The organism is Tateyamaria sp. GN1-10, assembly GCF_055693845.1.
The window spans coordinates 4,082,397-4,286,131 of the sequence record NZ_JBVFUR010000004.1 but is presented as its reverse complement, the minus strand read 5'-3'; the positions used below and the strand labels follow the sequence as shown (position 1 = coordinate 4,286,131).

At 59.5% G+C, this 203,735-nt stretch carries 195 protein-coding genes, 3 tRNA genes and 8 pseudogenes (1 of these 206 only partly in view); 109 read left to right on the top strand and 97 right to left on the bottom strand.

Annotated elements, in window-relative coordinates:
- The 3 genes from ACZ1HN_RS23580 to ACZ1HN_RS23570 all read left to right on the top strand — a co-directional run.
- Positions 1–333: cupin domain-containing protein (locus ACZ1HN_RS23580; protein WP_472729259.1), on the top strand; the 333-nt coding region annotated here is incomplete at its 5' end.
- Position 334: 1 nt separating this feature from the next.
- A complete protein-coding gene (locus ACZ1HN_RS23575) occupies positions 335–622 on the top strand; it encodes a DUF6958 family protein (protein WP_472729258.1) in 288 nt (95 codons plus the stop codon).
- Positions 623–627: 5 nt separating this feature from the next.
- Positions 628–1,833, top strand: a complete 1,206-nt coding sequence (locus tag ACZ1HN_RS23570; RefSeq protein ID WP_472729378.1) for a phenylacetate--CoA ligase family protein — start codon at positions 628–630, stop codon at positions 1,831–1,833.
- Here ACZ1HN_RS23570 and ACZ1HN_RS23565 read toward each other — a convergent pair.
- Positions 1,830–2,186 (bottom strand): DUF1428 domain-containing protein, encoded by a 357-nt coding sequence (locus tag ACZ1HN_RS23565; protein ID WP_299601676.1) that lies wholly within the window; start codon positions 2,184–2,186, stop codon positions 1,830–1,832. The genes ACZ1HN_RS23570 and ACZ1HN_RS23565 overlap by 4 nt on opposite strands.
- Before the next feature lie 123 nt (positions 2,187–2,309).
- Here ACZ1HN_RS23565 and ACZ1HN_RS23560 point away from each other — a divergent pair, with 123 nt between their 5' ends.
- A complete protein-coding gene (locus tag ACZ1HN_RS23560) occupies positions 2,310–3,992 on the top strand; it encodes an ABC transporter permease (protein ID WP_472729257.1) in 1,683 nt (560 codons plus the stop codon).
- Between the two features lie 78 nt (positions 3,993–4,070).
- On the opposite strand, the gene ACZ1HN_RS23555 is transcribed toward ACZ1HN_RS23560, so the two are convergent.
- The gene (locus ACZ1HN_RS23555; RefSeq protein ID WP_299203782.1) at positions 4,071–4,193 is read right to left on the bottom strand and encodes a hypothetical protein; all 123 of its coding nucleotides are present in this window, start codon (positions 4,191–4,193) and stop codon (positions 4,071–4,073) included.
- Positions 4,194–4,297: 104 nt separating this feature from the next.
- On the bottom strand, positions 4,298–5,137 hold the full coding sequence (locus tag ACZ1HN_RS23550) for a cysteine hydrolase family protein (protein ID WP_472729256.1): 840 nt from the start codon (positions 5,135–5,137) through the stop codon (positions 4,298–4,300).
- Positions 5,138–5,265: 128 nt separating this feature from the next.
- Between ACZ1HN_RS23550 and ACZ1HN_RS23545 the strand changes: the two genes are divergently transcribed.
- Positions 5,266–6,177, top strand: a complete 912-nt coding sequence (locus ACZ1HN_RS23545; protein ID WP_299203776.1) for an AraC family transcriptional regulator — start codon at positions 5,266–5,268, stop codon at positions 6,175–6,177.
- A 193-nt stretch (positions 6,178–6,370) separates the two neighbouring features.
- On the opposite strand, the gene ACZ1HN_RS23540 is transcribed toward ACZ1HN_RS23545, so the two are convergent.
- From ACZ1HN_RS23540 to ACZ1HN_RS23530, 3 genes are all read right to left on the bottom strand, one after another.
- Positions 6,371–6,850, bottom strand: coding sequence for an aggregation factor core (locus ACZ1HN_RS23540; RefSeq protein ID WP_299601685.1), 480 nt, complete (start codon positions 6,848–6,850; stop codon positions 6,371–6,373).
- Positions 6,851–7,072: 222 nt separating this feature from the next.
- Positions 7,073–7,948, bottom strand: coding sequence for a glutathione-dependent disulfide-bond oxidoreductase (gene yghU / locus ACZ1HN_RS23535; RefSeq protein ID WP_472729255.1), 876 nt, complete (start codon positions 7,946–7,948; stop codon positions 7,073–7,075).
- Between the two features lie 95 nt (positions 7,949–8,043).
- The gene (locus ACZ1HN_RS23530; protein WP_472729254.1) at positions 8,044–8,907 is read right to left on the bottom strand and encodes a LysR family transcriptional regulator; all 864 of its coding nucleotides are present in this window, start codon (positions 8,905–8,907) and stop codon (positions 8,044–8,046) included.
- 96 nt (positions 8,908–9,003) lie between these two features.
- On the opposite strand from ACZ1HN_RS23530, the gene ACZ1HN_RS23525 reads away from it, so the two are divergent.
- From ACZ1HN_RS23525 to ACZ1HN_RS23515, 3 genes are all read left to right on the top strand, one after another.
- Positions 9,004–10,062, top strand: coding sequence for a sodium-dependent bicarbonate transport family permease (locus tag ACZ1HN_RS23525; RefSeq protein WP_472729253.1), 1,059 nt, complete (start codon positions 9,004–9,006; stop codon positions 10,060–10,062).
- 227 nt (positions 10,063–10,289) lie between these two features.
- Positions 10,290–11,654, top strand: a complete 1,365-nt coding sequence (locus ACZ1HN_RS23520; RefSeq protein ID WP_472729252.1) for a hypothetical protein — start codon at positions 10,290–10,292, stop codon at positions 11,652–11,654.
- A 45-nt stretch (positions 11,655–11,699) separates the two neighbouring features.
- Positions 11,700–12,926, top strand: a complete 1,227-nt coding sequence (locus ACZ1HN_RS23515) for a glycosyltransferase family 4 protein (RefSeq protein ID WP_472729251.1) — start codon at positions 11,700–11,702, stop codon at positions 12,924–12,926.
- Positions 12,927–12,990: 64 nt separating this feature from the next.
- Here ACZ1HN_RS23515 and ACZ1HN_RS23510 read toward each other — a convergent pair whose 3' ends face one another.
- The 6 genes from ACZ1HN_RS23510 to ACZ1HN_RS23485 form a co-directional block, all read right to left on the bottom strand.
- Entirely contained in the window at positions 12,991–14,745 is a 1,755-nt protein-coding gene (locus ACZ1HN_RS23510) for a helix-turn-helix domain-containing protein (protein WP_472729250.1), read from the bottom strand.
- Positions 14,746–14,966: 221 nt separating this feature from the next.
- Positions 14,967–16,088 carry an aKG-HExxH-type peptide beta-hydroxylase gene (locus ACZ1HN_RS23505; protein ID WP_472729249.1) on the bottom strand — a complete coding sequence of 374 codons (1,122 nt, stop codon included), beginning with the start codon at positions 16,086–16,088 and terminating at the stop codon, positions 14,967–14,969.
- On the bottom strand, positions 16,085–17,224 hold the full coding sequence (locus tag ACZ1HN_RS23500; protein WP_472729377.1) for a radical SAM protein: 1,140 nt from the start codon (positions 17,222–17,224) through the stop codon (positions 16,085–16,087). Before ACZ1HN_RS23500 ends, ACZ1HN_RS23505 begins: the two co-directional genes overlap by 4 nt.
- Before the next feature lie 88 nt (positions 17,225–17,312).
- A complete protein-coding gene (locus tag ACZ1HN_RS23495) occupies positions 17,313–17,531 on the bottom strand; it encodes a hypothetical protein (RefSeq protein ID WP_299203745.1) in 219 nt (72 codons plus the stop codon).
- A gap of 304 nt (positions 17,532–17,835) precedes the next feature.
- Positions 17,836–18,144 carry a hypothetical protein gene (locus ACZ1HN_RS23490; RefSeq protein WP_472729248.1) on the bottom strand — a complete coding sequence of 103 codons (309 nt, stop codon included), beginning with the start codon at positions 18,142–18,144 and terminating at the stop codon, positions 17,836–17,838.
- A gap of 18 nt (positions 18,145–18,162) precedes the next feature.
- Positions 18,163–19,482: a tyrosinase family protein gene (locus ACZ1HN_RS23485; RefSeq protein WP_472729247.1), complete on the bottom strand. Its 1,320-nt coding sequence runs from the start codon at positions 19,480–19,482 to the stop codon at positions 18,163–18,165.
- A gap of 418 nt (positions 19,483–19,900) precedes the next feature.
- Here ACZ1HN_RS23485 and ACZ1HN_RS23480 point away from each other — a divergent pair, with 418 nt between their 5' ends.
- The gene (locus ACZ1HN_RS23480; RefSeq protein WP_472729376.1) at positions 19,901–20,305 is read left to right on the top strand and encodes a GNAT family N-acetyltransferase; all 405 of its coding nucleotides are present in this window, start codon (positions 19,901–19,903) and stop codon (positions 20,303–20,305) included.
- 106 nt (positions 20,306–20,411) lie between these two features.
- Here ACZ1HN_RS23480 and ykgO read toward each other — a convergent pair whose 3' ends face one another.
- Both ykgO and ACZ1HN_RS23470 read right to left on the bottom strand, forming a co-directional pair.
- Complete coding sequence (ykgO, locus tag ACZ1HN_RS23475; RefSeq protein WP_005850168.1) at positions 20,412–20,537, bottom strand: type B 50S ribosomal protein L36; 126 nt, start codon at positions 20,535–20,537, stop codon at positions 20,412–20,414.
- Between the two features lie 108 nt (positions 20,538–20,645).
- Positions 20,646–20,720, bottom strand: a tRNA-Val gene (locus tag ACZ1HN_RS23470).
- A gap of 149 nt (positions 20,721–20,869) precedes the next feature.
- Between ACZ1HN_RS23470 and ACZ1HN_RS23465 the strand changes: the two genes are divergently transcribed.
- Positions 20,870–21,730 (top strand): N-formylglutamate amidohydrolase, encoded by an 861-nt coding sequence (locus ACZ1HN_RS23465; protein ID WP_299704611.1) that lies wholly within the window; start codon positions 20,870–20,872, stop codon positions 21,728–21,730.
- A gap of 3 nt (positions 21,731–21,733) precedes the next feature.
- Here the strand turns inward: ACZ1HN_RS23465 and ACZ1HN_RS23460 are convergent, their stop codons facing one another.
- Entirely contained in the window at positions 21,734–22,987 is a 1,254-nt protein-coding gene (locus tag ACZ1HN_RS23460) for a DNA polymerase IV (RefSeq protein WP_472729246.1), read from the bottom strand.
- Positions 22,988–23,041: 54 nt separating this feature from the next.
- On the opposite strand from ACZ1HN_RS23460, the gene ACZ1HN_RS23455 reads away from it, so the two are divergent.
- Positions 23,042–23,476: an NUDIX hydrolase gene (locus tag ACZ1HN_RS23455; protein WP_472729245.1), complete on the top strand. Its 435-nt coding sequence runs from the start codon at positions 23,042–23,044 to the stop codon at positions 23,474–23,476.
- 220 nt (positions 23,477–23,696) lie between these two features.
- Here the strand turns inward: ACZ1HN_RS23455 and pyrF are convergent, their stop codons facing one another.
- Both pyrF and ACZ1HN_RS23445 read right to left on the bottom strand, forming a co-directional pair.
- Positions 23,697–24,413: an orotidine-5'-phosphate decarboxylase gene (gene pyrF, locus ACZ1HN_RS23450; RefSeq protein WP_299203724.1), complete on the bottom strand. Its 717-nt coding sequence runs from the start codon at positions 24,411–24,413 to the stop codon at positions 23,697–23,699.
- A 196-nt stretch (positions 24,414–24,609) separates the two neighbouring features.
- Positions 24,610–24,921: an orotidine 5-phosphate decarboxylase gene (locus ACZ1HN_RS23445; protein ID WP_472729244.1), complete on the bottom strand. Its 312-nt coding sequence runs from the start codon at positions 24,919–24,921 to the stop codon at positions 24,610–24,612.
- Between the two features lie 442 nt (positions 24,922–25,363).
- Here ACZ1HN_RS23445 and clpB point away from each other — a divergent pair, with 442 nt between their 5' ends.
- Positions 25,364–27,979 (top strand): ATP-dependent chaperone ClpB, encoded by a 2,616-nt coding sequence (gene clpB, locus ACZ1HN_RS23440; protein WP_472729243.1) that lies wholly within the window; start codon positions 25,364–25,366, stop codon positions 27,977–27,979.
- A 683-nt stretch (positions 27,980–28,662) separates the two neighbouring features.
- On the opposite strand, the gene ACZ1HN_RS23435 is transcribed toward clpB, so the two are convergent.
- Positions 28,663–29,517, bottom strand: coding sequence for a helix-turn-helix domain-containing protein (locus tag ACZ1HN_RS23435; protein ID WP_472729242.1), 855 nt, complete (start codon positions 29,515–29,517; stop codon positions 28,663–28,665).
- Positions 29,518–29,604: 87 nt separating this feature from the next.
- Between ACZ1HN_RS23435 and ACZ1HN_RS23430 the strand changes: the two genes are divergently transcribed.
- From ACZ1HN_RS23430 to ACZ1HN_RS23420, 3 genes and pseudogenes are all read left to right on the top strand, one after another.
- Positions 29,605–30,303 (top strand): cyclase family protein, encoded by a 699-nt coding sequence (locus tag ACZ1HN_RS23430; RefSeq protein ID WP_472729241.1) that lies wholly within the window; start codon positions 29,605–29,607, stop codon positions 30,301–30,303.
- Positions 30,300–31,472, top strand: a complete 1,173-nt coding sequence (locus ACZ1HN_RS23425) for an MFS transporter (RefSeq protein ID WP_472729240.1) — start codon at positions 30,300–30,302, stop codon at positions 31,470–31,472. Before ACZ1HN_RS23430 ends, ACZ1HN_RS23425 begins: the two co-directional genes overlap by 4 nt.
- Before the next feature lie 364 nt (positions 31,473–31,836).
- Positions 31,837–32,445 (top strand): annotated as a pseudogene (locus tag ACZ1HN_RS23420) (SDR family oxidoreductase); the annotation flags it as partial.
- A 166-nt stretch (positions 32,446–32,611) separates the two neighbouring features.
- On the opposite strand, the gene ACZ1HN_RS23415 reads toward ACZ1HN_RS23420, so the two are convergent.
- The 5 genes from ACZ1HN_RS23415 to ACZ1HN_RS23395 form a co-directional block, all read right to left on the bottom strand.
- Positions 32,612–33,058: a DMT family transporter gene (locus ACZ1HN_RS23415; RefSeq protein ID WP_472729239.1), complete on the bottom strand. Its 447-nt coding sequence runs from the start codon at positions 33,056–33,058 to the stop codon at positions 32,612–32,614.
- Between the two features lie 66 nt (positions 33,059–33,124).
- Positions 33,125–33,733 (bottom strand): carboxymuconolactone decarboxylase family protein, encoded by a 609-nt coding sequence (locus ACZ1HN_RS23410; protein ID WP_472729238.1) that lies wholly within the window; start codon positions 33,731–33,733, stop codon positions 33,125–33,127.
- Between the two features lie 123 nt (positions 33,734–33,856).
- Positions 33,857–34,252, bottom strand: a complete 396-nt coding sequence (locus tag ACZ1HN_RS23405) for a nuclear transport factor 2 family protein (protein ID WP_472729237.1) — start codon at positions 34,250–34,252, stop codon at positions 33,857–33,859.
- Between the two features lie 100 nt (positions 34,253–34,352).
- Positions 34,353–34,886, bottom strand: coding sequence for a TetR/AcrR family transcriptional regulator (locus tag ACZ1HN_RS23400; protein ID WP_472729236.1), 534 nt, complete (start codon positions 34,884–34,886; stop codon positions 34,353–34,355).
- Between the two features lie 14 nt (positions 34,887–34,900).
- Complete coding sequence (locus ACZ1HN_RS23395; RefSeq protein ID WP_472729235.1) at positions 34,901–35,590, bottom strand: SDR family NAD(P)-dependent oxidoreductase; 690 nt, start codon at positions 35,588–35,590, stop codon at positions 34,901–34,903.
- Positions 35,591–35,765: 175 nt separating this feature from the next.
- Between ACZ1HN_RS23395 and ACZ1HN_RS23390 the strand changes: the two genes are divergently transcribed.
- Both ACZ1HN_RS23390 and ACZ1HN_RS23385 read left to right on the top strand, forming a co-directional pair.
- Entirely contained in the window at positions 35,766–36,167 is a 402-nt protein-coding gene (locus ACZ1HN_RS23390; RefSeq protein ID WP_472729234.1) for a YybH family protein, read from the top strand.
- 16 nt (positions 36,168–36,183) lie between these two features.
- Entirely contained in the window at positions 36,184–36,582 is a 399-nt protein-coding gene (locus ACZ1HN_RS23385; protein WP_472729233.1) for a GFA family protein, read from the top strand.
- Positions 36,583–37,071: 489 nt separating this feature from the next.
- Here ACZ1HN_RS23385 and ACZ1HN_RS23380 read toward each other — a convergent pair whose 3' ends face one another.
- On the bottom strand, positions 37,072–37,206 hold the full coding sequence (locus ACZ1HN_RS23380; RefSeq protein WP_472729232.1) for a hypothetical protein: 135 nt from the start codon (positions 37,204–37,206) through the stop codon (positions 37,072–37,074).
- 78 nt (positions 37,207–37,284) lie between these two features.
- On the opposite strand from ACZ1HN_RS23380, the gene ACZ1HN_RS23375 reads away from it, so the two are divergent.
- Positions 37,285–38,184 carry an SAVED domain-containing protein gene (locus ACZ1HN_RS23375; protein WP_472729231.1) on the top strand — a complete coding sequence of 300 codons (900 nt, stop codon included), beginning with the start codon at positions 37,285–37,287 and terminating at the stop codon, positions 38,182–38,184.
- A 402-nt stretch (positions 38,185–38,586) separates the two neighbouring features.
- Here ACZ1HN_RS23375 and arfB read toward each other — a convergent pair whose 3' ends face one another.
- From arfB to ACZ1HN_RS23335, 8 genes are all read right to left on the bottom strand, one after another.
- Positions 38,587–39,003, bottom strand: coding sequence for an alternative ribosome rescue aminoacyl-tRNA hydrolase ArfB (gene arfB / locus ACZ1HN_RS23370; protein WP_472729230.1), 417 nt, complete (start codon positions 39,001–39,003; stop codon positions 38,587–38,589).
- A 255-nt stretch (positions 39,004–39,258) separates the two neighbouring features.
- On the bottom strand, positions 39,259–39,891 hold the full coding sequence (locus ACZ1HN_RS23365; protein WP_299600167.1) for a queuosine precursor transporter: 633 nt from the start codon (positions 39,889–39,891) through the stop codon (positions 39,259–39,261).
- A gap of 64 nt (positions 39,892–39,955) precedes the next feature.
- Positions 39,956–40,171, bottom strand: coding sequence for a hypothetical protein (locus ACZ1HN_RS23360; RefSeq protein WP_472729229.1), 216 nt, complete (start codon positions 40,169–40,171; stop codon positions 39,956–39,958).
- Positions 40,107–40,400, bottom strand: coding sequence for a hypothetical protein (locus tag ACZ1HN_RS23355; RefSeq protein WP_472729375.1), 294 nt, complete (start codon positions 40,398–40,400; stop codon positions 40,107–40,109). The genes ACZ1HN_RS23360 and ACZ1HN_RS23355 overlap by 65 nt, the downstream gene beginning before the upstream one ends.
- Positions 40,401–40,405: 5 nt before the next feature.
- Positions 40,406–40,789, bottom strand: a complete 384-nt coding sequence (locus ACZ1HN_RS23350) for an esterase-like activity of phytase family protein (RefSeq protein WP_472729228.1) — start codon at positions 40,787–40,789, stop codon at positions 40,406–40,408.
- On the bottom strand, positions 40,762–41,682 hold the full coding sequence (gene mepA, locus ACZ1HN_RS23345) for a penicillin-insensitive murein endopeptidase (RefSeq protein WP_472729227.1): 921 nt from the start codon (positions 41,680–41,682) through the stop codon (positions 40,762–40,764). Before mepA ends, ACZ1HN_RS23350 begins: the two co-directional genes overlap by 28 nt.
- Entirely contained in the window at positions 41,652–43,049 is a 1,398-nt protein-coding gene (locus tag ACZ1HN_RS23340) for an MFS transporter (protein ID WP_472729226.1), read from the bottom strand. Before ACZ1HN_RS23340 ends, mepA begins: the two co-directional genes overlap by 31 nt.
- 68 nt (positions 43,050–43,117) lie before the next feature.
- Positions 43,118–43,684, bottom strand: coding sequence for an acyl-CoA thioesterase (locus ACZ1HN_RS23335; RefSeq protein WP_472729225.1), 567 nt, complete (start codon positions 43,682–43,684; stop codon positions 43,118–43,120).
- A gap of 125 nt (positions 43,685–43,809) precedes the next feature.
- Between ACZ1HN_RS23335 and ACZ1HN_RS23330 the strand changes: the two genes are divergently transcribed.
- The 3 genes from ACZ1HN_RS23330 (at position 43,810) to yaaA (ending at position 47,017) form a co-directional block, all read left to right on the top strand.
- On the top strand, positions 43,810–44,091 hold the full coding sequence (locus ACZ1HN_RS23330; RefSeq protein ID WP_299745098.1) for a YggT family protein: 282 nt from the start codon (positions 43,810–43,812) through the stop codon (positions 44,089–44,091).
- Between the two features lie 79 nt (positions 44,092–44,170).
- A complete protein-coding gene (gene recQ / locus ACZ1HN_RS23325) occupies positions 44,171–46,213 on the top strand; it encodes a DNA helicase RecQ (RefSeq protein WP_299770893.1) in 2,043 nt (680 codons plus the stop codon).
- Between the two features lie 30 nt (positions 46,214–46,243).
- Positions 46,244–47,017 carry a peroxide stress protein YaaA gene (gene yaaA / locus ACZ1HN_RS23320; protein ID WP_472729224.1) on the top strand — a complete coding sequence of 258 codons (774 nt, stop codon included), beginning with the start codon at positions 46,244–46,246 and terminating at the stop codon, positions 47,015–47,017.
- Here the strand turns inward: yaaA and ACZ1HN_RS23315 are convergent.
- Entirely contained in the window at positions 47,014–49,194 is a 2,181-nt protein-coding gene (locus ACZ1HN_RS23315) for a response regulator (protein ID WP_299701270.1), read from the bottom strand. The genes yaaA and ACZ1HN_RS23315 overlap by 4 nt on opposite strands.
- A gap of 145 nt (positions 49,195–49,339) precedes the next feature.
- On the opposite strand from ACZ1HN_RS23315, the gene ACZ1HN_RS23310 reads away from it, so the two are divergent.
- Positions 49,340–54,727, top strand: coding sequence for an MG2 domain-containing protein (locus ACZ1HN_RS23310; RefSeq protein ID WP_472729223.1), 5,388 nt, complete (start codon positions 49,340–49,342; stop codon positions 54,725–54,727).
- The gene (gene pbpC, locus ACZ1HN_RS23305; RefSeq protein WP_472729222.1) at positions 54,724–56,679 is read left to right on the top strand and encodes a penicillin-binding protein 1C; all 1,956 of its coding nucleotides are present in this window, start codon (positions 54,724–54,726) and stop codon (positions 56,677–56,679) included. The genes ACZ1HN_RS23310 and pbpC overlap by 4 nt, the downstream gene beginning before the upstream one ends.
- On the opposite strand, the gene ACZ1HN_RS23300 is transcribed toward pbpC, so the two are convergent.
- The 4 genes from ACZ1HN_RS23300 to ACZ1HN_RS23285 are packed head-to-tail and all read right to left on the bottom strand — an operon-like array spanning position 56,676 to position 63,362.
- Positions 56,676–58,718 carry a hypothetical protein gene (locus tag ACZ1HN_RS23300; protein WP_472729221.1) on the bottom strand — a complete coding sequence of 681 codons (2,043 nt, stop codon included), beginning with the start codon at positions 58,716–58,718 and terminating at the stop codon, positions 56,676–56,678. The two genes, pbpC and ACZ1HN_RS23300, sit on opposite strands and share 4 nt — an antisense overlap.
- Positions 58,715–61,480: a DUF4159 domain-containing protein gene (locus ACZ1HN_RS23295; protein WP_472729220.1), complete on the bottom strand. Its 2,766-nt coding sequence runs from the start codon at positions 61,478–61,480 to the stop codon at positions 58,715–58,717. Before ACZ1HN_RS23295 ends, ACZ1HN_RS23300 begins: the two co-directional genes overlap by 4 nt.
- Positions 61,477–62,358: a DUF58 domain-containing protein gene (locus tag ACZ1HN_RS23290; RefSeq protein WP_299209714.1), complete on the bottom strand. Its 882-nt coding sequence runs from the start codon at positions 62,356–62,358 to the stop codon at positions 61,477–61,479. Before ACZ1HN_RS23290 ends, ACZ1HN_RS23295 begins: the two co-directional genes overlap by 4 nt.
- On the bottom strand, positions 62,355–63,362 hold the full coding sequence (locus ACZ1HN_RS23285) for an AAA family ATPase (RefSeq protein WP_472729219.1): 1,008 nt from the start codon (positions 63,360–63,362) through the stop codon (positions 62,355–62,357). The genes ACZ1HN_RS23290 and ACZ1HN_RS23285 overlap by 4 nt, the downstream gene beginning before the upstream one ends.
- A 69-nt stretch (positions 63,363–63,431) precedes the next feature.
- Between ACZ1HN_RS23285 and ACZ1HN_RS23280 the strand changes: the two genes are divergently transcribed.
- From ACZ1HN_RS23280 to ACZ1HN_RS23265, 4 genes are all read left to right on the top strand, one after another.
- A complete protein-coding gene (locus ACZ1HN_RS23280) occupies positions 63,432–64,007 on the top strand; it encodes a DUF1285 domain-containing protein (RefSeq protein WP_472729218.1) in 576 nt (191 codons plus the stop codon).
- A gap of 146 nt (positions 64,008–64,153) precedes the next feature.
- Entirely contained in the window at positions 64,154–64,855 is a 702-nt protein-coding gene (locus ACZ1HN_RS23275; protein ID WP_472729217.1) for an SDR family NAD(P)-dependent oxidoreductase, read from the top strand.
- Between the two features lie 42 nt (positions 64,856–64,897).
- Positions 64,898–65,650 (top strand): hydroxypyruvate isomerase family protein, encoded by a 753-nt coding sequence (locus ACZ1HN_RS23270; protein ID WP_472729216.1) that lies wholly within the window; start codon positions 64,898–64,900, stop codon positions 65,648–65,650.
- A gap of 79 nt (positions 65,651–65,729) precedes the next feature.
- Positions 65,730–65,957, top strand: a complete 228-nt coding sequence (locus tag ACZ1HN_RS23265) for a DUF2798 domain-containing protein (protein WP_299701292.1) — start codon at positions 65,730–65,732, stop codon at positions 65,955–65,957.
- Positions 65,958–66,233: 276 nt separating this feature from the next.
- Here ACZ1HN_RS23265 and ACZ1HN_RS23260 read toward each other — a convergent pair whose 3' ends face one another.
- The 4 genes from ACZ1HN_RS23260 to polA form a co-directional block, all read right to left on the bottom strand.
- Positions 66,234–66,899, bottom strand: a complete 666-nt coding sequence (locus tag ACZ1HN_RS23260; RefSeq protein ID WP_472729215.1) for a phytanoyl-CoA dioxygenase family protein — start codon at positions 66,897–66,899, stop codon at positions 66,234–66,236.
- Complete coding sequence (locus ACZ1HN_RS23255) at positions 66,892–67,245, bottom strand: MmcQ/YjbR family DNA-binding protein (protein WP_472729214.1); 354 nt, start codon at positions 67,243–67,245, stop codon at positions 66,892–66,894. Before ACZ1HN_RS23255 ends, ACZ1HN_RS23260 begins: the two co-directional genes overlap by 8 nt.
- A 345-nt stretch (positions 67,246–67,590) precedes the next feature.
- Complete coding sequence (locus tag ACZ1HN_RS23250; protein ID WP_472729213.1) at positions 67,591–68,013, bottom strand: hypothetical protein; 423 nt, start codon at positions 68,011–68,013, stop codon at positions 67,591–67,593.
- A 16-nt stretch (positions 68,014–68,029) separates the two neighbouring features.
- On the bottom strand, positions 68,030–70,816 hold the full coding sequence (polA, locus tag ACZ1HN_RS23245; protein WP_472729212.1) for a DNA polymerase I: 2,787 nt from the start codon (positions 70,814–70,816) through the stop codon (positions 68,030–68,032).
- Positions 70,817–70,919: 103 nt separating this feature from the next.
- Between polA and ACZ1HN_RS23240 the strand changes: the two genes are divergently transcribed.
- Positions 70,920–71,669 (top strand): methyl-accepting chemotaxis protein, encoded by a 750-nt coding sequence (locus ACZ1HN_RS23240; protein WP_472729211.1) that lies wholly within the window; start codon positions 70,920–70,922, stop codon positions 71,667–71,669.
- Positions 71,670–71,673: 4 nt separating this feature from the next.
- Here the strand turns inward: ACZ1HN_RS23240 and ACZ1HN_RS23235 are convergent, their stop codons facing one another.
- The 3 genes from ACZ1HN_RS23235 to ACZ1HN_RS23225 form a co-directional block, all read right to left on the bottom strand.
- A complete protein-coding gene (locus ACZ1HN_RS23235; RefSeq protein WP_472729210.1) occupies positions 71,674–71,850 on the bottom strand; it encodes a zinc-finger domain-containing protein in 177 nt (58 codons plus the stop codon).
- A 68-nt stretch (positions 71,851–71,918) separates the two neighbouring features.
- Positions 71,919–72,386 carry a DUF1203 domain-containing protein gene (locus tag ACZ1HN_RS23230; RefSeq protein WP_472729209.1) on the bottom strand — a complete coding sequence of 156 codons (468 nt, stop codon included), beginning with the start codon at positions 72,384–72,386 and terminating at the stop codon, positions 71,919–71,921.
- A complete protein-coding gene (locus ACZ1HN_RS23225) occupies positions 72,383–72,850 on the bottom strand; it encodes a DUF1203 domain-containing protein (protein ID WP_472729208.1) in 468 nt (155 codons plus the stop codon). The genes ACZ1HN_RS23230 and ACZ1HN_RS23225 overlap by 4 nt, the downstream gene beginning before the upstream one ends.
- A gap of 197 nt (positions 72,851–73,047) precedes the next feature.
- On the opposite strand from ACZ1HN_RS23225, the pseudogene ACZ1HN_RS23220 reads away from it, so the two are divergent.
- Positions 73,048–76,019, top strand: a pseudogene (locus ACZ1HN_RS23220) (error-prone DNA polymerase).
- Positions 76,020–76,031: 12 nt separating this feature from the next.
- Positions 76,032–76,490: a hypothetical protein gene (locus ACZ1HN_RS23215; protein ID WP_472729207.1), complete on the top strand. Its 459-nt coding sequence runs from the start codon at positions 76,032–76,034 to the stop codon at positions 76,488–76,490.
- Here ACZ1HN_RS23215 and ACZ1HN_RS23210 read toward each other — a convergent pair whose 3' ends face one another.
- Positions 76,491–76,982, bottom strand: coding sequence for a DUF3291 domain-containing protein (locus tag ACZ1HN_RS23210; protein ID WP_472729206.1), 492 nt, complete (start codon positions 76,980–76,982; stop codon positions 76,491–76,493). It lies immediately after the preceding gene.
- A 114-nt stretch (positions 76,983–77,096) separates the two neighbouring features.
- Between ACZ1HN_RS23210 and gpmI the strand changes: the two genes are divergently transcribed.
- Genes gpmI through ACZ1HN_RS23195 form a run of 3 tightly spaced genes read left to right on the top strand, consistent with a single transcriptional unit; the run spans position 77,097 to position 81,100 of the window.
- Entirely contained in the window at positions 77,097–78,608 is a 1,512-nt protein-coding gene (gene gpmI / locus ACZ1HN_RS23205; RefSeq protein WP_472729205.1) for a 2,3-bisphosphoglycerate-independent phosphoglycerate mutase, read from the top strand.
- Complete coding sequence (locus tag ACZ1HN_RS23200; protein WP_472729204.1) at positions 78,605–79,729, top strand: murein hydrolase activator EnvC family protein; 1,125 nt, start codon at positions 78,605–78,607, stop codon at positions 79,727–79,729. The genes gpmI and ACZ1HN_RS23200 overlap by 4 nt, the downstream gene beginning before the upstream one ends.
- Before the next feature lie 6 nt (positions 79,730–79,735).
- Positions 79,736–81,100 (top strand): S41 family peptidase, encoded by a 1,365-nt coding sequence (locus ACZ1HN_RS23195; protein ID WP_472729203.1) that lies wholly within the window; start codon positions 79,736–79,738, stop codon positions 81,098–81,100.
- A gap of 94 nt (positions 81,101–81,194) precedes the next feature.
- Here the strand turns inward: ACZ1HN_RS23195 and ACZ1HN_RS23190 are convergent, their stop codons facing one another.
- The 7 genes from ACZ1HN_RS23190 to ACZ1HN_RS23160 form a co-directional block, all read right to left on the bottom strand.
- Positions 81,195–81,674, bottom strand: coding sequence for a TrmO family methyltransferase domain-containing protein (locus tag ACZ1HN_RS23190; protein ID WP_299600098.1), 480 nt, complete (start codon positions 81,672–81,674; stop codon positions 81,195–81,197).
- Positions 81,667–82,521: an AraC family transcriptional regulator gene (locus tag ACZ1HN_RS23185; RefSeq protein ID WP_472729202.1), complete on the bottom strand. Its 855-nt coding sequence runs from the start codon at positions 82,519–82,521 to the stop codon at positions 81,667–81,669. Before ACZ1HN_RS23185 ends, ACZ1HN_RS23190 begins: the two co-directional genes overlap by 8 nt.
- A gap of 124 nt (positions 82,522–82,645) precedes the next feature.
- Positions 82,646–83,734, bottom strand: a complete 1,089-nt coding sequence (locus ACZ1HN_RS23180) for a mandelate racemase/muconate lactonizing enzyme family protein (RefSeq protein WP_472729201.1) — start codon at positions 83,732–83,734, stop codon at positions 82,646–82,648.
- Entirely contained in the window at positions 83,727–84,659 is a 933-nt protein-coding gene (locus ACZ1HN_RS23175; protein ID WP_472729200.1) for a 2-hydroxyacid dehydrogenase, read from the bottom strand. The genes ACZ1HN_RS23180 and ACZ1HN_RS23175 overlap by 8 nt, the downstream gene beginning before the upstream one ends.
- The gene (locus ACZ1HN_RS23170) at positions 84,652–85,494 is read right to left on the bottom strand and encodes a fumarylacetoacetate hydrolase family protein (protein WP_472729199.1); all 843 of its coding nucleotides are present in this window, start codon (positions 85,492–85,494) and stop codon (positions 84,652–84,654) included. Before ACZ1HN_RS23170 ends, ACZ1HN_RS23175 begins: the two co-directional genes overlap by 8 nt.
- Before the next feature lie 10 nt (positions 85,495–85,504).
- The gene (locus ACZ1HN_RS23165) at positions 85,505–87,304 is read right to left on the bottom strand and encodes an IlvD/Edd family dehydratase (protein WP_472729198.1); all 1,800 of its coding nucleotides are present in this window, start codon (positions 87,302–87,304) and stop codon (positions 85,505–85,507) included.
- On the bottom strand, positions 87,301–88,047 hold the full coding sequence (locus tag ACZ1HN_RS23160; RefSeq protein ID WP_299209640.1) for an SDR family oxidoreductase: 747 nt from the start codon (positions 88,045–88,047) through the stop codon (positions 87,301–87,303). The genes ACZ1HN_RS23165 and ACZ1HN_RS23160 overlap by 4 nt, the downstream gene beginning before the upstream one ends.
- Positions 88,048–88,161: 114 nt before the next feature.
- On the opposite strand from ACZ1HN_RS23160, the gene ACZ1HN_RS23155 reads away from it, so the two are divergent.
- The 3 genes from ACZ1HN_RS23155 to denD are packed head-to-tail and all read left to right on the top strand — an operon-like array spanning position 88,162 to position 90,010.
- On the top strand, positions 88,162–88,773 hold the full coding sequence (locus tag ACZ1HN_RS23155) for an NAD(P)-dependent oxidoreductase (protein WP_472729197.1): 612 nt from the start codon (positions 88,162–88,164) through the stop codon (positions 88,771–88,773).
- Complete coding sequence (locus ACZ1HN_RS23150; RefSeq protein ID WP_472729196.1) at positions 88,770–89,039, top strand: NAD-binding protein; 270 nt, start codon at positions 88,770–88,772, stop codon at positions 89,037–89,039. Before ACZ1HN_RS23155 ends, ACZ1HN_RS23150 begins: the two co-directional genes overlap by 4 nt.
- A complete protein-coding gene (gene denD, locus ACZ1HN_RS23145) occupies positions 89,036–90,010 on the top strand; it encodes a D-erythronate dehydrogenase (protein WP_472729195.1) in 975 nt (324 codons plus the stop codon). The genes ACZ1HN_RS23150 and denD overlap by 4 nt, the downstream gene beginning before the upstream one ends.
- Here the strand turns inward: denD and ACZ1HN_RS23140 are convergent.
- The gene (locus ACZ1HN_RS23140) at positions 90,007–91,431 is read right to left on the bottom strand and encodes an FAD/NAD(P)-binding protein (RefSeq protein ID WP_472729194.1); all 1,425 of its coding nucleotides are present in this window, start codon (positions 91,429–91,431) and stop codon (positions 90,007–90,009) included. The two genes, denD and ACZ1HN_RS23140, sit on opposite strands and share 4 nt — an antisense overlap.
- Positions 91,432–91,534: 103 nt before the next feature.
- Positions 91,535–92,191, bottom strand: coding sequence for a GntR family transcriptional regulator (locus ACZ1HN_RS23135; protein WP_299209628.1), 657 nt, complete (start codon positions 92,189–92,191; stop codon positions 91,535–91,537).
- 197 nt (positions 92,192–92,388) lie between these two features.
- Here ACZ1HN_RS23135 and ACZ1HN_RS23130 point away from each other — a divergent pair, with 197 nt between their 5' ends.
- From ACZ1HN_RS23130 to ACZ1HN_RS23095, 8 genes are all read left to right on the top strand, one after another.
- Positions 92,389–93,414: a TRAP transporter substrate-binding protein gene (locus ACZ1HN_RS23130; RefSeq protein ID WP_299600077.1), complete on the top strand. Its 1,026-nt coding sequence runs from the start codon at positions 92,389–92,391 to the stop codon at positions 93,412–93,414.
- A 277-nt stretch (positions 93,415–93,691) separates the two neighbouring features.
- Complete coding sequence (locus tag ACZ1HN_RS23125; RefSeq protein WP_472729193.1) at positions 93,692–94,405, top strand: TRAP transporter small permease subunit; 714 nt, start codon at positions 93,692–93,694, stop codon at positions 94,403–94,405.
- A 4-nt stretch (positions 94,406–94,409) separates the two neighbouring features.
- Positions 94,410–96,032: a TRAP transporter large permease gene (locus ACZ1HN_RS23120; RefSeq protein WP_472729192.1), complete on the top strand. Its 1,623-nt coding sequence runs from the start codon at positions 94,410–94,412 to the stop codon at positions 96,030–96,032.
- 11 nt (positions 96,033–96,043) lie between these two features.
- A complete protein-coding gene (locus ACZ1HN_RS23115) occupies positions 96,044–97,543 on the top strand; it encodes a UxaA family hydrolase (RefSeq protein ID WP_472729191.1) in 1,500 nt (499 codons plus the stop codon).
- Positions 97,519–98,439 carry a phytanoyl-CoA dioxygenase family protein gene (locus ACZ1HN_RS23110; protein ID WP_472729190.1) on the top strand — a complete coding sequence of 307 codons (921 nt, stop codon included), beginning with the start codon at positions 97,519–97,521 and terminating at the stop codon, positions 98,437–98,439. The genes ACZ1HN_RS23115 and ACZ1HN_RS23110 overlap by 25 nt, the downstream gene beginning before the upstream one ends.
- A gap of 1 nt (position 98,440) precedes the next feature.
- Positions 98,441–99,328 carry an NAD(P)-dependent oxidoreductase gene (locus tag ACZ1HN_RS23105; RefSeq protein ID WP_472729189.1) on the top strand — a complete coding sequence of 296 codons (888 nt, stop codon included), beginning with the start codon at positions 98,441–98,443 and terminating at the stop codon, positions 99,326–99,328.
- A 2-nt stretch (positions 99,329–99,330) separates the two neighbouring features.
- On the top strand, positions 99,331–100,224 hold the full coding sequence (locus ACZ1HN_RS23100; protein WP_472729188.1) for a DMT family transporter: 894 nt from the start codon (positions 99,331–99,333) through the stop codon (positions 100,222–100,224).
- Complete coding sequence (locus ACZ1HN_RS23095; RefSeq protein ID WP_472729187.1) at positions 100,221–101,099, top strand: sugar kinase; 879 nt, start codon at positions 100,221–100,223, stop codon at positions 101,097–101,099. Before ACZ1HN_RS23100 ends, ACZ1HN_RS23095 begins: the two co-directional genes overlap by 4 nt.
- An 11-nt stretch (positions 101,100–101,110) precedes the next feature.
- Here ACZ1HN_RS23095 and ACZ1HN_RS23090 read toward each other — a convergent pair whose 3' ends face one another.
- The gene (locus tag ACZ1HN_RS23090) at positions 101,111–102,286 is read right to left on the bottom strand and encodes a mannitol dehydrogenase family protein (RefSeq protein WP_472729186.1); all 1,176 of its coding nucleotides are present in this window, start codon (positions 102,284–102,286) and stop codon (positions 101,111–101,113) included.
- Between the two features lie 3 nt (positions 102,287–102,289).
- Positions 102,290–103,645, bottom strand: coding sequence for a glucuronate isomerase (gene uxaC / locus ACZ1HN_RS23085; protein ID WP_472729185.1), 1,356 nt, complete (start codon positions 103,643–103,645; stop codon positions 102,290–102,292).
- A 90-nt stretch (positions 103,646–103,735) separates the two neighbouring features.
- Between uxaC and ACZ1HN_RS23080 the strand changes: the two genes are divergently transcribed.
- The 7 genes from ACZ1HN_RS23080 to ACZ1HN_RS23050 all read left to right on the top strand — a co-directional run bounded on the left by ACZ1HN_RS23080 (position 103,736) and on the right by ACZ1HN_RS23050 (position 110,427).
- The gene (locus ACZ1HN_RS23080) at positions 103,736–104,773 is read left to right on the top strand and encodes a Gfo/Idh/MocA family protein (RefSeq protein ID WP_472729184.1); all 1,038 of its coding nucleotides are present in this window, start codon (positions 103,736–103,738) and stop codon (positions 104,771–104,773) included.
- Positions 104,770–105,777, top strand: coding sequence for a Gfo/Idh/MocA family protein (locus tag ACZ1HN_RS23075; protein WP_472729183.1), 1,008 nt, complete (start codon positions 104,770–104,772; stop codon positions 105,775–105,777). The genes ACZ1HN_RS23080 and ACZ1HN_RS23075 overlap by 4 nt, the downstream gene beginning before the upstream one ends.
- On the top strand, positions 105,774–106,505 hold the full coding sequence (locus tag ACZ1HN_RS23070; RefSeq protein ID WP_472729182.1) for a Gfo/Idh/MocA family protein: 732 nt from the start codon (positions 105,774–105,776) through the stop codon (positions 106,503–106,505). Before ACZ1HN_RS23075 ends, ACZ1HN_RS23070 begins: the two co-directional genes overlap by 4 nt.
- Positions 106,506–106,642: 137 nt before the next feature.
- On the top strand, positions 106,643–106,816 hold the full coding sequence (locus ACZ1HN_RS23065) for a hypothetical protein (RefSeq protein ID WP_472729181.1): 174 nt from the start codon (positions 106,643–106,645) through the stop codon (positions 106,814–106,816).
- Positions 106,813–108,006 carry a mannonate dehydratase gene (gene uxuA, locus ACZ1HN_RS23060; protein WP_472729180.1) on the top strand — a complete coding sequence of 398 codons (1,194 nt, stop codon included), beginning with the start codon at positions 106,813–106,815 and terminating at the stop codon, positions 108,004–108,006. Before ACZ1HN_RS23065 ends, uxuA begins: the two co-directional genes overlap by 4 nt.
- Positions 108,003–109,010 carry a Gfo/Idh/MocA family protein gene (locus ACZ1HN_RS23055; protein ID WP_472729179.1) on the top strand — a complete coding sequence of 336 codons (1,008 nt, stop codon included), beginning with the start codon at positions 108,003–108,005 and terminating at the stop codon, positions 109,008–109,010. Before uxuA ends, ACZ1HN_RS23055 begins: the two co-directional genes overlap by 4 nt.
- Before the next feature lie 127 nt (positions 109,011–109,137).
- Complete coding sequence (locus ACZ1HN_RS23050) at positions 109,138–110,427, top strand: nucleotide sugar dehydrogenase (protein WP_472729178.1); 1,290 nt, start codon at positions 109,138–109,140, stop codon at positions 110,425–110,427.
- On the opposite strand, the gene ACZ1HN_RS23045 is transcribed toward ACZ1HN_RS23050, so the two are convergent.
- Together ACZ1HN_RS23045 and ACZ1HN_RS23040 are read right to left on the bottom strand one after the other, a co-directional pair.
- A complete protein-coding gene (locus tag ACZ1HN_RS23045; protein ID WP_472729177.1) occupies positions 110,424–111,476 on the bottom strand; it encodes a flavin monoamine oxidase family protein in 1,053 nt (350 codons plus the stop codon). The two genes, ACZ1HN_RS23050 and ACZ1HN_RS23045, sit on opposite strands and share 4 nt — an antisense overlap.
- Positions 111,473–112,144 carry a cupin domain-containing protein gene (locus ACZ1HN_RS23040; protein ID WP_472729176.1) on the bottom strand — a complete coding sequence of 224 codons (672 nt, stop codon included), beginning with the start codon at positions 112,142–112,144 and terminating at the stop codon, positions 111,473–111,475. The genes ACZ1HN_RS23045 and ACZ1HN_RS23040 overlap by 4 nt, the downstream gene beginning before the upstream one ends.
- 128 nt (positions 112,145–112,272) lie before the next feature.
- Here ACZ1HN_RS23040 and ACZ1HN_RS23035 point away from each other — a divergent pair, with 128 nt between their 5' ends.
- Entirely contained in the window at positions 112,273–112,833 is a 561-nt protein-coding gene (locus ACZ1HN_RS23035; protein ID WP_472729175.1) for a TetR/AcrR family transcriptional regulator, read from the top strand.
- A 105-nt stretch (positions 112,834–112,938) separates the two neighbouring features.
- The gene (locus ACZ1HN_RS23030; protein WP_472729174.1) at positions 112,939–114,912 is read left to right on the top strand and encodes a thiamine pyrophosphate-dependent enzyme; all 1,974 of its coding nucleotides are present in this window, start codon (positions 112,939–112,941) and stop codon (positions 114,910–114,912) included.
- 239 nt (positions 114,913–115,151) lie between these two features.
- Here the strand turns inward: ACZ1HN_RS23030 and ACZ1HN_RS23025 are convergent, their stop codons facing one another.
- From ACZ1HN_RS23025 to ACZ1HN_RS23005, 5 genes are read right to left on the bottom strand one after another with little or no spacing between them, the layout of a single operon-like run.
- Positions 115,152–115,919, bottom strand: coding sequence for a LamB/YcsF family protein (locus tag ACZ1HN_RS23025; protein WP_472729173.1), 768 nt, complete (start codon positions 115,917–115,919; stop codon positions 115,152–115,154).
- A gap of 4 nt (positions 115,920–115,923) precedes the next feature.
- Positions 115,924–116,946, bottom strand: a complete 1,023-nt coding sequence (locus ACZ1HN_RS23020) for a 5-oxoprolinase subunit C family protein (protein WP_472729374.1) — start codon at positions 116,944–116,946, stop codon at positions 115,924–115,926.
- Positions 116,946–117,695 (bottom strand): 5-oxoprolinase subunit B family protein, encoded by a 750-nt coding sequence (locus ACZ1HN_RS23015; protein ID WP_472729172.1) that lies wholly within the window; start codon positions 117,693–117,695, stop codon positions 116,946–116,948. Before ACZ1HN_RS23015 ends, ACZ1HN_RS23020 begins: the two co-directional genes overlap by 1 nt.
- A 37-nt stretch (positions 117,696–117,732) precedes the next feature.
- Positions 117,733–118,941, bottom strand: coding sequence for a winged helix-turn-helix domain-containing protein (locus tag ACZ1HN_RS23010; protein WP_472729171.1), 1,209 nt, complete (start codon positions 118,939–118,941; stop codon positions 117,733–117,735).
- Positions 118,938–119,972 carry a LacI family DNA-binding transcriptional regulator gene (locus tag ACZ1HN_RS23005; RefSeq protein ID WP_299209563.1) on the bottom strand — a complete coding sequence of 345 codons (1,035 nt, stop codon included), beginning with the start codon at positions 119,970–119,972 and terminating at the stop codon, positions 118,938–118,940. The genes ACZ1HN_RS23010 and ACZ1HN_RS23005 overlap by 4 nt, the downstream gene beginning before the upstream one ends.
- Before the next feature lie 126 nt (positions 119,973–120,098).
- On the opposite strand from ACZ1HN_RS23005, the gene ACZ1HN_RS23000 reads away from it, so the two are divergent.
- Positions 120,099–120,175, top strand: a tRNA-Arg gene (locus ACZ1HN_RS23000).
- 594 nt (positions 120,176–120,769) lie between these two features.
- On the opposite strand, the gene ACZ1HN_RS22995 is transcribed toward ACZ1HN_RS23000, so the two are convergent.
- On the bottom strand, positions 120,770–120,907 hold the full coding sequence (locus ACZ1HN_RS22995) for a hypothetical protein (RefSeq protein WP_472729170.1): 138 nt from the start codon (positions 120,905–120,907) through the stop codon (positions 120,770–120,772).
- Positions 120,908–121,104: 197 nt separating this feature from the next.
- The gene (locus ACZ1HN_RS22990) at positions 121,105–122,109 is read right to left on the bottom strand and encodes a GlxA family transcriptional regulator (RefSeq protein WP_472729169.1); all 1,005 of its coding nucleotides are present in this window, start codon (positions 122,107–122,109) and stop codon (positions 121,105–121,107) included.
- A gap of 81 nt (positions 122,110–122,190) precedes the next feature.
- Between ACZ1HN_RS22990 and ACZ1HN_RS22985 the strand changes: the two genes are divergently transcribed.
- Together ACZ1HN_RS22985 and ACZ1HN_RS22980 are read left to right on the top strand one after the other, a co-directional pair.
- On the top strand, positions 122,191–122,427 hold the full coding sequence (locus tag ACZ1HN_RS22985; RefSeq protein ID WP_472729373.1) for a DUF1272 domain-containing protein: 237 nt from the start codon (positions 122,191–122,193) through the stop codon (positions 122,425–122,427).
- 15 nt (positions 122,428–122,442) lie between these two features.
- A complete protein-coding gene (locus ACZ1HN_RS22980) occupies positions 122,443–122,925 on the top strand; it encodes a protein tyrosine phosphatase family protein (RefSeq protein ID WP_299600051.1) in 483 nt (160 codons plus the stop codon).
- A gap of 230 nt (positions 122,926–123,155) precedes the next feature.
- Here ACZ1HN_RS22980 and ACZ1HN_RS22975 read toward each other — a convergent pair whose 3' ends face one another.
- Together ACZ1HN_RS22975 and ACZ1HN_RS22970 are read right to left on the bottom strand one after the other, a co-directional pair.
- On the bottom strand, positions 123,156–123,869 hold the full coding sequence (locus ACZ1HN_RS22975) for a response regulator (protein WP_472729168.1): 714 nt from the start codon (positions 123,867–123,869) through the stop codon (positions 123,156–123,158).
- Positions 123,862–126,093, bottom strand: coding sequence for a hybrid sensor histidine kinase/response regulator (locus ACZ1HN_RS22970; protein WP_472729167.1), 2,232 nt, complete (start codon positions 126,091–126,093; stop codon positions 123,862–123,864). Before ACZ1HN_RS22970 ends, ACZ1HN_RS22975 begins: the two co-directional genes overlap by 8 nt.
- Positions 126,094–126,394: 301 nt before the next feature.
- Here ACZ1HN_RS22970 and ACZ1HN_RS22965 point away from each other — a divergent pair, with 301 nt between their 5' ends.
- From ACZ1HN_RS22965 to ACZ1HN_RS22945, 5 genes are all read left to right on the top strand, one after another.
- A complete protein-coding gene (locus ACZ1HN_RS22965) occupies positions 126,395–127,003 on the top strand; it encodes an alpha/beta hydrolase (RefSeq protein ID WP_472729166.1) in 609 nt (202 codons plus the stop codon).
- Positions 127,004–127,259: 256 nt separating this feature from the next.
- Positions 127,260–128,090 (top strand): class I SAM-dependent methyltransferase, encoded by an 831-nt coding sequence (locus tag ACZ1HN_RS22960; RefSeq protein ID WP_472729165.1) that lies wholly within the window; start codon positions 127,260–127,262, stop codon positions 128,088–128,090.
- Positions 128,091–128,243: 153 nt separating this feature from the next.
- Positions 128,244–128,603 carry a group I truncated hemoglobin gene (locus tag ACZ1HN_RS22955; RefSeq protein WP_472729164.1) on the top strand — a complete coding sequence of 120 codons (360 nt, stop codon included), beginning with the start codon at positions 128,244–128,246 and terminating at the stop codon, positions 128,601–128,603.
- 3 nt (positions 128,604–128,606) lie between these two features.
- Positions 128,607–129,629 carry an adenylate/guanylate cyclase domain-containing protein gene (locus ACZ1HN_RS22950; protein WP_472729163.1) on the top strand — a complete coding sequence of 341 codons (1,023 nt, stop codon included), beginning with the start codon at positions 128,607–128,609 and terminating at the stop codon, positions 129,627–129,629.
- Positions 129,630–129,675: 46 nt separating this feature from the next.
- Positions 129,676–130,032: a CoA transferase gene (locus ACZ1HN_RS22945; RefSeq protein WP_472729372.1), complete on the top strand. Its 357-nt coding sequence runs from the start codon at positions 129,676–129,678 to the stop codon at positions 130,030–130,032.
- A 242-nt stretch (positions 130,033–130,274) separates the two neighbouring features.
- On the opposite strand, the gene ACZ1HN_RS22940 is transcribed toward ACZ1HN_RS22945, so the two are convergent.
- Positions 130,275–130,892, bottom strand: coding sequence for a response regulator transcription factor (locus ACZ1HN_RS22940; protein WP_299207956.1), 618 nt, complete (start codon positions 130,890–130,892; stop codon positions 130,275–130,277).
- 155 nt (positions 130,893–131,047) lie between these two features.
- Between ACZ1HN_RS22940 and ACZ1HN_RS22935 the strand changes: the two genes are divergently transcribed.
- From ACZ1HN_RS22935 to ACZ1HN_RS22900, 8 genes and pseudogenes are all read left to right on the top strand, one after another.
- On the top strand, positions 131,048–131,542 hold the full coding sequence (locus tag ACZ1HN_RS22935; protein ID WP_472729162.1) for a putative pterin-binding protein: 495 nt from the start codon (positions 131,048–131,050) through the stop codon (positions 131,540–131,542).
- Positions 131,543–131,588: 46 nt separating this feature from the next.
- Complete coding sequence (locus ACZ1HN_RS22930; RefSeq protein WP_472729161.1) at positions 131,589–134,126, top strand: hybrid sensor histidine kinase/response regulator; 2,538 nt, start codon at positions 131,589–131,591, stop codon at positions 134,124–134,126.
- Between the two features lie 151 nt (positions 134,127–134,277).
- A pseudogene (locus tag ACZ1HN_RS22925) lies at positions 134,278–135,497 on the top strand (NAD-dependent epimerase/dehydratase family protein).
- 83 nt (positions 135,498–135,580) lie between these two features.
- Entirely contained in the window at positions 135,581–137,131 is a 1,551-nt protein-coding gene (locus tag ACZ1HN_RS22920) for a hypothetical protein (RefSeq protein WP_472729160.1), read from the top strand.
- On the top strand, positions 137,128–138,318 hold the full coding sequence (locus ACZ1HN_RS22915; RefSeq protein WP_472729159.1) for a glycosyltransferase family 2 protein: 1,191 nt from the start codon (positions 137,128–137,130) through the stop codon (positions 138,316–138,318). The genes ACZ1HN_RS22920 and ACZ1HN_RS22915 overlap by 4 nt, the downstream gene beginning before the upstream one ends.
- A complete protein-coding gene (locus ACZ1HN_RS22910; protein ID WP_472729371.1) occupies positions 138,306–138,962 on the top strand; it encodes a glycosyltransferase family 2 protein in 657 nt (218 codons plus the stop codon). Before ACZ1HN_RS22915 ends, ACZ1HN_RS22910 begins: the two co-directional genes overlap by 13 nt.
- Positions 138,963–139,021: 59 nt before the next feature.
- A complete protein-coding gene (locus ACZ1HN_RS22905) occupies positions 139,022–140,605 on the top strand; it encodes a calcium-binding protein (protein WP_472729158.1) in 1,584 nt (527 codons plus the stop codon).
- A gap of 56 nt (positions 140,606–140,661) precedes the next feature.
- Complete coding sequence (locus tag ACZ1HN_RS22900) at positions 140,662–141,705, top strand: tetratricopeptide repeat protein (protein WP_472729157.1); 1,044 nt, start codon at positions 140,662–140,664, stop codon at positions 141,703–141,705.
- Between the two features lie 246 nt (positions 141,706–141,951).
- On the opposite strand, the gene ACZ1HN_RS22895 is transcribed toward ACZ1HN_RS22900, so the two are convergent.
- The 9 genes from ACZ1HN_RS22895 to ACZ1HN_RS22855 all read right to left on the bottom strand — a co-directional run bounded on the left by ACZ1HN_RS22895 (position 141,952) and on the right by ACZ1HN_RS22855 (position 149,256).
- A tRNA-Pro gene (locus tag ACZ1HN_RS22895) sits at positions 141,952–142,028 on the bottom strand.
- Positions 142,029–142,043: 15 nt separating this feature from the next.
- Positions 142,044–143,027: a DMT family transporter gene (locus ACZ1HN_RS22890; RefSeq protein WP_299207913.1), complete on the bottom strand. Its 984-nt coding sequence runs from the start codon at positions 143,025–143,027 to the stop codon at positions 142,044–142,046.
- Between the two features lie 81 nt (positions 143,028–143,108).
- A complete protein-coding gene (locus tag ACZ1HN_RS22885) occupies positions 143,109–143,471 on the bottom strand; it encodes a hypothetical protein (protein ID WP_472729156.1) in 363 nt (120 codons plus the stop codon).
- 121 nt (positions 143,472–143,592) lie between these two features.
- Positions 143,593–144,696, bottom strand: coding sequence for a 3-isopropylmalate dehydrogenase (gene leuB / locus ACZ1HN_RS22880; protein WP_299600038.1), 1,104 nt, complete (start codon positions 144,694–144,696; stop codon positions 143,593–143,595).
- A 33-nt stretch (positions 144,697–144,729) separates the two neighbouring features.
- The gene (locus ACZ1HN_RS22875; RefSeq protein ID WP_472729155.1) at positions 144,730–145,743 is read right to left on the bottom strand and encodes an endonuclease/exonuclease/phosphatase family protein; all 1,014 of its coding nucleotides are present in this window, start codon (positions 145,741–145,743) and stop codon (positions 144,730–144,732) included.
- A gap of 20 nt (positions 145,744–145,763) precedes the next feature.
- Positions 145,764–146,600: a hypothetical protein gene (locus tag ACZ1HN_RS22870; protein WP_299207908.1), complete on the bottom strand. Its 837-nt coding sequence runs from the start codon at positions 146,598–146,600 to the stop codon at positions 145,764–145,766.
- Positions 146,601–146,907: 307 nt separating this feature from the next.
- Positions 146,908–147,513 (bottom strand): 3-isopropylmalate dehydratase small subunit, encoded by a 606-nt coding sequence (leuD, locus tag ACZ1HN_RS22865; protein ID WP_472729154.1) that lies wholly within the window; start codon positions 147,511–147,513, stop codon positions 146,908–146,910.
- Between the two features lie 169 nt (positions 147,514–147,682).
- Entirely contained in the window at positions 147,683–149,089 is a 1,407-nt protein-coding gene (gene leuC, locus ACZ1HN_RS22860; RefSeq protein ID WP_299701462.1) for a 3-isopropylmalate dehydratase large subunit, read from the bottom strand.
- Between the two features lie 56 nt (positions 149,090–149,145).
- Complete coding sequence (locus ACZ1HN_RS22855) at positions 149,146–149,256, bottom strand: isopropylmalate isomerase (RefSeq protein WP_189370022.1); 111 nt, start codon at positions 149,254–149,256, stop codon at positions 149,146–149,148.
- 71 nt (positions 149,257–149,327) lie between these two features.
- Between ACZ1HN_RS22855 and ACZ1HN_RS22850 the strand changes: the two genes are divergently transcribed.
- Together ACZ1HN_RS22850 and ACZ1HN_RS22845 are read left to right on the top strand one after the other, a co-directional pair.
- Positions 149,328–150,737: a mechanosensitive ion channel family protein gene (locus ACZ1HN_RS22850; RefSeq protein WP_472729153.1), complete on the top strand. Its 1,410-nt coding sequence runs from the start codon at positions 149,328–149,330 to the stop codon at positions 150,735–150,737.
- A complete protein-coding gene (locus ACZ1HN_RS22845) occupies positions 150,734–151,399 on the top strand; it encodes an MBL fold metallo-hydrolase (RefSeq protein WP_472729152.1) in 666 nt (221 codons plus the stop codon). Before ACZ1HN_RS22850 ends, ACZ1HN_RS22845 begins: the two co-directional genes overlap by 4 nt.
- 36 nt (positions 151,400–151,435) lie before the next feature.
- Here the strand turns inward: ACZ1HN_RS22845 and ACZ1HN_RS22840 are convergent, their stop codons facing one another.
- Both ACZ1HN_RS22840 and ACZ1HN_RS22835 read right to left on the bottom strand, forming a co-directional pair.
- The gene (locus ACZ1HN_RS22840) at positions 151,436–151,654 is read right to left on the bottom strand and encodes a helix-turn-helix domain-containing protein (protein ID WP_472729151.1); all 219 of its coding nucleotides are present in this window, start codon (positions 151,652–151,654) and stop codon (positions 151,436–151,438) included.
- Complete coding sequence (locus ACZ1HN_RS22835) at positions 151,651–152,184, bottom strand: hypothetical protein (RefSeq protein WP_472729150.1); 534 nt, start codon at positions 152,182–152,184, stop codon at positions 151,651–151,653. Before ACZ1HN_RS22835 ends, ACZ1HN_RS22840 begins: the two co-directional genes overlap by 4 nt.
- Before the next feature lie 69 nt (positions 152,185–152,253).
- Between ACZ1HN_RS22835 and ACZ1HN_RS22830 the strand changes: the two genes are divergently transcribed.
- Genes ACZ1HN_RS22830 through rlmH form a run of 3 tightly spaced genes read left to right on the top strand, consistent with a single transcriptional unit; the run spans position 152,254 to position 153,763 of the window.
- Positions 152,254–152,769, top strand: a complete 516-nt coding sequence (locus ACZ1HN_RS22830; protein ID WP_472729149.1) for a hypothetical protein — start codon at positions 152,254–152,256, stop codon at positions 152,767–152,769.
- Between the two features lie 20 nt (positions 152,770–152,789).
- Positions 152,790–153,275, top strand: coding sequence for a ribosome silencing factor (gene rsfS / locus ACZ1HN_RS22825; RefSeq protein WP_472729148.1), 486 nt, complete (start codon positions 152,790–152,792; stop codon positions 153,273–153,275).
- Positions 153,276–153,292: 17 nt separating this feature from the next.
- The gene (rlmH, locus tag ACZ1HN_RS22820) at positions 153,293–153,763 is read left to right on the top strand and encodes a 23S rRNA (pseudouridine(1915)-N(3))-methyltransferase RlmH (protein WP_472729147.1); all 471 of its coding nucleotides are present in this window, start codon (positions 153,293–153,295) and stop codon (positions 153,761–153,763) included.
- A gap of 91 nt (positions 153,764–153,854) precedes the next feature.
- Here rlmH and ACZ1HN_RS22815 read toward each other — a convergent pair whose 3' ends face one another.
- Together ACZ1HN_RS22815 and ACZ1HN_RS22810 are read right to left on the bottom strand one after the other, a co-directional pair.
- Entirely contained in the window at positions 153,855–154,211 is a 357-nt protein-coding gene (locus ACZ1HN_RS22815) for a hypothetical protein (protein WP_472729146.1), read from the bottom strand.
- A 36-nt stretch (positions 154,212–154,247) separates the two neighbouring features.
- Positions 154,248–154,947 (bottom strand): annotated as a pseudogene (locus ACZ1HN_RS22810) (DUF599 domain-containing protein).
- An 84-nt stretch (positions 154,948–155,031) separates the two neighbouring features.
- On the opposite strand from ACZ1HN_RS22810, the pseudogene ACZ1HN_RS22805 reads away from it, so the two are divergent.
- The 7 genes and pseudogenes from ACZ1HN_RS22805 to ACZ1HN_RS22775 all read left to right on the top strand — a co-directional run bounded on the left by ACZ1HN_RS22805 (position 155,032) and on the right by ACZ1HN_RS22775 (position 161,587).
- A pseudogene (locus ACZ1HN_RS22805) lies at positions 155,032–156,479 on the top strand (FAD-linked oxidase C-terminal domain-containing protein).
- Positions 156,480–156,536: 57 nt separating this feature from the next.
- Positions 156,537–157,652 (top strand): glycolate oxidase subunit GlcE, encoded by a 1,116-nt coding sequence (gene glcE / locus ACZ1HN_RS22800; RefSeq protein ID WP_472729145.1) that lies wholly within the window; start codon positions 156,537–156,539, stop codon positions 157,650–157,652.
- On the top strand, positions 157,652–158,005 hold the full coding sequence (locus tag ACZ1HN_RS22795; RefSeq protein WP_299671392.1) for a hypothetical protein: 354 nt from the start codon (positions 157,652–157,654) through the stop codon (positions 158,003–158,005). Before glcE ends, ACZ1HN_RS22795 begins: the two co-directional genes overlap by 1 nt.
- Before the next feature lies 1 nt (position 158,006).
- Positions 158,007–159,320 carry a glycolate oxidase subunit GlcF gene (gene glcF, locus ACZ1HN_RS22790; protein ID WP_472729144.1) on the top strand — a complete coding sequence of 438 codons (1,314 nt, stop codon included), beginning with the start codon at positions 158,007–158,009 and terminating at the stop codon, positions 159,318–159,320.
- An 89-nt stretch (positions 159,321–159,409) separates the two neighbouring features.
- Positions 159,410–160,192 carry a trypsin-like serine peptidase gene (locus ACZ1HN_RS22785; RefSeq protein ID WP_299207878.1) on the top strand — a complete coding sequence of 261 codons (783 nt, stop codon included), beginning with the start codon at positions 159,410–159,412 and terminating at the stop codon, positions 160,190–160,192.
- Positions 160,189–160,992, top strand: a complete 804-nt coding sequence (locus ACZ1HN_RS22780) for a trypsin-like serine peptidase (protein ID WP_299207876.1) — start codon at positions 160,189–160,191, stop codon at positions 160,990–160,992. Before ACZ1HN_RS22785 ends, ACZ1HN_RS22780 begins: the two co-directional genes overlap by 4 nt.
- A gap of 131 nt (positions 160,993–161,123) precedes the next feature.
- Positions 161,124–161,587 (top strand): annotated as a pseudogene (locus ACZ1HN_RS22775) (Hsp20 family protein).
- Positions 161,588–161,661: 74 nt separating this feature from the next.
- Here ACZ1HN_RS22775 and ACZ1HN_RS22770 read toward each other — a convergent pair.
- Positions 161,662–162,105, bottom strand: a complete 444-nt coding sequence (locus ACZ1HN_RS22770; RefSeq protein WP_472729143.1) for a GFA family protein — start codon at positions 162,103–162,105, stop codon at positions 161,662–161,664.
- Between the two features lie 143 nt (positions 162,106–162,248).
- Here ACZ1HN_RS22770 and ACZ1HN_RS22765 point away from each other — a divergent pair, with 143 nt between their 5' ends.
- Complete coding sequence (locus ACZ1HN_RS22765; RefSeq protein ID WP_472729142.1) at positions 162,249–162,743, top strand: ClbS/DfsB family four-helix bundle protein; 495 nt, start codon at positions 162,249–162,251, stop codon at positions 162,741–162,743.
- Positions 162,744–162,746: 3 nt separating this feature from the next.
- Here ACZ1HN_RS22765 and ACZ1HN_RS22760 read toward each other — a convergent pair whose 3' ends face one another.
- The 4 genes from ACZ1HN_RS22760 to ACZ1HN_RS22745 form a co-directional block, all read right to left on the bottom strand.
- Positions 162,747–164,006, bottom strand: a complete 1,260-nt coding sequence (locus tag ACZ1HN_RS22760) for an Hsp70 family protein (RefSeq protein ID WP_472729141.1) — start codon at positions 164,004–164,006, stop codon at positions 162,747–162,749.
- A gap of 98 nt (positions 164,007–164,104) precedes the next feature.
- Positions 164,105–166,276, bottom strand: coding sequence for an esterase-like activity of phytase family protein (locus ACZ1HN_RS22755; protein ID WP_472729140.1), 2,172 nt, complete (start codon positions 166,274–166,276; stop codon positions 164,105–164,107).
- Positions 166,277–166,361: 85 nt separating this feature from the next.
- Positions 166,362–167,330 carry a threonine dehydratase gene (locus ACZ1HN_RS22750; protein WP_472729139.1) on the bottom strand — a complete coding sequence of 323 codons (969 nt, stop codon included), beginning with the start codon at positions 167,328–167,330 and terminating at the stop codon, positions 166,362–166,364.
- Positions 167,331–167,348: 18 nt separating this feature from the next.
- Positions 167,349–167,795, bottom strand: coding sequence for an alpha/beta hydrolase family protein (locus ACZ1HN_RS22745; RefSeq protein WP_472729138.1), 447 nt, complete (start codon positions 167,793–167,795; stop codon positions 167,349–167,351).
- 547 nt (positions 167,796–168,342) lie between these two features.
- On the opposite strand from ACZ1HN_RS22745, the gene ACZ1HN_RS22740 reads away from it, so the two are divergent.
- Positions 168,343–168,636, top strand: a complete 294-nt coding sequence (locus tag ACZ1HN_RS22740; RefSeq protein ID WP_472729137.1) for a hypothetical protein — start codon at positions 168,343–168,345, stop codon at positions 168,634–168,636.
- A 45-nt stretch (positions 168,637–168,681) separates the two neighbouring features.
- Here ACZ1HN_RS22740 and ACZ1HN_RS22735 read toward each other — a convergent pair whose 3' ends face one another.
- The 3 genes from ACZ1HN_RS22735 to ACZ1HN_RS22725 all read right to left on the bottom strand — a co-directional run bounded on the left by ACZ1HN_RS22735 (position 168,682) and on the right by ACZ1HN_RS22725 (position 171,861).
- A complete protein-coding gene (locus ACZ1HN_RS22735; RefSeq protein ID WP_472729136.1) occupies positions 168,682–169,389 on the bottom strand; it encodes a class I SAM-dependent methyltransferase in 708 nt (235 codons plus the stop codon).
- 155 nt (positions 169,390–169,544) lie between these two features.
- Positions 169,545–170,210, bottom strand: a complete 666-nt coding sequence (locus tag ACZ1HN_RS22730; RefSeq protein WP_299207859.1) for a L,D-transpeptidase — start codon at positions 170,208–170,210, stop codon at positions 169,545–169,547.
- A 175-nt stretch (positions 170,211–170,385) separates the two neighbouring features.
- A complete protein-coding gene (locus ACZ1HN_RS22725; RefSeq protein WP_472729135.1) occupies positions 170,386–171,861 on the bottom strand; it encodes an NAD-dependent succinate-semialdehyde dehydrogenase in 1,476 nt (491 codons plus the stop codon).
- Between the two features lie 78 nt (positions 171,862–171,939).
- Here ACZ1HN_RS22725 and ACZ1HN_RS22720 point away from each other — a divergent pair, with 78 nt between their 5' ends.
- From ACZ1HN_RS22720 to ACZ1HN_RS22660, 13 genes are all read left to right on the top strand, one after another.
- Complete coding sequence (locus ACZ1HN_RS22720; protein WP_472729370.1) at positions 171,940–172,731, top strand: alpha/beta hydrolase; 792 nt, start codon at positions 171,940–171,942, stop codon at positions 172,729–172,731.
- 98 nt (positions 172,732–172,829) lie between these two features.
- A complete protein-coding gene (locus ACZ1HN_RS22715; RefSeq protein WP_299600016.1) occupies positions 172,830–174,038 on the top strand; it encodes an aminopeptidase P family protein in 1,209 nt (402 codons plus the stop codon).
- Positions 174,039–174,272: 234 nt separating this feature from the next.
- A complete protein-coding gene (locus ACZ1HN_RS22710) occupies positions 174,273–175,349 on the top strand; it encodes a hypothetical protein (RefSeq protein WP_472729134.1) in 1,077 nt (358 codons plus the stop codon).
- Between the two features lie 2 nt (positions 175,350–175,351).
- On the top strand, positions 175,352–175,732 hold the full coding sequence (locus tag ACZ1HN_RS22705; protein WP_472729133.1) for a hypothetical protein: 381 nt from the start codon (positions 175,352–175,354) through the stop codon (positions 175,730–175,732).
- A 77-nt stretch (positions 175,733–175,809) separates the two neighbouring features.
- The gene (locus ACZ1HN_RS22700; RefSeq protein ID WP_472729132.1) at positions 175,810–176,928 is read left to right on the top strand and encodes a hypothetical protein; all 1,119 of its coding nucleotides are present in this window, start codon (positions 175,810–175,812) and stop codon (positions 176,926–176,928) included.
- Between the two features lie 72 nt (positions 176,929–177,000).
- On the top strand, positions 177,001–178,935 hold the full coding sequence (locus ACZ1HN_RS22695; protein ID WP_472729131.1) for an AAA family ATPase: 1,935 nt from the start codon (positions 177,001–177,003) through the stop codon (positions 178,933–178,935).
- A gap of 110 nt (positions 178,936–179,045) precedes the next feature.
- Positions 179,046–179,390: a hypothetical protein gene (locus ACZ1HN_RS22690; RefSeq protein ID WP_472729130.1), complete on the top strand. Its 345-nt coding sequence runs from the start codon at positions 179,046–179,048 to the stop codon at positions 179,388–179,390.
- A gap of 4 nt (positions 179,391–179,394) precedes the next feature.
- Complete coding sequence (locus ACZ1HN_RS22685) at positions 179,395–179,763, top strand: hypothetical protein (protein WP_472729129.1); 369 nt, start codon at positions 179,395–179,397, stop codon at positions 179,761–179,763.
- Positions 179,763–180,056, top strand: coding sequence for a hypothetical protein (locus ACZ1HN_RS22680; protein WP_472729128.1), 294 nt, complete (start codon positions 179,763–179,765; stop codon positions 180,054–180,056). Before ACZ1HN_RS22685 ends, ACZ1HN_RS22680 begins: the two co-directional genes overlap by 1 nt.
- The gene (locus ACZ1HN_RS22675) at positions 180,053–180,349 is read left to right on the top strand and encodes a hypothetical protein (RefSeq protein WP_299600006.1); all 297 of its coding nucleotides are present in this window, start codon (positions 180,053–180,055) and stop codon (positions 180,347–180,349) included. The genes ACZ1HN_RS22680 and ACZ1HN_RS22675 overlap by 4 nt, the downstream gene beginning before the upstream one ends.
- Positions 180,346–181,677, top strand: coding sequence for a DUF6638 family protein (locus tag ACZ1HN_RS22670; protein WP_472729127.1), 1,332 nt, complete (start codon positions 180,346–180,348; stop codon positions 181,675–181,677). Before ACZ1HN_RS22675 ends, ACZ1HN_RS22670 begins: the two co-directional genes overlap by 4 nt.
- A 4-nt stretch (positions 181,678–181,681) precedes the next feature.
- Positions 181,682–181,945, top strand: coding sequence for a hypothetical protein (locus ACZ1HN_RS22665; protein ID WP_472729126.1), 264 nt, complete (start codon positions 181,682–181,684; stop codon positions 181,943–181,945).
- 10 nt (positions 181,946–181,955) lie between these two features.
- The gene (locus tag ACZ1HN_RS22660; RefSeq protein ID WP_472729125.1) at positions 181,956–182,603 is read left to right on the top strand and encodes a DUF1523 family protein; all 648 of its coding nucleotides are present in this window, start codon (positions 181,956–181,958) and stop codon (positions 182,601–182,603) included.
- An 84-nt stretch (positions 182,604–182,687) separates the two neighbouring features.
- Here the strand turns inward: ACZ1HN_RS22660 and ACZ1HN_RS22655 are convergent, their stop codons facing one another.
- Both ACZ1HN_RS22655 and ACZ1HN_RS22650 read right to left on the bottom strand, forming a co-directional pair.
- Complete coding sequence (locus tag ACZ1HN_RS22655; protein WP_472729124.1) at positions 182,688–183,806, bottom strand: THUMP domain-containing class I SAM-dependent RNA methyltransferase; 1,119 nt, start codon at positions 183,804–183,806, stop codon at positions 182,688–182,690.
- Positions 183,807–183,857: 51 nt separating this feature from the next.
- On the bottom strand, positions 183,858–185,435 hold the full coding sequence (locus ACZ1HN_RS22650) for a DUF5928 domain-containing protein (RefSeq protein ID WP_472729123.1): 1,578 nt from the start codon (positions 185,433–185,435) through the stop codon (positions 183,858–183,860).
- Between the two features lie 140 nt (positions 185,436–185,575).
- Between ACZ1HN_RS22650 and ACZ1HN_RS22645 the strand changes: the two genes are divergently transcribed.
- The 3 genes from ACZ1HN_RS22645 to ACZ1HN_RS22635 all read left to right on the top strand — a co-directional run bounded on the left by ACZ1HN_RS22645 (position 185,576) and on the right by ACZ1HN_RS22635 (position 188,319).
- Complete coding sequence (locus tag ACZ1HN_RS22645) at positions 185,576–186,394, top strand: sulfotransferase family protein (protein WP_299771093.1); 819 nt, start codon at positions 185,576–185,578, stop codon at positions 186,392–186,394.
- Positions 186,395–186,488: 94 nt separating this feature from the next.
- Entirely contained in the window at positions 186,489–186,872 is a 384-nt protein-coding gene (locus ACZ1HN_RS22640) for a hypothetical protein (protein WP_299600001.1), read from the top strand.
- 43 nt (positions 186,873–186,915) lie between these two features.
- Positions 186,916–188,319 (top strand): PepSY-associated TM helix domain-containing protein, encoded by a 1,404-nt coding sequence (locus ACZ1HN_RS22635; protein ID WP_472729122.1) that lies wholly within the window; start codon positions 186,916–186,918, stop codon positions 188,317–188,319.
- A gap of 109 nt (positions 188,320–188,428) precedes the next feature.
- Here ACZ1HN_RS22635 and ACZ1HN_RS22630 read toward each other — a convergent pair whose 3' ends face one another.
- The gene (locus ACZ1HN_RS22630; RefSeq protein ID WP_472729121.1) at positions 188,429–189,100 is read right to left on the bottom strand and encodes an SGNH/GDSL hydrolase family protein; all 672 of its coding nucleotides are present in this window, start codon (positions 189,098–189,100) and stop codon (positions 188,429–188,431) included.
- A gap of 114 nt (positions 189,101–189,214) precedes the next feature.
- Here ACZ1HN_RS22630 and smpB point away from each other — a divergent pair, with 114 nt between their 5' ends.
- From smpB to ACZ1HN_RS22610, 4 genes and pseudogenes are all read left to right on the top strand, one after another.
- Positions 189,215–189,691, top strand: a complete 477-nt coding sequence (gene smpB, locus ACZ1HN_RS22625) for an SsrA-binding protein SmpB (RefSeq protein ID WP_299207814.1) — start codon at positions 189,215–189,217, stop codon at positions 189,689–189,691.
- Positions 189,692–189,836: 145 nt separating this feature from the next.
- Entirely contained in the window at positions 189,837–190,106 is a 270-nt protein-coding gene (locus ACZ1HN_RS22620) for a hypothetical protein (protein ID WP_299744727.1), read from the top strand.
- A 73-nt stretch (positions 190,107–190,179) separates the two neighbouring features.
- Positions 190,180–191,033: pseudogene (sseA, locus tag ACZ1HN_RS22615) on the top strand (3-mercaptopyruvate sulfurtransferase).
- Positions 191,033–192,214, top strand: coding sequence for an amino acid aminotransferase (locus tag ACZ1HN_RS22610; RefSeq protein ID WP_472729120.1), 1,182 nt, complete (start codon positions 191,033–191,035; stop codon positions 192,212–192,214). Before sseA ends, ACZ1HN_RS22610 begins: the two are co-directional and overlap by 1 nt.
- Here the strand turns inward: ACZ1HN_RS22610 and ACZ1HN_RS22605 are convergent.
- On the bottom strand, positions 192,198–192,740 hold the full coding sequence (locus ACZ1HN_RS22605) for a GNAT family N-acetyltransferase (protein WP_472729119.1): 543 nt from the start codon (positions 192,738–192,740) through the stop codon (positions 192,198–192,200). The genes ACZ1HN_RS22610 and ACZ1HN_RS22605 overlap by 17 nt on opposite strands.
- Before the next feature lie 260 nt (positions 192,741–193,000).
- Here ACZ1HN_RS22605 and ACZ1HN_RS22600 point away from each other — a divergent pair, with 260 nt between their 5' ends.
- Positions 193,001–193,651 carry a hypothetical protein gene (locus ACZ1HN_RS22600; protein ID WP_472729118.1) on the top strand — a complete coding sequence of 217 codons (651 nt, stop codon included), beginning with the start codon at positions 193,001–193,003 and terminating at the stop codon, positions 193,649–193,651.
- Between the two features lie 422 nt (positions 193,652–194,073).
- Here the strand turns inward: ACZ1HN_RS22600 and ACZ1HN_RS22595 are convergent, their stop codons facing one another.
- Both ACZ1HN_RS22595 and ACZ1HN_RS22590 read right to left on the bottom strand, forming a co-directional pair.
- A complete protein-coding gene (locus ACZ1HN_RS22595) occupies positions 194,074–195,384 on the bottom strand; it encodes an ammonium transporter (protein WP_472729117.1) in 1,311 nt (436 codons plus the stop codon).
- Between the two features lie 27 nt (positions 195,385–195,411).
- Positions 195,412–195,750, bottom strand: a complete 339-nt coding sequence (locus ACZ1HN_RS22590; RefSeq protein WP_299207794.1) for a P-II family nitrogen regulator — start codon at positions 195,748–195,750, stop codon at positions 195,412–195,414.
- Between the two features lie 252 nt (positions 195,751–196,002).
- Between ACZ1HN_RS22590 and ACZ1HN_RS22585 the strand changes: the two genes are divergently transcribed.
- Positions 196,003–198,162, top strand: coding sequence for a transglycosylase domain-containing protein (locus tag ACZ1HN_RS22585; RefSeq protein ID WP_472729116.1), 2,160 nt, complete (start codon positions 196,003–196,005; stop codon positions 198,160–198,162).
- Positions 198,163–198,250: 88 nt separating this feature from the next.
- Here the strand turns inward: ACZ1HN_RS22585 and ACZ1HN_RS22580 are convergent, their stop codons facing one another.
- The gene (locus ACZ1HN_RS22580) at positions 198,251–198,841 is read right to left on the bottom strand and encodes an MlaC/ttg2D family ABC transporter substrate-binding protein (RefSeq protein WP_472729369.1); all 591 of its coding nucleotides are present in this window, start codon (positions 198,839–198,841) and stop codon (positions 198,251–198,253) included.
- A gap of 7 nt (positions 198,842–198,848) precedes the next feature.
- Positions 198,849–199,610 (bottom strand): MlaA family lipoprotein, encoded by a 762-nt coding sequence (locus ACZ1HN_RS22575; protein ID WP_299599991.1) that lies wholly within the window; start codon positions 199,608–199,610, stop codon positions 198,849–198,851.
- 164 nt (positions 199,611–199,774) lie between these two features.
- Between ACZ1HN_RS22575 and ACZ1HN_RS22570 the strand changes: the two are divergent.
- From ACZ1HN_RS22570 to ACZ1HN_RS22555, 4 genes and pseudogenes are all read left to right on the top strand, one after another.
- Positions 199,775–201,502 (top strand): annotated as a pseudogene (locus tag ACZ1HN_RS22570) (type I secretion system permease/ATPase); the annotation flags it as partial.
- Between the two features lie 4 nt (positions 201,503–201,506).
- Entirely contained in the window at positions 201,507–202,808 is a 1,302-nt protein-coding gene (locus ACZ1HN_RS22565; RefSeq protein WP_472729115.1) for an HlyD family type I secretion periplasmic adaptor subunit, read from the top strand.
- A 67-nt stretch (positions 202,809–202,875) separates the two neighbouring features.
- The gene (locus ACZ1HN_RS22560) at positions 202,876–203,334 is read left to right on the top strand and encodes a RidA family protein (protein WP_472729114.1); all 459 of its coding nucleotides are present in this window, start codon (positions 202,876–202,878) and stop codon (positions 203,332–203,334) included.
- Positions 203,331–203,735, top strand: the 5' portion of a protein-coding gene (locus ACZ1HN_RS22555; RefSeq protein ID WP_472729113.1) for a glycerophosphodiester phosphodiesterase family protein. The gene runs 363 nt beyond the window's last position; the window shows 405 of its 768 coding nt (coding positions 1–405); its start codon is at positions 203,331–203,333; its stop codon lies off the right edge, out of view. Before ACZ1HN_RS22560 ends, ACZ1HN_RS22555 begins: the two co-directional genes overlap by 4 nt.

Sequence of the window (203,735 nt, the reverse complement as noted above, 5' to 3'; positions counted from 1 at the left end):
GCCTGGGCGCAGGACATCCAGCGCGAGGAACTCCGTCGCGCCGATGTGCCGGGGTCCGACACGATGGAAGTTGTCGTGACACGACTGACTGTGCCCGTCGGCGCGACCATCCCGCTGCACACCCATCCCGGTGACGAACATGCCATCGTGATGACAGCCGCCCGGGCCGAAGCGCCCAACGGGAACATTGTCGAATTCGCCATCGGCACGCCGCTCTACTTCCCAGAGGGACAGGTGCATGGCGGTCTGACCAATGTGGGCGACGAACCCATGGTGGCCATCACTACCCACGTGGTGCGCAAGGGTGAACCGCTGACCGTTCTGGCCAACTGAGATGGACAGGGTCGCCTGCCGCACCCCCGCCGAAGGACGCGATGGTGTCACGAACATCCCGACATGGAAGTTTGATGCGGTGCGCGGTGCGATCCTCGGGGCTTTGGACGGTGGCCCGATCCTTTACAAGGACCTCAACGCGGCCGTGCAGGCGCGACTGGATGATCAGACCCTCGCTGACCTCGGCAAACTTGGCTGGCACGTGGTGACCGTGAAACTGGAACTGGAAATGCGGGGCGAGATCGAACGCCTCGATGTCAAAGGTCCGCAACAGATCAGAGCGGTATGAAAGAGATGCTGGACAAAGTGTATTACGACGATCTGGAAACACGCTCGACCGACGCGCGGCACACGGCCCAGCTTGAGGCTGTAAACGCTCAGCTGGCCCGCGTGGCCGAGGCGGCTGGCAACTGCCTGCCTGATATCGGCAAGCTCAAATACCTCGACGACCTCGCCCACTTGCCGGTTCTGCGCAAATCCGAACTGGCGAAGTGGCAGGCGGAAAAGCCGCCCTTTGGTGGCTTGCCGGTGTCGAATGTCGCCCATGTCTTCCAATCCCCCGGCCCGATCTACGAACCGGGCGGCATCAGTCATGACTGGTGGCGCATGGGCCGGTTCCTGCACGCGGCGGGCTTTGGTCCGGGCGACGTGGTGCAGAACTGCTTTGGCTATCACCTGACGCCTGCGGGTATGATCTTTGAAAACGGTGCACGTGCCGTAGGGGCCAAGGTGTTGCCTGCTGGTACAGGGCAGACCGAACTCCAAGTGACGGCCGCGCGCGACGTAGGCACCACGGCTTACGCGGGGACGCCAGACTACCTGAAAATCATCCTCGACAAGGCGGACGAGATGGGCGTGACTCTTGGGATCACCAAGGCCGCCGTGGGTGGCGGCGCACTCTTCCCGTCGCTGCGCGAACACTACAAAGACCGTGGCATCACCTGCATGCAATCCTACGCCACAGCGGATCTGGGCAACATCGCTTATGAATCCTCGGCCCTCGAAGGGATGATCGTGGACGAAGGGGTCGTTGTCGAAATCGTCACTCCCGGTACAGGTGACCCGGTGCCCGAAGGTGAGGTCGGCGAAGTCGTCGTGACCTCGCTCAATCCTGACTACCCGCTGATCCGCTTTGCCACTGGCGACATGAGTGCCATGCTGCCCGGACATAGCCCATGTGGCCGGACCAATATGCGGATCAAGGGCTGGATGGGTCGCGCGGACCAGACAACCAAGATCAAGGGCATGTTCGTCCGCCCCGAACAGGTAGCGGCATTGGTGGCCAAGCACCCCGAGGTCACCCGCGCCCGCGTTATCGCGCGGCGCGAGGGTGAACAGGATGCAATGACAGTCCAGCTGGAAAGCCCTGGCGGAGATCAGGCAGCCTATTCTCAGTCTGTAGTCGACTCCCTCAAGCTCAAAGGCACAATCGAGGTGCACGCCCCGAACACCCTGCCCAAGGACGGCCTCGTGATCGAGGATCAGCGCAGCTACGACTAGTCCGTTATCAGCACGGGTGCGAAGCCGCCAAAGATCATGCGCTGCCCGTCAAAGGGCATTGGGTTCTGGTCAGGCGACATGCGCGGGTCATCCATGACCTTGGCCCAGGCTGCATCCCGTGTGTCCTTGTCGGGCCATATGATCCAGCCAAGGCACACCTTTTCCCCTTCCTTCACGGCGACAGCCTTGTGCATCGAGGTGACTTCGCCCTCGGGCACATTGTCCTCCCAGGCGTCGACAATGACATCGGCGCCGTATTCCTTGAATAGGGCGTGCTGGTCCTTGAGCCATGCGACATAGGTGTCGCGGTCTTCTGTGCGCACGGGGGCCATGAAGCCATCAATGTATGACATAACGCATCTCTCCTGCTTGGTGTGCCCTGAGCATATCAGATGTGGCGCATGTTTCGGGGCGCCTTGCTCCAAGGCGGGCACGCCAAAGGGCTGGAAACCCGATAGAAAACGTAAGATAACCCGGTGATCGCAGATGCAGGGTATCACGTGGCGCTGACCTCATTCTTCCAGTCCGACGCACCAAAAGGTGCCGCACCCCGTGCGCTGTCCATCATGGGGTGGACCGTCGCGCTGATCTGCCTTCTGCCCATGCTTGCGGTGGCTCTTGCTGCGCTGACGGGCGGAACGGATACGCTGACGCATCTGCTCTCGACCGTGCTGTGGCGCTACACAGGCAATACGATCCTTTTGGTAGTCCTCGTGTCCACCGGAACCTTCGCCATCGGTGTAGGTGCGGCGTGGCTGGTCACGATGACCCGCTTTCCCGGTGGGCGCCTGTTTGAAATTGCGCTGGTGCTGCCACTCGCCTTTCCGGCCTACGTTCTGGCCTATGCCTACACCCATATCCTCGATCACCCGGGGATCGTGCAGACAACCTTGCGTGACGTAACGGGCTGGGGACCACGCGACTACTGGTTCCCCGAAATCCGTTCTCTGGGCGGGGCGGCGGCCATGCTTGTGCTTGTGCTCTATCCTTACGTCTACCTGCTCAGCCGCGCGGCCTTCCTGCAACAAAGCGGATCCACCTTCATGGCCGCACGTGCGCTGGGATCCCGTCCGCTTGTAGCCTTCTTCCGGGTCAGCCTACCACTTGCGCGCCCGGCCATCGCCGCCGGTGTGCTGCTGGCAGTGATGGAGACGATCGCCGATTTCGGCACCGTCGCCTATTTTGGCGTGCAGACCTTTGCCACCGGTATCTACACCAGCTGGTTCTCCCTTGGCGACCGGGCCGGGGCCGCACAACTGGCGCTGTGCCTCCTGTCCTTCGCGCTGCTACTGGCGATCCTCGAACGGATGCAACGGGGGCAGGCCAAGTACCACGATCCCAGCCGCGGGCAACGGCACCACCCGCCGCTCAAGCTGACGGGGTGGTCGGCTGGGGCCGCTATCACGCTCTGCGGCATCCCGGTGCTTTTCGGCGCGCTCTTTCCCATCATCGCCCTGTTCAACATGGGGCTCGGGTCCGAGCAGGTGCTGACCAGCACACGCTACCTCGGCTTTATCCGCAACTCGCTTGTCCTGGCCTCCACCGCCGCGGTCCTGACGCTCGGGGCGGCCATAGCAGTTGGATACTACATGCGCAGCCGCCCGGGCCGGTCCTCGACAACAGCAGCCTATATCGCGCGGCTTGGCTACGCCGTGCCCGGAGGTGTCATCGCTGTTGGCCTTCTGGTGCCCTTCGCCGCCTTTGACAATGCGCTCGATGCCTGGATGCGGGCGACCTTCGATATCTCGACGGGGCTGCTCATTACCGGGTCGATCTGGCTCCTGGTCTTTGCCTACATGGTCCGATTCCTCGCGGCTGCGCTGGGCGCCTATGAAGGCGGGCAGGCGCTGGTGCACGCCAACATGGATGCGGCCAGCCGGTCGCTTGGCAAAGGGCCCTTTGCCACCCTGCGTCGGGTGCACTTGCCGATCCTGACGCCGAGCCTGCTAACGGCCCTGCTGATCGTCTTTGTGGATGTGATGAAAGAGCTTCCGGCCACCCTGATCATGCGCCCGTTCAACTATGACACTCTGGCGGTGCAGGCGTACCGACTTGCATCAGACGAACGGTTGAACGGCGCGGCTGTGCCCAGCCTTGTCATCGTGGCCGTGGGCCTCTTGCCCGTGATCCTGATCTGCCGCCAGGTGGGGCGGCGATAGGGCGCATGACACTTCTGCCTTCCGAAGCCGAGGGCGACTAGGCGCCCATTGCACAGAAACTTTGATCTGAGCCCGATATCAGAGCTTCAAATAGGCCCAGTAGATGAACATGGCCACAAGGACCAGAACCACTTGCAGAAGCATGGCTTTGATCAAGAATTTCGAACGTTTCAGATCAGCGTCGACGTCAATCTTCTTCATGTTCTCTTACTCCTTGGGGATGCCACCGGCTGTGTGTCGCTAACTTTAATATGGTTATGATGCCCGCCCCGCTCAAGCGGGGCGGATGCACGCTGGGGCGGTGATTATGTCGCAGCCTTGATCTGAGCGACGGCTTCTTCCGTGCTCCAGACGGCATTGGCCATGTACCGGAAGTTGATCAGGGCGGCGAGGTAACCGTCGCCCTCTGGCAACATCGCGGCCGCAGTGGCGTCCCGGACAACAGCAACTTCGAATCCGTCTTCAAGCAACTCGCGCATGTGGCTTTCGGTGCAAAGGTTGGCCGACATCCCGGCAAGTATGACCTGATCCACGCCCTGTTTCCGCAATTGCAGTGACAGGTCGTTGGTGTCGTTGCCATAGACCTTGTGGGGTGACGTCACGATGGTTTTTCCGTCTTCAATGTACTTCTTGTACTGTGGCATCCAGTCCGCGCCAGACCCCTCGAAACCATCCAGATTCAGCGGCCCCTTGCGGTCGAACATGCCGATTTTGTGCATCAGTTTTTCCAGCGCACCCTCGAATTTCCAACCGTGATCCGTTGGGTAATAATAGTGCGGCGAAACGGCTGTGGTGATATCGGCGGCCTTTGCGGCCTTGAACAGCGTTTCGATATTTTCCACCGTGTTGTGCTCTGTCACGCTGGCACCGATGACACCCCATGTCACACCCTCGGGGTGCAGGAAGTCGACTTGCGGGTCTGTCACAACAAGCGCTGCACGCGACAGGTCAAGTTTCATATTGGAAGGGGGCAGGGCGGGTTCGGCTGGATCGGCATAGGGATTGGCCTGCTGCGCGCTCGCGGAATGCGCTCCGACCGCCACAGACGCCGCAGCGGCTGTCGCGGCAACACCACCCCGAAGAGCCGCCCGTCGCGTGATGTTGGTGCGATCGTGTTTGTGATCAGGATCATTGCAGTTGCACATTGGGTCATTCCTTCCGTTTCGCTTCGATGTTTCATAGCTATGAAACGGACTGTGCCTTTGCGTCTTGAATACGTGCCCGAGGGGACTTTTAGGTGCCTTTTCGTCTGGTTTCCGGATACTGACGCCGCATGAAGTATGACCACATCTTCGATGAGCTGGACATCGCTACGGATCCGTTTGCGTTATGTGAACTGCGCGGGGCCTGCGACCTTGGGTTGGGGCGCGATGCCTCTGCTACCTTGCACTATATCTTGTCAGGTGAAGGTGAAATCAGCTTGCGCGACCATGAGCCAATCCAGGTGTCGCGCGGAATGCTTGTTTTTGTACCGGCTTTGCAAAGCCATGCCTTGCGCAGTTTTGGCGAGATCAATGATCCGGTGCCAGAATGCAATCCGGCTGATTTGAAGTTGGCCAGCCTGCTGGCTGGCACGGACCAAGCGGACACCGGCCAACTCACGGCTCTTTGCGCCCGCGTTACCGTCGGGTTGCGCGGAGTTGCGGACATTATTGACCTCATTCGCGAGCCAATGATCGAAGACGTGCCCTCGCCCAGTGAGGTACGCCCGACCTTGCAGGCCTTGCTGACCGAAATCTCATCCCCTCGACTGGGAAGCCGTGCAATGATCCGTGCGCTTTTGATGCAATGTATGATCGAGATGTTGCGCAAGCGGTTGGCCAAGGATGAAAGCTCGTTCAGATGGATGGCGGCGCTGGCCGATCCATCCATCTGGAGCGCGCTCAAGGTGATGCTGGACGCTCCAGGCAACAATCACACCGTTGAAAGCTTGGCCGGACATGTTCGTATGAGCAGGGCGGCGTTCGCCAAGCGTTTTACCGGGGCCTACGGATCAGGGCCAATGGAATTGCTCCGCGACTTGCGCATGAATCGCGCGGGCCAGTTGCTCCGACAAACCGATTTGCCGGTTAAGCGCGTTGCAGATCTGGTTGGGTTCGCCTCACGCAGCGCCTTTACCCGCGCATTTGAGGCCAAGACCGGCCAGGCACCGCGCGATTTTCGCGCCTCACATCAAAACAAGTGAGAGCAGGCTATTCAGTGCCTTGCGGTACCAAAAAGATCAAATGCCAGCTGCCCGATAGCTCTTCATCATGACGTAGTCCCTTGCATGACGAAATGAACCGCAACGTGGTGCAAGGACAGGACAACCGGCGCTACGCAACACTTTTCACCCAAGGCTGATTGCGCCGTCGCACGGGGCAGAGGACACCTCCGCCTTACGACAGGCAGTTTTGCAATTTGACCGTGGCCGCTCCGGAGGCGTCAAAGACCGCCGCCTGCCCGCCCGCGCGCAGCATGGCGCCGGCCATCTCTGACCCATCCACCGTGATCTGGCGGGCGCTGGTCGTGTCGTCGATATCCGCAGTAAAGGCCCAGCTTGCCCCCGGTTCCACCCCATCCAACGACATGGATAGAACAGTATCCCCATCCGTGACTTGAGAGGTGCGCGCTGTGCCGGATACCCATTCCAGCGGCTGGAACACTTCAACCCCGGCTCCTGCGCTCGTGGTGTCAAAGATCAGCCCGGCCGGCGCTGCCCCAAGGTCAATCTGCACGTCCAATTGGTCCAATGCACAGGCCCCGTCATAGCTGATCGTAAAGCGATCCTTGGGCGCGCCGTCACGGAAACTGACAGTCAGATCAGCCATGGCAGCAGAGGGGAGGGCGATCAAAAGGGCAAGGGCAGCAAGGCGCATGGGTCAGGTCTCCGGATCAGGTATGATCCCAGTGAACTAGCCTGACCTGCGCCCCCGGCAAGCGACCGCGCCCCGTCGGGCACGAGTGTGCGATCAAAGTGGTTAAAATGCGCTACCACACCGCGCGGTGCGGCAGCGCCTTGTTTCGGCGTCCATTTTAGACACCGCTTGATATTCGGTATCCTCATCGCACGCCTTGTCCCCGCGGGGACAGATCCGGGTTCAGTCGTCCTTGGGCCCGATTTTGTCCTGCGTCTGGGTGTCAAAATCCGATGCATCATGGCGTTCATGCAGCTGCAATTCCGGTTCGCCAAACGCCCGGTTCACCATCCGTCCCCGCAGGGTCGCGGGCCGTGCGTCGATGGTCTTGGCCCAGGCCAGAACGTTGGTGTAGCTCTCGACATCCAGGAACTCCGCCGCCGAATAGAGCCGCCCAAGGCAAAGCTGCCCGTACCACGGCCAGATCGCCATGTCGGCAATTGTGTATTCGTCCCCAGCGATGAACGGCTTGTTCGCCAACTCGCGGTCCAACACGTCAAGCTGCCGCTTGCTCTCCATCGCGTAGCGGTTGATGGGGTATTCGTATTTCTCGGGTGCGTAGGCATAGAAATGGCCGAACCCACCCCCGAGGAACGGGGCCGACCCCATCTGCCACATGAGCCAGTTGAGGGTCTCTGTCCGGGCGGGGCCGGAGGCGGGGAGGAACTTGCCGAATTTTTCGGCGAGGTGGATCAGGATCGACCCGCTTTCAAACACGCGCAGTTCACTGTCGCCCGAGCGGTCGATCAGCGCTGGGATCTTGGAGTTGGGGTTTGCATCCACAAAGCCCGATCCGAATTGGTCGCCGTCACCAATGTTGATCAGCCACGCATCGTATTCGGCATCCGTGACACCCGCCGCCAGCAGTTCTTCGAACAGCATGGTGACTTTGACCCCGTTGGGCGTCGCCAAGGAGTACAGCTGGAATGGGTGCTTGCCGACGGGCAGGTCCTTGTCATGGGTGGGGCCAGCGATGGGGCGGTTGATGGATGCAAACTGGCCGCCGCTTTCGGCGTCCCATGTCCATTTGGCAGGGGGCGTGTAGGTCGGATCGCTCATTTGGGAAGAGCCTTTCTGTTGGTTCATTGCCGCAACCTATGGCGTTGCGCGGGGGTCGCAAGGGGCGGTCCTGTGCCGTGCTGCACAACGCTACCTCAGTCGGGGAGCAACCTGTCCAGCAGAGGGTGCGGAAAGCTGCGCCGGGTGGTGACGGCGTAGAACGTGTCGGTGATGCCGGTGTCAAAGGGGGCTGTAACCAATTGTCCGGAGGCAATTTCGTCGGCCAGCACGATCTCGGGGGCGAGGGCAAGGCCGACCCCATCGCGAGCCAGCAGGCGGACCATGGCCATGTCATCCACATCGGCGATGATGCGGGGTTGGACCCCGAGCCGAGCGGTCAGGCGGTTGAACCCAGTACGGATTGCGCTTTCTGTCGGGACAATAACCGGTTCGGATTCTAGAAGTTCTGTCAGCGATTTATACCCCATTCGGTCAGATGTGCCGTGCAGGCTGACCGGATGCCCGGCGAGGCGATGGGCGATGAAATCGGAGCCTGCGGCGCTGGTCGGCGCATCCGTCGTCAACACGACATCCAATGCCAGTTCAGCAAGTGAGCGCAGCAGAGGGGTGTTCTGACCTGACTTCAGGACAATGTCTACATCAGGATGATCCAGGAGAGGGCGCAGAAACTGGATTTGGAAATTCCGCGACAGGGTAGACAGCGCGCCGACGCGCAGGGGTGGGGCGTGGTCAGCGCTGCGGTTCAGCGTTTCCATCAACTCCTGGCCGGTGCCAAAGATGCGGTCGGCGTGGTCAAGGGCGATGCGCCCAACCTCGGTCAGCTTCAGTTGCCGCCCTACGCGGTCAAACAGGTCGTGACCCAACCGCGCCTCCAACGCCTTGATCTGCGTGGATAAAGCGGACTGAGACAGGTTCAACTTGTCTGCAGCGCGGGTCAGGTTGCCCTCGTGGGCGACAGCGCGGAAATAGCGTAGATGGTGATAGTTCAGCATATCCATACATTCAGAATATAGAACGTTTACGCGCAATAGTTATATTTTTTATCTGATTTGAGCTGGCCTATTTCATCCGGAGCAAAGCAAGCGGGGCCCGCCATGGACATCATCACCGACATTGTTCTGACCATCCTGAACCAGATGCAGAAGCCGACACTCGCCTTTCTGATCGGAGGGATGCTGCTGGCGGCCCTTGGCAGCAAATTTGAAGTGCCGGAACCCATCTACAAATTCATTGTGATCCTGCTGCTGCTCAAGGTGGGTATCGGCGCGGGCATCTCGGTGCGCGAGGCTGACTTTGTTGCGCTAGCAGTCCCCGCGCTGCTTGCTGCGGGGATCGGTATTGCCATCGTTGTTCTGGGGCGCGCGACGCTTGCCCGTTGGCGGGGCGTGTCGCAACTGGATGCGACAGCCACGGTTGGTCTGTTCGGGGCCGTGTCAGCCTCGACCCTCGCGGCGGGGATGGCGGTGCTGGATGATGAGGGCATCGCATATGAAGGATTTATCGGTGCGCTTTACCCTTTCATGGACGTCGCGGCACTGGTGACAGCGATCGTGCTGGCACGGCTGGCGGCGGCACGGAAAGCCGCGAACGTGCAAGGCAATGGCACAATGACGATGGGCGGTGTTGGCGGCACCGGACGCCCGGCAATCGAACAGGGGCTGATCAAGGGAATATTGCTGGACACATTGCGGTCGCCCGCCATCTCTGCCCTGATCCTTGGGCTGGCGCTGGGCCTGTTTGCACGGCCAGAGAGTGTCTATGCCAGCTTTTATGAGCCACTGTTTCGGGGGCTGTTGTCCGTGTTGATGCTGATCATGGGGATCGAGGCGTGGTCACGGCTGTCCGAGCTGAAGGGTGTGGCACATGCCTATCTGTTCTATGGGCTGACGGCACCGCTTGTGCATGGTGCGCTGGGGTTTGGGGCGGGGCTGATCGCGCACCAGCTGACCGGGTTTTCGGCGGGCGGTGTGGTGCTGTTGTCGATCATGGCAGCGTCGAGTTCTGACATCTCTGGTCCGCCGACCATGCGTGGCGCATTGCCCGAAGCGAACCCGTCGGCCTATGTCGGGGCGTCCACCGGCCTTGGCACACCGGTCGCCATTCTGAGCATTCCACTGTTCATGGTGCTGGCAGAGTACTTCATCGGATTCTGATGCATGCGCGTGACGATGTGCGGTCGAAGAACTTGCGCTTGGTTTGGACAGTGCAGTGGTGCACCTGACCTGCACAGCGGGCTGTAAACGCGCCTGATCGGACAAAATCATGCGCATCCGAGACAATCTTTCTATCCCAGGTTGCTGAATGACGGGGGCGGGGTACTCCAAGATATCCCGCCATGTGAGTGGGTCTTCAAACAGCAATTTCTCTGGAGGATAGAACGATGGTTGGAATTCTTGCTGCCGTTGGAACCGCAGTTGTAACGGGGTTGGTTTCAGGCGCCGCAAAGGAGGCCGGGGGGTCCGCCGCTGGCTGGGTTCTGGGTGAGATTTTCGGTACACCCGACACCAGTCAGGCGGACGCGATCAAGGATTTGGGCGATCAGCTGGACAGCATTGCGACCGCTGTCGAAGCATTGACCGATCAGCTCGCTGAAGACATGAAAATGATCCAGAAGGAGTTGAGAGCGATAGAGCAAGAGCAGCTCTATCTTGCTTGGGAAATACGCGACAACGATCTGCAGCAGTACATCTCGAGATTGAATGTGCAGTACAAAACGTTCCTAACCTATGCCGCCAATCCGGACAGCACGAGCCAGCAAGAGGTCACCAACCTGGTGGAGGAGATCCTGGACACCAATCAAGGTGCGAAAGTGGTGATTGCCGAAGTGAATACCTTACTTGTTGGCGGTGGTGGCAACAGCAGCAGCAAAGGCGTTCTTCAGCTTTGGTCCGAAATGACCGAGCCGCTGATCAAGGCTGGCAAGATGTCCTGTTACGCGGCGCTTGAAACATATTTCCAGTACTATGTCGCGTCGGCCTATGCCCAGCAACGGGCGCTGTATCTGATCATTGAGGCGTATCACCAGAGTGGCAATGATCCGGCGGCTCAGGAGGCGCGCCGCACCTATCAGGACTATGTAAAAAGTCAGGAGATACCGTTCGTTCAGAATATCGACGCGATGCTGCGGATGCAGCTGCAGGGCGGAGTTCATGCGGCATCCTCAGACAAAACCTATGACTTTGATTATGTCAAAGCCCTGCAGGAGTATTCGAGCAGCGGATTCTGGGTAGGTGCCTACACACCGTCGGCGACGCGCGCCCGAGCGGAACGCATCATAACGAATTCCATGTGCCTTGCCGATGATAAGAACCGATTGGTAATCTGGATGATTTATCCGCCCGTCAACACTGGTGGTCAGAACACCCCCAAATCGGTCGATTTCAACAACGTCTCGGTCGAGGTGCAAGTCGCGGGCAACGAGGCCGGTGCGTCATATCCACCGGCCTACATCAACGACATCGTGACCAATCCCGTGCCGGGCATCAACAACCCGTCAGACTACTTCAAGCAGGCCCACTATGCGCGACGCATGGTGTTCGAGGATTTGCCCGGTGGCAGCTATGTGATGAAGGACAAGAATGGGCAGGACGGGCTTGATCCAGTTTCCGGGTCGAACCAAAAGACGGATTACTTTCAGGCGCCACAGTACCTTACCCATCAGATGATACTGAACGGCACGATAAAGGGGGCTTGCCTGGATTTCTCGATCTACGCCGATATGAAAAGATCTGTCTACTGGACTTGAGATGTGTCGGAGCAACCATGACTGCCGCATGGATCGATGGGCTGCGTGACCGTATCCATACGAGATAACAAGACCAGGGACCGGCGGCTTTTTGTGGCCGGTCTTGGCGTCGGTGGTACAGGTCTGTGCCGTGTGGCCGTGCGTCTGGCAGAGGAACTGCGCGCGCGGTGGTCTGTTACACTGTTTCAGTATGACCGCGTCACAGCACCTCCGTCTATCGACGCTGTATCTGTGGTCGGGGCGCACCCGTCTTTGAGCGACCCTGCTTTGGACCCGCATCTGGTGGATGCGCTGCGGCGTGCTGATCCGGACGTTATCCTTCTTGTGGATCAACCGTGGAAATACCCGGATGTGCTGCAGCGTTTTCGCAAACACGCGCCGCGGTCAAAACTGGCCGTCTACATGGCCGTTGAAGGGCGACCGGTTGGTGACAGGATTCATGACGCTCTGATGCCCGCCGATCTGTGTATCACCTATACCGACTTTGTCCGCAGGCATTTGGTCGCCACCGCGCCGCAGCCGATTGATACCATTGCCATATCGCACGGATTGGAACCTGATCGCACCCTGCGCTATCCGCCACTGATTGACAGACGAATGGTGCGTCAGGCGCTGTTTTCTGATTGGCAAAACCTTGTTGATCTGCCGCTGATCCTGAATGCAAACCGGCTGTATCCCCGAAAACGCATTGATCTTACGCTTGAAGGGTTTGCCATCGCTCTGTGTTCGCATCCTGCAAATCTGTATCTGCATCTTCCCGGCCTGACACGATACGAGGAACGGCGCCTTGGAGCCCAGATTTGTGCCCTTGGGATCGAGCATCAAGTCTATTGGAACGTTTTGAATCCCTTGGGCGCAACACTCCCGTTTCAGCGGCTGGTGGAGCTCATGCGTGCGGCTGACATTGGCCTGACAACGGCAATGGGTGAAGGTTGGGGTTTGGGGACGTTTGAACATGCAGCGACTGGGGCTGCGCAGGTTGTGCCGGATCACAGTTCGTTTCGTGAGAATTGGGCGGGTGCCGCCACGCTCTTTCCCGCGGCAGAGACGTTCTACATGGAACACGAAAGCGCCGAGATGTACGTGTCCCGCCCCGAGGACATTGCGGAAGCGTTGATCAGTCTTCTTGGCGATCCGGCTCAACTGTCGATCATGTCGGCCAAGGCGCGCAGTCATGCGTTGCAACACCGGTTTTCCTGGTCAGCGGTGGCCGAGGCCTTTGATACGGCGCTGTCCCAACTGATCGAACCCGCGCTCGTGTCATCGTCGTAGGCGCATTCGGGACTTGCGAAGCACGTGGGTAAGCGCAACGGAGGCCTTGATTGGCGATCCGTGGTCACTGAATGCTTCGAAACAGACTTATTGATTTTCCTGGCGTCTCTCCAAACTCCTCGCGGTAGAGTTTCGAGAAGTGACTGACACTAGCGAACCCGGCAGCGGCGGACACCTCTGAGACCGTTTTGTAACGGTGCAGCAGAATGAGATTGCGTGCGAAACTCAGACGGACGGATCTGATGAATGACGCGGGAGAATGTCCGTTGGCTTCCTTCAGCCTGCGACCGAGTGTTTTGTGACTGACGGCAAGCTCGGATGCCAGTTCCATCACGCCAAAATCCTGATCGCTGATGTTATCCAAAACGCTCTCCGTTGCGCGTTCAAGGAACTGTTGCTTGACCGACAGATGCTGCCGGTTGTTGGGATCATTGGCCAATGCAGTTTCCAGGGCTTCAAGGCGGGCCGAAGTCACCTCTTGCACTTCGTTTTGCTCTTTCTTGATCGTTTCGAACTGGTGTTCCAGTGCTGCCAGTTCGACAACTGCGGCTTGCCGTTCGGTCCGCATCGCGCGCACCATTGTCGAAATGGCCAGCATCATGAACAGCGTTTCACCCATTATTGCGAGGGAGTAGGACAGCGCGAGGGGGCGCAAGACAATCAGTTCGTAGGCGAATGACGCCTGCGGAATGCCTGCTGGAAACAGAAAGGAGTAGAAGGCGACAAAAAGGCCGACGCTGAGGGCTAGCAGTGATGCTGATACAGGCCAAGCCTGAGGGAGGCCTGCCCTGATCTGTTGGATGGCAAAGGCCAGGAGGATCATGGGACTGACGAAATAGATCAAGTGCAGCCCGATCGTCAGTCGCCAAGGATCAAGTACAGCCAGACCAGTCACCAAGATGACCACAGCGGAAAGGCATTTGAACGACACCTGCCACGCCCGTGGGGCGGCATCTGCGTTTAATAGAATACGGCAATACTGAACATTGGCGAAGTTGCCCAACCCGGTAAAGAACAGGAACACGGGTGCTGCCAGCGTCACCGGCAGGGTCACGTCAAACAGCTTGCTCAACCATCCGTCATAGAGGAAGGTGAATATGAACAGGCACAGCATGTAGAGCGTGTAATACTTGTAAAATCGCACCGCGATGTGTCGAAAAACAATCAGGCTGACCAGCGCTATGACACTCAGATAGGCGAGCGTCAGCCCGGACATTGAGAATTCCAACGTGGTCCAATCGTCGAAGAACCCCGGGGACATGATCATCGCCGTTACGGTTGGTGCAAACGTGCCGCGAATGCGCAGGTAGAATTCCATGTCTTGGCCCGCTTTCGCGATGATGGGAAACCCGACCTTGATCGCAGTATCTGCTTTTGCCGGAGACGGCTGGGTGCGCCCATTCCGGGCGCGTTCCCTGAGCTTTCCGTCGTGCAGTTCGAACAAGACGACCTCGTCCAGAATATACTCCACGAAACCAAGAACGCGGTGTTCGTCCAGCGCGTGCGGATTGGAGATGACAAAGCGCAACCACAGCGTCTGGGACGGTGTGGGCGCGTCAAAAATCCCGCTGCATAAGCCCGGCTGAAACACTTGGGCGGTGATGTCGTCCGTGCCAACTGTGCCGGTTTGGTCCAGAAAATACTCGGCCATCAACGGGCGCATCTGGTCCTGCGCCTCGGACGTAAGCGTATTGATCCGCGCCAGCCCATCATCCGCATCGCCGCACACAGCGCCTTGCGCATGAGCCCTAGCACCGAGCAAAGTCATACCGAGTGACAGCACGAGCAGCGCGCACGCGAGAACACATGTCTTGATCATCGGAACCCAATCAAAGCGCGGGTTGCATGGGTGTTCGCAGCATTCGGTTGCATCCGTCCGAGCCAGAATTGAACGGTGCTGGAAAAACCCGGTCTATCCGCCGTTTATTGCATTTCAGAATTGTCTTCTGGATGCATGAAATGGGCTTGAGTTTCAACCATGGCGCGCATCGTATGTCATCTGGCGGCTACGCCAGTCTGACACAGAGCAGGCGTTGGCGCCTAAGCATCAGCAGCGATGTCCGGTAAGGTGCTGATCCGTTCCTGTCTGCTTTGGCGCAATGTCGTGAAAATAGTGCGCCCCAGTTCAGACAGGCCCTTGTTGTTGTCGAGATAGCTTTCGAGGACAGCCACCTCTTGGCTGAAGCTCTTGTAGCGATTGTGAGAAAGCTGATCGCCCAGCGACATGTCGAACGCGCATTCGTAATATGTGAGGACATTGGCGAATGCGTGATAGGCGATCAGTATCATATCCAGCGGACGGTCGCGGCCAACCGGGGGCGAGAAATACCGACCATTCTCGGTATCGGTTTTCATGGGGAACACCCGGCAGGCCAGGTGAAAATGCTGATGGGCACATTCGTGTATCAGGACCTCTCCGACCTCGAGCAGGGAATTGGGTTGGGAGATGTAGACTGTCCCTGATGTGTCGGACCAGCTGCCTGAACACGTGCGGTTTTCAAGCCGCTCGGTCAGGATCAAGGTATTCAGAAGGCGCCGCACCCAGATTTCGTAGTTCGGGTTGACCGTAGCCATCAGGTTGATGCCTTCGGACACTTCGGCTGCCCAACCAAAGTTGTCGACCTTCGACATATCCAGAGGCACCGCTGGCTCACCATCATTACACAGCGAATCCACCGATTGTTTCGTTTCGACCATTGCAATCGCGCCATCGATGGACAGTGCCAGGCCATCATCCAGGCCATGAACGGTGACCCGATCGTTCTCTTTCATCAAATGCACCGGCTCCGTCGCCGTGTGTATGCGACCGTCATAAACGACCGGTAGCCCGCTGCTTAGCTCAAAAACATAATCCGCAGTGTCCAAGCTGCCGCTTAGATCCAGCAGCAACCTGCCCGCACGCTCGGGATCGGGCCTTTGACCTTCGTCAAAGATACGCCGGCCAAGCTTTGACACGCTTGCCTGCCACGTCGTGGTCAAAGGCTGCAATTGGCCCATCCAGCACTGAAGCGCTGCGGTCAGACCATTGCGCCCTGTCTCTTCGATTACCTTGGAGATCACAGAATTTGCGTAGCCTTGGGCAACCAGCCCGAATAGGGGGTTGGGGCTGGCGCTGTCCGCACGGGCAAAGCAATCGAACGCAGAGAAGTCAGGGGATGTCATGCGGCAACCTCCTTGGTTTTGATCATGCTGGCGGGCAGGGAAGAGGCAATTGCCTCCCTGATGCGTGCTGACAGGGCAAACAGTGTTTCGCAGTACAGGGATGTGTTGTCGAAACCGGCCCCGTCCCAGCGGTGCGGCAGGTAGCCTCCGTTGCAGGCTGAAAACTCGGGACAAGAGGTGCAAGTGGCGCAGGGTTTCTGAACCAGATCGACGTCCAGTTTTTCGACATGCTCATCCAGGCCGGTGTCCCAGACATTTATCAGATCGGTGCCGCTGTATCCGCCGCACACGCTGATCACGTCCGAAATGCCGATGGCACCGTTGGTTTCCACGACGCACAGCGCGCCAAGATCGCCACCAAGGGCATCCAGTTCGGGTTTGTATCCCAAATGCGCGCGGATCATCATTTCGAAGAAACGGATATGCGGTGCATCGCCGTCCAGCGCCCACCAGCGTTCGAGCGCGTCGAGCATGTACCTCGTATAGGGCTCGGGGCCAGTCCATCCTTCCGGTGGGTTGGCCCGGTTGCCAAGCGGCAGCAAAAGGTCCGCATACATGATGTCGTTGTCCACAAACCAATCTATCATGTCCGCGCCGGGGATAGATGGGTCGATGACGGCAAGGCAGCCGTGCGTAAATGGCCTATCCGGGTGTGATTTTACCGAAGACAGGCGTCGCAGTACGTCGTTAGTCGAACCTTTGCCGTTGTGATAAAACCGTTTCTGATCCGCGAATTCGGCAGGGCCATCAACGCTGATGCCTACGGCAACCGCGTGTTCTGCCAAGATGTCGCTCCACTCCTGATCCAGCAGCGTGCCATTGGTCTGCATCAAGAACTTGATGGGAAAGGGCGCGCAGGCGGTGCGGATCCGCTCAACAATCTCAACAAACCGTGCCTTCCCGACGAGCATAGGTTCGCCGCCATGGAGTTCGATGACAAATTCATCAATGCCGTATTGCGCACAGTGTTCAACAATTAGTTTGCAAACGCGATCAATGACATCGTTGCCCATTTGTTTGGGTCGCGATTTCCAGCTGTCATCTCCGCGATTGTAAACGTAGCAATAAGAACAATTGAGATTACAGCGCTGATGAATCTTTAAAATAATCCAACGCAATGGCGCACGATCAGGCATTGCCCGAAAGGACATGCTATTCATATCGACTAACCTTGTAAAAATTGTAGGGTCGAGCCGAGTTAGATAATTGGCTCGACCCGCCCGATTAGCGGTTTCCGGGGTTCACTCTTCCTGCAAGGGCCGCGACGGCATCCGAATGATTTGTGTGATTGGACCCGTGGCTGTCATACATCGCGGTCGGGTCAGCCTTTGCCTGAATGTCCTGGACAATACGGCCCATAATCATGCTTTGGATTTTTTGCAGGTCTGCCAAAGAGGCGGTATCAACGTCAAATTTAAGGTTCTTACGATCAAGCTCAGCCATGTCATCAGTTCCTTTAAAATAGGTATATCAATACCAGTATCCTAACACATTTTTGGCCTTTTTTGTAGGGCCGGGGCGTGATGCCGGATTTGTAAAGCAGCCCAACCGCTTGGGGCCTGCCACGCATCTTTACCCTGTAGTTGTCACACGAAGGCGCTCACCCGACGTTACAAAGGTGATTCTGCGCGCCGATTGCTGCCAGATGATTCGCTTGAAACGCCGCGTTGCTGAGGGGCGGCCAACCGCCCATCACCGACCCACTCTAGCATCATGGACCGGCGCTCAATGGCGATTGCGGGACGCTTTACTCGATCTCGAGAACATCAAACTTGAAGGCTCCGTTTTCATCGCCCTCAAGCCGAATTTCCAACGCGTCACCGACAGATATCAGACCAGCAAGCTCATCCATGTTCAGTCGGAACACCAACATTGTGCGCTCGCTGGCCGTGGAACCTGATCCACGGCCATAGAGGGTCGCAGACGCCACGGGTGTTGAGATGTTTGGGTTGTTGACCGCATAGGCGTGCACGATCCCGCCTTCGTCGGGGATCCTGCGGAGCCAGACCCGCAGCACCCCCTCCTTCAACGCGGTTTCCGTCAGTGCAAGTTCCATGAGTGGTCCAAACTGAAATCAATCCTTGGCGAAGGTTCTGAGAGAGCATTGGTCATAACTGACGGCCTCTGACGACACGCGTGCGCCAGAATCGTCTACAATAACAAGATAGGCTTTCACGTTTTTCACAGATTTCTTCCGCCCGATGAAGCGACGCAATCCGCGGGTTATGTCCACACGATAGCGGGTGTGTTCATGTCTGAGTGGATGTTTAGCGCGCAAGTCATACTCATCCCGGATCGCAAGGTCCGGATTGCAATGCCCCGGTGCCCCATGACAAGGGCCGTGTCCGAAAAAGACAATGCGCCCGCCATATGAATCGTCCTTGTAGCCGGTCGAGGCGGTGCAGGATGGATTGTCGATGTAGACCCGAAGTTCGAAGCTGTCGCGCGGTGGGCGGAGCTTGTGGAACTCCAACTCGGCGCGCACGAACCCTGCCTCGACAGTGCCCAGTTGCACTTCCTTTACCTGGCTGGCTGCCGCCGACAGCGCTGCCGCCGGTGCAGTATCGGATGTGCCCAAAGCGCCAATGGCGGCCTCGACGGAATCCTCGGAATAGATGTAGCGCAGTGAGGTTTCGTTATCGATCAGATCGGCACCAACCCTGCCGTCATAGACCACGGTGTCAAGCACGTGTTGCGGAATGTTGGCGTTGGGCCAAATTTGCTGCCAGTCGGCCCAAACCTTGTCGCACATGGCGTGGTGCAGCCAGAAAACCGGATCATACGCTGCCGACACTGTGCGCCCCATATCGCGTGCCGGGAAGGGCAGAGGTGACGCCGGATCGCTGCCACCGACCACCACGTGAACATGCCCGTGAGCGGCAAAATTGAAGTCGTCCTGAAAGGCGCTGAAGCTGGGGTTGGTCAGGTATCGGGCAACCTCGTTTCTCAGCAAGGGTATGTCGTTTCGCAATCTTGTGGGCAGACGGCTTGTGTACTGGTCGTCGCCGGTAAGACCCAGACCAACGATGCGGAACAAGCTTTTGGCACGCGCCAATGGGTTGGGAACCTCGTCGCCTTCGGCGTTCGTATAGCTTTCGTCATCAACAACTTTGGGCAGGCCATTCGGGGCATGGGTCGCCGTCAAAAACTGTGTCCAGTCCCAATACGGCAACGTCAGCTCAAGCTCGTTGTCCTGCCGTTTCCATTGCAGGGCACTGTTCAGCGCTTTCTCGAATGAATAGACGTAAGATCTGTGCCAAGTGAGAAAGATACGGTTGTCATTGTGGCATAGGTCGAGATCATACCCATGTCCGCGTGCATATATATAATACCCACGATTATCCCCTTGCGCGATATCGGAAATTTCGTACATCGCCGCATACGCATCACGCAAATCTTGAATGTCTTCGCCCCTCAGACGCGTCAGGTCAAACCGTATCAGGGGAAGTCCGGATTGCTTTCTAAGATAATTTAATTTCGCGATTGTTGTCATAATGAAACTCCAAAGTCTTAAATCAACTGTGGAATAGCGTACCATAAAAAGGAGCTTGGGCCAAAAGTGCTATTGATCGCAGCCGTGATTCACTGTGCTGCGGACGTCCAAGTTTCTCCAATCGACCTTGGTCGCTTCAAATGTATTTTGGCTTTGATCGTCCCGTTCGGGTGATGATCTGTTGGGAATATCCGTTGCTCACACCAGAGCGCAAAGATAGCTTTGCCACATGCACTATACACTGGAGCGACCGACAGAAGGCCATGCAGAGCAGATTTGCGCAGTTTGGGCGTCTGGTTGGCACTAGGCACATGCTGATATTGTTCCGCGCAGGCTGTGTGAGTTACGCACCGAGGACAGCTTTCGGGAACGTGCTTTGGAAAACCTTGCCTGCACCCGGATCGCTGTTGATGGTTCGAACGTGCTTGGATTTTGCATGGTCAAGGATGACGAGCTTTATCAGATGTATGTCTCGCAAGTCGCGCGTGGGTCCGGTGTCGCCAAGGCGCTGATAGGTGACGCAGAGCTTCGCGTAGCGGCGAATGGGCACGACCTGGCATGGCTCGCCTGTGCTGTCGGCAATCATCGGGCCGGTCGCTTTTACGAGAAATCCGGTTGGATCAACGCGGGTCAGCGGAGGGTCGACCTTGATACATCCGAAGGGGCTTTCCCATTGGATGTGTGGCGATTTGAGAAGCAGGTTGGTGCGGGCGGCGTCAGCTAAGGCCGCAAAACCACCGGTCGCCGATAGGGCCCAACGTCACACGTCTTGCCAAAGAAAAAGGCCGCTCCAAAACGGAACGGCCTTCTGACATTCTGTCGCTTGGGTCTTAGCCCTGGCGTGCTTTGAACCGGCGCTGCGTCTTGTTGATGACGTATACGCGGCCCTTGCGACGCACAACGCGGCAATCACGGTGCCGGTTTTTCAGCGAACGGAGCGAGTTGCGAACCTTCATGGCGCTTCTTCCTCATGTTTCATGGCGCGAAGCAGCGCCGGGTTGCGTTCTGGCACATGCGTGCCGGTGTTTTGGTGCCGTGCGGGTTGCCCCGGTTGGCGGAATAGGTGGTGGGCGATACAAGGATCGAACTTGTGACCCCTTCGATGTCAACGAAGTGCTCTACCGCTGAGCTAATCGCCCACTGTGACCGTCCCGAATTGCCTGCCCACAAAGAAAGCGGGCGCGGAAATCCGCGCCGGGTGAGGGGCGTATAAAAGGAGTCGAAGAGAGGATCAAGGGCTTTTGGCTTTCCCAATTCTCAGGCTATGTTGGAAACCAGAGGAGGGTCCATGCCAAAGGTTGCGTACGAAGTCCTGCACCCGGAGCGCCGCACGTCATGCGCGGTGTTCGCGTCGCCCCATTCCGGGCGCGACTACCCGTGGAGTTTCCTGCGCCGGACAGTGCTGGACGAACGCATCATACGGTCATCCGAAGATGCCTTTGTAGACAAGCTGTTCGACATGGCGCCGCAGCACGGTGCGCCCTTGCTCAAGGCAGGTGCGCCGCGTGCCTTTGTGGACCTGAACCGCAGTGCGGATGAGCTGGACCCGGCCCTGATCGAAGGGGTGCGTCGTCAGGGGCACAACCCACGTATTGCCAGCGGTTTGGGTGTTATCCCCCGCGTGGTGGCCAATGGCCGTGTTATCTATCGTGGCAAGTTGCCCATGCGCGAGGCCGAGCGGCGGATTGATCTGTATTGGCGCCCCTATCATCAGATGCTTCAAAAGCTGCTGGACAGTGCCCACCAGCATCACGGTTTGGCCGTCTTGATTGATTGCCATTCGATGCCGCACGAGGCGATGGACGGCATTGCCCAAGGCGCGCGGAAGCGTCCCGACGTGGTGTTGGGGGATCGTTTTGGCGCAGCGGCTGGTGGCGACATCATGGATGTTGTCGAAGCGGCCTTTGCCTCTGCCGGGTTTACCGTGGCCCGCAATGCGCCCTTTGCAGGGGCCTATGTGACGCAAGCCTATGGCCGTCCGTCCCGCAATCAGCATGCCATTCAGGTCGAGATTGATCGATCCCTCTATATGAACGAGCGCCTGATCGAGCCCAACGCTGACTTTGATGCGGTTCGAGATCAGTTGCGTGCGGTGGTGGCCGAGGTGTCACGCGTCGGCCAAAGCCGTTTACCGCTCGCCGCAGAATAGCGGTCAGCGCAGCGCGCGCCCTTTGACAATGGCATCAGGTCCAAAGCGATCCCGAATCGCGTCGGTTGCTCGTTCTGCCTGTCCGCGTTTGCGCGCGTCTGGGTCCAGCAGGTCGCCAGATGCTTGTACGCTGTCTGCATCCACGAGGTCAGAGATACCGCAACCCAAGAGCCGGTACGGCCCCTCGTCCCCCACCTGGTCGAACAACCCGCGCGCTGTGCGGTAGATCGTGTCGGCCAGTTGCGCCGGGTCGCGCAGGGACACCCGCCGCGTCAGCGATGAATGGTCGTGCCGCTTGAGTTTGAGTGTCACCACCCGGCCTGCAAGCCCGCGTGCCTTGGCCCGGCCCGACACTTTCTCGGCCATGCGCCAAAGGTGCCCGTCCAGAATGTCAGGGTTGCTGGTGTCTTCGCCGAAGGTTGTTTCGTTGCTGATGGATTTCATCGGCGCATTGCGTGTGACCCGGCGGGCGTCCCGTCCGCGCGCAAGGTTCCAGAGACGGTCGCCCATGGATCCGAACCGCGCCACCAGATCTGTCTGTTCCCAGCGCAGGAGGTCGGCGAACGTACGAATCCCCGCCTTGTCGAGCGATGCTTGTGCTGCCGGACCAATGCCCCAGATCAACCGCACAGGCTTGTCCCGCAGAAAGTCGGCGGTTTCAGCGGCTCCGATGATCGAGAAACCGTGCGGTTTTTCAAGGTCTGAGGCGACCTTGGCAAGGAACTTGTTGTGGGACAAGCCAACGGAACCCGTGAGACCCAGCTCATCCCGCATACGTTTAATGAGCCGCGCCAATATCACCGCTGGCGGTGCTCCGTGCAGGCGGGCCGTGCCTGTGAGGTCAAGGAACGCTTCGTCCAAGGACAAGGGTTCGATGGCCGGCGTCATCTCTTCCATCATGTCGCGGATCGCGCGCGAGGCTTCGGCATAGGCCTCCATCCGCGGCTTGATCACGATGGCCTCGGGGCACAGCTTGAGTGCCTGGAACATTGGCATGGCGGATCGGACGCCACGAATGCGGGCCACGTAACAGGCGGTCGAGACAACGCCGCGCCGCCCGCCGCCGATGATCACCGGCTTGCCTTCGAGGCTGGGATCGTCCCGCTTTTCGACCGAGGCGTAGAACGCGTCGCAATCCATATGCGCAATGGAGAGATCAAAGAGTTCCGGATGGCTGACCACGCGCGGCGCACCACAGGACGGGCAGCGGGAACCCGCTTCAAAGGTCGTCAGGCAATCTCGGCATAGGCTGGGCATGGGGCGGCTTTGTGGCTAGTCCTTTTCCTGTAGCAAACTGGTGAGGGGTTGAACATGGCTGGACGGTTGATCGGGGCGAAACTCGCCCTGTTTGTGGGCGATCGCCTGGCGACACTCTTGCGCGATGACAAGCCCGGACTGCTGTGGCCCAGTCACTGGGATTTGCCGGGCGGTGGCTGGGAAGTGGGTGAGACACCCTTGCAATGTGCCTTGCGGGAAACCCAGGAGGAGTTGAACCTGAGGATCAATCCTGACCTGGTACGCTGGGGCCGCGATTATGGGTCCAACAGTGGAGAGATTTCATGGTTTTTCGCGGCACACCTGCCTGCGGACATGGCCAGCCAGATCTCTCTTGGGGATGAAGGACAGGCGTGGGATCTGATGGATCCACAGACGTTCCTGGACCACGAATGGGTCGTGCCACAATTCAAGCCGCGCCTGCGCGACTACTTGGCCGGTGTCATGTCTGCGACGATTGAAAGACCCTGACATAAAGCCCCCCGCGCGCAGCGGGGGAGGTGACGAACCTCAGGAAGAGCCGGTTCGTCGGGGAGTATCACCTAAAGTCAAGTTACCACCTTTACGGGAGTTTTCCGAGTCCGGATTTCCTGACCTTTCCAATATCCTGTGGTGCGTTGCTTAAATGGCACAAACTGTTGATGCAGCCACCGCATGGCGACTGCCAAAGGTTAAGAAAAGCTGCGTGAACTCAGTGGTTTGGCGCAGATGCCTGCGGACTAAGCATTTCTGACAAAATCGCCTCGGCTGCGGCCTTTGGGCTGGGTGCTTTCCAGATCGGGCGCCCCACCACGATATGATCAACGCCGTCTGCAATGGCATTCGCTGGCGTCGCAACGCGCTTCTGATCGCCCAGATCGGCCCCTGCCGGGCGGACGCCGGGTGTGACAATCAGCCGACCATCTGCCTCGGGCAGGGTGCGGATCGCGCGTGCTTCATGGGGTGATGCAATGACACCGTCAGCACCGGCCGCAAAGGCGCGCCCCGCTCGTTCCGTGACCAGATCAGAGATATCGCCGGCCCGGATCAGGCATTCATCCAGATCCGCCCGATCCAGCGATGTCAGGACGGTCACGGCCAGAATCTTGAGGTTGCTGCCTGCAGCCCCTTCCTTGGCGGCTTGCACCACATGGGGATCGCCATGCACCGTCAGGAAATCCAGATCGAATTGCGCAAGGCCCCGCACCGCAGCCTCGACCGTGGCGCCAATGTCGAACAGCTTCATGTCCAGAAAGATGCGCTTGCCTCGTTCCTGTTTCAGCTCATTCGCGAGGGCAAGGCCGCCACCTGTCAGCATGCCTAGCCCGATCTTGTAGAAACTTACGCTGTCCCCCAGTTGGTCAGCCAGTTCCAACCCGGCCACAGCGTTTGGCACGTCCATTGCCACGATCAACCTGTCGTCTGCCATGTCTGGTCCCCCGCATCTGGCGTTTGAATGGTCTTAGGGCAGGTTGAAGACGAAAAAAAGCCCGGATGCGTGACGCACCCGGGCCAGTTTCAGAGACTTAGCAGGCAGGCACCTGTCTCTGTGTGGTTCCGTTGCGATGGGGTTTGCGCGGGGACAGAAGCTGCGCAAATCCCGTGGGGCAACGGAACGAGGGAAATCAGGCCGCGCGTGGGCGCAGCGCGGCAAACGTATCAATCGTCATACGGCGCAAACCGGCAAGCCGGTTGGCGCGGCGCGGTGCCATGGCGGCAGGCATGTGTGTTACATTAGACCGGCCTCGTGTGTGACGGCGCATCGCCTGGGTTGCGAGGCCGTTGGCGGCGTCTGCGAACTCCATCGTAATGGGCGCATTGATGGCGCAGGCATAGCTGCGCGCACCTGTGGCGTCGTGCACGGTTACGAGTGCTTCGAAAGACTGCGTGGCGGCGTTGTAGATCACATCGCTCAGTTGCAACGGAACAGTCTGCATTTGGGTCACCTACATGTTGTGGTTCTGCTCGTGTGCCATTCAACATGGGTGAGAGATTTCAGGATTTAAGGGGGAATTCCCGTCACGTTGATTCACAGACCTGTGCCCAACGTTTCAGATTAAGCAGCTGATTTTAAGCAAGATTCTGAAATTGCTAACTTTTTCGCAACGGATGCGTATGGAAAATGGCCTTTCGGCTAACTCATTGAATCGGCGGGGTTTTGCCAAAAGTTGTGAATGTGCCGTACGAATGTGAAGGATTGACGTGATGCTGACGCGTAGAAGCGCGACCGATAGCAGCCCTGAAAAACGTGTGGGAATTCCACCTGTGGCACTTGTGCAACGTTTGGCGGTTCCCCATCTTGTTTCCGTAGGCCCGGTGGGTCGCGTGCCTCCGGGAGGGCGCGGCTTGAAAAGGGCGCTGACAAAGGAGAAATAACCCATGGACTTATCGAAGTTCACGGAGCGGTCGCGCGGCTTTGTTCAGGCAGCGCAGACAATCGCTGCACGCGACAGCCATCAACGGCTGGCCCCCGAACATATTTTGAAAGCACTGATGGATGACGAGCAGGGCCTTGCATCCAACCTGATCACACGTGCCGGTGGTGATCCTGCCCGCGTCCTGACCCATGTGGATCAGACGCTGGCGAAGATGCCCAAGGTGACGGGCGATGCCGCACAGGTCTATCTGGACAACGCAACGGCCAAGGTATTGGCCGAAGCCGAGGCGCTGGCCAAGAAGGCAGGTGATAGCTTTGTGCCCGTCGAGCGCATCTTGATGGCGCTTGGCATGGTCAAATCCGGTGCGAAGGATGCGCTTGCGGCGGGCAAGGTGAACCCGCAGGCTTTGAATTCCGCCATCAACGACATTCGCAAGGGACGGACCGCTGATAGCGCAAGCGCCGAAGAAGGGTACGATGCGTTGAAGAAATACGCGATGGACCTGACCGAACGTGCCGAGGCGGGCAAGATTGACCCGATCATTGGCCGGGACGAGGAAATTCGGCGTGCGATGCAAGTGTTGAGCCGCCGCACCAAAAACAACCCGGTTCTGATTGGTGAACCCGGTGTCGGTAAGACGGCCATTGCCGAAGGGCTTGCCTTGCGCATCGTTAATGGTGACGTGCCCGAAAGCCTGAGCAACAAGCGGCTGCTGGCCTTGGACATGGGCGCCCTGATTGCTGGTGCGAAGTATCGCGGAGAGTTCGAGGAGCGGCTGAAGGCGGTTCTGACCGAAGTGACCGAAGCCGCGGGCGAGATCATCCTGTTCATCGACGAGATGCATACGCTGGTGGGCGCGGGCAAAACGGATGGCGCGATGGACGCGGCGAACCTGATCAAGCCGGCCTTGGCGCGGGGTGAGTTGCATTGCGTGGGCGCCACAACACTCGATGAGTATCGCAAGTATGTAGAGAAGGACGCGGCACTGGCCCGCCGGTTCCAGCCGGTCATGATTGCCGAACCAACGGTCGAGGATACGATTAGCATTCTGCGCGGGATCAAAGAGAAGTATGAACTCCACCACGGTGTTCGCGTGTCTGACAGTGCGCTGGTGACCGCCGCGACTCTGAGCCATCGCTACATCACGGACCGGTTCCTGCCGGACAAGGCCATCGACTTGGTGGATGAGGCCGCGTCGCGCTTGCGGATGGAAGTCGACTCCAAGCCCGAGGAATTGGACGCACTCGACCGCCAGATCCTGCAAATGCAGATCGAGGTTGAGGCGCTGCGCCTTGAGGATGATCAAGCCTCGAAAGATCGGCTTGAGACGCTTGAAAAGGACTTGGCCGATCTGCAGGAGCGCAGCGCCGAGATGACGGCGCAGTGGCAGGGCGAGCGGGACAAGCTGGCCTCTGCCCGGGACATCAAAGAGCAATTGGATCATGCGCGGGCGGCTTTGGATATCGCCAAGCGTGAAGGCAATCTGGCGAAAGCGGGTGAGCTGTCCTACGGCGTGATCCCTGATCTTGAGCGCAAGCTGGGCGAGGCCGAAGGGGCCGAGACCGACGCCATGGTGGCGGAGGCTGTACGGCCCGAGCAGATCGCGAGTGTTGTTGAACGTTGGACCGGTATTCCAACCTCCAAGATGCTCGAAGGCGAGCGCGAGAAGCTGTTGCGCATGGAAGAGCAGCTGCACAACCGTGTGATTGGTCAGGACAGTGCTGTGCGGGCGGTGGCCAATGCGGTGCGTCGGGCGCGGGCGGGTCTGAATGACGAGAACCGGCCGCTGGGCTCGTTCCTGTTCCTCGGGCCGACCGGTGTGGGTAAGACCGAGCTGACCAAGGCGGTGGCCGAGTTCCTGTTTGATGACGAGCACGCGATGGTTCGGATCGACATGTCGGAGTACATGGAGAAGCATTCGGTCGCGCGGCTGATCGGAGCTCCTCCGGGATATGTCGGGTATGATGAGGGGGGCGCGCTGACTGAAAGTGTCCGGCGCCGACCGTACCAGGTGGTGCTGTTCGATGAGGTCGAGAAAGCGCACCCGGATGTGTTCAACGTTCTGTTGCAGGTGCTCGATGATGGGGTGCTGACAGATGGTCAGGGCCGCACGGTTGACTTCAAGCAGACGCTGATCATCCTGACCTCGAACCTGGGCGCGCAGGCGCTGAGCCAGCTGCCGGACGGGGCGGATGCAAGCGATGCGCGGCGGGATGTGATGGATGCGGTGCGGGCGCATTTCCGGCCCGAGTTCCTGAACCGCCTGGACGAGACGATCATCTTTGATCGGCTGGGGCGGGACGATATGGACGGGATCGTGGACATCCAGATGGCTCGGCTTCTCAAACGGTTGGCGGCCCGGAAAATCGAGCTGTTGCTGGATGAGGGGGCCCGGACGTGGCTGGCCGATGAAGGGTATGACCCTGTCTTCGGGGCGCGACCCTTGAAACGGGTCATCCAATCGGCGCTCCAGAACCCGCTGGCAGAGATGCTGCTGGCCGGGGATGTCAAGGATGGAGACACGATCGAGGTGACCGCTGGATCCGATGGGTTGCTCATCGGGGACCGGGTTTCGGGGACCAATCGCCCCCGCCCTGAGGATGCGGTGATCCACTGATCTTGATGGGCCCCGGATGGGGCCTTTTGGGGGGTGTCCCACGCTGGGACATCCCCCGCCCCCATAGACTTCAATAGGTTACAGAGGTGGGTTTAGGATTTGTTAGGATTTGTTAGGGTTTGGAGCGTCACACCAGCGTGACTTGCCTGACTTGTGGTGGCCTTTCGTGCGGGACATTTTAGTGGCAGTTGCCAGTCCAAAGCCGACGCTGCTGGATCGACCCATGCGTTAGATCTGCGGGACGAAACCGCGTTCATTAAAATCACTGACCAGACCGGAATCAAGCCGAAGGCGCCGGTCCAACACAAGCCCGTCCCGGCGGGCTGGTGTTTTGGCGACTGCCCCAAACCGAACATTCTGTGGAATGTGCTTGGCGACCATAAAGCGTTACCAAATGCTCGGTGCGACACCACCCCACGGGCTTGTGCTGGGCGGCTCAATGTCAGCTCTGCGGGACAAAAGCCGACATTAGCCGCGCATGCACCAAGGTCGGCTCTCGAATTTAGTACGAATTTTCCAGGCTCTCCGACACCATAATCCTCCAACAAACCAGCATGGAATCGATATGACTAGAGCTGGGCCAGGCCTCGGTGGACCACGTAAACTGCTTAGCTCGGTACTCTTTGCCAGAAAACTAAAACACCTCGGCCGTTTAATGCCGAGTAAGCCACATACGAACCGCATTAACGCATTGCGCCTGGTGTATATCCAAAAGTGGCGCGAAAGCGCCGGATCATGTGGCTTTGCGAGGAAAACCCACAAGCAGCGGCGACGTCTAACGCCTCGCGCCCCTGATCAAGCAGGGCGCGTGCCGCATCAAGGCGCTGGCGCAGCACCCATTCGTATGGCGGCATACCGTAACTCACAGGAAAAGCGCGCGAGAGCTGTCGTGCGCTCAAACCTGCAGTCTCAGCAAGGGCTGCCACAGTGATTTTCTCGTCAAGCGTAGCTGCAACTGCATCTTCGATGGCTTGGCATTGCGCGCCGGTGAGACCGCCGTTGGGAGCCCGGAAAGCTGCCGTTTGACGTTTAATCTCAGTTGATCGCGCCAGCAGCGCATACAGCGCATGATCAAGAGCCAGAAGGTCATTGGGAGCGCTCCAGTCCAAGGCCAAGACAAAGCGCTCCGCCATTTCGCGAAACGCAGGGTCACACCCAAACACAAGCTCAGCTGGGCTGTCGACCGCGCCTGCTGTCGCGTGCTGGATATGGTCATCTCGAAAATAGATATGTAGCCAACGGACGTAACCGCGATTATCCCATTGCGTTTCACACCCTGACGGCATGATGCAAATCGCACCTGGGCTGCCTGATACATTAGACTGTCCGGGCCGCCCTGCACCGCCAGTAATGTGCCGTACGTAATTTCCGCCACGCAGATAGAGGCTGATCGTATGGTGATCAGGACGCCGATAGCTTAGGTCTCGCCCGCCGCGTCTTTCCCACAATGCAAGACCGATCCCCGCGGGCGAGGTCACGCTGCGCAACAAGTTTGCGGAGTCAGCAAGTGATTTGGTTACGGTGAAATCCAATTGCATGCAGTCTCCTTTCTTGGCGGGATTGTACCAAGCGAGGCGAGATTGTCCAAGAACCACATACCTGATTTTGAGACAAGCGGCCGACACATGACCGAAAAGGCCACTAATATGCTTATAGACCTCTCCCACACATTCACCGACGGAATGCCCGGTTTCACCATGCGCACCCCTGAAGGGCGCGAAGAGACCTTTAGCGCCTCTATCAAGCCCTTCCTGACACATGAAGCGTCCGCCCCTTTTTATCAAGGAAAGGCATCGTTTGAGCTGACTGAGATCACTTTCCAAACCTCCATCGGAACCTATTTGGACGCCCCGGCACACCGTTTTCAAGGCAAGCGTGACATAGCGGGCTTGCAGCTAGACGACGTCGTACTGGACGCTGTGATCGTGCATGTTCCAAATGCTCAAGCTGCTCAGCCTGTTGGTCTTTTGGAATGTGCCATACCTGAAGACATTGCCGGTAAGGCCGTCTTGTTTCGCTTCGATTGGGATCAACACTGGGGCACCAGCACATATGAAACATACCCATTTATCGGTCCGGATATCATCGACCGTTTGATCAAGGGCGGCGCAAAGTTGGTTGGAATGGACACGTTTAATGCAGATGATTGCACTGACCCCGTTCGCCCGGTGCATACCGAGTTATTGTCACGCGACATCTTAATCGTGGAGAACTTGACAAACCTGGCTGCGTTGCCGGATAGACCGTTCCGGTTTTTTGCCGTGCCGATCAAGGCGCAAGGCGCTGCCGCAATGACCGTCCGCGCCTTTGCCGACGTGCTATGAAAGGTCTGACGCTCCGAGAGATCGGCGTGCTCGCTCTTCTGTGGGCAATTGGTCTGTTCCTTCGGATCCCTGTGTTGGCAGCGCCAGCACTTTCCGGCGATATCGCATCAGATCTTGACCTGTCGACGGCACAGACCGGTGCGCTGACGATGCTGCCCGTGGTCGTCCTTGCTTTGGCCGCACCCTTCGCGGCCCTTCTGGTCACGCGCTTAGGCATTGGCCGCACTATTGCAATTGGATTGGTCTTGGGTTCCGTGCTTTCGGCCGCACGCGGCTGGGCCCCGTCAGCCTTTGCGATCCTTGCAGCTTCAATGGGCATGGGGCTGGGGATTGTGTTGTTTCAAACAGCGCTCCCCTCGGCGGTTAAGTCGTGGCTTCCTGCGCGAGCTGCCCTTGGGAGTGCCGTCTATCTCAACGGTATGATGGTGGGAGAACTTGCCGGTGCAGGTCTCACCTTACCTGTAATTCTGCCGCTTGTTGATGGGGATTGGCGGCGCGCATTTCTGATATGGTCCCTTCCGGCTATCCTCATTGCTGGATTGGCTCTCTTCCCACGGGACCAAAGTGACCCAGTGCCGCCCGGTCCATGGAGGCCAGACTGGCGACAAACGTTGACCTGGGAGCTGGGGCTTTGGCTGGCGGTTTCGATTGCCGTTTTCTTTTCGATAAACGCGTATATGAAAACGATGCTTGATGCGCATGGCAGCGGGCCAAAGCTCGCGACATTGTTGCTCGTCTATAACTTTACGCCCTTGCTGGCCTCTTTTTCACTACTTTGGTGGGGAAAGGCATTGATCGGGCACCGCGGCCCCGTAGTCGTGACAGGTGTCGCCGGTGTTGTCGGCATGGCGGGGTTTGCCTTAGCCCCAAACACGCTGGGCTTTGCGTTTGCACTGCTGGCAGGCTTTTCGGCGACCGTGCAGTTGATCTTGATCATGTCGTTGCCCCCAATCGTCGCATCAGGAACCGCCGTTGCCCGCTTGACGGGCGGTATCACTTTGATTGGCTATGCATGTGCGTTCATGCTTCCAATGATAGGCGGCGTCCTGGCAGAAGTTTACGACAGAGTTTCTTTGCTGTTCGCACCCACGGTTCTTTGCGCTGTGATCCTTTTGTTCGTCGGTGCACGATTTGGTCAGTACGCCAGCCTAGACAACGTTGCTGAGTAAAAGCTGCGAAGCAAAACCGACAATCTGTTTCATCATCCTCTCATAGAAAGCGCATAAGGGTTGCAGGCTTTTGGTCCGCAATTTGCTTTGAGTTTTTCAACTCGCTCAGCAATACCCACGCGTTGTGACAAACGCAGCGTCATTCGATCTTGGTGACTACACATATGTAGATAGATAACCATTGCGTAGTGGAATCCCCCTACTTCCTCCCACCAAAAGGTATCAACAAATGAGCAATAATATCCAAAACAAAGTAGTCGCAATTTCCGGGGCTAGCAGCGGTCTTGGCGAAGCGACAGCCCGCCATCTAGCAAGTTTTGGCGCCAAAGTCGTGCTTGGCGCACGTTGAACTGATAAACTCGAAGCAATTGTCGCAGAAATCCGCGCTTCTGGCGGTACCGCCGACTTCCAGACAATGGACGTCACCAACGCAAAAGACGTCACAGCTTTCGTTAACAAGGCTATTGAGTCATTTGGCCAGCTGGACGTCATCATCAATAATGCGGGCTTCATGGCCATCGCCCCCTTATATGAAACAAAAGTGGATGAATGGGATGCGATGATCGACATCACTATCAAAGGCGTTCTGTACGGTATTGCCGCTGCTCTTCCTGTTTTCAAGGAGCAAGGCCACGGACATTTTATCAACCTATCTTCGGTTGTTGGCGTGAAGGTGTTTAGCCCAGGTGGATCGGTCTACAGCGGTACCAAATTTGCGGTGAGTGCCATCACCGAAGGGCTACGGCATGAAGTTGGAGGAGCGATCTGCACAACTTCAATCGCGCCTGGTGCCGTCGAATCAGAGCTAAAGGGTGGCAGCTCGCATCAGGATAGCGCCGACTTCGTGAACGAACTTTATAAGATAGCCATTCCGTCAGGCTCCATTGCCCGCGCAATCGCTTATGCCATCGAGCAACCCGCAGATGTGGACATCAACGAAACCGTGTTGCGCCCGACTATTCAAGATTTCTAATCATGGAAATTATCTCTGGACCGCCACTTTAAAGAGGCGGCCCAGAGAGCGATGGCGTCTATGTCGCCAAATCCTGTACCGCAGGTGCAGCATCAGAGATCGTCGATCACGGTATCATCAGGCTACGTTGCCCTTTTTCCGAAATGAATGCCGGAGGCGCGCTGCGTTAAACAACCTTCCGCGCGAGCACGATACCCAACACCATGAATGCTATTCCAGCTGTCTTGCGTAACGACACCTGGTCTTGGATTGACCCAAAAAACCCAAAGTGATCGATCGTCGTTGTGGCCACGATTTGACCCAGCAATACCAGGAAAATCGCGTTTCCAAGACCAATGATGGGTGCAATCGCAGTGACGGACAAAACATAAAAGACGACGAAGAATCCGCCGGCAAAGGTCCAAAGGGGTGGCGTTTGTGTTGGCCAATTAGGTACTCCTTGAACAAGTAACAGGTAGCTTGCTGATAGGACGAACCCCAAGAGCATGAGGATCACGGTTGCGAAGACGGGACTGCCAAGTCTACCGCCGAGATTTGCATTGATAGCCGCCATCGTTGGGATCCCAATCCCAGCACCAAAAACAATCGCGCTGAGTAAGAGTATTTTTGTCATTTTTGCTGTCCCTAATTATCGACTTGAAGGACTTGGCCAGGCCAATTGGCTTGGCCAAGAGAAAGATTAATCCCAGTTCGCTGATGCTTCGCCAAGCTCCCAAGCTGAAGCGTCAGTGACTCCAAGCGGTGCTTCCCAAGCATTTGCTTGAAACGGCGCATCGAGCGGCGTTTCAGCAATGTGGTTGGTGTAGTTTGACAGGGTTTTCAAACCTGTGCCAAAAATAACGTCCAATATATGTGCCTGCGTGTAGCCTGCCGATAAGAACGTATCAATTTCAGCCTGTGCGACATGTCCACGTGTCTCGTTGATGCGGGCGGCAAAGACATGTAGGGCCTGTAGTTTCGGATCGGCGATTTCGCCATCGTCGCGCACCGCAGCGATGACATCGGCCGGCACTTTCTGCATTTGTGAAATTGTCGAGTGCGCGGCCATGCAATAACTGCATCCGTTCAGTCGGTTGTTAGTCATCAGTACGATCTGGCGCTCGACTGGTGTCAGGTCCGTTTTTTCGAAGTGGCCAGCCAGAACGCCATAGGCTTCAATCATGGCGGGCGAATTTGCGAAGACGGCTGTCAGGTTTGGGATGAACCCATAGGCTCTTCCTGCGGCTTCTAAATGGGGCCTACTAGCTTCTGGAGCTGCTTCAACAGTTTGTACTGGGAGAAGTGACATGGGCGTTTCCTTGAGTTGGATACACGTTTTGAATTGCCTGCAAATCATCACAGGCAACGAGTTGTTGAGAATTGGGCTAAGGTGCCGCTGACCGGGGAGATCAATCAGCGGCAATCGTGATCGCTAGTTCTTTGCGTGCGAGTCGAAGACCTTACTGCTGATCTTCCAAGCACCGTCTTTCTTGTAGAGCACAAAGAAGTCTGTGTAGCGCATGCCATTCCAGTCGAGGAATTCGGCGCGTGCGGCGGCGGCGGGGCCAGAGATGTTGATCCAAGCGATGCGGTGCTGGATGTTCGTGGCAGGGCCACCGCCCGTGACGGCACTGGCAAATGTGTCCGCATCCATTTCAAAATTGGTGCCCTCGATTGAACCAACAATGTAGGCGTGGTCGTAGAAGGCAGTGCGCGCGAGGTTCCCATCGCCCTTTTCGGCGGCGTCGGAGTGGATCTTTATGGCCGCCTCGATTGCTTTGTACTCTTCAAAGCTGTGCACTTCGTCAGCGCCTGTGATTTGGGTCAAGTGTGTTTGGTTTCCATACGGCATTTTACGTTCCCAGGTTTGGGGTGGGTCGTCCTTGTATCTATCTATATAAATATAGATTTAAAGTGAAAATGAAAAGCTACCGAGTCACGAAACCGTCAAGTGCATGGTCGACGACAGAAGCGTCCCCTTCAAGTCTGACAAGAAGCAAGGATCCCTCTAACGCACTCAGAAACTGTAGTCCTACAGTTGGTGGGTTTGCATGTCCCAGTTGAGAAAACTGTTTTGCGAGCCAGTCTTGAAAGTCGCGAAAATAGTGGACGAGTTCACGCCGAACCCCTGGGTTAATGCTCTCGAACTCAGCTGCCATCATACCGCACATACAAATCCGATCATCAACGATGTACTCTTTGAAATGGGCCAAAACGGCTCGCAAGCGTTCCTGTGGCGTGACTAAGTCACGGTCGAACCGTGCATAAACTTCATCCAATCTATACCGGTGTCGCTTGACCAAAGCGAGCGCCAAGTCTGCCTTGGCTTTGAAATGGTAGTGAATACTGGAACTCTTGACACCAATATCTGCTGCCAGGTCAAGATAGCTAAACTCTTTGAAACCTTTGGTCTGCGTGAGTTTTTCAGCAAGATCGAGAATGCGCGTCCGTGTGTCTGTCATAGTCTTTGTCCGTCTTAGAATTTTTCGCACCACGGCCGAACATCAAGCTCCTGCGTCCAGGTAGACCGAGGTTGTTCGTGAAGCCGCAGGTAGATTTCGGCAAGATCCTTAGGATCCATATGGGCATCGCCTCCAGGATCGCTGTGCTTGTGACCTTTTATGACGCCATCCAAGATGACGTGTGCCACATGAATTCCACGCGGGCCTAATTCTCTGGCCATACTTTGCGCAACCGAGCGGAGAGCAAACTTCGGGGAAGAAAACCCGAAAGATTGGGCGTTGCCACGAAGTGACGCGGTGGCACCAGAGAATAGAATTGTCCCAGACTCTCTAGTGACCATACGCTTTGCCACGGCTTGCCCAAAGACAAACCCACCATAGGCACTTATGCGCCAGGCGCGCTCAAATTCTGCGGGACTAAAGTCGAGGATAGAGCCCTTCAAAAACGCGCTGGCATTAAAGACAGCAAATTTGATCGGGCCGACGGTTTCTTCGAGGTGGTTAACTGCCGCTTCGACCGCATCTGGGTTCGTCACATCTGCCGGAAGAGGTATCACATTGGAGCTACTGGCCCTGGCCGCGCTTTCCAACTTATCTGCCGAGCGGGCAAGAAGGCCGACATTCAATTCTCGCTCAACCACCTTAAGGGCGATTTCTTGTCCCAACCCTGGGCCAAATCCTGCAATAATCGCTGATGGTTTCATCTGTCAGTTCCTTACTTTGCGCTATCGCACTTGCTCCGGTAAACTTTGTTCTGCTTAGCAAAACACCCTGTGGTTCGAGAATTAGCTGGCAGCAACGCTTTTGTCTACCTATATGTATGTCACTTTTTGGGTCGATACAACAAATTCCACTTCTTAACCAACAAAAGGTGAATACATGTCTGCTGAAACTGAGGTTCTAAGCCTTATCTCAACCTATATCGAGCGCTGGAATGCCCGTGACTACGACGGAATGGCCGATATGTTCACCGAACCTGTCACCTACGTCGTACCAGGCGGAACCACCAGCGTTCCTGACAGGGTCGCTTTGATCGACAAACTCAAAGCACAGTTCGCGGACATGGAAAGCAAAGGCTTTGATCGCACTGTTTTGGAAGACGTCGATACACGCCAGTGTAATAACACCACGGTGATTGCCGAACTCAAAGGCGTTGCACGTCTAAAGGCAGATGGATCGCCTTTGGAGGTCATCGACGCAGTCTATATTTGCGTCAAGCAAGAAGACGGTTGGCGGATGAGTATCGCAATGATGTGTTGGCCAAATTGGAAAGAGTCGTGAGATTGGCCGGACTGGGATGGCGGATACACAACCTCACATGCGTCAAGGCCACTGCCTATGTGGCGCTTGCAGGTTTGAACTGACAGGAGATCCGCTCTGGGTAACCCATTGCCATTGCGAAAGCTGCAGACGCGCGACGGCATCACCATTCACCACATGGATTGCACATGCAAATGGCACGTGGAAGTTCTCTGGAATTGATCCGACCCATTTCATGAGTAGCAAGGGGCGAAGGCGGGGTTTCTGCGGAACTTGTGGCACGCCCATGTACTTTTTTACGGACCGCTTTCCAGATGAAATGCACTTTTATGCTTCGTTACTTGAGAACCCAGAAGATGTCGAGCCATCCAGGCATGTGAACACCTGTGGTATGTTGCCTTGGATTCACCTCGATGACGGATTGCCTCGTCTTTGAGCAGACTTGAAACCCTAGTTATACGACGAACAATCATGGCTGGTTGTTGGCCAAACTGCCTCGGCTTCGTATCATTGTGAGTCTTCGCCCTTCTGACGACTTTTGCGACCGCACAAGATATGGAACTGTGGACGGCAACGATTGAAGCTAACAGCAAGCCCCCAAAATTCACAACTGACGGAAATGAAACAGCGGTCAGGATGACCGCTGAAACGAGGGGTGTTGGACATGTCAATGGCCACCCCGGTTAGCCATGATCTGATGGCAGTCGAAGGCAAGATGTTTGAAATTGAAACTGTTTACATTCGGTTAACTTAGATTTGCTTTGCGTTGAGCGGCCCACGTATGCTCTGATCCTTAAATTTGTCCCAAAACATAGCATGACGAAGAGTGTGTCTCCGAATGCTCGCGCGCCCGAAGCGTCACATCCAATACTCTCAAGACAAGTAAATTGGCCGGAGCCTAAGAACTATGTCTAATAGAGGACCATCACCCCGCGAAGTAACCAAGCTTCTTGTATGGGCGCGCGCGGCCGGAAGGTGCCAGTTCAAGAACTGTCGGAAACCTCTGGATCACGATCGACTTGCAGGAGTGTTCGACTTCAATAGCGCGTACCTTGCTCATATTGTGGCGTCTTCTCCAGGTGGAAAGAGGGGGCACCCCGAGAGGTCGCATGCGCTTTCGGACAAAGCAGAAAACATCATGCTGATGTGCGATTCCCATCATCGAGTGATTGATGGTGACAAGGCATGGCACGACTATCCAGAAGACTTACGTCTTGAGTGGAAAAGAGAGCACGAGGAATGGGTTGATACTGTTCTTTCTGCCGGTCCTGATAGTCGCTCGCACATCCTGCAGTTCTCGGCGCCGATTGGACCCAACGAGACTGCTGTACCATTTGACGACTGCGTGAACGCCATCCTGCCTATCCGTACCCCTGCGGAGAGGCGAGCGACCGAGATCAAGGTCAAAGGTATGCACTTTAAGGACGATGATCCAACCTACTGGTTTGTCCAAACCGGGGTGCTGAGGGTCGCCCTTGCAAACAACATCGCAGGCCGCTTCGAAAGCGGCGAAATTCGCCATCTTTCCGTGTTTGGGTTGGCGCCGATACCGTTGTTAATGGAGCTGGGGCGACTCCTTTCTGGCATCTCTGAATTGGACGTGTATGACCGCCACAGAGAACCCGCACAGTGGGCTTGGCCGGAAAGCGGCGATTGTGTCGAATTCGCCCGTCATAAAGGGATCGAAGGGCCGAAGCGCGTTGCGTTGAAGCTCTCGATCACGTCAGACATTGCCGATGACCGAGTCATTTCAGTAGCGGGGAACGATATTTCGATTTGGGGGATCTGGAGCAGTCTACAAAAGCACGGAGCCCTTAGGCGAAGAGATGATTTGAGCCGGTGCAGAGCGATTGTCCGATCAACACTTGACGAAATAAAAAATGCCCATGGAATGGATGCCGAATTGCTAGTGTTCCCGGCTGTCCCAGTCTCGTGCGCTGTTGAGTTCGGTCGAGTTTGGCAACCAAAGGTTCATCCCAGAACGAAAATATTCGACCAAACTAAAGACCTCGGTTTTGTAGAACGTCACCTAATCTGAATACTATTTCGTAAAGCCTCCACCCGCTCCAGTTGTGTTTTTACTGCCTCAAGAGATAGAGCTCCGCGTCAACTATTCCTAACACTCCAAAATTTGATCCGGGCCGGAGGTTCTTGCCCGGCTCAATCACTCAGGCTGAATTGAATGACCGCTCTGTGGAAGTTGCACCGCAGCGTTCGTTGTTTCGGTCAAGGGCTGCTTAGGGCCACCAGTCCAACTTTGCAAAGTCCGCTTCCTGCGCTTTGCGAATTTTTGTTGTTGAGCCGAAGGTCAGAAGTCTCCCAGAATGAAGAGTCTCTCTCTCCAAACCCTAACAAACGGTAAAACCGTCTCTATAACCCATTGAAATCGTGTGATCCGAAATCCGTCCCACCATGGGACACCTGATTTCTCCGAGGCCCATCACTCCTCGATCCGGCCCCTCAGGGCCTTCACGTCCCCCCGCATTTTCTTGGCCTTCAACCGGCGTTTTTTCGACCCCAAAGTCGGCCGCGTCGCGATCCTTTTTTTCGGCGCCACCAGCGCCTTCCGGATCAGATCCACCAGCCTCTGCCGGGCAATCTCCCGATTTCTAGCCTGGCTGCGCGTCTCATCACATTGAATGATCAGCGCTCCCTCTGTGGTCCAGCGCCGCCCCGCCAGCCGCCGCAGCCGCGTTTTGACCGGGCCGGGAAGGGAAGGTGACCTTGCCGCCTCAAACCGCAACTCAACCGCCGTCGCCACCTTGTTCACATTCTGCCCACCGGGACCCGATGCGCGCACAAACTGCTCGCTCAGTTCCCAATCCTCAATGGTGATGTCGTCATTAATCCGCAGCATGACCTTGGATACACCGAGTGGCGCGCACGAAAAAGGGCCACCCGGTGGGCGGCCCTTCTCGAAATGTTTCGGAGGTTGTGCCGGTTAGATCAACCGACCAACTTGGCGGTCTGCACCGCGAAGGACTGCCTTAGCAGGAGACCTCCCAAGCTGTTCCGACACCTCTCTCCAATACCTTTCTCGACACTGGATCACCTCCTTTCAAATGTTAAACTCAAGGTGATGGTGGCACAGCGCCTGCAAAAGTCAACAGGTTTAGGTCGCGGTGCCGGCGCGTGCGGTCACCCAGCGGAAGGGTGCCAATGCAATAAGCGCCAGCGTCAGTTTCACCATCCAGTCGGCAACGGCCAGGGACACCCAAAGCGGGACCTCGGGGCCGACACCCAGCAGGGGCAGAACCTCGCCCGCCCAGGATACATCGTTGCCGGGCTCAAGCCATGTCAGGCTGGCTGAGAATGCGAGGGTAAAGAAAATGGCCGTGTCGACCGAACTGCCGATGATGGTCGAGGCCAGCGGCGCTTTCCACCATGTGCCATTGCGCAGGGCGGAAAAGATGCCGACGTCCAGCAACTGGGCCGTCAGGAAGGCGAGGCCAGAACCAATGGCGATGCGGAAGGTCACGGCGGGGTAGGTGAACCCGTCACCCTGCAGCATGATCTGGGTGCCGATGAGCGAGCAGAACACGCCAACGATGAAGCCGACAAAGACGACCGTGCGGGCCGGGCCCGCGCCATAGACCCGGTTCATGATGTCCGTCACAAGGAAGGCCAGCGGGTAGGTGAATGCTCCCCAGGTCAGCCAATTTCCAAACAGGAATTGAACAAGGATGTTCGAGGCCACGACGATCATGGCCATGGCAATGATGCCGGGAAGGTGTGCGCGTGTCATATCTGGTGCCCGTTTTTGCAAGGTAGCGGCGACTTGGCCCGGCAACATGCCGGACGGGCGCCTCTTAGTCGCAGGTGGCGCCGCCCGCAAGGGTTTCCGTGAGGGCGTATTCAACCAATTCGGTGCGTTGAACCGATATGAAGTTGTCATCTGAGACCATGGTCAGGCAGGTTGCGCCGCTGTCTGACTGCCAGATCGCCAAGCCTTCAAGATTGTCATGCCGTCCCGCACCGGTGGTCAGTAGCGTTTCTGCAGGCATGCCCGGTTGGTTGGGGTCCATGCGTCAGAATCCGGTTGCGAAAACCAAGAGGCGTGAATGTACGTTCCAGGATATAGAGCCGCCCGTCCGGTCCGATATCCGCGCCTGCAGGCAGGAATGGCCCCGTGCGCGGCAAGGTTGCAATGATGTCCCAAGTGCCGTTTCGAAAGCGATAGATCGGGAACGGGCGCGCCAGGCCACCCGACCGTTCCGGCAGCGTATAGAGCGTGCCGTCGTCATCCGCGGCCAGTGCCTCTAGCGACCCATTCGGATGGTATGTTGCGAAATCCGGGTGAGGGGGACCCGCGTGCCATCCTGTGCAGCAATGGCCGCTGGCCCTTCGTAGCTGAAATACAGCGTATCCCCGGCGCGCGCCAACCCTTCGCTGTCGCTGTTGGGATAGGGCTGACTGGCCGGTTCAATTGTGATGCTGCGGGTCGAGCGATCCAGGGTCAGCGCAAAGGCCGTGCCCCGATCCGATAGAACGATTGCCGTATCCGGATCCGACATCTCAATAGCGGATAGCCCCCCGAAATCCGACCGGTCCGATCTGAGCGGCCAGCTTTGGATGAAGGTGAGCGGTTCGGCAAGCGCAGCTGTTGCCGACAGGATCAGCGCGATGCCAGAACGCCAGAGCATTGTTGCGGCAAGTCTCCTACACGCAGTTCGCGGCGCGGTCTGGGTTTGGGGGCGTTCGGGTCGGGTGGGGGCGGATTCAAGATATTGTTCACCCACTGCTGCGCATCAGCACATCCATCACCGGGGGGCGGGGCGGCCTGATCTACGCAGCCACGTGTGCCCGCGGGACAATTGAGGCGGACGTGGAAGTGATAGTGGTGTCCCCACCAGGGGCGGACCTTGCGCAGCCAGCTTCGATCGCCTTTTTCATCCTTGCACATCTGCACCTTGGCGCCGGGGAAGACAAAGATGCGCGCCGTGCGGCCGTCGCTGGCGGCGGCCTTGATGATCTCGTGATGGGCGCGGGTCCAGCTGGAATTCGTATAGGCCCCGGACGCGCGACGGGTCGAGATGGAACTGATATTCTCACGCTCGGCTGCGGACAGCGTCAGGTTGCGAGCTGGCAACATCCAGATGTCAGCATCAAGGCCGATCTGGTGACTGCGGTGCCCTGTCAGCATCGGGCCGCCCCGTGGCTGGCTCATGTCACCGACATACAGGCCTGACCAGCCCGGTTGAGCAGCGGCCTTGCGGCTGAGGTCCTGCACATAGTCCACCAGTTCGGGATGCCCCCAGTTCCGGTTGCGCGACAGGCGCATGGCTTGCCATGTAGGGCCGGTTTCGGCCAGCTGCACGCCACCTGCCAAACATCCCCTTGAATACCCGCCAAAAGGCGCAGCCGTCTGCGTCGAGGCGCGGCGCTTGCCGCCAAACTGCCCCTTGGCGATGTTTTGCAGCGTGGCAGGATCCACATCCGGTGTGGGCGTGCCATCAATGTCAGTCCCCGCGCCGCTTGTGCAGGCGCAGAGCAGGAAGGCGGTGATCAGGGTAAGGGAACGTCGGATTTTGACCATTGGGCGTGGTCTCCTTCGGGGTGCACGTAGCGCAACAGGTACAGGCCAAGGATAAACAGCAATATGACCGGAACATAACCCAGTTGTGCATTGCCTGTCAGCGTCGAAAACAGGCCGATCAGAAATGGCGCCAGAAATGCAGTGGCCTTGCCCGACAGAGCAAACAGACCAAAGGCTTCGGTGGGACGCTCGGGGTGTGTGTGCCGCACCATCATCGATCGGGATGCGGCATATATTGCACCGCCTGCACCGCCGATGGCAGCGCCGCAGAAATAGAACACTATGTCCGGCAGAGCTGATCCGTCGGACAGCGGAATGATGCCGAAAAGGCTGGTCCGGTTCATGCCAACGATGACGATGGTGACGCCAATCAGGATGAAACAGCAGGCCTTGATCACCGGTTTGGGGCCGAACCGGCCATCAAAGATACCACCAATTTGTGTTGCCACAGCCGCGGTGATTGCTCCGACAATGCCAAAGATGCCGATCTGAATGATGCTCCAACCAAGGACCAGCGTGGCATACACACCGCCCGCCGAATACAGCGCGTTCAAAGCATCGCGGTAGAACATCGACGAGATAAGGAAGTTCAAAAGCGATCGCCGTTTGACGGCACCGACCAGCGATTGCTTGAGATCGGCCATGGCCTCTTTCACGCCGCCTGTCCGGTTGGCTTGGCGCGGCTCGCGCACCCATACGAAAAACGGGATCATGAAAACAGCGAACCATGCGGCGATGAAGGGGCCGACCGACCGCGTGCCCTCGCGGGTGTCGGGGTCAAGACCAAACAGCGGATCGCGCCCTATCAGTGTCTTGCCGCTGTCATTCTCGGCCAAAAGCAGCAGCATGATGAACAGCGACAGAACGCCGCCCCAATAGCCGATAGCGGCCCCATTGCCGGAGATGCGCCCGATCTCGTCCTTGGTCCCAAGTGACGGCAGGATTGCGTTGACGAAGATCAGCATGAATTCGGCCGCGATCAGAGCGATGTTGAAAGCGATCAGGATCAGGAACAGGGTGGATGCGTCTGGAAAGGTGAACCAAAGCGTCGCCGTCATGGCGACGTAAATCGCGCTGAACATCCAGATCCACGGCATCCGTCGCCCGGTGCTGTCTGCATAGGCCCCGATCAGGGGTGCGGTGAAGGCGATGAACAGGCCGGCAATGGTCTGACCCCAGAACCAAAGTGCTTGGCTTGAAGCCTTGGCGGCCTCAATATCCGTGGTTTGCGCTTCAAAATACGTGAAAGATACGGCTGCGAAATAGGGGCCGAAAACGAAGGTCAGCCCAAGCGTGTAAAACGGCTGCGTCGCCCAATCGAACGCCATCCAGCCCCAAATGCGCTTTCTCAGCCCAATCTCCGCCATGCCCCAAGTCCCTCGTCTTTTTGTTGCGGCGACCAAAGCAGGCCAAGGGGCATGTGGCAAGAAAAGGTTTAGGCGACAGACTTCAGGCTTGGGGTGTCAGTTTCCTGCATTGGAGGCCATGGGCGTTGTGCCTCGGCCTTGATCCATGCCGCGATCCAGCCGGGAATAGGGGGTGAGGTCGGGTCCTGATGCATCGCTTCCAGCACCTTATGTGGTGGGACGATCCCGTTCTTGTCCGTCACAGCCGATCGGTACAGGACGTGGCTGGCACATTCACCATCCGGCTTCCACATGGATTGTTCCAGATAGGTGAACTTGTCATCCCAGCAAACGGCGCGGCTGCGCATCTCGAACTTCTGAAAGGCATGCAGGCGGCGGCGATAGCGCACGGATGATCCGGCCATGGTCAGCCCCCAGCGATTGGCCCTGAGCACATCGATGAGGCCCGCACGCTGGCCAAGGCCGAGGCGGCCCAGATCATACAGTGTCAGGGCACGCCCATTATTCAGCTCCATGAAGCCATCAAGGTCCCAGGGCCACACCCGGTGCTGTGTCACATGCAGGTCGGTCAATCCCAGCGGCAGTTGGCGGCGGGCTTTGACCATCTCTTTGGCAAGGCGAACGAATGGAAACATGAGCTTAACTCCTTGCCCTCCTAGTTGCGGCGTTGCAGCGAAACATCAATGGGTGTTCCACGTGACCTTGCGCCACATGGGCGTACGGCCTAGGTCTGTGGCTGGAATAACGAAGGAAACCGCCCATGCTGGTGATCTATCAACTGCTCGATCTGGTTCTAAGCGTCGTTTATGTGATCATGATCGTCCACATCATCATGAGCTGGCTGATCAATTTCCAGGTGCTGAACATGCACCAGCCCATCGTGGGGCAGATCTGGACGGGGCTGAACAGGCTGCTTGAGCCGATCTACCAGCCAATCCGGAGGTTCATGCCAGACACGCATCCGCTAGACCTGGCGCCGCTTGTGGCCTTTGTCATCGTGATCGCACTGCGCAGCATCATCCTGCCGGCCATCTTCTTCTGATCCCCCTTGTTCACGGCCCGTTAAAATGTGAGTCTGTATCTAAAGAGCAGACTACATAAAATTTGACAGGGTTTCGGACATGGCCAGCGCTGCCACGCTGCTAGGGGATGTGTTTGGGTTCGACGGCTTCCGCCCCGGGCAGGAAGAGATAGTCGATGCCGTAGCGATGGGCGAAAACGCTTTGGCCATCATGCCGACTGGCGGCGGTAAATCTCTTTGTTTCCAATTACCTGCGCTGATCCGTGATGGCGTGACGGTTGTTATCTCACCTCTCATTGCCCTGATGCGCGACCAAGTGCGCGCATTGCAGGAAGCGGGCGTGCAGGCGGGGGCCCTGACCTCGGGCAACACGCCGGAAGAGACGGACGCCGTGTGGGAGGCGCTGGAACGGCGCGAGTTGAAACTGCTCTATATTGCGCCCGAACGGCTGGCTGCAGGGTCGTCCATCGGCATGCTACGCCGCATCGGCGTCAGCCTGATTGCCGTGGACGAGGCGCATTGCGTCAGCCAGTGGGGGCACGATTTCCGCCCCGACTACCTCCGTATTGGCGAATTGCGTCGGGCATTGGACGTGCCGCTGGCTGCGTTCACCGCAACGGCGGATGCCGAAACGCAGGTCGAAATCATTGAGAAGCTGTTTGACGGCGTGCAACCGCGTACCTTCTTGCGCGGCTTTGACCGGCCCAACATCCATCTAGCATTTGCGGCCAAGAATGGCCCGCGCGCGCAGATCCTGAATTTCGCCGCCGCCCGCAAAGGGCAGTCTGGCATCGTTTATTGCGGCACGCGGGCCAAGACCGAAACGCTGGCCCAAGCGCTGCGCGAGGCGGGTCACGCTGCAATCCATTATCACGGCGGGATGGAGGCGGAAGATCGGCGCATCGCCGAACGCCGCTTCCAGCAAGAGGATGGATTGATCGTTGCGGCCACCGTGGCTTTTGGCATGGGCGTGGACAAGCCCGATATCCGTTGGGTGGCTCATGCGGATTTGCCGAAATCCATCGAGGCGTACTATCAGGAAATTGGGCGTGCAGGCCGTGACGGTGCACCTGCCGAGACGCTGACCCTGTTTGGTCCCGACGACATCAAGCTGCGCCGGAGCCAGATCGATGAAGGGCTGGCACCACCCGAACGCCGTATGGCAGACCATGCCCGCCTGAATGCGCTGCTTGGACTGGCCGAAGCGCTGGAATGTCGGCGCAAGACGCTTTTGGGATATTTTGGTGAGGCTGAGGTCACCTGTGGCAAATGCGATCTGTGCGATCAGCCGGCTGAAGTGTTCGATGGCACCATAGCGGTGCGCAAGGCGCTGTCGGCCATGTTGCGCACCGAGGAATGGTTTGGCGCTGGGCATCTGATCGACATCCTGTTGGGGATTGAGACCGACAAGATCCGGCAGCGCGGTCATGACAGTCTGCCCACCTATGGCGTGGGCAAGGAGTATTCGAAGCCGCAATGGCAGGCAGTGTTCCGGCAGATGATGGGCCATGATCTGGTGCGGCCCGACCCGGATCGGTATGGTGCATTGCGTATGACGGATGCGGCCCTGCCAATCCTGCGGAACGAGGCGCAGATCACCCTGCGCAAGGACACGATCAAGGCGGCTGCTGCCCGCCGGCCAGCGGTAAAATCGATGGTGTCCGAGGAAGACGCGCCGCTCTTGTCAGCGCTCAAGGCCAAGCGCCGCGCACTCGCTGAGGCGGCCAAAGTGCCCGCCTACGTTATCTTTCCCGACCGTACCTTGATTGAAATGGCCGAACGGCGTCCCGCGGACCTGGACAAGATGGCGCAGGTCAACGGGGTCGGGGCCAAGAAGCTGGAGAAGTTTGGATCTGCCTTCCTTGAAGTGATCAATGGAGAGGCCGAGGCCGTGCACCCGTCGCGCCGCAAACTGGCGGGGCATACCGCCGGCACGATCTATGACCAATTGCTGGCGGTGCAGGCGGAATTGGCGCGTGGCAGGGATGGCACGGACAAACCGCTGAGCTGTTCGGCCTCTCAGTTGGCCAAGGTGGCGCAGCTGCGTCCAGATGATGATGCCGGGTTGGAGCGCTTGCTGGGTGATCGCAAGGCGGAACGTTTTGGTCCCGCGTTTCTGGACGTGCTGCGGGCCGCGGGCTAGATCAGCGAGAATAAGGATGAAGGGGCAGAGATGCTGGTGGTGATTTCTCCGGCCAAACGGCTGGATTGGGCAGAGCGGGACGTGCAGACGACGGCCCCAGCCATGCAGGACGACGCGGTGCGTTTGGCGCGGACGGCACGCAATCTGACATTGGGCAAACTCAAGTCTCTGATGGACCTGAGTGATGATCTGGCCCGCTTGAACCGCGACCGGTTTCAAGCCTTTGCCGACGATCCGGGTGCTGAAACGACCCGCCCCGCAATGCTCGCCTTTGCTGGGGACACGTATCAGGGGCTGGATGCGGCGTCACTGTCAGCGGATGACACGACCTATGCCCAAGACCATCTGCGCATTCTTTCGGGGCTTTATGGATTATTGCGTCCATTGGATGCGATCCAGCCTTACCGCTTGGAGATGGGCAGCCGGCTAAAGACTCGCCGGGGTGCCTCGCTATACGACTACTGGCGGACCGATCTGGCAAAGGCGCTGAACGCGCAGGCCGAACAGACGGGCGCTGATACGCTCGTGAACTGCGCAAGCCAGGAGTATTTTGGCGCCGTGCCCGAAAAGGCGCTGAAGCTGCAGCTGATTACGCCCGCGTTCATGGAGGACAAGGGGCAAGGACCAAAGATCGTCAGCTTCTTTGCCAAGCGCGCGCGGGGCGCCATGGCACGGCACATTATCCAGAACAGAATCACGGATCTGGACGGGATGCGCAGTTTCAATACGGATGGCTACGAATACAAACCGGACCTGTCTACGGATGCCAAACCGGTGTTTGTCCGACCCTATCCCAAAAACTAAGCGGCACCTTCTTTAGGCACTTCGCCAAAGGGCGGGGTGACGCCGTCGGGGCACATGTCGTGCAACATGCCGTGGATTTCGGGTTTGCGAAGGGGCTTGGTCAGGTAATGATCCAGACCGGCCTCCAGAATCCCCTTGTCGTCACCATCCATGGCATGCGCGGTGAGCGCAACGATGGGCACGTGGCCCCCGATCTCCTTCTCCTTCGCGCGGATCGTTTCGGTTGCTTCCTTGCCGTCCATCTTGGGCATCGAGATGTCCATGAAGATCAGGTCTGGTGAAATCTTTTCGAACATCTCGACTGCTTCGATCCCATTGTTCGCAAAATGCAGATCGATATCCGCATCCTTGACCATTTTGCCAAAGACGAGCTGATTGGTCTTGTTGTCCTCGGCTGCCAACACAATCATCCGTCGCGTTTCGACCGGCTTGGGAGAGGTGCCATTCGCACCAATTACGGGGCCAACGCTTTCAAGCCGTGCAAACAGGTCAGCGCGGGGCACTGGTTTCTGCATGATGGCATGCAGATGCTCGGCACCGGGGTCGTTGGTGGCAAAGCTCGGGTTTGAACTCAGCAAAAGGATTGGCGTGTTCGCGCCTGTCATGCGTACGGCCTCGGCCAGCTCAAGCCCGTCCATGTCGGGCATGTTGTGGTCTGTCAGGATCAGGTCGATGTCGGTCAACTGCTCAAGCGCCTCTTCACCTGAGGCGCAACACACAACGCCCAGACCCAGTTGCTCCAGCTGACGTTGAAGGATTGTTCGGTTGGCCTCAATGTCGTCAACGACCATCACACGCCGCAGCCCTTCCGGAACCGGGGGATGTTCTGGCAGTTTTGCCTCGCTCAGCTTGAGTGGAATGCGGAAACCAAAGACCGATCCGATCCCTTCCTCGCTACTAACCCAAACCTCGCCCTCCATCAGCGACACAAGTCGCTGCGATATGGCAAGGCCAAGCCCTGTGCCGTCGAACTGGCGATTGCGTTCATTTTCGACTTGATTGAACTCGCCAAAGATGTGATCGATCTTGTCCTCTGGAATGCCGATGCCGGTATCCTCGATCACGATGGTCACATCCGCATGGCCGGCTTCCAGGTCCGGAACACCAGTGACACGTACCAATACATGCCCTTCGCTGGTAAACTTGACAGCATTGCCCATCAGGTTGGTCAGCACCTGCCGGATACGTCCCGGATCACCCACATACATGGTCGGAAGGAACAGGTCGTAATCCAGCAGAAGGGTCAGACCCTTGTCACGTGCGGAGGGCTGAAGCAGCATGATGATCTCGTGAATGCTGCGCTCAAGATCGAAGGGCTCAAGATGCAATTGCAGCTTCTGCGCCTCGATCTTGGAGTAGTCGAGAACGTCGTTGATGATGACAAGCAGCGCCTCGCCCGAGTTCTTGATCGTGTCGACATAGAGATGTTGTTCTTCACTTAGCCCCGTGTCCGCCAACAGTTCTGCCATGCCCACGACACCGTTCATCGGCGTTCGGATTTCATGGCTCATATTGGCAAGGAATGCCGACTTGGCGCGGCTGGCGGCCTCCGCCTCTGCCCGGGCCGTCTTGAGTTCCTGCTGGTAGCGTACGGATTCGGTGATGTTGAGGCCAAGCGAAACGATGTCCCCGGCCTGCCCACGCCGGTCAACCAGTTTGACATACTGATTGTTCCACAGCCGGACGGTCACCGGATCAGGTTGGGGTTGCATCCATCTGTCCAGCATCTTCTGCCGCCATGCCTGGGCGTCCATCCCTTCGGTGTTCACGATACCTTCGTCCGTCATCACCTGCAGAATGGTGACGTAGTTCACGCCGGGTTGAATCGCTTCGATGTTGTCAAAGATCGCGAGGTAGCTGGCGTTGGCCGCGATCATCTGGTTGTCGGAGTTGAAGAACGCAAAGCCATCGGTGATCGTCTGTACCGAATGCCACAGGCGGCGTTCGGCGATCTGGACTTTCTGATTGGCCTGTCCAAGCTCGGTTTTGACGCGCTCATTCTCGGTCTTGACCGTTGCCACCTCGGCCCGGGTTTCGACTATTTCTCCCTGCAGGGCGGCGGCATGTTTGCCCAGCTTGCGGTTGGCGGCTGACAGTTCGGCTTCCTTCAGCTCAAGCAAACGTTCCGCGGCCAGACGGCCGCGCCGCTCTTCTGCCAGTTTGTTTGCAAGACTCATACCGGTCCTCCGCCACACAAGATTCCCACATCATATGTCACGCCGACGGTGAAGAACCGCTTAACCGCTTCGGTGGCCCGTTGCGCCGCTCGCATGGGGCGTGCCAGACTGACGGCATTCTTAAATTGAATTTGGGAGCGGCATCATGCGCCACGCGTTGGTTGGACTGGTTGCACTACTTTGGGCAGCGGCGGCGTGGGGGCAGGGTCCGATACCGGATGATCGGTATATCGTGACCCAGGATGTCGACTATCCTGGCGAGGATCGCACATCTCTGTTCGATACAACCTTTGATGCCTGCGCGCGGGCCTGCAGCGCGGATGACGCATGTATTGGCTTCACCTTCAATGATCGATCAAACGCTTGCTTTCCCAAGGCGGAGATCAATGAAGAGCAACCCTATGCCGGTGCTCGGTCAGCCAGAAGAGTTATTGCGTCCGATGATCTCAAAACCGCAGCAACGCGCCGGGCGGAGATACTGGACTTGCCCCAGGCCGATTTCGATGAGGCGCGTGGATTGGCCACTGACTTTAGCTTGCGCTTTGCCCAGTCCGGGCAAGCGCCGCATGATTTGCTGGCAGCGTCTAGTGCTGCGTGGGACCGTGGGGACAGGGCCGCTGCTCTGCGCTGGACGGGCGTGGCCGTGGCATTGACGGATGATGCTGACTTGTGGACGCGCTATGCTAACATCGCCATGCGCCAGAGCGATGATGCGCCCGCTGGCCAGCGTCGACGTGCACTGGAAGCTGCAATCCCGGCTGCCTTGAATGGTTATCTCCGCGCGAACACTCTGGGTGCTCGAGTCCGTGCCCTGCAAATGCTCGCAGACGCATTGGAACTCAATGGGCGGGGACGTGACACGATCCGCGCCTTGCGCCTAGCCCAAAGCATCCAGCCGCGTGATGACGTCGCTCGAGCGTTGGACGAAGCCATCGCAAAATACGGTTTCCGTGTCGTCGAACATCAGGTGGACAATGATAGTGCTGCCCCGCGCATCTGCGCCACCTTCTCGGAACCTTTGGTAAAAGGTGGCGTGGACTACGAGCCGTTCGTGCGCAAGGCCACACCCGGCCTTGTCGTTGCCGCAGATGGACGCGACCTGTGCATCGACGGGGTGCGGCACGGAGAGCGGTACAGCGTCACATTCCGCTCCGGCCTTCCAGCCGAAAGCGGAGAGGTGCTGGCCAAGGACGTGTCGCTCAATCTCTATGTTCGCGACCGCATGCCGGTCGTTCGCTTTCCGGGGCGGGGTTACGTTCTGGCCCGCGGGGCCGGGGCAAGCATCCCCATCGAGACGGTGAATGTGAACGAGGTTGATCTCGTGCTCAGCCGGGTCAGTGACCGCAACCTTATCCAATCCCTGCGCCGCGATTTCTTTGGCCGCCCACTGTCACAGTGGCAGGCTGAACAGTTCAATTCGGATATCGCGCAGGAAATCTGGCGCGGCACGGGCGAGGTGCAGAATGACCTCAATACCGAAATGCGCACGCGTCTCCCTCTGGAGGAGGCGTTGGGCGACCAGCCTCCCGGCGTCTATGTCCTGTCCGCGCGCGAACAGGGGCGAGATGGCTATGACGTTGTGGCCGCGACGCAGTGGTTTGTGCTGTCCGATCTGGGGCTTAGCACGTGGCAGGGGAATGATGGGCTGACGGCTTCGGTCCGCGCGCTCAGCGATGCGGGTGCCGTGGATGGGGCAACCGTGCGGCTGATTTCTCAGGCAAATGCCGTGCTGGGTGAGGCGCAGACAGATACCGAGGGGTTCGTGCGATTTGATGCTGGCTTGACCCGCGGGCTTGGATCTGCGCGTCCGGCCATGGTGCAGGTCGAAACAGCGGATGATTTCGTGTTCCTGCCGCTGACAGACCCGGCCTTTGACCTGTCTGATCGCGGGGTCGAGGGACGCCCGCCTGCGCCGCCGATTGACTTGTTTGTGACGACGGATCGCGGCGCCTATCGCCCCGGCGCCACCATCTATCTGACGGCGCTGGCCCGTGATAATAAAGCACGTGCAATTGAAGGCTTGCCCCTGACCGTCATTTTCAGCCGCCCGGATGGTGTCGAATACAGCCGGACGGTAAGTTCCAACGGACAAAGCGGTGGCCACGTCGTATCGCTGCCACTTGGACCAACAGTGCCGCGCGGGACGTGGCGGATCGAGGTGAAGGGCGATCTGAAGGCGCCCGCGCTCGCCACCGAAACCGTGCTGGTCGAGGATTTCATCCCTGACCGTATCGATGTGACACTGACGGCTGACGACGCACCGCTCGACCTTGATACCCCCGCAATCGTGGATGTGGACGCGCAATACCTGTTTGGTGCGCCCGGTGCAGATCTTGCGGTCGAAGGCGATATTCAGGTGCAAAGGCGCACCGGACTCGCGGCGCATCCCGGATATCTATTTGGTCGGCATGACGCGGCTTTCTCTCCACAACGTCGCTACGTGCAGGGCGGGCGCACGGATGCGGAGGGTCGGTCCTACCTGTCCCTGCCTTGGCCGGAGGTAGAAGCTGATGACGTGCTGCTCGAAGCCGTGGCGACTGTCCGCGTGTCCGGCAGCGGCGGCCGCCCGGTTGAGCGCAGCCTGACCCGCCCCATCGCGCCTGAAGGTACGGTGATCGGGATAAAACCCGCTTTCGACGATGTCCTGCCTGAAGGGGGCAGCGCGGATTTCGAAGTGATTGCAGTGGATGCACCCGCCGACCTGCCGGTGCAGTGGACAGTCAACAAGATCGAAACGCGGTACCAATGGTACCAGTTGAATGGCAACTGGAACTGGGAACCGATCACGCGCCGTATCCGCGTGTCTCAAGGCGCTGCGGTTCTTGGCGATATACCGGTTCAGATCAGCACACCAACCGAATGGGGCGATTACGAGCTGGTCGTCGAAAGCACGCAAGGGACCTATACAGCCAGCTCGGTTGCATTCGCGTCCGGCTGGTATGGTGCCGCAGACAGCAGCGCGACCCCGGATCGCCTAACGCTGTCACTCGATGCCGAGAACTATCGGGTTGGCGATACCGCGCAACTGCGGATTGTGCCGCCCCACGACGGCGTGGCGCTTGTATCCGTCCTGTCCGGCAGCGTGATCTCGCGGCAGGCCATCCCTGTGCACGCGGGCGAAACGGTGATCCCGCTTGAGGTGACGGAAGGTTGGGGCACAGGCGCCTATGTCACCGCGTCAGTCTTGCGCACTGGCCTGTCCAGTAATCCCGGCCCGGCCCGCGTGCTCGGACTGGCCCATGCCGCCATTGATCCAGAGGACAAAGCACTGACTGTGGCCATCGACGCCCCGGAAGAGGTGGGTGGCCAAGAAGGACAGACCGAGGTTGCGGTGCATGTCGATGGACTTGAAGGGGCCGACGGCTTTGTCACCCTCGCTGCTGTCGATGTCGGTATCCTGAACCTGACGGGCTTCGAAGCACCGAACCCCCAGGGACACTATTTCGGCCAGCGCCGTCTTGGCGTTGACTTGCGCGATGTCTACGGTCGCCTGATCGATGGTCAAAGCGGTGCGCTGGGCATGGTTCGGTCTGGCGGGGATGCAGGCAATTCAATGCAACGGCAAAGCCCGCCCCCAACGGAGGCGGTCATGGCTGCCTTTTCAGGTCCAATCCCAGTCGACAGCAGCGGCGTTGCCCAGGTGATGATCCCGCGTCCCAACTTCAACGGCACGATCCGGCTAATGGCTGTGGCTTGGTCGGACAAAGGCGTCGGACAAGCCGCTTCCGACCTCATCGCGCGCGACCCCGTTGTGATATCGGCGGCCTTGCCGCGCTTCCTTGCCCCGGGGGACCAAAGCCGCGTACAGTTTGAATTCGTGCACGCCGCGGGCACATCAGGTGTGATGCCTTTGGAAGTGTCAGGCAGCGGCCTATCGGTCGGAGCAGCACCACAAACCGTTGACCTGGCCGACAACGGCACCGTCCGCGTGTCCCTACCCCTCATGGCGCAAGAGATCGGAGATCACAGTATCGATGTGGCGCTGACCACACCTGATGGCACGGTCCTGACAAAGTCGCTCACACTTGGCGTTCGGGCCAACGACCCAACCATAGCCGTCACCCAGCGTCTGGAACTGGCAGCGGGTGAGGCGCTGACTTTCGACGACAATGTTTTTGCGGATCTCCGCCCCGACAGCGCAAGGGCAACGCTCGCGGCTGGACCGCTCGCCCGGTTCGACATGCCGGGGTTGATCGGGCAGCTTGACCGGTATCCCTACGGCTGTACCGAGCAGGTCACATCGGCAGCACTGCCGCTTCTTTACCTGCCGCGCACGGCGCAGGCGGCGGGTCTGGCGGATGTCGACCAGCGGATCACGACGGCCATCAATCGCGTCCTGACCCGACAGGCCAGCAACGGGGCCTTTGGCCTCTGGCGAGCGCAGTCAGGGGATTTCTGGCTGGATGCCTACGTCACCGATTTCCTCCTGCGGGCAAGTGATCAAGGGCGTGAGGTGCCGGAGCGCGCCCGGCGCCTTGCCCTAGATAACCTGCGCAACAGGATCAACTACGCCCCGGATTTCGATGCAGGGGGCGAAGATATCGCCTATGCTCTTATGGTCCTGGCCCGTGCCGGGTCGGCATCAATTGGCGATCTGCGCTACTACGCTGATACCAAGGCAGAAGCGTTCTCTACTCCGCTTGCCCGCGCACAACTGGGCGCAGCGCTTGCCAGCTACGGGGAACAGACCCGCGCTGACCGGCTCTTTGGTCTGGCGCAGGATTTGGCGCTGCAGAACAATGCAGACACTGGCCTGTGGCGCGCGGACTACGGCACATCTTTGCGCGATGCGGCGGGGCTTCTGCATCTGGCGGCAGAGGCGGGCAGCACCCGTATCGACCAGTCCCGCCTTGCCGCAACGGTGACGGCGGGCCGTGGTGGGTACTCCACCCAAGAGGCGGCTCAGCTTCTCATGGCCGCGCAGGCACTGCGCGACGGGCCAGGTACGCCAGTGCTTTCGGTGGATGACACGCCGGTGTCCGGCCCAGTGGTCCAAAGCCGTGCGCTGGATGATACGTCATCGATCATCCGCAACGTTTCGGGCCAGCCGCAGGATGTGACACTCACCACCTACGGCGTGCCGCTCACCCCGCCCGAGGCAGGAGGCTATGGCTACAGCATTACCCGCGACGCTTTCACACTGGAAGGCGGCGTCGCCGAAGGGCCGTGGGCCATCGGTGAACGGCGGGTGATCGTGCTGACGGTCACGCCGTTTGAAAAAGTCGGTGCGCGCCTGATGGTGGATGATCCTCTGCCAGCGGGGATCGAGATCGATAACCCCAACTTGATCCGATCCGGTGACGTGGCGGGTCTTGATTGGTTAGAAACTGCGAATACGGAACATGTCGAATTCCGCTCTGATCGCTTCCTTGCTGCAGTGAACCACACAGGATCAGAGACGTTCCGCCTCGCCTATATCGCTCGCGCCGTCAGCCCGGGGGACTTCCACCAGCCCGCCGCTTTGGTCGAGGATATGTACCGCGCGGAATACCGCGCGATCACCGGTACAAGCCGCACGGTCGTGACCGAATGAAAGGGCCGCACCGCCCCCTGTTCGCCCTCGCGGGTGCCATGCTCGCCGTGGCCAGCTTGCATGACGCGTGGGATGCGTGGGTGGACCGGACGGTGCTGCCCACGACATTGGCCGAGACATCGGTGGAGATGCGGGAGAGGCACGGCCATCTGATGCGCGCCTTTGCGGTCGAAGACGGGCGGATCCGACTGGCTGTGCCACGCGGCGGGGTCGATCTGCGGCTGACCGACATGCTGATCGCCTACGAGGATAAGCGTTTCCGCACCCACAATGGTGTCGATGGGCGCGCGATGGCACGGGCTGTCGGGCAGGCTTTGTCCTCGGGGCGTGTCGTCTCAGGCGGCTCTACCCTGACGATGCAAGTGGCGCGCCTGCTCGAAAACTCGGGCACGGGATCCATCAAGGGCAAGCTGCGGCAGATGCGGGTGGCCTGGGCGTTGGAGCGGCGTTTGAGCAAAAACGATATCCTGCATCTCTACCTGCAACACGCCCCCTATGGCGGTCGGATCGAAGGGGTGCGCAGCGCCACATTCACATGGTTCGGCAAGGAACCCACGCGTCTAACCGAAGCGGAAGCGGCCCTGCTCGTGGCTTTGCCACAAGCACCGGAGGCGCGACGACCAGACCGCCACCCAGACACCGCCCAAGCCGCACGCGACCGGGTTCTAGCCCGCGTCGGCGCCGACCCGTCGCATACCCGTGTTCCCACACAGGCTCACGCCTTGCCCCGGTTGGCCGCACACCACGCCGACGCCTTGCGTGCCGCAGATCCCGATACACAGCGGTTCAACACGACCCTGTCGATGCGCGTGCAAAAGACCATGTCCGATCTTGTCCAGATACACGCAGTGGGGCAGGTGCGGGGCGTTTCGCTGGCGCTGATGGTCATGGATCACGAAAGCGGCGAGGTGTTGGCACGCGTAGGTGCTCCGCACTACGCCGATACCGGCGGCACACCGGGGTTCATCGACATGACACGGGCCAAGCGCAGCCCCGGCTCGACTCTGAAACCCCTGATCTATGCGCTGGCCTTTGATCGTGGTCTGGCCCACCCCGAAACAGTTCTTGCTGACCGCCCCACGCGCTTTGGCCGCTACGCACCGCAGAATTTCGATGGCATGTTCCGGGGCGACGTTACAGCGCGGCAGGCGTTAACCTTGTCGCTTAACATCCCGCCCGTGGCTCTGACCGAAGCCCTTGGCCCGGAACGGCTGATGGCAGCGCTGCGGGTGCTTGGGGCCGAACCCAAACTGCCGGGTGGGCAGGCGGGGCTCGCTGTGGCGCTCGGTGGTGTAGGTCTCAGCCTCGAAGATCTGGTGACCGTCTACGGTCATCTCGCCTCGGGGCGCACAAAAACGCTGATCGCTCCGCGTGCCGCATGGCAGGTGGGCGACATCCTGCGGGGCATAGCACCTCCGCCCGGCGCGCCCTCCGGGCTGGCCTACAAGACGGGCACCTCCTACGGGCACCGCGACGCGTGGGCTATCGGGTTCGACGGACGGCATGTGATCGGCGTTTGGATGGGCCGACCGGACGGCACGCCCGTGCCGGGTGCCTTTGGCGGCGCACATGCCGCTCCCATCCTGTTCGAAGCCTTCGGACGCCTGAAACCACAGCTCACGCCCGCCCCGCCGCCACCGCCGGACACGTTGTTGCTGGCGACTGGAGACCTACCCCTGCCGCTTCAGCGCTTTGGCGCGCGGATGGACGCGGGCAACGGACCGGAAATGGTGTTCCCCCCGGACGGCGCGCGGCTGGCGCAACACGAGGCGGTTGTAAAAGTGGCAGGCGGAGCCTTGCCCCTGACCGTTCTGGTCAACGGAGCCGTGGTCGCCACAGGGGCACGAGACCGGCAAATCACCATCGGCGCACTGGACACCGGATTTTCCGAAATAGCAGTGATCGACGCATCGGGCCGGTCAACCCGCGCTGCGGTCGAGGTCCGACCCTAGCGCCGCCCCTCGCGCAGCCATGCGCCTATGATGAAGCCGGACGCCAGCAGCAGAACCAGCCAAGGGGGCAGCAAGCCCATCTGGCGTACATCCTGCGTTTCATAAGCGCCACGTGGCGTGATCCCGATCCAGCCACGCCCGGCAGCGGGCCGCCCTTCGCGCACTGTTCGAATGCGCGGCGTGCCGTCCTCCAGTCGCAGCACGCCACCGCGTGTGCCTTCCACCCGCGGTCCGAGCAGATCAGCGGTCGCAATTGTCGCCTCAAACTCCTTGGGCGCCGCGGGACCTAAGCCAATGACGGTTTCGGCGTCACCATTCTCAAGACGGTAAAGACCGATATCCGGCCCCTCGTACCGCGTTTCGAACCGGCCCGGGCTGACCTCAGTCATCTCAAGTTCCACCACGTTGCCGGACGGGTCGGTAATGATCACGGGAGGCACGGTATCGGACAGCGTGCGCCGCTCGATCCGCATCGACTGACCCGTGGCGGTGGCGGTCAGTGCCTCTTCCTCAAGCTCGGGTTCCTTCATCATCCAGTGGGCCAGACGGCGTAGCAATTCCAGTTGCGGCCCGCCGCCTTCGTACCCACGGTTCCACAACCACGCGTGATCCGATGCCAGAAGCGCCACGCGGCCTTCTTCCACCCGATCCAAGATCAGAAGTGGGCGTTCATCCACACCTTCCATCACCACGCTGCCGGACTCGGCGGCCACATCAATCTGGCGCAGCCAGCGACCCCAATCGCCAGCGGCAGGCAGGCCCGTGGTCACAGGGTGCTTTTGCCCCAGCTCGGACACTTGCGGGCGAAACGCTTCCTCCAGCACGCGGGCCGAGGGCTGGGCGGGCATAACCGACCCGAGGGGCGAGCGATATAGGCTGTCAGCACTGGCAAAATCCGGCCCCGCTGCGACCAGCACCGCCCCACCATCGCGGATGTACCTCGCCACGTTGTCGAGGTAGAGGGCAGGCAGGATGCCCCGCCGCTTGTACCGGTCAAAGATGATCAGATCGAAATCGTCGATCTTCTCAAGAAACAACTCGCGGGTTGGGAAGGCGATCAGGGACAGCTCTCCCACAGGCACACCGTCCTGCTTTTCGGGTGGGCGCAGAATGGTGAAGTGGACCAGATCGACTGAGCTGTCGGACTTGAGCAGGTTGCGCCACGTCCGCCCACCGGCATGGGGTTCACCCGACACCAGCAACACGCGCAGCCTGTCGCGCACGCCGTTGATCTGAATCAGGGCGGTGTTGTTGCGATCCGTCAGCTCTCCGTCCGCTTCGGGGACGGTGAACTGGATCACGTTGCGACCACCGTGGGGCAGACTGATGGGGAGTTCGAAGTCTTCGCCGGTGCGCACGTTGAAGCGCTGCGGCGGCGCCCCGTCGACCGAGATATCAAGCGGGGCAAGTCCGACATCAGGGGGGACGGCACCCATATCCTCGATCCGCAAGGTCAGCGTGACCGGCTCACCAATGATGGCAAAGGCCGGGGCGTTCTTGACCAGCAGTCGGCGGTCCCAATCCGTCTCGCGCCCGGTCAGCAGCAGGTGCAGGGGGGCGGGCAGATCAAGGGGCAGGTCAGCGTCATGCACTTGCCCGTCGCTGAGCGCGATCAGGCCTGCAACACGGGCGCGCGGTTCTTCGGCCAGCGCGTCAGACAGGGCGGTCATCAGGCGGGTGCCTGCGTCTTCCTCTCCATCCGGGACGGTGACACGGCGCACCTCGGTGCCTTCGCGGGCGGACAGGGCGGCTTCGATTGCATCAGCGGCGGACGTCGTTTGATCAGGGCGATCCCGCAGCCTTTGGCTGGCACTTTCATCTTCGGCGACGATGACAATGTCGGACAGAGGCGCGCGGTCCTCTTGTTGCAACGATGGTCCCGCCAATGCTGCGAGCACAACAAGGGCTGCCATACCGCGCAAAGCCCAGCCGTTCAGGCCGCGCATCAGGGCCAGGACAACCCCGGCAATCGCCAAGACAGCAACAATAGCTAGCACGGACCAAGGCAGCAGTGGATCAAACAATACCGTTCCGGTCATTGGCCCAACCGATCCAGCAAGGCAGGCACATGGACCTGATCGCTTTTGTAATTGCCGGTCAGCACATGCATGACCAGGTTCACGCCAAAACGGTAGGCCAGCTCGCGCTGCCGTTCACCGCCAAAGCCACGGCCCACGGGTAGCATGGCTTGCCCGCTGGATGTCACGGCCCAGGCCGAGGCCCAGTCATTGCCGCCGATGACCACCGGGGTCACACCGTCGTTGAGATTGCGGAAAGGCATGCCTTCGACTTGTTCAGCGCCGGGTGGCGCGGCTTCGACCCAGACCTCGCCATTCTGATGGCGACCGGGGAAATCCTGCAGCAGATAGAATGTGCGGGTCAGCACATGGTCACGGGGCACAGGCTCAAGCGCCGGAATGTCCAGGGGGGCCGCCAAATCCTGCAACTTGCGCCCGTTCGGGGTCGAGCCGCCAAAACCCGACACATCGCCGTCACGGGTGTCAAACAGGATCAAACCGCCGGACCGCAAATAGTCGTTCAGCTTTGTGTAAGCCTCTTGCGAGGGGCGCGGCTGATCCGGTGTGATGGGCCAGTAGAGGATCGGGAAAAAGGCCAACTCGTCCGTTTCCAGATCAACGGCAAATGGCGTGGCGGGCTCAACCGATGTGCGGAAGAACAGCGTATCGGATAGACCGCGCAGACCGGCCTGCGCCACCTCGTCCACATCGCGGTTGCCGGTGACCACATGGGCCAGCACAACCTCGGCTGCGGCAGCCACTTCATCCGCGGGTTCGTTTTGTGCCTGTGCGCCGGGCGAGGTGAAACCAACCAAAATCGCGGCCCCGATCAGGGCCGCCGTTGTTGCGCGGACGCGGCCCGTCAATCGCCCGGACAAGGCGAGGGACGCCAACACATCCAGCAGCAAAAGTCCGATGGCCGCAGCCAACAGCATCCCACCCAGCGGGCGTTCAGGTGCGGTAGTCAGGCCGGACACCGGCACATCGGCGGGCCATGTGGCCGGCTCTAGTGTCGCGTCAGCGGTCAGCACGTTCCGCGCCAAGGCCCGATCACCCGAGACATAAACACCGGGCAGCAGGTTTGGCCCCGTCGGGTCGCTGACCAGTGCAGGCCCCGGCACCCCGGGCATCGCCCCTGCATCGCGTAGTGTACCAAATCCATCCATGACCACCTCCGGCGTCCAGATCGTGCCCTCCAAATCACCCGCCTCGGGCGACGAAGTGGTGGCAGAGACCGCCAGACGTTCAAGCATTTCAACAAACAGACCCGACAAGGGCAGGGACGACCATTCCGCGTTTGCGGTCACATGGAACAGTACAATCTGCCCCTGACCTTCGCGCTTGCGCGTCACAAGGGGTGTCCCATCGCTCAACTCGGCAATCACACTTTCTGCCAGCGTAGGATCAGGCTGGGCCATGACCTGCGCAGTGATTGCGACATCATCGGGCACTGACAAGCCAAAGAAGGGTGAGTTCTCGCGGAAGGGAGCCAGCGTTTTGGGCGATCCCCAACTCATGGCCCCACCAACGCTGCGACCTCCGGCCCGCAGGCGCACCGGCATCAGCGGGTCCTGTTCGCTGCGGCTGATGTCGCTGGCCGCCACGCGCGGACCGGCAAAGCGCAGCAGCAAGCCACCCTGATCCACCCATTCCAGTATCGCCTGCGTTTCGCCGTCGGACAGGGTGGCCACGTCAGCCAGCACAATCACATCCGGATTTGCGGGCAACACATCGGTCAACGCACCGCGCAACAAGTCCGCATTGGGCGCAAGCGCGCGTTCCAGGTAGTGGAGCGGCGACAACAGCTCCAACCCTTCGCGTCCCTCGCGGCCTGCTATCAGGGCAATCTCGCGGCGACGCAGGCTGTCATCAACCAATGTGACGGCACCGGCAGAGCGGGCATTGGCAATCTCGAAACGGGTGACGCGTGCACGCAACTCGGCGGGAAGGGACAGAGACGCCGTTGCCGTGGTTGCACCTGTATCAAAGACCGCATTGGCGCGGGCCAGAATGGTCGCGTTCCCCGCGGGGTCGCGGCCCTGCGCCAGAATACCCACTGTGCGTTCAGGGCCATTGTCGGCACGTACCGCTGTTACTTCGACCAGGCCGTCAGCATAGGTTGCAGGTGTCAGTGCAGCGATGGCAGTCGCGCTTTGCACAACGCGAACCGGGCCCTGTGCTTGCAAGGCGGACAGCAAGTCAGCGCGTGCGGGATAGTCTAGGGCATCACTGAACCAGACAGTTTCAAAACCACCTTCAGGGAACAGAGCGGCGATATCGGAGGCATCCGCAGGGTGCCATGGCGACGGAGCCAGCCCCGGCAGTGTTGCGGTCACTGCGTTTGCGGCTCGGAACACCGGTGGTTCTGGATCAGCAAGGTCCAGCAGAGCCACTTGTCGCCCGTTGGCGCCTGCGCGACGCAACTCGGCATCCAGTGCCTGGACAAGCCGCGGCCACCGCGCGGCACCGGCCCAGCTGCCATCTACGGCCACGAGCAACGGCCCTTCACCCGCTGTGCCGTCATCCTCAGGGTTAAGCACTGGTCCAGCAAGGCCGATGATCATCGCGGCCACGGCCAGCATCCGGATCAGCAAAAGCCACCACGGGGTGCGGTCCGACACGGTTTCGTCGTCTTGCAAGCCGAGCAGCAAGGCCACGCCGGGAAAGCGCTGGCGGATCGGGGCAGGTGGGATCGCGCGCAGGATCAGCCACAGGATCGGTAGCGCGATCAACGCCACCAGCAACCACGGGGCAGCAAAGCCGATAGGGCCAAATACGGTCATGGCCGCGCCCGTCCTGCATCCAGTGCGCGCCACAGCCACAACAGGCCCGATTGTGCAGGCGTGTCGGTGTGGTGCAGACCATATTGCCAGCCCGCAACGGAACACAGGTGCTGCAATTCGGCCTTCCGTTCGGCAAGGCGTTCCAGATACCTATCCTTCAGGTCAGACGCCTTGAGTGTTTCATGCTCCAACGTCCCACCCACGCTTTCAAAGATGGTGCGCCCCCGAAAGGGGAACGCCTCTTCCGCTGGATCAAGGACATGCAGCAGCACGCCACGCACACCCCGGTCGGCCGCTTTGGTCAGCGCGGTTTTGACATCGTCGATATTGCCCATGAAATCCGAGATGAATACCGCCCGCGCATGCGGGATCATGGCCCGGTGTTCCGGCGGGGCGTAGTCTTCCGCGGCATCCTCGGTAAACATCTCAGCCAGACGCAGGACTTGCGTATTGCCCCGGCGGGGCGGCAGACGGGTTCCGGTCAGGCCCACACGCTCTCCACCCCGGATCAGAAGGATCGCGGTGGCCAAGCCTAGAACGCGGGCGCGCTCGGCTTTGGTTGGCAAATCGTTGTTTGAGGCAAAGCGCATCGCTGCCCCCTGATCGACCCACAGCATCACGGATTGCGCAATCTGCCACTCGCGCTCTCGCACGAACTGCACATCACCCATGGCGCTGCGGCGGTGGTCGATCAAACGGCGGCTGTCGCCGATCTGGGCCGGTCTGTATTGCCAGAAATCGTCACCCATCCCCGCACGACGCCGACCGTGGTCGCCCAACAGAACGGCGCCCGCCAACTGCTCGGCCCGGGCCAGCAGCGCAGGCAGCCGGGCCGCTTGCGTTTCGGCCTTTTCGCGCAGGGCGAGGGGGGTGATCACGCGGCGGCTTCCTTGCGGCTGAGACCGGCGGCGGTCTCTTCGATCAGGTCAGACAGGCTGTCGCCACGGGCACGGGCGGCAAAGTTCAGAGCCATCCGGTGGATCAGAACAGGGCGGGCCATGTCGATGACATCTTCCGCCGAGGGGGCCAGACGACCCTGCAACAGCGCACGGGCGCGGACGGCCAGCATCAGTGCTTGCGCGGCGCGCGGGCCGGGACCCCAGGCAACGGTTTCCCGTACCTTGTCCGAGGCGTCGGCCTCGCCGGGCCGGAAGGCGCGGACCAGATCAAGGATCATCTCGACCACGCTGTCGCCCACAGGCATCCTGCGCAGCAAGGTTTGGGCCGCCAGCAATTCTTCGCCGGTGAATACGGCGGTTGATTGCGCGTCCTCCGTTCCGGTGGTGGCAATCAGGATATCTTTTTCCGTCTCGCGATCAGGATAGAGGACATCGATCTGCACAAGGAAGCGGTCCAACTGCGCTTCGGGCAGCGGGTACGTGCCTTCCTGCTCGATCGGGTTCTGCGTTGCTAGCACGTGGAAGGGTGTCCCCAAGGGGCGGTCCTGTCCGGCCACAGTCACTGTCTTTTCCTGCATCGCCTGCAAAAGGGCGGACTGGGTCCGGGGCGAGGCGCGGTTGATCTCGTCCGCCATGAGAAGTTGGCAAAAGATCGGGCCAGACACAAAGCGGAAGGCGCGCGTGCCATCCTCGGCTGTGTCCAGAACTTCCGATCCAAGAATGTCCGCTGGCATCAGGTCCGGGGTGAACTGGATGCGGTTGCCGTCCAGCCCCATGACCGTGCTGAGTGTCTCGACCAGACGTGTCTTGCCCAGACCGGGCAGACCGATCAGCAGGCCGTGGCCGCCGCACAGCAGCGCGGTCAAGGTCAGGTCCACGACCCGTTCCTGCCCGATGAAGCGCTTGGTGATCGAGGCCTTGGCCTCTGCCAGCTTGTTGCCCAGCGTCTCGATTTCGGCAACAAGGTCCTCTGCTTCGGTCATGACATCTCTTCCATTCGGGATATATATTTCTGTACCAACCTATTCCCTCAATTGAGAATGGCAAAACATATGAGCGGACAAAAAACCGTGACACCGGATGCAGATGGCCTTGTGGCGTCGATCACTGCTGCAAAAACACGCGGATTGCCGCCGGTACACCTTTGGAATCCACCCTTTTGCGGTGATCTGGACATGCGCATCGCACGGGACGGCACGTGGTTCTATCAAGGGACGCCCATAGGGCGACCGGGTCTGGTCAAGTTGTTTTCGTCCATTCTGAAGCGGGAGGAGGGGAAGTATTTTCTTGTTACTCCGGTTGAGAAGGTGGGAATCACCGTCGATGACGCACCGTTTGTCGCCATCGATTTCGAGGCTGAAGGGACCGGCGAGGCGCAGGTGCTGACCTTTGTGACCCATGTGGATGATGTGGCTGTGGCCGGTCCGAATCATCCGATCCGCGTTGAACGCGACCCGGAGACCGGCGAGCCGTCGCCCTACATTTTGATGCGGGCAGACCTAGAGGCGTTGATCGACCGCAAGAGTTTTTATCGGCTTGTTGACCTTGGCAGCCATCACGATGGGTGGTTCGGGGTGTGGTCACAGGGCCAGTTCTTCGGAATCATACCATCGAACGAGTTGCCCTGACGGGCGGGGCGCAGGACATCTGCGCCTTACCGTATGCACATTCAGTGTGCAGCAGGTTCGACTGGCCGACCGCACCAATCCGCGCCATCTTTGCACGTAAGGCGGACGTGCCGTCCGCTGCACCCTTTGTCAGCAGGAGCAAGACGATGACCCAAGGCACGGCAGTTATCATTGGTGCGGGCAGTGGCCTGTCCGCATCGGTTGCACGCAAACTTCACGCGCGCGGGCACGATCTGGTTCTGGGCGCGCGCAACACCGACAAGCTGGTCGCGCTTGCATCGGAAACCAATGCCCACACTGTGGCCATCGACGGCAGTGACCCCGAACAGATGAACGCCCTTTTTGACACGATCGAGACCCCGCTGCGTGTTGCCGTCTACAATCCATCGGCACGTCAGCGCGGGCCCATCGCCAAGCTTGATCCCGAGGAGGTGCGTCGCGCTGTCGAGGTTACCGCCTTTGGGTCTTTCCTGATGGGACAGGCCGCTGCGCGGATCATGCAGGATCAGGAGGAACAGTACGGCAAACGCGGCACCATTCTGTTCACTGGCGCTTCGGCCGGTGTCAAAGGCTTTGCCCAGTCCGCGCCCTTTGCCATGGGTAAGTTCGCACAACGGGGTCTTGCCGAATCCATGGCGCGCGAGCTGCATCCCAAGGGGGTTCATGTGGCTTGGGTCAACATCGACGGCGGCATTTCCAATACGGCGCGCACCGAGCGTACAGATGATGGAACGGACAAGATGCTGGACCCTGACGCGATCGCGACGGCCTATATGCAGCTGATCGACCAGCACCGGTCGACATGGTCAAACGAGTTGAGTCTGCGCCCTTGGGTCGAACGCTTCTGATCGCGCTGGAATGCCCAACAACTGCGCGCTAGGTTCCGCGATATGCCACGGTTTGCTGCCAACCTGACATATCTTTGGGCGGAGTTGCCCTACCTTGATCGGTTCGATGCGGCGGCCGAGGCCGGGTTTGCCGCTGTTGAGGTGCAGCAACCCTATGATGTGCCTGCACCAGACACCTTGGCAGCTTTGCACCGCAACGAGTTACAGATGGTATTGCTGAATGCGCCCGGGCCAAATTACACGGGCGGCGCACGTGGATTTGCGGCTGTTCCGGGGAGCGAGAAACGGTTCGATTATGACATCCGTCGGGCAGTGCGTTACGCGCAAACGCTTGGGGCGTCAGTCATTCACGTGATCACCGGTGATGGTGCGGGTGACGCGGCCAAAACAACACTAATCGGCAATCTGAAACGCGTTGCGGCCACCTTGCCCGATGGCTTGACGATGACACTCGAACCGCTGTGCGGCGAAAGTCATCCCGGCTATTTTTTGAACAGTTTCGCGCTTTCTGCTGAAGTGATCGACGCTGTCGGAGCGTCAAATATCGGTCTGCAGTTTGATAGCTATCACGCCCAGCAGATTACCGGCGACGCGCTTGGCGCCTTCGAGGCGATGCAGCCCCTCATAAGGCACATTCAGATCGGGGATGCGCCGGGGCGGGTTGCCCCGGAAACCGGGAGCATCGATTTTCCAGCCTTGTTCGAAGCCATCGACGCCAGCGGGTACGACGGTTGGGTCAGCGCCGAATACCGCACGTATGGGCGCACAGATAAAACACTGGGCTGGATGCGCTGACCCTGTGCGCCGGTGCAGAATTGCGCTTTGGCGATTTGCGTCACAGTTTGCTGCCCGGTGATGAAGAAGGAGCCGTATCATGATCCCAGCCCGCTACGCGCATATTGCTTTTGGCTTTGTCTTGAGCGGCATGATGTCGTTCCTCGTATCCGGAATTTCGACGTTCCTGGCGGTTGGTATGATTGCGGGCTTCGTCGGCCAATGGATTGGCGCGTGGCTGCCCAGTTGGGCCGTTGCCTTTCCGATTGTGCTGGTGGTGGCGCCCGTCGCGCGGCGGTTTGTGGCGTCAATAACGCGACCGGACTAGGGTTTGTCCCCGCGGGGACAGGCTGTTCGGTCCGTTTGCGTGATTTCAAGGCTTTTGCGATTTCCGCGCATTTTCAGATGATTGGGTTTGCGCGCGGCTTGATACCGCATGTTAACCACTGAAAACGCACCATGGTGCGCGAAGGGGGCGCGGCTTTCAAATTGCAAGGCAACGGAACGTTTCTTTGCCAAAGATGTGGGCCACCCAAACAATGAACGGGCTTGTTGGATGAACCCGTCGATATGGAATTTCAACTCGCCCTATCCATGTGGGTTTTCAAGCAACCCGCGCCCAAGCCAATGGGGGTGGCAGGCGCTCCATTGCGAAATCCACCCTGAGCACGCGCCGCGGCGCCGGGACTTTGGCGGGCCGAGACCTGTGCAGAATATTCATGTTCAAAACCAACACGTCGCCCGGTGCAGCATGTTCACACTCCACATGTGCCGTGGGTTGCTTTGACTCGGTCAGGTGACTGCCGGGGCAGAACTCCATACCGCCTGACGCGGGTGTCGCTTTGCTCAGGAAGATACGGGAGAACAAGACCTTGGACAGGATTTGTGCTGGCGGTTTGCAGTGCCAGATGCCCGATTTCCTTGACCAGTTGTCGAAACCGGGCACGTCTGCGCGATCCTGTACCGCGATGATTTGATCCCGGTGCCAGCCGACACCCCAGTTCGCATCTGGCGTTTTGGAAAAGGCGACGGCGCGCGTTGCCTCGACCGGCCCGAACAATTGGGCCAGTGCCGAAAGGAGAGTACCATGCGGACCAAGGACTGCGCGAAGGTTTGTTTGTGCTCGCGTGATCCGTCCACCGGGCCTCTCGTCTTCGCACATGACATCGTTCAGGAGGTCGAGGTCAGCGCCAGAAAGGACACCGCGGAGCCAAAGAAAGCCGGTTGTTTCAAAGCCGTGCCGGAGGGCGTTGGCCTTTGGGTCAACCATTGTCGGCATCCCACTGCGTCAGGAACCGTTTTGGTGCCATGTCGCGCCACGTGCTGCGGAGGCGTGCTTCGGCCCAATCCGGATCGATCCGACCGGCTGCGACAAGGAGGCAGCCGTGTTTGGCGTAGTGTGGGTGCAGGACGAACGTGTCAGGGTCGGCCTGCATCAGCATTTCGCGTTCTTCGATGCTGCCTTTGAAGATGGCGGCGTCAACGTAAGGCGACCACCACGTCCACATCTTGCCGTGCGCCTTGAGGTTTTCGTTGCCCCAGCTTGTTGAGACTTCGACTTTGGGCAAACCCAATGACAGGCCAAGAGTTTTGAGATCTTCCCAAGTGTGGATCATTGGACGCAATTCATCACCGGATTTTGGTTTAGGAAGCGCTTGCGAGCCACCTGAGATCGGCCCTTGCGTCACGTTCGCACTCTTCCAAATTGGAAAAGTAGCCAGACATCTGCTCGCATATCCAGTAGCCGCCGTCGGGATAGTATAATAGTTCTTCCTCTCCCACGGGAATCCACAGATGTTCGTAGTAGCGAAAGAGCTTACCGTCCGAGCTGACGCACATTTCGACGTTCCGTCGGCCGTCTTCGCTTTCCAGCTTTCTTTCTAACTTCCATGTTTGCATTGCACAATCTCTGCAGTGATATCAGTGAATGCGACCGGGCTCCGATTCCATTTTTTCCCAGTTCATGCCGCGGGCGGGATTGCTTGCAGATCGGGTGCCACGAAGGCGGCGCGCGCTGCGTCGGAGAACAGGGTGTCCTTGTGGTAGTGCGTCAGCATGATCTGCGTGTCGAGCAGGCGGTCATCCTGTTTCAGGAAGCTGTCGAAGGAGGCGGCTGGCGTCGCCTTGTCCATGAAATAGGCGACGGCCATCAGCCACGAGCGGGTGAGTGTCTCGTGGTATTTGTCTGCAGGTACGCCGTTGCTTTTCAGGAACGCGTGGAGCGCTACGCGCATCCGGGGCATGGCGGCATCGATCGGCCCTTCGCAGAGGTAGACATAGGCCAGTCGCAGGTGGGCGCGGTGGTTGAAGTCATCCGGCGCGACGCGCCCTGCTTCGAACTGGTCGCGGAAGGTCAGGTCCTCCGGTGCAGGCATCATGGTCATGTTTGGCTCCTTTCCGTCAATGCGCTTCGGCCCAGTTTTGCCCCTGACCCGCATCCACCGTCAACTTCACGTCGAGATGCACAACGGGGTCATTGGCGCTTTCCATGACCTCCTTTGCCACGCCGATCAGGTCGTCGACTGCGGCGTCTTCCACTTCAAAGAGGAGTTCGTCGTGCACTTGCAGCAGCATAGCGGCAGGTATGTCCTTGATCGCCTCGGGCATGCGGATCATGGCACGGCGGATGACATCTGCGGCGGTGCCTTGGATCGGCGCGTTGATGGCGGCGCGTGCGGCGAAGCCTGCGCGAGGACCTTTGGACGCGATCTCGGGCGTGTGGATCTTGCGCCCGAACAGCGTCTGGACGTAGCCGTGTTCCTTGGCGAATGCCTTGGTGTCGTCCATGTAGGTGCGGATGCCGGGGAAGCGTTCGAAATAGCGGTCGATGAAGCCCTGTGCTTCCGAGCGTGGGATGCGCAGGTTGCGCGCTAGGCCGAAGCCCGAGATGCCGTAGATGACGCCGAAGTTGATGGCTTTGGCCTGGCGCCGGATCTCGGGCGTCATTTCGTCGAGCGGCACGTCGAACATTTCCGAGGCCGTGAGCGCGTGGATGTCGATGTTGTCGGCAAAGGCCTGTTTCAGTTCCGGGATGTCGGCGATGTGGGCGAGGATGCGCAGTTCGATCTGGCTGTAATCCAGCGCGACGAGGGTTTTGCCGGGCTCGGACACGAACGCCTCGCGGATACGTCGCCCTTCCTCGGTTCGGATTGGAATGTTTTGCAGGTTGGGATCGGTAGACGCCAGCCGCCCGGTGGAGGCACCGGCGATGGAGTAGGAGGTGTGCACGCGGCCCGTGTCCGTGTTGATGTGGTCCTGCAGCGCGTCAGTGTAGGTGGACTTCAGTTTCGACAGTTGCCGCCAGTCCAGCACGCGGGCGGGCAGCTCGTGTTCGGTCGCGAGGTCTTCGAGTACGTCGGCGCCTGTGGCATAGGCCCCGGTCTTGCCCTTCTTGCCACCTTCGATGCTCATTTCATCGAACAGGATTTCGCCGAGTTGCTTGGGGGAGCCCACGTTGAATTTTCGGCCTGCGAGTTCGTAGATTTCATCCTCGAGCCCTGCCATTTTCTGGGCAAAGGCGTTGGACATGCGCGAGAGCGTGTCGCGGTCAACCTTGATACCGGAGCGCTCCATGCCCGCCAGCGTGTGGACCATGGGGCGTTCGAGCGTTTCGTAGACCTTGGTGACTTGCTCCCGGTGCAGTTGCGGTTTGAAAAGCTGCCATAGACGCAGAGTGATGTCGGCGTCTTCGGCGGCGTATTTCACGGCGTCCTCGAGCGGCACCTGATCAAAGGTTTTGGCCGATTTGCCAGAACCGAGAAGCGGTTTGATCGGGATGGGGGTGTGCCCGAGGTAGCGTTCGGACAGCGTGTCCATGCCATGATTGTGCAGCCCGCCATGCATTGCGTAGGACAGCAGCATTGTGTCGTCGATGGGGGCCACATGGATGTTCAGGCGGGCAAAGATCTTGGCGTCGTATTTCATGTTCTGGCCGATCTTGAGGATGCTGTCGTCCTCAAGCACGGGTTTCAGCATTTCGAGCGCCTGTTCGAAGGGTATCTGCCCTTCGGCCAGATCGTCAGAGCCAAAGAGGTCATCGCCGCCTTGCTTGTGCGTCAGCGGAATGTAGCAGGCATGGCCGGGGTTCACGGCCAGTGAGATACCCACCAGATCGGCGATCATTTCATTGAGGCCGGTAGTTTCGGTGTCCACCGCGACGTATCCGTGTTCATAGATCAGGTCGATCCAGGTTTGCAGCTGGTCGGCGTTCTGCACGTGCTCGTAGGTGGCATCGTCAAAGCTGGGTGCTTCGGGTGCGTCCTGTGCCGCAGGTGCCGGCTCCTTGATCTCGGGCGCTTCAACGCCAAGCTGATCGGCGATGCGCTTGGTGAGGGTGCGGAACTCCATTTCCGCGAGGAACGGCATCAGTTGATCCGGTTTCGGGTCCTGCACTTCGAGGTCATCGAGCGTGAAGTCGAGGGGCGTCTTTTCGTCGAGCCTCACAAGGTCTCGCGACAGGCGGATCTGGTCGGCGTGGTCGATCAGGGTCTGGCGGCGTTTGGGCTGCTTGATTTCTTCGGCACGTTCGAGCAGTGCGTCAAGATCGCCGTATTCATTGATGAGCAGGGCCGCCGTCTTGACCCCAATACCAGGCGCGCCGGGCACGTTGTCGACGCTGTCGCCCGCAAGAGCCTGCACATCCACCACGCGGTCGGGGTAGACGCCGAATTTCTCGAACACGCCGTCGCGGTCGATGCGGGCGTTTTTCATGGCGTCCAGCATTTCGACGCCGCCGCCCACAAGCTGCATCAGGTCCTTGTCAGAACTGATGATGGTGACGCGGCCCCCGGCCTCGCGTGCTTGCACCGACAGCGTGGCGATGATGTCATCGGCCTCGAAGCCCTCTTTCTCTTTGCAGGCGATATTGAAGGCTTCGGTGGCCTGACGGGTGAGCGGGATTTGGGGGCGCAAATCCTCTGGCATCGCTTCGCGGTTGGCCTTGTACTGATCGTACATGTCGTTGCGGAAGGTATGGCTGCCCTTGTCAAAGATGACGGCGACATGGGTGGGTGCGTCGGGGCCGTGGTTTCCTTCGACATACTTGTAGAGCATGTTGCAGAACCCGCTGACGGCCCCGATGGGCAGGCCATCGGACTTGCGGGTCAGCGGCGGGAGCGCGTGGTAGGCGCGAAAGATGAAGGCCGAGCCATCGATCAGATGCAGGTGACATCCCTTACCAAACGCCATGTTATCGCCCCCTTGGTTTCTTGCTGTTCAGGTGATGTGCCACGATTCCGGAATAGGGGAAAGCACAAGCGTTTTGTTAACCTGGATTTGCCACAAAACAGGCATGACAGCGATGAACCGTTTGGGCGATATCACGGATGTTCTGGGGCAGCAGTCGGGGGCGACTGGTATTGCGGCCCGGGTCGAGCTGTTGCGTGCAGTTGATATGATCCGGTCTCATTGCGCGCGTGCGACGTTGTACTGCGCTGCGGGTCTGCTGTTTGATGATCCACGGGATCGTGACGCCTGTATTGCGGGCATAGAACGTGCCATGCCGGGGGCGCACGCAGGTGTGTGTCTTTTGTCTGGTGGTGAGGTCGAGCCGGGCATTGATCCCGCGGCGCTGGCATGGTTGCGCGACACTGTGGCTGACATGCCGGACAGTATTGCACAAATGGGTCATTTCGTGGCCGCCGTGTCAGACCTGGCAAAAGCTTTTGCCAATGAAACGTGCAAGCCCGATGATGTGCGCGAGGTGACGCGCTTTGCAGCAGGTGCGTTCAACGAGCACTTTGCGAAATTGGTCAATCGGTTGAGCGAACACTTGCACAGTGATCGGATCGTCCGACGTGCAACTGCAAACCAGACGGGCGCAGATGCCCGCACTGCTTTGCGCGAGATCAGTGAGATTTCGCGGAACGTCGGCCTCATTGCCATCAACGCATCCATTGAGGCAGCGCATGTTGGTGAACAGGGGCGTGGCTTTGCCGTTATCGCAACGGAAATCCGCGAGCTTTCAGAAAAGATCGAGCAGGCCAACACGCGTGTGCAAGCCCAGGTTGATGCGTTGATCCATCAGGTGATCGACGACTGAGCGCTTAGCTTTCTGCCTCGTCCACATAGATATATTTGCAGTCGCAATAGGGGCATTCGACCCATCCGGTGTCTTCCGGAATCTGCAGCCAGACCCGGGGGTGCCCCAGGGGCCCTTCGCTCCCGTCACAGGCCACGCGGTGGGTGTGGACCGTCTTGGTTTCGGGCGCGTCGATGGGCATGTTGGCTATCCTTGGCTGGGGCGCGTGCGCCCGCGTTTATGAGCCAAGGCGGCAGGCCGCACAAGGGGTTACGCGTCGCGATCGATGCGCGTCTGGTAACAATTGTTGCGGGCAGAACGCACGTGGATATAGGCGACGTCCGGGTCCGCAAAGATCGCGGCCACGCGGGTCTGAATGTCGGGCGTTGGCGTGATCGTTCCGGTTCCATAGACGATGCGGTCGTCCGCTGAGTAGCCTTTGATCAGGTAGTCAGGTGACGTGGTGAGGATGTCCGGCAAATCAGTACCGCCGCCGCGAGGGCAATCGTCGGCGCACAGAAAGATCGGCCCAACCTCGGCATAAGGGTGGGTGCCGTCAAAGGGTTTGTGCGCCAGCACCAGCATCTCTGTGCCGGCAGGGATATCGCACAGGCAATGGCGGCAGGGGGTGCCAGCACCATCGGACACAGCGCGTTCTGGTGGGTTGCCAAAGGCATCGGAGCCCCCGGCGCGATAGGCTTGGACGATGTCGGTGGGCAGAGCAGTGAATGTGGTCATGCGCGGTCAATCCTGGCTTGGTAACAGTTGTTGCGGGTCGAACGGACGTGGATGAAAGCGACAGCGGGATCCTCAAAAAGCTTCTCTGCCGCGCAGATCATGTCATCAGGGGTGACGATCTGGCCGGTGCCGTAAATGATCCGCTCGTCCGTGGAATACGCTTTGATCTGGTAGTCGTGTGATGTGGTCATGGCGCTTGGTAGCGTACCATCATCGACATGGCGCGGGCAGGGAGCAGCACAGACGAACAGTGGGCCAAGTTCGGCATACGGATGCAGGTGATCGAACGGACGATGGGCCACGATCAGGTAAGGTGTGCCTTGGGGAATCAGACTCAAGCAATGTCTGCATCGATTGCCGTTGCCGTCGGATATTGCACGCTCTGGCTGTTGCGCGTTGGCGTCGAGACCACCCGTGCGCCATGCGGTGACGATGTCGGTGTGCAAAGCAGTGAATGTGGGCATGATGGGTTTCCTTTGCCGCAACCGTACATGCCACGCGCGCATGAGCGACCCGAATGCTGCGCAATGAAGCTGGTCTTTTCTGCTCATAATCGCCGGGGGTGCTCAGAGGGCGGAACAATGCCCAAAAACCAGCCGTTCAAATGAGAACAAAAAGTGAATATACTGTCCTCCCTGCTGTAACCGAATCTGCCACCTTGATGTTCTGCGAACTCTCAATCACGTCGAATTTCACCTTCCTCACCGGGGCGTCCCACCCCGAGGAGTACGTGAACCGTGCCGCCCTGTTGGGGATGGAGGCACTGGCCATTGCGGATGACAATTCAGTTGCAGGGATCGTGCGGGCGCATACGCAGGCCAAAGCTATTGCGCGCAGTGTCAAAGAGCGGAGGGATTTTGACACGCTCCATGGTCTGATCGGCCCCCCAAAGCCTGATCATGTCCCTGCACCGCCCAGCATACCGATTACGGTGGTTCCGCGCCTGATCCCGGCAGCCCGGTTGTTGTTCAGCGATGCGCCCCCGATCACTGTCTTGCCCGTTGACCGGCAAGGTTGGCGCAGCCTGTGCCGCATTATTTCGAGGGGGCGGTTGAAAGCAGAAAAGGGCGCATGCGATCTGAGCCTGCAAGACCTCGAAGAGTTTGCGGAAGGTCTGCACCTGCTTGTGTGGCCAGAGGCGCAAACGGTGCAGGGCGGCGCGGTTGACTGGATGAAAACGGCGCGACGGCTGACGCACCGTTTTGCTGGAAACATCCATATCCTGATGACCCCGCGCTATGATGGACGCGACACGGTCCGTTTTGATCGGCTGGCCGATCAGGTGCGGATGTTGGGGGTGCCCACTCTCGCCTCGGCTGCCCCCCGTATGCATCACGGCGCGCGGCGCAAGCTGGCGGATGTGGTCAGCGCGATCCGTCTGAAATGCCGCGTTGATGCGCTGGGTCGCGCAGCCCTCAGCAACGGGGAAGGGCGGCTGCGGAGCGAGGCCGAGATGCTGCGGTTGTTCGCCGGCCATGAAGAAGCGGTGCATCGGGCGGGGCAGCTGGCGGATCGCCTGACCTTTTCGCTCGACCAGTTGCGCTATGAGTATCCATCGGAAATCACCAGGAATGAAACGCCCGGCCAACGGTTGAACCGGCTCGCCTATGAAGGGCTGAAATGGCGCTATCCAGGTGGCGCGCCGGACAAGGCCAAGGCGCTTCTGCGTCACGAGTTAGCCCTGATCGCCAAGCTGAAATACGAGCCTTATTTCCTGACCGTGCGCGATATCGTCCACTTTGCGCGCAGCCGGGGCATCTTGTGCCAGGGCCGTGGCTCGGCCGCCAATTCGGTGGTGTGCTATTGCATGGGCATCACTTCGGTCAGTCCCGAGATGGGCACGATGGTGTTTGAACGTTTCGTGTCCGAAGCCCGCGATGAGCCGCCTGACATCGATGTCGACTTTGAACACGAACGGCGTGAAGAGGTGATCCAGCACATTTACGAGCGCTATGGCCGCCACCGCGCGGGCCTGTGCGCTACGGTCGTGCATTACCGGGGCAAGCGCGCTATCCGTGAAGTGGGCCGTGCCATGGGGTTGACCGAGGATACGATCAGCGCCCTCAGTTCGCAGCTTTGGGGTTTCTTTTCCACCAAGGGGTTGGAGGCGGAACGGATGGCTGAGATCGGCCTTGATTTCCGCGACCGGCGCCTGCGGCAGACCATTGAACTGGTTTATGAAATCAACGGCTTTCCCCGGCACCTGTCCCAGCATGTGGGCGGGTTCATCGTGACCGAGGGGCGGTTGGACGAGTTGGTGCCAATCGAAAACGCCACGATGGAGGATCGCACGGTCATTTGCTGGGACAAGGATGACATCGACAGTCTTGGCATCCTGAAGGTCGATGTGCTGAGCCTTGGGATGCTGACCTGTATTCGCAAGGCCTTTGACCTGCTGAAAATGCACCATCAGCAAAGCTACACCCTTGCGACCCTGCCCAAAGAGGACCCGCGCGTGTACGACATGCTGTGCAAAGCCGACAGCATCGGGGTGTTCCAGGTCGAAAGCCGTGCGCAGATGAACTTTCTGCCCCGGATGCGGCCCCGGAATTTCTATGACCTCGTGATCGAGGTGGCCATCATCCGTCCCGGCCCCATTCAGGGCGACATGGTGCATCCTTACATCCGGCGCAGGAACGGGGAGGAGGAGGTGTCCTTTCCATCGGATGAACTCGGTCAGGTGCTGGGCAAGACGTTGGGTGTGCCGTTGTTCCAAGAGCAGGCCATGCAGATCGCCATTGTTGGGGCGGGCTTTACCCCCGATCAGGCGGATCGGCTGCGGCGCTCACTTGCCACCTTCAAGAAGCACGGAAGTGTTAGTGAATTCCGGGCGCTGTTCCTGCATGGCATGCGCAAGAACGGCTATGAGGATGACTTTGCCGAGCGGTGTTTTTCCCAGATCGAAGGGTTCGGCAGCTATGGCTTTCCCGAAAGCCATGCGGCGAGCTTTGCGCTCTTGGTCTATGCCTCAAGCTGGATCAAATGCCACCATCCGGGCATCTTTGCCTGTGCGCTGCTGAATGCGCAGCCCATGGGGTTCTATGCCCCGGCCCAGATCGTCCGGGATGCGCGCGAGCATGGGGTTGAGATGCGCCCCATCTGTGTGAACGCCAGTTTCTGGGACAATACGATGGAGCCTGATGGCAGGGGGGCTTGGCCCTGCGGTTGGGATTTCGGCAACTCAAGGGGATGAGCGAGGAGGATGCCAGCTGGCTGACCGCGGCGCGCGGGAATGGCTACCGCTCTGTGCGGGACGTGTGGCGGCGTGCGGGGTTGGGGCCTGCCGTGATCGTGCGGTTGGCCGAGGCGGATGCCTTTGCCACTGCAGGCATCAACCGCCGTGAGGCGCTTTGGGAGGCCAAAGCCATTGTCCCGGGATCCGCCTTGCCCCTGTTCTCCACGGATCTGGATGGTGAGGTCGTGGATGAGCCTGCGGCTCTGCTGCCGGAGATGACGTTGGGCGAAGAGGTGGTGGAGGATTATGTATCGACGCGCTTGACCCTCAGGGCGCATCCCGTGGGCCTGCTGCGCCATATCCTGACGCCCGGCGCAGCCCCCGTTGAGGTATTGCCGACGACGCAGGCCGCCCCCGATCTGTCGAAGATTAGTTTTACCCGTGGCGACCCGGATTGAAGGAACCTCACAATGACGGCACTCACTGACTACAAGGCCGCATCCGGCACGTTTGTTCCCGTGTGGACACTTGAAATCCAGACCCTGCCCGAAGATACGGATCGCATTCTGGATGCGGTGATGGCTGTGTATCCATTGAGTTACGGGCGTTACCAACGCAATGCCAGCATCTCGGCCGTCGGAGCAGAGACGGCGCAACCTGAACCCGGATCGACGACGACAACCCATGTGGAGGGGTTCGAGGCTGGTGGGACCGAGACCTATCCCATGGTCGAGTTGAAAATTTCTATCGAGCGCGATGTGGCGGTGCTGGCAAAAGTGATGGATGCCGTTCTCGAGGTTCATCACTACGAAGAACCCGTGATTTTCCTGCGCGAGGATTGGGCGAGCCGTGCCGCCTATGATCCGAACAACGACAATCCCCATCGTTGGTGGAACAATGGGCGTGGCCTGCCAGATCGCATCACGTAATCAATCGGGCTGAGCAAACCGGGTTTGCAAGGTAAATGCCTGTTCGGTCGGCCCGTTCTGCCGCAACAGGTGCAGACGTTCCCAACCCTCATCAAGGCTGACCCGCGTGCCCTTTGGCGCCCACCACATCACCATTGTCGGCCCTTCTGACCGATCCACCCAATCGCGCAGGGATTTCATGCCCTCACGGTGAAGCGTATCGCGGTAGGCAAAGCGGTGCATTGCATGCACGTCACGCCATCCGGCCATGGTCAGGATGTGAAAGTTATCTTCGGTCTGATCTGTTTGCAGGGCGAGCAAATCCCCCATGTTGCCATAGGTTCCGTCCGGCATGCGCGCGCCGTGATTGTGCCAAAACATCCCGTCATCGGCCTTGGCCCGGGCAAAGACCAAGGGCAGTTGACCGAAGAAGTACTGCGCATGCGGGTGACTGGCGCTGAACGGGCCAACCGGGCGCACGACGTTCAAGTGCACCAGCATGTGTTCGCTCATTCCTTTGCCCTCCGTAGGTTGGAAGCCTAGTGCGCCGCATGAGCCACGCAAGCCTTCTTTCCAACAGCATGTCCGCGCGGTAGAACGCAGACGATACATCGGAAGGATCCCGCAATGGCACCACCCAAACCTGTTGTTCTGTGCATTCTGGATGGCTGGGGTCTGCGCGAGGATGAAACGGGCAATGCACCGAAGCTTGCCCGCACACCGACCTTTGATCGCATCATGGATACCTGTTCCCACGCGACCCTGATCACCCACGGTCCGGATGTAGGTCTGCCACGTGGTCAAATGGGCAACTCGGAAGTGGGTCACACCAATATCGGTGCCGGTCGCGTGGTGGCGATGGATCTGGGCCAGATTGACCTGGCGATTGAGGATGGCAGCTTTTTCCGCAACCCGCGCCTGACTGACTGGATTGCGCGGATCAAGGAGGCTGAAGGGCGCGCGCACCTGATGGGTGTTTTGTCTGACGGAGGTGTGCATGGTCATATCAATCACATGGTTGCAGCGGCCAAGGCTTGCACCGATGCGGGTCTTCCCGTGCTGGTCCATGCCATCACAGATGGGCGTGATGTGCCCCCGAAATCTGCGTTGACTTATCTTGAGCAATTGCATGATGCCCTGCCCGCTGGCGCACGGATCGTGACGCTGACGGGCCGCTACTTTGCGATGGATCGCGACAACCGTTGGGACCGGGTTGAAACGGCCTTTGCCGCCATGGTGCGGGCCGATGCACATATCGTTGAAAACGCACAGGCGGCGATTGAAGCGGCTTATGACGATCACAAGACCGATGAATTCATTCCTGCCACGGTCATGGACGGCTACAAGGGCGCCAAGGATGGCGACGGGCTGTTCTGTCTGAATTTCCGGGCCGACCGCGCGCGCGAGATCATGGCGGCGCTGGGCGATCCCGGCTTTGATGCTTTCGTGCCGGAAGGCCGTCCGGAGTGGTCCGGGCTGATCGGCATGGCGGACTATTCGGAAGAGCATAATGCCTACATGACCACTGTCTATCCAAAGCCCGAGATCGTGAATACGCTAGGGGCGTGGGTCGCCAAGGCCGGGCTGCGTCAGCTCCGGCTGGCCGAGACCGAGAAATACCCGCATGTCACGTTCTTCCTGAATGGCGGCGAAGAGCAGCCGGAGGAGGGAGAGGATCGCGCGATGCCAAAATCTCCTGCTGTTGCTACCTATGATCTCCAGCCGGAAATGTCGTCCGTCGAAGTCACGGACAAGTTCATTGCGGCCATTGAAGAGGGCTATAATCTGATTGTCGTCAACTATGCCAACCCGGACATGGTGGGGCACACGGGCGATCTGGATGCCGCAATTGCGGCTTGCGAAGCCGTGGATACCGGTTTGGGCCGTGTTCTGCCCGTGCTTGAAAAGGCTGGTGGCGCGATGGTCTTGACGGCGGATCACGGCAATTGCGAGACGATGATCGACCCCGAGACCGGCGCCCCGCACACGGCCCATACCACCAATCTGGTCCCGGTGGCGTTGATTGGTGCAGAAGGGACGGTCGGGGATGGCAAGCTGGCAGATCTGGCGCCGACGATCCTGCAGCTCATGGGTCTGGAGCAACCGGAAGAAATGACGGGCGTCAGTCTGATTACATGAGACTTCTGGCTGCAGCCCTTTTGATGTGTTTTGCGCTGCCTCTGTCCGCGCAGGAAGACGCTGGTGCGCTTGCCCGTGGCGCGGGTGTGCAGCTTGAGGCAGCCTCGGTCCGTTTGTCAGAGGCCGACAGCGCCCGCGACCGGGTGCGTGCCTTGACGGACACCGTGCACGCATACGAAGCCGGGCTTGCCGCGATGCGGGCAGGGTTGCGCCGGGCCTCCATACGAGAGGCGCAGTTGCGCGGCCAGCTTCAGGCCCGTGATGCCGAGATCGCTCAGCTTGTTGCTGTGTTGCAGACGCTGAGCCCGGGCCAGTCACCGACCGCCTTTCTGCATCCCGACGGTCCTAACGGAACAGCACGCGCGGGGATGTTGTTGGCCGAACTCACCCCGGCATTGAACCAGCGCGCAAGCCAGTTGCGGCAGGACTTGAACGACGTCGAAGGTCTGCGTGTGTTGCAGGAGCAGGCGGCAAAGCAACTGCAAACCGGGTTGTCAGAGGTGCAGACCGCGCGATCCGCACTGAACCAGGCGATGGCAGAACGGAAAGATCTACCCCAACGGTTTACCGAAGACCCGGTGCGAACCGCGATCCTGATTGCGTCGGCTGAAACTCTGGATGCGTTTTCGAGCGGGTTGGCCAGCATTGCCGAAGGGGATGCAGGTTGGACACCTCCGCAGATCGATGACCTGATTGGCGAATTTCCAATGCCCGCGCGCGGTGTGATATTGCGGCGTGCTGGAGAGCCCGATGCCGCTGGTATCACCCGCCCCGGCATCCTGCTGGCGACCCGCCCCGGCACGCTGGTAACGTCGCCAACCGCGGCCACATTGCGCTACGTCGGGCCGCTTCTGGACTTTGGCAATGTCACGATTCTTGAGCCACGCCCCGAAACCCTGATCATCCTCGCGGGGATGGCGATCAGCTACGGTGAGACGGGACAGATCATCGCAGCAAGCACGCCTTTGGGCCTGATGGGCGGGCTTCCGGCACAAAATGGCCCATCAACAGGTGGTGAAGGGGGTGGTACTGACCGCTCGGAAACGCTCTATATAGAGGTAAGAGAGAATAATGTGCCAATGGACCCACTCACGTGGTTCAGCACCGAACAGGATGGATAAGCTGGAATGAAGAAATTCGTGATGGCCGCCTTGGGCGGAACGATGGCAGGTGCAATCGCAACGACGCAGGTTGCAGGGCCACTCTTGGCGCAGGAAAGTGCTTCGAGTGCGACCGTATATGAACAACTGGATCTGTTCGGCGACATTTTCGAACGCATCCGGAACCAATATGTCGAGGATGTTGAGCCCGGTGAGCTGATCGAAGCGGCTATTGACGGCATGTTGACGTCGCTTGATCCGCACTCCAGCTATCTGTCGCCAGATGACGCGGCGCAGATGCAGGTGCAAACCCGAGGTGAGTTCGGCGGTCTGGGAATCGAAGTGACCCAGGAAGAGGGCTTCATCAAGGTTGTGTCGCCTATCGACAGCACGCCCGCCGCCGAAGCCGGGATCGAAGCGGGCGATTTCATCACCCATGTCGATGGAGAGTCGATGCTGGGCCTGGCCTTGGACGCAGCCGTGGATCGCATGCGCGGTCCGGTGGGGTCCGAGATCATCATTACAGTTGTCCGCGAAGGCGAGAGCGAGCCCTTTGATGTGTCCATCATTCGGGACACGATCGAGTTGCAGGCGGTGCGCAGCCGGACCCAAGGCGATACAGTCGTGTTGCGTGTGACAACCTTCAACGACAAGACCACGCCGAACCTTGTGTCCAAGCTGGAAGAAGAGGTCGAAACCCTTGGCGGGATGAACAACGTCAACGGATTTGTCCTGGATTTGAGGAACAACCCCGGTGGGTTGTTGACCCAGGCCATCCGTGTGTCGGATGCGTTCCTGGAAAAGGGCGAGATCGTATCGACGCGTGGCCGTGATCCGGTAGACGGCGACCGATACAATGCAACGCCGGGTGATCTGGCGAAGGGCAAGCCGATTGTTGTGCTGATCAATGGCGGATCGGCCTCGGCGTCCGAGATTGTCGCGGGGGCCCTGCAGGATCACCGTCGGGCTATCGTTGTTGGTACCAAGAGCTTTGGCAAAGGCTCGGTTCAGACGGTTATGCCACTGCGCGGCGACGGTGCCATGCGCTTGACCACGGCGCGGTATTACACGCCGTCAGGCCGGTCGATTCAAGCGCTGGGCGTAAGCCCTGATATCATTGTAGAGCAGCCCCGCCGCAGCCCCACGACCGAGGAAGAGGATGAACCGGCCAGTGCAGTCGGCCCCCGGACCGAGGGCGATCTGCGCGGCAGCCTCGACAACGACTCGTTGACTGACGATCAGGTGCGCCAGATCGAGGAAGATCGTGCAAAGGCCCAAGCAGCTGCTGACCTGCGGGAAGAGGACTATCAGTTGGCTTATGCCATCGACATCCTGAAAGGTCTGAACGCGCTGGGTCCAGTCGAAGATGACCGCCAAGCAAGCTCCAAATGAGCAAAACGCACGGTGGTGTGATCCACCGTGCGCCACTCTTGCGGGCTTTTGCGTCGAGAAACGAGCCGACGTAAACGGATCGGAGTGCTGATCCTTAGGCTCTGAATTCCTTTTCCCAATCAAACGCCGCGGATGCCTCAAGCGAGTTGGGCCAATGGCTGAAATGGTCTGGGATATGGGCATTTTCCACACGATCCGAGGCTGGGAAGTATGGCTTGAGGTCCAGGACCGGCGTTCCTGGCAACATGTCGAAGTAGTGGGAAAACACGATCCCAGCATCCAGATCGACGGATGCAACTGAAAACACTGACAGACCTATCGGGTTGGGTCGCGCTTCCGACCGCGTTGCAAATACACCTAACTCCGCCGAGGTGGCGGTATAGGGTGACACGATGCTGTAGCGCGCGCGCTGCGCATCGCTGTCCGCTTCGTGTGCCCACCAAAGGGCTATGGCGTGGCTGAAAGGCAGCACCCCTTCCAGACCGCGTCTGACGTCAGGTATCAACCGCACGGCAAACTGTCCGTCGATCATCTCGCACTGCCCAATGGGGCTTAGGGTGTAAGTGTCATTCATCGTCATGCTCCGCATGTTTGTTCACTAAGGGAAGACAAAGCGTGACGTTGAAGCCGGGCTGCTTGCTGGCACCGCGATACACCTCATAGGCGGGGCGATCCGCAGGTTCGTACCCGGATTGTGGCAACCAGTCGGAAAACAACCAATCCCAATAGTCCGAGATACGATGCATCTCGTTTTCCGGGACGTCTGTTTTTAGACATGCGACACGTCCCCCGGCGAGGGTGCGAAGCCTGACTTGGCCTGTTGCCTTCGTGTCCTTGGCTACTTCGTAACAGGCATCCAGCCTCCATGTGCTCTGATCTGCCAATGCAGAGTCCGACCATGTAATACTGATAGCCTCGTCGGGCGCAGGCTGTTCAAGAACCGACAGGTGCCATTTGCCCAAATCGTAATAAAGCTTGCTGATGCTTGCATGGCTGTAAGGACCGACCAGTCGGAGGCTTGCCAGTCTGCGTTCTGGCACAGTCTTGATTTCCACGTCGACGCTCATGCCGTCTGGATACATTGGTGCAGGTCGTGCGACTTTTCTCATCCTGCGCATTCTGAAATCAGGTGGACGATCACGCCGATACCGTGTCGGTGAGCAGTCATAAGCTTTCCGAAAGGCTTTGGAGAAATTTGCGCTGCTGGAAAATCCGCATGTCAGTGCGATGTCCGTGACCGACCTTTGCCGCCGATAGATCAGCGCGCTGGCGGCCATCTCTAATCGCAGACGGATGATACACTGTGCGACGGTTTCTCCGGTCACGGCGCGGAACACGCGGTGAAAATGAAACTCCGAGAAGGCCGCCTGTTTGCAAAGCTCTTTGACTGTATGCGGATGTTCAGGACGGGCGCGGATCATGTCCACGACCCGCTCTACGCGCCGGTGATAATCGGTGAGCGTTCGCTGCTTTTTCGGAGAGCCGCCTGTTTTATGCATTGTGACCCGTGAGTGTAAGCCATCCTGAAACTGTGGCACCAAGCCGTTATAGCGCCACCTCGTGTGGCGTCAGTTTATCCCAATCAAACGTGACACCGATTCCCGGCACGTTTGGTGCAACGGCGAGGTGATCTTTGATCACCAGCGGGCGGGTCGTGTAGCGGTCGATAGGGAAGCTGTGCACTTCCAGCCAGCCGCCATGGGGTTGGCTGGAGACCAGCGAAACGTGCAGTTCCTGCATGCCGTGGCTGCACACAGGGACGCCAGCGTCCTGTGCCATCTTGGCCACCTGAAGCCAGCCGGTGATGCCAAGGCAGTTTGATGCGTCGGGCTGGATGAAATCGACATGGGGCATGGCGCGGCGGAATTCGTGCATGGTATGCAGGTTTTCGCCTTGGGCTGTGGCCATGCCCGTGGCCGCGCGGATCGCAGCGAAGTCTTCGAAGAAGTCCGGCTCAATCGGTTCCTCGAACCACGTGATGTTTTGATCTTTGACTGCGTTGGCAAGGCTGATTGCCTGATCGGTGGTCATCGAATAGTTGGCGTCGATCATGAAGGTGATATCGGGGCCGATCAGGTCGCGAACAGCCTTGATCCGTTCCACATCTTCGGCTTCGGTGGGTTGGCCGATCTTGATTTTGACCGCGTTGTGGCCGCGCGCAAGATAGCCCCGGATGCTGTCCAACAGTTTTGGCAGGTCAAAGCCAAGGTCGATACCGCCGGCATAGGCGCGGCACCGGTCCGATGCGCCGCTAGCGGCTTGCACCAGCGATTGCCCGGTGCCTTTCAGCCGCGCGTCCCACAGCGCGATGTCCACGGCGGAGATGGCGAAGGACAGGATGCCGCCCCGCCCCACATAGTGCAGATGTTCGTCCATGGCGTGTGTGAGCTGCTCGACATTGTCCGCATCCTGCCCGATCAGGAAGGGCGCGAGGTCGTGTGTGATCATCGCCGCCGTCGCATGCCCGCCGCGCCCGCCATTGTAGGTGTAGCCCATGCCGATGCGCCCGTCGTCCAGCGTGACCGTCGCTGTGATCAGGTGGAAGTGACTGTGATCGCCGTGCTTGGCGTCGACGAGGATTTCGTCGAGTGGCACGGCGAAGAGGCGGGCGGTGACGTCTGTGATCTTAGCCATTGAGGTGCTTGGTTTCCGGCACGGGCGTGATCACCAGCCCGTTGTCGAGATGGCTGATGAGGTTGTCGACGACCAACGTGCCCATCGCGGCGCGCGTTTCATGCGTGGCGCTGCCCACGTGGGGCAGAAGGATGACGTTGGACATGGTCTTGAGCGCGTCGGGGATTTTGGGTTCTTCCTCGAATACGTCGAGGGCGGCGTATCCGAGCTTACCGGATTGGAGGGCGGCGACCATCGCGGCCTCGTCAATCACCGAGCCGCGTGAGACGTTGATGAGCGTCCCGTCCGGTCCTAACGCTTCGATTACGTCGGCATTGACAATGTGGTGCGTCGAGGGGCCGCCAGGGGTGATGCAGATGATCACCTCGACCGCCTTTGCCATGTCCACGAGGTTGGCGTGGTAGGTGTAGGGCACGTCCTTTTCGCTGCGGGTGTGATAGTGGATGTCGGCATCGAACGCTTTGAGCTTGTCCGCGATGGCCTGGCCGATGCGGCCTAGGCCGAGGATGCCGACGCGCCGGTTGTCGGCGCTGCGTGATAGGGGTGCGTTGCCGTTTTTCTCCCAATTGCCGGAGCGGGCGTGCGCCTCGTCCGACAGGAAACTGCGGAAGCTGGTGAGCATGAGCATGATCGCCGTCGTTGCCACCTCGGCGTTCAGCACGTCGGGCGTGTGGGTGACAATGATGCCCCGTTCGATGCAAGCGTCGGTGTCGATCGCGTCGTAGCCCACGCCATAGCTTGCAGCGACCTTGGCGTTTGTGCACTTGGCAAGGATATCCGCAGGCACGCCGTCATGGCCGTTGGTGACGATGTGGGTGATCGCCTCTGCTGGATAATCGCCGCTGGCCTGATGGATGGTGAACCGTTCGGACAGACGGTCACGCATGGTATCGGTGATGCCGCCAATTTGCAGAAGATCAGGCATCCTGTTTCACCTCTTGCCGTTGGGTGCCGAGGCCAGCGATTTCCAGTTCCATGACGTCGCCCACCTTAAGGTAGGTTTTCGGGTTCATCCCGTCGCCCACACCCGGAGGGGTGCCTGTGCTGATCACGTCGCCGGGGTGCAGGGTGAAGAGCTGGCTGAGGTGTTCAATGATCTCGGCCACGGAAAAGATCATGGTGGCGGTGTTGCCTGTCTGCATCCGCTGGCCGTTGACCGACAGGCTCATATCAAGCGCTTGCGGGTCTTCGATTTCGTCGCGAGTGACAAGATACGGACCTGTGGGGCCGAATGTGTCGCAGGATTTCCCCTTGGTCCATTGTCCCGTGAGGTTCTGCTGGAACTCGCGCTCTGACACGTCATTGATGATGCAGTAGCCTGCCACGTAGTCGAGCGCGTCGGCCTTTGGGACGTACTTGCAGGTCTTGCCGATCACCGCGCCCAATTCGACTTCCCAATCCGTGCGCCGCGAGCCGCGCGGCATGACCACATCGTCATTGGGGCCAACGATGGCGGAGTTTGCCTTGAAGAACAGTATCGGATGCTCGGGGATGGGCAGGCCCTGTTCGGCGGCGTGGTCGGAGTAATTGAGGCCGATGCAGAGGAACTTGCCGATATTGCCGACGCAGGGGCCGATGCGGGGATTGCCATCGACTGCGGGCAGGGTGGCCGGGTCTATGGCACGCAGTTTGTCGAGCGTGGCGTCGTCCAGCGTGGCGCCGTGGATGTCATCGATGTGACCGCTCAGGTCGCGGAGGGTGTCGCCGTCCATGAGGCCGGGCTTTTCGTGACCAGTGTCACCGTATCTTACGAGTTTCATAGGGAACCTCTTAGTGGTTGTCGCGCGGCATGTGCTTGCGCGAGATGTCTTGGTACTGTGCCGCGCCGCGCAGGGTCATGCCCTCGTCAAAGCGGCCCACGTAGTCGCGGAAGATCTCTTGCCACGGGCTTTGGCTTTCAGGGACGGGGTAGCCGCCTGCGGCCATCATCGCTTCGGCGCGTGCCTGAAGCGTGGCGTCGTCCACCAGCATATCGGCGGTGCATTTCTTCAGATCGATCCGCACGCGGTCGCCGTTTTCGAGGAGGGCAAGGCCGCCGCCATCTGCTGCTTCGGGCGAGGCGTTGAGGATTGAGGGCGAGCCGGACGTGCCGGATTGGCGGCCATCACCGACGCAGGGCAGCGCCTGGATACCTCTTTTGAGCAGGTAGGAGGGCGCGCGCATGTTCACGACCTCAGCCCCGCCGGGATATCCTTTGGGACCGGCGCCGCGCATGAAGAGGACGCAATGTTCGTCGATGTTTTCCGCCGGATCGTCGATGCGGTGGTGGAAGTCTTCAGGCCCGTCGAAGACCACGGCACGCCCTTCGAACGCTTCGGGGTCGTCGGGATTGGACAGGTAGCGGTTGCGGAATTCCTCGGAAATCACAGAGGTTTTCATGATCGCGCTGTCGAATAGGTTGCCCTTGAGGTTGATGAACCCGGCTTCCGCTTTCAGCGGGTCGGACACCGGCTTGATCACCTCGGTGTTTTCGCTGCGCAGGTGGGCGCAGTTTTCGCGCATTGTCTTGCCGTTGGCGGTGATGACATCGGGGTGAGGCAGCAGGTCTGCGGCGATCAGTTCTCCGATCACGGCGGGGACGCCGCCTGCATGCTGGTAGTCTTCGCCCAAGTATTCGCCTGCGGGCTGAAGGTTGACGAGCAGGGGTACATGGTGGCCGACTTGCTGCCAGTCGTCATTGTTCAGCGGCACATCAAGGTGCTTGGCCACGCCATTCAAGTGGATGGGCGCGTTGGTCGACCCACCGATGGCGGAATTGATGACGATCGTGTTTTCGAACGCTTCGCGCGTCATGATGTCGGAGGGGCGCAGGTCTTCCCACACCATATCGACGATGCGCTTGCCGGTCTCATAACTGATCTGGCTGCGTTCACGGTAGGGGGCCGGGATGGCGGCGGAGCCGGGGAGTTGCATGCCGAGCGCTTCCGCCAGCGAGTTCATCGTGGTGGCCGTGCCCATTGTGTTGCAATAGCCGACGGAGGGCGCGGAAGAGGCGACGAGTTCCATGAACCCTTCGCCGTCGATCTCTCCCTTGGCCATCATCTCGCGCGCTTGCCAGACGATGGAGCCGGAGCCGGTGCGTTCGCCGCGGAACCAGCCGTTGAGCATGGGTCCGACCGACAGGGCAACGGCAGGGATGTTGACCGTGGCCGCAGCCATGAGAAGGGCCGGGGTGGTTTTGTCACAGCCGATATTCAGCACAACGCCGTCCAGCGGATAGCCAAAAAGTGTTTCGACAAGGCTCAGATAGGCGAGGTTGCGGTCCAGCATGGCTGTGGGGCGCTTGCCGGTTTCCTGGATCGGGTGAACTGGGATTTCGATGCAGGTGCCACCCGCGGCCACGATGCCGTCGCGGACACGCTTCGCCAACTCGATGTGGTGGCGGTTGCAGGGCGACAGGTCGCTGCCGGTCTGCGCGATGCCGATGATCGGCTTGCCGGATTGCAACTCTTCGCGCGTCAGCCCGTAGTTCAGGTAGCGTTCAAGGTAGAGCGCAGTCATTTCCGGGTTGTCCGGGTTCATGAACCACTTGCGGGAACGCAGGTCTTCTATTCCGATTTTCTTGGTCATTGTCCTGACCAGCCTCCATCAATGATGTGGGTGTGTCCTGTGGTGAATGCGCTTTCGTCACTGGCAAGGTAGACGACAAGCGCTGCGATTTCTTCGGCTTTGGCGACCCGCCCCATGGGCTGGCGGGCGACGAATTGTTCCATGGCCTTGTCGTAGCTGCCAAGCTGTTCGCCCAGTGCCTTGACCCTGTCGTGCCAGCTGGGGCTTTCGACGGTGCCGGGGCAGATGCAGTTACAGCGGATGCCTTGTGTGATGTAGTCCACGGCGACGGATTTGGTGAGACCGACGACGGCGGCCTTGGTCGTGCCGTAGATGAAGCGATTGGGCGCGCCGATGATGGACCCGAGGGCCGATGACATGTTGATGATCGAGCCGTTGCCGCGCTCCAGCATCCCCGGCAAGGTGGCGCGGATGGTGTGATACATCGACCGTACGTTGAGGTCGAAGGCAAAATCCCATTCATCATCCGTGCTATCCATGATCGTGCCGTGATGCACGAAGCCCGCGCAGTTGAACAGGATGTCGGGTTGCGCGCGCGCCACGCCGTCGGTGATGCTGTCCGGGTCGCGGACGTCCAGTGGGAAGGTTTCGATATTGGCGTGATCCACCGTGCCGAGTGCCTCGGCGTTCAGGTCGGTAGCAAAGACATGTGCCCCTTCGTTTGCCATCGCCAACGCGCTTGCACGGCCGATCCCTTGGCCCGCTGCGGTCACAAGTGCGCTCTTTCCGTCAAGACGGCCCATGCACTCCTCCCTATTCGATCAGGTGTTGCGCAGCCCGAAGGTCTGCGTTTTGGTGTTAGCGTAGGACAAGCTGTGGGAGTTGACCAGACGTCACGGCAAAATCGGAGGATTGTCATGGCGTTCGAGAATGTGGCCCTGTTGGGCACCGGGTTGATGGGTTTTCCCATGGCGCGGAACCTGGCGCGGGCTGGGGTGCCGGTCACCGTGTGGAATCGGACGCGGTCGAAGGCGGAGCCGCTCGCGGATGAGGGTGCAGCGGTAGCGGCCAGTACGAATGCCGCAGTGACTGGGGCGGATGTCGTTATTTCGATGATGAGCGATGGTCCCACGGTGCTGTCTGTCATTGCCGAGGTATCGCCCAGCCTGTCCAGGGGCGCGTTGTGGATCGACATGTCATCGACCAAACCGACAGAGGCACGCAAGGCCCGTGCGCTGCTATCAAAGGTGGGTGTCGGATTTCTGGATGCGCCGGTTTCCGGCGGAACCAAGGGGGCCGAGGCGGCGTCCCTTGCCATCATGGTTGGTGGTGAAGCTGCCGACTTCAATCGTGCGCGCCTGATCTTTGAAGAGATGGGTCGGCCTGTGCATGTCGGCCCCACCGGATCTGGGCAATTGTCGAAGCTCTGCAATCAGGCGATTGTCGCAGTGACCATCGGTGCTGTGGCTGAAGCGATGCTGCTGGCCGAGGAGGGGGCGCAGACCCCGCCGCGTTACGCGCTGCTTTGAAGGGTGGCTTTGCTGACAGCACCATTCTGCAGCAGCATGGGGAACGCATGACCACTGGTAACTTCGAGCCCGGAGGACTGTCGAAATTCCAGCTGAAGGATCTGGACAACGTGCTGGTCGAGGCATTGGCCGCTGGTGTGACCCTGCCCATGGTGCAGGACGTCCGAGATCGATTTGCCCATTTCGTTGATCATATGGACGGCGCGGACCGGGATCATTCTGGGCTGTATCTTGAACTGAAGGCACGGCAGGGGGATCGCGCATGAAACGCATACTGATTCTTGGTGGCGGTGGCATGGTTGGTCAGAAGTTGGCCAAGCGACTTGAGATGCAAGGGCTGCCGGGTTTTGGCGATTTTACCGTGACGCTGCATGATCTGGGCTTTACCGAAGACGCTGTGGGTGACGACAAGCGCGTCGGTAACTTGTCTGTTTTAGCCGAGGGGGCGGCACTTGCAGCCGAACGGTTTGACCTGATCTTTTTTCTGGCTTCCATCGTGTCAGGAGAGGCAGAGACGAACTTTGATCTGGGGTGGCAGACCAACCTATGGCCGATGTGGCATTTCCTTGAAGCGCTGCGGGCACAACACCGAGCCACGGACGGGGCTTATGTGCCCCGGGTAGTCTTTACCTCATCGATTGCTGTCTTTGGCGGACCGTACCCGGACAAGATCGGGGACGAGTTCCTGACTTCGCCCCAGACCAGCTATGGCGCTCAGAAGGCGGCGTGCGAGCTGTTGGTCCAAGACTTTTCTCGCAAGGGTTTCATTGACGGTATGTCGCTGCGGCTGCCAACAATCTGCGTGCGACCCGGCAAGGCGAACCTGGCCGCATCGTCGTTCTTTTCGGGTATCATCCGCGAGCCATTGAACGGGTTGGAGGCTATCCTGCCCGTCGACGACACTGTGCGGCATTGGCACGCGTCACCACGGTCGGCGGCAGGGTTCTTGGCACATGCTGCCGTTCTGGACACGGATCGGCTTGAAGGGCGGCGGGCGCTGAACTTGCCGGGGTTGAGTTGCACCGTGGCGGAACAGATCGAGGCGCTGCGTGAGGTCGCTGGCAACAACGTTGTGGCGCTGATCAAACCGCAGCGTGACGAGGCTGTGGCAAAGATCGTCGAAGGCTGGCCGCGCAACTTCGCGCCGGACCGAGCGACGGCATTGGGCTTCGAGGCAGAGAAAACGTTCCGCGAGATCATCGATGTTTACATTGAGGACGAGTTGGGTGGCCGTTAACCCGCCCGTGCCGCATAGGTGCGGAGCATGTGGGCGTCGTAAAGCGGCATTGCCATGACCTCGTCTCCAATGACCGTTGTGGCGGGGGAGAGGTAACGTACGCCGGGTGCTCCGGTTTTGCATTGCGGACCTACAGTCAGGCCCTTTGAGACTGGACAGATGCCGATCAGGCCCTGAGTGAGCATGTTCTCGGTCAATGGGTCGTAGTAAGAGGTTGGTCCGGCACCCGCACAGTTTATGACAAATCCGGTGTTGTGAACCGTCTCGCCTCCGTCAGCGTCAACGATCCGTACTTTGGCCCCATCTGGCCCATGCTCAATGGCTTTGACTGCGCCTTTAATCATCCGTGCACCGCCCTCTTCAACCAGCCTGTGCATGTCCATGATCGTGTCTCGCGTGCCGCCTCGCAACCAGAAGCGTAGCTGCGCCGGGACGCGTCGGGCCTGATCTGCATCATCGATGTAGTTGGTGAGCGGGTTCGCCAGAAAATGCGCGCGAAAGCCCGCCCGGATCTCGCGCATTTCGTCTCCGGTCTTTTGGGCCAAATCAATCTCGCGCTGGACTTCGGCCAGGAAAGTTTTAGCCGTGTCATGCCCGGATGACAGATTGGGGCGGGTCAGTTTGCGGGGTAGACGGGGGACAAGCGCCGCGGGAATTTCGCCATCAGGGGCGCAGGCAACAAAGCGCAACTGTTCCTCTGGGATCAGGCTTTGGCACAGGCGCAGGACATCAAGCATTGCCGCGTTGCCACCGATGCAGAAAACCTCGGCTCCACGTTTGATGTGTTCCGCGATCTCTTCCTCGTTTCCAAAGACGCTTGGGACGGCAAATGCGCCGTCATCGCCTTCGAGACGCAGGGTGGACGGACCGCCGGGTGCAACGTCCACAGCTCGGGCTGTGATTGTGTGACCGGCTTCGGTCTGGATAGTCGTGCCATCTGATCCGCTTTGCAGGGTGAGGGCACAATCGTTGATCAAGGTCACGTGTACACCCCGATCCCTGTGGCGCGCCAAAGCCTCTTTGGTCTGTTCCTCCATGAAGTCGCCGTAGAATTCGCGGGGTGCATTTACGCCATAGACGTCGCCTGCGTTCACCAGCGGTTGCGCTGCCCGCATCCAGTTCGGCGCGCGTCCGGTCATCGTCTCGGCCACCATGTCCCAGCGGTCGGACAGCCAGCGGGCAAAGGCAGGGTCGATGTCATCCGCCGGCGAGTTGAGTAAATAGGCATATCTCCAAGGTGTGCCTGCTGTGCCCTTTGCATATGCGGCACCTCGGCCAAGTTGAGACGCATTCCGCCCCAGCACGACGAGGTGATCACCAGCGGCAAGGCTGCATTGCTCGACGAAAGCGAGGGCAGTGATGCCGTCTCCCACGACAATGTGGGTCGCCTGGCTTGGCGTCTGGGCGTTTGGGTCGCGCATTCTTAGCTACTGCCTGAATCGGGTTTGGAGTGGCATAGGGTGTTAGGCGGCGGATGGGCGAAGGTCAACGCGACCTGAGTGCAGGCCGTGGATCGCCGTTGCGTCAGGCCGGTTCGATCTGGTCCGCATCCATCAGGTGTCTCGCCAGATGATCGTGAATCTTCTGCCGGGTCAGATCTTCGTCCCCGGCCATCGCAGCATCCAGAATATGCTGATGGTGCATGATGTTGTTCGAGATGAAATTGAAGTCGCGGTCCTCCACCATCAATTGCTGGCGGAACCGGCAATACACACGGTGATGGGTATCGATCAGGGTTTGCGATCCGCAGGCCGAAATGAGGGTTTCATGGAACTGTGCCTCGGCTCCGAACCAGAGATCGACAAAAGGTGATCGGTCGGTCGCGGTGTTCAGCCGCATTTCAAGGTGGCTGAGCTGGTGATGGGCGGCAGTCAAACGGGCCTCCCACGCGACACCGCCGCGCCGGATCGACATCACCGTACCTTCGGCCTCAAGCAGCACACGGAGATGCGTCAATTCGTGAATCACCTCGCGTGACTTTTTCGGAACGCGAAAGCCGCGCTGTTCCTGGAACTCAACCAAACCGAGAGTCGACAGTCTGAACAACACCTCTCGAATCGTGCTTGCGGAACAGCCAAACTCTTGACGCAAGTGTTCAGCCCGCACCTTTTGACCATGCTCAAAAGCGTTTGTCATAAGGCGATAGCGCAGCGTTTCGAAGATGTCGGTATCGTAGGGCATGGGTCGTATGAACTCGTGATATATCTCCTTCGATAAATCACGAAATCACGAAATTCCATAAAAATCTCAAAAATACCGCTAATTTCATTTTTTTGTTGTCCGATAGGGGCAACTGCGCATAGCCTTCCCTTACGACACAAAAAGGTAGGCGGTCGAACCTGCCAAGTGCGCACACATAAAATGTCAGGGAGGATGACATGACATTTCTGAAGAGGGCGGCTTCGGTCGCTGCTGTTGCTGCTCTTGCGGCCACCACGGCGCTTACGGCGTCGGCAGAAACAACGAAGCTACGGATTCAAACGCACTATGCCCCCGAGACTGTCTCGGGCAAGCTTGCTGCGCAATACATCGAAGACATCCAGACGATGTCGGGTGGCGAGATCGAAGTCGAGATGTTCTACAGCTCGTCCGTCGTGAAGTCGGTCGAAACCTTCGACGCGGCCTCCACGGGCATCCTGGACTGCGACATGACCGGTGGTGGCTACCAGACCGGCAAGAACTCCGCCTTCCAGTTCGTGGGCGACATCATGGGCGGCTATGAAACCCCCTATCAGCAGCTGAGCTGGCTGTATTTCGGCGGTGGCAAGGAAGCTGCGGCGCCGCTGTACAACAAGTACGGCATGGAGCTGATCGGCTGGTGGGTTTACGGTCAGGAATCCTTTGCGTCCTCGAAGCCGATCGAGAAGGTCGCCGACTTCAAGGACTGGAAATTCCGTTCGCCTCCCGGCATGGAAACCAAGATCTTTGAAAAGCTGGGCGCGTCGCCCATCGTGATGGACTTCACCGAGATCTTTACGGCTCTGGAAACTGGTATCATCGACGGTGCGGACGCATCGGGTCTGGCCAACAACGTGGGCTTGGGTCTGTATGACATCGTTAAATATGCCAACTTCCCCGGCTTCCACTCAATGCCGTCCGACCACCTTGCGTGCAACAAGGCGGTTTTTGACGCGATGCCTGAATCGCATCAGCGCATCATGAAGGTGGCCATGGAAGCCCTCGCTCTGCGCACCGCACTGACCTTCGAGAAGAAGAACGCCGAAGCTGCAGCCCAGCTGCGGGAGCAAGGCGTGACGCTGAGCCAGTGGGCGCCCGAAGAGTTGGCCAAGTTCCGTGCCGCAGCACAGGCCACATGGCCTGAGTTCGCAGACACGCCTGAAGCCAAGGCGCTGGTCGACGCACACCTGACCTATCTCGGTCAATTGGGCCTCGTCTCCGAGTAAGCGATCCTTTGGGGTCCCGCTACGCGGGGCCCCAAGTCACCCGCCGCAAATCAAGGCAAGATGCGCGCGGGTTTTTTCATATCATAGGGGGACTTTGCGATGCAGGTGCGCTCCGGCACTCCGATAGAGTGGCTTGTGCCATTGGCATTCATCTTTTGCGCAGGTTGGGTGGTCTGGCACATGCCAGCCTTCACGCTCGACTTTTATCCCCCAACCGACGAGATCCCAGTTCGATAAACTATCGGCTCTGTTCAAACGCAATGATGTCACCCCCAATATGGGCGGGCTGTTCGGCGGCTTTGCTGACATCGTGGACTGGCTTGCTGCCATAGGTGTTGTTGCCTTCGGGTATCTCGGTATCCGAACTGTGCAGCGTGCAGGCATGGAATTTGAAAGTTGGCGTGCTGCGGACCGTTTGGCCGTCTTCATTGGTCGTGTCACCATGATGTTGATCGTGCTTCTGACCAGCGTGATGCTGTACGAGGTGATCCTCCGCTATGTGTTTGAGGCGCCAACGCTTTGGGCGAATGAACTTAGCCTGTGGCTTGCGGGCTTTGTGTTCCTGTGCGCCGGGCTCTATGCCATGCAACAGCGCAGCCACATCCGCATTGTTCTTTTGTACGACGCGGTTCCGCGTTCGGTGCAGCGGATATTCGACACCATCTCGACCGTCCTCATCGTCGTATTCGCCTTCTTTCTGATCTACGGAGGCTATGGCGAGGCATTCGACAAGTTCTACCGTTGGGAGACCTTCGGCACGGCATTTGATCCACCCATTCCTGCCACGATGAAGCCCATGGTGCTGTTTGTCGTCGGCATGGTGGCCATTCAGGCCGTCATCAACCTGATCTCTGATTGGAATGCCGAGGAAGTGCATTACGGGGGCGAAGACCTCGATGAAGAAGAGATTGAGCGCATCAAGGCGCAAGTGGCAAACGAAGGGGTCGGCGACCTCGACGTGACCGGCCAACACGTGTCGACAAAGGACTAAGCCCATGGATATCGGTACTATTTCGCTTGTCCTGATGCTAGGGCTGATCCTTCTCCTTGCTATCGGGATGCCCCTTGGCTTGGCCTCTGCCATCCTCGCGGTTGCTGTGCTGGTCATGAAATTCGAGCCGGAGTTGCTGCTGGCCCCATGGACCTTTGGTGATGGCATTCTGACCGGGCGACCCGGGGCAGGGCCACTCAATATCCTGGCCCAGCGAATATACGGGCTCTTAACGGACTACGTTCTCATATCCATTCCGCTCTTCATCTTTATGGCGGCATTGCTGGAACGCTCCGGCATCGCGAAAGAGATGTATTCGTCCCTGAACATCTGGCTAAACCGGACCCGGGGCGGCATCGCCATCGTGACATCCATCATGGCTGTGATCATGGCCGCTATGTCCGGTATTATCGGGGGAGAGGTGGTCCTTCTGGGTCTGATCGCGCTGCCGCAGATGCTGCGGCTTGGCTACAACCAGAATCTGGCCATCGGCGTGATCTGCGCCTCCGGCTCGCTTGGCACCATGATCCCGCCATCGATCGTGCTGATCATCTACGGCCTAATTACCGAAACCTCGATCAAGGCGCTGTTCACAGCGTCCTTCATCCCCGGGTTTATGCTGGCGTCGTTCATCATCATCTACATCATAATCCGCACGCAACTGCGGCCCCAGGATGCACCACTGCCTGACCCGGTCGAAGGCGAGCCGCAGGGGCACGAGAAGACGGCACTGTTCCTCGCCTTCCTGAACGTAGTTGTCGGCGGGTTTTCGGCAGCCCTGTTCCTGCGCGCCAGCTTCTTCGAATTCTCGGGGTCGAATGCGGCCAATACAGGCGCAGCAGCGTTCTGGGGCACGGCAGAATACATCGGTATCTTTGGCAGCATGCTGGTGGCGAGCGTGGTTTTGGCCATGTTCGTATTTGGTCGGACCCGCACCGCGCTGGGCTGGTCGATGGGCAAGGGTCTTGTCCCGCCCATCGTTGTGATCGGGGTTGTCATGGGGTCGATCTATGGCGGTATCACAGGCATCACCGAGGCTGCAGGCATGGGTGCCATGGCCGTGTTCGTGATCGCCCTGCTGCGCGGAGAAGCATCGTTTGACCTGGTGTGGGAGTCCCTGATGCGGACCCTCAAATCGACCGGCACGATCATCTGGGTGACGATTGGTGCTACGGCCTTGGCCGGAGCCTACACCATTGCTGGTGGTCCGACTTACGTGGCCGACTTCATCGTCGGGTCCGAACTGCCCACCATGTTGGTCATCCTGATGATGATGGTGATCTTGCTGTTTATGGGGGCATTCATGGATTGGGTCGGGATCGTGCTGCTGATCATCCCGGTGTTCTTGCCCATCGTGCTGAAGCTGCCGATTGACGAGATCGGCCTGTTCGGTGAACTGAACCCACGCCATGTGGCGATCTGGTTCGGCGTGGTGTTCTGTATGAACATGCAGGTGTCGTTCCTGTCGCCGCCCTTTGGGCCAGCGGCCTTCTACCTGAAATCCGTTGCACCGCCGCACATCAAGCTCACCGATATTTTCAAAGGGTTCCTGCCCTTCATTGGAATCCAGTTGATCGCGCTGTCGGTCTTGCTGATCTGGCCGCCGATCATCTCGATCCTGCTGTAGGGGGCGATGGCGTGGATTACATTCGCCTTGATCCCGCTGACACGGTGGTGACGACCACCAGGGCTTTGGAGATTGGTGTGGATATTGAGGGTGCGCCTACGCGCGCTCTTATCCCATCTGGGCACAAAGTCGCGACTGGCCATATCGGGATAGGCGAGCCGATCCGGAAATACGCCCAGATCATCGGCTATGCGGCCGAACCGATTGCGCCCGGAGACCACGTGCACACACATAATGTAGAGTTCAGGGGCACCGACATTGCCTATGAATTCGCCACGAACCTGCGCCCTGTTCCCGCGGAAACACCAGACACGTTCATGGGCTACTGGCGCGAGAATGGGCAGGTTGGTACGCGGAACTACATTGCGATCGTCACGTCCGTGAACTGTTCTGCCACGGCCGCACGGATGATCGCGGCGCATTTCACGCCTGAGCTGCTGGCGGACTATCCGAATGTGGATGGGGTGGTCGCCTTTGTTCACGGGACGGGTTGCGGCATGGCGGACAATGGTGACGGGTTCGAAGCGCTGCAGCGCGTCATGTGGGGCTATGCCCGTCACCCGAACCATGCAGGGGTGCTGATGGTTGGCTTGGGCTGCGAGATGAACCAGATTGACTGGCTGCTCGACGCCTATGGCTTAAAACAGGGGCCGTTGTTCCAAGCGATGAATATCCAATCTGTCGCCGGACTTAGAAAGACGGTCGACAAAGGGATCGAGAAGGTGGCGGCCATGTTGCCACTGGCAAATCAGGCGGTGCGGGAACCGTGTCCGGCATCCGAGTTGAAAGTGGCCTTGCAATGCGGCGGGTCGGATGCGTGGTCGGGGATTACCGCGAACCCTGCACTTGGATATGCCACCGATCTGCTGGTGGCACAGGGTGGGACGGGTGTGCTGGCTGAAACGCCGGAGATATACGGCGCAGAGCATCTGCTGACCGCCCGCGCCATCGATCAGGCGACGGGTGAGCGTCTGATCGATCTGATCCGCTGGTGGGAGGATTATACCGCCCGCAACAAGGGATCGATGGACAACAACCCAAGTCCCGGCAACAAGGCCGGTGGCCTGACCACGATCTTGGAGAAGTCGTTGGGCGCTGCTGCCAAGGGCGGGACCACGCCGCTGACGGGTGTCTACAAATACGCCGATAGCGTGCGGGCGCGTGGCTTCACCTTCATGGATTCTCCCGGCTATGATCCGGCGAGTGTGACGGGGCAGATCGCCGGGGGCTGCAACCTCGTGTGCTTTACCACCGGGCGGGGGTCGGCCTTTGGCTCGAAGCCCGCACCGACGATCAAGGTGGCGACCAATACGGAAATGTATGGCCGCATGATCGAGGATATGGATGTGAACGCCGGTGCGATGCTTTCGGAGGGTGTGAGCCTCGAAGAGAAGGGCCGCGAGATTTACGAGCTGTTCTTGAGGGTTGCCAGCGGAGAGATGTCGAAATCTGAAGCACAGGGCCTTGGCGACTACGAATTCGTGCCGTGGCAGATCGGGGCTGTGATGTGATGGAATGTCTGACCGCAGATCAGAAAGCGCAGTATGATGAGCAGGGCTATCTGCTGGTTGCAAACCAGATCCCCGACGATTGGCTGACCAAAATCCGGGACGAGATTGCACGGTTCGAGGCTGAGGCCGCGACCATGACCGAGAGCAATGACCGGCTTGATCTGGAGGACAGTCACTCTGCCGATGATCCGCGCCTGCGGCGGATCAAGCTACCGCATATGATTTCGGACGTGGTGCGGGAGTTGATGTATTCCGACCATGTGCTGGCACCGGCCCGTGATCTGGTCGGACCGAACCTGCGGCTCCACACCACCAAATTGAACATGAAATCGGCCGGTTATGGGGCGGCGGTCGAATGGCATCAGGACTATGCGTTCTATCCGCATACCAATGACGACATTCTCGCCATTGGCATCTGTATTGACGATATGGCCGAGGAAAATGGCCCGCTGATGGTATTCCCGGGCTCGCATAAGGGGTCGGTCTACGATCATCACGTGGATGGGATCTTTGCCGGTGCGATGCTGCCAGAGCAAAACGGGTTGAATATGGCGGACGCGGTGCCGCTGACCGGCCCGGCGGGGTCAATCAGCATTCATCACGGGCGGATCGTGCATGGCTCTGCCCTGAACACCTCGGACCGGGCGCGGCGCATCTTGTTCTACGAGATGATGGCTGCGGATGCCTTTCCGATCATGGGCAGTATGACCAAGTGGGATGGGATCGAAGACTACAACACCCGGATGCTGTGCGGCGAGCCAACGCTGACCCCGCGCCTGAAAGACATCCCGATCCGCATCCCGCAACCACAGCCGGATGTGCCGATTTCCATCTATGAAATTCAGAAGGGGCTGAAGACGCGCGCCTTCGATACCATTCCCGCGAAGGAGAGTTGATATGAGCAAGCCAACGATTGGATTTATCGGCCTCGGCCTGATGGGCGGAGCCATGGTGGGCCGGTTGCAGGATCAAGGCTATGATCTGGTGGTGATCGCAAACCGTACCCGAACGTATGTTGATCGCGCAGTTGAGCGAGGGGCGGTCGAGGTGACAACAGCCAAGGCTGTGGCCGAGGGGTCGGACATCGTGATGCTATGCATGAACACTTCAGACAATGTCGAAGCGCGGATGCGTGGGGATGACGGCGTGATTGCCGGGCTGAAACCGGGCGCGGTGGTGATTGATTTCGGCACGTCACTGCCTGCGTCGACCAAGGCATTGGGAGCGGAGGTTGCGGCAGCGGGCGGCACGATGCTGGACTGCCCCATTGGGCGCACGCCGATGCACGCCAAGGACGGCTTGTTGAACCTGATGGGCTCCGGGGACAAGGCGGCGTTCGATAAGGTCAAGCCGGTGCTGGACGATTTGGGCGAGAATGTCTTTCACCTAGGGGCCTTGGGCACTGGGCACACCATCAAGTTGATCAACAATTTCTACGCGCAGGCCTGTGCCAATGCGATGGCTGAAAGCTATGCCATTGCAGATGTGATGGGTGTGGACCGGCAGGGGCTCTATGACGTGATGTCCGCAGGTCCGCTCAAGTCCGGGATGATGGATTTCGTGACCGCCTATGCGCTGCGGGGGGACGATCAGCAGCTTGCCTTTTCCATTAAGAATGCGGCCAAGGATGTCGGGTACTACGCCCAGATGTGCGACGATGCTGGCGTGCAGTCGATGATGTCGGGCAGCACGCTGGACAGCCTGCGCGGGTCCATCGAAGCGGGGCGTGGGGAAGACATGGTGCCTTTGCAGGTCGACTTCTTCGCTGACCGGTTCAAAGGCTAAGAGTGGCGATCGCCGCCCATCCAACCGAAGACCGCGCCGCCCTTGGCATCGCTATGACGCTAGGGGCGTATGCGTTCTTTACGCTGATCGACACGTCGGTGAAGTGGCTGTTGCTGGCGGGGCTGCCTGCATTCCAACTCGCCTTCATGCGGTACTTCCCGCATTTTCTGATCTCAACCGCGCTTTTGTTGCGCAAGGGCATGCGGTGGTCGAATTTTCAGTCCGCGTATATGGGGCTGGTGCTGCTGCGGGGGTTCCTGCTGGCGTCGGCCACGCTTTTTAACTTCATCACCCTGAACTACCTGCCACTGACGGTGGTCGGGTCGATCATGTTTTCCGCCCCGATCATCGTGTGTTTCCTCAGTTGGCCCTTGCTGGGTGAACGGGTGGGGCCATGGCGGTGGTTTGCAATCATCCTTGGATTCACGGGCGTTTTGGTGGTGATCCGGCCCTTTGACGCGAGCTTTCACGCGATCGCGATCCTCAACGTCTACAATGCATTTTCGCTGGCCCTGTATTCCATCATCACGCGCAGGATTTCAGGTGTTGTGGCAGCAGAAACAATGCAGTTCTGGATGGGCGCTTTTGGTGCTGCGGCGCTAGCCCCCTTGGCGTGGATGGTGTGGACAGCGCCCGACACGTGGCTGCAATGGGCACTTATGATCGGGCTTGGCATCTGGGGATGGGCGGGGCACGAGATTTTCTCTCGCGCACACGCATACGCCCCGGCCAATACGCTAATGCCCTACACCTACAGCTTCCTGCTGTATCTGGCGCTTGCAAGTTACCTTGTCTTCGGCGATGTGCCGGACGGTTGGACGCTGGTTGGCGCAGCGATCATTGTCGTCTCCGGCTTGATCATATGGCAGCGCACGGCACGAAAGGACAAGGCATGAAGATTGCGGCCATAGGCGAGGCGATGATTGAGCTGTCGATGGATGATGTAGAGGCCGCAGTGCGCGTGGCCGGCGACACGTTGAACACGGCCATCTACCTCAAACGCAACGCACCGGAACTGCAGGTCGACTATGTGACACGCCTTGGCACAGACGCCTTTTCGGACCGGATCGTCGCAGCGATGAAGGCGGAAGATATCGGTATCCATGCGGTTGAGCGTGATCCCGAAGGGACACCGGGCCTTTATGCCATCACGACCGATGACACGGGCGAACGCAGCTTTACCTACTGGCGCGATACCTCCGCAGCACGTTCGGTGTTTCTAACTTCTGAGGGCCCGGATTTTTCCGCCCTCGAACCCTATGACGTGATCTACACGTCAGCCATTACGCTCGCAATCATGCCGGCGACCACGCGTGTTGCCTTGATCGATTGGCTGCAAGGTTTTCGGCAGCGGGGCGGACGGCTGGTTTTTGACAGCAACTACCGACCGCGCCTGTGGGAAGATCAGGACACGGCCCGCGAAGTGATCGCGGCGATGTGGGCGCTTTGCGACATCGCCCTGCCTTCCATTGATGACGAGATGGAGCTGACCGGCGAAACCGCTGATGCGGTCACGGCACGATTTCTTGCGCTGGGCCGCTCAGGCGCTTTGAAGCGCGGAGAGATTGGCCCGCTGTGCCTTGAGACCAGCACCTCCGGCACCTATCCGGCAGCGCCCAAGGTTGTGGATACGACAGCGGCAGGTGACAGCTTCAACGGTGCCTATTTGGCGGCGGCGCTGACTGATGAGCCTCAAGATGCTGCCCTGCGCGCGGGTCACGATCTGGCGTCACGCGTCATTGCGCATCGTGGGGCCATCCTGCCCCGCTAGTTAGGCCCCAATCATGGCGCGCAGCGCGGCATCGGGGTCAGCAGATTGGCACGCGGTAAAAGTTCGTCTGCTTTCGGATCGTCCAGCGTGCGGTTGTCCGCCATCTCTGCCTGCACAAAGGTGACCCAGGCGTCGACGGCCGCTTGCAGCGATGGGCTGGGCGATGACCCTCGGTCCGCCAGCGTTGCCAGAATGCGGATGGGCAGTTTCTGGCTGCCGTCCATTGCGATCTGCCGAAGCCGGTGATGCAGGTTTGGGTTCTCAAACCGTTTGATCAGCGCGTCTGCATATGCCCCCGCTTGCTGTTGAACGCTGTCCGGCAGTGTTTCCGCCGCTTCACGCATCAGGTTCTGTGCAGTGCTGCGTAGCTCCGTATCTGCAATCGCCTCGTGCACATAGGTGTATCCGCGCAGCGCCCCCGCATAGGCAAGGAATGAATGTGCCCCGTTCAGCATCCGTAGCTTGCGCATTTCGTGTGGGTCAACATCGTCGACCCATTGTACGCCCGGCCAGTCCGGTTTCGCGGCGGCAAAGCGATCTTCGATGACCCATTCGGTGAAGCTCTCAGTCGGGACAGCCATCTTGTCGCCAGCCTCGGCACGGATAGCGTCCGTCGTGGCGGGAGTGATGCGATCAACCATGCAGGATGGGAACGTGATCGCGTCGGGCAAATTCAGCTTGGCCGCAGCGGCGAAATCCCGAACAGCGTGCTCTAGCTTCGATCCGTTGTCAGGCAGGTTGTCACAACACAGAACGGTGACGGGCGATTTGCGCCGCGCCAAGCCACGGCTCAGCGTACCGATCACGGTTGTGCCCGCGCCCTGCAGGTCTGCCTGAACATCGGTTGACGCCATATCAAGCTGCCCGTCCGGACCCAGACGATACGCTTTTTCCGTTACTGTCAGTGTGATGACCGAAAACTGGTCAGAGGCGACTGCGTCGATCACGGAAACCGGACCTTCTGACGCGACCAGCATATCAGACATGCACGTGATCGGCTTGATCAACGTACCGCCTGCATCCTTTACGATGAGGCTGTAGCCGTAATTCTGTGTCGCCAATCCGTCGCGGATGGCGGGTGAGCGAAAGCTGACTCCTGTAATCTGCCAACCCGGCGTGTCTTGTGTGTACGCCGCAGCGTGTGCGCGAAAGAAATTACCGACACCAAGGTGAAGAATATGCGGCATCGGTCAGTCCAGTCTATACGTGCTGCGGGCCAGATCGGTGGCGAGGAGGCGCGCCAGATCTGCGGCGGTATTGGTGTCGAAATACCCTCGCTCGGTCTGCGCCGCCAAATGCAGCGAAATGGCCCGTCGCCAAAGATCATGCCGTGCAGGGATGGAGAGGAAAGCTCGGGTATCATCATTGAAACCGGCAAGGTTGTAGTAGCCAGCCGTTTCGACCACCTGATCCAGATAGCGGGCAATGCCTGCAGCACTGTCATGGAACCACCAGGGCGGGCCAATGCGCAGGCACGGCCAATGCCCGGCCATGGGCGCCAGTTCGCGGGCATAGGTGGTTTCATCCAGCGTGAACAGGATCAGGGTCAGTCTTGGGTCATTGCCAACACGGTTCAAGAGGGGTTCGAGGCCACGTACCCAGTCTACGGCAATGGGGATGTCCGCGCCCTTGTCCGGTCCGAACTGTTCAAACAGCGCGTGGTTGGTGTTGCGCCGACTGCCAGCATGCAGCTGCATGACCAGCCCGTCATCCAATGACATCTGCGCCATCTCAATCAGCATATGCCCATGAAATGCATCAGCCTGTGACATGTCCCCGGACACCAGTGCAGCGTAGGTGTCAGCGGGGTTATCCAGCCAGATGGTCTGCGGCACCTCAATGGCGTGATCGGTGGCCGTTGCGCCAAGCGCTTTGAACGCGGCGCGCCGTTCGCGCAATGCCGCGAGGAAGCCGTGGTAAGACGAGGTATCCTGCTTGGTCATCGCACCCAGTGACATCAGGTCCGAAGCCCAGTCCGGCGCCCTCGGGTTCAACAGCGCATCTGGCCTGAATGTCGGCACCACGCGTCCATCCCAATCGCTGTCTTTGATCGTCTGATGGTGCATCAGCGGGTCGAGCGCTGCGTCCGTGGTTGCCAGAACCTCGATTCCGAAGCGGTCGAACAGAACGCGCGGGCGATTGGCTGGGTCGGCCAACCATGCATCAATGTGGTCATAGACCGCATCCGCTGTATAGGCACTCAACGACAAGCCGCAGCCCAGGGTCTCACGCAGCACATATTCGATCCAAAGCTGGCTGGGCGTGCCCAGAAACAAATGCCAGTGTGTCGCAAAAAGCCGAAAGATCTCTCGCGGGTCGCGATCCTCGACAGGCACGCCAACCCCAAGCTGTTCAAGCGGAACGTCCTGCGAATAAAGCATCCGAAACACGTAGTGATCCGGAATGACCAGCAGCTCTGCCGGATCGGCAAAGGGCTGGTTTTTGGCGAACCAAGCTGGGTCACAATGACCATGTGGCGACACGATTGGGGCCTGCCGAATTCCGTCATAAATCCCCGCCGCTTTGCCAGTCAGTTCGAGCGCCATGCCTGCCCCTTTCCTTTTTCCGCAGACTAGCACGAATGCCCCTTGGCGCATGTGCAAAATGCCGCCACTCTGTGGACTGGGAGGACAGTAATGAACGTCTTGATGATTGGGGCTGGAATGGTCGCCCAGACCCACCTTCTGGCCCTGCGCGACAACCATGCAGGCGCGCGATTGACAGGCATTCTGGGGCGCAATGAAGCGCGCACCACCGCATTCTGCACCGAGGCGTCACAGCTTCTGGGATACGGGCTGGCGCCATACACCGATGTGCAAGCTGCCTTGGCCGTAAAACCTGACATGGCCATCGTGATCACGCCACCCGATGTCCGGATGGAATGTGCCCGCGCGTTGGTGCAGGCGCGTGTGCCAACGCTTATGGAAAAACCGGTTGAGCGCACGTTGGCGGCAGCCAGCGAAGTGATCGACCTGTATGCGCAAGCGGGCGTGCCCTTGGGCATTTGCTTTCAGCACCGAACCCGGGCAGCAGCACAAACGCTCAAACAGCGCATTGAGGCAGACGAACTCGGCGATATCGTGCATGTGGATATGCGAGTCCCGTGGTGGCGCGACCAATCGTATTATGATGCACCCGGGCGCGGCACCTATGCGCGGGATGGCGGCGGTGTAATGATCAATCAGGCGATACACACACTTGATCTGGCACTGTGGTTGGCCGGGCCCGTCGCAAAACTGCAGGCCATGATGCGCACCAGTCCCCTGCACAGGATGGAGGCCGAGGATATCGCCGCCGCGTTGCTTACATTCCGTTCGGGTGCGTCTGGTGCCCTGAATGCGACCACAACCGCTTATCCCGGCGGTGCGGAAAGCATCACACTAACCACGACAAAGGCACACGCGCATCTGGAAGGTGACAGCCTGCGCATCGATTGGCTTTCAGGTCAGACAGAAACGATTGCCCCCGATGGTGGCGCTGATACCGGCGGGGGCGCTGATCCGATGGCCTTTACCCACGCATGGCATCAGGCATTGCTTGAGGATTTCGTCGCCTCTGTTGCAGAGAAACGCACACCCCTTGCCCCACCCGCCGAAGCCCTGCACGTCCACGCTGTGATCGACGCGATGGAACGCGCGGCTCGCACATCCACCATGATTGAAGTGACACAATGACACTCACCTTTGTCGCCCTCGGGCTGGACCACCGCCATATATACGGCATGACGGAAAACATGCAGGCTGTCGGCGCCCGATGCCTTGGCTTTTGGACCGAAGGGAATCCACAACCGTTGGCCGGGTATGCAAAGCGGTTCCCTGATTTGCATCGGTTCGACACGTTGGAGGCGGCACTGGTGGCTGGGGCTGACCTTGCGCTGGTGTCGAATATCCCTGGTGACCGTGCCGACGTCGCCATTCAGGCGATGCGCACTGGTCACGACGTGATGACGGACAAACCCGGTTGCACATCCCTGGAACAACTCAACGCAATCAAAGACTGCGTGGCTGAAACCAGTCGCATCTGGTCCATCAACTTCTCTGAGCGGTTTGAGGTGCCATGCGTTACGCTGGCCGATCAATTGGTGCAGGACGGTGCCATTGGCCGTGTGGTGCACACGACCGGCCTTGGGCCACATCGCTTGAACCGCCCCACACGCCCTGACTGGTTCTTTCAGCGTGAACGATATGGCGGCGTTTTGACCGACATTGCCTCGCATCAGATCGACCAGTTCCTGCATTTCACAGGCTCGGATCAGGCGCAGGTGACCATGGCGCATGTGGCCAATCACGCCAATCCGGATGATCCCGGTTTGCAGGATTTTGGAGAGATCGCGCTGCGGTCGGATCACGCATCAGGCTATATCCGCGTCGATTGGTACACGCCGGATGCGCTGCCCACCTGGGGCGATGGGCGCCTGACCCTGCTTGGCAACGACGGATACATCGAGTTGCGCAAATACGTCGATGTAAACGGGCGCGAAGGCACGGATCACCTTGTTCTGGTCAATGGTGATCGGTGCGAGAAGATAGATGCGCGTGACGCGGGATTGCCGTACTTCGAACGCCTTGCCCATGACATCGCACACCGGACCGAAACCGCGATGACACAGGCGCACTGCTTTAGGGTGATGGAACTTGCACTGCAGGCGCAGGCGATAGCGGAAGGGTCGGTCATATGATCCGCGTGGCAATTCTGGGCGGTGGGATCGGCGCGCAGCATCTTGAGGCCTATTATCAGCTTGAAGAGTTCGTCGTGACGCATCTGGTCGATCAGGATGCCGAACGCAGTGCGGCCCTCTGCGGCGATCGGATCACCCCTCTCTCTTCTATCGAAGATGCGCTGTTTGCGGATGTCGATGTCATCGACATCTGTCTGCCACCACACCTGCACGCCCCTGTTGCGATTGGCGCTCTTGAGGCGGGCAAGCACGTCATCTGCGAAAAGCCACTGGCAACGTCGTTAGAGCAGGTCAACGCCATTTCATCTGCGGCGACCGCATCGGGCAAGTCGGTGTTTCCTGTGTTTCAGTACCGTTTTGGTCCCGCGTTCGACCAACTGCGCGCCCTGCAAGTGGCGGGTCTCGTGGGCGCCCCACGCGCAGCTTCGCTGGAAACACATTGGAACCGCGACGCTGAGTACTACGCGATCCAATGGCGCGGCACCTGGGCTGGTGAGCAGGGCGGCGCGGTGCTGGGTCACGCGATCCACGCCCATGATCTGCTGGGTACGTTCATGGCGCCCATCGTTGGGGTGACTGCCCGCCTTGGCACGCTCGTCAACCCGATCGAGACTGAGGATACTGCCGCCCTGATCTTTGAGCTTGAAGGGGTGCTTTGGCGACCAGCAGCATCACCCTTGGTGCCGCATCCGATGAAACCCGGTTGCGGCTGGTCTATGAGCACCTGACTGCAACCTCACATACGAACCCGTACGCACCCGCAGAGGGCATATGGCAATTTACGGCGCGAGATCCTGAACGGCAAAGCGACGTGGACGCAATATGCGAAACAGCATCGCGTAACTTGCCCGGTTTTGCCGGGTTCTTGACCGAGGTGGGTAAGGCTTTGAACGGCACTCCAAACACGGCGGTCACTCTGGCCGAAGGAACGGCCTCGATTGAGCTGGTCACCGCGATCTATGCCGCACACCGCGACGGAACGCGGGTCGCCCTGCCGCTTGAGTCGGATCACACCCTGCACGCGGGGTGGCAGCCATGATCGAATGCTGGCGTTGGTTTGGGCCCGATGATCCCACGCAATTGTCCGACCTTCCGCAGGTCGGGGCCACCGGCGTGGTCACCGCGCTGCACCAGTTCGCACCCGGTCAGGAATGGCCCGCGCAAGCGATCCAAGACCGCAAAGCGATGATCGAGGCTGCTGGCCTCACATGGGAAGTGGTGGAAAGCCTACCGGTGTCCGAAGCGATCAAGACACGAAGCGCCGACATCGCTGCGCATCTGGACGCCTACAAGGCCAGCATGACCGCTCTAGCGCAAGCAGGGATCCGCACCATCTGCTACAACTTCATGCCAATCCTCGATTGGACACGTACTCAAACCCATGCCGCGCAACCTCATGGCGGCACGGCCATGCTGTTCGATCTGGCAGATTTCGCAGCCTTTGACCTCTTCATTCTCAAGCGCCCGGGTGCTTTGGATGACTATTCGGATGTTGTTCGGGCCAGCGCGACCGAAGCCTTTGCCCGAATGGATGACGCAGACAAGGCGCGGCTCAGCCGTACAGTGATTGCCGGGCTACCCGGTGCGAATGACGGTTGGACTCTGGATGACGTACAGCAACGGCTTTCGACATATGACGCCATAGGCGCGGAGAAAATGCGCGGCCACCTGATCGACTTTCTGTCCGAGGTCGCGCCGCTGGCGGATCAGCTTGGCCTGCGCCTGTGCTGTCACCCGGACGACCCGCCCTTTTCACTTCTAGGCCTGCCTCGGGTCATGTCTTCGACCGATGACTATGAGACCGTGTTGAATACAGTGAATTTTGAGGCAAACGGCGTGACGCTGTGCACCGGGTCACTGGGGGTCGCCGAAGCCTTCGACGCGCTTGACTTCGTGCGCCGCCTCGGCCCGCGCATCCACTTCGCACATCTGCGCAATACCAAGCGCCTGCCATCCCCAGACGCGGACCGCCCCGGTTTCTTCGAAGCGGCACATCTTGAGGGGGACACCGACATGGTTGGAACCGTTGCCGCGCTGATGGAGGAAGAAGCACGCCGTCGTGCTGAAGGGCGCAGCGACCATGCCATCCCCATGCGCCCGGATCACGGCCAGGAATTGCTCATGGACCGGGATCGTGACAGCCTGCCCGGCTATCCTCTGATTGGACGGATGCGTGGGCTGGCTGAGCTGCGGGGTATCATGGCAGCAGTCGCGGCAGGTCAGGCATGATGCGCATTGGTGTTGCAGGTGTCGGTCTGATCGGCCGTCAGCATTTGGACGCAATCGAACGCGCGCAAGGTGTCACGGTCTCTGCCGTCTTCGATCCGGCGTTGAAAGAACACGTGCCGTGGGCGTGTACCGACAGCCTGTCGGATCTGGCCGCGCAATCCGACGGCGTCATCCTTGCGGTGCCCAACCACCTTCACGCTTCGATGACCCTGTCGCTGATCGATGCGCACTGCCCGATACTGATCGAAAAACCGCTCACGGCCACGGCCGCCGAAGGGGCCGAAGTGGTCGCTGCCGCAGAAAAGGCAGATGTGCCCATCCTCGTTGGCCATCACAGACGGCACAATCCGCTCACTGCCAAAGCGCACCAGATCATTGCGGATGGTACGCTCGGCGCGGTGACAACGGTGCAAGGCACGTGCTGGCTGCCGAAGCCTGACAGCTACTATGCCCAGGCTTGGCGCCAAGGGGCGGGGGCAGGGCCGCTGTTTATCAACCTGATCCACGACATTGATCTGCTGATGTATCTATGTGGCCCAATCACGCATGTGCAGGCGATGGAAAACAATGCGGTGCGCGGGGCAAAAGCGGAGGAAGTGACCGTCGCCACCCTTCGCTTTGCCAGCGGCGCGCTGGGCACCGTCAACCTGTCCGACGTTGCCCTTGGGCCATGGAGCTGGGAGCTAACGGCAGGTGAAAACCCTGCCTATCCCAAAACGGATCAGTCCAGTTATCTCATCGGGGGAACAAAGGGTGCGCTGTCCTTGCCCAACCTCAGCCTTTGGACGCAAAAGGACGGCCCGGACTGGTGGGCGCCCATGGATCAGACGCGGGTGCCACTGCCCCTGTCAGACCCGCTGAAGGATCAGATTGAGCATTTTGCGCAAGTAATCGAAGGCAATGCCCCGCCGCTTGTCAGCGGGGCCGATGGCCTGCGCGCTGTTCATGTGATTGAGGCAATCAAATCAGCCGCCGGATCCGGGCAACTGGTCGCTGTCGGCTAGGACGTCCAGGGGCGCTCCGCTCACTGGATTGTGCATTCCCTGCTGCTTTGGTCGCATTCAACGCGCCTATATTGCGCCGTACCGCCCGGCCCGCTAGGCAGGGGGCCGCAAGACAAAGGCGCAGACCATGACCCAAGCTCCCCTGCCAACCCTCGACCAGATGCGCGTGGCTGTGATCGGATTGGGGTATGTCGGCCTGCCCCTCGCCGTGGAAATGGGCAAACAGCGCCCCACCATCGGGTTCGATCTGAACGTCGAGCGCGTCGCGGGCCTACAAGCAGGGACGGACAGCACCGGCGAGGTGGACGATCTGGGCGCAGCGACCCACCTGACCTACACCAACACCCTGTCCGATATTGCGGACTGCAACGTCTATATCGTCGCGGTCCCGACCCCAATCGACAGTCACCGCCAACCCAACCTCGCCCCGTTGCTCGCGGCCTCTCGCACCGTTGGCGAGTTGATCAAGCGCGGCGACATCGTCATATTCGAAAGTACGGTCTATCCCGGCGCGACCGAGGAAGACTGCCTGCCGCTGGTCGAAGAGGTGTCCGGCCTTCGCCTCAACATGGATTTCTATGCCGGCTACAGCCCCGAGCGGATCAACCCGGGCGACAAGGATCGTCCGCTGCCCAAAATCACCAAAGTTACCTCCGGCTCAACCCCCGAAGCAGGGCAGGCGATTGACGCACTCTATGGCTCCATCATCACGGCAGGTACCCACCTTGCCCCGTCCATCCGCGTGGCCGAAGCGGCCAAGGTCATCGAAAACACCCAGCGTGACGTAAACATCGCCCTGATCAACGAGCTTTCGATCATCTTTTCACACCTTGGCATCGACACATCCGCCGTGCTGGATGCTGCTGCCACCAAGTGGAACTTCAACCGCTACACGCCCGGGCTGGTTGGGGGGCACTGTATCGGTGTTGATCCCTATTACCTGATCGATAAGTCGATTTCGGCGGGCCACATCCCCGACATCATCCGCATGGCGCGCGAGATCAACGATGGCATGGCGCAACATGCGGTTTCCCTCTTGGTCAAGGCAATGATCAAGCGCGAAGCGCGCGTTCATAGGGGACGGGTTCTGATCCTTGGGATCACGTTCAAGCAAAACTGTGCAGACATCCGCAACACCAAGGTCGTTGATATGCTGGGCGAACTGACAAGCTATGGGCTTGAGGCCGATATTCACGACCCTTGGGCTGATCCGGACGAGGTGAGGCAGGAACACGGTCTTGGCCTTTTGGCACAGCTACCGGAACAGGCGGATTACGACGCGGTGATCCTCGCAGTGCCGCATGATGATCTGGTCGGGCAGGGGCCTGCACCCTTGCGCGCGCTTTTGACGGACAATGGTGTTTTGTTTGATATGAAGGCCGCATTTGACATAGCGGACAGTGACCTGCGCCTTTAGTTCACCAACGCGGTGCTGACCATCGCAGCCGCCCGCTCCCCCGTTTCAATTGCCCCTTCGATCAATCCGCCGTTCTGTTGCGACACCTCAGCCCCGGCAAAGATCAGGCGACCTGCGACCGGGTGCGACAAGCCGGGCGCGCCATAGGGCGGATGACCGTGCGGCGGCGTTTGGTCAAATGGGGTCGCAGTGAATGGCTCTGCTGCCCAATCCATCAGCTCGACCTTGCTCGGCTGCGCAGCCCGGGGCCCAAACAGGCGGGACACCTGGGCCAGCGATTGCTGAATTAAGGTCTCACGATCTTGCCGCGCATCAGATGCCACGCCCAAGAACCCGAAGAGACCAAAAACGTTGGCCTCGGGGTCAGACTGATCTGCAATTTCAAACAGTGGCCCGACATGGCTGACAACACCTCCGGACAATCCGGCCTCGCGCCAGAACGGTTTGTCGTAAAGGGCAACCAGCTTGGCATGTGCCGCCATCCATGTCGGCCATTGGGTTAGCGCCTGTGAAACATCCGGAGCCCACGCCGGGGTCACGTCCCACGAGGCGACGATGGGTCCGGGCACTGCACAGATCACCATATCGCCGTCCCATGTCGCGCTCTCCGTCTCGACCTGCGGGCGATGCGTCAGGTCAATGGCGCGCACGACCTGCCCGAAGCGTATGGTCCCGTCAGGCAGCGACGCCGCCAACTTTTCAGCAAGCCGTTGCACTCCACCACGAATGCGCGCAGCATCGCTGTAGCGCCGGGGAAACGCCCCGCGCTGCGTTTGCGCCGCTGTTTCATAGATCAAATCGCCATCTTCGAATTGGGCCAGCGTCGATAAGCCTAATTCCTTCAGCAGAGCCACGATCCGTGGCTGATAGGCGGGCCATATCCAAGCCGGGCCAAGATCAATGCCACCGTCCGCAACTGGAAGGCTCAAGGCCCGCCCGCCAACGCGGTCTCGCGCCTCCAGAACGGTCACGTCATGCCCCGCCTGATGCAGCCGCAGCGCGGCCGTCAAACCGGCCAGCCCCGCGCCAATGATCAGGGCGCTCGTCACCCGTCGACCATCTGGCGCAGATGGCCCGTCTTGACCCAAAGCTGCGCGCCTTCCGATCCAGCCTTCAACGTGGCCTTGCTGCCGGGTGGGAAGCGCAGCCAGTCACGCGCACCCATGGTGGCGTCACCGTCACTCAAGCTTCCGTCCAGTACCAATACTTCGGCCCCGTCCTTGGCATCTAACGCATGAGATGCACCCGGTGCCCAAACCTCGAAGGCCACAAGCTCATTGGCATCTTCGAACAAGGTCGCCGTGGATACGCCATCCCGCGCTGGATCCTCCATGGTCTCCGCTGTGTTCATGTCAATACTGACATGGTGCCGGTCCTCGGGATCGAACTGCCACAGCTTGACAAAGATGGTGGCGCCGGGTGCTGAACTGGGGGTATGGCGCGATGTCGGCGGGTTACGCACATAGGTCCCGACCGGAAAATCGCCTGCTTCGTCCTGAAACACACCTTCAAGCACGATGTATTCCTCGCCTCCGTCATGGGTATGCGGGGCAAAGGCGCTGCCGGGGGCAAAGCGCACAATGGTTGTTGCACGCGCCACCTCATCCCCAATGCGATCCAGCATTTTCCGCTCGACCCCCGCTGAAGGTGAAGCTCGCCAAGGATTGTCTGCGTCCAGGACGCGCACGGGCTGCGTGAAGTCAGCATTCAGTTCCATACTCGGTCTCCATTGCGGTTACCTTCCATTAGGTAGGCAAACATTTCGGTTCTGCAAGGTTGATAGCCTCATTGCTTTCTTGGATCAAAGAAATATATTACTAACTGTGCTGACCAAAAGGTAGGCAAATGGATACACGCAACGAATTATTGGACCAAGCGGAAGAGTTTGCGCGGCGGCGCGGATTTGACGGATTCAGCTTCGCAGACCTCGCCAACAGCGCGGGAATCCGAAAGGCATCAGTGCACTACCACTTCCCGGCCAAAGCCGATCTGTCCTTCGCACTAATGGAACGTTACCGGGCCGTGTTCATGGACAAGCTCCACGCCATCTCGGCAGCAGAACCCATGGCCAGCACACGCCTGTTGCAGTTCCTGAATCTGTATCGGCAGGCATCAGATGGCGGGCGCAGCCTGTGCTTGTGCGTTGCGCTATCCGTGACACAAACGGCTCTTCCAAAGGCAAGCCTCGCCGAACTTGCCGCGTTCCACGGCGATGTCATAGCATGGCTAGAGACGGTTTTCCGCCTCGGGCAGGCCGATGGCACCCTACGACATGTGTCTGACCCGCGCGCCGAAGCTCACGCTGCCATGGCGCAGGTGGAAGGGGCGCAGATCGTTGCGCGGGCCGCACAGGACGCCAGCCGGTTCGAAGCGACCATTGGCACATTGGTCGCCCGCAGCCTTTGACGACGATGCGGGAAAAAATGTGATGTGATCCCAAAACGTTTCTGTGTCAGCCTGACCAAGCATACGGCAATGGATCGACCTGATCGCGCCGGTTGGAGGGATAGCATGACTGAAACGCTTGATTGGATCCGGGTTGGGCAGACAACCGACTTGCCCGAAGGGCGGGTGAAGACGGTCACCGCACGCACCGTATCTATTTGCCTTTCCCATTTCGATGGGCAGTGGGCAGCGATGGACAATCACTGTCCGCATCAGCGCGGACCGCTGGGCGAAGGATCGATTGAGCGCGGAGAGGGCGGTAAATGCTGGATCCGTTGCCCATGGCACGGTTGGGACTTTGATCCGCTTACCGGTGCCCCTCCTGGCGGACACGAGGATACGGGCCAGAAACTGTACCCACTCAAGATCGAGGGGGAGGAGATTTTTGTCGGTCTCGAACCAGAACCGCCGCATGTGCGCACGGTCAGCGATCAGATGGCCGAAAGCATGGTCAACTGGGGCTTGAAACACGTCTTTGGCATGGTGGGCCATTCAAACCTTGGGCTGGCGGATGCGATCCGCATGCGGGTCGAAGCGGGTGAGATGAAATATGTGGGCATCCGCCACGAAGGGTCCGCCGCGTTCGCCGCATCCGCCTATGGCAAGCTGACGGGTCATCCGGCGGGGTGCCTGACCATCGCCGGGCCCGGCGCCACGAACTTGCTGACAGGTCTGTGGGACGCCAAGGTCGACCGCGCGCCCGTGCTGGCACTAACCGGCCAGGTACAAACGCAGGTCTTTGGGCCAGGCGCGTTTCAGGACATCGACCTCGCGTCGGCCTTTGATGCGGTTAGCAGATTCAGCCAGACAGTGCTGAGCACCTCAAAACACGCCGAACTGGTGTCGCTGGCGATGAAGAATGCGCTGGTCGAACGCGACGTGGCCCACCTGATCTTCCCGGACGATATGCAGACCAACCCGTCCGACGCGCCCGCGTCCAAACCCGATGGGCGTATGGGTCGCGCCGTCGTCAAGCCATCGGATGCAGACGTCGCCGATGCGCTGAACCTGCTGAACGCGGCCAAGCGCCCGATCTTTGTGATCGGTCACGGTGCGTGGGACCATATGGAGGCGATCACCAAGCTGGCCGAAACTCTTGGCGCCCCGGTGCTGACAACATTCAAAGGCAAGGGCCTGCTGTCCGACAGCCACCCCAATGCTGCGGGCGTTCTCGGTCGGTCCGGCACGCCAATTGCGTCGTGGTTTATGAACGAAGCGGATCTAATCCTGACCCTCGGAACCTCCTTCTCCAACCACACGGGGATCGAACCTTCGAAACCCATCATCCAGGTTGATTTCGAACGCATGCAGCTTGGCAAGTTCCACCCGGTCGATCTGCCCATCTGGTCCGAGATTGGTGAATTCTGTGCGGCCGTTGCTCCGCATCTGGTACGTCCTGCTGACGCGGCTGATCAGGTCACTGAACTCGCTGAACGCTGGGATATTTGGCGCAAGGAGAAACGTAACCGCATGGAGGAGGAAACAGCCAAGGGCATCCATGCCTTCGCCATATTCGACGCATTGTCGCGCGTGGCGCCAGCTGATGCGATCATCGCCGTGGATGTGGGCAACAACACTTACTCCTTTGGGCGCTACTTCGAAACCAAGGGGCAGCGCGTGCTGATGTCCGGCTACCTTGGCTCCATCGGCTTCGGCTTTCCCGCAGCCATGGGCGCGTGGGCGGCCACGCAGGACTTTGACTGGCTCAAGGGACGCAAGATCATCTCGATTTCGGGCGACGGTGGGTTCGGCCAATACGCAATGGAACTGACCACAGCGGTCAAATACGGAATGGATATCACCCACGTGCTGCTGCACAACGGCGAGCTGGGCAAGATCACCAAGGAACAGAAATCCGGTGAATGGCCGGTATGGGAAACATCCCTGCACAATCCGTCTTTCGCGGCTTTCGCCAAGATCTGTGGGGCGCATGGGGAAAAGGTCGTGTCGTCTGATGCTATCGAAGCGGCTTTGCAAAAGGCGCTGCATGTCGATGGCCCGGCCCTGGTCGAGATTATGACGGATTCCGAGCTGGTTTGACGTGCGGGGCGCACCACAGGTGCGCCTTACGGGCGCGCAGTGCCGTTAACGATCTATTTGCGAATTGAACCGTTCGATGCGTTAACCAGCCCGGGTCCGCAGTTTCTGCGCTGCGGCGGTGTACGGGGGTGCACAGGAGGTGTACACATGGTGCACCCCCCATGTCCCTTGCTTTCATGGTGTTAACGCGCGTCTGCCGCTTTGCAGCGACCAACCGATGCACAGGTGTTGCGCGTACGCTACCCCGTCCGCCCGTCAAAGGCCTTCACGGTGATCCCTTCCGCCTCAAGCGTCCGGCGGACTGACGCTGCGATTTCCACAGCCTCGGGCGTGTCCCCATGGCAGCAAATGGTGTCGATGGGCGTCTCGATCTGCTTGCCGCTGTCGGTGATGATGGCCTGCGCCTTCACCATCTCGACCATCCTTTTGCCTGCGATTTCAGCATCATGGATGATGGCGCCAGGCTTCCGGCGGTCCACCAGTGTGGCGTCGTCATTATAGGCGCGGTCGGCAAAGATCTCGCAGGCGAATGTCGCCCCAATTGACCGTGCCGCGCGCTCTTGGGCTGTAGCGGCCAGCACCATGATGATGGCGCCTGGGTGTGCGGACAGGGCGGCCTCGTAACAGGCGCGGGCCATGTCCTCGTCCTCGGATGTCATGTTGCCCAACGCACCGTGCAGCTTGATGTGACGCACTTGCGCCCCCAGCGCGTTTGCCATTCCCAGCGTCGCACCCACCTGACATCGGATGGAATTTTGAAGCGATTTCAGAGGCATATCAATGCGTCGCCGTCCAAACCCCTGAATGTCAGCAAAGCCGGGATGCGACCCGATGCCGACGCCTTGTTCAAGCGCAATTCTCATGGTTGTCGCCATCACATCCGGGTCACCCGCATGCGCCCCGCAGGCAATATTGGCCGATGTGACAGTGTTCAAAAGGGCCGCGTCATCGCCCATTTTCCAGGGGCCAAAGCTTTCGCCCATATCAGCGTTCAGGTCGACTTCCATATCCTTATCCTCTGTCCAATGGAGCATCGGTGGCGGACACGACGCCGCCGATCAACTGGTAGCTCAACAAGTCTTGTAACGTCGCCGGGTCCCGCACCAAGGGTGTCACGGCCTTGGGCAACGCAGCCCATGTTGCGCGCGCGCGCGCCTCGATTGCAGCGCCATCTTCGAGACTCACAAACTGGAACTGCAAGGCAGCGCCCGCGGGGGCTTGCGCCACCCGGGGCAGATCGCAGGGCAGGACCGTCCCGATACGCGGATAACCCCCGGTCGTCTGACTTTCCGCCATCAAGACAAACGGGGTGCCGTCACCCGTGATCTGAATGTCACCCGGCACGATGACCTCGCTCACGATGCTCAGTGCCTTGGGTGTGGCGAACCCGTCGCCATCACTGTCCATGCGAATACCTTGGCGATTGGCGCGCGGGTCACGGCGAAACGTGGTCGCTTCGAATTTCTCTCGTGTTTCTTTTGCAAAATCAGACGTTTGCATGCTGGGAACGATACGTATCGCACCGCCGTCAAAACGGGTGTCCCGGGGCATTGTAAGGCCAACGTCTCCGCCGCGATCCAACCCGATCGGCAACACATCACCCGCGGTGACCAGTTCGCCCAAGCCGCACGACTGGTGCGTCGCGCGTGATCCAAGCATCTGTTCAGTTTCAAAACCACCGCCGACATGCAGGTATCCATAGGTCCCCGTGCGTGTCGGACCGATGGTCAGAACGCTTGATTTAGCAAGTGCATGGCTGGCGTTCCAGGCAACCGCAGCCCCGTCAACATGTGCCGTCATCTCTGCCCCGGTCAGAGCAATGCGCATGTCCTCGGCCGCCTCGAACGTGCCACCGGTCCCAACCATTTCCAAAACGGCAAGTTCAGGGCTTTGACGCAGCAGCGCGGCCCCCTCATGCACGGCCAACCTGTCTGTGGCACCTCCGCGTGTCAGCCCCTTGGACAGAAATCCAGTGCGGCCAAGGTCCTGTACCGCAACACCCGGACCGACTTGGTGGACATGCAGAGCAATCATCACGCCAACTCCGTGCGGATCGCCCCGCCTGACCCGTCTGTCACGGTGTCTTCGATGCGGGACAGCTCGGTGGCTGAGATGTCTGTGAATTGGACTTCGTCCCCCGGCGCCAATGGAAATGGCGTGTCCCCGCGGGGACGGAAACAGGCAAAGGCTGACTGCCCAACATGTCGCCACCCCGTCGGTGTGTCCTTGGCAAACAGGCATATCTGGCGGACGGCCGCCACCAGCGCCCCGGCAGGGACATTCAACGTCAATTCCTTTTGCCGCGGAATGTTCCAGGCGTCGTCCAGCGTACCGAGATAGGGCTGGCCCGGGGCAAACCCGAGCGTCAGGACACGCAGCCGGGTCGTGGTCAGGTCGCGCAGTGCATCCCGGGTGCTAAGGCCGGCTGTTTCGGCCGCTTCGTCAAATTGCGGCGCCCGCGCGCCGCCGAACACCGCCGGAACGGTCCACAAGGCGCGCCCTTCAGGCAACGCCGCTGCGAACCAATCCCGTGTGGCTAGAATACCCTGTAGCCGATCGAAGATTGCTTGGAACCGATGTTCGGCGAGGTCAATTCTAAAGAAGGCTGATACCAGTGTGCTGCTGCTTTCGGACACTTCCGGCCAGCCCTGTGCATCCACTGCGCCGCGAAAGGCGATGGCGGCGCGGTTGGCCTCATCCGTGGCCGTGTCGCCGAAGGTCACAAGCACTCCATCAAGTCCGACAGAACGGACTTTGGGGCTGTATGCGCTCAGGGTTGTCATGGCGTGCAAGGTAGAGGCTTCATCCTTGGGCGCAACGCTAAAGCGCAGTGCGGAGCCAGCCGTCGTCAAAGGCAATCTGACTGACACCCGCCAGCTTGATGACGCGGTCCAGCTCCGCCTCGAACGCGGCTTGCCGTCCCTTGCCCCAACGCACTTTGCGTTCCGGCCACAGCGCACGCACGCGCAGGACATCGTCGGTACGATGCGCCTTCATATCGACCCGCCCCACAATGCGATCACCTTCCATCAGCGGAAAGACGTAATAGCCATAGGTCCGCTTGGGCTCAGGCACGAAGATCTCGATCCGGTAAGCGAAACCGAACAGGCGCTCAGCCCGTTTTCGGTCGCGCAACGCAGGATCAAACGGGCTGAGGACACGCAGCCGCGATGTCGGAACCTGCTCCAAGGATGGGTCGTCAGGCAGTGTGGGCCACGCATATGCTGGACGGGTTGACCCATCCACGCCGGTCACATGCACTTCTATGATCCGCCCCGAGGCAAGCGCCGATATGCACCAGTCCTTTGCCTCTGCCGGGCTGATGTGATCCCAGAATGCGGCCAACTCACCATGCGTAGCAAAACCCAGCCGGTCCAACGCCTCGCGGCAACACCAGTCGACGGTTTCTTCGGTATCCGGGGCATTCCCGATGGTGCGGGTATCCAGCACCCGTTCAGTCAGGTCATAGTACTTCTGAAATCCTTCGCGCTTGACGACTTGTAAGGCCCCGCTGCGCCAGAGGTATTCAAGGGCTGTCTTGGAGGGATGCCAATCCCACCAACCACCGGATCCGCGTTTTTCGCCCTCACCCACATCGCCGGAACAGCAAGGGCCCTGCTCTCGAATCTGGTCCAGAACAGGCTGAAATTTGGCCTCGAACCCATCGCGACGCCACTCGCTCCACCGTTCGCGCAGGCGGGCGGCGTCCCGTTCGCGGCGCAGGTGCCAGTAAGGATAGAACGATGCGGGGATGACCGCCGCATCGTGTGTCCAGTGTTCGAACAGATTACGGTCGCGTTCATACAGGTTTCTCAGGTTCTTCGGCCGGTATCTCGGCTTACGAGTGAACAGGATCAGATCATGCGCACGCGCAACTGTGTTGATGCTGTCGAGCTGAACAAATCCAAGGCGCGTGATCAGATCAAGCAGGGCATCCCCATGCGCGGGTCCGCCGGGCGTATCAGAGAGGGCATGACGATCCAGAAAGACGCGCCTTGCCTGAGTGTTGGTCAGCGTGAACGGCGTCACGTCCGCAATGCGCGGCGCAATGTATCGCCATAAGAGATGGTTGGCGTCAGCGTGATGTGCTTGGGTGCCGGATCGGCCCCTTCGGCATTCCGATCACGAATGATCTCGGCTGCAGCGCGCCCAATCTCAAGGCGGCAGGCGTCCGTGGTTGCCAATTGGCGTGGAAGCCCTTGCAACAACTCAACGCCATTGAAGCCCGCCAGACCAATCTGCCCGGGCACATCGATCCCTTCGTCCAACAGGTAAAGCAGCCCGCCCGCCCCAATCATGTCATTGGAGTAGTACAGGAAATCGAGGTCCGGGTTCGCATCCAGCATGGCTTTGGTCATCTCGCGCCCCTTAGCCAGCGCAGACCCGCCTTCGTAGAAATCGCGTGCTTCAATCTCAATCCCAGCTTTGGCGAGGCCCTCCGTGAGTCCTTCGAACCGTTTGCGCGCACGGTGGTCGCGCGGCATGGACGTACCCATGAAACCGATGCGCGAATACCCCTGTTTCAGGATGGCTTTGGCGATGTCCAACCCGGCCTGCCGGTGCGAAATGCCGACCATGTTGTCGACTGGGTTGCCATCGGTATCCATGATCTCGACCACTGGGATACCAGCGTTGCGCAGCATGGCCTGCGCCGAATCCGAATGCTCCAATCCCGCAATGATCACGCCCGAAGGACGCCACGACAGCATCTCGTACAGCACGCGCTCTTCCTTGTCGCGCATATAGTCGGTGACGCCGAACACGGGCTGCAACGGGGTGTCTTCCAGGACCTGGTTGATACCGGTCAAAACTTCGGGAAACACCATGTTGCTGAGCGAGGGGATAATGACCGCTACGAGGTTGACGTGTTGAGAGGCCAGCGAGCCAGCGATCTGATTTGGGACATAGCCAAGTGTCTTTGCCGCCGCGAGCACTTTTTTCCGTGTCGTTTCAGACACATCGCCCCTATTGCGCAATACACGGCTGACAGTCATTTCGGACACACCAGACGCAGCGGATACATCGCGCAGCGTCAGCGGGCGGGCAGGGCGATCAGTCAAGGAAGATCCTTTCTATGCTTCCCCTGAGTTACCTTTAAAACTGAACAAGATTCAAGCATTTGGACAACCTGGAGCCTATTGAAACGGGTGACAAGGCGCGTTCGAAACAGTAGTTGAGTCACGCAAGGCCCCGTGGCTCAACTGGATAGAGCAGCCCCCTCCTAAGGGGCAGGTTGCAGGTTCGAATCCTGCCGGGGTCGCCAAAAATACCAATAAATAGTTATTGTTGCGTCGAAGAACGCCTTATCTCATGCATGAATTTGCAGCATCTGTACGGGAACACGTGAAAAACAATGGTATAAATCCGGCACAGTTCGCGGCTCAATATGGGAGGTGCTATCGACGAGATGCAAAGAAAAATCCGGCTCCGCGGCAACCGAAACCAGGATCAAATCTAACGCAAAAGCTCCCAGCTTTCTGGCAGAAGCCACCTTAAAGAGCTACGTGAAATCAACTGGCAATCCGGGCGGTAAGCTGATGTGAAGGTGTGCGGCATAAGTGTTCGGCTTGCACACGAAGACCTCCCTTCCGACATCACGCCCTATCAACTGAAGCGGCTTCTGCGACGATCGAACGTCTGGTTCGGCCTTTCTAAATGGTCCGTCGAGTGCTTGGCATTCGTGATTGAGAGCCGTCAGCCATCGGACTTTTAACGGGGCGAGATCTGCGCTCTTTGACATTCACTGGAGCTGCTTGCACAGATTTTTGGATTGTCGAAGAGAACGATTGGACGGATTGACGTCGAATTGGTTAGTGCAGGTCTGATCAAGCACATTTACCCCGGCCGCAAAATCCGCTCAGATGATCGAGCCAGTGTCGTTATCCAGAGCGCAGGCGGCACTAATCTGGCACCGCTCATTGCGCACGCGGCGCGCATTTATTTGCTGGTCGATCGTCAGCTTGAGAACGGTGAAGAACACAAACGGCTTCCTCATAACCTCCGTCTTGTTCCTGTTGCACTTGGCCAAATGCGGTGGAATTCGCGCCACAAGCGCAGTCTTGGTCGTGGGGGCTTGGCGCAACGAAGTCTCGGGCCAATCAGGACATCGGCCATAGTTCTCGACGCTGCGGCTCGGCTTCGCCAGAGCGATCACTCAAATGTCCAGAGCCATCAGCAAACTTGGTGCCAAGGCTACGCAGACCGGAAGTTCTGGCGATATTCCGACGGTGTTACTCTCAACACTCGCAGGAAGGCACATCGCATACGGTCCTCTTCCTTGAACCCACTCAGCGTGGCGATCTGCTTCAAACTCTTGGAGGATGTCTCCAGCAAATCCTGCGCTCTTTCTATCCGCATCGCCTCAACCGCCTTCGCTGGCGTCTTACCCATTACTTTGGAATAAACACGAGCAAAGTTACGGGCGCTCATTCCAGCCTTTGATGCCAGTGAGCCAACGGACAACTCCGCGCCTAGATTTTCCGACATCCACGCGTGCAATGCCTCGAAACGTCCGAGGCCATCACTGACCTGTCGGCCAAGTGCTGGGCTATATTGCGATTGGCCACCTGAACGAACCATTTGCGCCACCATTGAGCGGGCCATGCTCAAAGCAGAATCGCGCCCCAAGTCCTCGGACACGATCGCCAGCGACATATCGATGCCTGCCGTGATCCCGGCCGATGTCCAAACTCGACCATCCTTAACGAAGATAGGGTCAAGCTCGACCTGCACTTTGGGAAACTCGTCTGCGAGCATCCTACAGTCTTCCCAATGCGTGACGGCGCGCCGCCCGTCCAGCAGCCCAGTCGCCGCAAGGACCAATGCGCCGGAACAAACGGAACAGACACGCTGCGCTCTTTCGCCAAGTACCTTGATCGCTGCGACCAGTTTCGGATCGCGCATACCGGGAATGGCTCCATCACCACCCACGACAACCAGCGTATGTACTGAGCGGTTCAAGAGACATGAGATGGGCTCGCTTGGAATGGAAACGACCGTGTTCGTCTCAATGAGACCGCCGTCGATAGATACCACTACGCATTCGTAGCCATTGCGTTGTGTCAGCGGATCTGGGGCATGAGAGAAGACCTGAAGTGGACCGACCAGATCCAACAGAACGACATCGGGATACACGACAAAGACGACCAACCTCGGGTCGTTCGTTGGTGAATTCAATTTGGCAGTTTTTGCGGTCATGTTGGCATTTCTGCCAAAGACAGAGCGGATAGTCTACGGTCACACGATCTGGAGACGTTGATATGTTGATCCTAAAACCAAATTGCGAATGCTGCGACAAGGACCTACCGGCGGATTCTGAAGGACGCACGCATATGCTCTTTCGAATGTACGTTTTGTGCGGAGTGCGCCGAGAAAAGATTTGCCAACCTCTGCCCGAACTGCGGCGGAAACTTCGTACCACGCCCGGTGCGCCCTATCGGCAAACTGGCAAGGTTTCCTGCGTCTACAAAGCGTTTCACCAAAGCCCACGCTGTTTGTGCAGACCTGCAAGCCTGACAGGAGGAGGCCACAATGACTGACCTAACACACATCCTAAACTGGAGGCGCATCGATATGCGCATCACGACGTCAGGCCAACCTGATGAGGCGCAAATGGTCGACCTCAAATCCCTTGGTGTGACCCACATCATAAACCTGGGCATTCATCACAATGGCAAAGGTGCGCTGACCGATGAACGTGGCACGGTGGCGGAACTGGGCATGGCATACATATACATCCCGGTCGATTTCGAGAATCCAACGGATGCGGATTACCAGGCCTTCAAAGAGGCACTCGCCGCTCATCCAAACGCTAATATTCATGTCCATTGCATCTACAATGCGCGGGTGAGTGCATTTTTCTATCGCTATGCAATCGATGGCTTTGGGTTAACTGTGCCCAAGGCGATGGAAAACATGGAAAGCATCTGGCGGCCGGGAGCAGATTGGGCCGACTTCATCAGAAGCACGGAAGCCGTTGGTCAACCCAATCGCTATGCCGGTGAGGACTATTGAGGCCGTGATTGCCAAACGCAACGCATGTCATTGAATGAGAGGCCCATAGGCGACATTGGGCACGACCCAGACATGCTGCGTTTGTGGCGAGGACCGCGCTCCCGTTGCGATGGCCAGAAACGGTAGATGCCGCATCTATCAAGAACCCGAACGGTAGACGGATGGCGCCTCGTTCCACTGAGTATCGGTGAATGCTGTGGTTCGCGTTACCCATTGTTGCATACGGGAACTCAATCAGGTTCGTAGACGTATCCAATGCCGCGCACGGTTCTGATGATCTTGGGTTTTTCTGGATTGGTTTCCAGTTTTCTGCGCAGTCGCGAGATACGGATATCAATGCTGCGGTCAAAGGGATCCCAGGACCGATCATGCGCTTGCTCCAAGAGCTGATCCCGGTTCAAAACACGTCCTTTGTTCTCAGCGAAAACCTTGAGCAGGCTGTACTCCATCGCGGTCAACTGGACTTCCGTCCCGTCTGGCGCGAGCAGCTTGGCGGCCTCCTTGTCGAGGACGTAATCGCCGAACACCGCGCAGTGGCCGTCGGTTTTTGTGGCTGCTGCACCGCCACTGATGGCTTCGCGGCGCAGGATCGCCTTGATCCGGGCCTCCAGTTCGCGCAGATCCACGGGTTTGCCAAGGTAATCATCCGCTCCCATCTCAAGGCCAATGATACGATCAATGACGTCACCAGCTGCGGTGAGCATGATGACGGGTGTCGTGTCGTTCGGTCGCAAAGACCTTAGAATGGAAAGGCCATCTTCGCGGGGCATGTTGATATCCATGATAATGACATCCACCGGACTGACGGAAAGAACGTCCCGCAATTCGTCACCGCCCGCGGCACCAGACACCTTGTAGCCACGTTTCCCAAGGTATTCCTGGAGCATTTCCCGCAAGTCGATCTCATCGTCGCACACCAGGATATGCGCTCCCTGACTATCCATCCGTCGGTCCTTTGTGATCGGTCAGCAGCCTGTGAACGAGTTCTCTGAGTTCTGCTGGTGACACGGGTTTTTCCAGGTGCGGAAGACCGGAGTCTCGAAGCAAACCAAGCGAGCTTTGTCCCATCGTGTCACCCGTGATGTATGCGGTCCGGCTCAACATCTCGGGAAAATGCGCTTGCAACGCCGCGTATATCTGGCGGCCATCGACGCCGGGCATGTTCAAGTCGCTTAGGAAGACATCATATTCAGTTGCACGGAGACGTTCGAGCGCTTCCTCGCCCGACGAAACAAAGTCAACGGCGAAGCCTTCTTTCCTCAGAATTTCAGCATTCAACTCGCCAACCTCAACCTCATCATCCACGATCAAGGCTCTCATGTCCGCCGGCGCACTGATCTGGTTGGCGGGTTCATCCGTTTGCACATCATCACTTTTGGCTACGGGGAGCATGATGCGAAAACATGTACCGGACGTGCGCGTCTGGTCCAATTCGATCTGCCCGCCATGCGACAGGATGATCCGATGACAGAACGCCAGACCGATGCCTGTTCCTTCGCCGACCTCTTTGGTTGTGAAAAACGGCTCGAAAATACGTGCTCGTATGGCCTCGGGAATGCCGGGGCCGTTGTCGTAAACGATCACTTCGACCATACCTGTGTCCGACTTGAACAAGGCCGACACGTCAATGTGGTCGCCACTTCCAGAGGAAGCCCATGCCTGTTCAGCATTGATGAACAGATTGATGATGACCTGCGTAATCTGATCAGCATCGGCGGCAATGGGAGGCACACCGTCGGGGATGTTGCGCGTAATGCGGATGCCACCTGACATGCTGCCATAGCCGACAACATCCGCGGCGGTTTCAATCACGCTCGCAACATCAACCGATTCAATCTTGCTTGGCTGCTGGCGCGCCATCGCGAGGAATGTCTTGACGATCTTCGCGCATCGCTCAGCGGCGGTTCCGATCTTGTCGATCCTCGTCATTAGGCCGGGGTCCGTGATCTCTTCTTTGAGCATCAGCGAATGGCCGACAACAACGGACAAGGGATTGTTCAACTCATGTGCGACACCGGCAAGCAATTCGCCGAGCGCGGACATCTTTTCATTCTGAAAGAGCAATTCCCGCTGTCTCGACAGCTCTTCTGAAAGCGCCAACTCATCTGTCAGATCGCGTGTATTCGAAACAATGACCTCTTCGCCGTTGAACTCAATGAGACGTGAGGAATCCGCACCCCAAAACTTACGACCATGCGCGTCAACAAACTCCATGCGCCGGTCCTTGAGCATGCCAGCCTGTCGCAGGTCCTTGAGGTAGCTTTCACGTTCGGTCGGGTCTGCGTAGTAGGATTGCGAGTTGTCGGCGGGCCCGAACAGCGCTTTGAGCTCAGGCGTCGAAAACAAAACCTCCCCGGTTTCTGCATGCGTCATGTTGATGGCAGCAGGATAAGCCTCCATCACCTGCCGGATCAGCGCGTCAGCCTCTTTTTGGACTGTGAGATCAATAATGCTCGTGACAATGACTTCCTCGCCCTTGAAATCTATCAGTTGCGAAGAAATGGACGCGGGAAAGATGTGTCCATCAGCATTCCGCAGATCCAGTTTAAAATTATCCACGCGCCCGTCTGCCAAAAGCTCGGTGACAAAGTCTGCGCGTTCTTCGGGGCGGGCATAGTGTTCGCGCGCAGATTTACTAGGGCCAAAAAGATGAAGTGCAGCAGGGCTGCGATAGAGGATTTGCCCGTCACCAATGCGCGCCATGGTCACCACAGCAGCACTGGCATCCAGCACCTTCCTGATCAAAAGGTCTCCGTCGCGCTGCTCGACTTCGGCTTGTTTTTTGGCAGTGATATCTTCACGGGTGACAACAAAGCCGCCGGAACGCGTGGGATGAACGGACACCAAATAGGTCCGCCCATCCGTTTCTCTGAGTTCGAAGTCTTGAATGAATTCGATGCCACCGACCAACCTGTCGGACAGCCATTGCTGTTCGTTTCCCACTGCATCGGCGTAGATACCGCGGCGCGCGGTCTCGCGCATCAAAATTTCCCAGTCCAGACCGGGTTTGAGAAGGTGCGCGACGGCCTTATTCATTTCAGCGTAGCGTTGATTGAACATGACGAGACGTCGGTTTTCATCGTATAGGGCAAACCCTTCCTTGAGAGAGTCGACCGCGTCGCGCAGAAGGTGCTGCGCATTTTCGATATCATCCAGGTCGTTTGCCATGCCGGTCGTCATCCCTGTTGTCTAAGACAGCAGTGTTTCAATGCCATTTCAGATTTCGCGTCTTGTGTTTCAATTGTTTCACAAGCTGCTGCGCCAAGCCAGACGCGCGCCGAAAACCCCATGTTTTATAGGCCGGTAGCCGTCTGGCGCGCAAACTCCGCTATGCAACAAATGAAACACGGCACCACCCATTCAGACATCGCACTGAAACATACGACCACCAGATGCTGTCCATCGACAACGCATTTGGATCAGAACAATGACATTTTCATATCAGCCAATTGATCAAGGCAATGCCGCCGTGGTCGCCTTGCATTCCTCAGCTTCAAGCAGCAGCCAATGGCGCCGACTCGCAGATGACCTGAAAGATCGGTTCAACGTGCATGCGTTTGACCTTCCCGGTTACGGTCGCGCGCCTTTGGCCGGAGATTTCTCTCAGAAGGGCGGCGCATTTTCTGCCATCCCAGTCATCTCGGCCATCGAAAGGATCGGAGGACCGGTGCACCTGGTTGGCCACTCAAATGGGGGCGGCATTGCGATCAAGCTCGCCTTGATGCGCCCGGATCTCGTGAAGAGCCTGACGCTTTATGAACCGGCGGCGTTCCATTTTTTGAAAGGCGGCAACGTTGTGGAGCAACGCCTGTTTGCAAAAATCCAGAGCATCTCAGCACAGGTGAATATCGCCGCGTTGGAAGACGACGTGCCAGCGGGGATGCAGCATTTCCTGGACTTCTGGAATGGCGATGGGTTTTGGGCAGATCTGCCCGATGTTGCCCAGCAACGGTTCGCCGGAATGATCTCTTCAATCATGACGGATTTTGCTCATGGGTTCGCAGAAACCTGGACGCTTTCCGATTTATCCAACCTGTCGATACCGGCCCTGGTCATGACAGGTTTGGATCTCGCCTGACGTCGCACAGCACGTGTCTGTTGCCATCGCAAAGGCATTGCCGAAGGCGCGTATCGCACTGCTGCCGGAACTCGGACACATGGCGCCCATCTTCCAGCCAGAATGGGTCAATTCAAGAATTCTCGAACATGTCGCGAGCGTTGAACGGCCCGCTGCGCCATGCAGGTGGCCAAGCCAAGTGGCTGCATGACGCAAACCCAACGACCGAATGAAACTGCTGGTGGATGGCCAGCTCAACACCCAAAGGAGACGAACGATGGGCACTCAAGTGATGATCGATACCGCAACGGACTACACCGTGATCAAGGCCAAGCAAAATGTGGCTTGGGGATCGGGAGATTACAGCAAGGTTGGCGTAACCCTGCAAATCACCGGTGAGGAGCTTGCCGAAACAATGGATATGGATGCGGACGCGACCGTTCTGGACGTGGCTGCCGGCAATGGCAACGCAACGCTGGCCTTTGCACGCCGCTTTTGCAACGTCACGTCGACGGATTACGTGCCCGAGCTTCTGGATGCGAGCGGCGCGCGTGCAAAAGCGGAGGGCCTGTTTGTCAACTACAAGGTCGCCGATGCAGAGAATTTGCCGTTTGAGGACCAGTCCTTTGATGCAGTCGCATCCACCTTCGGGGTGATGTTCGCACCAAACCAACAGCAATCCGCCGCGGAGCTTCAGCGGGTGGTCAAGATGGGTGGAAAGATCGGGATGGCCAACTGGATGCCTGACAGCTTCATCGGACAGCTGTTCAAGACGATCGGACAGCATGTGCCGCCGCCTGCCGGCGTCAAATCACCCGCGTTGTGGGGCAGTCGGGATTGGCTTGCCCGAACCTTTGGCACCTCGTGCGAGGTATCTTCGTTCCAGTGCAAGAACTTCTTGTTCCGCTACCGCTCTGCCGCGCATTTCATCGACTACTTTCGAATGTTCTATGGCCCGATGCAAAAGGCGTTTGAAGCGCTGGATTCAGAAGGCCAGACAGCCCTACGGGCGGACATCGTGGCGCTTGTCGACAAATTCGACATCTCGACCGGCGAAGCGCTGTGCGTCTCTTCAGAATATGCCGAGGTGGTTCTGGAACGTCATTAAGTCATTGATAAAAACCAAAGCCCCCGAGTGGTTCTGTCGGAGGGCTTCCACCCAGGATCGGCTTGGACCTTGGTTAACTTGCCAAACGAGAATTAGTCATCTTTGTTTGAGGATGAGTATTTTCGACATTTCTTTGCGCGAAAGGATTTTACGATGGCTGAACGCACGCTGTACGAATCGTACGGAGGGTTTTCAAAGGTCAGCAAAATCGTGCTTTCCTTCTATGACAGCCTTCTGGACAACGATGAGATTGGCCCGTTTTTCGACGACGTCGATATGTCTCGGATCGTGGATCACCAGACCAAGTTTATCGCGTCCCTGCTGGGTGGCCCTGCGGCCTATACAGACAAACAACTGCAACAATTACACGCGCATCTGGACATCACCGATGCCCATTTCGACGAGCTTGAAACGCTGCTGCGTGAAACACTGCTCGGGCACGGAATGGCAAGCGACGATGTCGAAACCGTCGTGGCGGAATTCGGCAAACGCCGCCCTTTGATTGTTAGGTGATCCATGACCATTGAAGCGATAAACGAACAACTGCTTCGCGCAATTGGGGTAGGTGTTGCACTTTTGGATCGCAAAACCCTCCAATTCGGATTCCGCAACGATACGTTTGACGAATGGTTTGGTGGCGAAAATCAACCCACCCAGTTGCAACAGCTTTTCCCGGAACTTGATGTCCAAGCGATGTCCGAAAACCTGATTGGGACCGGTCGCCATACATCTGAAATCCGGTTTAAGAAAAAACGCCGGACACTGGTAATCGCCTTGGATTTCACAGTGGCCGAGGGCGATATGCTTGTTCTCGTGTGCCAGAATGTAACGCGCATCAAGGAGCTGGAGTCGATGATTGATTCCTATTCGATGATGGTTGAGCGCAATACGCGAGAAATCAAACGGGAGAAGGAGCAGGTGGAAAAGCTACTGCTCAACATCATGCCCCGCTCTGTCTACGAGGAATACAAGACCTTCGGTGTCGTTACGCCTCAGATGTACGACCCCGTTTCTGTTCTGATGCTCGACTTTGTCGGGTTTACGGACATGGTCGCGTCACAAGATCCGAGTGTGACCGTCACGGAATTGAACGACATCTACAGTGCATTTGATCGCATTGGTGAGCAGTTCGGCTGTGAGCGCATCAAGACAATCGGTGATGCCTACATTACTGTCGCGGGTTTGCCTGATCCTACCCCCGATCACTCAAAGGCAATTGCCAACACGGCCATCCGGTTTGTGCGGTACCTGATGCGGCGCAACCTGAGCCATCCACACCAGTGGCGGTGCCGCATCGGCATTTCCACGGGTTCTGTGGTTGGCTCGGTCGTGGGCATTCAAAAGTACGTCTATGACATCTTTGGCCCTGCGGTGAACCTTGCCTCGCGTCTGCAGGAGTTTTCAGAGCCCATGCAGATTACAGTGCAAGACGCAGTGGCGCATACGATCAAGGATCAGTTCAACCTTGAGAACGTGGGCGCCAGATCCATCCGTGGATTTGGAGAGCAAGATATCTGGCGGCTTTCCGACAACGACTGAAAGCTTTGCGAGACAGCAGTTAGAGTTTTCACATAGCGTGGTGGCGATGCATCAACATTCTGTGGACCCGCCTGCTTTGCGAAATCTGAACTGGCGCAACCACAATAGACCATGTCTTGGGTTTGGCTGGGGCTCTGGGCGTCATGTCTGCGTTGTTGGCGCGCAGCCAAACCGGACATGGTGGATCGTGCATGTTTCCATGCTCAAGACCGCCTTTGCTCTGATGTCGTACACGATCACCGATTATCGCTTCACTGGGACGGAACCACAGCCAGGCGGCAATGTGGCCAACAACCGATCGCCGTCGGCAGGGGTGTTCCCCTGTCGTGCGAGGCATATCAGTCTGGATGTGAGAGAGGTGCAATTCCATGCGCTTGCCCATGCCATTGGCAAGGCCGACTGACACAGCATCCCAGATTTTGCGACGCTCGAGACTTACAATGTGAATCGTGTAACGCCCGTAGATGAATTGTCTGCGGTTTTACTGAACAAGTCCGCCTCTGCAGTAGATGAAATACTGTCCGACAGCGTTGTGTGTGCAGCCCCGCCAACATCGGATTGATCCAGTTGCGCATCCCTTCTGGGCGAGTGTGCCAAGCTGTCGAGTGCGCTTTCGCTTGGTTTTCTGATCCCCTGCGGGATGTTTCAAAACAGCTGATGCTCTTTTGCCAGCAGGGCAGCTTGCGTTCGGTTCGACACGCCGAGTTTTGCGAGCACGTTCTTGACGTGCAGTTTGACCGTAACTTCCTGCACGCCGAGATTGCGTGCGATCTCTTTGTTTGACAGCCCAATGCAGAGTTGTTCCAGCGTTTCCATTTCGCGATCCGACAGGGTGGCAAAGGCACCTGATGGCTTTGCGCGCGTATCACCCGTGCCGAAATCGAATGGAAAATATCGTTCACCCGACAGAATGAACTTGATCGCATTGACCAAGGACACAGCCGTCAGCGACTTCGGGATGAACCCGTGTGCCCCGTTTGCCATCGCGCTATTGGCCACGTCACGATTGGCGACCCCGGACATCAACGCGACCTTGGTTGCAGGGAATTGTCCCCGTGCCTTGTCCAGACCGGCAAGGCCATTCATGCCCGGCATGTTGTAATCTAGTATGAGCAGATCAACCGCATCCAAGCCGCGCATCTTGGTCAGCGCATCATCCAGGCTGGCTGCCGTTTGCACGTGAAAGTCATCAACGGTTTCAAGATACGCGGCGATGGTGTCGCGTACGAGGTCGTGATCGTCAGCAATCAGAATGTTGGGCATGTCTGCAACTCTTTTACTCCCTGCAACTTTTCACCCGAAATCCTGACCAAACCATGACGAAACTATACTTTGGTATAGGTGCCTATGCCAATGCCCTGATGACCTGATCGTCGCGGGTATTTAGGGGTAGGGCACTGGATCATCGAGGAATGAAAATGGTTAAGCGTCACCACTTACGGGCCATCACCTTTTTTTTCGTACTGCTTTTGGGGTGGCACACGTCGGCCATGGCGCAATCCGTTACCGGGTTGCAGATCACCGCGGATGCCACGCAGTCTGATCCGGTCACACTCGAGCTTGCCGATCTTGACGCCTTGCCACAGCAGTCTTTCACGACGTCCACGATCTGGACCGATGGGGCGGTCACCTTTTCGGGTGTGCCGTTGGCTGCTGTGCTGGAGTCCGTTGGCGCAAAAGGTACTGCGGTCGAGATGGTCGCCCTGAATGACTACAAGGTGACCATGCCGCTTGCCCAGCTTGAGGACACCGCACCTATCATCGCCACTCGTATGGATGGCAACGTGATGTCGGTGCGCGATAAGGGGCCATATTGGATCGTGTTTCCATACGACCAGGACCCCAAGTACCAGACCGAGACGATCTATTCGCTCAGTATCTGGCAACTGAACCGGCTCAAGGTCGTGGATTGACAGCACCCAAGCGCATAGGCTGGGATCGACTGAAACGAGGCCACTTATGACGCAAAAGCTGAACCTTTACCGGCTTTCGGTTCTAGCAGGCATTTGCCTGCTCTTTCTTTTGTTGGCTGTGATGGTGACAAGCCTGGTGTCACAGGTCCAGGCCCTGTCCCGCGCCGCGGGGGACAACACGCAGTGGAGCATCTCGCAGATAGACACGGAGTTTGCGAACCTTGATGCTATGCTGACGGATCAGGTCGTTGCAGGAACCTATCCCGAGGATGAGGTGCGATTGCGGATCGACATTGCGTTGAGCCGTCTGAACATCATCAACTCGGGCCGGTCGGCCGAGATCTTTGGCGAAAGCGAGCAGGCCGGCGCGTTGATCGCACCGATCAATGCCTTTGCAGACCAGGCGATTGCCGTACTGGATGCACCGGGGGCACTGGATGATGCGGCTTTAGCCCAATTGCAACGTGACGTGCGGGATGTGAGACCCGCTGTCCGGGATATCGCGTTGTTGGGTATCCGGTTGGGGGCGGAACGGTCCGAGGCACGGCGCGCCCAGTTTGCGAGCCAGCTGATCAGGACTGGCGGTGTCGCCATTGTGCTTCTCATCCTGATGGCCGGCCTGATGGTCGTATTGGACAGGCTGTTGCTGCGTGCGGCCAGGCGCGATGCAGCGCTTTCAGCGTCCTCAAAACAACTGTCGTCGACGGTCGCTGCCTCTCTTGATGCCATCGTCACTGCGGATGTGGAGGGGCGGATCATCGGATTTAATCGCTCTGCCGAACGTGTGTTCGGCTGGCAGCGGGACGAGATAATCGGCCTGACAATGGAAAACACCTTCATTCCACACCGTATGCGGGATGCGCATCATAACGGCATGCGACGTTATCTGAAAACCGGCCAGCCGCGGGTCGTCGATGCCGGGCGGGTGGAACTGGCCGCCTTGCGGAAGTCGGGCGAGGAGTTTCCCGTCGAGTTGAACATTACGACCGCGCAGGACGGAGATAACGTTACGTTCATCGCCTATATCCGCGACATCAGCGAACGAAAGATCAACGAGCAAAAGCTGATTGATGCCCGGGATCGCGCCGAACGCACCGACAAGGCGAAGTCGCAGTTCCTGACGGTAATGAGCCACGAGATGCGCACACCCTTGAACGGTATTCTGGGCGTGCTCGACTTGCTGAAGACAACTGCTCTGAACGATCAACAAACACGCTATGCCAACATCGCAACCTCATCAAGCGAGGTACTGCTGGAGCATGTCAATGAAGCGCTGGACATCACCCGGATTGAAACGGGCAATCTGCAACTGAACCTGCAGGAATTCCGGCTTACCGCTCTGATGCAGGGCGTCATCGACATGTTCGAACCACTGGCGCGGGAAAAGGGGCTGTCGATTATGCTCGACATCGCACCTGCGATGCGTGGGCCGTACAATGCCGATGCAGGGCGCATCCGGCAAATCCTGACCAATCTGATTGGCAACGCGATCAAGTTCACGGAAAAGGGAGGCATCACGGTCGACGTCACCGGAATCCACGGGCCTGATACGTCTTCCCTACGCTTTGCGGTCACCGACACAGGCATTGGTATTGCGCCCGATCAACACGAACAGGTGTTCGAGGACTTCTTTGCCCATGCCGCTGCCGAGGGACGTCAGGCCCGCGGTGATGGTCTGGGCCTGTCTATTTCACGCCGCATTGCCCGCGCCATGGAGGGCGATGTGGCGGTCAAGAGCGTCGCGGGCGAAGGCTCAACCTTTGTTCTTTCTCTGCCCTTGAAACGCAGCGAAGCGGTGTCGGAGAAGGCACCTGCGACGGGCGAGGATGATCGGCCCAGTCACAACGTCTGTTCGGTTCTGATTGTGGAAGACAATTCGATCAATCGCAGTGTGCTAAGCGACATGCTGCATTCGATGGGGCATTCCGTGCAGGAGGCCGTGAACGGCGCTGACGCGATCGAACGCACCAACGCGACCGCGTTCGATATCATCTTTATGGATATCAGCATGCCTGTCATGAACGGTATCGAAGCGACCCGGCATTTGCGGTCTGACGGTGGCAGGAACGCAAACACTTTGATTGTCGGCCTGACGGCCCACGGGCGCGAAGAGTACCGCGAGCAGGCCGTTGATGCAGGCATGGACCGGTTCCATACCAAACCTATTCGGCTGGACGCCCTTCACAGTGTGTTGTCTGAAGTGTCGGCAGGCCCGACCTCCAGACTGGACGGTGTGCAGTACCCCGAAGCGCTGACAGAAATGATTGACCTGCTAGGCCCCGACAAAGTGCGATCCACTGCGGACGCCTTTTTCCGTGAAATGACGAACTTGTTCGACCTCTTGCGCGCGCAGGTCACAATGCCGGATCAGGCCACGCTGGCTGAGGCAGTGCACAGGGCAAAGGGCGCGGCGTCGCTGTTGGGCCAGTCGGATCTAGAAGCGATCCTGTTCGACATGGAAACTCAAGCGCGTGCCGAAGCCTTGCAGGACTACGATTCTTGGGTGCGTCGTCTAGAGGCGGAAAAAGAAACGTCTCAAACCCGGGTGAACGCGGTGTTGCAGCACGCATCTCAGACACCATAAGCACAGGTGCACTATCCTTTGGGATAGTTGTCCTGCTCCAATTCCCCGAGGCCTATACCCCCTCACCCCAGCGCATGGCGCGTCAGGGGCGTAAGTCTTTGTTCATCTTACAACGGGCCGCTTGGAGGGGCCCATCTGAGGGAACAAAGACATGGAATATTCAAAAGACATTATTGTGGTTGGTGGCGACGGTTTTTGTGGTTGGCCCACGGCACTGCACCTGTCGGCACAGGGGCACAACATCACCATCGTCGACAACCTATCGCGCCGTCAAATCGACGCGCAGATGGGGGCGGACAGCTTGACTCCCATCGCATCCATGGAAGATCGCATTGCCGCCTGGAAAGAGCATACCGGTCGGACCATCCGCTTTGAAAACATCGATGTGGCCCGCGACTTTGACGCAGTGACCGCGTTGTTGGCAGCCAGCAAGCCCGACACGATCATCCATTTCGGCGAACAGCGCGCCGCCCCCTATTCGATGAAAGGCGCGAGCGAAAAGCGTTACACGGTCGACAATAACATCTCCGGCACACACAACCTGCTCGCCGCGTCGGTCGAGCTGGGCCTGGACCCACACTTTGTCCATCTGGGGACCATGGGGGTCTACGGCTATGACGATGACGGGTTGGAAATTCCCGAAGGCTACCTGCCTGTCTATGTCCCCGGCGATGACAAGCAGATCATGAAGCGGGACATTCTGTACCCCACAAACCCGGGCAGCGTGTACCACATGACCAAGTCCATGGATCAGCTGCTGTTCCAGTTCTATGCCAAGAATGACCGGCTGCGCATCACGGACCTGCATCAGGGTATTGTTTGGGGGACCCAGACGGAAGAGACCCGCCTTGATGAACGTCTGATCAACCGTTTCGATTATGACGGCGACTATGGCACCGTCCTGAACCGGTTTCTGATGCAGGCGGTGGTTGGTCACCCCTGACGGTGCATGGCACCGGCGGTCAAACCCGCGCGTTCATCCATATTCAGGACACGGTGAAATGCCTTGCCTTGGCCGTTAACAATCCACCCGCCAAGGACGGCAAAGTCGCAATCCTGAACCAGATGACCGAAACCCACACAGTGCGGTCGCTGGCAAAATTGGTGGCAGACGCATCAGGCGCATCCATTGCCTATGTGGACAATCCCCGCAACGAGGCGGCCGAAAATGACCTGCGCGTCTCGAACAAGACCTTTCTCTCTCTGGGTCTGCAACCGGTCACGCTGGCACAGGGCCTGATCGACGAAACGCAGCAGATCGCAGCCAAATACGCCGACCGCTGTATTCGCCGGATGATCCCCTGCGTATCGACATGGACCGACAATCAGCGCCCGGGCGTCGTCCCTCCGAAAGCACGCAAAGCGGCCTGATCAACCCTCTCTCACGCTGCGCCTGCTTGGAGGTGGGCACCGCGTGAGAGGGATATCTCAATTTCAACCAAACGGTGACAGCCATGCGCATGATCGGCATTGGGCTTATGGGTTTTTTGTTGGCAGGCGTTGCCCTCCTGCTTTCAACCATGAACATTCTGGAACAAGGTCAACACATGGTCCGGCAAATCGTAGCCGGACCGCAGCTGGTGTTCGAACATCGCCTGGCGGCATCGGCCCCGGGCAACGACACGGCTGAAATTCTTCGATCCAACCCGGATCACCCCGTGATCCTGGCTGGTTTTCCCGCCTATCAAAGCGTCGCGTTCACCTTCCCCAAAGATGCACGCCCGACGTCCGGATACCTCCAAATCAATGCGACAACTCAGGTTCTGGCCGGGGTGGAAGGGGTGCTGCGCATCTCGATCCACAATACCCGCCGGGGCGAACTGTTGCTGCGTCCGGGCGAGGCGGGACGGTCCCTGCAAATTCCGTTGTCACTGTCGGATTTTGCGGGTGACCAGCTGGTCGTCTCTTTCTCACTGCAAGGCACTGACACCCAACGTCAGTGCGGGCCAGAAGACGGTATCGCCGCCATCGTCGAGATCGAGACGACCAGCGCTCTTCACCTCACATTGAATGAACCGCTTGTCAGTGCCCAAGACCGCGTCCACGCGTGGGGCGATGTGGTGCGGGTGTCGTGGCCTGCGTGGCTTCAACAGGACGAACAGTTGCGCCGTCTGTTGCTGGGCGTGGATGCAAAGCGGCATGGTTTGCGCACCCTTTTTCTGGCGGCAGGCGAAGAGGACGCACTGACTACGGTTGCCCTGCGCGAGGTGTTGGCGACTGTTTCCGGCGCTTCTGCACCCACCGTGGACGATCCCCAAGCCTTGGCGCAGAGCGGTGTGAATGCTGGTGTGCGCAGGTTTCATCACGCCACCTCATGGCGCGCACGCTACTCGCTCGAAGACGGTGGCAAGCAGCGCATTCCGGCTTACCTGGATGTACGACTGGCTCTTGGCGATCTTTTCGGCGATCACCTGTGGTCACTTACGGTGACACTGAACAATCGCTTGCTTCTGCAGGACAGCTTCAAGTCAAAGCAAAGGGAATACGAGGCCCGCATCGATCTGCCAGCGGACTGGCAAGGTGCGCACAACCAGATTGAGATCGTCGCCACCACTAACGCCGAGCGGAACGGTGTGTGCGATCAAGGTCCCGAGTTGGTGGCAGAGATGCTGCCGGAAACGCAATTGGTGCGAGGCGAAGATGTTTACGCAGGACCGATTGATGACCTGCGCGCAGTTCTTGGAGCACTGGATCCGATCTATGTTTCTTTGACGGCGTCGCTGACTGCAACGCAAGCAGAACAGATTGCCGGTTGGTTGGCGCAGATCGCGCCGCCATCCGCCACTCTAAAACCCGCGCAGCAGACGGCGCATATTGTCATTGTGAACCCTGGTGACATGCACCCATCCTTGCCAGAGAGCGGATCAGTATGGGTTCTGATCCAAGGCGCTGACACTGGCACCGTCGATCTGCGCCCTTTGCAACCGGGCCAAGGTTTGCCCGCAACACGCGCCTTTTTGCTGATCGCCCCGGCTGGCATCGAAATTGGCGGGGTGGCGTCATGACCACCGCCGACGACAAGCGCGAACAGATCAACTACATCTCGGTCGACAGTGCGCCGAAGCGGTTCGCGGGCCCTGTTTCCGTCTGGCAGGCGCCACGCATGCTGGCCGTTTTTACCGTGTTGGCTGCGGTTCAGCTTTGGCTGATCAACACCGACACGGTTGCCCAGATCTTTCCAAACCATGACTACGTCTTTTCCCAGCATACCGGTCGCCATGCCATCGCGATCCGCATCTTCCTGATTTCGTTCTTCGCAGCCTTTGCCGCTTTCAGTTCTGGCGGTGCACGTGGCCGTATACTCTTCGGACTAGACATGACGCTGACCTTTTTGGCTGGTTGTGCCGTGTTCGATTTGGCCAATGCGACCGCGCACCATCTGATCGGATCGTCTTTGTCGCTGCATTTCAGCGCGATCACGTCAGGTTTGTTCGGCTTTGCCGTCTATTCCTTCAAGCTGCTGGAGCGCGGGTTCATGCCGGCCCGCATCCGGATCGAACATATACCCGTCAGCCAGCTCAGGGCGTTTGTCCGCCTTGGCGTGACCATCGTGATCGCGGCTGGCGTCGCCATCTGGGTGGGCGGGATGGACCTTTACCTTGTGCAATTGATGCGCGACTGGACTCTGTTGGGCGGGATCGGCCCGGGCGTTTTCCTGTTCCTGCCTGTGCTCTTCGGGCAGCTTTATCTGCTGGCAATCTACGACGTGCTGACGGCCAAGACGCCAGAGTTCAAGCCGCCCGTGTCGGTCATCGTGCCTGCACACAACGAAAGCTACATCATCCGCGACACGATCAACGCCATGGACCGCGCGGCTACCCACTACGGTGGTGACGTTCACATCCTGATCATGAACAACAACTCTACCGACGACACCGAAGAGATTGCTCGTGAAACGCTGGCGGCCTGCAAAGCCGCTAAGGGGCGTGTAATCAATGTGCCCAAACCCGGAAAGTCCAACGCGCTGAATGCAGGGCTTGATGCATGCGAAACCGAGTTTCTGGTGCGCGTCGATGCAGACACACTGGTGGGCGAAGACAATTTCACCCGGGCCATGCCGTATTTCACGGATCCAAGCGTCGGTGTCGTGGGGGTGTACCCGTGCCCCCGGGGGGCGCTCTTTTTGATCGGGCCCGCTTGCTCGAAGTACTGGTCAAACATGGCTTCTATTCCGTGGCAATGGGTGCTGTGAACGGCGTCGTAGGCATCCCTGGCATGTTCGTGGTCTACCGCACGCATCATCCCCGATACCTCGGTGGTTTCGTCGAAGGGATGAACGGCGAAGACACCGATATCTCGCTGCGCATTGGCGAATTGGGCTTTCACTCGGTGGTGGACCCCAAACTGCGCTACGTGTCCGAGGTCCCGTCGTCCTACAGCCACATGCGTGAACAACGGATGCGGTGGTTTCGGTCGATTTACCACATCTCATCGCGATGCCGGGACCTGATCTACGGCGGCGGCAAAACACTGCGCGGCAAGGTCATACTGCCTTACATGCTGATCAATTCAGCCCGGCGGGCCATGCTGGTGCCGTTGATCATATTTGGCAGCCTCGAATGGGGCTTGGGCTTCAACGCCATGAGCCCAATTGTGTGGCAATCCATCGTGGCCGTTACTACGGGCGCCCCAGCGATCATGGCAGTCGTGGCCTCGCTGTTGAACGGCGTTCCGAAGGGCATCTTCGCCTTGCCAGAGTACCTGATGTTCCGCGTCCTACGCGCCTATTTCACTCTCGAGTCGATGCTCAGCATCCTGATCGATGTCCGCGCCGAAGACCTCGAACGTGTCATCCGTCTCGACATCGTACCGGACAAACCCATTCGCGTGGCCTGACGGCCCCATCAAGTGCGCGTGCAAGCGCACGCCCAACCCAGAAATGAGGAATAAAGACTATGACACGACACATCTACGGCACACCTGAGGCGGATATGATCAATGGCGGCGCAGGGCCGGACCGGATCCATGGCAAAGCCGCTGACGATATCATCACATCAGGCAACAGCGCCGACCAGGTCTATGCCCAAGCGGGCGAAGATGTGGTCGATGCCGGGGCTGGCAACGACACGGTACGCGGCGGCGCGGGTGACGACACAGTCAACGGCTCCACGGGCAGCGATCGGTTATTCGGTGGCCCGGGACATGACGTTCTGATCGGTGGTGAAACCAGTGGTACAGGCGGCGGTGCAGGCGGTGGGATTGACGACCGCCTTTGGGGCGGCTTGGGCGATGACCACATGGACGGCGGGTCGGGTAACGATCGGCTCTATGGTGGTGCGGGCGCCGACACGATGACGGGCGGTGCCGGCCTCGACCGACTGTATGGAGGCACCGAAAACGACCTGATGCATGGTGGCGATGCCAATGATCGTCTGATCGGCGCCGAGGGCGATGACACATTGCAGGGTGGCGAAGGCTTTGACCGGCTCTATGGCGGAACAGGGGCTGACGTACTTTTGTCGGGCACTGGATCAGACGGCCTTTATGGCGGCGCGGGTGACGATGCCTTGGACGGCGGCGCGGGTGACGACAGGCTGCACGGGGCAGAGGGTGCCGATATCCTCTCGGGTGGTGTCGGTCACGACATGCTTTTTGGCGGCTCTGGCAGCGACGATATTGATGGCGGCAACGGAGCAGATCAAATCTGGGCCGGCGATGGTGATGACACCGTCATTGGGGGCGATGGTGATGACCGCTTGGGCGGCGCATCCGGAAACGACCAGCTCTTTGGCGGAAATGGGTCTGACACGCTGTACGGCCGCGCCGACGATGACCTTTTGTCGGGTGGCGCAGGCAATGACACTTTGCGTGGTGGTCAGGGTGCAGACACCCTGTTTGGCGACGGTGGCGCGGATGACTTGCACGGAGGCGCAGGTTCGGACGAACTGTCCGGCGGCGCTGGCAACGACCTTCTGCAGGGGCAGCAGGGCAACGACATTCTGAACGGTGGCGCTGGCATGGACACGCTTGGCGGCGGAAACGGTTCAGACACCCTCGACGGGGGCGCGGGCGGCGACGTTATGAACGGCGGGGCAGGTACCGATCTTCTGTTTGGAGGGGCAGGTCAGGACATTTTGGAAGGATCCTGGGGCAATGACACGCTGGACGGTGATGCGGGGGGTGACACCCTGGATGGAGGCACTGGAAACGATATTCTTTTCGGAGGCAGTGGCCGCAACACGCTCACCGGTGGTCAAGGCAGCGACGTTTTTGTGTTCCACGCTACCAACAGCTTTTTTCGTGACGAGATCACCGACGTCAACATCTATGGCGGCAACGCGGACGTGATCGATCTGACTGATTTCAGCTTTGGCATGGCTGTTTCTGACATCGAGACTTGGGCCGCAGAGCATATCGAGCAGCACGAAAACGGAGACCTGTTGATCTCTCTGACGGGTGCGCAAAGCATCCTGGTCCGCGATCACGCTGACATCGGAGACGCATTTGTTGATGGCGTGGTTGACCTGCTGATTTTTTGATCGATCTCAGGCGGCGTTCGAACAGTGCGCCGCCGCACACGGAAAAGGAATGTCATATGCCCTCTGTTCTTGGATCCCTTATTTTGGTGCTGATGCTGTCGTCGGCTGTCCAATCTGACATCAGCCGTTCGGAGTTCGACGCGATCCAGTCGCAGGAGACGCATGATCCGGAAGCCGCCTTTGACGCAATGTTGGTGTTGGCGCACTCGGGACACATCCCGGCGGCCAATCGGGTTGGCTACTACTATCGACATGGCCTGGGGACGCACAAAGATCTGACGGCCGCACGGCGGTGGTATCAACACGCAACTGCAAGCGGACATCGTTGGGCTTTTGCGTCGCTGGCGCGGGTAGAATTGGCACTGGGTCATGCAGACGCTGCATTGCACCTTTTGCAACAGGCAGCGCGCGATCAGCACCCGGGCACAGCACGACTGCTGGGTACCGCGCATATCGATCGGGCATTTGGTGCGGCATCAGATCCTGCCTTGGGCCAGCATATGCTGCGTGTGTTGGCGCGTGATGGTGATGCAAACGCTGCCCGCGATCTCTTGTTAAGATACAACTGGAACCGCATCCGCGGACAAGCCCCGGATCACATTGTAAAACGCGTCGTGCAAATTGGTCTTGAGGGGGATGCACGGTTTGCAGAAGCGGCACTTGTCTATTTGACCCGCGAGCGAGACAAAAGGAGCCAGATCACCCGGCAACGCGAAGCCTTGATAAGCGTACCCGGCATCCAGCGGCGCACGTTGTTGATGGAACGGGTTCGGCTGGCTGCTGATGTGCACCCGGGTCGGTTCTGGATCGAGACCGAAAAGGTGCTGCAAGACACCGAAACCGAACACTATGCGCGCGTTGCAAGTACGGCGTTTTGGATCAACAAGAACGCTTGGGTTCGTGTACTTCAGAAGGAGCTGCGCGGCCTTGGGTACTATTCGGGTCGTATCACCGCAGAGATGACCGCACCGACCATAAGAGCGCAGAACCAATTCTGCAAAGACAGAGGCATATGGGAACTCTGCGCATCAGGGCCGTTGCGCGGCCAAACTGTGCGGGCCGTGGCGGATGCCATCGCCATGGCGCGTGATCGCGGATAGCGGCGGGTCTGGGGTTGTTGTGAACGAGGACTGTCGATTGAAACTCCGTTCAGAAAGGTTGCGACAGAAACACTCGATATGCACTGTCCGCCCGCTGTCTCTTGAGTACCTTGAGAGTATCAGGGCGCGTCGTCTGGAATTGGTGTTTTCGCCTCACTAAGGATACTTTCCTCACGTGCATTCCGGAACTGTAGCATACTTGGTGATTTGAAGGTTAACGTTGTCTGGCGCTCAAAGTTTTTCAATTGGTCGGAGTGAGAGGATTCGAACCTCCGACCCCTGCCTCCCGAAGACAGTGCTCTACCAGGCTGAGCTACACTCCGACCGTGCCGGGCGAATTACTCTCCGTCCGGTGTTTTGGCAAGGGGCTTGTCGCGGAAGCGACCGCTGGTCATCAGGCTGCTCACTCGAAACGCGCCCGGCGTGCCGATACGGCTGCGGGTGCGCAGAACTGGCTTGTTTTCCGAATTGCCGGACCGGCTTTCGCGGAACACGATGAACAGGCCCGACGCGATGATGATCGCGGCACCGACCCCGGTGTAGCTGTCTGGCACCTCGTTGAAAAAGACGAGGCCATAAACGGTTGCCCACAGGATTTGTGAATACTGCATGGGCGCCACGATTGCGGCTTCTCCGGTCTGGTATGCGGCAATGATGAAGCGGCCAGCGATCCACGCCATGACCGAGATGACGGCCAGCATGCCCAAGTGCTCGATCGGCATCGGTTCGTAGACAAAGGCAAGCGCCGCGCCCATCACGAGAACGTTGCCGACCATCGGATACAACAGCAATACAACCGTTCGTTCCTCGGCGCCAATCTTGCGCACGACGATGGACGCAAAAGCACCGGCAAAGGCCGCGATGATCGCAGCTGCATGGCCGAGTGTCAGGTCTGTCGTGCCAGGGCGCAGCACCACCATCACACCAGCCAGCCCAACGATGACAGCAAGCCAACGGGGAAGGCGTACTTTCTCGCCCAGAATGGGGATCGACAGAACCGTGATAAGCAGTGGTGTAGCAAAAAGAATTGCATAGGTTTGCGTCAGCGGCAGGTTTGCAAAAGCATAAAATGCAGAGACGCCGGTGATGACAGCCCCTGCGGTGCGCAGCGCCATCCACCACGGATGCACCGGCACCAATGTACCAGGCTTGGCGTCGCGCATCAGCATGATCGTCGCCAATGGAAAGCTGAGCAGAACGCTGAAGAACACAATCTGGATCGGGGAATAGGTCGCCCCCAACGTCTTGATAAAGACGTCATGGGTCGAAAATATTCCAAAGGCGATGAGGGCGAGCAATGCGCCCTTGGCGTTCGAGGACATGGCGTTTTTTTGATAACTATGCTTTTGTCCCATTAACGCCGCGGGCCGGGCGATGTCCACCAGCCCGCAGGGCCATGAGCCTTAAAGCGCCAGCGCGCCGCGGCCAAAGATGAACTGCCACTGGCTGCCATCGGTCATTGTGACGAAACCGGACCCTGAGGTCGGAGACTGGAAATACGCGATGCCCACGCCGCGCAGCCCGTTGTTGCACACAACAGGGAAGCTCACTGTGCTGATATCTGCAAATTTGTCGTAGGTGCCGGTGCAGACTGCGTTGCCATTGGTGGCCTGAAAGCTGCCGCCATGAAGGAACGTATCGGTGGCTGATCCGCGAAAGGTCATGCCGTTGTCGCCAATCACGGTGACCGGGTATGCGACGTCGCAAGCGGCGAGGCCGCCAAGTACAAGACCGCACAATGCGGCACGCAGGGAAAACAGGAACATGGAAAATCCTTTGGTCCGTTACACAACGGATCACGAGGTGGTGATTGCGTCGTGTTGTCCCAAGTCAGGAATTCCTGCCGTGACGCGGCGCGCGAAATATGCTTCGCGCGCCTGCGCGGGATTACAGGCTCGCGTCGAGGGCCGCGAGGATCGCGTCGCCCATCTCTGCAGTGGATAGCGGCGTGCCGCCTTCCGGTCCCATCAGGTCGCCCGTGCGGGCACCGTCCGCCAGCACTTTCTCGATGGCGGCTTCCAGACGTGCAGCCTCGTCGCCCTGGTCAAAGGAATAGCGCAGCGCCATGGCAAAGCTGAGCATGCAGGCGATTGGGTTCGCCTTGCCCTGGCCAGCGATGTCAGGGGCCGATCCGTGGACGGGTTCGTACATCGCCTTGGGGCGGCCATTGGCCATCGGCGCGCCCAGCGACGCGGAGGGCAGCATACCCAGTGAGCCTGTCAGCATGGCGGCACAGTCGGACAAGATGTCGCCAAACAGATTGTCGGTCACGATCACATCGAACTGTTTGGGCGCACGCACCAACTGCATCGCGCCGTTGTCAGCATACATGTGGCTCAACTCGACCTCGGGGTATTCCTCGCCGACCTTGGTCACAACCTCGCGCCACAGGATGCCGCTTTCCATGACGTTGGCCTTCTCCATCGAGCAGACCTTCTTGTTCCGTCGCATGGCAAGTTCAAAAGCCGAGCGGGCAGCGCGTTCGATCTCGCTTTCGGTATAGCGCTGCGTGTTGATGCCAACACGTTCGTTGCCTTCTTCGAAGATGCCGCGGGGTTCGCCAAAGTAAACGCCCGAGGTCAGCTCGCGCACGATCATGATGTCAAGACCGGCCACGATGTCCTTTTTCAGGGACGAGAAGTCGGCCAAAGCGTCAAAGCACTGCGCAGGACGCAGGTTGGCGAACAAGTCCATCTCTTTGCGCAGGCGCAGCAGGCCGCGTTCCGGCTTCACCGAGAAGTCCAGATCGTCGTATTTTGGGCCACCCACGGCGCCCAGTAGAACCGCGTCAACCTCTTGCGCGCGTGCCATCGTATCGTCGTGCAGGGGTGTGCCATGTGCGTCGTAAGCTGCACCGCCCACAAGGTCGGTGGAGACGTCAAATGCGAGGTCCCGTTTCGCGCCGTACCAGTCGATGACACGTGTCACCTGGTCCATGACTTCGGGGCCGATGCCGTCGCCGGGCAGGATCAAGATCGACGGATTGGACATGGGCGAAACTCCTTTGATTGCTTGGGGTTTCGCCTACTCACCACCGTCGGCGGGGTCAAGGGTCAGGTCCGTCCAAACCAGCCTGTGACGACTTGCTGTCGCTACGGTGTCGGCCAACGTGTCATCCGGGGCAGGCCAAAGCACCCCGCTGTCCACAACCCGCCAATGGGTCGAGGGCAACACATAGCTGACGCGCAGGTCTCCCGGTATCGGATCATCCCAATCCACGGTGTCAGTGCCAGCGTGTCCCCGCGGGGACAGATTTATAAGTCGCTGATCTGCAAGAAGGTTCCGGATAGCATCGTGCAGCCCACTGCCATCATCCGGATCCAGGTTCGCATCACCGGCAATGACGAAAGGACCGAGTGGGGCCGCGCTGACCCGGCTATCCAATACGTGCTGCCACAGCCTGATCTCATCATGGTTGCGCTTCCCATTGCGGTCTTCGGGACCATCGAAAACCGGCGGGCTGGCATGGAAGGTCATCAAGTGAAATGTACCGGCTGGCGCGTCAATCGGGACAATCCAGTGGCCGGTCGTAGACAGGCGTTGTGCAGCCAGTGCCTGCTCTGACGGAAATGCAGCGCCGTTCACTTCAGGACGCAGTGCATCGGGCAGGTTCACCCATAGGAGAGATGACAGGTCCTCCACGTCGTTCGCCCTGATCGGAAAGCGCGACAGGATTGCCATGCCACCCTGTCCCGAAAACCGCCCGTAGCCTTGCGCATCGCGCGGGCCGCCAAGCCGACCATCGCCATCCATATCCAACCCGGTGGGTATGCCTGTATTCGGGCGCAAAGCGAAATGGTGGGGGTATCCCGCGACCTTGGCCAAGCGGCTCAGCGCTTCACCGGTCAAGTCATAGTCGATCCCCTGAAGCGCCAGAACATCTGCGTCGGCATGGGCAAGGACCGCCAGTACCGCAGCGATTTGGTCGTCCTCTCCACGCGCAATATCACGCAGGAAAAGACCGGGACCGTCCCGTTGCAATTCAGTGTTGTAAGTCGCGATGCGAAGCGTGTCCGCCTGCGCCATCGCCCCGAACATCAGGGCGATGCATGCGGTGATTAGGCCAGAAGCAAATCCGTATCTGCGTTGGCGTAGGCTCGCTTGCGCTGGTCGCGGATCATCTCGGCGATCCGCTGCATCGCGATGCCGCGCATGATCATGCTGGCAGGAAGGAAGGCCCATGCGCTCATCGTCCAGATCAGGGTTTGCGGGTTCTCAAGCGTGATCGGGTTTAGCAGGTCGGCAGCCATCTTGACCACAGCAGGTATTACGAACGGCAGCAGAAATCCGAGCGCGATATTGATCCGTGCGTCGCGGTTTAGGCGATACAGTACATCGCCGCCAGCCGTTGGATCGAACAGGGGCAGGTTGACCCATACATTGAATGACCCGTTGCGCGATGGCCAACCCATGACCCGCACAAGAAACAGAAAGACGGCCATGGCGGTCAGCGAAATGAGGTAGGCAAGGCCGGCCGCTGTGCGGACCGATTGCACGACGCTGTCATGTGCGTCCGGTGGCAGCATCAGTACAACAAGGCGTACTGGGCTGTAGGGAAAGTCGATGCTGTTGCCGATGATTGTGCCGACGGATGTGAGGGCGTTGGTCAGCAAGGTGGGGTCTGTTTTGCCACGGCAGATCAGGCTGAGCAGGAATACGGTTGCCATGAGCGCGGCAAAGCGCAGACGGTTAAAGGGCGCCGCGTCACGGAACTCAACGATACTCGGGCTTGTCGAGTTGTATTCGACAAATGTCAGGAAAGCGGCAAGAAGTGCAATAAGGATAGTGGCTTGCGAGGAATCCATGGATGCGCCGGGCACAACGAGTGCTGGTATGGCAATCATCAATGATACCAAAAAACCGCGCACAGCGGCGCCTGACAATCGTGCGATCACGTCTCTTTTTCCCTTCAAACTGGCCAGTCCCGATACGTTGCCGCGACTTGTTCCAACTTGATCCCACCGGGTCAGGCGGGTGCCTCATTCTCGACACATTCTTGCCTTGATTGACCCGGGCTCTCAAGCCTTAGGGTTAATGAAACGCAAACCTTTGGTCATTTTGAGGGACGGTGTGGTGCCTTTGTGCATCATTTCTGAGGCGGGATTTTGGCACGGTATACGTGCACCCCAACATGTTGTGTGTGGAGCGCTTGGGTAGCATAGCGGTGCGCAACCGCTATGCCACTTTTTGGTTAACGCAGGCTTAGACCCACGGACGGGCCTGAGCGGCTTGCGCCTCGAAGGTATCGATGCTGCTGACCTTTTCCATTGTCAGGCCGATATCGTCCAGTCCTTCGAGCAGGCAGTGCTTCTTGAATGCGTCCACTTCGAAGCTGAAGCTTTCACCATCTGATGTGGTCACCGTCTGATTTTCGAGATTAACGGTCATGCGGGCGTTGGCCCCTTTTTCCGCGTCCTTCATCAGCACCTCCACGGCCTCTTGCGGCAGGGCGATGGGCAGAATGCCGTTCTTGAAGCAGTTGTTGTAGAAGATGTCGGCAAAGCTGGTGGAGATCACGCAGCGAATGCCAAAATCCTTGATCGCCCAAGGCGCATGCTCGCGCGAAGACCCGCAACCAAAGTTGTCACCCGCGACGAGGATCTCGGCGCTGCGATAGGCATCCTGGTTCAGCACAAAGTCTGCGATCTCGTTTCCTTGACGGTCGAACCGCATCTCATCAAACAGGTTCGCGCCAAGGCCCGAGCGTTTGATCGTTTTCAGGAACTGCTTGGGGATGATCATATCGGTGTCGATATTGACCAGCGGCATGGGCGCCGCGATCCCTGTCAGTGTTTCGAATTTGTCCATTCTGTTAACCTTTCCTAAGAAGGCGGCGGGGTGAAACCCCGCCCTACATCTTGTGTCCTTGGCCGGGAAAAGGGGGTGTCATCCCCCGTGCAGCATCCGTGCACCCCCTGTACACCCCCACCGTCATGGTCGGTTAACCAGCTGTTAACCCTCCCGGTGAGAGCAGGCCTCACATCATCTCCCGCACGTCGGTGAGTTTGCCAGTGATTGCGGCGGCTGCCGCCATGCCAGGTGACACAAGGTGCGTGCGCCCCTTGTAGCCCTGCCGCCCTTCAAAGTTCCGGTTCGACGTCGACACGCAGCGTTCGCCTTCGGCCAGCTGGTCGGGGTTCATTGCCAGACACATCGAGCAACCCGCAAGCCGCCATTCGAAACCGGCGTCCTTGAAGATGTCGGCCAGCCCCTCTTCTTCCGCCTGAAGACGGACAAGGCCCGAGCCTGGCACGACCATGGCGCGCAGACCGTCCTTGATCTTTTTGCCTTTCAGAATCTCGGCGGCGGCGCGCAGGTCTTCGATCCGGCCATTGGTGCAGGACCCGATAAAGACGGTGTCGATCTCGATATCAGAAAGTGGTGTGCCGGGAGTCAGGCCCATATAGTCGAGCGAGCGCTGGGCTGCGCCGACCTTGCCACCTTCGAAATCATTCGCCGATGGAACGTTGGCCGTGATCGGCAACACATCCTCGGGCGAGGTGCCCCATGTGACGACGGGCGCGATGTCTTCGCCCTTGATCGTGATGACTTTGTCCCACTGCGCGTCGTCATCGGAATAGAGCGTCTTCCACCACTCCATCGCCGCTTCGAACTGCGCGCCCTTGGGAGCGTGAGGGCGGCCCTTGACGTATTCAAAGGTCTTTTCATCCGGTGCGATCAGACCAGCGCGTGCGCCGCCTTCGATCGCCATGTTGCAGACGGTCATCCGTCCTTCCATCGACAGATCGCGGATGGCTTCGCCGCAATACTCGATGACATAGCCGGTGCCGCCGGCTGTGCCGGTTTCGCCGATGACGGAAAGGGTAATGTCCTTGGCCGTAACGCCGGGGCGCAGCTTGCCCGTGATCTCGACCTTCATGTTCTTGGATTTCTTCTGGATCAGCGTCTGCGTCGCCAGCACGTGTTCCACCTCGGACGTGCCGATGCCGTGTGCCAGCGCGCCAAATGCGCCATGCGTTGCAGTGTGCGAGTCACCACAAACGACGGTCATGCCGGGCAGGGTCCAGCCCTGTTCGGGTCCGACGATGTGTACGATACCCTGACGCACATCAGACACCGGATAATAGTGAATGCCAAAGTCCTTGGCGTTCTTGTCGAGGGCGGCAACCTGGATGGCGCTGTCCTCGGTCATGTTCTTGGGGTCTTCGCGACCGGGCGTTGTCGGTACGTTGTGGTCCGGCACGGCAATCGTTTTGTCCGGGGCGCGGACAGGGCGGTTTGCCATGCGCAGCCCTTCAAAGGCTTGCGGGCTGGTCACCTCGTGCACGAGGTGGCGGTCGATATAGAGCAGGCAGGTGCCGTCCTCGGCCTCGTGGGCAACGTGGGCATCCCATATTTTGTCATAGAGTGTCTTGGGGGACATGGTTGGTCCTCTCCCTTGGATTGGCTGTATTCGAGATGGATGAGGGATGGGCAGCCTTATAGGCGCGCCAGCACCGTGTGCGTCGCCCCGAAAAAGCGTTCGCGCAGACGTGCGCGGTCATCCATGTCAAAGAGGCGGGTCATATTTGCCAGATAACGGGATTCCATGTGCCGATCAAGCGAGGCGCGATTGATCGTGTGCGTCTGGCATTGCATGCTGCCGATAACGGAGGGCGGGCATGACCACTCACACGGACGGGAGCGGCAATGATATTGCCAACGCGCTGAGTTCCGCGGCCGAGGCTGCGGTGGCCGGACAGTCCACGGATGGGCAAACCCTGACCGAGATTGCATGGTCACTGCTGGTGACGATGTTCAGCTATGCCGAGAGTTTCGCCATGTCCCTGCTGCGCCCTTGGGTGGCGTATCAGTTGGGGATGGCGCTGGCGGTCTTTGTGCTGGCCCACTTGCTGCGTCACTGGTTGGGGCCACCCATCCGCACCTGGATGGGCACACGCGAAGGCTGGCCAAAGTGGCGCATGCGTGTGCTGGTGGTCGTGCACCAGCGTTTGCGTGCCATGTTCTTTGTCCTTCTTATCTGGATGCTGGTCTGGATCATGCGCGAGGTGACGTGGCCATCGCGATCCTATGTCCTTGGCTTGATCGCAACCCTTGCCACGGCGTGGCTGCTGGTTGTGTTTGCGACACGCCTGATCCGTTCGATTTTCCTGCGCCGCATGGTGCGTTATGGTGCGTGGATTTACGTGACCCTCTACGTGCTGGGCATCGTGGACGAGGCATCGGAGGTACTGGACGCCGCCGCATTCTCAATTAGTGATATGCGCATCTCGGCCCTGCTGGTGGTGCAGGGCATTGTGGTTGTCGGGTGTCTGTTCGCATTGGCGCGGTTCATCACTGTCACAACTTCTAACCGCGTTCAGGCGAACGAGGATATCTCGCCCTCGATGCGGGTGCTGATCGTCAAGGTCGTGCAGATCGTCTTCTATGCCATCGCCTTCTATGCGGGGGTGCGGGCGCTGGGCATCGACCTGACGGGCCTCGCCGTGCTGTCGGGTGCCATCGGTGTGGGCTTGGGCTTTGGTCTGCAGAAGGTGGTGTCGAACCTTGTGTCTGGGGTCATCATCCTGCTCGACAAATCCATCAAGCCCGGCGATGTGATCAGCCTGGGCGATACGTTCGGATGGATACAGACCCTGGGGGCGCGGTACGCATCGGTCGTGACCCGCGATGGCCGTGAATACCTGATCCCGAACGAGGATCTGATCACCGGACAGGTGGTCAACTGGTCCCATTCGAACGAGTTTGTGCGCCTCGATATCTATTTCGGCACGTCATATGGCTGTGACCCCCATCAGGTCCGCAAGCTGGCGATTGAGGCGGCCAAGGGGGTGGAACGCGCTTTATCCTCGCGCCCGCCGGTGTGCCACATCGTGGGATTCGGTGACAGTTCCGTCGACTACATCCTGCGCTTCTGGATCACGGACCCCACAGGGGGCCTGACAAATATCCGTGGCAACGTGTATCTGGCGCTGTGGGACATTTTCAAAGAAAACAACATCTCTATCCCCTTCCCGCAGCGCGAAGTGCGGCTGTTGGGGCAGGGCAGTGACGAGGGCGAAGGGTTATGATTCAGCTTGGGGAAGGGGCGTGGCAAATTCCGGTGATGCCGCGCCAGTCGGTGAATTGCTATCTGTTGGGCGACGTGTTGGTGGATGCCGGGGTAAAGCGGTCCGGTCCCAAGCTGCTGCGCGCCCTGCGCGGAAAGGCGATGTCGGGTCATGCCCTGACCCATGCCCACCCGGATCATCAGGGAGCCACGGCCGAGGTGTGCCGGGCTTTGAACCTGTCGTTGATGTGTCATCCGGCGGAACGGGAGGCGGCTGAGACGGGGTATGTTCTGGGCTCGTTTCCAAATCCCAGATCGCTGATGGCGCGGATGCAGCAAAGGTTCTTTGCTGGCCAAGGGCATCCCGTGGCACGGACGTTGACCGAAGGGGACCGGGTTGGCGGGTTCGAGGTGATTGAAACGCCGGGGCATACCAAGGGTCACATCTCGTTCTGGCGTGCGTCCGATGGGGTGCTGATTGCGGGGGATGCAGCGGTGGGCATGAACCTGTTCACTACCACACCGCGCCTTGGATTGCCCTTGGGGATCGCAACGTGGGACATGGACGCTGCACGCGCCTCGATCCGTAAGTTGGCGGCGCTGGGGCCGAAGCGGGTGGCGTTCGGGCATGGCCCGGCGGTAAGTGGAGACGTTTTCACAGAGTTTGCCGCGCAACTGGGTTAGACGTTGGTTTGGCCCTGACAGCGAGGCGAAATGCTGTCAGGACGTATCCGGCGTTGTGGCCTCCAACAAGTCGCCCGGCTGACAGTCCAGCGCTTCGCACAGCTTGGCCAGTGTTTCAAAGCGGATGCCTTTGACCTTGCCGGATTTCAGCAGGCTCAGGTTCTGTTCGGTGATTCCGATCCGGGCTGCAAGGTCGCGGCCCTTCATCTTGCGCATGGCCATCATCACGTCGAGGCGGACAATGATTCCGGTCATATGAATTCCCTGTTCTCAGCCATCAGTCGGGCCGCTTCTGACTGAATATATCCAAACATGGTTAACAGCGCTGCGGCCAGCAGCAAGAACAGCCCCCCGCCATCAATGGCAATGGACAAGGTGCGCTGCCCGGCAGGGTTGTTCCAGGTCAGGGCCAGGATGATCACGGTGTTGCTCACAATCTCGACAATGGCGAGGGCGAGAAGCCCCTGACCAATGCGCAACACACGCCGCGCCGTGTCGATTTGGAACGTGTCGCCATTGGCACAGGCCGCCAGCCAGCCGCGGACGCACCACAGCACCCAAAGCAACAGGGCATAAGATGCAATTTCGATGGTGCGCCACAGGGTGACCGCCCAGGCGCTGGGCGTTTCTGGGAAGTTCTTGGTGTCAAATTCTTCGCGCAGGTCGGCAACGGACAGCCCCCCGTCAACAATGGCAATGACGGCTGCAACGACCAGCAGCGTAAACAGGCCGATCGTTGCCCATTCGAATTGTCGTGCCCGTCGGGCGATCAAAGTGTCTTGCATCTGCGTTTCCTATATCGCTACTAAAGTTTAATGTAAAACAATAAGAAATGATTCGAAAGGGCAAATTTTATGAAAGATGTTCTGTTGGCCGTATCCATTTGTCTTGGGGCCTGTACCTCGATCGTGCCCAGCACGCTGCTGCAACTGCAAGGGCTGGATCCGCTGTCTGCCGACCCGGCCGATATCGCGTTGCGGGTTGACCTGCCCGACGGTGTGGCCCTGTTGCCGGGATCCGGCACGCTGGATCTGCGGGCCGCGCGCGGCGATGGGGCTGAAACGTCGGGCAGTTTCCCGGTTGAGATGGCGGTGGACGTATTGCGGGTGGCCCCGGCGGCACATGCGGATCTGCGTGCGCTGCAGGCAGAGATCAGGGCATGGAAGGCCGCTGACCCGGACGGGACCACGGGCAGCCTGAGCGTGGATTTTGAACCCTGCCGGATTGGCGTCGCGTTGCCCGAAGCAGGCAAGTTGTCCATTTACATACGGCTTGCCGCGGACGGTCCCTTTCTGCCGCTGGTAAAAGACGCGCCCATCGACGAAGCGCTGGAAAGTGTTGCACAGGACCCTCTGAAACCCTGCGCGTGAACGCGTTTCATTGAAATGTCATGCGCGCGTTGTTACGATCTAGGTATCCCAGCGCCGGGGATTTGTACGGCGTGCTGACAAAGGAGGACAATGTCCTGTCATTCTCTGCTGACGCGGTTCAGACCGCTGATGGAGCCGCGGCTGTGATGGCCGCCCCCAAAACGCAAGCCACAAGCGATGGTATCCTTGAGGCTGTGCTGTCTTCCCTCAACGACGACAAAGCCGAAGATGTTGTGCAGATCGATCTGCGCGGCAAGACCGCCATGGGTGACTACATGGTGATCTGCTCGGGTCGGTCGTCGCGCCAGGTGGCGGCGATCTCGGAAAAGCTGGTGGAACGGCTGAAAGCCAAGTTCGGCATCTCGACCCGTGTTGAAGGCAAGGATACCGGCGACTGGGTTCTGATCGACACGGGCGATGTGATCGTCCACGTGTTCCGGCCCGAGGTGCGCGAGTTCTATCAGCTGGAGAAGATGTGGCAGCCAGGCGCTGCTGCGACCAACTGATTCTGCGCGCTTAGCTTATGCGTGTGCATATCTGTGCGGTGGGCCGCCTGCGGGGCGGTCCAGAGAGCGATTTGGTGTCTGACTATGTCACCCGCTTTGACCGCACGGGCCGGGCCCTTGGCCTTGGTCCCCTGACCCTCACCGAAGTGGAAGACCGTAGGGGCGGTGGCATGGCGGCGGAAGCTGACCTGCTGCGTCGTGTCTTGCCCAAAGGAACGGTGCTGTGTTGCCTGGACGAGCGGGGCAAGGTCGAGACGTCGCCCGCCTTTGCCAAGCGGTTGAGTGGATGGCGCGACAATGGGCGCGGCGACGTGGCCTTTGTCATCGGCGGTGCGGATGGGATTGATCCAAGCCTGCGGGCCGAGGCGGATCATCTGCTGTCTTTCGGGTCGATGGTTTGGCCGCATATGTTGGTGCGCGTGATGTTGACCGAGCAGCTGTATCGAACCGCGTCGATCCTGGCTGGATCGCCCTATCATCGGGTGTGATCCGATGGCCGCTGCGCGACGCGATTCATTTTTGCTGACGAGGGGCTCTGCCCCTCGAGCTCCCTGAGGTATTTCCAGCCAGAAGAAGGGCTTAGTCTGTTGGAAGTGTGACGATTGTTGTGCCTTCATTCCAGCCGGCTGGCAGGTCGCGCGCCTGCACTTGCACTTCGGTTGTGCCTGCCGGGATCACGACGCCACCAAGGCTGCGGGTGAAGGGCTGTTCGTCGACATGTGGGTGGGCCAGGACGCGCATGCCCAGTTCGTTCCCGTCCATGTCCAGCACGCGCCAGCCATCCGCATAGTGGTCCCATCCGGTGTCTGGATGGCGGATGGTGACCGAAAAGCGATAGGTGTCGGTGCCGGTTTTGGACACGTCCACATTCTCGATCACCGGTTCTTCGGCGAAGGCGGGGGCTGCGATCAGCAGCAGAGGGATCAAACGTTTCATGGGCTTAGGCTATGTCCCGGTTGTGTCGTTGTCATGTTACGTGTCCGTGCCCAGCAGAATTGTGCGCGAGTTCGAGGCGAACTCACGGCGCCAGATGACAGCGAGGGTAAAGATGGTTGCCACGATCAATGTCATGGGTCCGGCCAGCCACGCCACACACGCGAGTGCAAAATAGACGGATCGCAGTCCACGGTTGAAGGACCGTGCCGCGGTGATGTTGATCTCGGCCGCTTGCGTGGCGCGCGGGGCGCATGCTGGATCTGATACATCATTTGGCACGGCGGCCATGACCACGGCGGCATAGCCGAACAGCCGGTTGGCCCAGACGAATTTCAGGAAAGCGTTGGTCAGGAACAGGGCCACCGTCAGCATCTTGGCCTCCCACACGAAGGCGGGGCTGTCCATCAGGACCAATTCGTTCGCGATACCCGTCAGACGTTCCGCATTACCGATCAGCGCAAGCGTGCCGCCGATTGCGATGACCGAGGTCGAGGCAAAGAAGGCCGTGCCCTGCCGCAGGCTGGCCACGACTTGGGCATCAAAGATCTCGCGGTTCGCGCGTGATCATCTGCTGCATCCATTCGCGTCGGAACCCGGCCATAATCTGCGAGGTCGAGGGGTGCTTCGTTGCGGGGTGTTCGATCCGCCATCCGATGACCAACCAGCCCAGCAACAAGAGGGCAAGGGCGCCGAAATCGAGCGGTGTAAAAAGGGCGATGCGGTCAAGCCATGTCATATGTGCGGTCTTACACCGCAGTGATTCAGATTGCATCCCGGTCAAATTGGTCATATTATTTTACCAATAACCGGAGGACACCCCATGGAAATGCCTGTTCCTGATTCTGATGTGCTGGCGCGCAAGGCGCGGGTGGTGGAGCGTTTGCGGGATGTGTTGCCCGGCGATGCCGTCATTGATGATCCTTCAGAGACACGCGCCTATGAGTGTGATGCGCTGACCGCCTATCGCTGCCCGCCCATGGTGGCCGTGCTGCCGTCGACTACGGCGGAAGTGTCGGACGTGCTGCGCATCTGCCATGACGAAGGGGTGCCAGTGGTGCCGCGCGGGTCGGGGACCTCTTTGGCTGGGGGGCATTGCCCACCGCAGATTGCGTGATCCTAGGTGTCGCCCGCATGAATGACGTTCTGGAAACCGATTATGACAACCGCATAATCAGGGTTCAGACGGGTCGGACCAATCTGAGCGTAACAGGTGCGGTCGAGGCAGATGGGTTCTTTTACGCCCCTGACCCCTCCAGCCAGTTGGCCTGTGCCATTGCAGGCAATATCGCGATGAACTCGGGCGGGGCGCATTGTCTTAAATACGGTGTGACCACCAACAACCTGATGGGCGTGACACTGGTTCAGATGGACGGCACGGTCGTCGAGATTGGCGGCGGGCATCTGGATGCCGGTGGCTTGGACCTGCTGGGCGTGATCTGCGGGTCGGAGGGGCAATTGGGTGTCGTGACCGAAGCGACCCTGCGCATCCTGCACAAGCCCGAAGGCGCGCGACCCGTCCTGATGGGTTTTGACAGTGCCGAAGTGGCGGGGGCCTGTGTGGCTGACATTATCAAGGCCGGTGTCCTGCCCGTGGCCATCGAGTTCATGGACAAGATGCTGATTGAGGTCTGCGAGGACTTCGCTAAGGCCGATTACCCGATGTGCAGTGCGCTCCTGATTGTTGAGGTTGAAGGGTCGGATGCAGAGATTGATGCCCAGCTGGCCCTGATCACGGACATTGCCAAGCGTCACAACCCGGTGGCTTTGCGTGAAAGCGCATCTGCCGATGAAAGCGCACGCATCTGGGCGGGGCGCAAGGCGGCGTTCTCGGCCATTGGCCGCATCAGCGACTACATGTGCCTTGATGGGACGATCCCCGTGTCCGAGCTTCCTCATGTCCTGCGTCGCATTGGCGAGATGTCGGAAAAATACGGTCTGCCGGTGGGCAATGTATTCCATGCTGGTGACGGCAATATGCATCCGCTGATTTGCTATGACGCGAACAAGCCCGGTGATCTTGAACTGTGCGAGGAGTTCGGGGCCGAGGTTCTAAAACTGTGTGTCGAGGTCGGCGGTTGCCTGACGGGTGAGCACGGCGTGGGCATCGAAAAGCGCGATCTGATGACCCATCAATACGCGCCTGCCGATCTGGAGGCGCAGATGGCGGTGAAAGACGTGTTCGACGCTAAGTGGCTTCTTAACCCGGCCAAGGTATTCCCGCTGGCAGTGTCAGAGCCGCGGCGTGGTGCGGCATTGGCAGCGGAGTAGGGGGCCAGCCCCCTCGGCCTTGCGGCCTCACCCCCGGGATTTTTTGGAACAGAGAAGATGGACCCAGTGAACTCAGAACAAGCGATTGTGGATGCCGTTGCATCGGCGCAGGGACCGTTGTTGATCCGGGGTGGAGGCACCCGGTCTGTCGGACGGCCCGGTGTGGGTGAGGTGCTGAATGTCTCTGGCCTGTCCGGTGTGACATTGTACGAACCGGGTGCGCTGACACTGGTGGCACAGGCGGGAACGCCCGTGGCCGAGATTGAGGCGACACTGGCGGCTGAAAACCAGCGTCTGGCCTTTGAGCCTTACGATCTGACAGGGCTTCTTGGCACGTCCGGTGCATCGACAATTGGCGGCGTTATCGCCACGAATGCCAGCGGCCCGCGTCGCATCATGGCGGGTGCCGCGCGCGACTTTGCCCTTGGTGTGCGTTTTGTCGATGGGGCGGGGCAGGTCATCAAGAACGGTGGTCGCGTGATGAAGAATGTCACCGGCTATGACCTCGTCAAACTGATGTGCGGATCATGGGGCACGCTGGGTGTGTTGACCGAGGTCAGCTTGAAGGTGCTTCCCGGTGTTGAAGCCATGACCACGTTGGTGATTGACGGGGTGGATGCGGCACGCGCCGTGGACGCTATGAGCCGCGCGCTTGCATCGCCGTTCGAAGTGTCCGGCGCGGCCTGGACCGGCGGGCAGGTCTGGTTGCGGTTGGAAGGCTTTGAAAGCTCGATCGCCTATCGGGCGGGAGAGTTGAAAAACCTGTTGTCCTCCTTCGGTGACATCACTGACATGGAAATGGACTGGCGCACCGTGCGCGATGCGGTGCCCCTGAACGGGGCCGAGGCGGTCTGGCGCATCTCGGTGAAGCCGAGCGATGGCCCTGCGGTGATTGGAGCGTTGCCAGAGGGCTGCAACACCATGATGGACTGGGGCGGTGGCCTGATTTGGGCAGGTCTGTCCGGTGGAAACATCGCGGCGGCCCACGCCGGGGTTCAGGCAACCGTGGCCGAAATGGGCGGGCATGCGACGTTGATGAAGGGGCCAGAGGCCGTGCGCACAGCCGTGCCGGTCTTCCAACCCGAAGCACCCGGTGTCGCCGCGCTGTCGGCATCCTTGCGGCAGCGGTTCGATCCCAAGGGTATCCTCAATCCGGGGCTGATGGCCGCGTGATGCTTATCCTCCTGTTTATCATGGCTTTTGTGATCGGCCCGGCCTTGTTCTTTGCCCTGGATCGCGTGGTTGGCAAGCATTGGCCACTGGCGCTGGTCGCATCGGTCCTGGTGCTGGCCAGCTTCGTGTTACGGAGCGAGGCCAGCCTGGCCTTTTCAACCGACGTCACCCGCACCTTTCTGAGCGTGCTGTTCATCTGGCTGGCCTGGGTGCTGGTCATGGTCCTGGCCGCGCGCGCCGTGCGCCAGGCGCTTCCATCTCTTCGTGCGCGGCGCTTTGTCCGTGTGGCAGGTGCCATGGGCACCACCGTCCCGTGGTTCGGCTTTGCCGCGGCCCAAATGATCGCGAGATAGCATGCAAACGACATTCACCCCGGAACAGTTGACCGATCCGCAAATCGAACGGTCGAACGAGATCTTGCGCAATTGCGTGCATTGCGGGTTCTGCACGGCCACGTGTCCCACCTACCAGGTGCTGGGGGATGAGCTGGATAGCCCGCGCGGACGCATCTACCTGATCAAGGACATGCTCGAAAACGACCGCGACCCGGACGAAAAGGTCGTCAAGCATATCGACCGCTGCCTGTCTTGTCTGGCCTGCATGACGACTTGCCCCTCGGGTGTGCACTACATGCACCTTGTCGACCACGCCCGCGAGTATATCGAGAACCGCTACAAACGCCCCTTTACCGACCGTGCCCTGCGCTGGGTGCTGGCGCGTATCCTGCCCTACCCGATGCGGTTCCGTGTGGCGCTGCTTGGGGCCAAGATCGGACGCCCCTTCGCGCGGCTGATGCCGGATGCCCGTCTGCGCGCCATGTTGGAAATGGCGCCGGATTACATTCCGCCTGTCAGCCGCAACGACGATCCACAAAGCTTTGCGCCGCTGGCCGAGAAAAAGATGCGCGTGGCCCTGATGACGGGGTGTGCGCAAAAGGCGCTGAACACCGATATTAACGATGCTACGATCCGCCTTCTCACCCGCTTGGGATGCGAGGTTGTGGTGGCCGAGGGGGCTGGCTGTTGCGGTGCGCTCACCCACCACATGGGCAAGGCGGGCGAAAGCCATGCCACTGCGGCCAAGAACATCCGCGCCTGGGTGGCCGAGATGGACGGCAACGGCCTGGACGGCATTGTCATCAACACGTCGGGCTGCGGCACCACGGTCAAGGATTACGGGCACATGTTCCGCAATGACCCGCTGGCCAAGGACGCGGCGCGGGTTGCGGACATCGCCATGGATGTGAGCGAGGTTCTGATGAAGCTGGACCTCCCCGCAGGGGAGGCCCAGACCATGACCGTCGCATATCACGCGGCCTGTTCCTTGCAGCATGGGCAACAGATCAAGACCTTTCCAAAAGACCTGTTGAAGCGCGCAGGTTACAACGTGGTAGAGCCTGCAGACAGTCATCTCTGCTGCGGATCGGCGGGCACATACAACCTGATGCAGCCTGAGATTTCCAAGCAATTGAAAGAACGCAAAGTGCGCACGTTGGAGGCCAAGAACCCCGATATCATCGCTGCCGGGAACATCGGTTGCATGATGCAGATCGGGTCGGCAGCGGGCGTGCCCGTTGTGCATACAGTCGAGTTGCTGGATTGGGCATCCGGAGGGCCACGCCCGCCTGCTTTGGATCGGCATCCGGACGATGTTCCAATTTTGCGCTAAATTGCATCTTTGCCTTAGTTTTGCCGCCATTCTCACCTAGACCGTTCGAACCCCCCTGGGATCGGAGAGTTATGAGTATGCGCCGATGGATGGCCCTTTCATTTGCGGCTTTGGTTTTGGCATCGACGGCTCTGGCACAGGATGCGCAACTGCGCCGACTTGAGTCGGGCGCGGATGCCGCCGGCTGGGAAGCAGTCGGGCGTCTCAACATTGGCGGCACCGGATTTTGCACGGGTGCTCTGATTGCGCCGAACCTTGTCCTGACGGCCGGGCATTGCCTGTTCGACAAGACCAACGGTGAGCGTATCGATCACACGCGGGTCGAATTTCTAGCCGGATGGCGCAACGGGCGCGCGTCCGCTTACCGCAATGTACGCCGGGCTGTTGTGCACCCGGACTACACCTATGTCGGGCACGTAGGCTCGAAAGCGGTGCGCAATGACCTGGCCCTGCTCGAGCTTGATCACCCCATTCGTGATGGCAAGATCATCCCCTTTGAAACGGCGGCGCAGCCTCGGCGCGGTGCAAAGGTCGGCGTGGTCAGCTATGGCACCGGGCGATCCGAAGCACCGTCCCTGCAAGAGCTGTGCCGGGTATTGGCGCAGCAGGATGGGCTGCTGGTGACATCCTGCTCTGTCGATTTCGGCAGTTCCGGCGCGCCGATCTTTGTCATTGATGAAGGCCGCGCGCAGATCGTTTCAGTTGTATCGGCCAAGGCCGAGGTCGAGGGCGAAGCGGTATCGCTTGGGACGTCGCTCGGCACGCCTTTGGCACTCTTGCAAGCCGAGTTGGTGGCGCAGCGCGATGATGTCAGCCCACGTATCTTGGGCGGCATGCGCCGCGAGACTGGGGCGAAATTCGTCAAGCCATGAAGGGTTTGGCGCTGATATTGGCTCTGTTATGGGCGCCAATGGCCGTGGCGCAGACCACGCAGCTGCGCACGCTTGATACCGACTATGCCGCCGCAAGCTGGAAAGCTGTCGGCCGCATTGATTTTGGCGGGCGCGCTTTTTGTTCAGGAACGCTGATTGCCCGTGATCTTGTACTGACTGCCGCGCATTGTCTGTATCAACCGGGTACTGACAAACTGTGGCCGACCGATGGTATCCGGTTCAGCGCCGGGTTTCGCGAAGGGAAGGCTGTGGCGACACGTCGCGCAGCGGATGCGGCCGCACATGAGGGGTTCGAACCTGTCGGCGCCCTGACGGCACAGAACGCTACCTACGATGTTGGTCTGATCAAGCTGGCCGAGCCTATTTCGACATTCGAAGTGCCCCCGTTCTACGTCCATGACGGGCGCATCTCGCCGGGGCCCGTCAGCGTTGTCAGCTATGGCAGGGGCCGTGAAAACGCACAGTCCCGGCAAAAGGAGTGCCAGATGCTGGACCGGGCGGGTGACGCGATGGTGTTCGACTGCGATGTGACCTTCGGGTCATCTGGTGCGCCGGTCTTTACCCATCGCAACGGGCGCGGACAGATCATGTCGGTCATTTCGGGCATGGTACGGATCCAAGGACAGAAACGTGCCATCGGGATGGCTCTGCCGGATCGCGTGACAGAACTGAAGCGCCAAATGCGGATGCAGGTGGCAGCACCGGTTGCCAAGGTGCGTCGCATCACCGTTGGCGGTGGCAACCGGGGCAACACGGGTGCCAAGTTCGTCCGGCCCTAGGGGGCTTGAACGCACAAAAATCCTCACCACATTGATGGTATCGGATGCCCGGACGGGGTCCGACCATAGCAACCCTGCGGGTCTGTCCAAGGATGGAGGGCCCGCCGTTAATCGCTCTGAATGAGGATGACATGCGTACATATGATTTTGCACCGCTCTACCGCGCAACCGTTGGTTTTGACCAGATTGCCGACCTGATGGACCGGGTCCTTGCGACGGACAGCAACGCCAACAGCTACCCCCTTACAACATCGAAAAGACCGACGAAGATGCCTATCGCATCTCGATTGCGGTCGCTGGATTCTCCGACGCCGACCTGGGTGTCGAGGTCAAGGAAAAGAGCTTGATCGTCTCGGCCCGCAAGGCTGACGAACAGGACACAACCTACCTCCACCGCGGCATCGCCACCCGCGCATTCGAACGCCGGTTCCATCTCGCCGACCATGTCGTCGTGACGGGTGCCTCCCACGAAAACGGCATGCTGCATATCGACCTGGTCAAAGAGGTGCCCGAAGCCCTCAAACCCCGCCGGATCGAGATTGCCAGCCAGAAGGCGATCGAAACCGACGTGGTTGACGCCAAGGCCGTGAACTAAGGCCTAACGTCCGACTTTCTCCTCCCTGTCGGACGGCCCCGGGGTGCTTGCGCGCCTCGGGGTTTTTAATGTGATCAGGTGTCCTGATCCGGGTGTTGATGCGACACGACAGAGGCATTCCACTGCGCATCTTCGGCCTGCTGAGCGGCCGGTTTTTCGGGCAGGGTACTCAGATCGGAAAAGCACCTGCGCTGGAACTGCGCGTTAACCTGCACCGTCGGCGCAGCCAGATCCGGATTGTCCAACGCACCCACCGCAATCTCGATATGCCCCTCGAATTCATAGGTCAGCGGTGTGCCGCACTCCTTGCAGAACCCGCGCCAATTCGTGTCCGAGCTGTGAAAGATGGCCCGTTCCCCGCGTGTCCACGTGACGCCTTCGACATGGACAAGCGTGGTAAAGAGGTTGCCAAAGGCTTTCTGACACATGCGGCAATGGCAGATGCTCGCCATGCCCAAACGGTCAATCGCAAAGCGCACCGCGCCGCATTGGCATCCTCCGGTGATCGTGTCGGCCATATCCGTGCCCCTCCAACCCACGCGGTCATGATACGGCACCCGGCACTGGCTGCAACGCCCCGCAAAAACACGCCTGCTCAACTGATCCATCGCAAAGCGTCACGCCGCGCAGTCTGCTTCGATGGCGTCGAAAGGAGTTGGACATGCCCGCACACAGGAAAACGGAACTCATCGACATCACGCAAAAGGACTTCGGAAAGCTGGAAAAGCTGATCGAAACCATCCCCCCCGATGTCGCTCTACAAAAGGACGCCGACGACACCTCGATCAAGGATGTCATCGCCCACCGCGCCCATTGGATCGACCTGTTCCTGGGGTGGTACCGGGATGGGCAGGCAGGAAAAACCGTTCATTTCCCGGCGGAAGGGTACAAGTGGAATGAACTCAAACGCTACAACGCGGACCTCAGGCAGCGGCAATCCCACTTGGACTGGCCACAAGCCGTTACCTTGCTGAAAAAGAAGCACGGCGAACTGACGGGCTTCATCAATGATCGCTCGAATGATGAGCTGTATGGCGGTCCCATGAAAGGGGCACAGAATGACTGGCGGTCGGGGCGCTGGGCCGAAGCCGCGGGGCCCAGCCATTACCGGTCTGCCGCCAAGTACATCCGCGCCGCACTCAGAGCGCGAGGATGAACGTCATGTCACAGCGGGTGCGTCGTGCCGATCGGCAGCCAGTGCCAACCCATCCGCCACGGCGGTAAACACCTCGGAAAACGAATGCCGCGCGTCGGGAAAGCTCTCGCCCATTGTGTCCGTCACCATCGACATCAGGCTGGACCCACCGACATAGATCACCTGATCGATCTGTCCTGCCTCTATGCCCGCCATCTCCAACGTCTCGGCCACGCCAAGGCGCAGGGCGGCTGCATGGGGATCAAGGATACCGCGTAAAGCGTCCACAGGCAGGGCGGCAGTCAGGCCGCTTGCCACCTGAGCCAGCGCAATCACCGCATCGTCGCGCCCGGAATTGGCATCAATCTTGCCCTGTTCCACGGCAAAGGCGACATCGTGGCCCAACTCGTGCTCCAGCACCGTGCCAAGCCGCCCCATCTTGTCCCGTTCTTCTGACAACTGCACCATGTCGCTGACCATGCGGCGCGTCTTGGCGGTGTAAAGGAACGGGATCTTCTCCCATGTCGCCAGATCGTTGAAGATACCCTTGGGCGCGGGTAGGGTGCCCGGCCCCATGGCATTGCGGATCAGGGTGCCTGCCCCAAACAAGGGCATGACACGGTCGATGCTGATGGATCTGTCAAAGTCTGTGCCGCCAATCCGCACGCCGTGATTGGCCAGGATCGTGACGCCGTCATTGCCCGTGCGAAAGACCGAAAAGTCCGACGTCCCGCCGCCGATATCCACGATCAGGCCGGTTGCGCCCGGACGGTCCAGCGCGCCCGATGCAATCGCCGCGGCTTCCGGCTCGGGCAGAAACGACACGTCGCTAAAGTCCGCCGCCAGATAGCAGGCGCGCAAATCCGCCTCGGCCTGCGCCTCACGCGGATCATTGGTGCCATGAAAAACCACGGGCCGCCCGGACAACGCATGGTCAAAGGGGTGTCCCGCCTCCGCCTCGGCCCGCCGTTTCACTTCGCGCAGAAAGCGCGCGATGATATCGACAAAGGTCATGCGCTCATTCAGCAGCTGCCGCTTTTCGTGCATGATCGAGGTGCCCAACACCCGTTTGAGTGCGCGCATGAACCGCCCCTCGATCCCATCAAGCAGCGCATCGTTTGCCGGATGCCCCATCAGCATCTTGCGCGCGTCATAGTCAAAGAACACGGTCGTCGGCAGGGTCGTTTCCCCCGGCGCCATGGTCACCAGATGCGGCTTGCCGTCCCGGACATAGCCCGCGGCCGAATTCGAGGTGCCGAAATCGATGCCCAACGTGTGTGCCATACCGTCCCCCTGACCATGCGGAAAAGCGCGGGGTGTATGCGCAAAGAAAAAGGGCGTCAAGCGGATGCCTGACGCCCTTCCAGATCATGCTGTGTGGGTCAGTTCACCTGCCCGATGGAAAAGAACATCGTCTCGCCCGAATGGTCATCGACCCCGTCATTGTCGGTCGAAATCCATGCGGTGCCATCGGATGTGATCGCCAGCCCTTCGACCTTGTCCAGCACATAGCCGCCGGTCGATGTCAGGTCGGGGATCAGATCGCGCACTTCTTCCTTGCTGACCACGGGCAGCTCACCACCCAGGGGCGCAGGCTGCATGTCGGCCAGCGGCACGCGGTAGACCTTCTTGGTGACCGCCTCGATCCCATGCAGGTTGTCGCGCTCAACGATATAGACGTGATCGCCATGCGCCACGATCTCCGACAGGCCCACCCAGCCCTTGGCGGGCTCGGCCTTGGGATAGTGAACAGCGCCCCATTCCTCGGTCTCGATATTGTAGGCCACCAGCTTCACGTGGTGCGCCGGATCGTCCTTCCATTCGCGCTGCACGGCCATCCACAGGGTGTCACCGACCTTGGTGATCCCCTCAAAGCCAAAGCGTTTCTCAACCGCCATCAACTCCGGCGGCAGGCCGATCTCTTTGTCAATGTTCCCATCCGCCTCGACCTTGTAGATCGCATGGGGAATGACCCGATCCGTGCGCCCTTCGGACGCGATCCAGAATGCATCGCCATCAAGGGTGATACCTTCCATGTCCAGTTTTTGCGCTGGGCGGCCTGCGCGGGTCACGTCGATGGCCTCGACGATCCGGGCAGGGGACTGGGACGGGTCGATTTTGAAGATGCGCGGCTGAAAGCCGTAGAAGCTGTCGGACACGGCATAGATCATGCCATCCTCATCCGCGACCATGCCGGACAAGGCACCCCAACTGGTCAGTTCCTCCATGCCGGCCGAGGTCAGGTGGGGATAGGCTGCCGGACCTTCTGCAAATTCGTACAGCATGACATGCGCCCGGGCGCCGCCATCTTCGATCAGGTCGCTTTCATTGGCCGACACCAGCAGGTTGCGCGCGGGGATCGTGACGTAGCCTTCTGGCCCAACACCCGAAGGCAGCATCTGCTTGAGTATAGGCGCCGCAGGATCGGTCACATCATAGACCCCCACGATTGAACCGCGCTCGGACCCCACAAACACGAAAGGCGTGCCATCGAATTCCGCAAAGGTCACGCTTTCCGGCTCAACGCCCTTGGCGTCCGACCGCTTGTCCGGGTAGTGCCCGATCTGGACAAGCGCATGTTCAAAGCTCACGCCGCTTTCGTACACAACCCGCCCATCCTTGCGGAAGATCGTCCAACCCCGCGACCCGCCCTGGTAGTCGCCTTCGTTGGCGGTGGCGAAATGCTCGTCATCAATCCACGTCACCGCATCGGGTTCTCGCAGGCGGCCCATCTGACTCTCGGTAAAGATAAGCGCGCCACGTTCATCCGTGGCGTCGATGCCTTCAAGGTCCACGGCACCGGCGGGGAAATGGTTCACAATCGTTCCGTCGCGGGCAACAACAACCATGTGGTTGTTTTCCTGCAGGGTCACCACCGTCTCACCCAAGGCGTTGATCGACACATATTCCGGCTCGGGGTCGCTGGGCGCTATGTCGGCCAAACCAGCCAGGTCCACATATTGCAGTGACGCGCAATCCAAATTGCCATCAACCATGTTCACCAGCACCACACCACCGCCGGGCAGTTGCGGGATCACACCGTCGTTCAGGTCCTCGTCCCGCTCGTTCTCAATCGCCACGGCGATAAAGGATCCGTCGGGGGCTTTGGCCACGCTGTCGGGCTGACCCGGCAGATCGCAGGATGCCAACTCTGTCCCCGCAGGGACAGCCAGCGCCATCAACTGGCCTGACGGTTCGGTGAAGGATACAGAGGTGTTGATGCCGACAAAAGCGGTCGATCCGATCACGGCAACGCTCGTCGGCTCGCCATTTAAAGCGATGTTGCCCAGCGGGGCAGGGGCCGCCGGGTCGGTGATGTCCACCAGCCCCAAGGCTTCAAGCGGGCTGTCGGTGTAAACCAGCGTCATGCCATCGGCTGTCACGTCGATGATCTCGGGCGACGTTTCGCGGGACGTATCCTCGCCCTCGGCCATGTTGGTCACGACCGGGAAAGACGCAATGCGGTTGAAATTCTTTTCGGCATGGCCGTCCGCAGCAGCGGCACCTGCAATCAGGGCCAGGGCCGAAGTCATGCACATAAGGGGTTTGGTCATCAGACACTCCATCGGGATCAAATCCCGCACGAAGTGGCGCGTTTGCTTGACGCAGACGTAACAGTGATATGTCAGTTTTGTAAAATCAGACCTGAGGCGTATGGCCATCCAGCACGGTGCGGAACCAGCCCGTGTCGATATTGCCACCACACAGGATGACGCCCACGGACTTGCCCGCCATCTGCGCCCGTTCCTGCATCAACCCGGCCAATGGGGCGGCCCCCGCACCCTCGGCCACATTATGCGTTGCAGTAAAATACAACCGGATGGCGTCGGCCACCTCGTCATCGCTGACCGTAATGATGCGCTCGGCCCCCTTGGAATAGATGTCGAACGCCTCCTGCACCGGCACCCGCACGGCCATGCCATCGGCAAAGGTCGCGGCTGAATTCGCCTCGACCAACCGCCCGGCCTCGACCGAAAGCTTCGCGGTCTGCGCCTGATCCGACACCACGCCAACCACTTTGGCCGACAACCCCAGCGCGTCGCGCGCCATGATCGTCCCGCAAATGCCCGACCCGCAGCCGATGGGGACATAGACGGTGTCCAGATCAGGCCGCGCACTGAACAGCTCATAGGCATAGGTCGCCACGCCACGCACCAGCTCGGGGTGATAGGGCGGGACAATGAACAGCCCCTCTTCCTCGGCCACGCGATAGGCTTCTACACGCGCGGTATCGAAATCGTCGCCAAACTCGATCAACTCCGCGCCAAAGGCGCGCATCGCTGCGTTCTTTTCGACCGAGTTGCCACGCGGGACATAGACCTTGGCCGTCAGCCCTGCATTCGTCGCGGCCCAAGCCTGCCCTTGCCCATGATTGCCACGCGTCGCTGTGCAGATGCCCGGCACATCCGGGTGCGTGCGCACCAACCAATCCATGAAGGTCAGCGCGCCCCGCACCTTGAAGGCCCCGGTGGGCGTGTGGTTCTCGTGCTTCACCCACACTTCGGCCCCCGTGGCGGCACTCAACAGTGGCCAATGGTGCTGCGGCGTTGGAGCCATGCGGGCGTGGACAAAGGCGGCGGCAGTCTCAAGATCGGAACGGGTCAACATGGGCGCATCTGACCCCGATCACCCCTCGGCGTCCAGCCCCTTGCCCTCGAACCAGTCCATGACGCGCGTGGCCCAACTCTGCGGCGCGCCATGCCCACCCTTGTGCAGCATCAGGCGGATGTCGCCAGCGGCGCAATCGGTCCAGTGGCGGAACCACAAATCACCCTCGAAACTGTTGCGTTCAGGCTGGCGCGCGTCACAACCATTGGTCTCGCGCAGGATTTTCAACGAGGCCCAGACATCGCCCTGCACCACCGCCCCATCGGCAAAGGAGCGTCCTTCGAGAGGGACAGTCCGATCATTCCACCCATGGGTATGAAACAGGCGCACCGGGGCCGCACAGTCGGTTGGCAGATCGTCCCAGAATGCACCCGCAAGCGGGGCATAGGCATCGGCAAATTCAGGCATCTGGCAGGCCATGTCCCAAACAAACGACCCGCCGCGCGAAAAACCGGCCAGCAGCACGGTGCCCCCCCCAGCCCGGTCCGCGCGCGCACGTCGGCCATCACCTCGGGCAGGAAGCCGAAATCCTGCCTGTCATAGTCCAGGTTCTTGCCCCGCACCGACCAGTCCTGTTTGAACCGGCGGTTCGGCTGATCGCCATCGGGGGCCACAAAGACATAGCCGCGTGCCAACGCCTCGCGTGCGAGGCCGGAATTGAGCAATCCGCGCCCGCGCCCTCCGCCGCCATGCAGATGCATGACAATGCCCCGCGGCGCTGCCACCTCGGGGACGGCCATATGGTAATTGCCGCTGGGCAGGGCACAGGAGTCATCACGCCCCCCACAGGCCAACGCGGGCAGCGGAAACAAGACAAGGGCAAACAAGGCGGCAAGGAAACGGGACATGGTTGTGCTCCGGGTGTTGGATCCCGCCAGCACACAGGAATCGTTGCGGACGCGCAACTCACGTCGGCGTCAGATGATCAGCCCGTTGCAGGCGGGGACACATGCCACGATAACAGGGGCAGACGCTTGGCAAAGACCAGCGACCAATGTCACGGGGGATGGACATGAAACGGACCGGAGTGATGCTTGCAGCGGCGATGGTTATGCTGGCTGCCTGTGACGAGACCACGCAATCAGGCGCAGCAGGCGGGCCTTTCCTCTCGCCCCTGCCAGAGCGCATCCTGACACTGGCCGATCCAAAACAGGACCTGAACGCGGTCAAGGTCGACCCCGCTGATGGGTGCCTTGTCTACCGTCATGTTGGCCCGGTCGAGACGACCTTCCTGCCGCTACGCACCCGCGACGGGCGCCCCATTTGCACGCAGGTTGAGGCAGAAGCGACCCCCGCCGCCACCTGATCAGCCCGCTGCGTCATATGGGCGTCTGTCCAGCAGGCGCTGAATCTAGCCGGGTGCCTGCCATTCCATGATCAGTTGGTACGGTGCATTGTTGTAAGCCTGTTCCTTCAGGTCGGCAGGCTCCGGCACGGCTGGCTCATCAAAATGCGTCAATGTCATCCCACGCTCCAAGAGTTGCGTTATGTAAAATGACAGGGGCCTGTGCCAGTTGGTGACCGTGATGCCCTTCCACTCCGCCTTGACAGCGTGAGGCTCCAGATAGCGGCGCACGATGATCTTGCGCGCCCCATCGGGCTGGACACGCCACCCGCCGCTTTTGATGTCCGAGGCGGTCGCGAAGCCTGTCAGGTTCGCAAACAGAAATCGGCCACCGGGGCGCAAGACGCGCCTGACCTCGTCAAGTGCGGCTTCGATGCCCTCGATGTCGAGAAGACTGAGGTAAGATACGACCATATCGAACGTGGCCCGCTCGAACGGCAGCGCCTCAGCGCGGCCGTGAACGAACCGCGCCCCGCCAAGTTCGCGTGCCCGGGACAACAGCGCCTTGGAAGGATCCAACCCGACCAACGTCTCGACCTTGTCGGCAAGAAGGCGGCAAAACCGCCCCTCGCCGCAGCCGAGATCAAGGAGCGCGCGCGGTGCAAAGGCGTGTACGCGGTCCAGCATCGGCACGTCCAGAACGCGCCTACGGCTGAAGTCACCATGCGTGCCTTGTGCCTCAATCCAGGCATGTGCGGAGCGGTCCCAATCCATCACGCTCACGCAATAGCACGGTGATGGGGGCAATGCGACGTCCCGCAAGGGCGGTTCCTTGCCAAGTTTCCAGACGTTACCAACACGACTGGGGTGCCCAAGCCTGGCGACGGCCCCCTTCGTAAGAACCGACGCAAGTGCCTGAAACGCAGACCCTAGCTCGCCGCCGTCGTACCGTCTTCGGACGGGTACAGGAACGCCGTCGCGCCGGGTGTGACGCTTGGATAAAGCTGGTTGATATGCGCCATGATCATGCGCACACAGCCCGAGCTGGCCCGTCCGCCGATCGAGCGGGGGTAGGGCGTGCCGTGAATGCGCAGATACGTGTCGCGATTGCCGACAAACAGATACAGCGCGCGCGACCCAAGAGGGTTCGTGGGGCCGCCATTCATCCCATCGGCATGTTTTTCAAACAAGTCCGGATCGCGTTCTATCATTGCCTTGGTTGGCGTCCATGTCGGCCACTTGGTCTTGCGCTTGATCGTGTAGGTGCCCGGCTCATACAGGTTGCCCCGCGCAATGGCCGCACCATAGCGCATGGCCGTGCCGTCCGCCTGAATGTGGTAAAGATACCGCGCCACGGCATCCACGTGGATGTCACCCGGCTTCAACCCGTCATTGGCCTGCACGCGCTGCGGCAGGAACCGGCGGTGCACACCCCAGGGGTTCGATGTTGTCAGGTCGAAATTGGCCGGGGTGACTTGGGAGTCCCACGCGGACCATTTTGATTGATCGGAAATAGGGCGTGCCAATGCAGGCCCGGCAATGGGTGCCGAAAAAAGGGCGGCGGTTGTCATTACGAAATGGCGTCTGGTCAACATGAATCAAAAATTCCTCGCACTCGGGTGAAACATGAATAGAACAGATGCCCACCCTCGGGCAATCATACCCGTCTGAGGTCACAACCATGTGAGGGCGCAATTCTTAAACGTTGGTAAATGCGCCCCGGTAAACCCTTGAAATCTCAAAGGCCATGCTCTGTCCCATCATGGGACATCAGACACTCATGCAGATATACTTCATCTCCAGAAACTCCTCGATCCCGTGATGCGACCCCTCGCGACCAAGCCCCGATTGCTTGACCCCACCAAAGGGTGCCAACTCGGTCGAGATGATGCCGGTATTGACCCCGACCATCCCGTATTCCAGTTCTTCCGCCACCTTGTAGACCCGGCTCAGATCGTTGGCATAGAAATAGGCGGCCAGACCAAAGATCGTATCGTTGGCCATCGCAATCACATCGTCCACGTCCTCGAATTTAAAGAGCGGCGCGAGGGGGCCAAAGGTCTCTTCATGCGCGACCTTCATATCCTGCGTCACCCCCGTCACCACGGTCGGTTCCAGGAACGTACCACCCAGCGGATGGGCCTTGCCCCCGGTCAGGATCGCGCCACCGTTGTTGATCACGTCGGCCAGATGATCCTGAACCTTCTCAACTGCCTTGTCCGTGATCAGCGGCCCGGTCGTGACACCGTCCTCAAGCCCGTCACCAACTTTCAACGCCTCTACGGCAGTTTTCAACTTCGCGGCAAAGGCGTCATAGACCCCGGCCTGCACATAGATCCGGTTGGCACAGACACAGGTCTGGCCCGCATTGCGAAACTTGCAGATCATCGCGCCTTCGACGGCAGCGTCCAGATTGGCATCGTCAAAGACGATAAAGGGGGCATTGCCGCCCAACTCCATCGAACATTTCATGACCTGATCAGCGGCCTGCCGCAGCAGGATGCGACCCACTTGCGTCGAGCCAGTGAAGGTCAGTTTGCGCACGGCAGGGTTCTCGCAGAACTCCTTGCCCGTTTCAGAGGCGTTCGAGGTTGTCACCACCTGGAACACGCCCGCCGGGATACCGGCCCGCTCGGCCAGCACGCCCATGGCGATGGCGGACAGCGGGGTCAGCTCCGCCGGACGGGCGACAAAGGCACAACCCGCCGCCAGCGCCGGTGCCGCCTTGCGGGTGATCATGGCGTTGGGAAAGTTCCACGGCGTGATCGACGCCGCCACCCCAATGGGCTGTTTCAATACCGTGATACGTTTGTCGCGCTGGTGGCCGGGTATCGTTTCGCCATAGATGCGCTTGGCTTCTTCGGCAAAGAATTCGACGAAGGAAGCGCCATAAGCGATCTCACCCTTGGCCTCGGCCAGCGGCTTGCCCTGCTCGGCGGTTAGGATGGTACCCAGATCGTCCTGATGCTCCATCATCAACTCGAACCAGCGGCGCAGCACGGCGCCACGCTCCTTGCCGGTCCACGTCGCCCAGTCCTTTTGCGCGGCATCTGCGCCGGCAATGGCCTCAGCCACCTGCGTGCGGCTCAGGTCAGCCACTTCGGCCACGACATCGCCGCGGGCCGGGTTGGTCACATCGAACGTGCCTGCGTCCCCGCTGATCCACGCGCCGTTCACATAGGCGCGGGTTTCCAGCAACGAGCGATCCTTTAGCATGGATTTGAGGTCTGTGATTTGATCAAGCATGGTGCGTCCTTTTCGGGTCTGTTGCATGTCAAACGACACGGGGTAGGCTTGTCCAGTTCCAAAGTCAGGAGGGTCATGATGCCAGACATGGACGATGCCTATGCCAACGGCGCTTATATCGACGGGGCCGCTGACTATCCACCACGCTGGGCAGAGGCGGCGCAAGCGTTTCGGGATGGTCTTGGCACGCGCGCGCACCTGAACCTGAGTTACGGTCCCTCCGACCGGATGGCCCTTGATCACTTCATGCCCGAGGGCGAGGCCAAGGGCACGCTGATCTTTGTGCATGGCGGCTATTGGCTCAAGTTCGACCGATCGTACTGGTCGCATCTGGCGACGGGGGCGTTGGCCCACGGCTGGTGCGTGGCAATGCCCTCTTATGATCTGTGTCCGACCGTGCGGATCGCGGGGATCACGCAGCAAATCGCGCAGGCCGTGATGGCAGTGGCCGAAGGCAGCATGGGGCCGATCAGCCTGGCCGGTCATTCGGCAGGCGGGCACCTTGTCGCGCGCATGCTTGCGCCCGGTATGTTGCCTGCATCCGTTCTGTCGCGGCTCACCCACGTGATGCCCATCTCGCCCATATCCGACCTTGAACCGCTGCTGGAAACGTCGATGAACGTAGATTTCGGTATGGATGTGGGCATGGCGCGCGCCGAAAGCCCCATGCGCCAACCAAAACCCGACACGCCCGTCACGGTGTGGGTCGGGGCGGACGAACGGCCTGTTTTTCTTGATCAGGCGCGTTGGTTGGCCAAGGCATGGGGTGCCGATCACGTTGTCACCAAGGGCGAACACCACTTCAACGTCATTGACGCGCTGGCGAACCCGGACAGTGACATGATCCAGCGCTTGACGACGACACCGTGACGCGCCAGATGTGGCGTGGCCGCGGGCGATGGCGTCGCCCGCATTTCCAGCCCAAACCGTCCTGAACGCCGGGACCTTTCTGAAAAGGAGGGTCAAGGATGACCGCTCGCCCCGATTTTTACCGCTTTCACAACGGCACCAAGGACGCATTGCCGTTCGACGCCGCCGAGTATGACGCGCGCCTGACCGAGCTGCGCGAACGGATGGAAGCGCAAGGCGCCAGCGCCGCCGTCTTCACCTCGATGCACAATGTCGCCTACTACTCGGGCTTCCTCTATTGCGCCTTTGGCCGTCCTTACGCCTGTGTCGTGACCGAAGATGCCTGTGTCACCATCAGCGCGGGCATCGACGCAGGCCAGCCCTGGCGGCGCAGCCATGGCGACAACATCACCTACACCGACTGGCAGCGCGACAATTTCTGGCGCGCCGTGCGCGAGGTGACAGGCGAGAGCGCCGTGATCGGCATTGAATCCGATCACCTGACGCTGCTGCAACAGGCCAAGATGGAGGACTTCCTCAAGCCCGTCGCAACCGTCGACCTGTACGAGACAACCATGCTTCAGCGCATGCACAAGTCCGAGGCCGAGATTGCCCTGATTCGCCACGGCGCCCAGGTGGCCGATGTGGGTGGCTACGCCGTCCGCGACGCCATCAAGGCGGGCGTGCGCGAGATTGACGTGGCCATGGCAGGCCGCGACGCGATGGAGATGGAGATCGCCAAGCGTTTCCCCGACGCCGAATACCGCGACACATGGGTGTGGTTCCAGTCGGGGATCAACACCGACGGCGCACACAACCCGGTCACAGGCCGCGTGCTGGAACGGGGCGATATCCTGTCGCTCAACACTTTCCCCATGATCTCGGGCTACTACACGGCTTTAGAGCGGACGCTGTTTGTTGAAACAGTGGATGACGCCAGCCTGCAAATCTGGAACCACAACGTGGCGGCGCACGAGCTGGGCATGTCGCTGCTGAAACCCGGCGTGACCTGTGCCGAGGTGACGGAAGGCGTGAACGCCTATTTCCGCGAACACGACCTGCTGCAATATCGCAGCTTTGGATACGGCCACTCGTTCGGTGTGCTTTCGCACTACTACGGGCGCGAGGCCGGTCTGGAATTGCGTGAAGACATCGACACGGTGCTCGAGCCGGGGATGGTCATTTCGATGGAGCCGATGCTGACCATTCCGAATGGGCAGCCCGGCGCCGGCGGCTATCGCGAGCACGACATCCTCGTGATCACTGAGGACGGTAACGAGAACATCACCGGCTTTCCCTACGGACCGGACAGCAACGTCGTCGGCTGACACGGGCGGCGGGCCCCGTCCCGCCACGCATTTGCACCGCTCAGCAGGGCGGACCACTTCACATGTGGGCGGCGAAAGCACAGGCTTTCGTCGCTAATCTGCATTCGATACAAGCCCGCCTTTCCATGACGCTGTGTTTTTGCAACTATCCCCTCAAATATGGACGCAGACAGATGTAAATGCGTGTTACATTGACTATATCTGTCGCAACGCATTGAGTGGAAAGGACATTTCATGGCGGATTTCGCGAGCCAGGTTGAGGAATCTCAATCCCAGGTGGCAGAGGCACAGGAAAAGATTGCTGAGCTGACCAGCCGGATCGAAATGGCGCGCGCCAAGATGAAATCAGGCGATGACATTTCGATGGATATCGAAAATGCCACGCTCGAAGACGTGCACGCCCATACGGACGTGATGAATGCCAACATTGCCGAGCTGATCATGGGGTTGGACGATGTCACGGCGGCGTTCTCCAAGGATTTTGACGAGATGCGGTCCAAAACGGGCTGGGAGAGCTTCGTCGGCATCTTTGCCAAGGCGAAGTCGGAATCCATGCGCCAGGAACGCGTGCGCTCCGCATCCATTGACGACAAGCTGCAAGACCTGATCTCGAAATCCGACGTGATCGTGCAACTGCTACAAGGCCAGCTGACCATGCTGGAAGAGCAGAAGACCAAGGTCGAAGCGAACCTGACCGAGACGTTGGACGAGCGCGAATTGACGGTGCAGGAACTCTCGGCCCTGCAAGGTGACATTCAGGCGATGGATCCGCAGATCATCACGCTGGAAAACAAGATCGCGTCCGAAACCGACGCCGCCAAGCGCACCGCGCTTGAGACGGAACTGGCCGACATGAACTCGAAATACAACGAGATGGTGCAGGAAGAGCAGGTCAAGGTGGCCCAGTCCCAGACACTCGAACGCTATATCGAAAAGGGCAAGACTTGGGTGGATTCGCTGCAAAACCAGGCCGCGACTCAGATGGTGCTAATCAACAAGCTGCAAACAGACACCAAGCAACGCGTGGTGCTCTATGATGCGCTGACCAAGTCGCTGAAAACGGCCCAGCAACAGGACGTCGCCCACCGCATCAACGAGATCGGCGTGCAGACGGACCAGGAAGCGCAAACCGCCATGGCCGGGATTGGTGCCGCAACGAATGCCCGCATGGCCGACATGCTGGAAGCCCACGAAGACCAGATGGTGTTCGCCCGTGATGTGCTGGAGCAAAAGGCGAAGGCAGATGAGCGGTTTGCGCGGCGGTTCGCGCAGATCGTGGAGAAGCACGACAGCAATGCGTATGGGGCGTAACCATGCGCATTCTAAAGCAGGTGGGATTGAGCACCGCTGGACTTCTCTTGCTCGTTGCTCCGCTTAAGGCGGCTGAGTTGCGGCAAGGAGATTGGCTGGCCTGTTCTGGCGGTCTGTTTTTGCATGTCGGCATCATGGAGCCCTTTGGCGATGATAAAGTCGCGGTGCATGTTCAAATGTTTGACAAGAATCTCATGGTAGCAGGGCATCTGCCTTTTGCTGGAGGTACCCTTGGGGAATGCCGCCTTGCAAGGCGAGCGCTCCAATTTGATGCAGCGATTTTTCAGGAAGGTGTGCAACTTTGGCGCGACGCCGAGGGCGGCGTATATACAATCAGCCCCAATGAAGTTCGCCAAATCATTAGAGAACAGACCGGCATCTAATGCTACATGGATACTCCTTTCGCTCGGTTTGCGCTGGCTTGAACAGTGAAAAACCTGAACCGCAAGCATAAGATATAATGAACGCTGATCCCGAAACCTCCGGCCTCACCGACCTCTTCGCATCGCGCCGCTACTTCAAGAAGTTCGAGACGATCACCGGCCACCTCGCCCGCGTTGCGGGTGTGATGGAAGCCGAAGGCGACCTGAACCGGGATGAGGTCAAAATCCTCACCCGCTACATCGCCGAACTGACCTTCACCTTCCGTGCGCTCAGCCAGAAGTACCTGCTGGTTGGCCGCGACACCGGCCGCTTTTTTGGCAGCCTCGCCATCGACACGCGCTACAGCGGCTTTCCGGCGGCTGAAGAGTTGCTGACCATGGCCTCCGATGCGTTGCAGGCCGACCGCCATCTCGATCGCATCGAAACCGCGGATGAGCTGAAAAAGCAGATGGTCGAGGTCATTATCGGCGACCGCCAGGTGCCCACGAAACTGCAATTCGCCCTGTCCCAGCGGCTCTATTACGAAGACTTGCAAAAGGGACAACTCTTCTGGCCCCGCAACGATCCACAGATCGTCTGGACCGGCAACCTGAGTGACGACCGCCGCAGCTTCCGCATCCACTGGGCCGTCTACGACACCGAACTGAACCTACCCGTCATCTACATGATGGAGGTCGAGGACACGGGCCGCACCGCCCTGCCCAAAGACCCCCGCCGCTGGCCCGAAGCCCAAGCGCATCTGATGGCCCAATCGCTCGGCAAGCTGAAGCTGGTGACCATCGCCAAGGGGTTCGACGAGGATTTCGACGACATCCACCCCAAACGCCTGCGCCGCTTCTATGCGGGGCCGATGTATTCCTCGGCCTTCACGGAACAATCGGGGCCGATTCTAGATGTGTTGAAAGCCGCCCGCGCACCCGCAGGGCAGGACTGGGCGCTGGTCTGGACCGAAGAAGACCTGCATTCCGAACGCGTGATCGAGGAACGCTCGGGCTGGTTCTCGTCCGTCGAACGCGAGGTCTTTGCCCTTGACCCCTTCTCGGGCCGCGGCGCCGACCTAGGGGCCACGCGGATGGAACGCAGCATCGTGTTGCCCCAACGCGCCTTTCAGGCGCTCGAAGAAATGAACCCGCCCGGTTTCGGCTCGGTCCGCAAATTCGTGGTCAGCCCGTCGGGGCGGGTGCTTCGGTACTAAAGGGAGCGGCGAGATGTCAAATCGGCCCTCCGGGGGGGATTTTTTTGAAACAGAGAAGTATTGGACGGTGATATGAGCCAAACGTCAGATCAGATGGAACTGCGCGAGGCCGAGATTACGGCGCATTACCCCATGGCCCTGTCCATGCTCCAAGGCTTCGACCATGCGCCGCGCATCGGTAAGGGCAAGGACGCGCCCCAAGCCGAACGCTCCACAGGCATCGGCACCCGCCGCCGCTTCCGCACCACCACGCCGGGCCTTGTCACCCGCCGAACCGTGCCCACCGGGGCCGTGCAGCTGATGGCCACCATCGAAGGGGCGGACGATGACGACGCGCTGATGTCGCCCGTGCAAGCCACCGTGCTGAATGCCCTGCGCCGCGCCATTTCCTTCGCGCTGGCCGTGGCGGAAAACTACGCCTCCGTTTCAGGCCTTGGCGATCTGAAACGCGCCAACCTCGAAGGGGCGCTACCCGCCGCCCGCAAGACCGAGTTTGCCGAATTGCTCGCCGCCGAGGCGCTGATCACCCTCTATGTCTTCGGCAACGCCACCGCCTACCTGCTGTCCGCCCACCAGACCGAAGTCACGGCAGAAGTCGGCGAGGTCGAGGAAATACTTACCGACAACGGCCAGACCGCCCTGCACGGGGCCCTCTGGGAACTTGATCAGGACATCGCCACCCACGCCCCCGACGACACACACCTTGTCGCCACCATCACTGCCTTTGCTGAGGCGCTGATGGAAAAGGTCTCCCTGCGCGCCCAGAACGCCCCGCGTCTTGCCCCGTTCACCGGGGCCAGCTGGCACGTGGAAGCCGACGATTTCACCGTCCAGGGCTTCACCCCCGCGACCAAGGCCAAGACCCAGACCCTCGCCATGACCTTCAAGAAACCGCACGAGGTCGTGGGCAACCACATCGCCAAATACCAGGCCATGAAGCTCGCCAAGATGCTGATGGCCTATGATTTCGACCGGCGGCTCAACCCCTTTGCCGAACTGGGCGGCTTCATCTTCACCTTCATGGGCGACGGCGCGCCGGGGACGGGGAAAACCACGCTGATCCAGATGATGGCGGGGCTGATCAACGACTATTGCAGCGTCGCGGGCTATGCCTTCCGCTACCAGAACCTGAGCACCGACAACATCGACAGCTATCAGGGCAAGTCGGGCCAGAACGCCAAGGCGTTCATCAACAATGTCATCGACCCGAACGTCATCGGCTTTGGCACCATCGACGACATCGACCAGCTTGCGGGCAAGCGCGGCGACCGGCAGTCATCGGCCGGGCAACTCGAAATCACCGCCGTGCTGATGGAAAGCTTTGCCGGGGCCAACACCGTCGTGCGCGGCAATTGCACCTTCGGCATGTTCTCGAACTACCCCGAGAATGTGGACGACGCCCTGCGCCAGCGGGCGGGCGCGCGGTTCCTCGTTGATGGCCCGCAAACGCGCGAGGATTACATCGACATCCTCGCGCTCCTGATGGGCAAGAACCACGACATCCCCATGGGCGCGCACGAGCTGTTCTCGGCCCAAGAGATCAAGAAGGCCGTCGCCGCCAGCTTCGACAGCCATTCCCGCCCGCACGAACCGGGGCTGATGGAGGTCTTTGACCGCGTGCATTCGGATATCGGCGAGTTGGATACAATTGCCAAGCTCGGCACTTATCTGAAGGGCATCCAGCAAGCGGACGAACTGTTCACGGGCCGCGCGATCAAGAACATCACGGATGCGGTCAAGGTCCGCGCCATGGATTTCGAACTGCCCGATGAGTGGATGGAGGAGCCGGAGCTGTTCCTGTTCAAAACCTATGACGAAAAGAAAGCGATGATCGAAGAGCTGCGCGTGCCGATCACGGTCGACATGGTGGTGCAGGAGATCAACCGGTACGCGGATAGCGAGTTCCGCTATGCGGACAAGTCGGATGAAGTGGCGATCAAGGCGATGGTGCGCGACTTTGGGCGGCAGGAAGAGGCGAAGAAGAGGTATTTGGGAGGTAAGGGGTGACAAGGTTGCGAGTAGTGCAGTCAGACATATCAAAGAGACTGCACGGATTCCCTTTGGTTTCGTGTGATCGGAGGCTTTGCCTTGTCTCTCTTTCTGCGGAAAGCGAATAGATGGGCTACTTCTCCGTTCTTTTGTTTTGGGAAAGCTTGCCTGCGCTTGTCGCTCTTTGTGTGGTTGCATGGCTATTGGCGAGGGTGATCTCGCGCCGAATTCAAGTCGAGCGTGGACATCGGATTGTTGTGACCTTGCTTGCTGCACCCGTTTGTTTTGGCGTTGGCACATTGCTCTTCGCAGTGGCAGGCCACACTTGGGGCACGAACCTACACAGCCTTTGCGGATCCGAAGATGACTACTGGGGGCTCTATTGGGTGGCTACTTTTTTGACATCAGAAATTTGGATTCCAGTGATTTACGTATATTCCGAAAAGGCCATTCCAGACGCGGAGCAAACGTGACGCGATGACCTCTGACACAATCACCCTTTGGAACACGGGCCTCCCACTCTTCGTCGCCGCAGTGCTTGGTTGGATCGTCCCTTGCTTCATCGCCCCATCCGACACCCGCTCGTATCGTAAGGTGGCCGTCGCCATTGCCGCATCAGTTCTTGTTCTTATCCTCGTCTCCGCAGGTCTTTTCGCCGCCCTGCAGCCGGAAAAATTTGCGCGTACAGCCGAAATAGGCAGTCTCCTCCTTGCCATCGAGATTGCGGTCCGCGGCTCGCTCCTGTTTGCTGTAGCGTGGTTGCCGATCATGCTGCTCTGCTGGCTGAACCTCGCACAGCAGGTCGAACACTGGCGGGGCAAGGACATGGCAGAAAGGGAAAGCTGATGCTGCTGATCATCATAACCATTGCCGCCCTCATCCTCGGCTCCGTCCTCCCCCTCCGCTGGGGCGTCGTCGGCTTCGTCACCGCCGCTGCCTTCCTGTTCCCTACCCAAGCCGCCATCCACACCGCCATGGGCTTCGAAGGCACGCCGCTCTCCGAAACCATGCTGCTCTTCAACAACTCCTGGCCTGCTTATATCGGCTACAACCTCCAGATCACCTTCCGCAGCTTCGCCCTGCCGCTTCTGGCCCTCGCGACACCGCTGATCTTCCGCCTGGGCAGGGCCGCGCCATGATCATCACCGGAATCATCGCCATGGGCCTTGTCGTGGCCGCCGCATGGGTTCTGCCTCCCATGCTCAAACGTGCATTCCCGCTGCCCGACTTCCTGCTTGGCATGCTCTGCACCAGCGTCATCATCGGTATCGCGGCTCTCCTCGTGCTTGTTATCCAAGCCATGGGCCTGCCGCTCCCCATCCTCGGCCCAAGCGGGGAAGCCGGGTTCGCCAACGCGCTCCTGTCGCTCAGCATGCCCAGCGTCGGCGTGCTGGTCGTGCGGCTGGCGCAACTCAGAAGGGACCGCTCATGATCCGCCTCATCCAACGCGGCCTGATGTTCGGCAACCTGTTCCACGTGGCCTCCCCCGCGCTGGTCGAACGTTACAACCGTGCGCTTGAACACCTGACGGGCAAGCGGACTGCGCTCACCGATTTCTACATCGACATCTCCGGCTACTCGCCCGAGGTCGGCAACGAGTTGGGAGATCCGCTCTACCTCAACCACAACGGGGTCAACCGGCAGTTCATCCTGCTGTCGACCGAGCAACGCAAATGCCCGCTGCTCGATGCGAAATTCTCCACCTCGCATGGCATCCTCAAACGGTTCATCGCTGAAAACGAAGCGGCCCTTTTTGCCCTCACCGCCCGCGATGCCGTGGCGGGGGAGCTGGTGAACACGGTCTACGACATCTCTCAGCCCGCGCGTCTCTTTGACTTGCGCGCCATCACGGTCGAGGCGGACACGACCCGGGGTACGGTGCGCAATGCCGATACACTGGCGGGCAAGGTCGACAGGTTCCTGAGCGAAGACGACGCGTGGTTCGATGATGTGCTGATTGGCGAGATGATCCAGCTTGCCGGGCAAACGGGCGATGTGACGCGCAACCCGGTCAAGCTGAAACCGCTGAAGATGGACAAGGGCAACTTCTGGACCGCGCATTTCGGCGGGCTCTATATCTTCCAGACGCTCGACCATCCGGCCACCATCGCAGCGGGGGACAAGCCCGAAGGCGTGCCGACCAAATACACATTCGACCTGACCGACCGGAACCGGATCGCCAAATTCCTCGAATACAACGATCTGGTCGAACCGGTGGTCAAGGCACGCGGCATCAACGGGGCTGCAATCCTGCGGCAGAAGATGGACTTCATTCTGGTTTCGACCGTGACAGAGGCGGGCGTGGACCTGGCCGGAACAAGCAGGCGTGACATGCGCAGGCTGGCCCGTGAACATGCGCACCTGCTGCCGGATGAATTCCGCGGTCTGGCTGATCTGGTCAACTGGGCCGAGAACGGGGGCAAGTGGCCGCGGATCAGTTCAGAACATCCCGCCTATTTCTACACACTGCGCGCAGCCGACACGCCGGATGCCGATCTGGTGAACATGCTGCTGGCCGAGCTTTGCCCGCGCGACGTGCGTCAGCTGTTCATATGTCACAAACAGGCGTTCTATGCGGCCTATGCCACATGGCCCGAGGCGAAAAAGGAATATGTCGCGCAGTACCTCGAAGCCGAGTACAAGGCCGACAAGGTTGGCGCGCGGCAGGCTTTGTTTGGTCACGACGCGCCCATGGACCCAGCCCCACAGCCCCGCGACCTGATCGCGCGGGTTGGCCCCTGGGGCGCGGTGAGGAGGTAAGATTATGGTATTGGCCCGACTGTTCCTGATCGCGTTTGTCGTGCTGACGGTGATCTATGTCTGTCTGTCGCTCTACTCGCGGTCGCGGGCGCGCGACCGGCTGGAAGAGGAATGGGACACAGGTGACAAACCCGGCCCACGCGAGGCTTACGTGCAAGACGGGCTGGCTGACTACAATGGATCGCTCAGGCGCAAGCTGATCCTTGGTGTCTATATCGTGCCGATCTCCCTTGTCGGGTTGATCATCTATCTTGTGAATTTCGCCTGAAGGGGACGTTATGCGTTACATCGGCTGGACATTACTGATTGCCTTCTGGGTCGTGGTGGGGGCGTTCCTGCACTATACGTTGCCCCAGCGCGACATCGTGCGGATCGTGAACACCTATGAAGAACGGCAAGAGCTTGGGGACTGGACGCGCATGTTCTGGTCACGGCCCGACACCCAGTCCGACGGGCTGATCAACCGCGATGTGCAGTTCATCCAGACGGTGCGGGCCAATGGGCGGCCCATGGTCTACCGGAACGAGGATACAGGCTGGAGCTGGCCGCCCTATTTCAAGTTTGACACCTCGAACCTGTATACCGAGGCGGCGGATTCCGTGTCCAACCGTGCCGCACCTGAATGGTATGTGCTGACGCATTACGGCTGGCGGAACGAATTTCTGACGATCTTTCCCAATGCAATATCCTTGCGACAGGTCGAAGGGCCGGACGCGTCCAAAGGCATCCCGTGGGTCAACATCATCATCCTGACAATCATCGTGGCGATTTTTTATGCCATCTGGGTGCGCTGGCGACGGTTTCGTCGGGCGCGGATCGATCCGCGGCTGGAAGACATGCAGGATAGTTGGGAAGCCGCAGGCGATGCCGTGTCTGAGCGGCGCGGGCGCATCCGGCGCTGGTTGGACACTTGGAAATCGAAATAGGGCGGAGGACACCTCCGCCTTACAGGTGAAATGCCCCGTAAGGCGGATCTCGATCCGCCCCGCCCGGCGCAGGACACCTGCGCCTTACGGCAAGGGATGTGTGCTCCAAAGCTTCACGCGCAATCCGCCATGGGCGATGCTGGGCCCCTCGGGTTCGAAGGGCAAACCGGTTGTTTTCGCCAGTGACGCCTCGCTGGTCACGATGCCCACACGCCATCCGGAAAACCGGTCCGACAGCACCTGTCCCAACCGGCCATAGACCGGGTACAGCGCCTTCTTGTTGCCGATGCGCGCGCCATAGGGCGGGTTCACGATCACCAAACCGGGCGGCCCATCGGGCGGGGTGATATCGCCTGCACTTCCTTGATCAAACTGGACCAAATCAGCCACCCCGGCCCTTTCGGCATTGGCTTGCGCCATGGCGATGACGCCCTGATCCCGGTCCGACCCGGTAAGGCGCACCTGTGGTGCGCCCCGCCGCTTAAACGTGCGCACGTCCGACACGGCGCCTGCGTCAAAGCCAACAAGATGTTCAAAGGCAAAACTCCGCGCCCGCCCGGCCTGCAACCCGGCAGCGATCTCTGCGGCTTCGATGACAAAAGTGCCCGATCCGCACATCGGGTCAAAAACCGGCTGCGTCCCGTCATAGCCGCATTGGTGCAGAAACAGCGCAGCCAGCGTCTCGCGCATGGGGGCTTTGCCCACCGCTTCCTTGTGGCCGCGTTTGTGCAAAGGCTCGCCAGACGTATCCACACTGATCGTTACGCGATTGTCGTCAATGCGTATCTTCAGGGTGATGGGCGCGTCGCTTGCCACGGTCATGCCCGCGCTTTCAACCAAAGCTGTTTCAATTCGCTTGGTCGCAGCACCGGCATGATAAATCTTGGATTTGCGCGAGGTCGCAACCTCAACCCGCACAGGCACATCCGGGCGCAACACCTCTGCCCATGGAAACTTGCGGGCCCGCTTGTCCAGCTGGGCCAGATGGAACGCCATGAAGGACCCCATGCGCCACAAGACCCGCGTTGCACCGCGCAGCTCAAGATTGGCGCGCCAAATCTCGGGCCACCCGCCACCGATATGAACGCCGCCCGGCGTCACGCCTTGCACATCAAAGCCATGCGCACGCGCTTCGTCGGCAAGCGTATCCTCCATCCCGGGCAAGGTGATGGCAAAGATCGGGGCTGTGGTTTGCGTGGACATGACAGCGTCTATAGGCAAGCGGCCCGGCCAGTGCGACCGCAAAGCCGCAAACTAGTCCGAAAACAGGTAGTCGACAGACGCGATCTCGCGCGCCTTCTCAGGCGGGACGCTCAAAAAGTGAGACAGTGCAGACGCGTTGTCATCCAGATCCGCAATTTCCTGGATCCGATCCAAGTGTTCGAAATTCGCATCGCGGATGCGATCGGACTCGAACGTCATATCGTTGCGGATCGTGGGCAACAATCGTTCCAGGGTTTCCGTGCTTGTCTGTTCTCCGGCAAGCCCCACACGCATGGCATGCCCAATCAGGTAGTCATCGGAAAAAGCGCACTGAACTTCCAGCATCCGCGTGATTGATCGATCGCCCGCAAAGTCCTGCAACAGGTCCAGGTTGCCCGGATCCATGCATACAATCAGGCGATCGGTGTCAAAATAGTCAAACAGCATCCGCATCAACGCACGCCTGTGGCGCGTGCGCTTTTCCAAGGTCGTCTGGATGCCACCAAGATCGGGCAGGGGCGTATGCTCTTCGTTGAACAGATACTCGATCGCAGGAACGTTGGTTGTCACCCGGATGCGTTCGAGCAGCCTCTTGGCGACGTGCCACTTCTTGCAGACGATGATCAGCAGCTCGCGATTGCGCCCCAAGGTGCTTTCGGTTTCCCAGAACCGGGTCGCAAAACGGCGCCCGATCCGGCCCCGTCCGGTCAGGAATTTGAACAGGCTCGCCCCTTCGTTCGAAATCTGGAACTGCACATTCTCCGCCGCGTACAGCAGGCCAAGGCGGCGTTTCAGATCCCGCGCTTCCGGGCTGATCTTGCGGGCAAACAGGAAATCCTGGCTCAGCAGCAGGTCATAGTGATCGTCATAGAATGTCACCGGCATGCCATAATCCGTGAACATCAGGAAGGTCAGCGTCCGCGTGCGAATCTCGTCCTCCGGCACCACATGGCGCACGATGGTCTGAAAGAACGTCTCGTCCGGGATCCACGTGGTCCGGAAGAACCGCATCACGTCCTTGCGTTGGCGGGTGAAGTCCAGGACCCATTCGATAGTCCGACGCCGCAGACACCACCACTGGCTGCCAATCTGTACCTGTATGTCGGCCGGAATTTCACGTTTGATCCCAAAGCGTTGCTGTAAATGGTAGCTGGTATAGAACCGCCATTTCTGCGTGCGCTCGTTAAAGAAGTGGCGGTAGATTAACCGCTCTTCCTTCATCCCGGTCTTGATCCAGTCGCTCTCGAAATAGTCGAAGCTCTCGATAAAATCGGCGTCGTTGTCATCAAGGAAGCGGTGGGTGTACTCGGCGGACTTGATCGCCATGCAATCGCCGGACAGCATGTAGAAATGGGTCGCGCGGGGAAACGCCTCAACAGCGCTTTCAACGGCATAAAGCGTGGCTTGGACAAGGCTCCATTCTCCCCACCCGCATTTGATTCGGCGGTTGGCAAAGACCACGTTGGAATTGTCCTTGAGAGCCGCGCGAATCTTGGCAAACGCCACACCGCTCGCGCGGGCATCAAAGTGGATCGCCATATAGTCGCCCGCAGCCGTCAGGCGTTCGGCCTGCTTGATGATGGCCTCTGGGTCCTTGTGACACAGCAGGATGTAGGCGATTTTTGCCATTCAGGAAACTTTACTGCCTCTTAGCGCGCGATTGTTTACGGTGATAAAGCTAAGGAGAGATTGAATAAACAGGATTTATTTGCTTTTTTGCGCCACAACGCGGGCGGCAAGGATCGCAGCAGGTAAAAAGGGCAAGTGGTATGGGGTTCCCAGGGACCTGGATGACGGAAAGCGAAAGTGTTGTGTATCGCGTGGTGCCGAAATGCGCCTGCTCGACGATCGGGCAGATCATGTTCTACTCGGATCACGGCGAATTCTTTGATGGTGACATTCATGATGCCCAAGGCGGCATGCACAAATGGGCGCTTGAGGCGAGCCAGCCGATCATCACCGACAACGTGAAATCTCATGGTTCCTACGCGTTCACCTGCGTACGCAACCCTTACACCCGCATCCTGTCGTCCTTCTTTGACAAGATCTGCGGCATCCAGCGCAACGGCAAACGCTATCGCGGCAATCTTGTTCCGCTCCTGATCCAGAAATACGGGATCGAGGTCGGGGGTGATGATGGCAAGCAGGAGTTTGACCAGATCCAGTCGTTCCGTCGTTTTCTGCTCTTTGCCCGGGACACGATCCGCTGGCGCCGCCCGATGGAGCCTGACATTCACTGGTCCGCCATGTCGGGCCATGTCAGCACCTTCATCGTGAACGGCGGGCAGTATGACAAGATCATCTGGACCGAGAAGTTCAACGAGGGCATGGAAGAGGTCATGCAGGCCATCGACACGCCCACCAGCGTGAACATCGCCGACATCCCCCGCTTCAACGAAAGCGAAGGGCATGGCCCAAAACGCGCTCACCCGGTCGAGGATTACTTCGACGATCTGTCGATGCATCTGGTCTACGAGATCTACAAACGCGATTTCGAAGTGTTCAAATACGATTTTGAGGATCCGTCCAACAAGATGCCCATAGGCGAGATCGACCTCGACGAAGTGCACAAGAAGCTTGGCGACTGACGGGCGGCACATCTCCTGTTGTGATCACTGGCCCGCGCTGACTGCGACAGTTTTGCGTGTAGGCTTTGAACAGACTGCTCTATAAGCGGTGCGCATGAGCGCGCGCCCTTTCAACAACCTGATCTCGCTGGCCCGGGTCGGCCTGCGCGCCGCGATCACACTGCTTTTCATGCTGTTTTCGCTTATCGCCCCTGGTACCATGCCCGAGGCGCAGGCGGGGACAATCACGATGGTGATTTGTACCGGGCTGGACACAACGACGGTCACGCTTGATGCCGACGGCAACCCGGTCGAGGCACAGCACCAGCTCTGCGACTGGGCCGGGCAAGCGACGCTTGACCGTGCGCCCGCCATCGACTTCCCGGCGCACGCGGCCCAAATCTCTGCCTTCACGCCGAAACTGACGCGCGTCTCGCAAGCGCTTGCGCAGCTGCGCCCCGACCGCACCCGGCCAAGGGGGCCGCCCGCACACCTCTGACAGACCCAATCCAAAACATTGATCTGACAGAGGAAGTTTCCCAATGGTCTCTATCGACCCAACCCAGACGCCTGCACAGGCGCAAGACGCAACCGCGTCCTCCAAGCTTTATCGCGCCGCATGGCGCTGGCATTTCTATGCCGGTCTCTACGTCATCCCCTTCTTTGCGATGCTCGCCATCACCGGCATGGCGATGCTGTGGATCGCCTTTATTGAAGGGCGCGACGGCGACCGCATCCCAGTGGTCCCGCAAGAGGCGGCGCTGGCCGTTTCCATGCAGGCCGACGAAGCCGTTGCTGCAATACCGGGTGGCGCGCTGCGCCAATACGTGGCCCCACGCAGCGACGACCGCGCCGCCATCTTCCGCGTGGATGCCGAAGGTGCCGCCACCATGGTGGCCATCGACCCCTATACCGGGGCGGTGCTCGAAACCTTCCCGCGCCGCTCGGGCTGGTATGACTTTGCCGACAATGTGCATGGCACTTTGCTTTTGGGCGTCACCGGCGACCGCATGATCGAGATTGCCGCGTCGCTCGGCATGGTGCTGATCGCCACGGGCCTCTACATGTGGTGGCCCCGTGGCGCGGGCTGGCGCGCGGCGCTTGTCCCATCCTTCGGGCGCGGACGGGCCACCTGGAAATCCCTGCATGGCGTTTTTGGCATCTGGATCTCGATGTTTCTAGTGTTTTTCCTGATCTCCGGCCTCGCCTGGGCAGGCGTCTGGGGCGAAAAGATGGTCCAGGCCTGGAGCCAGTTCCCGGCCGAGAAATGGGACAACGTGCCCCTGTCAGACGATATCCACGCCTCCATGAACCATGGTCCCAAGGAAGTGCCTTGGGCGCTGGAACAGACACCTATGCCCGCCTCTGGCAGCAGCGCCGGAATCACGGGCTTACCCGAAGGGACGCCCGTGACGCTCGACACAGTGGACATGCTGGCCCGTCAGATCGGGTTCGATACGCGGTATCAGCTGAACCTGCCAAGCGGCGCGGACGGCGTCTGGACCCTGTCGCGCGACAGTATGAGCAATGACAGCAAAAACCCCATGGCGGACCGGACGACACATATCGACCAATACACGGGCAAGATCCTGGCCGACGTGCAGTTCGCGGACTACTCGCTTGCGGGCAAGGCCATGGCCGTGGGTATCGCCTTGCACATGGGGACGCTGGGCCTGTGGAGCGTGCTTGCCAATACCTTGATCTGCCTCTCCGTACTGCTGTTGTGCGTGTCCGGCGTGGTGATGTGGTGGAAACGCCGTCCGGGTGGACTTCGGCTGGCGGCCCCTGCGCTGCCGCGCGATATGCCGCTTTGGCAAGGGGCCGTTCTTGTCGGGCTTGCCATCTCGCTCGCGTTTCCGATGGCGGGGATCACGCTGTTGACCGTTCTGTTGCTGGACTGGCTGATCCTGTCGCGTATTCCCGTGCTGAAGCAGGTGTTTTCCTGATCTATCGCGCCCGCCCTGACCCAGCCCGGGCGGGCGCACGACACGTACGCCTTACAGTTGGGGCGCTGAACGCGTGTTGTGTTCTGGCAGGCGCACGGAAATGTGCGCCTTACCGCATTGCCGCGGCGATCCGTGCCGCGATGGCTGCGCTACCCTTTGGGGAAGGGTGAATGCGGTCCGCTGCGTGAAAGCTCAAATCGCCATGGGGCACCAGATCTGCAATCGACACAAAGGTGATGCCTGCGTCACCTGCCGCCATCCGTGCCAGCCGCGCCTCATAAGCATCGCCCCAATCGCGGCAGTGATCGATCATCGAGGGTTGGCCGGGCGTGCGCAGATAACCGACATAGATCACCCGTGCGCCGTCGGCCCGTGCCCGGCGCACCGTGTCCACCACGGTGCCGCCTGTGCCGTCCGCGTTGATCAACCTGTTCAACTGGGCGTCGCATTTGCGGCATCCGCAGCCCAGCCACAGATCGTTGCCGCCGCCATTCATGACCGCCCAATCCCAGCGACCGGGGGCGTATTGGCTGCCGATCCGCAGGCCCAGGCTGCCGCTTATAGGCAGTACATAGTGATAGCGTGCGCCAACGACGGACCTATCCACAACTGTGGCCCTCAACCGCTTTTCCAAAGCCGACACGACGGATCGGTTGGATGCCGCGTTCCACGCCAGCAGACTGTCACCCGTGGCGATGATCCGGGCCGCACCTGAGGATGGGACAGGTTCGGCACAGCCCAACAGGGCGGCAAATGCCGCCAGCACCATCCAGACCCGCATACCAATTCTCCGTTTCTTTCCCCGCCGCGAAGCTTATTCGCCCAAATCCCAAGATTCCATGAACTCCTGCAGAGCCCTTGCCTGCACCCGGCCAACCCCCTACATCCATCGCCCATGGCTCAAGGTAAATCAGACCCCAATTACAAGGTGGCTGCCGAAAATCGGCGGGCCCGCTTTGATTACGCAATCGAGGATGATCTCGAATGCGGCATCGTGCTTGAAGGGTCCGAGGTCAAGTCCTTGCGCGCCGGTGGTGCCAACATTGCCGAAAGCTATGCCCATGTGGACAATGGGGAATTGTGGCTGATCAACAGCTACATCGCGCCCTATGACCAGGCCAAATCATTCAAGCACGAAGAACGCCGCCCCCGAAAGCTGCTGGTCAGCCGCAAGGAACTGTCGAACCTCTGGAACGCCACGCAGCGCAAGGGGATGACGCTGGTGCCCATCGTGCTCTACTTCAACCACAAGGGCCGCGCGAAGCTGAAGATCGGCATCGCCAAGGGCAAGAAGCTGCACGACAAGCGCGACACTTCGGCCAAGCGCGACTGGAATCGCCAGAAGCAGCGCCTGCTCAAGGAACGCGGGTAACGCCATACGTTTCCGTTCAGCCATGGGAAAACTGGCTGTGCTTTCCCCTGATGTGGTCCAGCGAAACTGCGCTATCCCCGTGCCGCCGGTGCGCAAAGGGGGTGCGGGTCGGACCTGGATAAGACCCCCGCAGGGAAGGGAACACATGGAACTCATTATAGGCCTGATCGCCGGCGCAGTCGGCGGCAACGCTGCGGGCGGTATGCTCAAAAACCTCAATCAGGGGGTTCTGGTCAACTCGCTCAGCGGCATCGTTGGTGGCGGCATCGGCGGCACGGTCCTGTCGATGCTGGGCGGCGATGCCAGCGGTGGCATGGATCTGGCAGGCATCCTGCAACAGGTTGCCGGTGGTGGCATCGGTGGTGGCGCTGTTCTGGCCATCGTGGGGGCCTTGCGCCAGCAACTCGGTCGCTGACGCGCAGGCCTTGCCAATCTGGTCCCTCCGGCGTTAGTCAAAGGCGTTTTTGACCGCCCGGAGGGACTCACCCATGTCTGACGATCCAAAGACGCTTGTATCGACCGATTGGTTGGCAGCGCATCTCAAGGATCCCGACCTGCGGGTGCTGGATGCGTCGTGGTATCTGCCGGATGCAGGCCGCGACGCCCGGACCGAGTACGAAGCGGCGCATATCCCCGGCGCGCGCTTCTTTGACATTGACGAAATCAGCGATGCCCGCTCGGACCTGCCGCATATGGCCCCCCGCCGGAAAAGTTCATGTCGCGCATGCGGGCCATGGGCGTGGGCGACGGACACCAGGTCGTTGTCTATGACGGTGCTGGCATTCTGAGCGCGCCGCGCGTCTGGTGGCTGTTCCGGCTGATGGGGCATCGCGATGTGGCCGTGCTGGATGGTGGTTTGCCGAAATGGCAGGCCGAAGGGCGCCCAATCGAAGACATTGGCCCTGTCATCAAGGACCGGCACCTGACGGCGCGGTTCCAGAACCACCTTGTGCGGGATGTCACGCAGGTCAGCCAGGCGTCCAAGCTGGGCTCGACCCAGGTTGTTGATGCCCGCGCCGCAGCACGTTTTAGGGGCGAGGCGCCAGAGCCGCGCGAAGGTGTGCGGTCCGGACATGTCCCGGGCTCGCGCAATTTGCCCTATGACAAGCTGCTCAACGGTGACAAAACACTGAAATCCCCCACCGAAACGCGCGCCGTTTTTGAAAACGCGGGCGTCGATCTGAACAAACCCATCATCACCACCTGCGGCTCCGGGATCACCGCAGCCATCCTCGCCCTCGCGCTTGAGCGTATGGGGCATGACAGTTGGTCCCTCTATGACGGAAGCTGGGCCGAATGGGGCATGTCGCCCATGGTCCCCGTCGCAACCGGAGACGCCTGATGTTCGAACACCTGACTGCGCAGAAACCTGACGGCATCCTGATGCTGATGCAGATGTATCGCGAGGACCCGCGCGAGGCCAAGGTCGACCTTGGCGTCGGCGTCTACAAGGACGCGACGGGAAACACCCCCGTGATGCGCGCGATCAAGGCGGCAGAGCAAAAGCTGTGGGAAGTCGAAGACACCAAAAGCTATGTCGGCCTCGCCGGTGCGCCCGACTTCAACGACGCCATGGTGAACCTCGTGCTCGGCACCACCGTGCCGCGCAGCTCGGTCAACTCGGTGGCAACACCCGGCGGGACGGGTGCCGTGCGGCAGGCGTTTGAACTGATCCGCATGGCCAATGCCGACGCACGTATCTTCGTGTCGAACCCGACCTGGCCGAACCACCTGTCCATCCTTGATTATCTCGGGATGGAAACGGTGATGTACCGCTATTTCGACGACGAAACACGCGGTGTCGATTTCGACGGTATGATCGCCGACCTCAAAACTGCGAAAAAGGGCGATGTGATCCTGCTGCACGGCTGCTGCCACAACCCGACGGGCGCCAACCTGACCGGCCCGCAATGGGATGAGGTGATCAAGGTCCTGCAAGACACCGGGGCCACCCCGATGATCGACATCGCCTACCAGGGGTTTGGCGACGGTCTGGACGCGGACGCAGCCGGTACACGCGCTGTTGCAGCGGCTGTACCCGAATGCCTGATTGCAGCCAGTTGTTCCAAGAACTTCGGGATCTACCGCGAACGTACGGGCATCCTGATGCTTGTGGCCAACGGCACGGACAAGGCGATTGCCCAAGGCACGCTGAGCTTCCTCAACCGCCAGAACTACAGCTTCCCGCCCGACCACGGCGCACGTCTGGTGACGATGATCCTGAACGACGATGCCCTGCGCTCCAACTGGATGACGGAACTCGAAGACATGCGCCTCGGCATGCTGTCCCTGCGCGAACAGCTCGCCAAAGAGCTTGAGACACGTTCCGGCTCCAACCGCTTTGGCTTCCTCGCCCAGCACCGCGGCATGTTCTCACGCCTTGGTGCGTCGCCCGAACTGGTGGTCAAGATGCGCGAAGGCTCAGGCATCTACATGGTCGGCGACAGCCGCATGAACATCGCGGGGCTAAACGCCGAAACGGTGCCGATCCTAGCCGAAGCCATCGTCAAGGCCGGGGTTTGACCCCAGCCTTGGCTGAGCGGCGCGATCCATCCCTCTGCAGGACGATGGACGCGCCGGTCGGCAATACAAGACGATCCACCTCCGCATAGCCCAGCGATGCCGCAAGCCTCAGGGACGCGGTATTCGCCTCATCAATCATGCAGGCGGTTGGATCGGCCCTTTGTGCGCTGTACCACTGATGCGCCCGCAATGCCGCCTCCGTCGCGTACCCCTTGCCATGACATGCTGACCTGAGTGTCCAGGAACACTCCACATCCGTCTCCACGTTTGGCCCCAGATCTCGCTTGTACTTCGCAAAGCCAACCTTCCCGACAAAAGATCTGGTTGCCTTGTCGATGATGATGAACTGACCAAACCCTTCCAGCGACCAATGCCCGACATCACGCAAAAGACGCGCCCATGCATCGGTCCTGTTCAAGACACCCCCGATATGTTCGGTAACGTTTGGCTCGTTGAACATGGCTGCCAGCGGTTCAAAGTCGGCGGCTACGGGCTGTCTCAGTATCAAGCGATCCGTTTCCAGCATGTCGTGACCTTTTGAAGCTCAGCGTTCTGTTTGAATCCGCTCTCGATGACGACCGGGTTTGTCCTGCGGTCCAGACTATCATCTTTGCGCGCCTTGGGAATTATGTCGATGGTTGCGAGGCCGGTATCGCCGACACTCCAGCGTGCTGGCCCAAGGACACTTGTGCCGGATCTCGCGTGCTGTGCGCAGAAATCAGCTTGTGTCCAGCTGCGTCATCGCGCGGGCAGCCACACATTGGTCATTCCTGATACGAACCCACAATGCCTGCTCCGGACTCTCCCGATCAACTTTGCGCTGCACTGTCCCATGTCCGCTGGCTGGGCGGGGGCAGCGGCGCCGGTAAGACAGCCATCGCCAAGCGCTTGGCACAGACCCACGGCGCCCACCTCTATTCCAGCGACGACACCATGCAGGATCACGCCGCCCGTTGCCGGGCTGCGATATGCCCCCGTCTCGACGCATTCAAACGAATGAACATGGATGACCGTTGGGTGAACCGATCGCCCCGGGACATGCTGGACAGCTTTCACTGGTTCGCAGGCGAGGGCTTTGAGCTCATCGTGCAAGACCTGCTTGCTCTACCCCGGAACACGCCGGTGATTGCCGAGGGCTTCCGCCTCTTGCCTCGCCTGGTTGCGCCGCTGCTTTCTGACGGTCGCCACGCGCTGTGGCTCTTGCCGACACCGGCCTTCCGCCGTCAGGCCTTCGACGCGCGTGGCTCCACATGGGACATACCGAACCGGACGAGCGATCCGGAACGCGCCCTTGCCAACCTGCTGGCTCGGGATGCGATGTTTACGGATCGCGTGCAGGCGGAATGCCATCAGAATGACCTCTTTGCCTTGGCGGTTGATGTAGCGTCATCTGAGGCCGATTTGATGCGATGTGTCGGTGAGCGGTTTTTTGGATAAAGAGTACACCTGCACGACTTCTGCCCGCGTCATCGGTTCGGGCCACGGCATCGCAAAACCGGGTTTGAGCAGACATGTTCGTGATCTGCAGCAGCCCACTTGCGTGACTTAACCGTTCACAAGCGGCGCACAAATTTCAAGCGAAAACCGTTGCGTTAACTCCGCCCCTGTCGTGCGCCGGGTCATTCTGTGCAGTTTCGGCCTCAAAATGCGCAGTTTCCAGATTCCACACCGAAATCCACCCAAATCGTGCGCTGCAAAACTCGTAGTTTCAGCCTGAAAATGTGCAGTTTTGATGGGGCAAACGCGGACCGAAGGGGCACGCGCAACCTCGGTTAACGCCTCGTACGCACCCTTCACAAATGAAAAAGACCGGGCGCGAACGCCCGGTCAGTCGGTTCTCTAACTGAGAGGAAGGAGTCTCAGCCTTTCGAGAAATCCGGATACGCTTCCATGCCCAGTTCCGACATGTCGAGACCGTTGATCTCTTCCTCTTCGCCGACACGGATACCGATGACTGCCTTGAGGATGAACCACACGATCAGCGATGCGACAAAGGTGAACACACCGTATGCGATGATACCCAGCAGCTGCGTGCCAAGGTTCGCATCGCTGTTGTAGAAGACAACGGCGATGGTGCCCCAGATACCGGCAAACAGGTGAACCGGGATCGCACCAACCACGTCGTCGATCTTGAACTTGTCCAGAAGCGGCACGGTGAAGACAACGATCACACCACCGATGGCACCGATCCACAGCGCACCGAACAGGGTGGGTGCAAGCGGTTCTGCCGTGATGGACACAAGGCCCGCCAGCGCGCCGTTCAGCACCATGGTCAAGTCAGGCTTCTTGTACAGAACCTGCGTCAGGATCAGGGCAGTCACAGCACCGGCAGCGGCGGCCATATTTGTGTTGGCAAAGATGCGGGACACGTCCGAAACGTCACCCACGGTGCCCATGGCCAGTTGCGAACCGCCGTTGAAACCGAACCAACCCAGCCACAGGATGAACGTGCCCAGCGTGGCAAGGGCGAGGTTCGAACCGGGCATCGGATTGACCTTGCCGTCTTTGTACTTGCCCAGACGTGGACCCAGCACGATGGCGCCGGCCAGAGCGGCCCAGCCACCCACGGAGTGCACAACGGTCGAGCCAGCAAAGTCTTGGAAACCCGCGGCGTCAAGCCAACCAGCGCCCCATTTCCAGGAACCGGAGATCGGGTACATAAACCCTGTCAGAACAACGACAAAGATCAGGAAAGGCCACAATTTGATGCGTTCAGCCAAGACACCAGAGACGATGGACGCAGTGGCTGCGACAAACACCAGTTGGAAGAAGAAGTCGGAGCCGATGGACGCGTAATCCAGTGCGGCGTCCGCTGCCGCGACGCCCACGGGGTCAAGGACAGTCTGGCCGCCGATGGCGAAGTAGCCGTTGAACTCGCCAGGATACATCGTGTTGAAGCCGACGAGCCAGTACATGATGGCTGCAATCGAGAACAAGCCGATGTTCTTGGTCATCTGCATGGTCACGTTCTTGGAACGCACCAGGCCGCCTTCAAGCATGGCAAAACCTGCCGCCATGAAGAAGACAAGGAAACCCGCCATGCAGAACAGCAGGGTGGTCATGATGTAGGGGCCGATTTCGTCAAAGCCCGGGGCGGCGTCCTGCGCCAGCGCCAACGTCGGCAGCGCGGTCAGCGCGGCACCGGCAATCAGAGATTTCGTAAGTTTCATTGTCCGTGTTCTTCCTATGGCTGGCGCTCAGATGGCGTCTTCGTTCGTTTCGCCGGTGCGAACGCGCACGGCCTGCTGGACGTCGAGAACAAAGATCTTGCCGTCCCCGATCTTGCCCGTCTGGGCGGTTTTGGTGATGGTCTCGACGATCTGGTCAGCCATGGCGGCGGCGACCACGATCTCGATCTTGACCTTGGGCACGAAGTTCACCGCGTATTCGGCACCGCGATAGATTTCCGTGTGGCCCGATTGCGAACCGAAGCCCTTGATTTCCGTAACCATCATGCCGCGCACACCGGCTTCGGTCAGCGCTTCGCGAACCTCCTCCAGCTTGAACGGCTTGATCGTAGCAATGATGAGTTTCACCACATGTCCCCTTTGATTGGCAGGTCGCCCTGCGATATGCGGGGAAGAGAGAGCATCGAGTGGACAGGGCAAAGATTTCGGCCGAGTAAAGCCTGCACGCGGCGCCGTGTTGTGCATAAAAAATGCGCAATCTCTCGCAGATGCTTAAAAAATGGACGGTAAGGAATCCCGTACCTGCGCCATCAAGGGGCGTGGCAAAGCGATTGAAACGGGATACACTGCTGGAAACATAAGGCCGGGCAGGGGTCAAGCATGAGTGATTCAAGAAAGGGCAAACGCCCTTTGGTGGCTGATCGCCGCTATCCAAAAAAAGCGGCCAAGAAGCCCGCGCGTAAGGCGCCCGCCAAGCGCCGCAGGGCAGCGCCTAAGAGGCCTCAGCGCAACATCTTTGTCCGTTTGTTCCGCTGGATGATGCGATTGATCTGGTGGATCACCTGGCGTGTTGGGCTGACGGTCACAGCGGTCGTCGCGTTGGCCGTTGGCTATTTCTGGACCACGCTGCCGGATGTGAATGAACTGTTGGATGGGCGGGCACGTGGATCGGTCACATTGCTGGATCGCGAAGGCGACCGATTTGCATGGCGCGGCGATCAATTCGGCGGGGCGGTCATGGCTGGCACCGTGGCGCCGGGCCTGAAGAATGCGGTGGTCGCCACCGAAGACAAGCGGTTCTACCGGCATTTCGGCGTCAGTCCGCGCGGTGTGGCCAGTGCCGTGCGCATTAACTTGCGCGAGGGGCGCGGCCCGCTGCAGGGCCACGGTGGTTCAACCATCACGCAGCAGACAGCCAAGTTGCTGTGCCTTGGCGTTGAATACGAGCCAAGCGAGTGGGAGTCCGAAGCCGCCTATGTCGCTGATTGCCGCCGCGGCTCGCTCCAGCGCAAGGCCAAGGAAGCCATCTATGCCATGGCGATGGAGGCGAAGTACTCCAAGGACGAGATTCTGTCGATCTATCTCAACCGCGCCTATATGGGCGGCGGCGCTTACGGGGCCGAAGCGGCTGCGCAGCGGTATTTTGGAAAGCCCGCAACTGATCTGAACCCGTCCGAAGGGGCGATGATTGCCGGGCTTTTGACTGCGCCCTCGCGCATGGCTCCCACATCCAACCTGCAGCGCTCGCAAGAGCGGGCGGCAACCGTCCTGCGCTTGATGGGTGAACAAGGCTATCTGTCGGACGCCGAGGTTGCCAAGTGGCAACAGAACCCTGCAAACCTGTCGCCCGCCGCGCGGCGCAAGGCCGGCGGCTACTTTGCGGATTGGGTCATGTCGACCGGCCCGGAATTCTTCACCCGCAACACGACCGAAGACGTGATCATCCGCACCACGCTGGATCAACGCTTGCAAAGCGCTGCCGAAGACGCGCTGAAAGAGGTATTTGAAACCAAGGTCCGAGAAGGATCCAAAGCCCAGGCCGCGATCGTGGTGATGAGCGCGGATGGAGCCGTGCGTGCCATGGTCGGTGGGCGTGAAACGCGGGTTGCAGGCGTTTTCAACCGCGCAATCCAGGCGCAACGGCAAACCGGATCGGCCTTCAAGCCGTTTGTCTATGCAGTGGCGCTGGAATTGGGATACTCTCCGCTCGATTTTGTGGATGACGAGCCTTTGACCCTCGACATTCCCGGGTCCGGTCGCTGGTCTCCGCGCAACTACACGAACACCTATTCGGGTCGGGTCACGCTGACCAAGGCGCTGGCAGAATCGCTGAACATCCCGGCGGTCAAAGTCTCTGAAAGCGTGGGCCGGGATCTCGTCCGTCGCGTCGCGCGCGACTTTGGTATCGATGGCAACATGGCCGATGGCCCTGCTTTGGCCCTTGGCGCGTCGGAAAGCACGCTTCTGGACATGACCGGTGCCTATGCCGGCATTCTGAATGGCGGGTCCTCGGTGACACCCTACGGTCTGATCGACCTGCGCCTGCAGGGCGATGACGAGCCTTTGATGGGCACCGGCGGCGGCATCGGTGAACGTGTGATCCGGGAAGGGGCGGCGAGAGAGCTGATCTGGATGATGGAAAAGGTTGTTAGTGAAGGAACAGGCCAGCGCGCGCAGTTCGGTGGTCGTGAAATCGCGGGCAAGACGGGGACAACGCAAGCGGCACGAGATGCCTGGTTTGTCGGGTTCACAGCAGACTACGTTGCTGGTGTCTGGATGGGCTATGACGACAATACACCCCTGACCGGTGTAACCGGGGGCGGGTTGCCTGCCGAGATCTGGCGCGAAACGATGGTAAGAATACACGAAGGCGTGCCAGCTAGCCCCTTGCCGCTGCAAGTGCCAGAACGTGCAAAGCGGCAGGCCGCCCCTGCGCCTGCACCACAACCTGCCCCGCGACAACAGGAAGTGCCGCGCACGACCGAAGGTCTGATCGAGATGCTGGTGCGCGATATTCTGGGCGGTGGCCGTTCACGCTAAGACGATGAAGAAGCCTGAGGGCGGAAGTGAACAAAAAAAGGCCCCGCATGCAGCGGAGCCTGTACTTGGTTGTTCTGCTTGGAGCCTGCTAGCTTAGCTTGCTCAGATCCGAGATCATGGCGTCGATGTCGCCGCCATTGCGGTCAATCAGTGCGCCAATCTCGGTGCGCTCGGTCAACAGCAGGTTCACACCTTCGATGAACATGTTGAAGAACAGGTCGCGGCCGGATCTGTCCGATACGTGGAAGGTCACCGCAAACGGGGACTCGCCACGCAGAAAAGCCGTGGTTTCGACTTCGAACCAATTCTTGACCTGCCGCACGCCTCTGACTTCCAGGCGACCGCCGATAAATTCACGAAAGCGGCGGCCATATTTGCGCGAAATATAGCCCTGAAACGCCTTCGAAAATGCCCGTTTCTGCCCGTTGCTGGCGCGGCGGCCATCCACACCCATGGCGTAGGCCGCGATGTAGGATGTGTCGCTGTACTTGGCAAAGATGCGTTCAAAGTCGCGGAACATCGCATTCTCGCCTTTGCCTGAGGCGATGACATTGTTGATGTCACCGACAAGCGAATTGATCAGCCGCTCTGCACTGGCTTCGTTCAGGGCAAAGGCGGGCAGGGCGGGAAGAACTGCGGCAGCGCTGGTCGCTGCGGCAATGAATTGGCGTCGATACATCATCATACTAAAAACCCTCTGTATCCAAGGCAAACGGGTCAATCGCGGCTGCAGTTCCCGTATCGCCCAACTGAAAGCGGCGGTTCTGCAACCAGATCAGGCGTGCCTGCGCGTAACTGTCAGCGCTTTCATATAGGATCGAATCGACCGTGTCTGAAAACCGGCCACGGCGGGATAGGCCAGAAGCCGCCGCCGCGACGGTGCCATAATACTGTTCAGGGCTTTCGACCATGTAGCTCAGGGGGTTGGTGAACAGGTCAACAACCTTGCCGGTCGTGTTTCGCGTAGTCGACGGACCAAGAAGCGGAAGCTCAATGTAAGCGCCTTCGCCCACGCCCCAGACATACAGCGTTTCGCCGAAGTCGGTGTCGTGCTGCGGAATTTGGAAGTCGCTTGCCACGTCAAACAGACCAAAGATGCCCAGAACCGAGTTCGTCAGGAACCGCACGGTCGAAATGCCAGCCCCACGGGCGTCACCCTGCAGCAGGCTGTTCACCACGACTGAAGGCTCGCCAAGATTCTTGGCAAAGTGGCTGATGCTGTCCTCGATTTCGTCTGGCAGCACGGTCGAGTAACCTACGGCTGCTGGACGCACCACGGCACGGTCAAGGCCACGGTTGAATGCGTGAACCCGGCGGTTTTGCGCCTCATACGGATCGAAGACGCCATCAGGTTGCGCGGGCCGTTGGTCCGACGTAGCACAGGCCGCCAGCGATCCGACGGCGATGAGAAGAAGGGCTGCGCGCCGAGCGCGACAAAAAAGAGACAATGCAAATCTCCGTTGGATATTCTTGGCATGTAATTAATGCAGTTATTCTAAATGCCCATAGCGCCACTTGGGTAACCTTGTACATGTGGCACTTGCGTGACAGGCAAAATACGCCATCGTGTCAAGAAAACAAAGTCGAGCAGTGAACAAGCGAAATGGTGCCGATGCAAAGTGAACTGACGAAAAGAGGACAGGCAGAGCTGTACGCGGCGCGCCGCAAGAGCAGGGGCCTGTATTGGGCTGTCGGGCTATTCAGCCTGTTTGCCAACCTGCTGATGCTGACCGGTCCGATGTACATGTTGCAGGTCTATGACCGTGTTTTGGGCAGCAAGAGCGAGGAAACACTGATCGCCTTGTCGCTCCTGGTGGTCTTTCTCTACGGGGTGATGGGCATTCTCGATTTCACACGTGGCCGAATCATGGCGCGGGTCGGGGCGCGCTTTCAGAATGATCTGGATGGCAGGGTGTTTGATGCCGTGGTCCGCAAGTCTGCCGTTGCGCCCGATCTGCGCACGCAGACGGGCCTTGCTGATCTCGAGAGCGTGCAGCGGTTCATCACGTCGCCCGTGCTGATGGCGTTCTTTGACTTGCCGTGGACGCCGATTTTTATTGCCGCAATCTTCATCTTCCACCCGCTTCTGGGATGGCTGGCCGTCTTGGGCGGCGCAGTTCTGATCCTGATTGCGTTGGCCAATCAACTCTTGTCGCGTCTGCCCCAAGCGCGCGCGGCCCAAGCAGGGCAAGCGGCCTCGTCCATGTCAGACCAATTGCGGATCGAGGCCGAGATGGTGCAGGCCATGGGCATGAGGGATGCCGCGCATGACCGCTGGCAAAAGGCGCGCGGGACAGCATTGGAAGAGCAAATCAAGGCAACAGATGTCGGTGGCGGGTTTACCTCTCTGACAAAGACGCTGCGCCTGTTCCTGCAAAGCGCCATGCTGGGGCTGGGGGCCTATCTGGTCCTTCAGAACGAAATGACGCCCGGTGCGATGATCGCGGGATCTATCCTTCTGGGGCGTGCACTTGCGCCCATCGAATTGATGCTGACGCAGTGGCCGGTTGTACAACGCGCGACCAAGGGATGGGGCGCACTAGCCGAGTTGCTGGGGGCAGTCGGCCCTGAACCAACACGAACCGAATTGCCAAAACCCAAGGCCCGACTTGTGGCCAAAAGCCTTACAGTGGTGCCACCCGGCGAAAAGTCCGCGGCCCTGCGCGGCCTCAATTTCGATCTACCGCCGGGGCACGCCATGGGCGTGATCGGCCCGTCAGGGGCAGGCAAGTCCACGCTTGCCCGCTGCCTCACTGGCGTGTGGCGCCCCGCAGGAGGGTCTATCCGTCTGGATGCCGCGGCGCTTGATCAATATGCCCCTGACGTTCTGGGCATGCATATCGGCTACCTGCCGCAGCGGGTTCAGTTGTTTGACGGCACGATTGCCGAAAACATCGCGCGGCTCTCGACGTCGCCCGATGATAAAAAAGTTGTGGCCGCCGCGCAAAAGGCGGACGCGCACGAGATGATCCTCGAACTGCCGGATGGCTACGATACACGGATCGACGCAGGCCAACAGCGGCTTTCCGGCGGGCAGATACAGCGTATCGGCCTCGCACGGGCCTTGTACGATGATCCGGTGATCCTTGTTCTGGATGAACCCAACTCGAACCTCGACAACGAGGGGACCATGGCGCTGAACCAGGCCATTCGCACGTCCAAGGCCGACGGGCGGTCCGTCATCATCATGGCACACAGGCCCGCCGCCATTCAGGAATGCGACCTGCTGCTGGTCATTGACGGCGGCGTGCGCACGGCCTTCGGACCCAAGGACGAAGTGTTGAAATCCATGGTCAAGAACCACGAACAGATCCAGCGCGCGCCCGCGGGCGCAGGGGGGTATCATGAGCAACAAACGCTGGTCTGCAACCAAGCCGCTGGTCATTGGCTTCTTCGGTCTGTTTGGTCTTTTGGGCGGTCTGGTTGCGTGGGCAACCCTGACGGAAATCGCAGGGGCTGTGATTGCGTCAGGCCGGATCGAAGTCGACCAGAACAGGCAGGTCATACAGCATTCGACCGGCGGCATCGTGTCCAAGATCGAAGTGAAAGAGGGCGACAGCGTCGAAGCGGGTGACCTGTTGGTTCAGCTAGACGTCAAACAGATGCGCTCCAGCCAGGCCATCGTCGAAGGGCAGCTGTACGAATTCATGGCCCGCCGCGGGCGGCTTGAAGCCGAACGGGACGACAAGGATGAGATCACGTTCGAGTCCAAGTTGCTGTCTGTCGCGGCCACCTGGCCTGACGTTCAAGAACTGGTGACTGGGCAGGAAAACCTCTTCTACGCCCGGCGCGAGTCCATTGATAACCAATCCGAACAGCTCGCGGAACGCGCGGCGCAAACCCGCAATCAGATCAAGGGGATCGAGGCACAAGAGGTGTCGCTGGCCCGGCAACTTGACTTGATTGAACAGGAACTCGAGGCGCAGCAAAGCCTGCTGGAGCGGGGGCTGGCACAGGCCTCAGGCGTTCTGGCTTTGCAACGACAACAGGCCTCGCTTGAAGGGCAATTGGGCGAGCTTGCGGCGTCCAAGGCACAATCTGAACAGCGCATCACCGAGATCGAAATCGAAGTGCTGCGCCTGACGTCCGGGCGGCGCGAAGAGGCCATCACCCAATTGCGCGACCTGCGCACGCGCGAGTTGGAACTGATCGAACAGCGGCTGGCCTTGCTGACCGATATCGAACGGATGGAGATCCGCGCGCCCGTATCCGGCATTGTCTACAACATGCGGGTGCAGACACCACGCTCGGTCGTGCGGGCCGCCGATCCGGTCCTGTTCCTGATCCCACAAGACCGCCCACTTGTCATCGCTGCACGGGTGGACCCGATTCACATCGATCAGATCGTGACGGGGCAGTCCGTGAACCTGCGGTTCTCAGCGCTCGACCAACGCACCACGCCTGAACTGGTGGGTGAGGTTGCGCTGGTATCTGCGGATGCGTTCGAGGACGAGAATGTCGGCGCCAGCTACTACCGGGCCGAAATTGTGCTGAGCCCCGGAGAAATCGACAAGCTGGCCGAGGGACAGGTGCTGGTTCCCGGCATGCCGGTCGAGGCGTTTATTCGCACGGCCGACCGGTCGCCGCTGGCCTACCTGATCAAGCCGATGGCGGACTACTTCAACCGCGCGTTCCGCGAATCCTGACATCGGGCCTTTTCACGGCAGCGCGGGCGGTCTAGCGTCCGCGCAAACCGATCAAAGGAGACATCCCATGTCCATCGAATCCCGCTTGTCCGAGCTGGGCGTGACCCTACCAGACGCCCCTGCACCCGCTGCCAACTACGTGCCGTTCGTGCAGGTGGGCGACATCGTCTATGTCTCTGGTCAGATCTCGAACGGACCGGATGGCCTGATCGTGGGCAAGCTCGGTGCCGACATGGAAGTAGAGGCCGGGGCGGCAGCAGCAAAAACCTGCGCCATCAGCCTCCTGGCACAGGTCAAGGCAGCTTGCGGTGGCGATATCGACCGGCTTGTGCGCGTGATCAAGTTGACCGGCTTCGTCAATTCGACAGCCGATTTCACGGACCAGCCTAAAGTCATCAACGGTGCGTCGGACTTCCTGGTCGAAGCGCTGGGTGATGCAGGTCGCCACAGCCGTTCTGCTGTCTCTGCCGCGGCTCTCCCGCTGGGCGTGGCGGTCGAGATCGAAGGTATCTTTCAGATCAAATGATCCCTCGTTTGCCTGATGCATTCCTAGGTGCACCACTGGCGCACCGCGCCCTGCACGATGTCACAGATGGCCGCCCTGAAAACAGCCGCGCCGCCATTCGCGCGGCCATCGACCATGGCTACGGGATCGAAATTGACGTGCAGCTCAGCGCCGACAATCAGGCCATAGTGTTTCACGACTATGCGCTCGATCGTCTGGCCGAAGGGACAGGACCAGTGCGCGTTGTCCCCGCGGGGACACTTGCGCAGACACCGCTGAAAGGCGGTGATGAGGGCATCCCAACCCTGCCCAAAGTGCTTGAGATCGTGGCCGGCCAAGTCCCATTGCTGATCGAGATCAAGGATCAGGACGGCGCAATGGGCGACGACATTGGCCCGCTGGAGCAGGCAACGGCTGCCGCA

Bases quoted from the DNA above. Each gene is read 5' to 3' on its own strand.
- ACZ1HN_RS23575 (WP_472729258.1), top strand. From the start codon at position 335: ATGGACAGGGTCGCCTGCCGCACCCCCGCCGAAGGACGCGATGGTGTC.
- ACZ1HN_RS23570 (WP_472729378.1), top strand. From the start codon at position 628: ATGCTGGACAAAGTGTATTACGACGATCTGGAAACACGCTCGACCGAC.
- ACZ1HN_RS23565 (WP_299601676.1), bottom strand. From the start codon at position 2,186: ATGTCATACATTGATGGCTTCATGGCCCCCGTGCGCACAGAAGACCGC.
- ACZ1HN_RS23555 (WP_299203782.1), bottom strand. From the start codon at position 4,193: ATGAAGAAGATTGACGTCGACGCTGATCTGAAACGTTCGAAATTCTTG.
- ACZ1HN_RS23550 (WP_472729256.1), bottom strand. From the start codon at position 5,137: ATGTGCAACTGCAATGATCCTGATCACAAACACGATCGCACCAACATC.
- ACZ1HN_RS23545 (WP_299203776.1), top strand. From the start codon at position 5,266: ATGAAGTATGACCACATCTTCGATGAGCTGGACATCGCTACGGATCCG.
- ACZ1HN_RS23540 (WP_299601685.1), bottom strand. From the start codon at position 6,850: ATGCGCCTTGCTGCCCTTGCCCTTTTGATCGCCCTCCCCTCTGCTGCC.
- yghU (WP_472729255.1), bottom strand. From the start codon at position 7,948: ATGAGCGATCCGACCTACACGCCCCCTGCCAAATGGACATGGGACGCC.
- ACZ1HN_RS23530 (WP_472729254.1), bottom strand. From the start codon at position 8,907: ATGGATATGCTGAACTATCACCATCTACGCTATTTCCGCGCTGTCGCC.
- ACZ1HN_RS23525 (WP_472729253.1), top strand. From the start codon at position 9,004: ATGGACATCATCACCGACATTGTTCTGACCATCCTGAACCAGATGCAG.
- ACZ1HN_RS23520 (WP_472729252.1), top strand. From the start codon at position 10,290: ATGGTTGGAATTCTTGCTGCCGTTGGAACCGCAGTTGTAACGGGGTTG.
- ACZ1HN_RS23510 (WP_472729250.1), bottom strand. From the start codon at position 14,745: ATGATCAAGACATGTGTTCTCGCGTGCGCGCTGCTCGTGCTGTCACTC.
- ACZ1HN_RS23505 (WP_472729249.1), bottom strand. From the start codon at position 16,088: ATGACATCCCCTGACTTCTCTGCGTTCGATTGCTTTGCCCGTGCGGAC.
- ACZ1HN_RS23500 (WP_472729377.1), bottom strand. From the start codon at position 17,224: ATGCCTGATCGTGCGCCATTGCGTTGGATTATTTTAAAGATTCATCAG.
- ACZ1HN_RS23495 (WP_299203745.1), bottom strand. From the start codon at position 17,531: ATGGCTGAGCTTGATCGTAAGAACCTTAAATTTGACGTTGATACCGCC.
- ACZ1HN_RS23490 (WP_472729248.1), bottom strand. From the start codon at position 18,144: ATGGAACTTGCACTGACGGAAACCGCGTTGAAGGAGGGGGTGCTGCGG.
- ykgO (WP_005850168.1), bottom strand. From the start codon at position 20,537: ATGAAGGTTCGCAACTCGCTCCGTTCGCTGAAAAACCGGCACCGTGAT.
- ACZ1HN_RS23465 (WP_299704611.1), top strand. From the start codon at position 20,870: ATGCCAAAGGTTGCGTACGAAGTCCTGCACCCGGAGCGCCGCACGTCA.
- ACZ1HN_RS23460 (WP_472729246.1), bottom strand. From the start codon at position 22,987: ATGCCCAGCCTATGCCGAGATTGCCTGACGACCTTTGAAGCGGGTTCC.
- ACZ1HN_RS23455 (WP_472729245.1), top strand. From the start codon at position 23,042: ATGGCTGGACGGTTGATCGGGGCGAAACTCGCCCTGTTTGTGGGCGAT.
- pyrF (WP_299203724.1), bottom strand. From the start codon at position 24,413: ATGGCAGACGACAGGTTGATCGTGGCAATGGACGTGCCAAACGCTGTG.
- ACZ1HN_RS23445 (WP_472729244.1), bottom strand. From the start codon at position 24,921: ATGCAGACTGTTCCGTTGCAACTGAGCGATGTGATCTACAACGCCGCC.
- clpB (WP_472729243.1), top strand. From the start codon at position 25,364: ATGGACTTATCGAAGTTCACGGAGCGGTCGCGCGGCTTTGTTCAGGCA.
- ACZ1HN_RS23435 (WP_472729242.1), bottom strand. From the start codon at position 29,517: ATGCAATTGGATTTCACCGTAACCAAATCACTTGCTGACTCCGCAAAC.
- ACZ1HN_RS23430 (WP_472729241.1), top strand. From the start codon at position 29,605: ATGACCGAAAAGGCCACTAATATGCTTATAGACCTCTCCCACACATTC.
- ACZ1HN_RS23425 (WP_472729240.1), top strand. From the start codon at position 30,300: ATGAAAGGTCTGACGCTCCGAGAGATCGGCGTGCTCGCTCTTCTGTGG.
- ACZ1HN_RS23415 (WP_472729239.1), bottom strand. From the start codon at position 33,058: ATGACAAAAATACTCTTACTCAGCGCGATTGTTTTTGGTGCTGGGATT.
- ACZ1HN_RS23410 (WP_472729238.1), bottom strand. From the start codon at position 33,733: ATGTCACTTCTCCCAGTACAAACTGTTGAAGCAGCTCCAGAAGCTAGT.
- ACZ1HN_RS23400 (WP_472729236.1), bottom strand. From the start codon at position 34,886: ATGACAGACACACGGACGCGCATTCTCGATCTTGCTGAAAAACTCACG.
- ACZ1HN_RS23395 (WP_472729235.1), bottom strand. From the start codon at position 35,590: ATGAAACCATCAGCGATTATTGCAGGATTTGGCCCAGGGTTGGGACAA.
- ACZ1HN_RS23390 (WP_472729234.1), top strand. From the start codon at position 35,766: ATGTCTGCTGAAACTGAGGTTCTAAGCCTTATCTCAACCTATATCGAG.
- ACZ1HN_RS23385 (WP_472729233.1), top strand. From the start codon at position 36,184: ATGGCGGATACACAACCTCACATGCGTCAAGGCCACTGCCTATGTGGC.
- ACZ1HN_RS23380 (WP_472729232.1), bottom strand. From the start codon at position 37,206: ATGAGCAAGGTACGCGCTATTGAAGTCGAACACTCCTGCAAGTCGATC.
- ACZ1HN_RS23375 (WP_472729231.1), top strand. From the start codon at position 37,285: ATGCTGATGTGCGATTCCCATCATCGAGTGATTGATGGTGACAAGGCA.
- arfB (WP_472729230.1), bottom strand. From the start codon at position 39,003: ATGCTGCGGATTAATGACGACATCACCATTGAGGATTGGGAACTGAGC.
- ACZ1HN_RS23365 (WP_299600167.1), bottom strand. From the start codon at position 39,891: ATGACACGCGCACACCTTCCCGGCATCATTGCCATGGCCATGATCGTC.
- ACZ1HN_RS23360 (WP_472729229.1), bottom strand. From the start codon at position 40,171: ATGGACCCCAACCAACCGGGCATGCCTGCAGAAACGCTACTGACCACC.
- ACZ1HN_RS23350 (WP_472729228.1), bottom strand. From the start codon at position 40,789: ATGCTCTGGCGTTCTGGCATCGCGCTGATCCTGTCGGCAACAGCTGCG.
- mepA (WP_472729227.1), bottom strand. From the start codon at position 41,682: ATGGTCAAAATCCGACGTTCCCTTACCCTGATCACCGCCTTCCTGCTC.
- ACZ1HN_RS23340 (WP_472729226.1), bottom strand. From the start codon at position 43,049: ATGGCGGAGATTGGGCTGAGAAAGCGCATTTGGGGCTGGATGGCGTTC.
- ACZ1HN_RS23335 (WP_472729225.1), bottom strand. From the start codon at position 43,684: ATGTTTCCATTCGTTCGCCTTGCCAAAGAGATGGTCAAAGCCCGCCGC.
- ACZ1HN_RS23330 (WP_299745098.1), top strand. From the start codon at position 43,810: ATGCTGGTGATCTATCAACTGCTCGATCTGGTTCTAAGCGTCGTTTAT.
- recQ (WP_299770893.1), top strand. From the start codon at position 44,171: ATGGCCAGCGCTGCCACGCTGCTAGGGGATGTGTTTGGGTTCGACGGC.
- yaaA (WP_472729224.1), top strand. From the start codon at position 46,244: ATGCTGGTGGTGATTTCTCCGGCCAAACGGCTGGATTGGGCAGAGCGG.
- ACZ1HN_RS23315 (WP_299701270.1), bottom strand. From the start codon at position 49,194: ATGAGTCTTGCAAACAAACTGGCAGAAGAGCGGCGCGGCCGTCTGGCC.
- ACZ1HN_RS23310 (WP_472729223.1), top strand. From the start codon at position 49,340: ATGCGCCACGCGTTGGTTGGACTGGTTGCACTACTTTGGGCAGCGGCG.
- pbpC (WP_472729222.1), top strand. From the start codon at position 54,724: ATGAAAGGGCCGCACCGCCCCCTGTTCGCCCTCGCGGGTGCCATGCTC.
- ACZ1HN_RS23300 (WP_472729221.1), bottom strand. From the start codon at position 58,718: ATGACCGGAACGGTATTGTTTGATCCACTGCTGCCTTGGTCCGTGCTA.
- ACZ1HN_RS23295 (WP_472729220.1), bottom strand. From the start codon at position 61,480: ATGACCGTATTTGGCCCTATCGGCTTTGCTGCCCCGTGGTTGCTGGTG.
- ACZ1HN_RS23285 (WP_472729219.1), bottom strand. From the start codon at position 63,362: ATGACCGAAGCAGAGGACCTTGTTGCCGAAATCGAGACGCTGGGCAAC.
- ACZ1HN_RS23280 (WP_472729218.1), top strand. From the start codon at position 63,432: ATGAGCGGACAAAAAACCGTGACACCGGATGCAGATGGCCTTGTGGCG.
- ACZ1HN_RS23275 (WP_472729217.1), top strand. From the start codon at position 64,154: ATGACCCAAGGCACGGCAGTTATCATTGGTGCGGGCAGTGGCCTGTCC.
- ACZ1HN_RS23270 (WP_472729216.1), top strand. From the start codon at position 64,898: ATGCCACGGTTTGCTGCCAACCTGACATATCTTTGGGCGGAGTTGCCC.
- ACZ1HN_RS23265 (WP_299701292.1), top strand. From the start codon at position 65,730: ATGATCCCAGCCCGCTACGCGCATATTGCTTTTGGCTTTGTCTTGAGC.
- ACZ1HN_RS23260 (WP_472729215.1), bottom strand. From the start codon at position 66,899: ATGGTTGACCCAAAGGCCAACGCCCTCCGGCACGGCTTTGAAACAACC.
- ACZ1HN_RS23255 (WP_472729214.1), bottom strand. From the start codon at position 67,245: ATGATCCACACTTGGGAAGATCTCAAAACTCTTGGCCTGTCATTGGGT.
- ACZ1HN_RS23250 (WP_472729213.1), bottom strand. From the start codon at position 68,013: ATGACCATGATGCCTGCACCGGAGGACCTGACCTTCCGCGACCAGTTC.
- polA (WP_472729212.1), bottom strand. From the start codon at position 70,816: ATGGCGTTTGGTAAGGGATGTCACCTGCATCTGATCGATGGCTCGGCC.
- ACZ1HN_RS23240 (WP_472729211.1), top strand. From the start codon at position 70,920: ATGACAGCGATGAACCGTTTGGGCGATATCACGGATGTTCTGGGGCAG.
- ACZ1HN_RS23235 (WP_472729210.1), bottom strand. From the start codon at position 71,850: ATGCCCATCGACGCGCCCGAAACCAAGACGGTCCACACCCACCGCGTG.
- ACZ1HN_RS23230 (WP_472729209.1), bottom strand. From the start codon at position 72,386: ATGACCACATTCACTGCTCTGCCCACCGACATCGTCCAAGCCTATCGC.
- ACZ1HN_RS23225 (WP_472729208.1), bottom strand. From the start codon at position 72,850: ATGCCCACATTCACTGCTTTGCACACCGACATCGTCACCGCATGGCGC.
- ACZ1HN_RS23215 (WP_472729207.1), top strand. From the start codon at position 76,032: ATGACGGCACTCACTGACTACAAGGCCGCATCCGGCACGTTTGTTCCC.
- ACZ1HN_RS23210 (WP_472729206.1), bottom strand. From the start codon at position 76,982: ATGAGCGAACACATGCTGGTGCACTTGAACGTCGTGCGCCCGGTTGGC.
- gpmI (WP_472729205.1), top strand. From the start codon at position 77,097: ATGGCACCACCCAAACCTGTTGTTCTGTGCATTCTGGATGGCTGGGGT.
- ACZ1HN_RS23200 (WP_472729204.1), top strand. From the start codon at position 78,605: ATGAGACTTCTGGCTGCAGCCCTTTTGATGTGTTTTGCGCTGCCTCTG.
- ACZ1HN_RS23195 (WP_472729203.1), top strand. From the start codon at position 79,736: ATGAAGAAATTCGTGATGGCCGCCTTGGGCGGAACGATGGCAGGTGCA.
- ACZ1HN_RS23190 (WP_299600098.1), bottom strand. From the start codon at position 81,674: ATGAATGACACTTACACCCTAAGCCCCATTGGGCAGTGCGAGATGATC.
- ACZ1HN_RS23185 (WP_472729202.1), bottom strand. From the start codon at position 82,521: ATGATCCGCGCCCGTCCTGAACATCCGCATACAGTCAAAGAGCTTTGC.
- ACZ1HN_RS23180 (WP_472729201.1), bottom strand. From the start codon at position 83,734: ATGGCTAAGATCACAGACGTCACCGCCCGCCTCTTCGCCGTGCCACTC.
- ACZ1HN_RS23175 (WP_472729200.1), bottom strand. From the start codon at position 84,659: ATGCCTGATCTTCTGCAAATTGGCGGCATCACCGATACCATGCGTGAC.
- ACZ1HN_RS23170 (WP_472729199.1), bottom strand. From the start codon at position 85,494: ATGAAACTCGTAAGATACGGTGACACTGGTCACGAAAAGCCCGGCCTC.
- ACZ1HN_RS23165 (WP_472729198.1), bottom strand. From the start codon at position 87,304: ATGACCAAGAAAATCGGAATAGAAGACCTGCGTTCCCGCAAGTGGTTC.
- ACZ1HN_RS23160 (WP_299209640.1), bottom strand. From the start codon at position 88,047: ATGGGCCGTCTTGACGGAAAGAGCGCACTTGTGACCGCAGCGGGCCAA.
- ACZ1HN_RS23155 (WP_472729197.1), top strand. From the start codon at position 88,162: ATGGCGTTCGAGAATGTGGCCCTGTTGGGCACCGGGTTGATGGGTTTT.
- denD (WP_472729195.1), top strand. From the start codon at position 89,036: ATGAAACGCATACTGATTCTTGGTGGCGGTGGCATGGTTGGTCAGAAG.
- ACZ1HN_RS23140 (WP_472729194.1), bottom strand. From the start codon at position 91,431: ATGCGCGACCCAAACGCCCAGACGCCAAGCCAGGCGACCCACATTGTC.
- ACZ1HN_RS23135 (WP_299209628.1), bottom strand. From the start codon at position 92,191: ATGCCCTACGATACCGACATCTTCGAAACGCTGCGCTATCGCCTTATG.
- ACZ1HN_RS23130 (WP_299600077.1), top strand. From the start codon at position 92,389: ATGACATTTCTGAAGAGGGCGGCTTCGGTCGCTGCTGTTGCTGCTCTT.
- ACZ1HN_RS23125 (WP_472729193.1), top strand. From the start codon at position 93,692: ATGGGCGGGCTGTTCGGCGGCTTTGCTGACATCGTGGACTGGCTTGCT.
- ACZ1HN_RS23120 (WP_472729192.1), top strand. From the start codon at position 94,410: ATGGATATCGGTACTATTTCGCTTGTCCTGATGCTAGGGCTGATCCTT.
- ACZ1HN_RS23105 (WP_472729189.1), top strand. From the start codon at position 98,441: ATGAGCAAGCCAACGATTGGATTTATCGGCCTCGGCCTGATGGGCGGA.
- ACZ1HN_RS23095 (WP_472729187.1), top strand. From the start codon at position 100,221: ATGAAGATTGCGGCCATAGGCGAGGCGATGATTGAGCTGTCGATGGAT.
- ACZ1HN_RS23090 (WP_472729186.1), bottom strand. From the start codon at position 102,286: ATGCCGCATATTCTTCACCTTGGTGTCGGTAATTTCTTTCGCGCACAC.
- uxaC (WP_472729185.1), bottom strand. From the start codon at position 103,645: ATGGCGCTCGAACTGACTGGCAAAGCGGCGGGGATTTATGACGGAATT.
- ACZ1HN_RS23080 (WP_472729184.1), top strand. From the start codon at position 103,736: ATGAACGTCTTGATGATTGGGGCTGGAATGGTCGCCCAGACCCACCTT.
- ACZ1HN_RS23075 (WP_472729183.1), top strand. From the start codon at position 104,770: ATGACACTCACCTTTGTCGCCCTCGGGCTGGACCACCGCCATATATAC.
- ACZ1HN_RS23070 (WP_472729182.1), top strand. From the start codon at position 105,774: ATGATCCGCGTGGCAATTCTGGGCGGTGGGATCGGCGCGCAGCATCTT.
- uxuA (WP_472729180.1), top strand. From the start codon at position 106,813: ATGATCGAATGCTGGCGTTGGTTTGGGCCCGATGATCCCACGCAATTG.
- ACZ1HN_RS23055 (WP_472729179.1), top strand. From the start codon at position 108,003: ATGATGCGCATTGGTGTTGCAGGTGTCGGTCTGATCGGCCGTCAGCAT.
- ACZ1HN_RS23050 (WP_472729178.1), top strand. From the start codon at position 109,138: ATGACCCAAGCTCCCCTGCCAACCCTCGACCAGATGCGCGTGGCTGTG.
- ACZ1HN_RS23040 (WP_472729176.1), bottom strand. From the start codon at position 112,144: ATGGAACTGAATGCTGACTTCACGCAGCCCGTGCGCGTCCTGGACGCA.
- ACZ1HN_RS23035 (WP_472729175.1), top strand. From the start codon at position 112,273: ATGGATACACGCAACGAATTATTGGACCAAGCGGAAGAGTTTGCGCGG.
- ACZ1HN_RS23030 (WP_472729174.1), top strand. From the start codon at position 112,939: ATGACTGAAACGCTTGATTGGATCCGGGTTGGGCAGACAACCGACTTG.
- ACZ1HN_RS23025 (WP_472729173.1), bottom strand. From the start codon at position 115,919: ATGGAAGTCGACCTGAACGCTGATATGGGCGAAAGCTTTGGCCCCTGG.
- ACZ1HN_RS23020 (WP_472729374.1), bottom strand. From the start codon at position 116,946: ATGATTGCTCTGCATGTCCACCAAGTCGGTCCGGGTGTTGCGGTACAG.
- ACZ1HN_RS23015 (WP_472729172.1), bottom strand. From the start codon at position 117,695: ATGACAACCCTGAGCGCATACAGCCCCAAAGTCCGTTCTGTCGGACTT.
- ACZ1HN_RS22995 (WP_472729170.1), bottom strand. From the start codon at position 120,907: ATGAGGAAGCCGTTTGTGTTCTTCACCGTTCTCAAGCTGACGATCGAC.
- ACZ1HN_RS22990 (WP_472729169.1), bottom strand. From the start codon at position 122,109: ATGACCGCAAAAACTGCCAAATTGAATTCACCAACGAACGACCCGAGG.
- ACZ1HN_RS22980 (WP_299600051.1), top strand. From the start codon at position 122,443: ATGACTGACCTAACACACATCCTAAACTGGAGGCGCATCGATATGCGC.
- ACZ1HN_RS22975 (WP_472729168.1), bottom strand. From the start codon at position 123,869: ATGGATAGTCAGGGAGCGCATATCCTGGTGTGCGACGATGAGATCGAC.
- ACZ1HN_RS22970 (WP_472729167.1), bottom strand. From the start codon at position 126,093: ATGGCAAACGACCTGGATGATATCGAAAATGCGCAGCACCTTCTGCGC.
- ACZ1HN_RS22960 (WP_472729165.1), top strand. From the start codon at position 127,260: ATGGGCACTCAAGTGATGATCGATACCGCAACGGACTACACCGTGATC.
- ACZ1HN_RS22955 (WP_472729164.1), top strand. From the start codon at position 128,244: ATGGCTGAACGCACGCTGTACGAATCGTACGGAGGGTTTTCAAAGGTC.
- ACZ1HN_RS22950 (WP_472729163.1), top strand. From the start codon at position 128,607: ATGACCATTGAAGCGATAAACGAACAACTGCTTCGCGCAATTGGGGTA.
- ACZ1HN_RS22945 (WP_472729372.1), top strand. From the start codon at position 129,676: ATGCATCAACATTCTGTGGACCCGCCTGCTTTGCGAAATCTGAACTGG.
- ACZ1HN_RS22940 (WP_299207956.1), bottom strand. From the start codon at position 130,892: ATGCCCAACATTCTGATTGCTGACGATCACGACCTCGTACGCGACACC.
- ACZ1HN_RS22935 (WP_472729162.1), top strand. From the start codon at position 131,048: ATGGTTAAGCGTCACCACTTACGGGCCATCACCTTTTTTTTCGTACTG.
- ACZ1HN_RS22930 (WP_472729161.1), top strand. From the start codon at position 131,589: ATGACGCAAAAGCTGAACCTTTACCGGCTTTCGGTTCTAGCAGGCATT.
- ACZ1HN_RS22920 (WP_472729160.1), top strand. From the start codon at position 135,581: ATGCGCATGATCGGCATTGGGCTTATGGGTTTTTTGTTGGCAGGCGTT.
- ACZ1HN_RS22915 (WP_472729159.1), top strand. From the start codon at position 137,128: ATGACCACCGCCGACGACAAGCGCGAACAGATCAACTACATCTCGGTC.
- ACZ1HN_RS22910 (WP_472729371.1), top strand. From the start codon at position 138,306: ATGGGTGCTGTGAACGGCGTCGTAGGCATCCCTGGCATGTTCGTGGTC.
- ACZ1HN_RS22905 (WP_472729158.1), top strand. From the start codon at position 139,022: ATGACACGACACATCTACGGCACACCTGAGGCGGATATGATCAATGGC.
- ACZ1HN_RS22900 (WP_472729157.1), top strand. From the start codon at position 140,662: ATGCCCTCTGTTCTTGGATCCCTTATTTTGGTGCTGATGCTGTCGTCG.
- ACZ1HN_RS22890 (WP_299207913.1), bottom strand. From the start codon at position 143,027: ATGTCCTCGAACGCCAAGGGCGCATTGCTCGCCCTCATCGCCTTTGGA.
- ACZ1HN_RS22885 (WP_472729156.1), bottom strand. From the start codon at position 143,471: ATGTTCCTGTTTTCCCTGCGTGCCGCATTGTGCGGTCTTGTACTTGGC.
- leuB (WP_299600038.1), bottom strand. From the start codon at position 144,696: ATGTCCAATCCGTCGATCTTGATCCTGCCCGGCGACGGCATCGGCCCC.
- ACZ1HN_RS22875 (WP_472729155.1), bottom strand. From the start codon at position 145,743: ATGTTCGGGGCGATGGCGCAGGCGGACACGCTTCGCATCGCGACTTAC.
- leuD (WP_472729154.1), bottom strand. From the start codon at position 147,513: ATGGACAAATTCGAAACACTGACAGGGATCGCGGCGCCCATGCCGCTG.
- leuC (WP_299701462.1), bottom strand. From the start codon at position 149,089: ATGTCCCCCAAGACACTCTATGACAAAATATGGGATGCCCACGTTGCC.
- ACZ1HN_RS22855 (WP_189370022.1), bottom strand. From the start codon at position 149,256: ATGGAATCCCGTTATCTGGCAAATATGACCCGCCTCTTTGACATGGAT.
- ACZ1HN_RS22850 (WP_472729153.1), top strand. From the start codon at position 149,328: ATGACCACTCACACGGACGGGAGCGGCAATGATATTGCCAACGCGCTG.
- ACZ1HN_RS22845 (WP_472729152.1), top strand. From the start codon at position 150,734: ATGATTCAGCTTGGGGAAGGGGCGTGGCAAATTCCGGTGATGCCGCGC.
- ACZ1HN_RS22840 (WP_472729151.1), bottom strand. From the start codon at position 151,654: ATGACCGGAATCATTGTCCGCCTCGACGTGATGATGGCCATGCGCAAG.
- ACZ1HN_RS22835 (WP_472729150.1), bottom strand. From the start codon at position 152,184: ATGCAAGACACTTTGATCGCCCGACGGGCACGACAATTCGAATGGGCA.
- ACZ1HN_RS22830 (WP_472729149.1), top strand. From the start codon at position 152,254: ATGAAAGATGTTCTGTTGGCCGTATCCATTTGTCTTGGGGCCTGTACC.
- rsfS (WP_472729148.1), top strand. From the start codon at position 152,790: ATGCGCGCGTTGTTACGATCTAGGTATCCCAGCGCCGGGGATTTGTAC.
- rlmH (WP_472729147.1), top strand. From the start codon at position 153,293: ATGCGTGTGCATATCTGTGCGGTGGGCCGCCTGCGGGGCGGTCCAGAG.
- ACZ1HN_RS22815 (WP_472729146.1), bottom strand. From the start codon at position 154,211: ATGAAACGTTTGATCCCTCTGCTGCTGATCGCAGCCCCCGCCTTCGCC.
- glcE (WP_472729145.1), top strand. From the start codon at position 156,537: ATGGACCCAGTGAACTCAGAACAAGCGATTGTGGATGCCGTTGCATCG.
- ACZ1HN_RS22795 (WP_299671392.1), top strand. From the start codon at position 157,652: ATGCTTATCCTCCTGTTTATCATGGCTTTTGTGATCGGCCCGGCCTTG.
- glcF (WP_472729144.1), top strand. From the start codon at position 158,007: ATGCAAACGACATTCACCCCGGAACAGTTGACCGATCCGCAAATCGAA.
- ACZ1HN_RS22785 (WP_299207878.1), top strand. From the start codon at position 159,410: ATGGCCCTTTCATTTGCGGCTTTGGTTTTGGCATCGACGGCTCTGGCA.
- ACZ1HN_RS22780 (WP_299207876.1), top strand. From the start codon at position 160,189: ATGAAGGGTTTGGCGCTGATATTGGCTCTGTTATGGGCGCCAATGGCC.
- ACZ1HN_RS22770 (WP_472729143.1), bottom strand. From the start codon at position 162,105: ATGGCCGACACGATCACCGGAGGATGCCAATGCGGCGCGGTGCGCTTT.
- ACZ1HN_RS22765 (WP_472729142.1), top strand. From the start codon at position 162,249: ATGCCCGCACACAGGAAAACGGAACTCATCGACATCACGCAAAAGGAC.
- ACZ1HN_RS22760 (WP_472729141.1), bottom strand. From the start codon at position 164,006: ATGGCACACACGTTGGGCATCGATTTCGGCACCTCGAATTCGGCCGCG.
- ACZ1HN_RS22755 (WP_472729140.1), bottom strand. From the start codon at position 166,276: ATGACCAAACCCCTTATGTGCATGACTTCGGCCCTGGCCCTGATTGCA.
- ACZ1HN_RS22750 (WP_472729139.1), bottom strand. From the start codon at position 167,330: ATGTTGACCCGTTCCGATCTTGAGACTGCCGCCGCCTTTGTCCACGCC.
- ACZ1HN_RS22740 (WP_472729137.1), top strand. From the start codon at position 168,343: ATGAAACGGACCGGAGTGATGCTTGCAGCGGCGATGGTTATGCTGGCT.
- ACZ1HN_RS22735 (WP_472729136.1), bottom strand. From the start codon at position 169,389: ATGGATTGGGACCGCTCCGCACATGCCTGGATTGAGGCACAAGGCACG.
- ACZ1HN_RS22730 (WP_299207859.1), bottom strand. From the start codon at position 170,210: ATGTTGACCAGACGCCATTTCGTAATGACAACCGCCGCCCTTTTTTCG.
- ACZ1HN_RS22725 (WP_472729135.1), bottom strand. From the start codon at position 171,861: ATGCTTGATCAAATCACAGACCTCAAATCCATGCTAAAGGATCGCTCG.
- ACZ1HN_RS22720 (WP_472729370.1), top strand. From the start codon at position 171,940: ATGCCAGACATGGACGATGCCTATGCCAACGGCGCTTATATCGACGGG.
- ACZ1HN_RS22715 (WP_299600016.1), top strand. From the start codon at position 172,830: ATGACCGCTCGCCCCGATTTTTACCGCTTTCACAACGGCACCAAGGAC.
- ACZ1HN_RS22710 (WP_472729134.1), top strand. From the start codon at position 174,273: ATGGCGGATTTCGCGAGCCAGGTTGAGGAATCTCAATCCCAGGTGGCA.
- ACZ1HN_RS22705 (WP_472729133.1), top strand. From the start codon at position 175,352: ATGCGCATTCTAAAGCAGGTGGGATTGAGCACCGCTGGACTTCTCTTG.
- ACZ1HN_RS22700 (WP_472729132.1), top strand. From the start codon at position 175,810: ATGAACGCTGATCCCGAAACCTCCGGCCTCACCGACCTCTTCGCATCG.
- ACZ1HN_RS22695 (WP_472729131.1), top strand. From the start codon at position 177,001: ATGAGCCAAACGTCAGATCAGATGGAACTGCGCGAGGCCGAGATTACG.
- ACZ1HN_RS22690 (WP_472729130.1), top strand. From the start codon at position 179,046: ATGGGCTACTTCTCCGTTCTTTTGTTTTGGGAAAGCTTGCCTGCGCTT.
- ACZ1HN_RS22685 (WP_472729129.1), top strand. From the start codon at position 179,395: ATGACCTCTGACACAATCACCCTTTGGAACACGGGCCTCCCACTCTTC.
- ACZ1HN_RS22680 (WP_472729128.1), top strand. From the start codon at position 179,763: ATGCTGCTGATCATCATAACCATTGCCGCCCTCATCCTCGGCTCCGTC.
- ACZ1HN_RS22675 (WP_299600006.1), top strand. From the start codon at position 180,053: ATGATCATCACCGGAATCATCGCCATGGGCCTTGTCGTGGCCGCCGCA.
- ACZ1HN_RS22670 (WP_472729127.1), top strand. From the start codon at position 180,346: ATGATCCGCCTCATCCAACGCGGCCTGATGTTCGGCAACCTGTTCCAC.
- ACZ1HN_RS22665 (WP_472729126.1), top strand. From the start codon at position 181,682: ATGGTATTGGCCCGACTGTTCCTGATCGCGTTTGTCGTGCTGACGGTG.
- ACZ1HN_RS22660 (WP_472729125.1), top strand. From the start codon at position 181,956: ATGCGTTACATCGGCTGGACATTACTGATTGCCTTCTGGGTCGTGGTG.
- ACZ1HN_RS22655 (WP_472729124.1), bottom strand. From the start codon at position 183,806: ATGTCCACGCAAACCACAGCCCCGATCTTTGCCATCACCTTGCCCGGG.
- ACZ1HN_RS22650 (WP_472729123.1), bottom strand. From the start codon at position 185,435: ATGGCAAAAATCGCCTACATCCTGCTGTGTCACAAGGACCCAGAGGCC.
- ACZ1HN_RS22645 (WP_299771093.1), top strand. From the start codon at position 185,576: ATGGGGTTCCCAGGGACCTGGATGACGGAAAGCGAAAGTGTTGTGTAT.
- ACZ1HN_RS22640 (WP_299600001.1), top strand. From the start codon at position 186,489: ATGAGCGCGCGCCCTTTCAACAACCTGATCTCGCTGGCCCGGGTCGGC.
- ACZ1HN_RS22635 (WP_472729122.1), top strand. From the start codon at position 186,916: ATGGTCTCTATCGACCCAACCCAGACGCCTGCACAGGCGCAAGACGCA.
- ACZ1HN_RS22630 (WP_472729121.1), bottom strand. From the start codon at position 189,100: ATGCGGGTCTGGATGGTGCTGGCGGCATTTGCCGCCCTGTTGGGCTGT.
- smpB (WP_299207814.1), top strand. From the start codon at position 189,215: ATGGCTCAAGGTAAATCAGACCCCAATTACAAGGTGGCTGCCGAAAAT.
- ACZ1HN_RS22620 (WP_299744727.1), top strand. From the start codon at position 189,837: ATGGAACTCATTATAGGCCTGATCGCCGGCGCAGTCGGCGGCAACGCT.
- ACZ1HN_RS22610 (WP_472729120.1), top strand. From the start codon at position 191,033: ATGTTCGAACACCTGACTGCGCAGAAACCTGACGGCATCCTGATGCTG.
- ACZ1HN_RS22605 (WP_472729119.1), bottom strand. From the start codon at position 192,740: ATGCTGGAAACGGATCGCTTGATACTGAGACAGCCCGTAGCCGCCGAC.
- ACZ1HN_RS22600 (WP_472729118.1), top strand. From the start codon at position 193,001: ATGCCTGCTCCGGACTCTCCCGATCAACTTTGCGCTGCACTGTCCCAT.
- ACZ1HN_RS22595 (WP_472729117.1), bottom strand. From the start codon at position 195,384: ATGAAACTTACGAAATCTCTGATTGCCGGTGCCGCGCTGACCGCGCTG.
- ACZ1HN_RS22585 (WP_472729116.1), top strand. From the start codon at position 196,003: ATGAGTGATTCAAGAAAGGGCAAACGCCCTTTGGTGGCTGATCGCCGC.
- ACZ1HN_RS22580 (WP_472729369.1), bottom strand. From the start codon at position 198,841: ATGTATCGACGCCAATTCATTGCCGCAGCGACCAGCGCTGCCGCAGTT.
- ACZ1HN_RS22565 (WP_472729115.1), top strand. From the start codon at position 201,507: ATGAGCAACAAACGCTGGTCTGCAACCAAGCCGCTGGTCATTGGCTTC.
- ACZ1HN_RS22560 (WP_472729114.1), top strand. From the start codon at position 202,876: ATGTCCATCGAATCCCGCTTGTCCGAGCTGGGCGTGACCCTACCAGAC.